General features: G+C 37.6%; 180 protein-coding genes and 4 pseudogenes (2 of these 184 cut by a window edge). 72 read left to right on the top strand and 112 right to left on the bottom strand.

Translation table 11 applies throughout. The features are described 5' to 3' along the window. Together IPP32_10780 and glmM are read right to left on the bottom strand one after the other, a co-directional pair. Window positions 1-865: the start of a DUF11 domain-containing protein gene (locus IPP32_10780; GenBank protein ID MBL0048564.1), read on the bottom strand. 1,175 nt of this gene lie to the left of the window's left edge; only the first 865 of its 2,040 coding nucleotides appear in the window; its start codon is at window positions 863-865; its stop codon lies beyond the left edge, outside the window. Between the two features lie 252 nt (window positions 866-1,117). Continuing rightward, window positions 1,118-2,527: a phosphoglucosamine mutase gene (gene glmM, locus IPP32_10775; protein ID MBL0048563.1), complete on the bottom strand. Its 1,410-nt coding sequence runs from the start codon at window positions 2,525-2,527 to the stop codon at window positions 1,118-1,120. Between the two features lie 266 nt (window positions 2,528-2,793). On the opposite strand from glmM, the gene IPP32_10770 reads away from it, so the two are divergent. After that, window positions 2,794-3,702, top strand: coding sequence for a hypothetical protein (locus tag IPP32_10770; protein MBL0048562.1), 909 nt, complete (start codon window positions 2,794-2,796; stop codon window positions 3,700-3,702). On the opposite strand, the gene IPP32_10765 is transcribed toward IPP32_10770, so the two are convergent. Beyond that, window positions 3,703-4,320 (bottom strand): OmpH family outer membrane protein, encoded by a 618-nt coding sequence (locus IPP32_10765; GenBank protein ID MBL0048561.1) that lies wholly within the window; start codon window positions 4,318-4,320, stop codon window positions 3,703-3,705. A gap of 57 nt (window positions 4,321-4,377) precedes the next feature. Continuing rightward, on the bottom strand, window positions 4,378-4,632 hold the full coding sequence (locus IPP32_10760) for a hypothetical protein (GenBank protein MBL0048560.1): 255 nt from the start codon (window positions 4,630-4,632) through the stop codon (window positions 4,378-4,380). A gap of 72 nt (window positions 4,633-4,704) precedes the next feature. Between IPP32_10760 and IPP32_10755 the strand changes: the two genes are divergently transcribed. Beyond that, on the top strand, window positions 4,705-5,262 hold the full coding sequence (locus tag IPP32_10755) for a hypothetical protein (protein ID MBL0048559.1): 558 nt from the start codon (window positions 4,705-4,707) through the stop codon (window positions 5,260-5,262). Between the two features lie 13 nt (window positions 5,263-5,275). Here IPP32_10755 and IPP32_10750 read toward each other — a convergent pair whose 3' ends face one another. The 3 genes from IPP32_10750 to msrA form a co-directional block, all read right to left on the bottom strand. Then, window positions 5,276-6,553, bottom strand: a complete 1,278-nt coding sequence (locus IPP32_10750) for an insulinase family protein (protein MBL0048558.1) — start codon at window positions 6,551-6,553, stop codon at window positions 5,276-5,278. 163 nt (window positions 6,554-6,716) lie between these two features. Then, a complete protein-coding gene (locus IPP32_10745) occupies window positions 6,717-7,967 on the bottom strand; it encodes an insulinase family protein (GenBank protein MBL0048557.1) in 1,251 nt (416 codons plus the stop codon). Window positions 7,968-7,997: 30 nt separating this feature from the next. Beyond that, window positions 7,998-8,618, bottom strand: coding sequence for a peptide-methionine (S)-S-oxide reductase MsrA (msrA, locus tag IPP32_10740; GenBank protein MBL0048556.1), 621 nt, complete (start codon window positions 8,616-8,618; stop codon window positions 7,998-8,000). Window positions 8,619-8,878: 260 nt separating this feature from the next. Between msrA and IPP32_10735 the strand changes: the two genes are divergently transcribed. Continuing rightward, window positions 8,879-10,300 (top strand): hypothetical protein, encoded by a 1,422-nt coding sequence (locus IPP32_10735; GenBank protein ID MBL0048555.1) that lies wholly within the window; start codon window positions 8,879-8,881, stop codon window positions 10,298-10,300. A gap of 90 nt (window positions 10,301-10,390) precedes the next feature. Here IPP32_10735 and IPP32_10730 read toward each other — a convergent pair whose 3' ends face one another. The 3 genes from IPP32_10730 to IPP32_10720 form a co-directional block, all read right to left on the bottom strand. Then, window positions 10,391-12,829 carry a TonB-dependent receptor gene (locus IPP32_10730; protein ID MBL0048554.1) on the bottom strand — a complete coding sequence of 813 codons (2,439 nt, stop codon included), beginning with the start codon at window positions 12,827-12,829 and terminating at the stop codon, window positions 10,391-10,393. Window positions 12,830-12,947: 118 nt separating this feature from the next. Further along, window positions 12,948-13,274, bottom strand: a complete 327-nt coding sequence (locus tag IPP32_10725) for a hypothetical protein (protein MBL0048553.1) — start codon at window positions 13,272-13,274, stop codon at window positions 12,948-12,950. Window positions 13,275-13,399: 125 nt separating this feature from the next. Continuing rightward, window positions 13,400-16,588: a gliding motility-associated C-terminal domain-containing protein gene (locus tag IPP32_10720; GenBank protein ID MBL0048552.1), complete on the bottom strand. Its 3,189-nt coding sequence runs from the start codon at window positions 16,586-16,588 to the stop codon at window positions 13,400-13,402. A gap of 150 nt (window positions 16,589-16,738) precedes the next feature. Between IPP32_10720 and IPP32_10715 the strand changes: the two genes are divergently transcribed. Further along, window positions 16,739-18,283, top strand: a complete 1,545-nt coding sequence (locus IPP32_10715) for a DUF853 family protein (protein ID MBL0048551.1) — start codon at window positions 16,739-16,741, stop codon at window positions 18,281-18,283. Between the two features lie 2 nt (window positions 18,284-18,285). Here IPP32_10715 and IPP32_10710 read toward each other — a convergent pair whose 3' ends face one another. Together IPP32_10710 and IPP32_10705 are read right to left on the bottom strand one after the other, a co-directional pair. After that, complete coding sequence (locus tag IPP32_10710; protein MBL0048550.1) at window positions 18,286-19,581, bottom strand: T9SS type A sorting domain-containing protein; 1,296 nt, start codon at window positions 19,579-19,581, stop codon at window positions 18,286-18,288. Between the two features lie 29 nt (window positions 19,582-19,610). Next, on the bottom strand, window positions 19,611-20,996 hold the full coding sequence (locus IPP32_10705; GenBank protein ID MBL0048549.1) for a T9SS type A sorting domain-containing protein: 1,386 nt from the start codon (window positions 20,994-20,996) through the stop codon (window positions 19,611-19,613). Between the two features lie 133 nt (window positions 20,997-21,129). Between IPP32_10705 and IPP32_10700 the strand changes: the two genes are divergently transcribed. Beyond that, the gene (locus tag IPP32_10700) at window positions 21,130-22,386 is read left to right on the top strand and encodes a cation:dicarboxylase symporter family transporter (GenBank protein MBL0048548.1); all 1,257 of its coding nucleotides are present in this window, start codon (window positions 21,130-21,132) and stop codon (window positions 22,384-22,386) included. A 211-nt stretch (window positions 22,387-22,597) separates the two neighbouring features. Here the strand turns inward: IPP32_10700 and IPP32_10695 are convergent, their stop codons facing one another. The 3 genes from IPP32_10695 to smpB form a co-directional block, all read right to left on the bottom strand. Continuing rightward, complete coding sequence (locus IPP32_10695; GenBank protein ID MBL0048547.1) at window positions 22,598-23,038, bottom strand: hypothetical protein; 441 nt, start codon at window positions 23,036-23,038, stop codon at window positions 22,598-22,600. Window positions 23,039-23,048: 10 nt separating this feature from the next. Continuing rightward, entirely contained in the window at window positions 23,049-24,284 is a 1,236-nt protein-coding gene (locus IPP32_10690; GenBank protein ID MBL0048546.1) for a M20/M25/M40 family metallo-hydrolase, read from the bottom strand. 66 nt (window positions 24,285-24,350) lie between these two features. Continuing rightward, on the bottom strand, window positions 24,351-24,797 hold the full coding sequence (gene smpB / locus IPP32_10685) for an SsrA-binding protein SmpB (GenBank protein MBL0048545.1): 447 nt from the start codon (window positions 24,795-24,797) through the stop codon (window positions 24,351-24,353). Window positions 24,798-24,953: 156 nt separating this feature from the next. Here smpB and IPP32_10680 point away from each other — a divergent pair, with 156 nt between their 5' ends. Beyond that, window positions 24,954-26,591: a peptide MFS transporter gene (locus IPP32_10680; protein MBL0048544.1), complete on the top strand. Its 1,638-nt coding sequence runs from the start codon at window positions 24,954-24,956 to the stop codon at window positions 26,589-26,591. A 50-nt stretch (window positions 26,592-26,641) separates the two neighbouring features. Here the strand turns inward: IPP32_10680 and IPP32_10675 are convergent, their stop codons facing one another. From IPP32_10675 to IPP32_10645, 7 genes and pseudogenes are all read right to left on the bottom strand, one after another. Then, window positions 26,642-27,460, bottom strand: a complete 819-nt coding sequence (locus tag IPP32_10675) for an FkbM family methyltransferase (protein MBL0048543.1) — start codon at window positions 27,458-27,460, stop codon at window positions 26,642-26,644. 67 nt (window positions 27,461-27,527) lie between these two features. Continuing rightward, window positions 27,528-29,414 (bottom strand): Nramp family divalent metal transporter, encoded by a 1,887-nt coding sequence (locus IPP32_10670; GenBank protein ID MBL0048542.1) that lies wholly within the window; start codon window positions 29,412-29,414, stop codon window positions 27,528-27,530. After that, on the bottom strand, window positions 29,411-30,067 hold the full coding sequence (locus IPP32_10665; protein ID MBL0048541.1) for a metal-dependent transcriptional regulator: 657 nt from the start codon (window positions 30,065-30,067) through the stop codon (window positions 29,411-29,413). Before IPP32_10665 ends, IPP32_10670 begins: the two co-directional genes overlap by 4 nt. 122 nt (window positions 30,068-30,189) lie before the next feature. Further along, the gene (locus IPP32_10660) at window positions 30,190-31,098 is read right to left on the bottom strand and encodes a M20/M25/M40 family metallo-hydrolase (protein ID MBL0048540.1); all 909 of its coding nucleotides are present in this window, start codon (window positions 31,096-31,098) and stop codon (window positions 30,190-30,192) included. Window positions 31,099-31,202: 104 nt separating this feature from the next. Then, window positions 31,203-31,857, bottom strand: a pseudogene (locus IPP32_10655) (ABC transporter ATP-binding protein). A 62-nt stretch (window positions 31,858-31,919) separates the two neighbouring features. Beyond that, a complete protein-coding gene (locus tag IPP32_10650) occupies window positions 31,920-33,695 on the bottom strand; it encodes a hypothetical protein (protein ID MBL0048539.1) in 1,776 nt (591 codons plus the stop codon). Continuing rightward, window positions 33,680-34,366: a carbohydrate binding family 9 domain-containing protein gene (locus tag IPP32_10645; GenBank protein MBL0048538.1), complete on the bottom strand. Its 687-nt coding sequence runs from the start codon at window positions 34,364-34,366 to the stop codon at window positions 33,680-33,682. The genes IPP32_10650 and IPP32_10645 overlap by 16 nt, the downstream gene beginning before the upstream one ends. A gap of 150 nt (window positions 34,367-34,516) precedes the next feature. Between IPP32_10645 and sucC the strand changes: the two are divergent. Beyond that, a pseudogene (gene sucC, locus IPP32_10640) lies at window positions 34,517-35,727 on the top strand (ADP-forming succinate--CoA ligase subunit beta). Between the two features lie 157 nt (window positions 35,728-35,884). On the opposite strand, the gene yidC reads toward sucC, so the two are convergent. After that, on the bottom strand, window positions 35,885-37,774 hold the full coding sequence (gene yidC, locus IPP32_10635; GenBank protein MBL0048537.1) for a membrane protein insertase YidC: 1,890 nt from the start codon (window positions 37,772-37,774) through the stop codon (window positions 35,885-35,887). A 332-nt stretch (window positions 37,775-38,106) separates the two neighbouring features. Between yidC and IPP32_10630 the strand changes: the two genes are divergently transcribed. From IPP32_10630 to IPP32_10610, 5 genes are all read left to right on the top strand, one after another. After that, window positions 38,107-38,646 (top strand): hypothetical protein, encoded by a 540-nt coding sequence (locus tag IPP32_10630; protein MBL0048536.1) that lies wholly within the window; start codon window positions 38,107-38,109, stop codon window positions 38,644-38,646. Between the two features lie 165 nt (window positions 38,647-38,811). Continuing rightward, window positions 38,812-39,195 (top strand): hypothetical protein, encoded by a 384-nt coding sequence (locus tag IPP32_10625; GenBank protein ID MBL0048535.1) that lies wholly within the window; start codon window positions 38,812-38,814, stop codon window positions 39,193-39,195. Between the two features lie 131 nt (window positions 39,196-39,326). Then, window positions 39,327-40,082 carry a hypothetical protein gene (locus tag IPP32_10620; GenBank protein ID MBL0048534.1) on the top strand — a complete coding sequence of 252 codons (756 nt, stop codon included), beginning with the start codon at window positions 39,327-39,329 and terminating at the stop codon, window positions 40,080-40,082. Continuing rightward, window positions 40,082-40,444: a hypothetical protein gene (locus IPP32_10615; protein ID MBL0048533.1), complete on the top strand. Its 363-nt coding sequence runs from the start codon at window positions 40,082-40,084 to the stop codon at window positions 40,442-40,444. Before IPP32_10620 ends, IPP32_10615 begins: the two co-directional genes overlap by 1 nt. Window positions 40,445-40,476: 32 nt before the next feature. Beyond that, entirely contained in the window at window positions 40,477-41,343 is an 867-nt protein-coding gene (locus IPP32_10610; protein ID MBL0048532.1) for a hypothetical protein, read from the top strand. 72 nt (window positions 41,344-41,415) lie between these two features. Here the strand turns inward: IPP32_10610 and IPP32_10605 are convergent, their stop codons facing one another. The 3 genes from IPP32_10605 to IPP32_10595 all read right to left on the bottom strand — a co-directional run bounded on the left by IPP32_10605 (window position 41,416) and on the right by IPP32_10595 (window position 44,414). Then, entirely contained in the window at window positions 41,416-41,856 is a 441-nt protein-coding gene (locus tag IPP32_10605; GenBank protein MBL0048531.1) for a hypothetical protein, read from the bottom strand. A 257-nt stretch (window positions 41,857-42,113) separates the two neighbouring features. Further along, window positions 42,114-42,890: a phosphosulfolactate synthase gene (locus IPP32_10600; GenBank protein ID MBL0048530.1), complete on the bottom strand. Its 777-nt coding sequence runs from the start codon at window positions 42,888-42,890 to the stop codon at window positions 42,114-42,116. A 111-nt stretch (window positions 42,891-43,001) separates the two neighbouring features. Then, the gene (locus IPP32_10595) at window positions 43,002-44,414 is read right to left on the bottom strand and encodes a tetratricopeptide repeat protein (GenBank protein ID MBL0048529.1); all 1,413 of its coding nucleotides are present in this window, start codon (window positions 44,412-44,414) and stop codon (window positions 43,002-43,004) included. A 376-nt stretch (window positions 44,415-44,790) separates the two neighbouring features. On the opposite strand from IPP32_10595, the gene IPP32_10590 reads away from it, so the two are divergent. Next, entirely contained in the window at window positions 44,791-46,872 is a 2,082-nt protein-coding gene (locus tag IPP32_10590) for a dihydrofolate reductase (GenBank protein ID MBL0048528.1), read from the top strand. Between the two features lie 113 nt (window positions 46,873-46,985). On the opposite strand, the gene IPP32_10585 is transcribed toward IPP32_10590, so the two are convergent. Next, window positions 46,986-48,875 (bottom strand): DUF1736 domain-containing protein, encoded by a 1,890-nt coding sequence (locus IPP32_10585; protein ID MBL0048527.1) that lies wholly within the window; start codon window positions 48,873-48,875, stop codon window positions 46,986-46,988. A gap of 196 nt (window positions 48,876-49,071) precedes the next feature. On the opposite strand from IPP32_10585, the gene IPP32_10580 reads away from it, so the two are divergent. From IPP32_10580 to dnaJ, 5 genes and pseudogenes are all read left to right on the top strand, one after another. Next, complete coding sequence (locus IPP32_10580; protein ID MBL0048526.1) at window positions 49,072-49,728, top strand: DUF4290 domain-containing protein; 657 nt, start codon at window positions 49,072-49,074, stop codon at window positions 49,726-49,728. Between the two features lie 206 nt (window positions 49,729-49,934). Next, window positions 49,935-51,251 carry a UDP-N-acetylglucosamine 1-carboxyvinyltransferase gene (gene murA, locus IPP32_10575; GenBank protein MBL0048525.1) on the top strand — a complete coding sequence of 439 codons (1,317 nt, stop codon included), beginning with the start codon at window positions 49,935-49,937 and terminating at the stop codon, window positions 51,249-51,251. A gap of 88 nt (window positions 51,252-51,339) precedes the next feature. Next, complete coding sequence (locus tag IPP32_10570; protein MBL0048524.1) at window positions 51,340-51,882, top strand: TlpA family protein disulfide reductase; 543 nt, start codon at window positions 51,340-51,342, stop codon at window positions 51,880-51,882. Between the two features lie 270 nt (window positions 51,883-52,152). Beyond that, window positions 52,153-52,716, top strand: coding sequence for a nucleotide exchange factor GrpE (locus IPP32_10565; protein ID MBL0048523.1), 564 nt, complete (start codon window positions 52,153-52,155; stop codon window positions 52,714-52,716). 116 nt (window positions 52,717-52,832) lie between these two features. Continuing rightward, window positions 52,833-53,977 (top strand): annotated as a pseudogene (gene dnaJ / locus IPP32_10560) (molecular chaperone DnaJ). 195 nt (window positions 53,978-54,172) lie between these two features. Here dnaJ and IPP32_10555 read toward each other — a convergent pair. The 3 genes and pseudogenes from IPP32_10555 to IPP32_10545 form a co-directional block, all read right to left on the bottom strand. Next, entirely contained in the window at window positions 54,173-54,976 is an 804-nt protein-coding gene (locus tag IPP32_10555; protein MBL0048522.1) for a T9SS type A sorting domain-containing protein, read from the bottom strand. Continuing rightward, on the bottom strand, window positions 54,973-55,569 hold the full coding sequence (locus IPP32_10550; protein ID MBL0048521.1) for a hypothetical protein: 597 nt from the start codon (window positions 55,567-55,569) through the stop codon (window positions 54,973-54,975). Before IPP32_10550 ends, IPP32_10555 begins: the two co-directional genes overlap by 4 nt. Before the next feature lie 443 nt (window positions 55,570-56,012). Next, window positions 56,013-56,995, bottom strand: a pseudogene (locus tag IPP32_10545) (DUF1016 family protein). Window positions 56,996-57,120: 125 nt separating this feature from the next. Between IPP32_10545 and IPP32_10540 the strand changes: the two are divergent. Beyond that, the gene (locus IPP32_10540) at window positions 57,121-57,480 is read left to right on the top strand and encodes a CoA-binding protein (protein MBL0048520.1); all 360 of its coding nucleotides are present in this window, start codon (window positions 57,121-57,123) and stop codon (window positions 57,478-57,480) included. A 16-nt stretch (window positions 57,481-57,496) separates the two neighbouring features. Here IPP32_10540 and IPP32_10535 read toward each other — a convergent pair whose 3' ends face one another. The 9 genes from IPP32_10535 to IPP32_10495 form a co-directional block, all read right to left on the bottom strand. Next, entirely contained in the window at window positions 57,497-58,981 is a 1,485-nt protein-coding gene (locus tag IPP32_10535) for a peptide MFS transporter (GenBank protein MBL0048519.1), read from the bottom strand. Between the two features lie 441 nt (window positions 58,982-59,422). Further along, window positions 59,423-59,815, bottom strand: coding sequence for a DUF1801 domain-containing protein (locus tag IPP32_10530; protein MBL0048518.1), 393 nt, complete (start codon window positions 59,813-59,815; stop codon window positions 59,423-59,425). A 72-nt stretch (window positions 59,816-59,887) separates the two neighbouring features. Beyond that, window positions 59,888-60,607: an esterase gene (locus tag IPP32_10525; protein ID MBL0048517.1), complete on the bottom strand. Its 720-nt coding sequence runs from the start codon at window positions 60,605-60,607 to the stop codon at window positions 59,888-59,890. After that, entirely contained in the window at window positions 60,607-61,491 is an 885-nt protein-coding gene (ygiD, locus tag IPP32_10520; protein ID MBL0048516.1) for a 4,5-DOPA dioxygenase extradiol, read from the bottom strand. Before ygiD ends, IPP32_10525 begins: the two co-directional genes overlap by 1 nt. 162 nt (window positions 61,492-61,653) lie before the next feature. Beyond that, the gene (locus IPP32_10515) at window positions 61,654-63,024 is read right to left on the bottom strand and encodes a T9SS type A sorting domain-containing protein (protein ID MBL0048515.1); all 1,371 of its coding nucleotides are present in this window, start codon (window positions 63,022-63,024) and stop codon (window positions 61,654-61,656) included. Between the two features lie 414 nt (window positions 63,025-63,438). Further along, on the bottom strand, window positions 63,439-64,800 hold the full coding sequence (locus IPP32_10510; protein ID MBL0048514.1) for a T9SS type A sorting domain-containing protein: 1,362 nt from the start codon (window positions 64,798-64,800) through the stop codon (window positions 63,439-63,441). Between the two features lie 179 nt (window positions 64,801-64,979). Then, window positions 64,980-66,152: an ankyrin repeat domain-containing protein gene (locus IPP32_10505; GenBank protein MBL0048513.1), complete on the bottom strand. Its 1,173-nt coding sequence runs from the start codon at window positions 66,150-66,152 to the stop codon at window positions 64,980-64,982. 194 nt (window positions 66,153-66,346) lie between these two features. Beyond that, entirely contained in the window at window positions 66,347-66,736 is a 390-nt protein-coding gene (locus IPP32_10500) for a VOC family protein (GenBank protein ID MBL0048512.1), read from the bottom strand. A 99-nt stretch (window positions 66,737-66,835) separates the two neighbouring features. Beyond that, window positions 66,836-67,261, bottom strand: a complete 426-nt coding sequence (locus tag IPP32_10495) for a DUF1801 domain-containing protein (GenBank protein ID MBL0048511.1) — start codon at window positions 67,259-67,261, stop codon at window positions 66,836-66,838. A 249-nt stretch (window positions 67,262-67,510) separates the two neighbouring features. Between IPP32_10495 and IPP32_10490 the strand changes: the two genes are divergently transcribed. After that, on the top strand, window positions 67,511-68,185 hold the full coding sequence (locus IPP32_10490; protein MBL0048510.1) for an acylneuraminate cytidylyltransferase family protein: 675 nt from the start codon (window positions 67,511-67,513) through the stop codon (window positions 68,183-68,185). Here the strand turns inward: IPP32_10490 and IPP32_10485 are convergent. Further along, window positions 68,182-69,426 carry a hypothetical protein gene (locus tag IPP32_10485; GenBank protein ID MBL0048509.1) on the bottom strand — a complete coding sequence of 415 codons (1,245 nt, stop codon included), beginning with the start codon at window positions 69,424-69,426 and terminating at the stop codon, window positions 68,182-68,184. The two genes, IPP32_10490 and IPP32_10485, sit on opposite strands and share 4 nt — an antisense overlap. Before the next feature lie 232 nt (window positions 69,427-69,658). On the opposite strand from IPP32_10485, the gene IPP32_10480 reads away from it, so the two are divergent. Both IPP32_10480 and IPP32_10475 read left to right on the top strand, forming a co-directional pair. Continuing rightward, complete coding sequence (locus tag IPP32_10480) at window positions 69,659-70,567, top strand: pseudouridine-5'-phosphate glycosidase (protein MBL0048508.1); 909 nt, start codon at window positions 69,659-69,661, stop codon at window positions 70,565-70,567. Window positions 70,568-70,724: 157 nt separating this feature from the next. After that, window positions 70,725-71,876, top strand: a complete 1,152-nt coding sequence (locus IPP32_10475) for a DEAD/DEAH box helicase (protein ID MBL0048507.1) — start codon at window positions 70,725-70,727, stop codon at window positions 71,874-71,876. A gap of 128 nt (window positions 71,877-72,004) precedes the next feature. On the opposite strand, the gene IPP32_10470 is transcribed toward IPP32_10475, so the two are convergent. The 5 genes from IPP32_10470 to allB form a co-directional block, all read right to left on the bottom strand. Next, window positions 72,005-73,438: a phosphoenolpyruvate kinase gene (locus IPP32_10470; GenBank protein MBL0048506.1), complete on the bottom strand. Its 1,434-nt coding sequence runs from the start codon at window positions 73,436-73,438 to the stop codon at window positions 72,005-72,007. A 68-nt stretch (window positions 73,439-73,506) separates the two neighbouring features. Then, window positions 73,507-73,845: a hydroxyisourate hydrolase gene (uraH, locus tag IPP32_10465; protein MBL0048505.1), complete on the bottom strand. Its 339-nt coding sequence runs from the start codon at window positions 73,843-73,845 to the stop codon at window positions 73,507-73,509. Beyond that, window positions 73,842-74,345 (bottom strand): 2-oxo-4-hydroxy-4-carboxy-5-ureidoimidazoline decarboxylase, encoded by a 504-nt coding sequence (gene uraD / locus IPP32_10460; GenBank protein ID MBL0048504.1) that lies wholly within the window; start codon window positions 74,343-74,345, stop codon window positions 73,842-73,844. The genes uraH and uraD overlap by 4 nt, the downstream gene beginning before the upstream one ends. A gap of 56 nt (window positions 74,346-74,401) precedes the next feature. Then, the gene (alc, locus tag IPP32_10455) at window positions 74,402-75,409 is read right to left on the bottom strand and encodes an allantoicase (protein MBL0048503.1); all 1,008 of its coding nucleotides are present in this window, start codon (window positions 75,407-75,409) and stop codon (window positions 74,402-74,404) included. A gap of 181 nt (window positions 75,410-75,590) precedes the next feature. Next, window positions 75,591-76,940, bottom strand: a complete 1,350-nt coding sequence (gene allB, locus IPP32_10450; GenBank protein ID MBL0048502.1) for an allantoinase AllB — start codon at window positions 76,938-76,940, stop codon at window positions 75,591-75,593. A gap of 142 nt (window positions 76,941-77,082) precedes the next feature. On the opposite strand from allB, the gene IPP32_10445 reads away from it, so the two are divergent. Continuing rightward, a complete protein-coding gene (locus IPP32_10445) occupies window positions 77,083-78,051 on the top strand; it encodes an XdhC family protein (GenBank protein ID MBL0048501.1) in 969 nt (322 codons plus the stop codon). Between the two features lie 145 nt (window positions 78,052-78,196). Here the strand turns inward: IPP32_10445 and IPP32_10440 are convergent, their stop codons facing one another. Both IPP32_10440 and IPP32_10435 read right to left on the bottom strand, forming a co-directional pair. Then, the gene (locus tag IPP32_10440) at window positions 78,197-79,042 is read right to left on the bottom strand and encodes an acetyl-CoA carboxylase carboxyltransferase subunit beta (GenBank protein MBL0048500.1); all 846 of its coding nucleotides are present in this window, start codon (window positions 79,040-79,042) and stop codon (window positions 78,197-78,199) included. A 93-nt stretch (window positions 79,043-79,135) separates the two neighbouring features. Next, window positions 79,136-80,194, bottom strand: coding sequence for a class I fructose-bisphosphate aldolase (locus IPP32_10435; GenBank protein ID MBL0048499.1), 1,059 nt, complete (start codon window positions 80,192-80,194; stop codon window positions 79,136-79,138). Between the two features lie 197 nt (window positions 80,195-80,391). Here IPP32_10435 and IPP32_10430 point away from each other — a divergent pair, with 197 nt between their 5' ends. Next, on the top strand, window positions 80,392-81,042 hold the full coding sequence (locus tag IPP32_10430; protein MBL0048498.1) for a ribulose-phosphate 3-epimerase: 651 nt from the start codon (window positions 80,392-80,394) through the stop codon (window positions 81,040-81,042). A 177-nt stretch (window positions 81,043-81,219) separates the two neighbouring features. Here the strand turns inward: IPP32_10430 and IPP32_10425 are convergent, their stop codons facing one another. The 3 genes from IPP32_10425 to IPP32_10415 all read right to left on the bottom strand — a co-directional run bounded on the left by IPP32_10425 (window position 81,220) and on the right by IPP32_10415 (window position 84,947). After that, complete coding sequence (locus IPP32_10425) at window positions 81,220-81,924, bottom strand: response regulator transcription factor (protein MBL0048497.1); 705 nt, start codon at window positions 81,922-81,924, stop codon at window positions 81,220-81,222. Then, a complete protein-coding gene (locus IPP32_10420) occupies window positions 81,921-82,958 on the bottom strand; it encodes a sensor histidine kinase (protein ID MBL0048496.1) in 1,038 nt (345 codons plus the stop codon). Before IPP32_10420 ends, IPP32_10425 begins: the two co-directional genes overlap by 4 nt. 132 nt (window positions 82,959-83,090) lie before the next feature. Beyond that, the gene (locus tag IPP32_10415) at window positions 83,091-84,947 is read right to left on the bottom strand and encodes a T9SS type A sorting domain-containing protein (protein ID MBL0048495.1); all 1,857 of its coding nucleotides are present in this window, start codon (window positions 84,945-84,947) and stop codon (window positions 83,091-83,093) included. A gap of 148 nt (window positions 84,948-85,095) precedes the next feature. Between IPP32_10415 and IPP32_10410 the strand changes: the two genes are divergently transcribed. Continuing rightward, on the top strand, window positions 85,096-85,260 hold the full coding sequence (locus IPP32_10410; protein ID MBL0048494.1) for a hypothetical protein: 165 nt from the start codon (window positions 85,096-85,098) through the stop codon (window positions 85,258-85,260). A 57-nt stretch (window positions 85,261-85,317) separates the two neighbouring features. Here IPP32_10410 and IPP32_10405 read toward each other — a convergent pair whose 3' ends face one another. The 3 genes from IPP32_10405 to IPP32_10395 form a co-directional block, all read right to left on the bottom strand. After that, entirely contained in the window at window positions 85,318-87,378 is a 2,061-nt protein-coding gene (locus IPP32_10405) for a choice-of-anchor J domain-containing protein (protein ID MBL0048493.1), read from the bottom strand. Window positions 87,379-87,570: 192 nt separating this feature from the next. Further along, window positions 87,571-88,044 carry a 23S rRNA (pseudouridine(1915)-N(3))-methyltransferase RlmH gene (rlmH, locus tag IPP32_10400; GenBank protein ID MBL0048492.1) on the bottom strand — a complete coding sequence of 158 codons (474 nt, stop codon included), beginning with the start codon at window positions 88,042-88,044 and terminating at the stop codon, window positions 87,571-87,573. Window positions 88,045-88,059: 15 nt separating this feature from the next. Further along, window positions 88,060-90,558 carry a PIG-L family deacetylase gene (locus IPP32_10395; protein ID MBL0048491.1) on the bottom strand — a complete coding sequence of 833 codons (2,499 nt, stop codon included), beginning with the start codon at window positions 90,556-90,558 and terminating at the stop codon, window positions 88,060-88,062. A 142-nt stretch (window positions 90,559-90,700) separates the two neighbouring features. Between IPP32_10395 and IPP32_10390 the strand changes: the two genes are divergently transcribed. Together IPP32_10390 and IPP32_10385 are read left to right on the top strand one after the other, a co-directional pair. Then, entirely contained in the window at window positions 90,701-92,173 is a 1,473-nt protein-coding gene (locus IPP32_10390; GenBank protein MBL0048490.1) for a PQQ-dependent sugar dehydrogenase, read from the top strand. A 15-nt stretch (window positions 92,174-92,188) separates the two neighbouring features. Continuing rightward, window positions 92,189-92,533, top strand: coding sequence for a carboxymuconolactone decarboxylase family protein (locus IPP32_10385; GenBank protein ID MBL0048489.1), 345 nt, complete (start codon window positions 92,189-92,191; stop codon window positions 92,531-92,533). Between the two features lie 32 nt (window positions 92,534-92,565). Here the strand turns inward: IPP32_10385 and IPP32_10380 are convergent, their stop codons facing one another. Beyond that, complete coding sequence (locus IPP32_10380; GenBank protein MBL0048488.1) at window positions 92,566-93,588, bottom strand: T9SS type A sorting domain-containing protein; 1,023 nt, start codon at window positions 93,586-93,588, stop codon at window positions 92,566-92,568. A gap of 145 nt (window positions 93,589-93,733) precedes the next feature. On the opposite strand from IPP32_10380, the gene IPP32_10375 reads away from it, so the two are divergent. Next, the gene (locus tag IPP32_10375) at window positions 93,734-94,246 is read left to right on the top strand and encodes a hypothetical protein (protein MBL0048487.1); all 513 of its coding nucleotides are present in this window, start codon (window positions 93,734-93,736) and stop codon (window positions 94,244-94,246) included. Window positions 94,247-94,317: 71 nt separating this feature from the next. After that, a complete protein-coding gene (gene pckA, locus IPP32_10370; GenBank protein ID MBL0048486.1) occupies window positions 94,318-95,931 on the top strand; it encodes a phosphoenolpyruvate carboxykinase (ATP) in 1,614 nt (537 codons plus the stop codon). A 135-nt stretch (window positions 95,932-96,066) separates the two neighbouring features. On the opposite strand, the gene IPP32_10365 is transcribed toward pckA, so the two are convergent. Both IPP32_10365 and IPP32_10360 read right to left on the bottom strand, forming a co-directional pair. Then, window positions 96,067-97,659: a T9SS type A sorting domain-containing protein gene (locus IPP32_10365; GenBank protein MBL0048485.1), complete on the bottom strand. Its 1,593-nt coding sequence runs from the start codon at window positions 97,657-97,659 to the stop codon at window positions 96,067-96,069. 25 nt (window positions 97,660-97,684) lie between these two features. Further along, window positions 97,685-99,235, bottom strand: a complete 1,551-nt coding sequence (locus IPP32_10360; GenBank protein MBL0048484.1) for a T9SS type A sorting domain-containing protein — start codon at window positions 99,233-99,235, stop codon at window positions 97,685-97,687. A gap of 99 nt (window positions 99,236-99,334) precedes the next feature. Between IPP32_10360 and IPP32_10355 the strand changes: the two genes are divergently transcribed. The 5 genes from IPP32_10355 to IPP32_10335 all read left to right on the top strand — a co-directional run bounded on the left by IPP32_10355 (window position 99,335) and on the right by IPP32_10335 (window position 103,808). After that, window positions 99,335-100,363: a DUF2027 domain-containing protein gene (locus IPP32_10355; protein MBL0048483.1), complete on the top strand. Its 1,029-nt coding sequence runs from the start codon at window positions 99,335-99,337 to the stop codon at window positions 100,361-100,363. Between the two features lie 168 nt (window positions 100,364-100,531). Beyond that, window positions 100,532-100,822: a rhodanese-like domain-containing protein gene (locus IPP32_10350; protein MBL0048482.1), complete on the top strand. Its 291-nt coding sequence runs from the start codon at window positions 100,532-100,534 to the stop codon at window positions 100,820-100,822. Window positions 100,823-100,975: 153 nt separating this feature from the next. Then, window positions 100,976-102,409, top strand: coding sequence for a bifunctional UDP-3-O-[3-hydroxymyristoyl] N-acetylglucosamine deacetylase/3-hydroxyacyl-ACP dehydratase (locus tag IPP32_10345; protein ID MBL0048481.1), 1,434 nt, complete (start codon window positions 100,976-100,978; stop codon window positions 102,407-102,409). Continuing rightward, window positions 102,406-103,179 carry an acyl-ACP--UDP-N-acetylglucosamine O-acyltransferase gene (gene lpxA / locus IPP32_10340; GenBank protein ID MBL0048480.1) on the top strand — a complete coding sequence of 258 codons (774 nt, stop codon included), beginning with the start codon at window positions 102,406-102,408 and terminating at the stop codon, window positions 103,177-103,179. The genes IPP32_10345 and lpxA overlap by 4 nt, the downstream gene beginning before the upstream one ends. Before the next feature lie 8 nt (window positions 103,180-103,187). Next, on the top strand, window positions 103,188-103,808 hold the full coding sequence (locus tag IPP32_10335) for an ABC transporter ATP-binding protein (protein ID MBL0048479.1): 621 nt from the start codon (window positions 103,188-103,190) through the stop codon (window positions 103,806-103,808). 113 nt (window positions 103,809-103,921) lie between these two features. Here the strand turns inward: IPP32_10335 and serC are convergent, their stop codons facing one another. Next, complete coding sequence (serC, locus tag IPP32_10330) at window positions 103,922-104,995, bottom strand: 3-phosphoserine/phosphohydroxythreonine transaminase (protein MBL0048478.1); 1,074 nt, start codon at window positions 104,993-104,995, stop codon at window positions 103,922-103,924. A gap of 386 nt (window positions 104,996-105,381) precedes the next feature. Between serC and rpsA the strand changes: the two genes are divergently transcribed. The 3 genes from rpsA (at window position 105,382) to IPP32_10315 (ending at window position 110,282) form a co-directional block, all read left to right on the top strand. Continuing rightward, window positions 105,382-107,262: a 30S ribosomal protein S1 gene (rpsA, locus tag IPP32_10325; protein ID MBL0048477.1), complete on the top strand. Its 1,881-nt coding sequence runs from the start codon at window positions 105,382-105,384 to the stop codon at window positions 107,260-107,262. Window positions 107,263-107,628: 366 nt separating this feature from the next. After that, on the top strand, window positions 107,629-108,087 hold the full coding sequence (locus IPP32_10320) for a carboxypeptidase regulatory-like domain-containing protein (protein MBL0048476.1): 459 nt from the start codon (window positions 107,629-107,631) through the stop codon (window positions 108,085-108,087). Then, window positions 108,063-110,282 (top strand): TonB-dependent receptor, encoded by a 2,220-nt coding sequence (locus tag IPP32_10315; GenBank protein MBL0048475.1) that lies wholly within the window; start codon window positions 108,063-108,065, stop codon window positions 110,280-110,282. The genes IPP32_10320 and IPP32_10315 overlap by 25 nt, the downstream gene beginning before the upstream one ends. 9 nt (window positions 110,283-110,291) lie before the next feature. On the opposite strand, the gene IPP32_10310 is transcribed toward IPP32_10315, so the two are convergent. Further along, window positions 110,292-110,951, bottom strand: coding sequence for a YggS family pyridoxal phosphate-dependent enzyme (locus tag IPP32_10310; GenBank protein ID MBL0048474.1), 660 nt, complete (start codon window positions 110,949-110,951; stop codon window positions 110,292-110,294). Between the two features lie 270 nt (window positions 110,952-111,221). On the opposite strand from IPP32_10310, the gene IPP32_10305 reads away from it, so the two are divergent. Together IPP32_10305 and IPP32_10300 are read left to right on the top strand one after the other, a co-directional pair. Then, the gene (locus tag IPP32_10305; GenBank protein MBL0048473.1) at window positions 111,222-111,389 is read left to right on the top strand and encodes a hypothetical protein; all 168 of its coding nucleotides are present in this window, start codon (window positions 111,222-111,224) and stop codon (window positions 111,387-111,389) included. Between the two features lie 132 nt (window positions 111,390-111,521). Continuing rightward, window positions 111,522-112,781: a T9SS type A sorting domain-containing protein gene (locus IPP32_10300; GenBank protein MBL0048472.1), complete on the top strand. Its 1,260-nt coding sequence runs from the start codon at window positions 111,522-111,524 to the stop codon at window positions 112,779-112,781. Between the two features lie 4 nt (window positions 112,782-112,785). Here the strand turns inward: IPP32_10300 and IPP32_10295 are convergent, their stop codons facing one another. The 5 genes from IPP32_10295 to IPP32_10275 all read right to left on the bottom strand — a co-directional run bounded on the left by IPP32_10295 (window position 112,786) and on the right by IPP32_10275 (window position 118,174). Next, window positions 112,786-114,033, bottom strand: coding sequence for a DUF1015 domain-containing protein (locus IPP32_10295; GenBank protein MBL0048471.1), 1,248 nt, complete (start codon window positions 114,031-114,033; stop codon window positions 112,786-112,788). Between the two features lie 277 nt (window positions 114,034-114,310). Next, window positions 114,311-115,258, bottom strand: a complete 948-nt coding sequence (locus tag IPP32_10290) for a D-2-hydroxyacid dehydrogenase (protein ID MBL0048470.1) — start codon at window positions 115,256-115,258, stop codon at window positions 114,311-114,313. A gap of 54 nt (window positions 115,259-115,312) precedes the next feature. Beyond that, entirely contained in the window at window positions 115,313-115,864 is a 552-nt protein-coding gene (rimM, locus tag IPP32_10285; GenBank protein ID MBL0048469.1) for a 16S rRNA processing protein RimM, read from the bottom strand. A 68-nt stretch (window positions 115,865-115,932) separates the two neighbouring features. Then, window positions 115,933-116,289, bottom strand: a complete 357-nt coding sequence (locus IPP32_10280; protein MBL0048468.1) for a DUF3276 family protein — start codon at window positions 116,287-116,289, stop codon at window positions 115,933-115,935. Between the two features lie 100 nt (window positions 116,290-116,389). Further along, window positions 116,390-118,174 (bottom strand): ABC transporter ATP-binding protein, encoded by a 1,785-nt coding sequence (locus IPP32_10275; GenBank protein ID MBL0048467.1) that lies wholly within the window; start codon window positions 118,172-118,174, stop codon window positions 116,390-116,392. 157 nt (window positions 118,175-118,331) lie between these two features. On the opposite strand from IPP32_10275, the gene IPP32_10270 reads away from it, so the two are divergent. Then, entirely contained in the window at window positions 118,332-120,008 is a 1,677-nt protein-coding gene (locus IPP32_10270; GenBank protein ID MBL0048466.1) for a T9SS type A sorting domain-containing protein, read from the top strand. Between the two features lie 161 nt (window positions 120,009-120,169). Continuing rightward, on the top strand, window positions 120,170-120,964 hold the full coding sequence (gene tatC, locus IPP32_10265; protein MBL0048465.1) for a twin-arginine translocase subunit TatC: 795 nt from the start codon (window positions 120,170-120,172) through the stop codon (window positions 120,962-120,964). On the opposite strand, the gene IPP32_10260 is transcribed toward tatC, so the two are convergent. The 6 genes from IPP32_10260 to gyrA all read right to left on the bottom strand — a co-directional run bounded on the left by IPP32_10260 (window position 120,965) and on the right by gyrA (window position 127,202). Beyond that, on the bottom strand, window positions 120,965-121,681 hold the full coding sequence (locus IPP32_10260) for a hypothetical protein (protein ID MBL0048464.1): 717 nt from the start codon (window positions 121,679-121,681) through the stop codon (window positions 120,965-120,967). A 48-nt stretch (window positions 121,682-121,729) separates the two neighbouring features. Further along, a complete protein-coding gene (locus IPP32_10255) occupies window positions 121,730-121,954 on the bottom strand; it encodes a 30S ribosomal protein THX (GenBank protein MBL0048463.1) in 225 nt (74 codons plus the stop codon). Between the two features lie 48 nt (window positions 121,955-122,002). Further along, complete coding sequence (locus IPP32_10250) at window positions 122,003-123,061, bottom strand: agmatinase family protein (protein ID MBL0048462.1); 1,059 nt, start codon at window positions 123,059-123,061, stop codon at window positions 122,003-122,005. 64 nt (window positions 123,062-123,125) lie between these two features. After that, on the bottom strand, window positions 123,126-123,413 hold the full coding sequence (locus tag IPP32_10245) for a hypothetical protein (protein ID MBL0048461.1): 288 nt from the start codon (window positions 123,411-123,413) through the stop codon (window positions 123,126-123,128). Between the two features lie 17 nt (window positions 123,414-123,430). Continuing rightward, complete coding sequence (locus IPP32_10240; GenBank protein ID MBL0048460.1) at window positions 123,431-124,612, bottom strand: tetratricopeptide repeat protein; 1,182 nt, start codon at window positions 124,610-124,612, stop codon at window positions 123,431-123,433. A gap of 19 nt (window positions 124,613-124,631) precedes the next feature. Next, window positions 124,632-127,202 carry a DNA gyrase subunit A gene (gyrA, locus tag IPP32_10235; GenBank protein ID MBL0048459.1) on the bottom strand — a complete coding sequence of 857 codons (2,571 nt, stop codon included), beginning with the start codon at window positions 127,200-127,202 and terminating at the stop codon, window positions 124,632-124,634. A 261-nt stretch (window positions 127,203-127,463) separates the two neighbouring features. Here gyrA and IPP32_10230 point away from each other — a divergent pair, with 261 nt between their 5' ends. Beyond that, window positions 127,464-130,016: an ATP-dependent Clp protease ATP-binding subunit gene (locus IPP32_10230; protein MBL0048458.1), complete on the top strand. Its 2,553-nt coding sequence runs from the start codon at window positions 127,464-127,466 to the stop codon at window positions 130,014-130,016. 280 nt (window positions 130,017-130,296) lie between these two features. On the opposite strand, the gene IPP32_10225 is transcribed toward IPP32_10230, so the two are convergent. The 5 genes from IPP32_10225 to IPP32_10205 all read right to left on the bottom strand — a co-directional run bounded on the left by IPP32_10225 (window position 130,297) and on the right by IPP32_10205 (window position 137,265). Then, window positions 130,297-132,297 (bottom strand): tail fiber domain-containing protein, encoded by a 2,001-nt coding sequence (locus IPP32_10225; protein MBL0048457.1) that lies wholly within the window; start codon window positions 132,295-132,297, stop codon window positions 130,297-130,299. A gap of 426 nt (window positions 132,298-132,723) precedes the next feature. Further along, on the bottom strand, window positions 132,724-133,656 hold the full coding sequence (locus IPP32_10220; protein ID MBL0048456.1) for a DUF4340 domain-containing protein: 933 nt from the start codon (window positions 133,654-133,656) through the stop codon (window positions 132,724-132,726). 21 nt (window positions 133,657-133,677) lie between these two features. Next, on the bottom strand, window positions 133,678-135,201 hold the full coding sequence (locus tag IPP32_10215; GenBank protein ID MBL0048455.1) for a Gldg family protein: 1,524 nt from the start codon (window positions 135,199-135,201) through the stop codon (window positions 133,678-133,680). Window positions 135,202-135,206: 5 nt separating this feature from the next. Beyond that, the gene (locus IPP32_10210; GenBank protein MBL0048454.1) at window positions 135,207-135,932 is read right to left on the bottom strand and encodes an ABC transporter permease subunit; all 726 of its coding nucleotides are present in this window, start codon (window positions 135,930-135,932) and stop codon (window positions 135,207-135,209) included. Between the two features lie 403 nt (window positions 135,933-136,335). Next, window positions 136,336-137,265, bottom strand: coding sequence for an ATP-binding cassette domain-containing protein (locus tag IPP32_10205; protein ID MBL0048453.1), 930 nt, complete (start codon window positions 137,263-137,265; stop codon window positions 136,336-136,338). Window positions 137,266-137,431: 166 nt separating this feature from the next. Here IPP32_10205 and IPP32_10200 point away from each other — a divergent pair, with 166 nt between their 5' ends. Then, window positions 137,432-138,484 carry a PD40 domain-containing protein gene (locus IPP32_10200; GenBank protein ID MBL0048452.1) on the top strand — a complete coding sequence of 351 codons (1,053 nt, stop codon included), beginning with the start codon at window positions 137,432-137,434 and terminating at the stop codon, window positions 138,482-138,484. Between the two features lie 62 nt (window positions 138,485-138,546). Here the strand turns inward: IPP32_10200 and IPP32_10195 are convergent, their stop codons facing one another. The 3 genes from IPP32_10195 to IPP32_10185 all read right to left on the bottom strand — a co-directional run bounded on the left by IPP32_10195 (window position 138,547) and on the right by IPP32_10185 (window position 142,379). Then, the gene (locus IPP32_10195; protein MBL0048451.1) at window positions 138,547-140,637 is read right to left on the bottom strand and encodes a hypothetical protein; all 2,091 of its coding nucleotides are present in this window, start codon (window positions 140,635-140,637) and stop codon (window positions 138,547-138,549) included. Window positions 140,638-140,965: 328 nt separating this feature from the next. Beyond that, complete coding sequence (gene fabG, locus IPP32_10190) at window positions 140,966-141,712, bottom strand: 3-oxoacyl-[acyl-carrier-protein] reductase (GenBank protein ID MBL0048450.1); 747 nt, start codon at window positions 141,710-141,712, stop codon at window positions 140,966-140,968. 343 nt (window positions 141,713-142,055) lie between these two features. Continuing rightward, window positions 142,056-142,379 (bottom strand): septum formation initiator family protein, encoded by a 324-nt coding sequence (locus tag IPP32_10185; GenBank protein ID MBL0048449.1) that lies wholly within the window; start codon window positions 142,377-142,379, stop codon window positions 142,056-142,058. Between the two features lie 158 nt (window positions 142,380-142,537). Between IPP32_10185 and IPP32_10180 the strand changes: the two genes are divergently transcribed. Genes IPP32_10180 through IPP32_10170 form a run of 3 tightly spaced genes read left to right on the top strand, consistent with a single transcriptional unit; the run spans window position 142,538 to window position 144,212 of the window. Further along, the gene (locus IPP32_10180; GenBank protein MBL0048448.1) at window positions 142,538-143,134 is read left to right on the top strand and encodes a hypothetical protein; all 597 of its coding nucleotides are present in this window, start codon (window positions 142,538-142,540) and stop codon (window positions 143,132-143,134) included. Further along, entirely contained in the window at window positions 143,131-143,754 is a 624-nt protein-coding gene (locus tag IPP32_10175) for an inorganic pyrophosphatase (protein MBL0048447.1), read from the top strand. The genes IPP32_10180 and IPP32_10175 overlap by 4 nt, the downstream gene beginning before the upstream one ends. Continuing rightward, on the top strand, window positions 143,754-144,212 hold the full coding sequence (locus IPP32_10170) for a hypothetical protein (GenBank protein MBL0048446.1): 459 nt from the start codon (window positions 143,754-143,756) through the stop codon (window positions 144,210-144,212). Before IPP32_10175 ends, IPP32_10170 begins: the two co-directional genes overlap by 1 nt. A 393-nt stretch (window positions 144,213-144,605) precedes the next feature. Here the strand turns inward: IPP32_10170 and IPP32_10165 are convergent, their stop codons facing one another. The 9 genes from IPP32_10165 to IPP32_10125 form a co-directional block, all read right to left on the bottom strand. After that, window positions 144,606-145,262 carry a DUF4159 domain-containing protein gene (locus tag IPP32_10165; GenBank protein ID MBL0048445.1) on the bottom strand — a complete coding sequence of 219 codons (657 nt, stop codon included), beginning with the start codon at window positions 145,260-145,262 and terminating at the stop codon, window positions 144,606-144,608. 77 nt (window positions 145,263-145,339) lie between these two features. After that, window positions 145,340-149,827, bottom strand: a complete 4,488-nt coding sequence (locus tag IPP32_10160; protein ID MBL0048444.1) for a T9SS type A sorting domain-containing protein — start codon at window positions 149,825-149,827, stop codon at window positions 145,340-145,342. A 199-nt stretch (window positions 149,828-150,026) separates the two neighbouring features. Next, complete coding sequence (locus tag IPP32_10155; GenBank protein ID MBL0048443.1) at window positions 150,027-150,587, bottom strand: GNAT family N-acetyltransferase; 561 nt, start codon at window positions 150,585-150,587, stop codon at window positions 150,027-150,029. A gap of 8 nt (window positions 150,588-150,595) precedes the next feature. Further along, the gene (locus tag IPP32_10150) at window positions 150,596-151,372 is read right to left on the bottom strand and encodes a metallophosphoesterase family protein (protein MBL0048442.1); all 777 of its coding nucleotides are present in this window, start codon (window positions 151,370-151,372) and stop codon (window positions 150,596-150,598) included. Between the two features lie 42 nt (window positions 151,373-151,414). Continuing rightward, window positions 151,415-152,488 (bottom strand): ACR3 family arsenite efflux transporter, encoded by a 1,074-nt coding sequence (gene arsB, locus IPP32_10145; protein ID MBL0048441.1) that lies wholly within the window; start codon window positions 152,486-152,488, stop codon window positions 151,415-151,417. A 10-nt stretch (window positions 152,489-152,498) separates the two neighbouring features. Continuing rightward, window positions 152,499-152,963: a hypothetical protein gene (locus IPP32_10140; protein MBL0048440.1), complete on the bottom strand. Its 465-nt coding sequence runs from the start codon at window positions 152,961-152,963 to the stop codon at window positions 152,499-152,501. A gap of 16 nt (window positions 152,964-152,979) precedes the next feature. Beyond that, a complete protein-coding gene (locus IPP32_10135; GenBank protein ID MBL0048439.1) occupies window positions 152,980-153,312 on the bottom strand; it encodes a winged helix-turn-helix transcriptional regulator in 333 nt (110 codons plus the stop codon). A 197-nt stretch (window positions 153,313-153,509) separates the two neighbouring features. Continuing rightward, a complete protein-coding gene (locus tag IPP32_10130) occupies window positions 153,510-154,457 on the bottom strand; it encodes a COX15/CtaA family protein (protein MBL0048438.1) in 948 nt (315 codons plus the stop codon). Window positions 154,458-154,542: 85 nt separating this feature from the next. Next, entirely contained in the window at window positions 154,543-155,505 is a 963-nt protein-coding gene (locus tag IPP32_10125; protein ID MBL0048437.1) for a hypothetical protein, read from the bottom strand. 485 nt (window positions 155,506-155,990) lie between these two features. Here IPP32_10125 and IPP32_10120 point away from each other — a divergent pair, with 485 nt between their 5' ends. The 3 genes from IPP32_10120 to IPP32_10110 are packed head-to-tail and all read left to right on the top strand — an operon-like array spanning window position 155,991 to window position 158,172. Next, window positions 155,991-156,377 (top strand): DUF4783 domain-containing protein, encoded by a 387-nt coding sequence (locus IPP32_10120; GenBank protein ID MBL0048436.1) that lies wholly within the window; start codon window positions 155,991-155,993, stop codon window positions 156,375-156,377. Between the two features lie 5 nt (window positions 156,378-156,382). Further along, entirely contained in the window at window positions 156,383-157,237 is an 855-nt protein-coding gene (gene nadC, locus IPP32_10115) for a carboxylating nicotinate-nucleotide diphosphorylase (protein MBL0048435.1), read from the top strand. Between the two features lie 5 nt (window positions 157,238-157,242). Further along, the gene (locus IPP32_10110) at window positions 157,243-158,172 is read left to right on the top strand and encodes a YihY/virulence factor BrkB family protein (GenBank protein MBL0048434.1); all 930 of its coding nucleotides are present in this window, start codon (window positions 157,243-157,245) and stop codon (window positions 158,170-158,172) included. Between the two features lie 84 nt (window positions 158,173-158,256). Here IPP32_10110 and IPP32_10105 read toward each other — a convergent pair whose 3' ends face one another. From IPP32_10105 to IPP32_10080, 6 genes are all read right to left on the bottom strand, one after another. Then, the gene (locus IPP32_10105; protein MBL0048433.1) at window positions 158,257-165,420 is read right to left on the bottom strand and encodes a S8 family serine peptidase; all 7,164 of its coding nucleotides are present in this window, start codon (window positions 165,418-165,420) and stop codon (window positions 158,257-158,259) included. 204 nt (window positions 165,421-165,624) lie between these two features. Beyond that, window positions 165,625-167,925 (bottom strand): patatin-like phospholipase family protein, encoded by a 2,301-nt coding sequence (locus IPP32_10100; protein ID MBL0048432.1) that lies wholly within the window; start codon window positions 167,923-167,925, stop codon window positions 165,625-165,627. An 88-nt stretch (window positions 167,926-168,013) separates the two neighbouring features. Then, on the bottom strand, window positions 168,014-168,793 hold the full coding sequence (locus IPP32_10095) for an ABC transporter substrate-binding protein (GenBank protein MBL0048431.1): 780 nt from the start codon (window positions 168,791-168,793) through the stop codon (window positions 168,014-168,016). A gap of 81 nt (window positions 168,794-168,874) precedes the next feature. Next, on the bottom strand, window positions 168,875-170,239 hold the full coding sequence (locus tag IPP32_10090; GenBank protein ID MBL0048430.1) for a pyridoxal-phosphate dependent enzyme: 1,365 nt from the start codon (window positions 170,237-170,239) through the stop codon (window positions 168,875-168,877). Window positions 170,240-170,323: 84 nt separating this feature from the next. Continuing rightward, entirely contained in the window at window positions 170,324-170,476 is a 153-nt protein-coding gene (locus IPP32_10085; protein MBL0048429.1) for a hypothetical protein, read from the bottom strand. A 293-nt stretch (window positions 170,477-170,769) separates the two neighbouring features. Beyond that, complete coding sequence (locus IPP32_10080; protein ID MBL0048428.1) at window positions 170,770-171,996, bottom strand: ABC transporter permease; 1,227 nt, start codon at window positions 171,994-171,996, stop codon at window positions 170,770-170,772. 41 nt (window positions 171,997-172,037) lie between these two features. Here IPP32_10080 and IPP32_10075 point away from each other — a divergent pair, with 41 nt between their 5' ends. Next, window positions 172,038-173,276: a DUF1343 domain-containing protein gene (locus IPP32_10075; GenBank protein MBL0048427.1), complete on the top strand. Its 1,239-nt coding sequence runs from the start codon at window positions 172,038-172,040 to the stop codon at window positions 173,274-173,276. A 6-nt stretch (window positions 173,277-173,282) separates the two neighbouring features. Here IPP32_10075 and asnB read toward each other — a convergent pair whose 3' ends face one another. Genes asnB through IPP32_10045 form a run of 6 tightly spaced genes read right to left on the bottom strand, consistent with a single transcriptional unit; the run spans window position 173,283 to window position 179,920 of the window. Further along, window positions 173,283-175,145 (bottom strand): asparagine synthase (glutamine-hydrolyzing), encoded by a 1,863-nt coding sequence (asnB, locus tag IPP32_10070; GenBank protein ID MBL0048426.1) that lies wholly within the window; start codon window positions 175,143-175,145, stop codon window positions 173,283-173,285. 3 nt (window positions 175,146-175,148) lie between these two features. Further along, window positions 175,149-175,970 carry a class I SAM-dependent methyltransferase gene (locus tag IPP32_10065; protein MBL0048425.1) on the bottom strand — a complete coding sequence of 274 codons (822 nt, stop codon included), beginning with the start codon at window positions 175,968-175,970 and terminating at the stop codon, window positions 175,149-175,151. Continuing rightward, the gene (locus tag IPP32_10060; GenBank protein ID MBL0048424.1) at window positions 175,970-176,545 is read right to left on the bottom strand and encodes a methyltransferase domain-containing protein; all 576 of its coding nucleotides are present in this window, start codon (window positions 176,543-176,545) and stop codon (window positions 175,970-175,972) included. Before IPP32_10060 ends, IPP32_10065 begins: the two co-directional genes overlap by 1 nt. A gap of 1 nt (window position 176,546) precedes the next feature. Continuing rightward, a complete protein-coding gene (locus tag IPP32_10055; GenBank protein MBL0048423.1) occupies window positions 176,547-177,488 on the bottom strand; it encodes a glycosyltransferase family 2 protein in 942 nt (313 codons plus the stop codon). Further along, window positions 177,481-178,974, bottom strand: coding sequence for a hypothetical protein (locus tag IPP32_10050; GenBank protein MBL0048422.1), 1,494 nt, complete (start codon window positions 178,972-178,974; stop codon window positions 177,481-177,483). Before IPP32_10050 ends, IPP32_10055 begins: the two co-directional genes overlap by 8 nt. Then, a complete protein-coding gene (locus IPP32_10045) occupies window positions 178,955-179,920 on the bottom strand; it encodes a GDP-mannose 4,6-dehydratase (GenBank protein ID MBL0048421.1) in 966 nt (321 codons plus the stop codon). Before IPP32_10045 ends, IPP32_10050 begins: the two co-directional genes overlap by 20 nt. Window positions 179,921-180,288: 368 nt before the next feature. On the opposite strand from IPP32_10045, the gene IPP32_10040 reads away from it, so the two are divergent. Both IPP32_10040 and IPP32_10035 read left to right on the top strand, forming a co-directional pair. Beyond that, complete coding sequence (locus tag IPP32_10040; protein MBL0048420.1) at window positions 180,289-181,506, top strand: T9SS type A sorting domain-containing protein; 1,218 nt, start codon at window positions 180,289-180,291, stop codon at window positions 181,504-181,506. Between the two features lie 179 nt (window positions 181,507-181,685). After that, window positions 181,686-183,308 (top strand): ATP-binding cassette domain-containing protein, encoded by a 1,623-nt coding sequence (locus tag IPP32_10035; GenBank protein ID MBL0048419.1) that lies wholly within the window; start codon window positions 181,686-181,688, stop codon window positions 183,306-183,308. 31 nt (window positions 183,309-183,339) lie between these two features. Here IPP32_10035 and IPP32_10030 read toward each other — a convergent pair whose 3' ends face one another. Both IPP32_10030 and mazG read right to left on the bottom strand, forming a co-directional pair. Beyond that, complete coding sequence (locus IPP32_10030) at window positions 183,340-183,846, bottom strand: DUF4442 domain-containing protein (protein MBL0048418.1); 507 nt, start codon at window positions 183,844-183,846, stop codon at window positions 183,340-183,342. A 2-nt stretch (window positions 183,847-183,848) separates the two neighbouring features. Beyond that, window positions 183,849-184,616, bottom strand: coding sequence for a nucleoside triphosphate pyrophosphohydrolase (gene mazG, locus IPP32_10025; protein ID MBL0048417.1), 768 nt, complete (start codon window positions 184,614-184,616; stop codon window positions 183,849-183,851). A gap of 140 nt (window positions 184,617-184,756) precedes the next feature. Here mazG and IPP32_10020 point away from each other — a divergent pair, with 140 nt between their 5' ends. The 4 genes from IPP32_10020 (at window position 184,757) to IPP32_10005 (ending at window position 188,238) form a co-directional block, all read left to right on the top strand. Further along, a complete protein-coding gene (locus tag IPP32_10020; GenBank protein ID MBL0048416.1) occupies window positions 184,757-185,440 on the top strand; it encodes a Crp/Fnr family transcriptional regulator in 684 nt (227 codons plus the stop codon). A 146-nt stretch (window positions 185,441-185,586) separates the two neighbouring features. Further along, entirely contained in the window at window positions 185,587-186,402 is an 816-nt protein-coding gene (locus IPP32_10015) for a UbiA prenyltransferase family protein (GenBank protein MBL0048415.1), read from the top strand. After that, window positions 186,399-187,532, top strand: a complete 1,134-nt coding sequence (locus tag IPP32_10010) for a type III polyketide synthase (GenBank protein MBL0048414.1) — start codon at window positions 186,399-186,401, stop codon at window positions 187,530-187,532. Before IPP32_10015 ends, IPP32_10010 begins: the two co-directional genes overlap by 4 nt. Window positions 187,533-187,536: 4 nt before the next feature. Further along, window positions 187,537-188,238: a methyltransferase domain-containing protein gene (locus IPP32_10005; GenBank protein ID MBL0048413.1), complete on the top strand. Its 702-nt coding sequence runs from the start codon at window positions 187,537-187,539 to the stop codon at window positions 188,236-188,238. Between the two features lie 90 nt (window positions 188,239-188,328). On the opposite strand, the gene IPP32_10000 is transcribed toward IPP32_10005, so the two are convergent. The 5 genes from IPP32_10000 to IPP32_09980 all read right to left on the bottom strand — a co-directional run bounded on the left by IPP32_10000 (window position 188,329) and on the right by IPP32_09980 (window position 201,005). Then, the gene (locus IPP32_10000) at window positions 188,329-195,798 is read right to left on the bottom strand and encodes a PKD domain-containing protein (protein ID MBL0048412.1); all 7,470 of its coding nucleotides are present in this window, start codon (window positions 195,796-195,798) and stop codon (window positions 188,329-188,331) included. Window positions 195,799-196,033: 235 nt separating this feature from the next. Further along, window positions 196,034-197,488, bottom strand: coding sequence for an O-antigen ligase family protein (locus IPP32_09995; GenBank protein ID MBL0048411.1), 1,455 nt, complete (start codon window positions 197,486-197,488; stop codon window positions 196,034-196,036). 11 nt (window positions 197,489-197,499) lie between these two features. After that, entirely contained in the window at window positions 197,500-198,471 is a 972-nt protein-coding gene (locus tag IPP32_09990; GenBank protein ID MBL0048410.1) for a hypothetical protein, read from the bottom strand. A gap of 6 nt (window positions 198,472-198,477) precedes the next feature. Next, entirely contained in the window at window positions 198,478-199,491 is a 1,014-nt protein-coding gene (locus tag IPP32_09985; GenBank protein ID MBL0048409.1) for a hypothetical protein, read from the bottom strand. Between the two features lie 71 nt (window positions 199,492-199,562). After that, a complete protein-coding gene (locus IPP32_09980; protein ID MBL0048408.1) occupies window positions 199,563-201,005 on the bottom strand; it encodes an oligosaccharide flippase family protein in 1,443 nt (480 codons plus the stop codon). Between the two features lie 284 nt (window positions 201,006-201,289). On the opposite strand from IPP32_09980, the gene IPP32_09975 reads away from it, so the two are divergent. The 7 genes from IPP32_09975 to IPP32_09945 all read left to right on the top strand — a co-directional run bounded on the left by IPP32_09975 (window position 201,290) and on the right by IPP32_09945 (window position 215,254). Then, window positions 201,290-208,228, top strand: coding sequence for a S8 family serine peptidase (locus IPP32_09975; protein MBL0048407.1), 6,939 nt, complete (start codon window positions 201,290-201,292; stop codon window positions 208,226-208,228). 169 nt (window positions 208,229-208,397) lie between these two features. Next, complete coding sequence (locus IPP32_09970; protein MBL0048406.1) at window positions 208,398-209,051, top strand: 7-carboxy-7-deazaguanine synthase QueE; 654 nt, start codon at window positions 208,398-208,400, stop codon at window positions 209,049-209,051. An 89-nt stretch (window positions 209,052-209,140) separates the two neighbouring features. After that, window positions 209,141-211,084, top strand: coding sequence for an OmpA family protein (locus tag IPP32_09965; GenBank protein ID MBL0048405.1), 1,944 nt, complete (start codon window positions 209,141-209,143; stop codon window positions 211,082-211,084). A 2-nt stretch (window positions 211,085-211,086) separates the two neighbouring features. Continuing rightward, window positions 211,087-211,797, top strand: coding sequence for an alpha/beta hydrolase (locus tag IPP32_09960; GenBank protein MBL0048404.1), 711 nt, complete (start codon window positions 211,087-211,089; stop codon window positions 211,795-211,797). 76 nt (window positions 211,798-211,873) lie between these two features. After that, window positions 211,874-212,071 carry a twin-arginine translocase TatA/TatE family subunit gene (gene tatA, locus IPP32_09955; GenBank protein ID MBL0048403.1) on the top strand — a complete coding sequence of 66 codons (198 nt, stop codon included), beginning with the start codon at window positions 211,874-211,876 and terminating at the stop codon, window positions 212,069-212,071. Between the two features lie 36 nt (window positions 212,072-212,107). Further along, window positions 212,108-213,532, top strand: a complete 1,425-nt coding sequence (gene gatA, locus IPP32_09950; GenBank protein MBL0048402.1) for an Asp-tRNA(Asn)/Glu-tRNA(Gln) amidotransferase subunit GatA — start codon at window positions 212,108-212,110, stop codon at window positions 213,530-213,532. A 117-nt stretch (window positions 213,533-213,649) separates the two neighbouring features. Next, window positions 213,650-215,254, top strand: coding sequence for a transglycosylase SLT domain-containing protein (locus IPP32_09945; protein ID MBL0048401.1), 1,605 nt, complete (start codon window positions 213,650-213,652; stop codon window positions 215,252-215,254). A 293-nt stretch (window positions 215,255-215,547) separates the two neighbouring features. Here the strand turns inward: IPP32_09945 and IPP32_09940 are convergent, their stop codons facing one another. The 3 genes from IPP32_09940 to IPP32_09930 are packed head-to-tail and all read right to left on the bottom strand — an operon-like array spanning window position 215,548 to window position 218,624. Then, a complete protein-coding gene (locus IPP32_09940) occupies window positions 215,548-217,158 on the bottom strand; it encodes an FAD-binding protein (GenBank protein ID MBL0048400.1) in 1,611 nt (536 codons plus the stop codon). A 20-nt stretch (window positions 217,159-217,178) separates the two neighbouring features. Then, window positions 217,179-217,889 (bottom strand): PorT family protein, encoded by a 711-nt coding sequence (locus IPP32_09935; GenBank protein ID MBL0048399.1) that lies wholly within the window; start codon window positions 217,887-217,889, stop codon window positions 217,179-217,181. A gap of 33 nt (window positions 217,890-217,922) precedes the next feature. Beyond that, window positions 217,923-218,624 carry a PorT family protein gene (locus tag IPP32_09930; protein ID MBL0048398.1) on the bottom strand — a complete coding sequence of 234 codons (702 nt, stop codon included), beginning with the start codon at window positions 218,622-218,624 and terminating at the stop codon, window positions 217,923-217,925. A 280-nt stretch (window positions 218,625-218,904) separates the two neighbouring features. Between IPP32_09930 and IPP32_09925 the strand changes: the two genes are divergently transcribed. Continuing rightward, window positions 218,905-219,048 carry a hypothetical protein gene (locus IPP32_09925; GenBank protein ID MBL0048397.1) on the top strand — a complete coding sequence of 48 codons (144 nt, stop codon included), beginning with the start codon at window positions 218,905-218,907 and terminating at the stop codon, window positions 219,046-219,048. A 111-nt stretch (window positions 219,049-219,159) separates the two neighbouring features. On the opposite strand, the gene ubiE is transcribed toward IPP32_09925, so the two are convergent. From ubiE to panB, 4 genes are all read right to left on the bottom strand, one after another. Further along, entirely contained in the window at window positions 219,160-219,888 is a 729-nt protein-coding gene (gene ubiE, locus IPP32_09920) for a bifunctional demethylmenaquinone methyltransferase/2-methoxy-6-polyprenyl-1,4-benzoquinol methylase UbiE (GenBank protein MBL0048396.1), read from the bottom strand. Between the two features lie 26 nt (window positions 219,889-219,914). Continuing rightward, window positions 219,915-220,913 carry a D-glycero-beta-D-manno-heptose-7-phosphate kinase gene (locus IPP32_09915; protein ID MBL0048395.1) on the bottom strand — a complete coding sequence of 333 codons (999 nt, stop codon included), beginning with the start codon at window positions 220,911-220,913 and terminating at the stop codon, window positions 219,915-219,917. A gap of 6 nt (window positions 220,914-220,919) precedes the next feature. Then, the gene (locus IPP32_09910) at window positions 220,920-222,113 is read right to left on the bottom strand and encodes a pyridoxal phosphate-dependent aminotransferase (protein MBL0048394.1); all 1,194 of its coding nucleotides are present in this window, start codon (window positions 222,111-222,113) and stop codon (window positions 220,920-220,922) included. A 78-nt stretch (window positions 222,114-222,191) separates the two neighbouring features. Beyond that, entirely contained in the window at window positions 222,192-223,007 is an 816-nt protein-coding gene (gene panB, locus IPP32_09905; GenBank protein ID MBL0048393.1) for a 3-methyl-2-oxobutanoate hydroxymethyltransferase, read from the bottom strand. 100 nt (window positions 223,008-223,107) lie between these two features. Here panB and IPP32_09900 point away from each other — a divergent pair, with 100 nt between their 5' ends. The 8 genes from IPP32_09900 to crcB all read left to right on the top strand — a co-directional run. Further along, window positions 223,108-224,166 carry a DUF4249 family protein gene (locus tag IPP32_09900; protein MBL0048392.1) on the top strand — a complete coding sequence of 353 codons (1,059 nt, stop codon included), beginning with the start codon at window positions 223,108-223,110 and terminating at the stop codon, window positions 224,164-224,166. Window positions 224,167-224,367: 201 nt separating this feature from the next. Beyond that, window positions 224,368-226,281, top strand: a complete 1,914-nt coding sequence (gene dnaK, locus IPP32_09895; protein MBL0048391.1) for a molecular chaperone DnaK — start codon at window positions 224,368-224,370, stop codon at window positions 226,279-226,281. 77 nt (window positions 226,282-226,358) lie between these two features. Next, entirely contained in the window at window positions 226,359-226,550 is a 192-nt protein-coding gene (locus IPP32_09890) for a cold shock domain-containing protein (protein MBL0048390.1), read from the top strand. Between the two features lie 222 nt (window positions 226,551-226,772). Further along, window positions 226,773-228,398, top strand: coding sequence for a T9SS type A sorting domain-containing protein (locus IPP32_09885; protein MBL0048389.1), 1,626 nt, complete (start codon window positions 226,773-226,775; stop codon window positions 228,396-228,398). Between the two features lie 64 nt (window positions 228,399-228,462). Beyond that, a complete protein-coding gene (locus tag IPP32_09880; protein MBL0048388.1) occupies window positions 228,463-229,335 on the top strand; it encodes a hypothetical protein in 873 nt (290 codons plus the stop codon). 18 nt (window positions 229,336-229,353) lie between these two features. Beyond that, the gene (locus IPP32_09875; protein MBL0048387.1) at window positions 229,354-229,974 is read left to right on the top strand and encodes a chromophore lyase CpcT/CpeT; all 621 of its coding nucleotides are present in this window, start codon (window positions 229,354-229,356) and stop codon (window positions 229,972-229,974) included. A 5-nt stretch (window positions 229,975-229,979) separates the two neighbouring features. Then, window positions 229,980-230,561 carry a phosphatase PAP2 family protein gene (locus tag IPP32_09870; GenBank protein ID MBL0048386.1) on the top strand — a complete coding sequence of 194 codons (582 nt, stop codon included), beginning with the start codon at window positions 229,980-229,982 and terminating at the stop codon, window positions 230,559-230,561. Continuing rightward, a protein-coding gene (crcB, locus tag IPP32_09865) for a fluoride efflux transporter CrcB (protein MBL0048385.1) crosses the window boundary here: on the top strand, window positions 230,554-230,686 show its start. Its footprint extends 233 nt past the window's final position; only the first 133 of its 366 coding nucleotides appear in the window; it begins with the start codon at window positions 230,554-230,556; the stop codon falls past the right edge of the window. Before IPP32_09870 ends, crcB begins: the two co-directional genes overlap by 8 nt.

Below are 230,686 nucleotides of genomic sequence, written 5' to 3'. Positions count from 1 at the left end.
CGGAAGTATCCGTAAGTACTGAAAAATACCCGTTTCCATAGTTTAAACGAGCTTGCACTCCTTTTTCTCCCGGATCTAAAGTTTGATTTGCATTTGTATCCAAATAAACATAGCCTTCCTGAAGCAAAGGAAATGAACAAGAGTTCGCAAAAGGGCTACACATGGCTAAAAATAAGCCATTTGTATCAAGCTGTGCAGGAATGTTTGGAATACAAGGGACTGATGTAGCTACCACATATAAATAGTTAAGCGCTTGAGGTAAGGGAGGCAAACAATGTAAATTGTAATTAAATGCGCATTCCAAACGCTCGAGTGTTGCAGGTAAGGGAGGTAATTCGCTAAATAGATTATTGGAGCAAGAAAGTCGTGTAAGGTAGGGAGGCAAGGGAGGAACTACTTGAATTTGATTGTCCCAAAATTCTAATATACTCAATGAATCAGGTAAATTAGCAGGTAAGGAGTCGAGTGAGTTTCTGAAAATGTATAATTCTCGTAATCCGTTTGGAAGTGGGGGTAAAGAAGTGAGGTTATTGTCGCCACATTGTAAATTGACCAAATCAGCTGGAAAGGCAGTAATACTGGTTAAATTATTACTTGCACATTGTAAAAGATAAAGATGGGCAAAATATTCAATCCCACTGATATCATTTATTCCCATTTGTGTAACGCTAATTGCGCTAATGACGTAACTCAAACTATCAGCATTGTATATAATCAGGGAATCATTTGCTGTAAAGCAAGCCGGACATTGTTGTATCAGTGAATTTCTAAAAATGGAATCCGGTACCCAAAAATATTGGGCAAACAAATTGGTGTTAAAAAATAATAGTAAAGAAATAATGCGGAGGGTAGATAGTACTTTCATTGGTTGAGTTTTTTGTGAAAGTATTAAATAATTGAAACTAACTAATTCATTTGGTCGAAACTTGGTAAAAACCGCATGGTTGGAACAAAGGAATTCTCCATTCATACTGGACGGGAATTTTAAGTTGTGTTGTTTTTTTATGGAGTGGTCGGACCACTAGCGGTCGGACCACTTACAAAAACCAGGCCTTGTTAAGTTAAAAAAAATCCCCGTCCTAAGGAACGGGGATTTACTGTTGTGTAGTGCTGTGGTTTACTTCAATACTACTTCCTGTTTAATGATTTCTTTTATGTCCATGATAATTTTCTCTGCCAGGTTATCAGCTGTAGTTTCATGTTCACTTTCTGAATAAATTCGAATAATGGGTTCTGTGTTGGATTTGCGCAGGTGCACCCATTCTTTATTGAATTCTATTTTCACACCATCAATGGTATTGATAGGTTGTTTTTTGTATTTCTTTTGAATTGCTTCTAAAATGCGGTCTACATCTATTCCGGGTGTTAATTCAATTTTATTTTTGGAGATGTGGTAGTTCGGATACGACGCACGCAGCATGGAGCACGATTTTCCAAATTTAGCTAAGTGCGATAAAAACAGAGCAATTCCGGCTAATGCATCTCTTCCATAATGCAATTCAGGATAAATTACTCCGCCATTACCTTCGCCGCCAATAATGGCTTTGGTTGCTTTCATCATTTCCACCACATTCACTTCTCCTACTGCCGCAGCATTGTATTCGCTTTTTGCTTTCTCAGTGATGTCGCGCAAAGCACGTGTGCTGGATAAATTACTAACGGTATTTCCTTTTTTATTTTTGAGGATATAATCTGCAACTGCAACCAGCGTATACTCTTCACCAAACATTTCACCATCTTCGCATACCAAGGCCAAACGGTCTACATCCGGGTCAACCACAATTCCTAAATGGGCTTTGTTTTTGGTAACCGCTTTCGAAATGTCTCTTAAATTTTCGGGCAAAGGTTCGGGATTGTGCGGGAAATTTCCATCGGGAGTGCAATACAATTCCGTAATATCTTCCACACCCAAAGCCTTTAACAACATTGGAACAGCAATTCCACCGGTTGAATTAACACAGTCGATTACCACTTTAAATTTCTTTGCCTTAATAGCAGCCACATCCACCAATGAAAGTGCTAAGATTTTATCAATGTGTCGTTGAATAAAAGTATCATCCGCCTTGTATTTCCCCAGCGCAGTTACTTCTGCAAAATCAAAAGATTCATTTTCTGCAATTTCGAGCAATTCTTCGCCATCTTTTGCCGATAAAAACTCACCTTTTTCATTCAACAACTTTAATGCATTCCATTGTTTTGGATTGTGACTTGCCGTTAAAATAATACCGCCATCGGCTTTTTCCATGGTAACCGCCATTTCCACGGTTGGTGTGGTGCTTAATCCTGCATCCACCACATGAATTCCTAATCCCAGCAAGGTTCCGGTAACCAAATGGTTTACCATCTCACCCGAAAGGCGTGCATCCCGTCCAACTACAATTTTTATATTTTTTTTACCGGCATTTTGTGCTTTAATCCATGTACCGTATGCCGAAGTAAACTTTACAACATCGATAGGGCTTAAGCCATTACCCGGTTTCCCGCCAATAGTTCCGCGGATTCCTGAAATAGATTTAATAAGTGTCAAGTGTGTTTTTGTTTTTTAGTATGAGATTGCAAATATATTCAAAACTCAAATTCCTGTAATGAGTTTAGCCTTTCAACTTAAATTTGTTGAAAAAGGTTACATGTGTGAGCAATACTTAATTTATTGATTTGCATCGAAGTTAGATTTTATTACCCGATTTTTTACTAATTTTTTGTTTATAAATTATTAATTTTTTGAAGTGTGGCACTCTTGTTTGCGGAGGTTTAAGCAGCGTAAAAGATTTTTTTTAGTAGGTTTGCTAATCTATGAGTAATACTTGCAGTCAGCGCCTGCTACTTTCTGTTTTGGTACTTCAGTTTGCGTGGTGCAAAACAACTGCTCAATCCTATTTTACTTTATTTTCAGCCAATTATGCTCAAGCTGCGCAAGAAGTTATTTCTACCCATCCGGTATACCAAAGTATCGCTAGTAATTTGGCATTACCAATTCAACTCAAAAATGAAAATAAAATTTTGATGGGCTTAGCTTACCAGCAATCCTCGCTTGTATTTGACAGCATTCCCTTGCACCAAAATTTTTATTCACTCGGATTAAGTGCCGGCTTTTTAAAAAAAACCAAAAGGGGTTCTATTTTGACCATGGCAATTGTTAGAATGAATACCGATTTTGTAAAGCTTTCGCAAAAAAGTTATCAGATAGGAGGTGTGGTCTTAGTAAATCGAGTCTTTCAGGATAAACTTACTATTAAGTATGGGCTTTACTACAACAGCGATAGATTTGGGCCATTTTTTGCGCCTTTGTTGGGTATCGATTGGAAAGTTAGCAGCAAATGGCGTGTATTTGGTATTATGCCCCAAGGCCTAACAATAGAAAATAAAATTTCAGGTGTTTTTCGCTGGGGGCTTGCTTATTTTTCGCCCAACATGACCTTTCAGACAAATGCTCCTCAAACAAATTTGTATTTGCATCAAAGCCAAACCCGATTTGGGCTTTTTACAGATGTTTACCCGGCTAAAAAAATTGCTTTAACACTTAAAGTGGATTATCCGGTTTTTGTAAAATACAGTGTTTACGAGGATACTCAAAAATACGCGGCAAACATCTGGGGAATTGGAATTGGCGGTACTCGCAATGCTTCCACTAAACCAATCGAAAAACTTCACCACAGCTTAATTTATCAGCTGGGCATAAGTTATCGGATTGAACTGGAATAATTATTTTTTATGCTGAGCTTTGTAAGTGTTGTTGAGGCCATCAAGCACTTCTTTGGTAATGTCGAGGTTGTTTTTTGAGTATAAAATGCCACCTCCTTTGGTGTGGCCTAAAATGTAGGAGTAATTGGTTGAACTGTAATTGGCTTTCAGATAATTTTCAATTTCTTGCTGAATTTTTTCTGTTTTTTTCAATTCATTCATATTCAGTTTCTGATTCAATTCATCTCTGTAATCCGTTAATTTTTGTTCCTTCATGGCCAATTCTTGTTGCTTGGCCATACCTTGCTCTTCGGTCATGGTGGCTGCTTTGGATTTTAAATCGTTGTATTCAGCTTCCAAAGCGCGGTATTCGGTTGCAAATTGTTTTTCAGCAAGGGAACGTTCTTTTTCAAGCTCTTTTTTCACTTCCTTCACCAATTCGTAATTATCCATTAAGGAATCCGAATTAATATACACCACTGAAGCTGCTTTTACATCCATTTTAGGAGCGACTTGCGGTGCTGTGGTTTTTGTTGTTCCCTCAGGTGCTAAGTTTTTCTTTTCTGAAAAATGAAGGTAATAAAGGCCGGCAACAGCCAATCCTAAAATAATATTGATGGAAAGCGAAATTGATTTCATGCTATGAATTATGCTACGAAGGTAATTAAAATGATAATTGGCAAGTGGTAAGAATTGTTAAGCAGTACCTGCATTTCTTTTAATGGCATTTTTATATAAATCAATCATAAAGGTTTTACCAAATTCAATTGCTTCCTGTTCACTTTTAAAGCCTGATTTTATGGCAACCGGTTTCATGTTCGGGTCATCCGCATTACCGGGGTAGTAATGCAGTTTTATCAGATTTATTTTACCGACCGATTTTTTAGAAAGACCTAACCAAATATCAAATTGCTGATTTTGAACTTTTATCCTCCGCTTTATTTTTCGCATAGTGCGCTATTTTTTGCTAAAATTAGTTTTTTCTTTCGCTTCGTTAATCCTAATTTTGAAAAGAATTTTTGTATGCTAAGAAATAGTGCGCTGATTTACTTTCTTTTTTTTGTCTCCTTTTGTGTAAATGCACAGGATACAAGCGATTTCTATAATTCGGAGCAAGCGAAGAAAAGTGAAGTTAAACCTCCTTACAATTTTAAAGAACATATATTTACCGGTGGAAATTTTGGCCTGCAGTTCGGTACCATTACTTTAATTGATGTATCGCCCATGATTGGTTATAAAATTACTCCTAAAATTACTGCTGCACTGGGCGTAACTTACACTTATTATAAGGATTCTCGCCCACCGGTGTATACGCAAAATATTTATGGAGCGAGATTAATTGGCCGTTATTTTGTGTTTGATAATTTTTTCCTACATGGCGAATACGAAGGTTTAAGCTCAAAATGGGACTATTATAAAAAACCCTTTATTATTTATAGTTTGCTGGGTGGAGCAGGGTATCGACAAGAAGTAAGTGAGCGTTTGTTTTTTGATGCCATGCTGCTTTGGAATTTTAATACATCAGTTTACACTCCTTACAATAATCCAATTATCCGAATAGGATTCTCTATTGGTTTATAAAAGCAAACGGATCTTATTTTTTTCCAACAACCAATTCAATCAAATCCTCTTCTTTTAAATAGTTTGCAGCTAGTGTTCTCAATTCTGCTGGAGTTATGGTTCGTATGGCGTTTAAATAAGCGGTATAAAAGCTGTAATCCAGTTGGTATTCTAAAATGGAAATGAATTTTTCAGAAAGTGCAAATGGCCCATCAATACTGCGAACAAAGGTGCCTAGCAAGTAGTTCTTTACCAAGTCTAATTCTTCTTCCGGAATTAATTCTTCTCTGAGTTTTTTAATTTCAACAAAAATTTCTTTTACCGCTTCCTTGCATACATCCACACCTACTTCGGTTGCAATAAAAAAATAACCGCCCTCTTGCAAGCTTGCAATTCCACTGCCAATGCCATAGGTATAACCTTTGTCTTCGCGAATATTGTTCATTAAGCGAGAGCCAAAGTAACCACCTAATACGGTATTGAGTACTTGCATTCCAAAATAATCAGGGTGGGTTTTATTAAATAAAACTCTTCCTATCCGGATTGCAGATTGCACCGCATCTGCCTTTTCAATCAGGTTTTCTTTTTTAGCGCTTGACGAAACAAGTGTTGCAGCAGGTTTTACAGGCTCATGACTCTTCCAATCAGTTCCAAAATGTTTGTGCAGGAGTTGCAGGGTTTCATCTTGAATAAGTCCCGAAACTACAATTGAACAATTTTTTGAAGTATAATAATTTTGATAAAAAGCCTTAACAGTATTCAGCTTGAGCGCATCATAATCTTTAGCCTCTGTAATTTGACCATAGGGATGATTTTCGCCAAAGAGGAGCGCATTAAAATGGTTCCGTGCGAGTACATCTACTTTTTGATTATTAACGATTAATTTCTGCTTGGAATTTTGTTTGTATACTTCAAACTCATGTTCAGGAAATGTAGCATTTTTTAAAATGTCTTCTACTACCGGCAGCACATTGCTAAGGTGCTTGTTGAGAGAATAAACGGTAAGATGTGCCTTGTCTTTTGTACAGTCGGTGTCCAGAAAGGAACCATAGTAATCCAATTGCTCTGCAATTTGGGCTGAACTTAAATTTTTAGTACCTTCTTTTAGCAAAGTATTCGCAGTACGTGCGGCCAATTTTTGTGTTTCAAATTTGCTTCCTGCATCAAAAATCCATTCCATTTTTACCAATTCCTGTGAACCGGCATTAATGGTATATACCGCCAAGCCATTTTCCAGGACTACTTTTTGAGCAGGTATTAATTCAATTTCTGAGATCTGTTTTACCTCCGGAGCAATTGTTCTATCTATCACTTGTTTATATTTTTTAACTATTAATTAGTTATTCAAATCAACTTAAATCCTGTATCAAGTTCACTCATTCTTCAATCTACAAATCCACAAATCAGCGTTCCATACCACCCCCTGCCCCCGCCAGCGGGGGATACAAAACTCCGCTAGTCGGCTAATCGGCTAATCAGCTAATCAACTCTTGTTTTGCTTTGTAATAGAGTGTAGAGCAATTTTCTTTGCGTACATATTTTTGAATCGTTTCGGCTATTTTTTCAGCACTCACATTCAGGTACTTTTCTGTTTCATTATTAATTAGCGCTGCATCTCCCATCAATTCATAAGTGGCTAAATTCATGGCTTTATTCAACACACTCATTTCGCTAAAAACTAAAATACTTTCCAGTTTATTTTTGATTTTAGTGAGCTCGCGTTCCTCTAATAAATTGTTTTTGAATTTGCTGAGTTCGGCTTCAATTCCGGCTTCTGCAGCTTCAAAGCTTACACCTTTAATAAGTTTACCGGATACAATAAATAATCCTTTATCTAAATCACCGGTCATATAAGCATTGATTTCGCTGAACAATTGCTGTTTTTTAACAAGTTCGAGATAAAGGCGCGCTGATTTTCCGTTTGATAGAATATCCGAAACCATATCCATTGCATGATAATCTTCATCGCCTCTAGCGCCTACATGGTATGCTTTGTAAATGGCATCCAATGGAACATCTCGCTCTACTGTGAGTTTTCGCTCACTCGTTTGCATTGGCTCAACCGGTAAATTTCGTGGCGCTTTTTTTGTTCCAGGAATCGGCGCAAACCATCTCTCGCTTAAGCGTTTTGCTTCCTCAAATTCAATATTACCGGCAATTACAAGTATGGCATTGGATGGATTGTAAAATTTTTTGAAAAAATTTTTCACGTCTTCCATTTGTGCCTGCTCGATGTGCGAAATCTCTTTACCAATGGTATTCCACAAATAAGGATGAACAGTATAGGCTAATGGCCGAAGTAGGAGCCACACATCGCCATAAGGCTGATTAAAATAGCGCTGCTTAAACTCTTCAATCACCACATTGCGTTGTACATCCAAACTTTTTTCAGAAAAGGCCAGACTTAACATACGGTCTGATTCGAGCCAAAATCCAGTTTCGCAATTCGCTGCGGGTACAGTTAAATAATAATTGGTTATGTCGTTTGTTGTAAATGCATTGTTTTCGCCACCCGCCCGCTGCAAAGGTTCATCGTAATTTGGAATATTCACCGAACCGCCAAACATTAAATGTTCGAATAAATGCGCAAAGCCTGTTTTATCAGGCGCTTCATCGCGGGCTCCAACATCGTATAAAATATTAAGACAAACAAGTGGAGTGGATTTATCTTCGTGATGAATGACCCGCAAGCCATTCGCTAACTCAAATTTTTTATATGCTATCATAAAATAAGTATCGCACAAAGATGCAATTTATTATGGCTTTAATTTGTCTTTAAATACCTTTTTGAATTTATCTACTTTAGGTTGTATAACATACTGACAGTAAGGTGCATCACCATTTTGGTTGTAATAATTTTGGTGATATTCGTTAGCTTTGTAAAATACAGTGAAAGGAGCAATTTCAGTTACTATGGGTTTGCTCCATGCACCTGAAGCATTGAGTTCACGCTTATATTTTTCGGCTTCTTCTTTCTGCGCTTCACTGTGATAAAAAATAGCCGAACGGTATTGGGTTCCCTCGTCATTCCCTTGACGGTTTAATTGGGTAGGGTCGTGAGTTTGCCAAAATACTTCCAGCAATTCAGCATAACTTATTTCTTTAGGATTGTAAACGATTTGACACACTTCCGCATGACCGGTTGTGCCCTCGCACACTTCGCGGTAAGCCGGATTTTTTACATGCCCACCCGAGAAGCCCGATTCGAGTGATACTACTCCTTTTAAATTTTGAAAAACTGCTTCCACACACCAGAAGCATCCTGCACCAAATGTTGCTGTATCCATTGTTTTATTTATTGTTTGTAAAGGTTTTGAATTTTTTGCGGGGCTCTTGGGCGACTGTGCACATGATGCAAAGACACTCATCATAACCATTCCCAAAAGGAGGGTACTTCTTTTTTTGAGGTTTGCCGATTTTTTCATTTTTTTAAAGATAAAATTTAATTAAAGAATTAACGAGTTAACTGTTACTAAAGTTTTTGTTGTATTAAAAATTAGCTGCTTATTTTTAGAAGATAAAATTCGGATACAAGGATAAATACTAGCTTCTAGCGCATTTGACGGCTGCCCGACAATTAACGATTATTGGCTAAATTATAATTCTTAATTTTCACAACTCAATGCTTAACATCAAAATGAAAATAAAAACTTTGCTTGCAATTTGTATAGTTGCTACCTTATTTTCTTGTTCTTCAAAAGGCGAGAAAAAGGAAGCAGAATATGCCTCAAATGCAGTTTTATCTGCGCCTGTTCATATTTCCTCTATACCTCACGGACGCCTTGTAAATCCTGTTGTGTGTGCAAACGATGCCAGTCAATCTTATGCAGCATATCTTCCCTCTAATTATGATTCCACAAAAAAATATCCTGTAATTTTTGCTTTTGACGCGCATGCCGGTGGTAGGATACCTCTTGAATTATATTTCAAGTTATGTGAAAAGTATGGATACATTCTTGTTGCTTCTAACAATTCGAAAAACGGATTGGATGCTGCAACCCTTGGAACCATCGCAGCTGCATTTATTGGAGATGTTAAAGCCCGTGTTTCTTATGACGCCAATCGCTTGTACCTTACCGGTTTTTCGGGAGGAGCAAGGGTAGCAGCAAATATGGCAATGCAAGGTGGTTTTGCAGGTTTGGCTTCCTGTTCAGCCGGATTTCAATTCAATACAACATTACCTTTCAATTTTATCGGTTTTGCCGGTACAGCAGATTTTAACTCCAATGAAATGTTCGAGCTTAACAAGCAATTGGATCAAACAACTTTGAAGCATAACTTAATTTTATTTGAAGGAAAACATGAGTGGCCTAGTGCTGAAGTTTTTGAAAACGCATTTTTATGGTTTGAATTTAGTGCCATGGAAAATAAGCTAATCCCTCTGGATACATTATTGATACAGGAGTTTAAGACAAAGCAATCAACTAAAATTGAATCCCTGCAGAGAAGCGGTAAGAGCTATGAAGCTTATGTAGAGGCAGCAAGAACAATTGATTTTATTGGAAATTTAAGTGATTGTGCAAACTTAATTTCAACTCGAAATGCACTTCAAAAATCACCTGCACTTATTTCTGTTTTTAACGAAAAGGCATCGCTTGCAAAAAGGGAAAGTGAAACACAAAATTATTACCGCGAGGCTTTGCAGCAAAAGGATACAAGATGGTGGTTTTCTGAAATTGATAAGTTAGCTGCACAAGCTAAAGATTCAAAAAATTCGCACGAGGAAAAATTATTTTATAAGCGAACACTTAGCTTTTTAAGCTTGATGATGTATATGGCAGCCAATTCAACTTTAAACCAAAATCAATTGCCAATAGCTTCTCAATTTCTGCTGCTTTATGAAAAAGTAGACCCTGAAAATTCAGAAGTGTATTATATGCAGGCTATGTTGGCTGCGAAACAACAAAGTCCTCAATTGATTCTTCCACTTTTGCAAAAGGCTGTAAAGAATGGTTTTTTGGATAGTGAAAGATTGGTGAAAGATGAGTTATTTAAAAGCCTGCAAACAAGTACTGAATTTCAGCAATTGCTGGTACAGATTAAAAAGGGTAAATCTTAAAAAACCCCCTAGGCATAAGCTTTCAGAGGTTTTCTAAGAAATTTAACCGTAAAACAGGAGACACTAATCTCCAACTTAAGAAACAAGTATTTAGTTATTTTGTTTAAAAGCAATTGGAATCATCAGCTTAAAGGAAAAATTTCTACCCATATTGAAAATTCCATTTCTTCCACTTGCATAATTTTCGGGTGCATATTTTAATCTGCTTAAATGGCTTTGATAGGCTACATTAGTAATGTTACTTGCGCTGAAATAAAAACTAAACAATACCTTTTTACTTTTATTCACCACATCTGTTCCCAAACCTGCATGAATTAGAAAATACTGTGGAGTAGTACTTTCTGTATTGGCTGCAGAATATATATTTGTTTGAGCAAAATAGTATTCGAACTCCATTTTTGCGTAACAATTTTTTACTTTTTTTCCAAGACTTTTGCCACTTGCTTTTAATTCGGAACGCAGCTTTGGTGTTGGGGTAAAGGGCAAATAGCGCATCGAATCGGGTTGGTGAAGCTGTTGGGCATTAACAATTGAAAAAGAATTCTCGAAGTGCAGCCAATCGAGTGGATGCGGATGTAAATCCAACACCAGTTCAGCACCGAATAAATTTGCCGTTCCAGCCACATATTTAAAAGTACTTAAGCCTTCACTAATGGAGTCTCCACCGGCTTGTGCCAGTAGTTTAACAGGAAAAATGAAGTTATTAATTCGGTTGTTAAATACATCTACTTCAAGTGAAATGTGATCTTTATTTATTCCAAACTCTAAATCTGTTTGAAGGCTGGTTTCGGGTTTTAAGTTTACATTTCCAAGTTCATACCGCAAAGTACCTTCATGCATTCCATTTGATGCCAGTTCTGATATGGCAGGAGCCCGATAACCGCGTGAAGCATTAATTTTGGCAAATACCGATTCTGTAAACTGATACGTGCCACCTATACTTCCCGAAATACCTGAGAAATTAAGGTTGAATTTTTCAAACTTACGTGCCGCACCTGTTTCGTTTGCCGATGCCATTACACCTAATGAATCCAAATAAAGTTCAGTTCCGTTTTCAGTTCGGGTATCGTATCGGAGCCCGCCACTGATATCTAATTTTTGTATTGATTTTTTTACAATAAAAAATGCGCCTGCATCAAACAAATCATATTCCGGAATTAAGTATTCTATTCCCTTATTGCGCGAAATTTGTTGCATACCATTTATCCCTGTTGCTAAATTCCAGTTGTTTTTTTCAGGGAAAATATAGCGCAAATCGTAATTTATACTATTCAATAAAAAATAAAGCCCATATTGCTTGGGAGCCAAAACATCACCAAATTCTTGTCGCATGTTTTGTTGAAACCCAAGTGAGGCGCCAATTCTTCCGCGGCCTGCAACAATACTGTTATTCCATACCATTTTAACATGATTAATTTTTTGCCGCGGTTCCCAAAATGTATAACCTTTCAAGTCATTTTGCGATGCTATTACTGTTTCTAAAGTGCTATCATTCAATGCAACTTGTTTTAAAAACTTTCCGCTTATGCTATCTCGCTCCCCTTCGGGTAAACCAAGTGACAAATTGTAATAACCAACATGCAAGTGCGAATAGCCCCATTTTTTTGTAAGCCCAAACATGCCGCTAAAATTGCTTTCTTTAAAGCCTGAATTCAATACTTTTCCATCAAAAGCATTTTTATAATTACCGGATAGTTTATGGCTATAGCGGGCATTCCATACCAGTCCTTTTTGGTTGCCGCTAACACTGGCGCTGTATCCCTGCAAGGAATTATTTGTTTGGTAATTGCTAATTAAGTTCCCATTAATTTCTCCTTCTAAAGCGGTTGGTGCGGAAATAAAATTAATTACGCCTGCCATCGCATCCGAGCCATAGGAAAGGGAAGCAGGGCCTTTTAAAATTTCTACAGTATTCACCGAATATTCATCAATTTCAATTCCGTGTTCATCCCCCCATTGTTGCCCTTCTTGCCGAATTCCATCGTTTACCACCACTACACGGTTAAATCCCAATCCTCGTATTACAGGTTTTGAAATGCCTTGCCCTGTGCTTAATTGCGCTATTCCCGGTTGCTTGGCAAGCGCATCAATGATGTTGGTAGAAGTGTTTTCAAGCAATGCCGCTTTTGGAACGAGCGAAACAGGGGTAGGAGTGCGGCTGCGCTCGGTAGCTTGAGACACACCGGTTACAATAAACTCTTTACTTTCTACAACTCCTTCTGTCAATTCGAAATCTTTTTTTAAATCCCCTTTTATTTCAAGACTTAAATTTTGAGTAGTGTAGCCTAAGTATTTTACAGAAATCGAAAATTTTCCATTGGGTAAATTCTTTATCAAGTAGTTCCCATCTGCATTTGTAATGGCGCCCGTTCTTAAATCCGGAAAATAAATGGCAACACCAGGAATGGGTAATTTATCTTTTGAATCCGTTATTATTCCTGAAAGGCTATTTTGTGCATAAGCCAAAAATGGAATGCAAAACTGCAGAAATAGCAGCTTTCCTATTTGTATTTTTATTTTTAATGACATGTTATGAATTAGTATTAGCCTGCTAAAAAATAATTTTAGAGAGTGTTGTAAATAAAAATTTACAAAAAGCACATTTGACCGTGCTTTAGTAAATAACAATTAATAAATGGAGGATTTATTAAACTAATTGCGGGGGACCACGAAGGCTAAGGTTTAAAACGCACGAGCTTACAATCGACTGCGTTTTATAAGCAGTAAAACTATAATAGGTGGTAGGAAGAATTTCCTGAGTAAAATCAAATTCAAAACAGTAAAGCGGAACATTAATTTTTAGGAAGTCGCAATGCGTATGCTCAACATCTATACTTATTGGTGCATCCGGAAAATGCACCCTGTCCTCAGTATCATTGTGTTCAGTAAAGCTGTGAATAAGCTCTTTGGGGACAACTACTAGAGAAATTACCAGCAGCAGAAAATAAGCTATAACTTTTTTAAACATCTTCATGCGGACAGCAAAAGTAGCTAAATTTAATCGTAAACAGTGTTAAGTAATTTTAATTGGAAGTAGAGTTATTTGCATAAAAAAAGCCACTCCTTTTCAGGAATGGCTTTTTAAAAATATGATTTTAATTAGCGTAACAAGGTAACGTTACCTTTTTCATCGTATTGGTGGCCGTCAACTCCGGTGGCTTTAATTACATAGTAATACACACCATCCTTAGCATTCTTACCATCCCATCCTTTGTTTGGATCGCTCCATTCAAACACTTTTTTACCCCAACGATCAAAGATAACACCGGAGAAAGATTCAATTCCGGGAGAGTTGATTTTAAACTCATTGTTTTCAGCATCTCCGTTTGGTGTAAAGATGTTAGGCACATTTAATTCTGACGTAAGAACACGAACTAAAGCAGTGGCAGTATCTGTACAACCTTGTGCACTTGTTCCAATTAGCATTACATTGTATTCACCTGCTTGTTCAAAATTATGCGCAGTATTGTTTGGATCAGTTGCTAGGAATACAGCACCATCCGCAAAATTCCAAAGGAAGGTGGTGAAGCTGGTATCTGAAGAATTGGTGAAGTTTACCGCTAACGGAGCAGGGCCTTCAGCTGGATCAGCACTTAAACCTGCATTTGGTGGCAATACCACTTTAAATTGTGAAGTATCAATACAACCATGAAGTTTATCTGTAATAACTAGTGAATAGTTTGTAGTAATGCTTGGTGAAGCAATTGGATTGCGAAGGGTATCGTTTGATAATCCATCACTAGGTATCCATTTATAGGAAACATTTACAGTATCGGCAGGGTACCCACAGGTATGGAACATAATGTTTGGTCGTTTTGTACTTACACCGCCTTGTGTGGCAGGGCTTATAAGTATGTCAGAGCAAATCGTATTTGGTAGTACATCATTTCTGCGGAACATGCAAGAATTAAATGAAGTAGAAGTATAAGGAGAAATTGAATTTTGTCCTAGGGCAAAATTATTAGAGCCGGTGCACGTTTCAATTAATAAATTAGAAATTCCATCCCAAGCATACGATTGGTCAAAATCCAAGGTATTCCAACCAATAACTGTATTAGTTTGTTTAGGATTATATACGGTAACCAAAGATAAAGTATCAATAAATTGTAGGTTAGTAGGATCAAATTCAATTTGATTAATACAGCCCATTTTTACTGTGTAATTGTTGTTTAATGGACTCGAGATGCCGTTAACTTTAAATCCAATACCATTAATTAAACCACCTTTAATTCCGGCAGCCAATAACTCATCCGCATGGAAAATATACTGTTGTTTAGTGTTTTGATAAAAACTTCCGAAAGGAGCAGGATAAGTACTAGTTGTATTTGAAGTAGATGAAGACATACCAATTTGTGTTTGTTTTACAGGACCAGTACAAACCGGACCAATTCCACAAATTCCGGGAGTACCCGGGCCAAATGTTACGCCAAGTTGAGCGGTATCACCGTGGCACAAATAAGTTTCAGTGTATTCTGCATTTCCAAATGCGGTAGCATCGGGAGGATAATTGGCTTGAACGGTAAATACAACAGAATCGTGCTTTTGACATCCGTCAGAACCGGTAATGGTAATATAGTAAACATAATGTCCTGGTGTATAAATATCAGCCAAAGGAGCTGCAATGGTATCTGAATTCAAAAATTTGCTGGGTGTCCATTCATAAGTGTATCCTAATCCCGGGGGAGTGGTTATTACTTCTAGTTGAACGGGCGTAAATAAACAGGTATTTGAAGCTACTTGGGTGGTTACATGCGAATAATTTTGCTGAGAACTAACTACGGCAGTATCAGGTAAAAAATTGCTACATCCATCCTGACTCGTTACCGTAACCCAAAAAGTGCCGCCTGTTGTGGTGGGCAAAACTGCGTTATTAGAATTAGGTATAGGCTGCCCATTTGAATTAAACCACTGATAAGTATAAGGAGGTGGGATTACTGACTGGTCAACGATTGCTGTTGCATTTCCAACGGTTACTCCATTACACACTAAGTTTAAAACACTGGTGGTAACCGGTACTTCGGTATATTCATCAAAATAGGCATCTAAAGTACTTAAACAAGTACCGCTGGCGTTTGATCCCAAGAAAGCAATAAAGTGATCCCCAAAAACAGGATTTACAACAATTAAACTATCTTCATTTCCTAAAACATTACCCAGAGTATCTTGCCACTCGTAGGAGGAATATCCAAGTGGTGCATGCACAATAGCAGTATCGGAATTTGGACAAATCGAAACAGTTAATTTGTTTCCTCCACATACAGCATCTATATAAGCATATCCAAAGTGACCCGATTGAGAACAGTCACCTGTTGTAAATTCCACATAAACAGTTTGACCCACAAAAGGACTTAAATCGAAAGAAACATCCGACCATGTTTTAAACTGAATGTCGTCAAAAGAAAATGGATTAAAGGTTGTACCACCTTGAAGGGTAATAAAATCAGGACTGCTTGCATCCGCAAAATAACAAAATACACCACAACTCTGACCGCTTAATGGATCACCTAAAGAATCAAGAATACGTGCTTGGAAAAAAGGTTGGTTATTTTGTGGGTGACTTGGGTTTTGATAAACGATAGCATATTTATACTGCACTTGAAAGTTTCCGGTATTAACATCGATTCGGTATTTCAATTTTTCGGTTTCTGCACCCGTTGAAGCATTACCTAAACGCACCGAAACACCTGATCCGCCCGGAGCTAAATAAGGTATCATGTAGTTACCGTTTTGTGGATCACGCGCAATTGTATCAAATCGATTTGGGTCAGTTAAAATTGTTTGTCTTGAGGTTGTAGCAGGCCATGAATTCTCGTTCGGTACACCCAAAATAACTCCCGGTGCATAATCGGATGGAGCAATAGGAGGGTTGGGACACAATCCCCAATTTAAACCGGTTAACTCCCCAGTACCGGCATCCCAGTTCGTGAAATTACCTAATTCAAATCCAATATTATCGCAGGCTGCTAAGGCTTTATTACTTATATTGGCACTAATGTTTGGAGCTGCAGTATGCAACTTTGATTGAATATGCTTTATTTTTTTGCCAATAATAATTTCCTTTTGAGCAGCTAAAGAAACTCCTTTTTGCTTTAGCTGAAGTTGAATTTTCTTTTCATCAAAATCAGCCAATAATGCCTTGTTTTTTTCAAGAAAGGAAGCATTATTACGCTCGAACTCCGAAATTACTTGCTTGGGTTTTGCAACACTTATTTTCTCACTTTGCTGCGCAAATAAAGATGTAACAGGCAAAGCAATCAATAAAAGAGCAGCAAATAAATTGTTTCTCATATTAAAATAGGTTATAGTTAGTATATTGGGACAAACTTAACCTATATTTGGTAAAAAACAAAATGAATTTGCAATTCATATTTAGTCAAGTTTCACCCCTAACTTTGGCTTGAATTTATAAATTTGTCGCTTTTCTAATTTTTAAATTTTATGGATGTTAAACAAAGTTTTATCGAAAAGCTTGCATTAGATTATACTTTCAAAGGAGCCTCTTTACATTTAGGTGCAGCAATTTTAAATGGGGAATGCTTATCCGGAAGTGAAGTTAAAATTCCCTTAAAAACACTGAATCGTCATGGCTTAATTGCAGGCGCTACCGGTACCGGTAAGACCAAAACACTACAAAATATTGCAGAAGGATTATCGAAAAATGGAATTCCGGTATTGATGATGGATATTAAAGGCGACCTCAGTGGAATTGCCCAAGCCGGTAGCACAAATCCTAAAATTGAAGAGCGAAGTGCCAAAATTGGAGTGCCTTTCCAACCTGCAAGCTTTCCTGTAGAACTGCTCAGCATCTCCCAGCAAAATGGCGTGCGCCTCAGAGCAACAGTTTCGGAATTTGGCCCTGTGCTATTTTCAAAAATATTAGAACTGAACGACACCCAACAAGGTGTGGTTGCACTCGTATATAAGTATGCCGATGATAAGCAATTGCCTTTAGTGGATTTAAAGGATTTTAAAAAATTATTGAATTATGTCACCAACGACGGCAAAGCAGAAATTACTGAAGCTTATGGGGCAATAAGCACGGCTACCTCAGGAACCATCCTTCGAAAAATTGTGGAACTAGAGCAACAAGGCGCTGAATTGTTTTTTGGTGAAAAATCATTTGATGTGGAGGACTTAACACGCATTGATGAAAATGGAAAAGGAATAATTAGCATCATGCGCCTCACCGATATTCAAGATAAACCAAAGCTTTTCTCCACTTTTATGCTTAGCCTGTTGGCAGAAGTGTATGCGACTTTTCCGGAAGAAGGGGATTTAGATCAGCCCAAATTAGTAGTATTCATTGACGAAGCGCATTTAATCTTTAAGGAAGCGAGTAAGGCATTACAAGATCAAATTGAAAGTATCATAAAATTAATACGCTCCAAAGGAGTTGGAATATTTTTCTGCACCCAAAATCCAAGTGATATTCCGTCAGCAGTATTAAGTCAACTTGGCTTAAAAGTGCAACATGCCTTACGCGCATTTACAGCCGTGGATAGAAAAATGATAAAGCTCACCGCCGAAAATTATCCCATTACCGATTTTTATAAAACAGATGAATTGCTTACCAGCCTTGGAATCGGCGAAGCTGCGATAACTGCTTTAAATGAAAAAGGTAATCCAACTATGCTCGTTGCTACTTTGCTTTGCCCACCAACTTCTCGCATGGATATTTTAAACGAGGCTGAAATTAGTAGCTTAATTGCTGCGTCTCCCTTGGTAAAAAAATACGCCGAAACCATCGACCGTGAAAGTGCATTTGAAATGCTGAATGCCAAAATTAAGAATGCGGTGGAACAGCAAGAGCAAACGGAAGTAAGAAAACCGCAAAAGCAAGAAAAAACAACTTTCGAAAAAATAATTGCCAGTCCGGTTACCCGAAGTATTGGCGTTACCGTTGCAGGTGCACTAACACGTGGATTACTTGGTGCACTTGGACTTGGGGGAAGAAGCAGTAAAAAAAAGAGCTCCTTTTTTTAATTTTAAAAGCGCTCAGGAACGATTATTTTTCGAACTTCTTTTCTTCCATTAACTTCTAAAGTAAGAAAATAGACGCCTGTCGAAAGTGAAGTTACATCAATAATAGGTTGATAAGAACCTGGACTTTGGATAATGGATTTTGAAACAAAAATATCAGCTCCCAGCAAAGTTCTAAGTGAAATAATTACCTGTCCTTCTTGCTTTAAAGAATAACTCAACACAACTTTTTCAGCTGCCGGATTGGGTGAAACCGAAATATTCACAATTGTTTTATCCGCTTCTTTCACACCAATAAAAGCAGAGTAATCAACAAATTCGTTTCGAATATAATTCACATATTGCATTAAGTTACTATCCCATTTTTGTTCAATATGCTCTGCTAATCTGCAGGAGTCACTTGAGTAAGTGTTCAAGTGTTTGCTCGAAACATCAATAACCCAGTCGTTAATGCCCGAATTCCAATGCGCAAATGTAAAGAGCATTGCATGGGAACAAGAATCGAATGTGCTAGTGATTTGATTGTATTGTTCATAATTATTCAGCCAATCATACCACATTTGTGTGGAGACAATTAATCCATTGTTGTTCAAGTACTGAAATAATTTGCGTCCACTCAACTTCCAAGTATTGGATGTATCAGCGGTATAGTACTCGTAGCTCAGCGGTTTATCATAGCTAGTATTCAAATAATTATAGTTAGAAAAACGCGAAGTTTTAATCCACTTGGAAGCGTTTAGGTTATATGTCGCAGCATATTGCTCAATAATTTCATTGTTTATTCCATAAGCAAATGAATCTTTAATATCCGCATAATAAGGGAGAACTTGAGGATGGTAATTTTTGGTAATTTTTTCAATAATTCGATTATTGTGAGCAGCATCATACAGGTAAGCATAGGCGATAGTGTCGGTGAGCATCATAAAATTAAAGGGATTGGAATATTTCTTAATGGAAATAACATTATTGAGCGTGTCATAGGCAGTAACCCGCATGTTTGCGTTAACCCAGGCCGGATTCGTAATGCTCGAGGTTTGGTGCACCCAGTTCGTTTCTAAACCTTGTGCATTGTATTGAAATCGGTAGCGCTGAAAGTTTATGTTTTGGGTAGTATCCCAAACCATTTGAAGGGTATCTTGTCCCAATTGATTGGGATAATGGTATACACTTAACGTATAATGCCAGTGGTTTTGCGAACTGTTCCAATAATAAGTATCTTCCTTTATTACCTGAATGGCGAATGCTGTATGAACCAGAAAAACTATACTGATAAACGTAAAATGGCAAGCAATTGCTTTCATAGATTATTTCAGGAAGTTACGCCAAGTGCTTAATTCAAAACAATTTTCCGGGTCAATCGTTCTCCGTTCGATTGGATGCTTAGTGAATATATTCCTGCAGGTAAAAATGAAACATCTACCACATCGGAGTACTTCGCAGGATTTTGATTCGATATCTTTTTCTGCCAAATGGTTTCGCCCAGAATGTTCGTCAATTCAAGCATAACATCTGAATTTTTTTGCAGCTGGTAATTAAATCGAAACATTTTTGATGCTGGGTTTGGAAACACTTCAAAGTTAATAATTTTTGCGCTTTGTGGCGCTGATGACAAGGTATTGGAAAGATGAATATAGAAATCACTTGCACATGGAAATTCAATTCCGGTATTCAATTTTACAGTAAAATTTAACTCACCAATAGGATTATTTACAATTAAAGTATCATTAGTGGCTCCTGCTATTACTGCTCCTGAACTATCTACCCATTGATAGCTTGCAAATCCCGGAGGGGCAACTAAAACAGACATGCTATCGCCTACAGAATAAAGATAATGGGAATAATCATTCCCGCAATAGGCATCAACATAAGAGTAGCCAAAATGTCCAAAATTAGCGCAGTCACCGTTAGAGAACTCAATCGTAATTTTTTGATTAGGGATTCCTTGTAAATTAATTGGGATGCTTGTCCAATTGCGGTACGTAAGAGTAAATGAAGGAAAAAGGGAATATGGGGAATTTTGAGGTATATTGAAATAATTAGAGTTTCCGGAACTTGACCACAAACAATATGCACTGCAAATACCACTTAAGGGTACCCCGGTTGAATCAAGTATTTTAAAACTAAAAAAAGGTTGTGAATTTTGAGCGTGTTGTTCAGATTGTTGAACAGTGGCAAAATTAACATATAAAACCGAAGAGGTATCTGTCAAGTAAAACGTATTTGTTAACTTTTCAACTTCTCCGCCAATTAGTGAGTTGCCTAAACGGACAGCTGCAGCCGAACCTCCAGGTGAAAGATAGGGGATTTCGTATGCTCCGGTAATCGGATTTCTCGCTATTGTATCATGACGAAGTATATCCGTTAAAAGTGTGTATCGTGCTTGTCCTGCAATCGGAAAGGTGTTAGTATTTGGCATTCCAGGAATGGAATCTACAAGATAATTCAAGGTCGGTAGCGGATCAAGCGGGCAAGTTGCCCATGTAGCACTGGCAGCCGTTCCAGAAAAGCACTTCCAACCTGAAAAATTCTGCAATTCAAAACCAATGTTAGCACAATATGGTGCTGTATTGCCATTTACCGTTTGCATTTCCTTGCTGCCCATTTGTTTAGGAGCAATTTTATTTTTAAAATTAGATTGTGCACTTAGCTGAATAGCTGGCAGGATTAGGAATAATGCTAATAAACTTAGCAGTGCTGTTTTGCTTTTTTGCTTCATGTGCTTCTTAAAAATTATTTTATCAAAGTAAACAAAAAACTATATCATTTACTAAGGACTGAAAAATCTAAGTTTGGAAAACAGTTTTATTTTGCGAGTTTTGAAACGCTTTAAATGACAAACAATTACTACTATGCTATTACTTACACTTCGATGGATTGCCATAGCCCTTATCTGCTTTTGGGGATATAAACGGAAATCCCTCACGGTCTGGATTTTTATAAGTATGTTGCTTGGCGCAGAAGTAGGCTATGATTTTCCTGCATTTGCTATAAACCTAAAAGTAATTAGCACTGCCTTTTTAAAACTCATAAAAACCATTATTGCGCCATTGCTTTTTGGGACATTGGTGGTTGGAATTGCCGGTCATTCTAACATTAAGCAAGTTGGAAGAATGGGAATTAAATCACTTATTTATTTTGAAGTGGTAACCACCATTGCACTATTTATTGGCTTAGCTGCTATAAATATAAGCAAAGCCGGTGTGGGTATTAATTTTTCAGCCCTGGCACCTGCTACCGATAAAATTGAAGTGGTAAAACAAACTCCATCCGATATTTTTCTACACATTTTTCCCGAAAATATTGCCAAATCAATTGCCGAAGGTCAGGTATTACAAGTGGTTATTTTTAGTATTTTATTTGCTATTGCGATGGCAATGCTTTCGCACGATAAACGTAAACCCATGCTCGATTTTGCAGAGAGTTTGAGCGAAATCATGTTTAAATTTACCCATGTAATCATGTATTTTGCACCGCTTGGAGTGGGCGCAGCTATTGCCTACACAGTAGGTTCGATGGGTTTTGGAGTGCTGGTTAATTTGTTTCAATTGCTCACTACACTTTATGTAGCATTAATTGCATTTATAATCTTGGTGCTGTTGCCAATTGCTCTATTATTTAAAGTTCCGATTCGAAAATTTATTCAAGCCATCGGTGAACCGGTGTCGATTGCTTTTGCAACAACCAGCAGTGAAGCGGCCTTGCCCAGTGCCATGGAAGCAATGGAAAGAATTGGAGTTCCGCGTAAAATTGTAGCTTTTGTAATGCCCACCGGTTATAGTTTTAATTTAGATGGAACTACACTTTATCTCTCACTTGCTTCCGTTTTTGTGGCGCAAGCAGCCGGTATTGAAATGAGTTTTGGACATCAATTGCTAATGGTTTTTACACTAATGCTCACCAGTAAAGGGGTTGCAGGAGTGCCAAGGGCCTCTTTAGTTATTTTGTTAGGAACAGCTGCTTCATTTAATTTACCAACAGAGCCAATTTTTATAATTTTAGGAATTGATGCCCTTATGGATATGGCACGCACTTCGGTTAATGTTATCGGCAATTGCCTTGCATCGGTGGTTATTGCAAAATGGGAGGGAGAGTTCGTTGAAAAATAAAAATCATAATTCGAAATGTTTTTATGCAAGCGAGGCGAAATATGGGCAAGGGGTTTTGAAATATTAAGAACTGCGTCCTCCGCGGTTAATCTGCTTCCACTTTGTTATTGGTTCTTTAGTATATCCTAGTAAGTGCGATGTATTCTAGTATGCATTTAAAATAAAATGCCTTTTTCAAAAGCAATTTTAAATAGGTTTTTATTTTTAGGTGTTACAGATAAAGTCCCCACTCATCCTCAAACTCATCTTTCTCAAAATAGCTTACCCATTTAATAAATGTGCTTTTGAAAGCATCAATTTCTTCGCGCAAAACACTGATGTAATTTTCTTCAACACCTTTTGCATCATCCAAAACACCTAAGCCGTCTAAGCCATATGTAGCCGTTTGCATTTGTCGCATCAAGGAACGAATAATGGATGCATTTTCCATATAAATGGTATAACTTCCGGCGCCTTCAGCACCTGCCAATTTTGATCCAACAATCCATGAATCGCCTAGCATTTGCTGCAATTGCATCGATATAAGTTCATCTTCCTCATTGGCCGAAGCAATTATCGCGTCAAGCGTTTTTGTAATTTTAGAAATGTGTTTCTTCAACTCCACATTCAAAGAATGTATAGGTTTCCAGTCTTCTCCATCATTCTTTTCCATCCTTCCCTTTTTAAAAAGTAAGGTCAAAAATTTTACTTTCTTTACCTCGTTGCACCTCTACTTTTGTACTATCGCCTTTTTTAAATTTAGAGAGTGCTTCCATATAAGTTTGCATATCTTTTACAACGATATCACCTAATTTTACAATTACATCACCTTTCACCAAACCTGCTTTGGATGCAGGTTTTCCATCGCTTACTCCATCCGCTCTTACGCCAACTCCTTCAAAAACATAATCGGGCATAATGCCTAGGGTTACTTTAAATTTGGGTGCGTTTTCACTATCGGCATTGCGCGTTTTAGTGAATTTTAATTTGGGTAATTTATCCAATTCATTAATCAGTTTCACTATATATTCCAATACTTTTTTCTCGCCGCCATAATTCACCTTTTGAGCATCGTCGCTGGGTTTATGATAATCGGAGTGCTGCCCGGTAAAAAAATGAAGCACCGGAATATCTTTTAAATAAAAGGAAGTATGATCACTCGGACCAATGCCGGAGCTGTCTAATTTTAATTTGAAATTAGTATTGTTTGCATTTACAATCGAAACAAATTCAGGTGCAGTTCCTACCCCATAAATTAACAAGCGATTTAGGCTGTCTAATCGCCCAATCATATCCATATTGAGCATAAAATCAATTTTATCCAAACTAACAGCCGGATTTTCGCAAAATTTCTTCGAACCATATAAACCCAACTCTTCACCGGAAAAGCAGATAAACAGAAAATTATTTTTTTCGGTACTGTTGTTTTTTTGATAATAGCTCGCCAGTGCAAGTAAGCCAGCCACTCCCGAAGCATTGTCATCGGCACCATTGTGCACTTTTCCCTTGGGATTAGCATCCAGTGAATTGCCATCGTTACCCATTCCTAAATGGTCGTAATGTGCTCCAATCACAATTGTGTTTTCGGCTTTATTATCAATAAAACCAAGCACATTGGCACTGTGAATTTCTTTGGCTGCCGAATCAACTGTTGCATGAGGATTAGCAGGAACTTTTACCTGATAGGCTTTTAAATAAGTACCATTATCGCCTTTCGGGATAAGTCCAATTTGACTGAATCGCTTCGCTAAATAGTTAGCGGCTGACTCACATCCTTTTTGGCCGGTAGCCCTGCCTTCCAGTTTGTCGTTTGCTAAAAAATAAACATCTCGGTAAATCTCTTTCACATTAATTTCTTGCGCCATTATTTTAAGGCAAGTGATTGAACTTAGCAGTAAAAGGAGTTGAATTTTTTTCATAGTAATAGTATACTGTTTGGAATACAAATTTGATTTATTTTTGCTTTGATGCTATGTTAAAATTATTTAATCTTTCATTCTTCTATCCATCTCACGACGCGCATCTTTCGATTTTAAATCTTCGCGTTTATCATAACTTTTTTTACCCTTTGCAAGTGCTATTTCTAGTTTTGCATAACCACTGTCGGCAATAAAAAGGCGCAAAGGAACAATTGTCAATCCTTTATCTTTTAATTTTCCGCTAAGTTTTTTTAGTTCCTTCTTATTTAACAACAATTTTCGATCGCGTTTCGCTTCGTGGTTATTATAAGTCCCTTCCTTGTAAGCACTGATGTGCATGTTGCGTACAAAAAGTTCATCGTTAAAAAAAGTACAAAATGCATCAGCAATATTCGCTTCACTTTCGCGAACGGATTTAATTTCGGTTCCGGTTAATTGGATGCCGGCTTCGTATTTGTCAATAAAACTGTATTCAAAACTAGCCTTTCGGTTCTTGATGTTAACTTCCTTCATGTATTCCGCTTCCTATCAATTTTTTTTGGAACACAAACTTAGTGCTTATTTCGATAACTAGCGGTCCGACTACTAGTTTGAAAAAACCTTGTTTTTGAAGATAAAATAGTTTTGAAAGTTGTTGCTATATTTAACCGCACAATAAATCTCAAATATATGAATCAAAAGCAGGCACACCCTAAAGGATTACCCTACTTGTTTTTTACCGAAATGTGGGAACGATTTGGTTATTATTTAATGATTGGGATTTTTGTTTTGTACATGACCGATTATGAAAAGGGTGGCTTGAACCTTGAGCGCAGCCAGGCTTCCGATATTTTTGGAACTTTTATCGCACTCAATTATTTAACACCTTTTATCGGTGGACTTTTAGCCGACCGACTTTTAGGATACCGTAAATCAATTATCATTGGAGGGATTTTGATGGGTTGTGGATACATAGGTTTATCCATTCCCGGCAACACCGCTTTTTTTATTTCTCTATTTTTAATGGTAATAGGCAATGGTTTTTTTAAGCCGAATATCTCTACAATTTTAGGTAATTTATATTCCACTCCCGAATACAAGCCTATGAAGGATAGTGGTTACAGCATTTTTTACATGGGCATTAATATCGGTGCATTTATTTGTAATTTTTTCGCAGCCTTTTTGCGCAATTCGTATGGTTGGGGTGAAGCCTTTATTGCTGCCGGAATTGGAATGTTTTTAGGTGTAGCAGTTTTTATTATTGGCAATAAGCATTATGCGCATGCCGATGTAATCAAAAAGCAAAATAAGGACGAACAATCCGTTTTTACTGTATTATCAAAAGTAATGCTTCCTGCTATTACTATTGGTATTGCCTCTTGGTTTATTCCCGGAAATATTTTTGGTAGCGATAGCAGCGATGCCTTTTTGTTGGGCTCCATTCCTGTGATTGCTTTTTATGCGTCACTTTATTTTAAAGCTGCTCCTGAAGAAAAGCGACCTATCGGGGCATTGTTATCCATATTTGCAGTTGTGGTTGTTTTTTGGGCGGTGTTTAAGCAAAATGGTACGGCACTCACCACCTGGGCACAATACTACACCAATCGTGAAACCCCTGCTGTTACCGAAAAACTTACTGATGCACTCAAGTTAAATGAAACGGTAACTTACACACAAGACAGCACCTATATTTTAGACAATCAATTTCGCAAGCAAAAGGATGCATCCGGAGAGAACCGAAAAGGTATTGCATTTCCTGCTTATTACTTGAATGATGATGTAAGTAAATTGAGCGAAGGAAGCAGCAAAAAATTAATCTCCACCGAACTCTTTCAATCCATCAATCCCTTTTTCGTGGTAACCCTCACGCCGCTAGTAGTAGCGTTCTTTAGCTTTTTAAGAAGCAGAAAAAAGGAACCAAGCACTCCGGCAAAAATTTGTTGGGGATTGTTCGTCAGCGGCTTGTCAACTTTAATAATGGTTTTGGCAGTGTATATGTGTGGCAACGGAGCGCACAAAGCTGGCGCCGAATGGCTTATTGCATCTTATGGCATTATTACAATTGGGGAACTGTTTTTAAGCCCAATGGGATTAAGCTTAGTGTCGAAGCTAAGTCCGGCTCGCATCACTGCATTGATGATGGGGGGATGGTCTTTAGCGACTTCCTTGGGAAATAAATTTAGCGGAATCTTGGCAACTCTTTGGGATGGCTACGACAACAAAGCAAACTTTTTTCTAATTAATTTTTTGCTGCTCATGTTGGCCACTGCTGCTTTGGCATTAATGCTCAAGCGATTGAATAAAGTGTTTTTAGAGTATGGTGCTTAAAAGCATTTAAACTATTCAGGGATTTCAAGAACTTTTATTTTGTAAGGCAATTATCCCTTCACAAAAATAATATTATCGGCATAGGATTCATCCAATAGCATTATTTCCCTCATAGAAAAAGGATAACCACGCGGTTGGTAGCCTTTAAATCCTTGTTTGATAATGGAGTTAAAAAGTTCATTTTTTTCGATTCCTAGCAATTTGCAATTGTCGTCAATTTCCAGAATCAAAATCATTTTTTTGCTTTTTCTAATAATCTCTTCGGCTCCTTTCAAGCATTTTACTTCGTGCCCTTCGATATCAATTTTTAAAATATCGATGTGATGAATATTGTTTTTTTCGCAATACGAATCCAGACTACTTAGTTTAATTGTTTCGTGAATGGCTGCATTTTTTTGTTTATAGATGGAGGCTTCCGTCATGGAGGTAGTGTATAAAATTGCTTCTCCATCTTGATCCGACAGACCTAGCTCTTCGACCTTAATATTTATGAAATTATTGAGTGCAATATTCTGTTTTAAATACTTAACAGCTTTGGGGTTGGGTTCAAACGAAATTACCTTTCCCTCAGGCAAAAATTTACTTAATGTAAGTGTGTAAGTTCCAATATTGGCACCTACATCCACAAAAGTCATATTTGGTTGAAGGAGCTTTAAAACCTGTCTAACTGTGTTTTTCTCATAGCTCCCGTGAATAAATATTTGCACCATGATGCGGTCGGTAAGGTCGAGCAGGTAACGTATACCGTAGCTTCCTTTAAAATCGATACCGAGTTTATTTAGAGGTAATTTTACAAACTTTTCAATATACTGCTTGCCATAATCAATTTTAAATTTTCGGAGATAAAGAAGTAGCAAATCATTTAGCATCGGTTTTTAGCAATTTGGCTTTAACGGAAATTTATTTTTTAAAAGTAAGTATTTATTTTAGGTAGCCTTAATTGCGCACAATGAAAACCGGAATTTTAATTCGGTGTCTTACAGCATCCACAGTAGTTCCAAACAAAATATCCTTCATGCCGGTATGCCCGTGTGCACCCATTACCAACAAATCAGCTTCTTTTATATTCACAATTTCTGGTATGGCATGTTTGGGATTACCAAAACCTAATTGGGTTACCACGTTGAAACCTTTTTCTGTTAGGTGCTTTTTATAGATGCTTAAATAATCTTTATCCGTACTGCTCTCCATGTCTTCAATTTCATTTCCCATCAGCAAGGCTCCGGCCGTTTCTACGATATGTATCAAAGTGTATTCTGCATTTTTTCCGCCTTGAGCCAAAGCATGATTTATGGTTAAAGAATCCGTATCCGAAAAATCAACTGTAACGGCTATTTTAGCATAAACGGGAATTTTGGAATCTGTAAGCGATTTTAAATTTCCATGAAAATGTTTGATTTCAGTCCTTTTAGCTTTATTTACAAATGGATTAACAATTACATATATCAGTAATAAGGCAACTCCCAGCAGCAACAAAATTAGCAAGAGTTTTAAAAATATGTTTTGAAATGCAGGTAGTTGTAAGGCCTCATTTACTTCGCCAATTACCAATTTTACATTTAAGCTAACAATAATAGCAGCAGCAGTCCATGCTGCGATTTTGGTAAGGGTATTGATAGAGAAGGTTCCCATTTTACTTTTGTCGCTCACAAAATGGATTAACGGAATTACTGCAAAGCCTAGTTGTAAACTCAGGATTACTTGACTAAGAATCAATAATTTTCCGGTAGACGATTCACCCAAGTAAGTGATGGTAAGAAATGCCGGTACAATGGCAATTAAACGTGTAATGAGTCGACGTATCCATGGTTGTAAGCGTAGGTTTAAATATCCTTCCATCACAATTTGACCGGCAAGTGTTCCGGTTATTGTGCTGCTTTGACCGGCAGCGATAAGTGCCACTGCAAATAAAATGGGAGCCCATTTATTTCCCAACATTGGTTCTAAAAAACGATGTGCATCTTGAATTTCTGCAACATTAAACATCCCATTTTTATAAAAGGTGGAAGCGGCTAAAATCAAGATGGCTGCATTCACAAAAAAGGCAAGGTTCAATGCGATGGTAGAATCAATTACGTTAAAACGGATGGCTTTTTTTATCGCCACTTTCGTTCGTTCAAATTTGCGGGTTTGCACCAAAGAGGAGTGGAGGTAGAGGTTGTGCGGCATAACTGTAGCTCCAATTATTCCAATTGCAATGTAAAGGGCTGTGTCAGAAGGAAGTGTTGGAATAAAACCTTTTGCCAATTCACCCATATCCGGTTGTGCAAATATCATTTCCATAAAGAAGGAAGCCCCAATAATCAATACCAAGACAATGATAAATGCTTCGATTTTACGGATGCCGTAATTGATTAAGAACAATAATAAAAAAGTATCCAGCACCGAAAGGCAAACGCCCCATAGCAACGGAAGATGAAACAACAATTGGAGGCCTATAGCCATCCCCAACACTTCTGCTAAATCGCAAGCTGCAATGGCTATTTCTGCTAAAATGTATAAGCAAAAATTTACTAGTGGGGGATAGGATTCGCGCGATGCCTGTGCTAAATCGCGGCCACTTACTATGCCCAATCGAGCACTTAAACTTTGTAAAAGTAATGCCATTAAATTGCTCATCAAGAGCACCCAAATAAGGGAATATCCAAAACTACTTCCGCCGGCAATGTCGGTTGCCCAGTTGCCCGGATCCATATAACCTACACTTACCAAGTAAGCAGGACCTAGAAAAGCAAATAGTTTTTTCCAGAAACCAATTTTTGATTGGGTGTTCACGGATGCATTCACCTCACTCAGTGATGCTGATTTTTCAGTTGTTTTCATGCTGTGATTAAAATATTCTTAGCTACTTCGTGACTTACATAAACGGTTATTTTATTGTTGATACAGATGCTCAGTGATTTATCGTACTCAATTTGCTCTTTCATTTTAATGCTGTTGCCGAGGGTAATACCTAGTTTGGCAATGTATTGCAGAAAGGCTGTACTGTGGTCAGTAACTCCAATAACTGTTGCAGTTTGGTTGCGGTTTAATTGTGAAAGCAAACGTGATTTTGGAGTTCCCAATTTGCCATTTTCATCCGGAATTGGATCACCGTGTGGGTCAAATTTAGGGTAGCCTAAATATTTATCTAACCGTAAAACCATTTCTTTGCTGTTGATATGCTCCAATTCTTCAGCCATTTCGTGCACTTCATCCCATTTAAATTGAAGTTTATTTACTAAAAAAACTTCCCATAGACGGTGGTTACGGATAATTTCGAGTGCCACTTTTTTACCTTTTGCACTGAGCGAAACACCTTGGTATTTTTTATAATGAATCAACTTCTTATCCGAAAGCTTTTTTAGCATATCCGTTACGGATGCTGCTTTTGTACCAAGCTTTTCAGCAATGGCATTGGTACTTACATCAGTACCTTGTTTTTCCATTAGCTTGAATATTTCTTTCAGGTAGTTTTCTTCTGTAAAAGAATTCATTCGTTGTAAATTTGAGGCAAATATAAAATTAATTTTAGACAAGTCTAAAATTAAAAAATGTGAAAATAAAAAACCCCGGATTTTTTCCGAGGTCTTTTTATATGCATTATCAGTTAATTTTCTTACAATCCTTTCATTAAAACCTTATACAAATCAACCATGCCGGCGATATCAGCCTTGTTGACCTTTTCATTGGGGGTATGCACAAAATCTTCGGGTGCACCTACAAAACACCAATCAAAGGGATATGCAGAGCGCTGCAGCACATTGCCATCACTTCCGCCGGTACCTTCTACTTCAAGTTGATAAGGAATTTTGCTCTTTTTGGCCAGTTGTATAATTCGGTTTACATAACTTCTGCGCGGCAAGCCCGAATCTCGTAAGGAGATTACACAGCCTTTTCCATGCGGTACTCCCGGGGTTACCCATGTTATATCTGAAATTAAAGCCTGGGAAACTTTATACTTTTCGTAGCAAAATTTTGCAAGGTATTCCACGCTTCCTCCGCCGGTTTCTTCCCAGCAGGAAAATGCAATGATTCCATGTTCAAGTGTTTCAGCTACCTGTAAGGCATTCCACACACCCAATCGGTTATCCATGTAGCAACATTGAACAAAGTTCTTGTCTTCTCTCCAATCCGGTTTAAACGTTAGCATGGTTCCTCTTTCAATTTCACGGGAATAAATATAACTCAGCTTTTCACCTTCTACTTTTAAGGTGCATTCAATTTCACCTTTGCTGTCTTCACCCACCAAGCGCCAACCATTTTCGGTGCGAGGTCCGCCGATTTTTATCAATTCTTTTCCATAGCGAACCGTAAAACCAATGGAATCAATATGTGCAAAAAGAGCAGTACGTGGCTTACCAAAAACCAAAACAATGCAATCTTGAAAACCCTCACCGGAAAACAATTTTGGTTGAACTTTCCATTTTTTTTTATGGGTTTTAATATAGTCTTGTAAAAACGTTGTCATGGCTATTTCATTGCCAGAGGGCGCATGAATGTTGCACATTTCTTTTAAAAGTTTCATGTTGTAGGGGTTTAATATAGGTTCAATTTGGTTTGACATTAAATTCTAAATAGGAAAAGCGCATCTAAAGAAGAATATTGAATTAATAGCTGATACGAGTTGAGTTAAGCCACAATAACTCCATCTTTCATGAGCAGTTTGCGATCCGCTTTATCCGCCAATTCCATATTGTGGGTAACAATGACAAAAGTTTGGTTGAATTTTTCGCGCAATAAAAAAAATAAATCATGCAATTCCTTTGCGGATGCTGAATCCAAGTTTCCCGGAAGGTTCATCTGCAAATATTACTTTAGGGTTATTTATCAAAGCACGCGCAACTGCAACACGCTGTTGTTCACCTCCCGAAAGTTCAGCCGGCTTATGTTGCGCTCTATTTTCGAGACCTAGATAGCTTAGCAATTCCATTGCTTTCTGTTCGGTTTCGGAAGCGCTTTTACCACCAATAAATGCCGGCATGCATACATTCTCAAGGGCAGTAAATTCAGGTAAGAGGTGATGAAATTGAAATACAAAACCGATGTTCGCATTGCGAAATGCAGCTAGTTTTTTTTCCTTCAATTCGTTTACTTTCACCCCATTAATTTCGAGCACACCTGAATCAGCTTTATCCAAGGTGCCAAGTATGTGTAATAATGTTGATTTTCCGGCACCTGAAGCTCCCACTATCGAGACAATTTCGCCTTCTTTTATGTGAACGTCAACGCCCTTTAAAACATGCAGGGCTGCATAAGATTTATGTATATTTTGTGCTTTAATCATTTAGGTTTTTCATGTAAAGGCTAAACATTAGTTAAAATTTTATCACGCCATTCAGCCAAAGCTTATTTATTTTTTACAAAGTAAAGGTAATCGATATAGTAAAGTAATTTTAATGAAATGGAGTTTGTTTGTGGCGCATTTAGTGTGTTCGAAAAATTATTTCGGTAGTTGTAGTAAACATACTCTCCCTCATTTTCAATGTTGTTTTTATACACAATACTTAAATTACTACCCGGAGCAAAAAACCAATTGAATACTAAATCCACATTAAAAATATTGTAATTAAAATTATTGAATTCAGTATAGCTGTCATTTTTAGTTAATGTGCCATTTTCAGCTAAGCTGTAATAGTTGTTGTACTGCGCCCTATCCCAGTAATGACGAACCCTTAAGTCGATACTCATATTTACTTTAAAGATGTAGCGGGTGGTAAATAGATTGGTAATGGTAGTGCGTTTTCGATCTCCAAAAACGGGGTTATTATTTTCATCCATGCGGCAATAGCCAAGATTTGCTTCATGCAGAAAATGCGTAAAATTATAGGTAAAAGACAAGCGATTGCTTTGGCGATAGTAAAGTATTACATCGCTTTCGTATTGTGGATTGTTTACCAAGGCATCCACATAATTTCCATATTGAAAACCGGTGGTAAAAATTAATTTTTTTCTTGAATTACTTTTTATTTGTCCATACACATAATAGTTTTTGGGTTGAAGGTATTCCTGATTTTTTACCCTGCTTTCAAAATAATTATAGTTTTCATTGGGTGTAAATCCGGCTTGAAATGTCAATGCCCACAGTCGTTTTAATAACATGTCAGAACTAAAATTGTAGTACGACTCTGTATTTTTACCGGTGCGGTAACTGTAGGAATAATCTACGCGCAACGTATTGTTCCAATTACGGTATATTCCTTTTGGGGTTAAAAAACTATAGCCAACAGCCACTCCATTGTTTGCAAAATCGAAATTGGTTTGAATGCCTAAATCGCTAGGATCGTAAGTGTCGCTTATAACGTTGCGTTCCAGCAAAAATAAAAAGTTACCGCTAATTTTTTCAAATCCATAATGGTATTTATATCCCAAATTATTCAATTTCAAATCCAGCGAATCATTGCTGTGGGTGTAATGTTGACTTAAACCTCCGCGGGCGGTAAATTCATAACGGTTCTTTTTATTGCTTAGCACCAATCCTGCTGCACTCACATTGCTATCGTCGTATTTTCCATTTCGGATGGCACAAGCATTTGAAAAATAAAAGGAGGAATTGTTTTTAAATTGTTGATCAAATACCAGCATGTTATAATTGGCCAGCGGTTCGGTTAAAATTTTTCGCTCCTTGCCGAGAGAATCTTTTACTGTTGCATATTCATTTTTTGTGATGGCATTAATAATACCTATTCCCAAACCTTTATCGGTTCTACCTGAAATTTTTGCGGCATTAATTAATTTAACTTGTGTTGGATTTTTTTCGAGCGTTTCACCTGCGCGCAACGAATCTTCCACGCTATAATAACCTCCCGGTATTTTTCCAATTCTTCGTGAATAAAAAATGGTTCCCTTGCTAAATATGTCGGCGCTTTCTTTAAAGAAAAAGCGATTCTCATCGTATTTCACTTCAAAAGGGCCTAAGTTCTTCACTTTGTTATCGCTCTGCACCTGACTAAAATCGGGCAAAAGGGTAAGATCTAAAGTAAATCTATCATTTATCCCGTATTTAATGTCGGCACCGGCGCCGTATGAATACGTAAGTGAATGTCCTTCCAAACTGCCATCATTTTTATAATGCGGTGTTTTGCCCACTAATCCCGAAATATATGGAGTTAGCGAAAGTCGCACTGGAGCACTAATTTTTCGATACCGCTTAGTGTCCCAATTTTTTGAAGCACGTTCGAAACACCGCGTGGAATTAAGGCCCATTGCTGTATTTCTTGTCGGCGAAAAATATCGCGTCTAAAATTTATTCCCCAAGTTTGAACCTCGCCGCTGGGAAAGCGAATGGCACTATAAGGTATTTTTAATTCAACAGTCCATCCCGTATTTTGGATGTGAGCAGCGCTTTCCCACACTGCATCGTAGGCAGGATCATTTAGCTTATAATCTCGTTGAACACCTGAGGCAAATACTCCAAAAATAAAAGCATCCTGACGATTGTTATAAGTATCAAACTCCACTTCAAAATAATCGGCATTCACCACATCGTTTCTGCTTCCCAACTCATGGAAAATACTATCAGGGTGTGAATCATTTAATTGCGCAAAAATGTAAATGGCTTGATTGTCGTAGCAGATTTTTACTTCTGTTGGGTCCTTCGGAATTCCTCCCCAGCTGGGCTCGTAAATGTGAAAGTTTGTTTCGGTTAAGCAATTTTGCCAGCAAATATCATCCGGGTTACCATCAATTTTTGGGGAGAGCGTGGTACGTGTGGCTTGCATATTACGTAAGCTGTCTTGCGCACTTCCGCAATGAAACAAGAATATAAATCCAAGGGTACAAACTAAAAATCGCATAGCTCAATACATCTAACCTTAAAATTTCCTGCTTTTGGAGTGTTTGCCTTCCATGAATTTACTGTCCGAAAAGTAAACTAAATTTTCAGCATTTAAAATTTGAAAATTAAATTAAAAATAATCTACATTTGAATTCTAAAATAGATACTTATGAACATACACGAATATCAAGGCAAAGCCATATTAAAAAGTTTTGGCGTGGCCATACAGGAGGGAATAGTAGCCGATTCACCCGAACAAGCTGTGGAGGCAGCTAAGGAATTGCAAAAGCAAACCGGAACAGGATGGTGGGTAGTGAAAGCGCAAATTCATGCCGGAGGAAGAGGAAAAGGAAAAGTAAATGAAACCGGAATCAACGGTGTGGTGCTGGCAAAAAATCTGGATGAAGTAAGAGATAAATCTAAAAGCATTTTAGGCGGTACACTAGTTACCATTCAAACCGGTCCAAGTGGTAAAAAGGTAAATAAAGTATTGATTGCGCAAGATGTGTACTATCCCGGCGATAGTCCAACAAAGGAATTTTATATGAGTGTGCTGCTGAATCGTCAAACCGGTAGAAACATCATCATGTATAGTACCGAAGGTGGTATGAACATTGAAGATGTGGCGCACAATACTCCACATTTAATTTTTAAAGAAGAGATTGATCCTAAAGTGGGATTGCAAGCTTTTCAAACCCGCAAAATCGCATTTAATTTGGGTTTAGAAGGAGAAGCATTTAAACAAATGACCAAATTTGTGGCAGCACTGTATAAAGCGTATGATTCAACAGATTCAGCTATGTTTGAAATTAATCCGGTTTTGAAAACATCCGACAATAAAATAATTGCTGTGGATTCAAAAGTAAATTTGGATGAAAACGCTTTGTTCCGTCATGCGGATTATGCTGCTTTGCGCGATGTTACCGAAGAAGATCCAACCGAAGTAGAAGCCGGAGAATTTAATTTAAACTATGTAAAATTGGATGGAAACGTTGGGTGCATGGTGAATGGAGCAGGTTTAGCGATGGCCACCATGGATATTATTAAGTTGAGTGGGGGAGAGCCAGCCAACTTTTTGGATGTGGGAGGAACAGCAAATGCAGAGCGTGTGGAACAAGCTTTCCGAATTATTTTAAAGACCCCAATGTGAAGGCCATTTTGGTAAATATTTTTGGTGGAATTGTGCGCTGCGACCGTGTAGCACAAGGTATAGTGGATGCCTACAAAAACATGGGAACCATTCATGTGCCCATTATTGTTCGATTGCAAGGCACCAATGCCGAGGAGGCAAAAAAGATTATTGATAAATCGGGACTAAAAGTATACTCTGCTATTCAATTGCAAGAAGCTGCTGATCTGGTGAAGAAAGTACTAGGTTAGTATTCAAATTAGATCTGAAATAAAGCATATTTTCAGGTTCGTAATTCATTTCAAAGGAGTGAGCTCAGGTTCACTCCTTTTTTTTTGATAGGAGTATTTTGAGCAAAAAAAATCTGTTGGAATTAACCAACAGATTTTTTTTTGGATGTTCTTACTTTTATTTCTTTTTCCCGCCTTGTGGCAAGGTAGCACGTTGTTTTGCCATTTCTTCCAATCGACTTTGAAATTTTGATTTCCCTGGAGCCGGTTTCTTTTTGTTTTCTTGAATCTTAGCATGTATGGCATCTTCATCCACCATTTTGCGGATAATCCATTGCTGTGCAAAGGTAAGCATGTTGGCTAGGAAATAGTAATAGCTCAAACCAGCCGAATAATTATTAAACACACCTAAGAATATAATCGGCATCAAATACATAATCCATTTCATTTGTGCCATTTGCGGATTATTGGCACCGCTAAACTGGTCGTTCATGCGGGTGTACATAATGGTTGAGATGGTCATTAATAAAGTGAATAAACTCACGTGGTCACCATATAAATAGTCTATTACCGGCACATATCCAAAGGTCCAAATGCTGTCGTACGACGATAAATCGGTTGCCCATAAAAAGGATTGCTGACGTAACTCGATACTTGCCGGAAAAAAGCGGAACATAGCAATTAAGATGGGCATTTGAAGCAACATAGGTAAGCAACCACCTAATGGATTTACGCCTGCTTTTTTATACAGTGCCATCAAAGCTTGTTGCTTTTTCATCGGTTCTTCTTTGGCGTATTTTTCGTTTAACTCATCTACCTCCGGTTTCAACACTTTCATTTTTGCAGTGCTCATGTATGCTTTGTAGGTTAATGGCAGCAGCACTACTTTAATAAGTATGGTGAGCAATAAAATAATGATACCGAAATTCATGTTGAATCCACTTAAAAAGTTAAATACCGGAATTACTGCAAATCGGTTTACCCAGCCAAAAATTCCCCATCCAAGCGGCACTTGTTGCTCTAAATCCATTCCAAAACTCTTTAAGGTTCCGTAGTGATTTGGACCGTAATACAAGCTCATGGCAAAACTTTCGTTACCGGTATGCTTATAAGGTATTGTAAAACTTGCGGCTAAATCTTTGGTGTATTTACCAGAGTTGGGTAAACCAACGGTTTCGATATCGGTAGGCTTATCAAAACCTTGTTTAGCAATTAATACGGAAGTAAAATACTGTTGTTTAAAGGAAACCCATTTCATTTTTGTTTGAAAGGATTCTTTGCCATCATTCACTTCGTTGAGGTAATCCACTTCATCTTCAAAGTGCTTGTAATAAATGGTCGTAGCATTTTGCTCATTTTTATGGCTTTTTTCATGTTTTAATGCACGCACATGCCACTTCAGATTCATATCGGAAGTATTGCTGGCAATTAAATCCTGCATTCCAACCGTGTTAATATTGCAATCCATGAGGTAGGAATTTCCGCGTAAGCGGTATTCAAACTCTATGTATTTGCCCGGAGCAGCCTGCAAACGCATACTCACTTTATTGCTATCGGTGCCGTTTACCGAAAAGGAAGTTCCAATGGGAGTAAAGAATAAAGTATCGGTATTAAAAATGCGATTTTGAGCGATAAAACTGAGTCCAAATCGAGATGAATCTTCATCGCATAGCATCAAGGGCAGTGAATCGTGTGTGCGGTATTTTTTTAACTGCACAGAAACGATGCGCCCACCTTTATTTGAAATACCAATTTTTAGCAACTCATTTTCAATAGTGGTAATTTGTTTTTCGCCTTCTGCTGCAGCCGTAAATGGACCATAAGTGCTCTTTAGTAATTCGGTTTTGGCTGAATCGGATACCGTATTAGTATCGGCCACCACCGCCATTACCGCATCTTGCAAAACGGCTTTTTGTTGCTCTTTAGTAACTAATTTTTGAACTGCTTCAATTGAATCCTGCTTGTGTTTGGCAGCGGCAATTTCATTTTCGGAAGGGGCGTTGTAAATACTAAATCCTATTAATATTGCACCAATGAGTAGTAAACCGGTAATCGAATTCTTATCCATCTATCATTAAAAATTTGAGGGCGCAAAGATATATTTTTTTACGAGGTGGGAAGAGGTAATAACCTAGATTTTAGTTAAATTGGGATTTTGCAAATTTTTAAGATACGAATACGTTTTTAAAGTAATATTCAAGAAAAAATGATAATTGCTGGATTTTGAACGGAAGTTTGCGTGCAGGGACTGAAAGACATCTCCCTGAAAAAAGAAATTCCCATTCAAGCAATTCATTTACCTGCAGAAATTCAATAAATCGCGTCTAAGCTTTTATATTTTGTTTGGCTAGGTAACATGCTTAATTTTATGTGTTTTATAAAAATAGCCGAAGTTTGAAAATGAACAATAGTGTAATGTATAGAATAGGGGTACTGTTTTTTATGTGGATGGCATTTACAGAAATTCAAAACACTGCTGCATCCGAAGCCGATTCCAGCAATTATTATCGAACTGAATTAAAAGATTTACTGCGTGATAGGAGAGTGAAATTCGATGCCTATTCTCAATCTTTGGAGCAACACAGTGGTATCTTTGGTAACAAAACAAAAAAAGACATCCGCGAAAGCAACACCGTATTAATTAATATTGTGCGCACCGATAATCATATCATTCAAGTGCTTAATCGTGTGCTTGATTATAGAACTTACGAAAAAGTGAACATGAATTACGACCTGAACCAAAATAAACGGCAAGCGAATATGCTGATGCAGGCTACAGATACATTATCCAAACAAGTTTCGGCCCTCACTAAATCGAATGTCGATTTAGCAAAAAGAAACAGGAACTTAAGCGCTTGGCTCTACATTACGCTGTTCTTTCTCTTTGTTCTTTTGTTGATGCTGGGGAAGCAATTTTTATCCAGCAAAGGCAAAAGTTAAGGTGTTGTAAAATTTTGAGCTTTAAATAAATAGGATTTAACCTCATTTAAAATCATCTGAACTACAAATTCACAAATTCAGTAGTATGTTATTCCCACTTAGCGAAATTTTTTAGCAGCTACATTAGTTTAAGCTAACTTTGCAATAACAAAATGAAGTGAGCTTTTGAAACGAATAATTCTGCTATTTCTGCTAATAACCTATTTCTTTTCATCCACCGGATTAACCGAGTTGTTGAAAGTGGATATGCTGGAGCAGCATTATGCCGAGACCAAACAAGCAGATGCTTCAATTTCATTTTTTGATTTTATAGTGATGCATTACCTAACGGATGATAATAACAGTTCGGATGATGCACAGGATAAGCAATTACCATTTAAGTCAGCCAATTTGTTTATGAGTTCACCGGTTATAACAGCACCGCAAGTTGCTTTTGATGCATCGATTGCTGCCGGATATTTTGTTGATAAAACTACTTTTGTTAAAAAGGAATTCTTCTGTTTAGCTTCCTACACTTGCCGTATCTGGCTTCCTCCTAAGCTTTCTTAGATCCATCTTGCAAGGCATTGCAAGAAACAATCTTTTAATTTAATGGATTGGGATTAACCAAATTTTTTTTCTTTTCCGCAAGTCGGGAAATGTAGGTTTTCATGTATTTTTTAGTCTTAATAGTTAATGCTATGATAAAAGCAAAATCAAGTTTCAGAGGTATAGTTCAAAATCAAATCATCCTGTTTTGTTTAGGTATAATGCTCAGCTTTTCAGCGTGTAAGCATTATCCGCCAGGCTTGGATGGAATTTCTCCAAACGGGACTACAACTCCTGTGGATACAAATTCGGGAACTCAAAACTTAATTCCCTGCGATGCAGATACCGTGTATTTTAACAATACTATTCTTCCTCTTTTTGTTTCCAATTGTGCTAAAGCCGGGTGTCATGATCCAATAACACATGAAGAGGGACTCGTATTAAATTCGTATTCCGGAATTATGGGTAGCGGAGAGATTAGCCCAGGTAATCCCAATCAGGGCGATATAATGGAAGCAATTAAGGAAACGCATGCCAATAAAGTGATGCCCCCGCCACCAAGCAGTCCTTTAACTACCCAGCAAATTAATCAACTAACCATTTGGATCAGTCAAGGCGCCAAAAATAATTATTGCAACAGTTGCGATACCACAAATGTGACTTATGCTACAAAAATAAAACCCTTGTTAGACTTAAAGTGCAAAGGTTGTCATAATGCAACACTGGCTTCGGGTGGTGTAAATCTTTCAAACTATGCGGCAGCAGTTGGAGTGGCACAAGCGGGAACTTTGTTAGGTTCTGTGAAGCATCAAACGCCTTATAAAGCTATGCCACAGGGTGGGCAAAAACTACCCGCTTGCGAAATCGATATGATTAGCATTTGGATTAACACTCAATATCCTCAATAATGAAACATAACTATTTATTTAACTTACTGATATTGGGCATTTGTTTGAGTTTAAGTGCGTGTTATTACGATGTGGAATCAGAACTCTATCCAGCCGTTTTAAATACAGGTTGTGATACAACTGCTGTTACATACATCACCACAATCGAACCAATCATAACCAGCACGTGTGCCATTAGCGGATGCCATGTTGCCGGCGCCCAAACTCCCGACCTTTCAAATTATACAGGGTTAAAAGGAAGTATTGACCGCGTTAGCGTGCGCGCCATAACCGAAAAAACAATGCCGCCTTCGGGCCCTTTGAGTCCTTGTAATGTGCTTGAATTGCAAGCTTGGATAAATAGAGGAGCAGTAAATAATTGATGTAGCTACATTTTAAATAGATTTAAAATCAAATGAAAAAAATACTTTCACTACTTATACTTTTCTCCTTTCATTTAAAGCTGAAAGCGCAAGATGACTTAATGGATATGCTGGAGGATAAAGAGCCACCCAAGGAATATAGCAAAAATGCCTTTAAATCAACGCGTGTAATTAACAGCCATTCGCTGGAGTTTTTAGGAAAAAATGTACTGGATGTGCGCATCCTGCATCGCTTTGGACGAATAAATGGCGGTGCATACGAGGCATTTGGTATTGATCAAGCACGTGTACGATTGGGTTTAGATTATGGCATTACTCCGCGTTTAATGGTTGGGATAGGCCGAAGCAGCTTTAAAAAGGAAGCCGATGCTTTTGTGAAATACCGTATTCTTTGGCAATCTACCGGCAAAGGCTCTATTCCGTTTTCTCTGATTTGGGTGAGCGGAATGACCGATAGTTTTATGAAATGGGATAATCCCGATCGGAAAAACTATTATACCTCGCGCTTGGGTTATTATCATCAACTAATTATAGGAAGAAAATTTTCGGAAAGTTTTTCCTGGCAAATTTCTCCAACGCTCGTACACCGCAACATTGTGAAAGAAACGGGTGATAAACATGATATTCTTGCCTTAGCAACAGGAGCTCGAATAAAGCTTACAAAACGTGTAGCGATAACCATCGATTATTATTATCAATTGCCCAATCAATTGCCTGCCGATATTAAGAATCCTTTATCAATAGGTTTTGATATTGAAACGGGAGGCCACGTTTTTCAATTGCATTTTACCAATGCCTTGGGGATGAATGAGCGCGTGCTTGTGAACGAAACTGATGGTAAGTGGGCAAAGGGTGATGTGCATTTTGGATTTAATATTTCGCGGGTGTTTTCACTATAAGATTGGTATTTTAAGTTTAGTAAGGAAGTATTATGTTGAATAGCACTTATAGCTTTTCGGAGAAGAAGATGCCTAGATTGTTCTCAAGCGCTCAAATGTGGTTAAATGAGCCTTTTTGAGTATTTTTAGAAATACGACCGTTATAAGTTTATTTCCACTTACTTCAATTTCTTCGCGAATAGTGCTTACGTTTCCTTGTTGTGAAAAATGAAAATTTAGAGTTAAAAAAATACCTTTTTTAACCTGTGAAGTATAGCGTACCTGCTTGAATTTTTCTATTTCGGACACTGTTGCATTGTATTTTGGTTTCATCACCAAAATTCCCAACACACGCATTTCTTCTTCTACTGCATATTCAATAAAATCAGGCAAACTGGTGGTAATAACTTTAACCGAAGTCATTACCGGATGTAAGCTAGCAAAGCGCTCAAAATTAGCTACAGCTGCATACACCTCATCTTTATTAAGATTAAAAGTATGCTCCAAAATTAAAGTCCGTGTTGAAACTGCCATTTTAAAATAGTAGGGAAATAATGCTGAGCCCCAATAACTCTCCTTCGACTTCGCTCAGGATGACATAATAACCCTCCTTCGACTTCGCTCAGGATGACATAAAAACTTAATAACTCTCCTTCGACTTCGCTCAGGATGACATAAAAACTTAATAACTCTCCTTCGACTTCGCTCAGGATGACATAAAAACTTAATAACTCTCCTTCGACTTCGCTCAGGATGACATAAAAACTCAATAACCTAATAACTCAATAACACTATTTCGTAACCAACTCTTTTGGCAAAAAATGAAAGAAGGTATCCCCTCTAAGTCCCAAACGCAAAGTTTCGAGCGATATAACATCATTGGGCGCAATATTACCGAGGTTAACATTAGCACCTAATAGTTTAATAAACCATACCTGCTGCGGTTTTTGCGGAGATTCCCACATGATTTTTTCGGCAGGAACGCGGGCTAGAATTTTATCAATAAGTAAAGTATGCGCTTTTCCGTCACGATGATAAATACCAACATTTCCACTTTCGCGTGCTTCCGCAATTACTTTCCAACTGCCGGCTTCCAATTCTTTGGTCATCATTTTAATCCATTTGGCAGGATGAATGATAATTCCTTCTTCTTTAGAGCCTACTTCCGACAAAACAGTGGCTTGTTTGCTTAAAATGTTAATGTACTCACATTTCTTATCGTGATTCATCTCCAATGAACCATCCGACACTTCTGCAGTATTGAGCTTAAGCTTATCCAACAGTTTGCGGTAGTCGTCAAACATGTTGCGCACAATAAATGCCTCAAATAAAGTTCCTCCCAAATAAACTTTAATATTAGCATCTTGATAAAGCTTTATTTTTTCTTGAAGGTTATTGCTGATATAAGAGGTTCCAAAACCAAGCTTAACTAAATCGGTAAGGTGTCCGCTGGCCGAAATAAAATTCTCGGCTTCACGCAGGCTCATACCTTTATCCATCATCATTGTAATTCCTTTTTCGCGCGGTTTAGCCGGACGTTCAGGAATATGGGGTAAATTAAAATTCATGAGTGTTTTTCTAAAATGTTATTATAAAAACGTTACAGCGAGGCACAAAGCAGTCTTTTCATTTAGGTAGAGGATAAAAAGACTAGTGGTTTTCGCCCTAACGAGGGATACTTATTTTCTATACTGCTCAATCACCTCAATGATTGATGCAATTTGGTTGAGTGCAGGGTAATATTCAAATATATCGATGTGCTTTTCAAAATCTAGAGAGAGCCCGCTTTCCAGATAGTACATGCCATCTTGCATATCTCCATAAATAAATTTTAAGGCTGCCATTCTGTATTTCAGTTCGGGGCTATCTGGAAAATGCTTAATTCCATCCGCCAGCATCGAAATAGACTCTTCCTTGTAATCTTGAATGTACATCAAATTAGAATAATCTAAATACACTTCTTCATTATCGGTTTCGAGCTCAATAACTTTACAGTAGCCTACTTCAGCTTCTTCAAAAAAGCCAAGTTTTTGTTGTATTTCACCATAAATGTACCAGTAATCCGCATTTTCACCATTCAGTTCAATAGCCTTTTTAACATAGTGAATACCTTCGCTGATACGGTTTTGATATTCCAAAATAATTCCAATTCCTAACCAGGCATCGGCATATTCGGGATCCATTTTGATCGATTTATTATAATAGCTGAGCGCCTTATCCCAATCTTCCATTTTCTCGTAGCATTCACCCATATAATAATAGGAAGTTGCATCCGGTTCTTCAAATTTGAAAGTCTCTTTATAAGTAGCAATGGCCTCATCAAAATGACCTAAATTGGCAAGTGAGTTTGCCTTGTTGAAATAGGCGGAAGAAAAATTCTCCTGCACCAATATGGCATAATCATAGGCTTCGATGGCTTTTTCAAACATGGAAGCTTTGTTATACGCAATCCCTAAATTAAACCAAGCAGCAGGCGAATAGGGCACTTTATCAATAAATTCAGAATAAAAAGTAACACTTTCAGCAGTGTTTTCAGTTATGTCGTAACAAAATGCCAATTCATATAAAGCGTATTCATTCTCTGGATTTTCATTCACAGCTTTTTTTAAGAATTTGATAGCCGATTCGAAATCGCTTTTGTTTTCGTATTCAAAAGCAATGTGCATGTACAATTCGTCTTTTTCCTCCGCTGTATCCAACGCTTGTTTATAGGTATCGATTGCCTTATCGAACTCGCTTAATTGACTAAATATACTTCCTCGCGTAACAAACAATTCGGTATTAGAGGGTTCTAATAATTCAGCCTTGGTGAGTGTATCGAGTGCTTTTTGTACCTGATTGGAGGCTGCATACAATTGTGCTTGACGCAACAAAAACACCACTGTAAAAGGGTGCTGGCTCAACCCCAATTGGGCTACTTGTATGGCTTTGGTTATATTTTTTTTATCGATGTAGGTGTCAATCAACTCTTCAAATTCAGCTACATCAAAAAAGTATTGTTCATTTAGTTTGAGCATTTTCTCGTAGCGTTCCAACACCTCATTCGATTCCTCACCGTGCTCAAAATTCTCCTCGTTGCTTTCTTCTAACATATATGTCCCTTTTCGTTATTATTCCCTTCTATTTGCAAAATTAACAAATTCTTCGAGCTTTGAGTTGCAACGCTTCCTTTCTTATTAACAGCCATTAGTTTATTTTTTTCTGTGTTTTGGATGACTCTCTGCTCGCGTGTTTTGCTTAAATGATTAACTGTTATTGTTGTTTTTATTGACTCCAAGCAATTTCAATCTTCTGTACTTTTTTCTTTCCGGATTTACTTTTTATGACAGCTTCAAATCACCCCAAAAAACAGAATCAAGTAAAGTGCCGATAAACAACGTGTAACAACGGTTTAATTTGCGTACGACTTGCTATTATTTTTAGTAAAATTGCAGCGCTTAAACAAATCCTACAAAAACCCATAACCAAATGAACAAAAAATTAAACGTATTAATTCCTTCGGCTTTCCTTATCACTGCTCTATTTGCAGGATGTGGAGGGGATGCTAAAAAGGAATCCAATGAACAAGCTAAAACTACTGAAGCTACCACAACAACCGAAATTATGGCCGATCGTTTTGCCGACGTGCAAGTGTTGCGCTACGACATTCCCGGATTTTCGGAGTTATCGCTACAGCAAAAACAATTGGCCTATTATTTATATGAGGCAGGATTGTGTGGACGAGACATCTTTTACGATCAAAAATACAAGCACAATTTGACCATTCGTAAAACTTTGGAAACTATTCTAAGTACCTATTCAGGTGATAAAAACAGTGCAGATTATGCCAAGTTTTTGGAATACAGCAAACGGGTGTTTTTTTCGGATGGGATTCATCATCACTATAGCAATGATAAGCTTATGCCTGAGTTTACAGTCGATTATTTTAAAGAGCTCATCAGCAAAAGCGACAATGCTAAGCTGCCTCTCGAAGGCATGAAAGTGGAAGAATTTATAGCCATGCTTCAACCCATATTATTTGACCCTAAAATGGATGCAAAGGGTGTGGATTTAAGTGCTAACACAGATAATGTAAAGGCATCGGCGAGTAATTTTTACGACGGTGTTACTCAAAAAGAAGTGGAAGCATATTATGCCGGTATGATTCAGAAAGATGTAAAAGAGCAACCATCTTGGGGATTAAACTCAAAAGTGTTAAAGGAAAATGGAAAGCTAACTGAAAAAGTATGGAAGAGCGGAGGAATGTATGGTGCAGCTATTGATAAAATTATTTATTGGTTAGAAAAAGCTGTTCCGGTTGCTGAAAATGAAGTTCAAAAAAATACTTTAGAGCAGCTGATTAAATTTTACAAAAGTGGCGATTTAAAGGATTTCGACAACTATTCGGTTTCCTGGGTAGGGGATACAGCTTCTCGAGTGGATGTGGTGAATGGATTTATTGAAGTATATCATGACCCAATGCAAAAGAAAGGCGGCTATGAGTCTATTGTTTCGATGAAAGATATGGAGGCTACTAAACGCATTGCTGCTATAGCAAAGGAAGCGCAATGGTTTGAAGATCATTCTACTATTGCCGACGAACATAAAAAGAAAAATGTAAAAGGTATTTCGGCAAAAGTGATTACTATTATTAGCGAAGTTGGCGATGCTGCACCGGCAACTCCCATAGGAATTAATCTTCCCAATGCAGAGTGGATTCGTGAATTGCATGGCTCTAAATCGGTTTCCTTGAGTAATATTGTGTATTCCTACAATTATGCACGCGCCAAAAGCCCGCTGTTTGATGAATTTGGATTAAATAAGGAAGTGCAAGAACGCCAAGCAAAATATGGCCCACTTAGTGGTGATTTGCATACCGATATGCACGAAGTGATTGGACATGCCTCCGGACAAATTAATAAAGGCGTTGGAACCACAGATGTTACCCTTAAAAATTATGCTGGTATTTTGGAAGAAGCGCGTGCCGATTTGGTTGGCTTGTATTATATAATGGATCAAAAACTGGTGGATCTAGGAGTTAGTCCATCACTTGAAGTGGGCAAAGCGCAATACGATTACTATATATTAAATGGTATGATGACACAATTGGTGCGCATTAAACCGGGCGATAATTTAGAAGAAGCACACATGCGCAACCGTCAGCTAAATGCATCATGGGCTTTTGAAAAGGGAAAAAAGGACAATGTAATTGAAAAGGTTACTCAAGATGGTAAAACCTATTTCAAAATTAACGATTACAACAAATTGCGTGAGTTGTTTGGTCAATTGCTTAAAGAAATTCAACGCATTAAATCGGAAGGTGACTTTAATGCCGGAAAAAATTTGGTAGAAACGTATGGTGTAAAAGTAGATCAAGCTTTGTTGACAGAAGTGCATACCCGTATGGCCAAATTGAGTATAGCGCCGTACATGGGCTTTATTCAGCCTAAATTGGTGCCTGTTATGGAAGGCGATAAAATTATAGATGTGAAAGTTGAAAACAACGAAGGCTTTATTGAACAAATGCTTCGTTATGGAAAGGACTATAGTTTTTTACCGGTGAAGAACTAAGTAAATATTAAAGCAGTATTTGAAACGCCCGGCAATTTATTTGTCGGGCGTTTCTAGTTTTAATGAAACAATTAAAATCTTGAATCAATTTATCCTTCGAAGAAATGGGGCTATTATTTCCCGCGAAGGGTATACCTCAAAGCATTTAAACCACCTATTGCTCCTTGATTGTTTGGATCGAGACGCAGTGTTTTTTTCCAAAACAGTTTTGCTTTCTCATATTCTTTAACGGTATAAAAAGCTCCACCCAAATTATAGGTTAATGCAGCATTTAGTGTATCATAGCGGTATGCATGTTGCAAATCGGCAATGCTCCCTGCAAAATCTTTATCAACACCTTTTTTCAATCCTTTTTTATAATAGTGATCACTAAGTACTTTTTCATAGCCCTTTAAAGTGGCGCTATTGGGCTCTATATTGCGCGCGCGGTCCCACCAAACTTCTGCTGAGTCGAAATTATCTTTCCACGAATAAATTACACCCATATTAAGGTATCCATCGGCACGGGCCGGATAAATTGCCAAGGCTTTTTCGATATACTTTTTAGCTGAATCAAGCATCGCCGCATTGTGCGTTTTATTAATACTGTCTTCACTTAATTTTAAATAGGCCAAGGAAGCATTTAAGTTCGCTTTTGAGTTTTGAGGAACATTTTTTACATCGGCGATAAAAAGCGTGTTGCTGTCTTCCCAATCGGCACAGCGCGCTATATTTAAGTAGGCGCTTCCAATTACAATTAAGCCTACCAAAACAAGCACCGGTGTATATTTTTTGGCTGATGGTGCGCTTGTACTGAAGCGATCAACAACATCCATTAAAAATTTAATAACCGCAATACAAATGCCCAAGGAAGACATATACATGAAGCGCTCGGCTATTGGGGCACCTATATTGAAAAACAAATTAGAAAGTATCGAAAAAGTGATTCCAAAAAATAAAATAGCAAAAGAATAAATGGATTTTTTACGGAATAGAAATAACGCCAAAACCAAGCCACCTGTATAAATTACAAGCGAAAGAATTACCCGCCAATCGCTAAAAGTTGTAGCTGGTATTTGATTAAAATTATAATCGTAAGACAAGTGCAATGGGTAAAAAATCAGTTTTAAATAAATCAACCAGGTTAGAAAAATAGTTGCATAATGTTGTTCGCCATTCATAAATGCAAATGGATTGTTAAATATATCGTTACTTGGAATGGCGCCATTGTCGTGGGTGGCGGCATAGCGCAGGGCTAAAAACAACAACATACCGGCAATAAATCCTAAACTGGTTTGTATAATTTTAGTCGCTTTTAAAGGACTGAAATAATAGAGCAGCAGCGGGAAAATCAGCACAAAAGTTAAAGCAGTTTCCTTGCTGAGTAAAGACAGAAAATAAAGAAGTGTAGCTGAAATAAACCATATTAATTTTGTGCTATCCACATACTTGAATAAACAAATAACTGCCATTAGGAAAAAAAGGAAGCACATAATATCGTCGCGCCCTTTAATGTTTATAACCGCCTCACTGTGTATGGGAAGTACCATAAATAATACGGTTGTGCACAATGCAAGCAGGTTATTTCCGGAGAATATGCGCACTAAAACATGCAGCAAGACAATGCCAGTAAGTGCATAAAGCAGTACATTAATAAAGTGAGATAAGCCGGGATTGTTGTCAAAAAACTGATTTTCGATGGCAAAAGTTACCAGGCTCAAAGGCCGATAGCGCCCACCGGAGAGCACCATAAGATTGGCATCCGTCATTCCTGCAAAAGTGTCTTTGCTCAAAATTTTTGAAATTCCGGCAAATCCTCTTTGCACAAAAGTGTTTTTTACCAGAACAATGTAATCATCTAAGGCGTATTTATTAAAGATAGAGGCTCCAAAATTTGTAAAAGCAAGTGCGGTAATGAACAGGTATTCTTTTAGGTAATTCCTTGCGGAGGATTGCGTGGTTTCCGCTACAGTAATAGCGCTTGGGTCAGGCTGAGGCAGCTTTGCTTTTTGTTTTTTCTTCACCTTTGAAAATGTAATTCCTCCGCAAAATAATAAATTCTGTATTAAGTTGAAGCAAATTAGACTTGCATTAGATTTACAGCGCAATAAATTTTTGAATCAAAAGAATTGTGTTACTTTTGAAGCAGCAATTCAGAAAATACCTGCACGAGTTGGGGCGGCATTAGCCGAATAGATTTAAAAATCAGAAAAATTTTAAATGGAATACAATACGGAATTACCGCACTTAGTTATTTCTGAGTACGGACGAAACATTCAAAAAATGGTGGATCATGCTCTAACGATTGCCGACAAGGAAGAACGCAACCGAGTAGCACGAGCCATAATTGATGTAATGGGCCAATTAAATCCACACTTGCGTGATGTAAATGATTTTAAGCACAAATTGTGGGATCACCTTTTTATTATTTCTAAATTTCAGTTGGATGTGGATTCACCTTATCCAAAACCTTCAAGAGAAACATTTGAGACCAAGCCCGAAATGCTGAGTTATCCGAGCAATCATATCCGCTACAAGCATTACGGCAAAAACCTCGAAAATATGATTGCCAAAGCGAAAGCTATGGAAGATGGCGACATGCGCAATGCTTTTGTGGAAGCCATCGCCAACCAAATGAAAAAATCTTACATGAACTGGAATAAAGATTCAGTAGGAGATGATGTCATATTGGAGCAACTTGGGCTTTTATCAAAAGGTGAATTACGCTTGCGCGAGAACGTACGTTTACAAGCAGGAGAGTACATTGCCGCTCGGCCTCAACCTACGCGAAACGACAACAATAAGAAGCGTAAATTCATGAATAACGGCAAACAAAAAAACCGTAACAACGGGGGTGGCGACAAAAAGAAATACTAATCTTTTGTTAACAGCCCTATCTTAAAAACTCTATTCTTTAACCATATTTCCAGTAAAGGAAAGCCCTACTTTTATTTCTGTTCAAATGCACTCAATCGCTTTGCATGATTATACTTTGCTAAGCTTAGCTGCTTGATGTGTGTGGCTGCATGTCTTGAACGTGTAACTAGAAATGGATAAAAATTAACCAATAACACAAAAAAAAAATGAGTGCATTCGAAATTATTGGCGGTCAAAAATTAAAGGGCGAGATTATTCCGCAAGGCGCAAAAAACGAAGCTTTACAAATTCTGTGTGCTGTGCTATTAACTCCCGAAAAGGTTACCATCAGCAACATTCCCGATATTGTGGATGTAAATAAATTGATTTCGCTTTTGGGAGAGTTGGGTGTGAAAGTGGAACGCTTGGGTCCTGAAAAATATTCGTTTCAAGCCGACAATGTGAACATCGATTATTTGAATTCGCCCGAATTTAAAAAGAAGGGTGGAGGCTTGCGTGGTTCCATTATGATTATTGGCCCATTGTTGTCGCGCTTTGGTAAAGGATATATTCCTAAACCGGGTGGCGATAAAATCGGACGACGAAGATTGGATACCCATTTTATTGGTTTTCAAAAATTGGGCGCTAAATTCGAATACGATTCCAATGAGAGTTTTTACAAAGTAGAAGCCTCTAATTTAAAAGGTTGTTACATGTTGCTGGATGAGGCTTCTGTAACCGGAACTGCCAATATTATAATGGCAGCCGTGATGGCAAAGGGCATAACCACCATATACAATGCAGCCTGCGAGCCTTACATTCAGCAATTGTGCAAAATGCTGAACCGTATGGGAGCAAAAATTACAGGTGTAGGTTCCAATTTGCTCACCATTGAAGGTGTGGAGTATTTGAAAGGAACGGAGCACACCATGCTTCCGGATATGATTGAAATTGGCAGTTTTATTGGCTTAGCGGCAATGACACAATCCGAAATTACCATTAAAAATGTTGCCTATAACGAATTGGGCGTGATTCCGGATACCTTTCGCAAACTGGGAATTCAATTGGAGTTGAGGGGCGATGATATTTATATTCCATCGCAAGAGCATTACGAAATTGATACCTTTATTGACGGTTCTATACTAACTATTGCCGATGCTATTTGGCCCGGTCTAACTCCGGATTTGTTGAGCATTGTGTTGGTTGTAGCTACACAGGCACGTGGTAGTATTTTAGTACATCAAAAAATGTTTGAGAGCCGTTTGTTTTTTGTAGATAAATTAATTGACATGGGGGCGCAAATTATTTTGTGCGATCCACACCGGGCTACAGTAATTGGTTTGGATAGAAAGTACAAATTAAGAGGCATCTCAATGGCTTCGCCTGATATTCGTGCAGGTGTATCCTTGCTAATTGCTGCCTTATCGGCCGAAGGAAAAAGCATTATTCACAACATTGAACAAATTGATAGAGGCTATCAGAATATTGATACACGATTAATTCAATTAGGAGCTAATATCAAGCGAATTAGCTTTGCAAAATAAGTATTTAACTAAAAATGGATTTTAAGGCCTAAAACTTTTTGTAACTTTGGCATTCTTATTCAAAAATTTAGCAACCCCATAAAAGAAAATGAAAAAGATAAACGCAGCAATTTTGATTCTGGCCATTGCTTTTGTAGGCTTTGGATTTATTACAAGTCACACAGGAAGTGCACCTGCAATTGGTTTAAATATTGGCAACAAGGCGCCTGAATTAAATTTTAAAAGTCCTGATGGAAAGTCTTATTCCTTAGCCAAGGTAAATAAGGGCAAAATTGTACTTATCGATTTTTGGGCATCCTGGTGTGGTCCCTGCCGCATGGAAAATCCTAATGTGGTGAAGACTTACAATACCTATAAGAATTCGAAATTTAAAAATGGAAAGGGTTTTACCGTGTATAGTGTATCTTTAGATAAATCAAAAGAGCCTTGGGTAGCGGCTATCGCAAAAGATAAATTAGCTTGGGAATACCATGTGAGCGATTTGGGTTTTTGGCAATCGGAAGCTGCACGCTTGTATAGTGTAAATTCGATTCCTACTAATTTTTTACTTGACGGAGACGGTGTAATTGTTGCAAAAGCATTGCGTGGAGCTGCCTTAGATGATGAACTTAAAAAACTTTTGAAAGAGTAATAAACTCAAAATAGAATGATTAAATGCCTCGTTAAAAGCGGGGCATTTTTATTTTGGAGTACTTGCTTCAAGCTATTATTTACTGCTGAGGCAACCGATAAAAAATCCATTGGATAAATCGATGCAATTTTTACCAATTATTTAATTCCGTAAAAGTGCGAGAATAGTATCTTTGCACTCCTCAAAAAAATGCCATTTTGACGCTAGTATTAGAATGGTTGGATTTTTGAAAAGCAGGCAATGAAAAATAAATTTAAAAAACTGTTTAAAATGGATAGCGAAACGCAAGAAAACGTGGCCGAGAATATTGAAAATAAATCCGAATCAACTGAAAATTCCGAAAAAGAGTCAGCTCATGAAGAGCAATTGCCGGCATCAGCAGCCAGCGAAGAAGAGGTATTATCAGAAAAATTGACTGAAGCAAATGATAAATTTTTGCGCTTATACAGCGAATTTGATAATTTTCGTAAGCGCACCGCCCGTGAAAAAATTGAATTGAGTAAAACTGCAGGAGAAGATATTTTTAAAACCATATTGCCTGTTTTGGATGATTTTGAAAGAGGAATTAAAGCAGCCGAGGAGGCAAGTGATGTAGCAGCTGTGAAGGAAGGTATGAACCTGATATTTCAAAAATTTAAAAATTCATTGCAACAAAAAGGACTTGCTGAAATGGAGAGTAAAGGCTTGGCTTTTGATGCTGATTTGCATGAAGCCATCACCAATATTCCTGCTCCCGACGATTCTATGAAAGGTAAAGTAGTTGATGAGTTAGAGAAGGGTTACACGCTGAATGGCAAGGTGATACGATTTGCAAAAGTTGTAGTGGGAGCTTAAATCTAAGCTTTATAACAAAAAAAATAAATAGGCTTTAGTACATTAATTTTTCCGTTTTAACGGGATGTTGAATTTTAAGCTGCTGTGGCAGAAAGTATGATTTACGATTTTTAAATATGGCGAAAAGAGATTATTACGAAGTATTGGGTGTTGCAAAAGGTGCTGATGAGCAGGAGATAAAAAAGTCTTATCGCAAGATGGCGATGAAATACCATCCCGATAAAAATCCGGGCGATAAGGCAGCGGAAGAAAAATTTAAGGAGGCGGCTGAAGCGTATGATGTATTAAGCAATGCTGACAAAAAGAGTAGATATGACCAATTTGGTCATGCCGGAATGGGTGGAGCCGCAGGTGGTGGATATGGTGGTGGCGGATTTGGCGGCATGAACATGGAAGATATTTTCAGCAATTTTGGGGATATTTTTGGCGGTGGATTTGGCGGCGGTTCTCGTGGGGGTGGGCGTAGAGTGAATAGAGGCAGCAACCTTCGCATAAAAGTGAAGCTAAACTTGGAAGACATTGCCCATGGAGTAGAGAAAAAAATTAAGGTAAATAAATTTGTTTCCTGCAACAATTGCAAAGGCACCGGAGCTCAAAACGGCTCTGCTTTTCATACCTGCAGCACCTGTCGTGGAAGCGGACAAACTACCCGAGTAATGAATACCATTTTAGGGCAAATGCAAACCAGCAGCACTTGTCCGGCTTGTGGAGGAGAAGGCCAAATTATTAGCGATAAATGCAAAACTTGTTTTGGAGATGGGATTGTGAAAGCGGAAGATGCGATTTCTATTAAAATTCCTGCAGGGGTGGCTGACGGCATGCAATTAAGTGTGAGTGGGAGAGGAATGCCGCTGCAAGAGGTGGGGTACCGGGCGATTTGTTGGTTGTGATAGAAGAAGAAGAACATCCACAGCTAAAACGCGAAGGCAATAATTTACATTTCGAACAATACATTAGTTTTTCGGATGCTGCATTGGGCACAACGGTTGAGGTGCCTACCATTGATGGTAAGGCTAAAATTAAAATAGATCCGGGCACACACGCTAATAAAATTTTACGCTTGCGCGGAAAAGGTTTGCCGGAACTAAACAGCTATGAAAAAGGTGATTTACTTGTAAATGTAAACGTTTGGACGCCTCAACACCTGAGCAAAGAAGAGCGCAAAATTATGGAGCAGTTAAGTGCTTCCGAAAATTTTAAGCCCAAACCTTCCAATAAAGACAAAAGCTTTTTTGAGCGTATGAAGGAGTATTTTAATTGATTTAAGTTGGATTAGGTAAGAGTAAGTTTGAATATCAGATTGGTGTTTAATCTTCCATACTGAGTAATGCTTTATCAATTAAAAACCGCAGGAAGCAACGCTTAGCAGGTGCTGCATGATACAAAAAATAGTTTTGCTTTCATGATGTTGGATTGTGGGCAACGAAGTTGTCCTATTGTTTTAATATGTTTATATTTAGTTAAGAATTAATTTTCCTGACGCTATTTTATTACAATTCATAGTTATTTTAAAAAAGTAAATACCTCTTGCTAAATCATATAAGTCAATTGTAAAATCTGAAGAATTAATTGTGCTTACGGATCTTACAATTTGACTTGATGAATTGATAATGGATACAGAATACATTCCTTGAGAAATTGGCAGTTTATCTAAATGAAAATGAACTGATTCTTTTGAAGGGTTGGGAAAGAATTCAATTGAAATAGGAGTTGATATCTCATCTATTCCAATCTGTCCTAATTTGACTGACTTAGACAGACAACCTTCGCGACCAAAAATATTTTGAGTGCCACAAGCCAAAATATTTCCTATTTTATCCGAAAGCAAATCATAAAAGGTCGAAAAGGGCGATACAAACGAACTGTAATCAACTGAAGTATCATTGAAAAAATTTGTCCTTTTGGGATAAAGACTATCTGAATTAAGAGAGGCATTGATTATAGTGACAATTGAGCTGTCAGTATCAAGTTCACCTGCTTTAGGAGTATACCAGAGGTTAACTATATTTCCATTTAAGTCAAATTCTGTTATCTTACAGTAATAGTGAGTGCCTGATTTCATTAATGAACTTGCTAAGATTGAATTTTGAGCTGTTCTTCTAAAAGACCCACTAGAATAAGTATCGGTTGTATCATAATAGTTATAAAGCCCTGTGAAGCGGCCTAAAGAATCATATTTCACTATTGTCAAGCAGCCATAGCCAGAGGTAAGCGAATCGGTATTTCCTCCGGTAATGTATTGGTTAGAAATCTTTATCAACTGACTCGGATAAAAATAGAGAGGATAAGCAAATGTTGGCCCGAGTTCACACCAAATGGTGTCACCGTTATTATCAATTTTAGGAGTAGGCTTTTGTCAAATGCTTTGCCTGATATTACAAAAGAAGAATCATCCTCAAGATAAACATCTATAAATCTGTCATAGTTAGAAAAATCGTATTCCCTTTTCCAAATAAGAGTTCCACTACTATCTATTTTCGCAACCAATCCGTCATAATTACCAATTGTGCTATCTGTTCTAATGCTTCCAATTGCGATAAAACCATGATCATAAGTCTCTCTAATTTTCAATATACCGTTATCCAAATAACCCGATGAATTACCATTAAATTCATTATTCTCATACCTCCATATTTCATTGCCTATGCTATCTGCTTTAATTGTCATAAAATTGCATCCATGAAAAACACAATCAACCCCACTTATGATATAACCTCCATCATGCACAGTGTCCACAGAGAGAAAGCTAAGGTCATTATTTCCGTTGTAGGTTTTCAAAAAACTACTCTGCTGTGCAATTGAGTAACTTGTTAGAGAAATACTAAAACACATCATCAAAAGAATTTTCGTCATAGTATTAACTTTTCTCATAATACAAATAAAGACACTGAATCCAGGTAAACTTGTTGTCAAAAAATATTACCGTTTTAATCATATTTTATAGTTTTTATAGGATAATAGTCTCCAACCCCCATCAAAATCAGTACTTCCAAGTATAATAATATTTCCAGACCTATCCTTATCGATTAATTTTCCAATACTATTTGATTGCTTGTCGGACCAATTAATAAAAGGTGATTATTGTGCTAATGAAGCACAAGAATAAAATAAGGAAATAATGAATGTGAATTTGTAAATCAAATTAAGTATCATGGTTCAATTAAGGAGTCTTATATTGGCAAATGAAGCGTTCGACCTGATTTGGATTAAATTTAATAAAAATCCATTCATATGAATCCTTATCGAATATATATATGCAAAAGTCAATAAGATAAATCTTGTTAAGAATTGTGGATTTATTTCTTGTCTTTTTCTTTGTCAAATAACTCGTGTAGTTTTTGTTGTAAAAATTTCTTGTCTGGTAATTGAGTTTTATATTCCGCAACCATTGTAGGAGAGAGGCTTCTGCTTAAAGCATATTCAACAACTTCGCTGTCCTTATCCTTACACAACAAAACTCCAATACTTGGGTTTTCGTTTGGCTTCTTTGTATCACGGTCTAAGGCCTCTAAGTAAAAGTTTAGTTGTCCTAAATGCTCTGGCTTAAACTTGTCTGCTTTGAGTTCAAATGCAACTAAACATTGTAGCCCGCGATGGTAAAAGAGCAGGTCAATATAAAAATCGTTGTTACCGACCAGCAATTTGAATTCTTCTCCAATAAACAAGAAATCTTTTCCAAGTTCAAGTATAAAGTTCTTCATTTGGCCTATAAGTCCACGTTGTAACTCGTTTTCACTATGTAGTTCTTGTAAGTTCAAAAATTCAAATACATAACTGTCTTTAAATGTGTTTGTTAGTTTATTGTCACTTTCTCTCAACCCTGTTGAGAGTTTGGAATTTCCTATCATTGTCCGTTCGAAAAGGCTTGCAGAAATCTGTCGGTCAAGTTCCCGAAAACTATAATTTTCCTGTTTAGCAAGTTTTAAGTAGAACTCTCTTTCTTCAGCCATCTTACATCTTGAAAATATCGCCAAATTATGTGACCAGCTAATTTCTCTCAAAAGTGTTGAGAGTTTTGGAAAATCTTTGTAGGTTTCGAAAACTGTTTCATACGCCATATATTTTTGTCGGAGAAACCTTTAATTTCGGGTTCATTTTTCTGTATGTATTTGGCCAATTCGGAAACAACTGAATCTCCCCATTCCGATTGGTCGATTTTATTTTTGATATATTTCCCAATGTTCCAATAGAGGTTAATTAAGTCAGCGTTTATGGCTCTTATCGCATTAGTGCGAGATTGCTTAATAAGAAGAATTATGTCCGTAAACCGTTTATCCATGTTACTTTTTATTTGCAACAAATTTATGTTTTTAAGATGTAGTTTGTCAGTTGAGACATAAGTTATTTTGAGCAAGTATTAATTTAATTCCCGTAACTTTATACGATCAATCTTTTAAAGGCAAAATGAAAAAAACACTTGTTTTAGGTGCTTCTACAAATCGGGAACGCTATTCTTTTTTAGCTGCCAATAAATTGGTGTCGCATGGCCATGAAATTGAGTTGTTGGGTAAAAAGAAAGAGGAGCTGCTGGGTAAAACAATCGAAACAAGTCCGCAAGAAATAAAAGATATTGATACGGTAACGCTTTATTTAAATCCCAAGAATCAAGAAGCCTATTTCGATTATATATTGGGTTTAAAGCCCAAACGAATCATCTTTAATCCGGGAACGGAGAATCCTGAACTTGAAAAATTAGCCGAAAGCAAAGGCATTGAAACAATTGAGGCCTGCACATTGGTAATGCTTTCAACTGGTCAATATTAAAAATAAACAGCTCGTGTTATTTTACCTCCTGCATTAATTTTTTCACCAAAGGCGAAATTACAATCATCACAATGCCTGCAACTAATGCATAAATCGCCAGTTGCTTGTAACCGTCTGTATAGGCAATGAGTTTTTCGGTGCTGGTGGCATTTTCTTTTACTACACTCATTCCTGCACCTAAAATACCGGCCACATATTGTCCGTAAGCGCTAGCTAAAAACCACATGCCCATCATTACCCCCTGCAAAGGTTTGGGCGAAAGCTTGGTCATTATGGATAAGCCGATGGGTGAAAGACACAACTCACCGAAAGTGATAACAAAATATGCAAGTGTGAATACATCCAAAGAAGTTATTCCTTGCTCATTTGCAAAGAAACGGGTGGCATAAAAAACATAGAAAGCGAGTGCTAAAAATAAAAAACCAAATCCAAATTTCACTACCGTATTGGGTTCGCTGTTGCGCTTGCTCATCCATACCCAAAGCAAACCAAGAATTGGAGCAAAAATGATTACGAATAAGGAATTGGCGGCATTGTTTACTCCATTCGGATCGAGTTTAATTCCCAACACCGTATCGTTTAAATTGCCGGCAGCAAACAAGCTCAGTGAGCCGCCGCTTTGTTCAAAAAAGGCCCAAAACAAAATCGAGAAAATAATGAATACAAGTGCTGCCAAAAGTTTTTTACGTTCGGCCTGCGAAAATTTTGACATTTCGTAAAAAATATAAATGAGTGTGCAAGGTCCGATGGTGTACATAAAATAATCGGTGTATTCGGTCTTGGCTACCATTTTCATAATGATGGGAATGATAAGCAGCGAGCCAATGTAAGTGGCATACTCATACCATTTTTTTGTCTTCCCGTTTGCATCTGCCTGTAAAGGAGATAAACCAATAGGACCTAAACTGCGTTGGGTAAAAACAAAGGTGAGCAAACTGATGGTCATAACAATTGCAGCCAAACCAAAAGCTAAATTCCAAGAGTAGTTTTTTGCGATGGTGATGCAGGCATATCCGCCTAAGAGCGCGCCCACATTTATGCCGGCATAAAAAAGCGAAAAGCCCGCATCTCTGCGACTGTCGTTTGTTTTGTAAAGCGAACCTACCATGGTGGAAATATTGGGTTTAAAAAAACCGGTACCGATAATGGAGAAACTAATTCCTAAAAAGAAGAACTCGTGCGGATTAAAGGCCAGTATACAGCTTCCTACAATCATTAAAATTCCTCCCCAGAAAAGTGATTTGCGAAAGCCTAAAATCTTATCGGCAAACAAACCACCAATAAAAGTAAAGGCATAAACGAAAGCTTGTGTGGCGCCATATTGCAAATTAGCCACATCGTCTTTCATCATCAATTGGGTAACCATAAAAACGGTGAGCATGCCGCGCATCCCGTAAAAGCAAAAGCGTTCCCACATTTCACTAAAAAACAAATACCAAAGTTGTTTGGGATATTTACCGCTAAAGGTTTGGATAGCTTCTAGGCTTTGAGTTTCCTGCATGTTTAAAATAATTTAGGTAAGCGAATATATTTCTTTTTTAGGAATAGCGTTTAACTAAATTGCGATTGTAGTGGAAATTGCGGATACATAAGAGTGAAAATTATGTAAGCAATTAACGAAATTGTATAATGTTTTTGGGTAAAAGGCAAGCTAGTTTTGTGTATTAGCTTTTTTCATAATAATTTGTTTAGGGGAAATCATTACAGCGGAAAATTCCAACGAAATAAACCCTCACTACTTGAATTCACGATGTAGATATCGTAATTTTAATAAGGAAAACAAATCCCCCAGCTCACATTACCGTTTGGTGATGTGAGCTTTTTTATTCTTTATTATAAGCGTAAATCAGCACAGAAACAGGAATGTAAATTTGCATTCCGAAACAGGAAAGTGCTTTTAGTCTTTATTAAATCTTAAACACTTTAAACGAATTGCATTTAATCAAATACCTTTTTGAATAATTTCTTTCAAAACAGTTAAATCCACTTCTTCCAGTTTAGTGAGGTACAAACAACCTTTACCGGTTTTGTGTTTGCCTAATTTTTTTAAAAGTGCTTGTTGCTTATCTACTGCTCCGCTGATATACAATGCAAAATTTTGTTTGCGTGGTGAGAAACCCATGATGAACCAATCGAGTTCACGTCCATTTTCATATTTTATGCGTTTATCACCAAAGCCAATGATGGCCGGGCCCCACATTTTAGCCTTGGCTTTGGTAGCTTTTTCCATGAGTGCTACTAATGAAAAAGCGTCCTTTTGTTTAGTCGATTCCTCAATTTTAAGCAAGAAATCGTTTACACTGCTTTCCGTTTTTTTTGTTTTTAATTCAGCCATTATTCAGTAGAATTTTAAATGAATGATTGAGTTGATAGCTTTTTGAATTGCCTTTGAGTTGTCATTGACTTACTAATTTTGCTTTAACCAGGCAATTAAATCAGCAAGCATTTGGGCGGATATAGTATGCCTTTCGGGATATTCCTTATAGCTTGGATGTATGCCTAATTCAGTTAGATATTTCATTGCACTTCTGGCATAAGCAATATTCAAAGTAGGGTCTTCAGTGCCGTGAGAAATAAAAATTTTTAAGGATTTTAATTTTTCTTTTGTCGCGATTTGGGGTTTTATTTCATCGAGTATTCTGCCACTCATTAAAGCAATGGCATGAATACGCTCGGGATGAGTGAGCCCTAAGCTATAGGACATGATCGCACCTTGACTAAATCCGCAGAGGTAAATTTTTTGGGAATCGAATTTTAATTTGAGTTTTAATTCATCTAAAAATTTTAACAAAAGCGTTCTGCTTTTCATTTCCTGTTCCACATTAATTGTAGGCGTTCCACCATTAAACTCCATTTGATACCATGCGTAACTTCCTTGTCCCAAGGTGTAAGGTGCGCGTACAGAAACAATCAGAAAATTATCGGGCAATTTATCTGCAAAGGAAAATAAATCCGCTTCATTGCTACCAATACCATGTAGTAAAATTAAGAGGGGTGGATTTTCAGTTTTGACTTTCGGTGCCCGCTCTAAATAAAATAAATTGGTGGCAGCCGATTCTTGTGCCGAAAGTGTTAAGCTCATGAAGCACAAAATTAAAAATGAAATTACGAATTTTTGAAAGGTCATTAGGCTATTTTTACAGATGTCATAGTGAGTGAGCCGGCAATGGCTTTATCGTTGAATAATGAAATTTCATCCTTCTCATCCTTTAATGCCAAGGTGTACAGCAAAGGGAGATAATGTTCAGGAGTAGGGATTGACAAATCAAAAGACCTGCCTTGATTTCGGAAATTGATAAGTGATTTGTGATCGCTGCTGAGAATAAATTTTTTCATTTTATCGCTTGCTTCAAGCGCCCAATCATAGCCATAAGCATCGGTATTTAATTTATCCCAGGCTACCATGCCGAGGTTGTGCACCATGTTACCACTTCCAATAATTAACACACCTTTTTTGCGTAAAGCAGAAAGCTCTTTCGCTAAATCGTAGTGGTATTGCGGTGTTTGATTATAATCAAGGCTTAATTGAATAACCGGAATATCCGCATTGGGATATAAATGCGTGATTACACTCCAAGCGCCATGGTCTAATCCCCATTTTTCGTCCAATCCGATTTCTGTTTTTTTCACCAGTGCTTTTGTTTCGGCGGCGAGTTGTGGACTGCCGGGAGCAGGATATTGCACATCGAATAAAGCTTTGGGAAAGCCGCCAAAATCATGAATGGTAGGAGGGTTTTTCATGGCGGTAACAAAGGTTCCTTTGGTTTCCCAATGTGCCGATACACATAAAATGGCATTGGGTTTTGGAATTGATTTGCCGACGTTTCTGAAGCCGGCAACAAATTCATTTTCTTCAATAGCGTTCATTGGACTTCCATGTCCAAGAAACAACACCGGCATTTTATCGGTATTACTTAAAGGTGCAGCGATTTTTTCTAAATTAGTTAGTTTCATTGCATTTGATAAAATGGGCAGTGCTGTAAGTGAAAGTAGAAATTGCTTTCGGTTCATGTTAAATTTTACGGAATGGGATTTCAAAAATTATCGTGCTTATGTATAAGCCAATTATTGGAATAAGCGAAGGTAAACTTTTCAAGCTTGTAACTAAAGCACTTTAATCACAAGGATAAAATTAGTTCATTTTAAAATAATAAAACAAGAAATGGGAAATGACTAATGCATAACAACTAACTTTTGCATTAAAACGGTATCCTTAAGGAATAATTTTAAAAAGTAAATGCCGCTTGGTAAATGTGCTGTACTTATAGTAATTTGGGTTTGATTTTGTTCGTTGCTTTTTAAGTAAATGTTTTGTTCGGATCCTTTATAATCAATTATTTTCAGGTACTTTATTGGGTTTTCGTCAGCAGAAATAAGGATTGAACTGTTAGCCGGATTAGGATATATTTTTAAGGATGTTTTACGAACTTCGGTTGAATGCAAAATGTTTCCCATGCAATCTGTTTTAATAAGTAAAATATCGTTGTCGCCTGTGTTGCTATTTTTTGAAAAGCCGGTAATTAAATAATTATTGCTTTTTGTTTTAATCATACTTCTGCTTTCAGTGTCGGAAGTGAAATTAAAAAATTTAGAAGAAATGGAATCACCTAAAGAATTTATAAACACCATATAAACATCGCTCACTAAGTTTTCCGGATAAGCCTGATCATGGCCACACATAATAAAACCTGAATCACAATTTTGTGCAAATAGATTGGCTGTGCTATTATTTAAGAATCCAAAGCCATTATTCCAAATTGTATTGCCGGCAGTATCCATTTTTAGCAATAAATTTCGCCCTGGTGAAACCTCAGATCCGTGCATTACTATATTCTTATCATTTGATAAAACAGCTATTCCACCCTCGGCCACAAAGGGTTTATATTTATACCAAAGCTGTTGAGAAGTTGTAGTATTCATTTTAAACACACCTAAATGAGGCGGTCCATTTTGAATTTGGGAAAAGGGGACTATAAAATTACCGTCTTCCAACATTGTTATATAATAAACACGACCAAAAGCTGCAGGGCTACTATAAAAGTTAATTAAATTTCCGCTGTCAGTATATTCGCATAAATAGCCATAACAACAATTAATTAAAGAATTAGCCGGATTGTTTCCTGTTATCCATAAGTGATGATTGGTAGTTTCTACAACTTTGGAAGAATAGGAGTTATTTAAAAAGGTCTCATTTTTTAACCATACTATATTTCCGTTTTTATCTGATTTTAGAAGAAAACATTTGTAGTTTTTTCGTCCAAGAATAAGGTAGGCGCTGTCATAAGTTTGAATGATATCATACACCTCCACTGAATCAATTGAAAATGTTTTTAATAACAGTTGGGTTCCACTACTATCGGTTTTGAGCAATAGCAAAGTATCATTTCGTTTTCCGGCTATCACATAATTTCCGTCAAAATCTTCTATTATTTTTGAACCAACTTCATTTTGAAAGTTACCATATGTTTTAACATATGTAACATTTTGAGCAGGGCAAATTGATATTATTAGAAAAGAAAGGCTACTTAATAGAAAACGAATCATGCACTAAAATTAAAAAAAATTGGCAGTGTATCGTTGCCAATTTAAAGCAATTTTTACTAATTAGTTAGTTTCATTGCATTTGATAAAATTGGCAGTGCTGTGAGTGAAAGAAGAAATTGCTTTAGGTTCATGATAAATGAGCTTAATAAAACGTGCGCTTGTTGATTAAATTTAAAGCATCATTCCTAAATCCATCTTAGCAAGATTACACATTAATTTTTGCTTCGATTAGTTTGTCGAAAACCGGAAGGGTGCTTTTTAAATTCTGTTGAAAATAAATTGCTTCAATAAAATTGCGTTTTACCTAGCTACTAGATTAATGCAATTTTCTTTTGGAGAACCGAGGAATTAAAAGGGAAATTAAATTTCTGATAAGGCACCATTCTCATAAAGCACCTTATCAGAAAATTGAAATTAATGCACAATAATTTTTTTGACTACAACCGCTTGAGCCGCGTTAGTAATCTGAAGAAAATATACGCCAGACTTTAATTCTTCCTTTTCAAGAACTAGATTAGCACTGCTACTTTCTATTACTTTCATCACCTCACCCAGTAGATTCAATACTTTTACTTCGTGCCATTCTGGTTTCGTAAATTGAATGTTAGTAGCTGCTTGAAATGGGTTAGGATAAATTGAAACCTTTTCTTCGGTAGTAATATTTTTAACATTTAAGGTGAGAGGTGTGGCTAATCTATAAATGAATGAACTAAAATTGCTGGTATCCAGTCCGTAACCTATGATGTAATTTCCGTTGGAAGATAGTCCGGTAGCTGCATTCACCCAATTTGGTGCAATATTCAAACCGAGCGTGCTACTGATGTACACGTTTAAATCTTGCAAGCCGCTAGCTGCTGTCCAAATAAAAGGGATTTGCGGATCTCCAAAAAACATTCCATCAAACCAACCTACCACTAAACTTCCATCATCGTTTATTCCGGACACATATCCTGTTGACCCATTTGGGAGGGTACCTAAATTAATAACACCTGTTGCTTGGCTCCACATCCAGGGTTGACCACCGTTGGCATAATCGCCATATCCGCCAATCCAGTTTCCATCAGCCGAAACCACGCTGCATTCGCCTAACTGATTAAATTCATCCATGTTGCTTAGGCTGGTATCAATTAATAAGTATTCATTTTGATAATATCCGCCTAATGGATTTTTTCGCCATACGGCTGATTTCCAAGGTCCATTATAGTCCTGCCAACCCACAATTACACTGCCATCAAAACTAGCTGCATTTGCGCGCGTGCTTCTTTTAATGCTATCGTGAAGGCTACCTAAATCAATAAATCCTTCTGTTTGATCCCAAGCTGCAGCATGCGCGTATGCTGCACCACCGGCTGTATCTGCCCAAGTTAATCCAACAACCGTATTCCCATTGCCTGAAATTCCAAAGCCACCGCTCACCGTGCTATCCACCGTAAATCCTAGACTTCCAATGGGAGTCCATTGATTTGAAGCGACGTTGTAACGCGACATTTCTGCCCCTTTTATGCCATAACTTGTTCCGGAAATAAATGCGCCGCTATCTGAAAAATGTGCTTGACTCCCAATTCCCATACCGGGAGCTAAACCGTTTATTGAAACAACAGTATTACTATCGGGATTCCATATCTTATAAGGTCCTGCTTGCGCGTCGTATCCAACAACCAAACCGCTGTTAGCAATACCGGTAGGCTGGAATTGAGCCGAGTAAGAAATAAATTGAGCAAAGCTAAAGAGAGGTAAAAGCAAAGCAAGGCAAAGTAAGGGTAGTAATTTTTTCATTGTATTTTTTTGGATTTAAATTTTTGCAAAAATACAAATTCAATTAGTCGAAGCATTATGCCTGCCTAACATTAGGGATGTTTTTACAAGTATAGAAAATTGAATCTTGAATCAGATTTCGGGCATACTGATTATGCTCAATAATTTTGAAACAGACTGATGGCTTTATAAAATAGGATTTACTTTTTTACTTCTTTTGGTAAAAGTGCTCCATATTTTTTGAGGAGGGTAACTGTGCTGCTTCTATCGTTTGCATCTGCAAATGAAAGTGCGGTGTCTTTAAAAGTAGTTTTAACATGATAGCTTTCTCCACCTGAATATTCATTGGTATGTTCTACTTTTGTGGAGATTAAATTTACATCGGCACCGGCCATGCATAATTTTTCAACACATGCGTCAAATCCCATTGCAGAGGCCATCATGAGCGGAGTGAGTTTTAGGTAGTGTTTGTCAACACTCGTTACCGAAAGTTTATTCAAATCGGGTTTAGCTTCTAACAAGGTTTCCAGAACAGCAGCATTTCCTTTTGAGCAAGCATAAAATAAGGGGGTTCTGCCAAATTCTCCCTTTGCATAATTGACATCCGCTTTTCCATAAATTAAGGCCTTTACCAATCCTGTTTTCTCTAAATCGCAGGCTTGTCCAAGAATGCTTCCCCAGCCGCCATTTTTTTGATTGGCGTCCGCACCTTTATCGATAATGAATTTGCCAAGTTCTTCGACAGTTGAAAAATCACTTTCTTGCGCATTAGTGATGCGTGGTGGAAAAGTAACTCCCATTTTTGCGAGGGATCCTGCAATCGTTTTTAACAAAGCTACTTTATCGGCCGGCTCTTTCACCACAAAAAGCGCATTTAAAAGCGAAAGATCTTTTTGTCCGCTAAACGTATATTTTTCAGATGGATCAGCACCTGCCTCAACTAATATTTTTAGGACTTCGAGCCTTGAACTTCCTGACGCAGAAGCTAGCATTGGTTGCCCAAATTTATCCTTGTTTTTTACATTAGAGCCTGCTGCAATTAAGAATTTCATTGCATCAATGTTTCCCCATGCAGCAGCATTAGTAAGCGGATTGTATCCATTAGCAGGTGCGATAAAATTTACATCTGATTTAGCTTCGATTAAGGCTTTCACAACTTCTTCATCTGCCCAACAAGAAGCAAAATTGAGTGGTGTTCCAAAAGCAGGGTCTAAATTTTTTACATCTGCGCCGGCGGATATAGCTGCTAAAGCATTGGGGTAATTTGCACCTTTAAGGGCAGTCCATAAATCTTCGGTAGCACCGGCAAATGATTTTATTTGTGTTAGGATCAGAATGGTTAAGGTAACCAGAACTTTGAGTAGATTTCTCATTTGATATGTTTTTAACTTTTGATAATATAGAAAGTTGTATCAAAGTTAACGCTGTAAAGGTTAGTCATTTGAACCTTTTTTATCAATTCTTACTTTTTGCCAATGAAATTCCGGTGACTTTTCACGCATCCTATTGATTAGGAAATGCTGCATTATTTGATTTGCATTTGTGTTTGGTGTCTTAAACAATATTTTTAAACAGGTTCAATAAGGTCCCAAAGATTTCCGTAGAGGTCGGCAAAGACGGCCACTGTTCCCCACGTTTCCTTAACCGGTTGGCGCACAATTTGGACTCCATTATTGACAAGAATATCAAAATCCCGCTGAAAATTATCGGTGTTTAAAAATAAAAATACGCGGCCACCGGTTTGATTTCCTATACTTCTTTTTTGTTCCTCATTAACTGCCTTGGCTAAAAGTAAACAGCAATCATTCGAGCCTTTTGGGGCAACTCGCACCCACCGTTTTGTTTCGGAAAGAACGCTATCTTCCAATAAATTGAATCCTAATTTTTGTGTGTAAAATGCAATTGCCTCATCATAGTCATTTACGACTAGGCTTATTTGAAAAATTTGTTGTTTCATACGTTTAAAAATTGCATTACTGTATGGGAGTTATTAGATTGTTTCAATAATTGAATAGAAAATATAAGCTTCTTTAAACGCCTTTCACAAAAAGCTTAATTAATTTGGATTTAAGGATGCAACAATAATTTGTTTCAAAACCTTTAAATCAATTTCTTCCAGTTTATTAATATAGAGGCAGCCTACACCCGTTTTATGCTTCCCCAACTTACTAAAGGCACTTTCATGCTGTTTGAGGCTGGTGTTGAGATAGAGGGAAAGATTTGCTTTTCGAGGTGAAAATCCAATTTTAAGCCAGTCAACTTCTCTCCTGGTAGCGGGGCTTTTGTAGCGTTTATTTCCAAAGCCTATCAATGCACTGCTCCACAATACCGGAGCTTCGCCACTTGCTTTTTGCATCATATCGAGCAGCACAAAACAATCCTTTCGTTTTTGCACATCCGATATTTTATTAATAAAATCTTCCACACTGGATTGAGTGGGTTTTGTTTTTATGACTGCGAGCTTTGATTTTTTTTCTGGCATGAAAGTATTTGAATGTTTGAAGGTGATCTTGCAAAAAACTATGAACAAATTATAAATAGAATTTGGAGGTGGAATTTATTACTCTAAATACAAACCAAAATTAATTTAATAATTCAATTTACTCGCGAATTAAGCTTTTACCTGCTAACCTTTATCTTGTTGGATTATTTCATGCAATAAACCTTGCAATATATGAATGTTATGACCTAAGGGTTTTTTATATTTTTGTTGAACACTATCCGGTAATTTATGTTAACAGCACTAGTTCCAATAAAACAAGAGTCAGAGCGACTTAAAAACAAAAATTTTCTGGATTTTTGCGGACAACCAATGTATCAAATTGTTTTGGATACCTTGCAAGGTATGAATGAAATAACAAATATAGTTATTGATACAGATTCAAAATTAATTAAAGAAGATTGTTCATTACGCTATTCAAAAGCAATTATTATTGATAGACCGCCACATTTAATTGGGAATGAAATAACAATGAATTCGATTATTGAATATGATTTATCTCAAGTGCAAGGTGAATATTTTTTGCAGACTCATGTCACCAATCCCTTGTTAACTGTAAAAACTATTCAAGCTTCAATTAAAAATTATTTTGATATGCTTTCAACCTTTGATTCTTTACTGAGTGTACAACAAATTAAAAAAAGAGCTTATGATTATTGTGGAAATCCTATAAATCACAGTAATGAGAAGTTGGAAAAAACGCAAATGTTGCCTCCAATTAACATTGAAAACTCGAATATTTTTTTATTTAGCAGGACTTCCTTTTTTGAAGCGCACAAGAGTAGGGTTGGCATGCGCCCTCAACTCTTCGCAATGTCAAGTTTCGAAAGCATTGACATTGATTTTGAAGAAGATTTTTTATTGGCAAAATTGATTTACATGAATAAAATGCAATTTGTATTTTAAAGCCTATGTATTTTTGAAAGAATGGTATCTACTATCCTTGAGCTAGCAGTTATATCCTTGTCGACAAATTGTTTAATTGCTAATTTTAAGTTATCAGGCGTTGGCGAAAATACTTGTTGTTTAATTATTTTTAATAGTTCGTCGCTAGTTGTAAAAATGCTTGCTGCACCCAATTGAAGTAAATAATTCGCTTCTGAATAGTTTTTATGATTTGGCCCAAATGCCACAGGAACTCCATATACTGCAGGTTCGATAATGTTATGAATACCGATTCGATTAAACCCTCCTCCAATTATTGCAAAATTTGCATACTTGTAAATGGTTTTGAGTAAGCCCACAGTGTCAATGATTAGTATGTCGTGAAACTTGGTAAGCTTATTCATTTCTGAATAAAGAATGCAATTATCTGCTCCAAACATTTTATGCAAGGATGATTTTTCCGGTTCATGCGGAACAAGTATCCATTTTATTTTAAAGGCTTTTAGTTTTGGATATATTTCATAAAACATTTTTTCTTCTCGCGGCAAACTGCTTCCAAAAACAATCACAAAATTGGAGGCTGCAAATTCTTCAATTTGGGTTAGTTTTTGTTCCAGCATGGATTGATTTTGTATTCGCTCAAAACGGGTATTTCCGCTGAAAATAGTGCTTTTGTAAGAAAAATTCGATTCTAGTAAATGCTTGGTTTCACTATCTTGACAAAAAATGAAATCAAATGAGTTAAAACAATTGCGGTACCAATTTTTAAAGGGACTTTTTAGAAAATTACTGTTTTTGCTTAGCCTCAATGAAATCAAAAATGCCGGAATGTTTTTTTTAGAAAGTTCATTAAGAAAATTAAACCAAAGTTCGGAACGACTAAATACTGCAAATTCTGGTTTAAGAAGAGATATAAATTTTTTTGCTTGGATAGGTGTGTCGAGCGGTAAATAAAAAATCAAATCGAAATACTTGGTGTTTTTTAGTACCTCAAAGGCTGAGGGTGAAAATACAGTTAGGATAGTTTTTTTTGTTGAAAAGGATTGTTTCAATTTAAAAAAAACCTCACATGCATCTTCAAATTCACCCAATGAAGCACAATGAAACCAGATCCAACTTTCATTTTTTTTTATATGTTTTGAAAGTTGAACTTCCCAATTTTTCCTTCCCTTAATCCATAATGCAGCTTTTCGATTAAATGGGCTTGTCAGCCGAATCAAAAAATAATACAGACGCAAAATAAGGTAGTAACAACTTTGCATTTTTGGATAGGAGTAATGGGGAATAAATAGTATTACAATATTTTAAACATAATTAAAATAATTTATCTCTTATGGATTTGATAAAATTATTTAAAAAGTCTTTTTAGCTTTCAATTCAGAGTTCGCTTTTCTTTTTATGGAGAAAAGAACATTACGATTTTTCTATTTCTTTGCCTTGGGTTAATATTAGGAATTCCCAAATCTTACTTACTTTCGCCGACACACTTAAGTTATGAAGTATAAAGAATACTTAAATATACAACCTGAGGTAGCGCAGGCACTTGCTGTCAATAAACCGGTGGTTGCATTAGAGAGTACCATCATTGCACATGGAATGCCTTATCCCCGCAATGTACAAACAGCTATTGAAGTCGAAAATATTGTGCGTGAAAATGGCGCTATCCCGGCTACTATTGCACTGCTTGATGGAAAACTGTGTGTGGGTTTAAATGCTGAGCAGCTCGAATTTTTAGGAACAGCAAAGGACGTGTGGAAAGTGAGTTTGCGCGATATGCCTTTTGTGGTGTCAAAAAAAATTCCTGGTGCAACTACTGTAGCCGCAACAATGCGAATAGCAAGCATGGCCGGAATTAAGATTTTTGTTACCGGTGGAATTGGCGGCGTGCATCGCGAAGCGGAGAACACTATGGATATTTCGGCTGATTTGACAGAAATGGCGAATACCTCAGTAGCGGTAGTTTCAGCAGGAGTGAAGTCGATTTTAGATATTGGATTGACCCTGGAGTATCTGGAAACATTGGGTGTGCCGGTGGTAACATTTGGGCAAGATACCTTTCCAAGTTTTTATTCACGTGAAAGCGCATATACTTCGCCACTTCGATTAGACAGTGCAACTGAAATTGCAGCTTTGCTCCGCACAAAATGGGAATTGGGATTGAATGGGTCGGTTATGATTGCCAATCCTATTCCCAAAACAAATGAAGTGCCTTATGAAAAAATTGAGAAATATATTTCGGAGGCTTTAACTGAGGCGAAGAAAAATAATATCACCGGTAAAAAAGTAACTCCTTTCTTGCTTAGTTACATAGCCAAACAAACGAAAGGAGAGAGTTTGGATGCTAATATTGCTTTAGTTAAAAACAATGCACGTTTGGGAGCGCAGATTGCATGTGCACTTTAGTTATTACTCAAGCAACAAGCATTCATACTACCAATACTTAAAAGCATTACAATACAATCGCATATTTTTGCGATATTTGCATTCCTAATAATAAAATACCAAATTGAATTTCGAAGATTTTGACCTGAGCGAAAGCTTAATTGAGAGCATCGCCTCTATGGGATACAAACAGGCTACACCCATTCAACAACAAGCCATTCCATTAATTTTACAACACAAAGATTTAATAGCATGCGCACAAACCGGAACCGGTAAAACTGGCGCATTTTTAATACCCGTGTTAAATAAGCTAACTGAAATTGAAAAACATTTCATTCGCTGTTTAGTATTGGTTCCTACCCGTGAACTTGCAAAGCAAATTGACGAACAGTTGGAAGGATTTTCTTATTTTCTTCCGGTGACCTCTATTGCTGTGTATGGCGGTGGACAAGGTGATGTATGGGACAATCAAAAAAATGCAATGGTGAATGGAGTGGATGTAGTTATTGCAACACCCGGTCGTTTAATTTCGCACATGGCTATGGGCTATGTGGATTTAACTAAAGTAGAAATGTTGGTGCTTGATGAAGCCGACAAAATGCTGGACATGGGCTTCTTTGACGACATTATGAAAATAATTCATACCGTTCCAAAAGGTAGACAAACCTTGATGTTTTCTGCAACGATGCCACCCAAAATTAGAGAGCTCGCCAATCAAATTCTCAGAAACCCTGAGCAAATTGCATTGTCGATTTCCAAGCCAGCTGAAAAGATTGAGCAAATCACATATTTGGTTGGGGATAAACAGAAAATTGCCTTGTTGGAATTTCTCTTTAAGGAAAAGGAAATTGAGAGCATGATAATTTTTACTTCTCGAAAAAGCAATGTGAGTGATATTGTGCGTTCTCTAAATAAATTGGGCTTTAAAGCAGGCGGAATAAATTCTGATCGCACGCAACAAGAGCGTGAAAGTATCTTACAAGATTTTAAAAGCCGCAGAATTAGTATTTTAGTTGCAACGGATATTTTATCGCGCGGCATCGATATCGAAAACCTAAGTCATGTGGTGAATTACGATGTTCCGCAAGATGCCGAAGATTATGTGCATCGTGTTGGCCGTACCGCCAGAGCTTCCTCAAATGGGGTGGCCATCACGTTTATAAACGAAAGGGAACAATACCTCATTCCGCGCATCGAAAAATTAATTGAAAAGGAATTGGTTAAGCGTCAGTTACCCGAATCCATCGGCATAAGCCCGGCCTATAATCCTGAACAAAGCGCCAAGCCTGTTTTTAAAGGCAAACGTAAATTTTTTAAGAAAAAGGTTTAATGCACTTTTTTCATTTTTAGCTGCGCATAATAGGGATGCTGCGGATTTACAATTAGTTCTTGACGCAAGGGATGAATTAAAACATCCATTTCTTCCATTGGAATTGCACCTAATAATTTTTGGATGATTTATTTCTTCGTTCTTCTTCCAACCAAAATTTTATAAAAAGAGCGGCTTCGGATTTCATCAAGTGTAAGTCCAGTTTCCAGTACTTCCTTTTCGGTGATGGCGCCGCAGTTTAAAGCACGTAAAAAATAATTAAGTAAACCTTGTCCGGTTGCCGCATCGTCAAACACATCTCCCGAAAGGGTAGCCTGTGCAGCTTTTTCAACAAAATTTCGCAAGCGCACAGCAGCATCTTCATAGCTTTCTAAAAAGAATGTATAGGTTGCAGCATAACGCATTGGAAATTGTGCCGGATTTAAATCCCAACCCTGATAAAATCCATTAATCAAGGAATGCATAGTATGTCCATATCCTAATTTCCAGGCATTGTGCACCACTCTGCGGTTTTCTATTTCTTGTTCCAGTGTAAGGTTATCACCTCTGTGCGGACCAACAGGCATTACATTGGTAGCACCATCGCTCAGCATGATACCTGTTCCGCCCAATGCAACGCGAGTCATGTGATGCGCAAAATCACACACTTCATGATCCATGGTTTGGTATTTTGCAGTGATGTTGCAAGATGCGGTATAATCATAAGTTCCAAAATGGGCTGCGATACAACGGCCTTTTCCGGCACGAATTAATTTTAGCAATGGATTTTTTCCGTCTGCGTCCATCACCGCTTGAGTGGCTTCCACCATCATTTCCATTTTCAAGGAACCGCTTGGCAATTGATTTGCTTTTTCGATTAGTTCAAAGAGTTTTACAATGGCTTCAATTTGCTCTGGAATGGTGACTTTAGGCAGCATTACTACAAAATTAGCAGGTAGTTTTCCGCCACTTTTTTCTAATAAAGTACTAACAAAAATATCAAGGGTGCGAACGCCTCTTGCTTTCAAATCTTCAGTGAAGGGTTTAATTCGAATTCCGATAAAAGGAGGAATTGTTTTATCTTTCATTCCCTTGGCCAGTTCGGTTGCGGCAGTCACTGCAGTTGCATCTTCTTCGTCATCCGGGCGGTTTCCAAAACCATCTTCAAAATCGATCCTAAAATCTTCTACTGCTTCCTGCTCCAGTTTAGCAATAATTTTTTTGTAAACTGTGTAGGGAAGCCAAGCCAAATCTGCTTTACGTGCTTCATCGCTCAGTTTTTCTAACCGTTGTTCCAACTCTTTAACTTGTGATTCCGTATCAGGCAAACTTTGGTATCCCTTTAATTCCAATACTTTGGCGAGGATGGCAAAATTTGGAGCATTGGTTACAAAACTTTTAAGTGCACCCTTGCCCATTTTTACAGTGCTATCGCTTTTAAACAAATTGGCTCCTCCATAAACCGTGTGCACCGGTTGCCGATCAGGCAAATCACCGGGGTAAATATTTTGAAACGCAATGTTTGCGGTTTTTAATTCATTGAGAATGGAATCTCTTTCTTTTTCAGGGATGGAAAATTTCATTTTTAATTTTAAAGGTTTGTATTTATACGCTTTCTAAATCAGAAACATCAGCTTACATCAGTTTTTTATCAGCTCCCTCTGTAAGTGCTATATCCAAAGGGGTTTAACAACAAGGGGACATGGTAATGAGATGCATCTGTAATTTCAAATTCGATACTTACCGAGGGATAAAAACTTTTACTATTTTGTGATTTGAAATAAGAACCGGTGTCAAAAATCAATCGATATACACCAGTATCCAGTATTTTTTCAGCAGGAAGTAAATTGCTGATGCGGCCGTCAGAATTGGTTTTCCCATAAGCAAGCGGGAGCCATTGTCCGGATTTATTTTGCTCCAGTTGGATGTGCACACCCTGAGCCGGTTTGCCAATTGTGGTATCTAAAATGTGTGTGGTTAATTGACTCATTTAAATAATTTTTCGATACGAATATGCGTAATTTTATTTTGTTCTTTCGCGGCAATTCTAATTTCTTGTTCCGGAGAATTGGGCAAGCGATTGTTCAGCAATTCAAGCATTTCTTCTGCGCTTTTTCCGGTGGCGCAAACGATAAAAATATAGCCGAATTTTTTTTCGTATTCCGCATTTCCTTTTGCGAGCTTTTCAAGCACTTCTTGTGGAGCAACACTAACGGCAGCTTGTTCGCCGCTAGCCCATTGTTTGGTGGCGGCAAATTTTTCGGATAAAGATTTTACGTCTCCAATTTTGGGATGGTGTGAAAATGCTTCCAAAATATCGCTTTGCAAACAAGAACTCCAAATTTTATCCGACTCCGCTTTTATGGCTGACACCGAATCAAAGGGCATGTAGGACGCTAATGTTTCGGCCCAATTGGTGCTTCCGCAGCATTTAAAAAGCTCGTTTTGCGCCTCGTGTGAACTGAGTTGATTGAATTGTTTTAAGGTCATTTTTTACTTTTTCCGAAGGTAGCCAGAAAATTTAAAACTAATGCTACCTATTTGGATTATCGGATAATTCCCCACATCCTTAACCTGCTTATTCCCCCATCCGGAAAAATAGAAAGTCGAACATGCGTAAAAGGTCCTTTTTGTGCAATTTCTTTTTCGAATAAATGCTCGTGATCTGCTTGTAATTTGCTTTGTGGAAGCAATGTAGTCCAATTTACCTCAGGCGTGTTTAATTTCGATTCATCTTCCAAAGAAATGTTGCACCCTTCAATCAAACAGGTGTCGGGATAATTACCTTTAAAGTGGCAAGTATCAACTAACACTTTTTGAATTTCTCCTTTGTGTGCGAGGCGCACAATTACCCAATCGCGGTTATTCGGAGTGCGGTTACGCTTGGTTTCCCAACCATCACCCATATTTACACCACGTCCGGGCATTATTAAATTATCCATGTGCGAAAAAAACATATCGTTGCACAGCACTGATTTAGCGCCATTCACCGCAGCAGCCAAATCAATTACATCGTCTGCTTTAACTACACTCCAATCTTTAAAAACTTCGCCATATACCTTTAATCGCGCCACGCCGCCATCCGGATAGATGTGCAATTTAAGATGTGTGTATATTTCACGGTCGGCAATCTCATAAAAGTTCTGACTACCCGGATTGAGCGGACTCTTAGGAAGAATTTCTTTCCATTGGATTTTATTTTCTGCCTCCATTTTTTCTATGTCTTTTTCACCCTGAATAGTGCAAGCTTCTATGGAGGCATGTGGTGGATGGTTTCCTAAAAAGAAGTTGGTATCGATGTCTACACCGTGAATTTTTCCGGATGTTGCTAATTGTATGATGCACCAATCGTGTCCGGGAGTGCGCTTCCTGCGGCTTTCCCATCCATCCATCCATTTGCCGCGGTCGGTATATTTATCGGTTATGAAAATTCCTCTTCCGGGTTTTAGTAAATTTTCTTTTTCGGCAAAAAAGTCATCGCTGCAAAGAAGCGCTTTTCCGCCGAGGCGATCGGCTGCTAAATCGGTTAGTTTTGTAAATGTTGGTTCAGACATAAGGTTATTTTATAGAATGCTTATTTTAAGAATGATTATGATTTAATAAGGTTTTCACAATTAAAATAGAAGTCAGAAATATAGAGTTTAACGTTAAATATAGATATTGGATATTGAACGCTGATTTTTTAAGATGATTATGATTTGTTAAGATGGATAAGTGTGAATTGCAATACTAAATTTAGCTTTTCAATAATTTTCCCTGATTCAAATGTATGAAATTTTCATGGTCAAACACTTTAATACCATTCACGTAAGTTTGTTCTACTTGACCAAATAATTCTAGTCCTGTATAAGGTGTGATTTTATGTCGGTGCTGAATTTGTTCGCTTTTTATAATGAATTTTTTAGAAGGATTCCAAATCACTAAATCGGCATCATATCCTTTTTCAATTTTACCTTTTCGAGAATTCATTTTCATAAAATTAGCCACATTTCCGCTCATCAAGGCAGTTAAATCATGTATCGAAAATCCTCTTTGTTGCATCGCAGTCCACATCACCGGAAGGGAAAACTGCAGCCCTGCAATGCCTCCCCAAGCCTTTTTAAAATTGCCGGATGTAATCTCTTTCAAATCGGGAGGGGCAGGAGAGTGGTCTGTTACTACAAAATCGAGTGTGCCATCTTTAAGTGCTGCCCAAAGTTTTTCATTGTTTTCTGTTTCACGGATGGGTGGAGCACACTTAAATTCGGTAGCTCCATCCGGTATTTGTTCAGCGTTAAAAAACAAATAATGTGGGCAAGTCTCAGCTGTCAGAGGCAATCCTTCTTTTTTTGCTGCAGCTATTAAAGGCAATGCTTCAGCTGAGCTAATATGCACCAGGTGCACCCGAGATCTTGTTTCACGACAAAGGTCTATCATCAGTTGCACAGCATTGTTTTCCCAGGATTTTGGCCGTGATTTTAAATAGGCAGCATAACTTCTTGGATTTTCATCCAGATAATGTGAATCCTCATTAGGCGCATCTAATTCGCAATGTACCAAAAGCGGCAAGTCGTACTTTTTTAGTATCAGTAGGGCTTTGTGCAGATGTTCGGCAGTGGTATTAGGAAAATCATCTATCCCCGAATGGGTTAAAAAAGCTTTTAATCCAAACACTCCGCTTTTCAAAAGTGCGTCCAGCTCATTTAAATTATCGGGAACTACACCACCCCAAAAGCCGCAATTTACATTAAGTTTTCCATTGGCTGCAGCTTGTTTAATTTCAAAATTTGAAGCTGTTGTTGTTACCGGTGAAGCATTTAAAGGCATTTCAATTAAAGTGGTAATTCCACCTGCAGCGGCTGCTTTGGTAGCAGTTTCAAAGCCCTCCCAAGCTGTTCGGCCGGGCTCGTTGATGTGCACATGACAATCTATTAATCCCGGCATGATTACACTTTCTCCTACATCCACTAAGTGTTCTGTGAAATCAGTTTCGCTTTCATTGAGCACCGCTATTATTTTATTTTGCTCCACCAGCACTATTCCGCTAATCATCCCGGAAGGGCATAGTATATTTTTGCTTTTTAGTGCGCTGCGACTGCTGTTCATCAGGGATTTACTTATATAGTTTATTGAATTTCGAGGTGTTTAAGCAGCTTTGCTTGTGTTTACCTGTTTGCGCTTTTTATTATTCGACAAGTTACAACAAAAGTATAAAAGTTAGTTTTAGATTTGCTTAGCTCCTACGAATATGAAAGAATTAAAACTGTGGCAATTTATTGAAAAAAAATTAGCAGACCATGAATCGCTCGTATTCATGTGTGTGCTCGAAAGCCATGGAAGCAGCCCTGGGCGACAAGGTTTTAAAATGGTGGTAAGTGAGCGCGAAATTTTTGGATCGATAGGTGGTGGTATTATGGAGCATAAATTTGTGGAGATGGCTAAGGAAAAATTGGTGGAGGAACAAAAGTTATCGCTCACTAAAAAACAAATTCACAATAAATCGGCGAAGCAAAATCAAAGCGGCATGATTTGTAGTGGAGAGCAAACCATATTTCTGTATCCCATGCAGGATAAAGAATTGAAGCATGTAAAGGCCATCATAGAAGCGCTTCAACAAAATAAAAATGGATTGCTTGAAATTAATTCAGACGGCATTTATTTTTATGATAAATTGATTCCGGAAAGCGATTATCGTTTTGAGAAGAAATCGGAACAAATATGGGAGTATGAAGAAAAATTGGGATACAAGAATTTTCTTTACATTATTGGTGGTGGGCATTGTTCGCTTGCATTAAGCAGAATTATGAGTAGCATGGATTTTTATGTGCAAGTGTTTGATGAGCGTAAAAATTTAAATACCATGACTCAAAATACCTTTGCGCACCTCACCGAAGAACTAAAAAGCTTTGAATTGATTAAAAGTAAAGTTCCTGAACACAAAAACAATTTTTTGGTGATTATGACATTTGGTTATCGTACGGATGGAATAGTGCTTCGCGAACTTATGTATCAACAATATCGCTATTTGGGTGTGTTGGGAAGTAAAACAAAAATCGAAAAACTAAGGGAAGAGTTAAATGCAGAAGGTGTTGAGCAAGAAATAATGGATGCCATTCACGCTCCAATTGGAATTCAAATTAAAAGTCAAACACCGGAGGAAATTGCGGTGAGCATTGCTGCTGAGATAATTCAGGTGAAGAACTCAAAAATGGAATAATTTTCTTCTTTCAACAAAATGCAAGAATAGAACGCTGATGACGCTGATGATTATGATTTACGCGGATTTTGATGATTACTCCAAATTTTTATTTTCCTAATGAAACAGCGTTAAATAGTTTAGCAAAAATTAGAAATATAAAAACTCAATTCGCAAACATTTTCAAAATTTGAGAAAGCTTAGCTTTTAATTCCTTGCGCTTCACAATCAAATCCAGGAAACCGTGTTCTAACACAAACTCTGCTGTTTGAAAGCCTTTGGGCAAATCTTTTCCTATCGTTTCTTTCACCACACGCGGACCTGCAAACCCAATTAATGCGCCCGGTTCCGAAATGTTTAAATCGCCCAACATAGCGTAAGATGCTGTAACACCGCCGGTAGTAGGATCCGTTAAAAAAGAGATATAGGGTATTTTTTCTTTAGCTAAAAGTGATAGTTTTACCGAAGTTTTGGCCATCTGCATCAGCGAGAAGGCAGCTTCCATCATTCGGGCTCCTCCTGATTTACTGATAATCATAAATGGAATTCTTTTTTCGATGCAGTAATCAATAGAGCGTGATATTTTTTCGCCCACTACCGAACCCATCGAACCTCCAATAAAGTTAAATTCCATGCAACAAATCACCAAATCCTGACCGTCAATTTTTCCATGAGCGGAGGTTAATGCATCCTTTAAACCGGTTTTCTTTTGTGTGTCAACAATACGGTCCTTGTATTTTTTTGTATCCTCAAAATTTAACGGGTCTCCGGATGTGAGGTTAGGAAACAATTCGGTAAATTTATTGTCGTCAAACAAAATTTCGAAATACTCTTTCGAACCTATTTTTTGATGGTATTCACACTTATCGCACACATATAAATTAGCAATATTGTCTTGAGCAGTAACTATATGCTTGCATTGCGGGCACTTGTACCACAAGCCTTCCGGAGTTTCCTTTTTTTCTAAGGTAGAAGTAGTAATCCCTTCTTTTATTCGTTTAAACCAACTCATGTTTTTCTAGTATTTAGTACAAAGTACAGAGAACAGAGTATCTAGTAAAGAGAAAAAAATCTTTATACTTAATACTTTGTACTCTGTACTAAATTAAGCAATCGTTATTTCTTTAGCAAGATATACATCTTGAATGGCATTAAGTAATTCCACGCCTTCTTTAACAGGACGTTGAAATGCTTTGCGGCCTGAAATTAGTCCGTGGCCACCGGCACGTTTATTAATTACTGCAGTGGTAACTGCATCCGCTAAGTCGCTTGCGCCTTTAGATTCGCCGCCCGAATTAATTAAACCAATTTTACCCATGTAACAGTTGGCCACTTGATAGCGATTTAAATCAATAGGATGGTCAGTGGTTAATTCGCTGTAAACTTTTGGATGGGTTTTTCCAAAATTAATGGCTGTATATCCGCCATTGTTTGTAGCTAGTTTTTGTTTAATGATATCGGCTTGAATGGTAACACCCAAATGATTGGCTTGTCCGGTTAGATCGGCCGCTGTATGGTAATCGATTCCATCTTTTTTAAAGCCGTTATTGCGGGTATAGCACCATAAAATGGTAGCCATTCCTAATTCATGTGCACGTTCAAAAGCTTGTGCCACTTCCACAATCTGGCGTCCCGATTCAGGTGAACCAAAATAAATAGTAGCACCAACCGCTGCAGCGCCCATGTTCCAGGCATCATCTACCGAACCAAACATAATTTGATCAAATTTATTTGGATAAGAGATAAATTCATTGTGGTTAATTTTTACAATGAAAGGAATTTTATGCGCATATTTTCTTGAACAATTAGCAAGCACGCCATAGGTAGAAGCAACTGCATTACATCCGCCTTCAATGGCAAGCTTTACAATATTTTCAGGATCAAAATAAATGGGATTGGGAGCAAAAGAAGCTCCGGCTGAATGCTCAATACCTTGATCTACCGGCAAAATAGAAACATATCCCGTTCCGCCTAAGCGTCCATGGTCATATATAGCAGCCAAATTGCGCAATACTTGATTGCTGCGGTTGGTATCCGTAAACGTTTTTCCTACAAAATCACCATTTGCTTGCACGATGCTATCTTTCGAAATAGTCTTACAGGTGTGATTCAACAAGGAGTCAGCATTTGCTCCTAACAGTTCTGCAATTTTTGAAGCGTTCATTTTTGTCTTTATTTTTTTAGTTGAGAAGGTCAAAGATAAAAAAAAATGATTGTCACAATACTCTTATATGGTTTGGATGTAAATCAGTTTTTATGATGAGATTCAAATTAACATCTGTAGAATTACTTGAATGACTGAGTTTTGAAAGCTAACTTGAAGGCACAACTAAAGAATTACTAATTTTGCAAAAAAATCTCATGCCACATTTAATAGCTCCCTCCATACTATCAGCCGATTTTGCAAACCTACAGCGCGATGTTGAAATGATTAATGCCAGTGCCGCCGATTGGTTTCATGTGGATGTTATGGATGGTGTGTTTGTCCCCAATATTTCGTTAGGCTTTCCGGTTATTAAAGCAATTAAAAAACATGCTAAAAAACCATTGGATGTGCATTTAATGATTGTGCATCCTGAAAAGTATTTAGCAGATTTTAAAGCTGCCGGTGCCGATGTGTTAACAGTTCATTTGGAGGCTTGTATCCATTTACACCGCACTTTACAAGAAATCAAAAACCTAGGCATGCAAGCCGGAGTAGCCATAAATCCACATACATCCGTTTCCTTGCTTGAAGATATTATTGCCGATTGCGACTTGATTTGTGTGATGAGCGTAAACCCCGGTTTTGGAGGACAAAAATTTATCCGCAACACTTTCACCAAAGTAATTGAACTAAAAGAAATGATTGCGCGCACCAATTCCAGCGCCAAAATCGAAATTGATGGGGGAGTAGATTTGCTTAACTACAAACAATTAATAGAAGTAGGAGCAGATGTACTAGTAGCCGGCAACACCGTTTTCTCCTCACCCAACCCATCAGAAACAATCCAAATCTTAAAAAAAATATAAGCGAGAAAATCTACTGCTTCAAAACTCTGTTTCTAGGTGGTAAAAAAATAAACACATAGACACATAGCATTCTAACCTATGTTCCTATGTGTTTAAAAATTATCAAACCCTTAACCAAATCCCCGATCCCAATTCCCCAATCCTAATTCCTAATTCCTAATTCCTTAATCCTTAATCCTAATTCCCACCACCCAACTGAAAAGCCTTCATAAAAGCCTCTTCATGACTAGCACCAATAGGCACCTCAGCCGAAGTAAGCTGAATTTTTTTGTTTCGGATGTGACTTATTTTTGCGAAGGGAACAATAAAGGAACGGTGCACACGTGCAAAATTTTTGGCCGGCAGTTTTTCCAATATCCCTTTTAAACTCATCAAAGTGAGCACAGGTTTTTTACCCGTGAGAAAAATTTTTATGTAATCGTCAAGTCCTTCAATGTATTCGATTTCGTTGCAATCGATTTTTATTAGGCTGTAATCGGCTCTCACATAAATGAAGTTATTGTTTTCGGAACTTTTTTGATGCATAAAATTAAAATATTCCTGAGCGCGTTGCACGGCTTGCTCAAAACGACTGAATTCATAAGGTTTTAAGAGATAATCAACCGCACTTAAATTAAATCCTTCCACAGCATATTCGCTGTGTGCGGTGGTGAAAATCACCATTACATTTTGTGCCAACGATTTGTAAAAATCTATCCCCGAAATATCCGGCATTTGTATGTCGAGAAATAGCAGGTCGACCGGAAATTTTCGCAAGTGCTTTGCTGCGGCTTCGGGGTCGGTAAAGGTTTTTTGTAAATCGATACTTGGAATTTTGCTTGCAAAATTTTGCAATAAATCCAAGGCTAGCGGCTCATCATCAAGGGCAATGCAAGTAATCATGCTAATTCTATTTTAAGTTCGGTTTCAAAGGTGTCATCGCTTTCTTTCAGGTCTAAAAAATATTTATCGGGATAAATCATTTTTAAACGGGTGCGGCTGTTCTCTATTCCAATTCCAGTGCTGTCGGTTACTTTAGCCGGTCGGCGCACAATTTTGTTTTTAACACTTAAATGAAAATTTGTATCGCTCACTTTAATTTGGATACTGATAAAAGAAGTTTCTTGGGCTGAAATCCCATACTTAAACGCATTTTCGATAAATGAAATGAGGATAAGAGGTGCAATTTTTAATCCGGTTAAATCGCCACTGCATTTGTAATCAACGGTTGTGGTGGTTGACAATCTAATTTTTTCGAGTTCAATATAACTTTCGATATAGGCGATTTCTTTGCTTAGGGGCACAAAATCTTGATGTGCTTCACTGATTACATAGCGCATCAGTTTAGAAAGTTTAATGATAGCGTCTGGGGTGTCGTCAGATTTTTTTACAGACAAAGTGTAAATACTATTCAAAGTATTAAATAAAAAATGAGGATTAATTTGTGCTTTAAGATAGGAGAGTTCCGCATTAAGCTTATCGCGCTCGAAGCGATCTTTTACTTGCTCGGTTTTGCGCCATTGAAAATTGATTTTTAGCGCAAATGAAATCATCACTACAATAAAAAAAATGAAGAATATGCGCGGTATTGCTAGTGGAATTGTTTTTATAAAATCCATTTTGGAACCATCCACAAAGTGCATAATCAAGATATTTAAAAAGCAAACCATCACCACACATAGCAGCAAGGAAAAAATGTAGAGAGCTGTCTTCTTTCGGAGATAAATTTTGGGGATTAAAAAATAAGTATTGAAGTAAAAAAAGAGCATTACCAAAATCGATGTAACGGTAACCCCCCAATCATAAGCTACTTCCGGTTTAGGATAAATGTTATGTCGTGGATCGAAATCGGCTTTAGGCGAGAGCAAAAAGGGCAATGAAAGAATTCCCAGCCAAGCTAATATATGTACTAAAATATTTCCGACCTTAACTCTCATGTATATTTTTCTCAAATGTACTACAGCAAAAGAAGGAATTAAAATTTATCGGGTAAACCAGCAATAGCATCGGAGAAAAAAAAAGCTGCCTGAAATAAATCAGGCAGCTTTTCGGGTAAGTTTATTCTTTAATTATTTTTTCAAAAATTTCACAGTGCGTGTTCCTTGATCATCATTTACAGAAACCCAATACACACCATTTGCCAATGATTTCACATCAACAGAAATAGTATTTGCACCAGGAGTAGAAACAATTGCAGATTTGCGCACTTCACGACCGGTAATATCTGTAATTTTTAATTCGGTATTACCTTTTGCACCGGAAGTAAATTGGATATTAACTTTATCGGTAGCAGGCGAAGGATATACGCTTAGTCCTGCATTTGTTGAAATCGTTTCAGCTATACCAACACCAAAAAGTTTTTTAACCAATATACAATATTCACCTTGTGAAAGGGCACCTTGGAAATTAAATCCATCTACCATCAAATAGTAAACAGTTCCGGCGGTAGTTGCAATGGTTAATCCGGCAGGATAAACCGTTGCTGTTGCACTTGGCCCATCTTCATTACAAGCTAAAGGTGATAAACTTCCACAGGCTCCGGTATATAATCCAAATTGAGTATCTCCATCGCTGATGTAGTTCACAACACCGTTACAAGTGCCGCTTTCAACCAAATACGTTGCGCCATCCCCTGTAAAGGTAAACCAAAGCGTATTGTTGATTTCGGGAGCAGAACCACTTCCATTTGGCTCGCCAAAACATTCAAAGCCAGTAGTAGGTTCAGAAGCACTGGTGGTTGCTAAGGTATTATCGTATGGCCCAGAAGATTGCACCACATTTAAAGCACCTCCAAAGGAAGCATTGATATCGATAGCGCCAACGCATTCATCATTAACCGGACCCGGTACAGGAGGAATACAAGAAGTATCACCCGGTGCAAGCAGAGTTACCATAAGTGATGTACCAGTATGTATACAAGCAGTATCTAAAGTTAATTGACTTAAAAACTGCGCTGTTCCGCTGGCATCAACCGCATTACCAAAAACAAGCGGAGTCCAATAGTAGGTTCCGGGGCTTAAGAAAGTAGTGTCATTAACAAAATCTAAAGATGAAATTGCAGGAGCTGAGGTTAGGAAGCCATAAGAAGCAACAAAAGTTGCAGGATCTAATGGGTTGTGTGTTCCGGAAATATCGGCATTAGAAATTACCCAGCTAAATCCACTTACCGCACCTACTACCGGCGCAATAACTGCATCTGTTGTAAAGTTTACCGTATCACCAAAACAAACGCTGCTGCTTGATTGAGATTCGTTACCTGCTGTAAGCGATGGATCATTGCATCCAATACTGGTTAATTTTTTTACCAACAAGCAAAATTCGCCGGTTGATATGGCTCCTTGAAAGCTAAATCCATCTACCATCAAATAATAAACTGTTCCCTGGGTAGTGGCAATAGTTAAACCTGCAGGATAAGTGGTGGCTGTTGCGCTAGGTCCATCTTCATTACAAGCAACCGGTGTAAAGTTCCCGCAAGAACCTGTATATAATCCAAATTGGGTATCTCCATCGCTGATATAATTTATAACCCCATTACATGTTCCACTTTCAACAGCATAGGTTTCACCATCACCTGTAAAAGTAAACCATAATGTATTGTTTAATTCAGGTCCGGTTCCGGTTCCATCGGGTTCACCAAAGCACTCAAAACCGAGTGTAGGGTCTAATGAACTAGTTGTGGCGAGTGTGTTGTCATATGGACCAATTGCTTGAACCACATTCACAGTTCCACCAAATGCAGCATTGATATCAACAGCGCCGGCACATTCGTCATTAACAGGACCTAACACAGGAGGAGTACAAGAGGTATCTCCGGCAGCTAACAAAATTACTTGTAGAGAAGTACCTGTGTGTACACAAGAAGTATCTAATGTTAATTGACTTAAAAACTGCGCGCTTCCCGGATCAACTGCATTTCCAAAAACCACCGGAGTCCAGTAATAGGTGCCAGGAGTTAAGAAAGTTGTATCGTTAATAAAAGTTAGGTTAGATACTGTCGGAGCGGTAGTTAAGAAACCATAAGAAGCAACAAATGTTGCAGGGTCTAATGGATTATGGGTTCCGGAAATATCCGCATTGGTAACAACCCAGCTAAATCCATTTACGCCGCTTCCATTTGGAGCGAAAGGTGCGGAAGAACTTAAGCTAACTGTATCGCCAAAGCATAAACTACCTGTATTTTGTGTTACTGAACCGGCTGTAATTTGCGGATCATTACAAGTTACAGCTTGGAGTTTTTAACCAGCAAGCAAAACTCACCAATTGAAACGGTTCCTTGAAAGCTAAAGCCATCCACCATTAAATAATAAACAGTTCCGGGGTGGTTGCGACAGTTAAGCCCGCAGGATATTCGGTTGCAGTAGCACTGGGACCATCTTCATTGCAATCCACAGCAGTAAAGTTACCACAGCTACCTGTATACAATCCAAATTGAGTGTCACCATCACTGATATAGTTGGTAACCCCATTGCAAGTTCCGCTCTCGATTAAATAGGTAGAGCCATCACCGGTAAAGGTAAACCAAAGGGTATTATTTAATTCAGGACCTGTTCCGGTACCATCAGGCTCACCAAAGCACTCAAAACCGAGTGTTGGGTCTAAAGCACTAGTTGTAGCGAGTGTGTTGTCATATGGACCAATTGCTTGAACCACATTCAAAGTTCCACCAAATGCAGCATTGATATCAACAGCGCCGGCACATTCGTCATTCACAGGACCTAAAACAGGAGGATTGCAAGAGGTATCACCTACTGCCAATAAAATAACCTGAAGGGAGGTACCAGTATGCACACAAGAAGTATCTAATGTTAATTGACTTAAAAACTGCGCGCTTCCCGGATCAACTGCATTTCCAAAAACCACCGGTGTCCAGTAATAGGTGCCCGGAGTTAAGAAAGTTGTATCGTTAATAAAAGTTAGGTTAGATACTGTTGGAGCGGTAGTTAAGAAACCATAAGAAGCAACAAATGTTGCAGGGTCTAATGGATTATGGGTTCCAGAAATATCCGCGTTGGTAACTACCCAGCTAAATCCATTTACGCCGCTTCCATTTGGAGCGAAAGGTGCGGAAGAACTTAAGCTAACTGTATCGCCAAAGCATAAACTACCTGTATTTTGTGTTACTGAACCGGCTGTAATTTGCGGATCATTACAAGTTACAGCTTGGAGTTTTTTAACCAGCAAGCAAAACTCACCAATTGAAACGGTTCCTTGAAAGCTAAAGCCATCCACCATTAAATAATAAACAGTTCCGGGGGTGGTTGCGACAGTTAAGCCCGCAGGATATTCGGTTGCAGTAGCACTGGGACCATCTTCATTGCAATCCACGGCAGTAAAGTTACCACAGCTACCTGTATACAATCCAAATTGAGTGTCACCATCACTGATATAGTTGGTAACCCCATTGCAAGTTCCGCTCTCGATTAAATAGGTAGAGCCATCCCCGGTAAAGGTAAACCAAAGGGTATTATTTAATTCAGGACCTGTTCCGGTACCATCGGGCTCACCAAAACATTCAAAACCTACGGTTGGGTCTGATGCGCTAGTACTTGCGCTTGTATTGTCGTAAGGACCAATTGCTTGAACTGTATTTATTGTACCTCCAAAAGCAGCATTAATATCCGTTGCACCGGCACACTCATCATTTGTAAGTGCAGTGGAAGCATTTTCGGTAACTAAAATATTATCCAAAAAGAGTGCATTCATGTCAAATGCATTGTGATGAAAAGCGATATACACTTTTTGTCCGCCATAAGTGGCAGCATCTAAGGTAACAGTGTGTGTAATCCAAACAGTATCGTTTGCCGGATCGTTGTCGCCAATAGAATAGAGTGCGGGTAAAGTAAAATCGCCTGAAGCGCCACCATTAACATTGGCTAATACTTCATATCCATCCATAAAATCAGGATCGGTTTCTTTTACCTTCCAACTCAACTCACCTCCACCCGGTGGTAAGGAGATAGGACCTAAAATTAGCCAGTTGTCTGCTAGTCCAGGTGAAGTAAACCAAGAATTGACCCCAAAAAAATAAGCAGTATCCACATCCCCTTGATTTGGATCAAGATCAGAAGCTGCTGTTGAATAATAAATTGCCCAATCCGGATTTTGCAATGCATTTGCAGCAGGAGTTAAACCATCTCCATCCTCTGTAACTATCGAAAAACCCGAAATATCGCCCGGATTAACATAATACCCTAATAATGGCATGTGCAATAAGGTGTCGCCTGCAGCTAAGGTACTTTGGGCTTGACGTGTTGCTGCTTGTACACCATGTGCATTCGCTAAAGGTGTTTGAACAACTTTACTTTGAACACCGAATGAAAGTGTTAACAAAGAAAGAATGAATGTAATTTTTTTCATAGAATTATTTTTAATTTGACTTCAACAAAAATATCGATTAGGAATGGGAAATAAAAATGAAAGCAGCTCTTTCTACTTTTTGAATAGAGTTCCTAATGATATACCGATAAGCATCAGTGGCTTAGCCTAAAGAATGTCCGCTATTTAACATTTCTGCTTATTGTGAACTGAACAGTAAGCTTATTATGAACCTTACTCGTGGTGATAAGATTCTCCTTTCAAAATGCTTAATGCCCGATAGCTTTGCTCCAAAAAAAGCATACGAATCATTTGATGGGTAAAAGTCATTTTGGAAAGCGAAAATTTTGAATTGGCACGCGCATACACTTCATCGCTAAACCCAAAAGCACCGCCAACCACAAAGCATAGATTTTTTAATCCGCTATTCATCTGCAGCTGCAGATAAGCGGCATATTCGATGGATGAAAATTGTTTGCCTTTGTCATCTAAGAGCACTACAAAATCGGAATTGTTAAGTTGTTTAAGCAGCAATTCGCCTTCTTTTAATTTTAGCTCCTGATGTGCCAGCTTGCCTGCATTTTTAACATCGGGTATAACATTAATTACAAATGGAATGTAATGCTTAAGGCGTTTTTCATACTGTTCGCACGCCGTTTTCACAAATCCTTCTTCTGTTTTCCCAATTAAAAATAAAGTGATTTTCAAAGCACGAAAGTTTAATTATTTTTTAACTGCTTGCTGCGGCAAACTTATTAAATTAACAAGTAAACGATACGCTCCGGGTATACCCGCAGGGAGTTCGCGAAAAAAATCGAGTCCGGTATACACAAAATTTCCTTTTCCATAGGCACCAATAATTAAGCTACCGTCAAGCGCTTTTTCGTTTGGATCATTCATCGATAAAATACTGCTGTAATTTTTATCCACTTCAGTGGCAAAATAAATTCCTCGCTCTTGTATCCAATTCTCAAAATCAGCAGCCGTTATTTTATTCGGAAAATTCAAGCAACTGTGTTCCGGCAAGCTAAATCGTACTTCTGCGGTTTCATCGGTTACACGATCACGTGAAATGGTAAAAGGGTAGGGGCCAATCTTAGCCAATAATGGACCAATGCGGTTATTTGTATTGTATTGAACAATTAAGTTTCCACCTTGATTTATATATTCCATTAAACGCGGATACAAATTTTGGAGTTTATCGTTGGTATTGTATGCGCGTACACCACTTATAATAGCTGTGAATTGAGCTAAATTTTCGCTTAGTAGTAAGTCATCTGTAAGCGTTGTTATTTCATAACCAATTTGTTTAAGACAATCGGCAACTTCATCTCCTGCACCTGGAATGTAGCCGATTTTAGTGCCGGTTTTTTTGAGGTTAATATTCACCAATTTAGCTTCAGCGTTGGTTAGTATAAATTGACTTGGAATATGGTCGTAATCGATTCTTCGGATACTTTTACTGTAGCGCAAATTATTAATTAGTAATGCTAGTTCCAGTTTTCCTTCTTTGTTGTCTTTGGAGGGGGCCAAACTTGCATTAACGATTGCTTCCTCACCCTTATTCTTTAAAGTAAATTCTTTTTGATCTAAAACCAAAGTCCAACCTTCTGGTACTTTAAATTCAATAGTTCCGGAAACATTTGATGCATTAGCTTTGATGCTTAGTTGTATTTTTTTTGGCGACAAATCTCCAAATGCAAACACCTTATCCGATAAGTTTATTGTTGCAGGCGGCAATATTTCGAAAGGCCGGTATATTTCACCTTTTACCGGATCGGTTGATTTATACACAAGAGGTCGAACTACTTTTAGCACAAAATCTTTCCATTCAAAATAAAATGAAACAATTGCTGCCGCATCATTCTCTGCCTTACCCATCAGGAGTTGATTGTTAACCACGTACCTACCAATGCTGTGCTGTTCGGTTAGCCAATAGGGTGTTGAAAAGTTAGTATTTGGTGCAAGTGTTTCCTTGTGTTTATAACTGAGTAATTCATTTTGTTTTGGGCTAACCGTTAATAAAGTATCATTTTGATTAAAATACCTAATTTGCGTGAGCTTTACAGGATATTCCGAGCGATTTACTACTTGCGTTGTTATGTCTACTTGACTCCCTGGTATAGTACTGTATTCTGCAGCAAATGCTTCGCACCATAAACCCGAACACGATAAAATTAAATTTTCGGTCTCTTTTAATTTTATTTTTTTCCAGTAACTGATTTGTTCATTTTTATCTTCTAATTGTTGTAAAGCTCTATAAATTAAAATTAGCTCAGGGATTGATTTTGAGGGATTAAGCGCATTGAAATTTGCAATGCAACTCTCAACTTGTGCTTTTACTTTACTTGTTTCTTTAAAGCGATTCCAGTCTTGCACGATGCCATCAAATAAACTTAACTTAGTTGAATCACCTTTGAGTAATTTAAAATATTCGACAGTAGTACCTCTTGATTTTGCGGAACCAAACCCTTGGCTCTTATGATTGGAGCGACTTTCTGCAGCAACTTCTCCATAACTTTTTCCGGTAAGCGGATTAAAAACGCCCACATCCACTTGCAACTGATTGGAGGCGGTGGTATTTGTTCCCCCAAAATTAAACGTGTTCCAAAATACTCGTTTAGCTTGCCAAACCTGAGTGTATTTTAACTGCTCCGGAAAACGGTTTGCATCTGCAGCAGCATCAAAAGCTTCCAATGCAAGTATTGCCGAGGCAGTATGGTGGCCGTGCCCCCCTTCTCCGGTGGTTGGAAAGCGGCAAATGAGCACATCCGGTTTAAAATTTCGAATCACCCACACCACATCTGCAAGTATACTGTCCTTGTTCCAAAACCCAAAGGTTTCTTCTGGATTTTTACTATATCCAAAGTCATTTGCATGGGTGAAAAATTGTTCCGCACCATCCACTCTTCGCGCAGCCAATAGTTCCTGCGTTCTTATCAAGCCCAATGCTTCACTTTGTTCTTTGCCAATTAAATTTTGCCCTCCATCTCCACGTGTTATCGATAAATAGCCGGTTCTAAGGTTTTTTTCTTTTGCGAGATAGGAGAGTAAGCGGGTGTTTTCATCATCAGGATGTGCGGCAATATATAACACCGAACCGACAGTACTCAGTTTTTTCATACCCAATAATATTTCAGCAGAATTAAGCTGTGATTGACTCCGGGCACTATTCATCCAAATAAATAGAGGGCAAATAATTAGGAAGGCTATTTTTTTCATAATGGGCATAAAATTTTAGTGCGCAATATTAACAATTAAACAATGAGGGTAAAATTATGTTTTTCAATTTGTGTACTGTTTTTATTGAAGTTATATTTGGCTCACCAATCACCCTAACAAGTATTAACCCTTATTAATTCTTATGAAATATCACTATCGGCTATTCGCACTTTTTACCCTGTTAAATTTTATGGCTACAGCTCAAAACTATATGCTGCAGCCTGCTTTTCCGAGTTTATCCTACACTTTTTTGTATCCAATCGAATTAAAGAGCGTTCCGGATTCCAGTAGCCGCATGTTTGTGGTGGAAAAGCATGGAAAAATTTTTTCTATTGATCCCGCCGGTACCCCAATCACAGCAAAATTGTTTTTGAATTTATCGAGTATTGTTAGTCAATCCGGTTCATCGGGCGAAACCGGTTTATTGGGTCTTGCATTTCATCCTGATTATGCAACTAATGGCTACTTTTATGTGAACTATACCAATAGTTTAAGTGGTTCACTTAAATCCTATATTTCACGCTTTCAAGTAAGTACTAACAATCCTGATTCTGCCTTGTTTAGCAGTAAGTTAGAGATACTAAATTTATCACAACCCTATGGCAATCATAATGGCGGCTGTTTAAATTTTGGCTTAGATGGTTATTTGTATTGCGCTTTTGGAGATGGTGGTTCAGGTGGTGATCCACTAGGGTATGGACAAAATAAGACTGTTTTATTGGGTAAAATTTTAAGAATTAATGTGGATTCTGCTGCTGCTCCTTTAAATTATTCCATACCATTGGACAATCCTTTTTATGGTAATTTATCCGGCTACCGCCAAGAAATATTTACTTATGGAATGCGCAACACTTGGCGCTTTAGCTTGGATTCGGTGAGTGGAAAAATGTGGGCAGGGGATGTAGGGCAAAATGCTTACGAGGAAGTGGATATTTTGGAAAGTGGATTAAATTATGGTTGGAATGTAATGGAAGGTATGCATTGCTATAGTGCAAGTGTGTGCGATACTACACTCAAACGAAAACCTGTTTGGGAGTATCCACAAGGCAGTTCAAATTACTCGGTAACAGGTGGATATGTTTATAGAGGAACAACCTTACCGGCACTTTATGGAAAGTATATTTATGGAGATTATGTTTCTGGTCGCATTTGGGCATTAAATTACGATGGTATTAACCCCACTACCAATGCTGTTATTATTGATCGGCCGTCAGCATCAGCGCAACAAAAAACCATTTCGGCATTCGGAGTTGACCGCCAAAATAATATTTATGTTATTTCGTATGATGAAGGTAAAGTATACAAAATAGCCATCAATACTACTGACATTCCCACTGTTTCAAACATTCAAAAATCAACTGTGCATCAAAATTTACCCAATCCTTTCACTAAACAAACCATTTTCGATTTTGATATCGCTCAAGCGGGAAATGTAAATTTAAGTGTTTACAACGCCTATGGAGCATTGGTTAAAACGCTGGTAAACGAAGCAAAAGCGGTAGGATCCTATCAGGTATTAATGGATGCCGAAAACATGGCCGCCGGTATTTATTATTACTGCCTCAAAACCAACGAAGGAGCAGTTACTAAAAAAATGATTTTGTCGAATCAGTAACATATAGTGCTAATCATGGATAAACAAGTTGAAGATTTTAATGCGTATAGGTCGCGCATGAATGCTAAAATATTAGATTCCGACAATTTAATAATGAAGCGTTTGTTTAATTTGGATACCAATACCTATGCAGCAGGCGCCCTGTCTGTAAAAACAAAAGAAATGCTTGGTTTGGTGGCATCCATGGTTTTGCGCTGCGACGACTGTATTAAATATCACTTACAAAAATGCCATGAAAATGGTGTGGATACGACCGAAGTATTTGAAGTATTTGCCATTGCCAATATGGTTGGAGGAAGCATCGTTATTCCCCACACACGAAGGGCATTAGAGTTTTGGGAAGCTTTACAAAAAGGCTGACATTGCAACTAATACTATGGGTTCATACAGTATTATTCAACAAGTAATTTCTTTTGAATCAATTGTTCATTGCTTTTTAGTTGAATACAATACATTCCACTTTTAAAGGAGTCTGTTGAGATGCTTAGTTCATTTTCAGTTATTTTTTCTTTTGAATATACAACTTCACCAAGCGCATTTATAACCGTCAAATGGGCATTTTTAATTGGAAATAATATGCTTAAGTGAACCATTTCTTTGGCAGGATTAGGATAGAGCTTAATTTCATACTTCCTATTATCTGTTTCTGCAATAGAAGTTAATTCAATAGGAGTCATTAGTAAAGCATTGTATATTTCTTGTGTGTTTACATTTTGCACAAAAGCAACAACTCTTACTTCACTTTTATCTTTAATATGTTGCATGTTCCAAAATAAATTAAGCGTATCTGTCCCACCAATTGTGCGGTTTAGTAAATGCGAACCGCCTGCATTCGGAAGCATTTTCCGCATTACATAATTGTAAACGTTTTGCGTGTTGTTGCCGGGTAATGCGGCATAGGAATTTTTAAGCACTTCTTCTTCAATTACCACAACGTGTGCGCGAAGTGAATCGTTATGATTAGATGCATACAAAGATTGAAATGCGATTTTGCACTGCAATAAGTTTCCCGAATAAGTGTTAGAAACAGCTTGAATGTTGTAATTTGGATTTATTGCGGCTCGGCTGCCAACAGTACTACTTAGTACAGAATTAAAATTAGGGGTGCTGTTGCGATAAAAGTTACCGTCAATTATGGAGTAGGGCACAAACGAAATTCCATAAAAAGCTGTTCGTGCATTAGACTCGGCCATATTTTCAAGGTACATCGAATCAAAATAAGGGAAAGCGGTGTGGTAGGATATTGCTATCAGTTGGGTAGGATTATTCTTAACATATTTATATGTGGTAGAATCATGCGTAGCACATATTGAGCAACCCGAATTGGTGAACTGTTCCAATAAAACAATTTTTTGTGCTTGACTAATGTTAATGCTTGCAAAGCATCCGACTAAAATCGCAATTCGTAGTTTCATTTTCCCTTTTTTTACAAAGTACGTTTCTTTCAATGAAAAGGTTTGTCGGATAGAAGACACAAATCATATTTTTTATTCAGGTAAAGGATTGTATATTTATCCGTATTAAATCAGTACTTTTAGTACCTTATTAAAAAACACAAAAATGAACAGAATAATTAACACCTCCTTAGTTCTTGCCATTACTTTAAGCGGAATGGCCTGCAAGTCAACCAAAAAAAATCCTAAAACAGATGTGGTGGAAGAAGTAAAACCCAATAGTGAAGTAAAGGAAGCCGAGGTACTTGTAACCTATGCGGACCCTGCTCAACAAAAAGCGCATGAAAAGAAAGCTGAAGCACCTCCTAAAGTGGAAGAACCAATTAAAATTGTTTATGCCCTGAGCGTATCCTTTTATAGTATTGGTGAAGGAACCGATGGCGCTGCAATGAATAGTTTTAAACAGTATATCGAAACATTTAATAAAAGTGAGCAAGTGAGTCTTGCTTACGAAATGAATGCTTGGGGCCGCGAAGGAGAAGTGGACTATTGCTTTATGCTGGAAGAATTAAGCGGAAATCAAAGAGATAAGTTTATTTCAGGAGCTAAAAAGCTTTTTACCGAGAAGAACCTTGTACACCTGAATGAAAATGGACAATGCCATCCAAAACGACGATAAATTAGGGATTGAAAATAATAATTAAATTTGCAGCCCGTTTTAATTATAAGATACAAACTAAAAACTAAGTCATGAACGAATACGGAACAAAAGCAAAGGACGCAACCTTAGCTTCAATCGGATTAAAAAATGTGTCGGCAGCGTACTGGAATCTTTCCCCTGCCGAATTAGTGGAAGAAACAATAGTGTTAGGACAAGGTGTGTTGGCTGATAGCGGTGCACTTGCTGTGGATACCGGTGAATTTACCGGCCGTTCCCCTCGCGATAAATTTGTAGTGTGTGACGAAAAAACCGAAAACAGCGTTTGGTGGGGCGATATCAACATTAAATTTGATGCCGATAAATTTGACCGTTTATTTCACCGCATCAGTGCTTATTTAACCGAGCGAGAAGTGTATGTGCGTGATGCTTATGCTTGCGCAGATCCTGCTCACCGTTTAAACATTCGTGTAGTTACTGAATTTCCTTGGTCTAACTTATTTGCCAACAATTTATTTCTTCGTCCAACGAAAGAAGAAATCATGAATTTCGAACCTGAATGGACAATTATTTGTGCTCCTGATTTTAAAGCCGTTCCCGAAATTGATGGCACCCGCCAACATAATTTTGCAGTATTGAATTTTACTAAAAAGATGATTCTTATTGGTGGAACAGGATACACCGGCGAAATTAAAAAAGGTATTTTCTCCGTTTTAAATTATGTTTTGCCTCACGAAAAAAATGTGTTGAGTATGCACTGCTCAGCAAACATTGGTAAGGATGGAGATACTGCCATTTTCTTTGGCTTATCCGGCACTGGTAAAACTACCTTATCAGCCGATCCAAATCGCCCATTAATTGGGGACGATGAGCACGGTTGGGCGGATAATAGCGTGTTTAACTTCGAAGGTGGTTGCTATGCAAAATGTGTAGACTTAAAAAAGGAAAAGGAGCCCGAAATTTTTAATGCCATTAAATTTGGTTCTTTGCTTGAAAACATTGAGTTCTACGAAGGTACCACACAAGTTGATTATACCAACATTTCGAAAACTGAAAATACTCGTGTAGCTTATCCAATAAATTATATTGAGAATGCAGTTTCTCCGTCGGTTGGTGCAGCACCAAAAAATATTTTCTTCCTTACTTGCGATGCATTCGGCGTGTTGCCTCCAATTAGCAAGTTAACAGCTAGTCAAGCCATGTTCTATTTCATTAGCGGATACACGGCAAAAGTGGCTGGAACAGAGGTAGGAATTACCGAGCCAACACTTACTTTCTCCGCTTGTTTTGGAAAAGCATTCTTGCCTTTGCATCCAACCAAATACGCAGAGTTATTAGGTAAAAAATTAAAAGATTCAAAAGTAAATGTGTGGATGATCAATACCGGTTGGAGCGGTGGAGCTTATGGAGTTGGGGAGCGAATTAAACTATCATACACTCGTTCATTAATTACAGCAGCGTTAAATGGAGAATTAGACAAAGCAAAATTCGAAACCTTACCGGTATTTAATTTAGCCATGCCAACTGCCATTACAGGAGTTCCTGCAGAAATCTTAAATCCACGCAACACCTGGAAAGACAAAGATGCTTACGATGCAAAAGCGAATAATTTAGCAGCTTCCTTCGTGAAAAACTTTGCACAATACGCCAGCAATGCTAGCAAAGAAATTATGGATGCTGCACCAAAAGTGGCAGAAAACGCATAATTTGTAGATATTTCAAATAAAAGGGGTTCTGAATTTCAAATTCAGAACCCCTTTTTCATATATCCCCCGCTGGCGGGGGCAGGGGGTGGAAAAAACTCCATCATAATTCAAATCTTCATCCTAACTGCAATTAAATTAATTTTCCCCGTACTCCAAAATTAATTTACTACAATATTCATATTCCCCATCAAGCACTTTCACAAAATAGATCCCCGGAGAAATACTTTTCAGCTGAATTTCTTTTTGACTTTGCTCAAAAATATTTTCTTCAAAAACCTTATTTCCTAGTAGGTTAAAGATTTGAAGAAATCCTTTTGTTATTTTTTTGTTGAAGGAAATGGTGAAATTGTCGGAAGTGGGGTTGGGGAAAATGTTAAAAAGATCAGTAGTGACCTCTTTCTCTTTTGTGGAAGTCATGCAAAGAATTGTTGAAGTAAACCCACCATTAATGGAAGGGACAGAAGAAGTCCCGCTATACGCCACTAGTGCTGATTCAGTATTTAATGGAATTGTAACTACAGTTAAGGGTGTTCCTTCAATAAATGCTGAGACCGTAAAGTTGCAGCCGGAATTTCCTAATGAGTCAGTTTTTATTAAATAAACATCATCTCCTCCAGCAGCACCAAAACTTTCAGTGGTTCCTCCCAGGATGAAACCCTTATCAGTTGTCTGCAGAATAGATAGGCCATAATCAGACTGCAACCCGCCATAGGTTTTTGACCAGAGTAAGCTTCCTGTAGAATTGGTTTTTATGATTAGAGCATCATTTGAGCCTGCTCCAAAGCTATTAGTATGTCCTGAAATAACAAATCCTCCATCAGAGGTCTGCTCGATTCTATAACCAAAATCAGATCCTGGCCCGCCATATGTTTTAGACCACATCAAATTTCCGGCTGAGTCCGTTTTTACAAGATACACATCAATAGTCCCACTTGCAAAACTATTTGTCGTTCCTAATACAATGAATCCTCCATCAGCAGTTTGCAAAGACGAATTTGATATGTCGCTGCCCGCTCCTCCAAATGTTTTTGAGAAGAGTAAATTTCCTGTTGAGTCTGTTTTTATCAAATAGAAGTCATCATCGCCTGCCCCAAAGCTCCTTGTATAGCCTGAAATAATATAACCTCCGTCAGCTGTTTCCTGCACAGATGAAGCTCTTTCATTAGACACTCCATCAAATTTTTTTGCCCAGGATGTATTTCCAATTGAATCAGTCCTAAAGATATAAACTATATTACCGTGATTTCCGCTTCCTGCAATAATGAATCCTCCATCCTTAGTTTGCTTGATCGAATTTGCATCATCTCCGTTAGTAAAATTGAATTCTTTGGTCCAAAGAATGCCCCCTATAGAATCAGCTTTTATTAATAGAAGCGACCAAATCCCACTAAGGGCTCCAACAGGTGTGAATTTTTGTCCCCAAATAATAAAGCCTTTATCAAAGGTCGACTCAACTGCTGATGCGCTTTCATAAGCTGTTCCCCCGATTGTTTTCGACCAAAGGATAATTCCATTGTTATCTGTCTTTAAAAGATAAATATTGGGGCTGGTGTTGGTTGTACCCTGCGTATTGCAAGCAAGTATATATCCACCATCAGGTGTTTGCCTGACTGAAGAAGTAAAATCCTTTTCTGGGCCACCATAGATTTTCTGAAACGTAACCTGAGCAAAGCTTATGTTAACATAGGATATCAATCCAAAGCAAAGTGCTAAACAATTTTTTATCATCCTAAAAATTTAACTTCATTATTATTTATTCTATGCAAATCTTTTTAATCTGCTCTTGCTCCCCATCAAACACTTTCACAAAATAAATTCCGGGAGAAATTCCTTTGATATGAATTTCTTTTTGAGATTCATGAAGTATATTGCTTGCAAAAAAACTTCTACCAATTAGATCATAAACTGTTAGTTTCCCATTTTCGATGAGGTTTGGAAAAGCAATATTAAAATGTCCAACAGAAGGATTGGGAAATAATGTAATATTTTTATTTGATGAGGCTAAATCAGAATAACCTAAAGTGCTGCAAAGAGTTTGTGGATTGCCTCCTGAGAAAACCGTTAATACAGGGTTTGATACATTAATACCGCTTGGACTTAGAGCTAATGAAGCATTATGAGAGTAGATTGAAATTTGTGTTACTTGAGTGGCTAATTTTCCTTGATTACAAGCAGCAATTCCGAACGAATCTGTCTTCAATAAGTTGATTTCATAATTCGAAGTTGAATCATTATAAGTATAACCTGCTAAAATGTATCCTTTATCCATAGTTTGTTGAACAGACATTCCAAATCCTCCAATGCTATTACCCGGTTTACCATAGGTTCTTGTCCAAAGTGTATCGCCGCTAGCGTTCGTCTTTACAAGGGATGCTCGGTTTCCTGTGCCATTTATATTGGTATTATTTCTTGAACCACAAAGTATAAAACCTCCATCGTTTGTTTGATGAATGTTGGTAAAATCATCTTCACCGGAACCATAATATATTTTTGCCCAAATGGTGTCTCCATTTGGTTTGGTTTTAAAAAGCAAGCCATCAAAGCCTGAGAAGTAGGTAATTTTTCCTGCAATCATTAAACTACTATCCGGCAATTCAAGCAAGTCTAAACTGTGTGCTGCATGGTATGGTTTAGAAAAAATTAAATTCCCTTGCAACCCAAATTTCATTAAAAAACTATTGCCTCCAAAAACATCCACTAAAACAGCAAATCCACTATCGTGTGTTTGAATTACAGCAGCTCCGGATTCAGACAAAGGACTACCAATTGTTTTGGACCATAACGTATCTCCAACTGAATTGATACGTATTAAAAAAGCATCTTGATTTAAACTGGGATGAGGGTATGAAGTACCTACCATAATATAGCCGCTATCCAGAGTTTGTCTTACTGACATACCTTGTAAAAGTTTATTGGGAATGGTATAGGAGCGAGCCCAATTTATAACGCCCAATGAATCGGTTTTAATCAAAACCGCTCCCGGATCCATAAAGCCAAAGATAATAAATCCGCCATCCTTTGTTTGTTGTAAACAATTTCCAAAGTTATAGACTCCACTACCAATTATTTTTGTCCAAAGTGTATCTCCAAGGCTGTCGGTGCTTACCAAATAAATACCATTATTCGCTGTTCCCGCACCAGAAATGAGGCCACAAAAAACAAAACCATTATCTTTCGTTTGCACAACCGATAATGCCCTTGATTCATTGCTTCCGCTATATTTTTTCTGAAAGCTTAGCTGCGCAGAGCAAAATGATACACAGCATAAAAAAGTTAAGGTAAGTATGAGAATATTTTTTTTCAACCAATAAATTATTTTAAGGTGCGTATTTTCCCAAAGTTAAGATAACTTTCTTTATTCACTAACCCTAATTCCAAAGCATTTTTTTCGTTTTTTTACAGCATGAATTATTCCATAGGCGATAAAGTCCGTTTCCTTAATTCGAAAGAAAAAGGAAGCATTTCAAAAATTATTAATAGCACTACGGTCTTGGTGGATATTGAAGGCGGATTTGAAATTCCGGTGCAGGTAAATGATTTGGTGGCCGATTCGTTTCCGGTGGCCGGTGCTAAGCCAGTTGTGGTTGAAAGTACGGTCTTGCCAGAAAAGAAATCTGAAGGAAATTCCCACAACATCACTTTTATTCCAAGTAAAAAAGATAAGCTTTTTATTTGCTTTGAAGCAATGGATTCGAGCAATGTAAGCAATAGTGATTTGATTGTAAGTTTGTCAAACACAACTTCATTTAACCTGCTCTTTACTTATTTTATTGCCGATGAAGGTGAGTTTAAATGGCAAAAAAATGCTGAAGCCACGCCCAATTCCACGCTTGAATTATTTCGTTTAAAGCGCCAAAAAATAAATGAATGCCGTGAAATTCGTTTTCAATTGTTGCTCTTTAAAAAGGATAAATATGAAACGCAAGCTCCCGTGCAAGCCGCTTTGAAAGTAAGACAAGATAAACTCTTCATTGAAAAAAGCTATGAAAACTCACAGTTTGTGCAGGGCAGGGCAGTCGTGTTCGAACTTTATAGCATAGCGCCACCGCTCACCATTCCTGAAGAAGAGCTTCGCCAATATTTCGAAAATTCGAAACTGGAAATAAAAGATAAACTCAAAATTAAATCCATTAAACTGCAAGAAAGCCGCATCGAAGAAAGTGAGATTGATTTGCATATCGAAGAATTGGTAGATAATTTTAGTGGGATGAGCAATGCGGAAATTGTGCAAATTCAATTGCGGCATTTTACACAAAAATTAGATGAAGCCATTGCGCTTCACCTTAAGAAGCTTATCGTTATTCATGGCATTGGCACCGGTCGCCTTAAGGCAGAAGTGTATAAAGCACTCCAAAATTATCCCAAATTAAAATACCACGATGCATCTTACGCCAAGTATGGATTTGGTGCCACAGAGATTCTTATTTATTGAAATTAAATCCGCGTCAATCATAATAATCCGCGTCTTCCGCGTTCAATTTTATCAACCTATTCAATAGTTAATATTTTAATATTTAACTACAGCAAGTTGAGTTTTATTTTGAAAAAATAATTTTACATTAAAAATATTTTAATAAACTTGTTTTAAAATTCAGGTAATATGGAACTCAATGAAATTTTAAAAGCACCGCAACACACCATTGTGGATGTGCGCAATCCCGAAGACTACGCAAAAGGACATATTCCTGAATCAATCAACATCCCTTTAAAAGAAATTCCCGACCGCCTTGAGGAATTAAATGCCATGCAAAAACCATTGGTGCTCTGCTGCGGTTCAGGTACTGATTGTAGACATGCGCATGTTTTCCTCTCTCAACACGGCATGAAGAATACTTATGTAGGTGGAACATTTTTAGAATTAAATGCATTGAAACTTAAACCTTCTTTCTAGCTAAAAATTTTATAAGCTATATCCTACTTAAGTTTTTCTTATTTCTTTGCTGCCCCTATTTATTCAAAAGTAAAATTCACAGACTTCCTTATATTTGCGATTCATAATTTTATAAGCTTTACATTTAAGGCTTTAAAAATGAATTTGTAAAAAATGGCAGAGAAAAAAAGAACCCTTAAAAATTCAATCACCATTTCAGGCGTAGGTCTTCATACCGGCGCCGCAGCCACTATGACCATAAATCCGGCAGACGAAAATTATGGATATAAATTTCAGCGGATTGATGTAGAGGGCAAACCGGTAATTGAAGCCGATTGTGATTTAGTAGTGGACACTTCGCGTGGAACTACCTTGGGTAAAAACGGTGTAAAAGTTAGTACCGTTGAACACATTCTAGCCGCCCTTGTGGGGATGCAAATAGATAATGCACACATCGAAATCGACGGACCGGAAGTGCCCATCATGGATGGCAGTGCCAAACCCTTTGTGGAAGCCATTGAGAAAGCAGGTTTTGTGGAACAGGATGCCATCCGCGAATATTTTGTGGTAGACCGCACGCTAACTTACGAAGATCCTGAAAAACATGTGGAAATGTTAATGGTTCCTTCGGCCGAGTATCGCCTTACGGTGATGGTAGATTATAATTCAGATGTGCTAGGAACACAGCATGCCAGCATGTACCACATTGGCGAATTCAAAGAAGAAATTAGTAAGTGCCGCACCTTTGTTTTTTTGCATGAGCTTGAAATGTTGCTCAAACATGGCTTAGCAAAAGGCGGCGATTTAAATAACGCCATCGTAATAGTATCTCAAGAAGTTTCGCAAGAAAAATTGGATGAATTGGCACGTTTATTCAATAAACCAAGCATGAAAATTGTTGGAAAGGGGGTATTGAATAATTTAAAACTACAATATCAAAATGAGCCAGCCCGTCATAAACTGTTAGATATTGTTGGGGATATGGCTTTGGCCGGAATGCCACTTAAAGCACATATTCTTTCGGCTCGTCCCGGTCACGCCGGAAATGTTGCCTTTGCTAAGAAAGTGAAGGAACTCATCAAAGAAGAGAAGGCAAAGAAGAAGGCTAGAATCATGCAGTTTGACTTGACCAAAGATGCCCTCTACAACATTAACGACATCACCAAAATGCTTCCGCATCGCTACCCATTTTTAATGGTGGATAAGATTATGGAAATGGATAGTTCCAGTATTGTGGGGGTAAAAAATATCAGTTTCAACGAACCCTTTTTTCAAGGCCACTTTCCTGGAAATCCTGTTTTTCCGGGTGTGTTGCAGCTTGAAGCGATGGCGCAAGTGGGAGGCATATTTGCGCTTTCACAAGTACCGGATCCCGAATATTACAGTACGTATTTTATGAAAATTGACGGGGTTAAATTCAAGCAAAAAGTATTGCCGGGCGATACGGTTGTGTTTAGATTAACGCTCGAAAGTCCTATCCGACGCGGTTTGGTAAATATGCGTGGGGTGGCTTATGTAAACGGAAGAGAAGTGTGTGAGGCGGTAATGTTGGCGCAAGTGATTAAAGACAAGCAACCCAAAGAAATTAATGTAGCAGCAAGCGTATGAATACATTAAATTTTATACATCCCAACGCTAAAATCGGTGCTAACGTAACCATTTCTCCATTTTCATTTGTGGATGAAGATGTGGTAATTGGCGACAACACTTGGATTGGTCCCAATGTGACTATTTTTTCGGGTGCACGTATTGGGAAAAATTGTAAAATTTTTCCGGGCGCAGTGATTTCGGCTATACCGCAAGATTTAAAATTTGCCGGAGAAGCGACAACTGCTGAAATAGGCGACAATACTGTGATACGCGAATGTGTTACCATCAACAAAGGCACCGTGGATAAAATGAAAACGGCTGTTGGTAAAAATTGTTTGCTCATGGCTTACGTGCACATTGCGCACGATTGCATATTAGGCGATAACATCATTATTGCAAATAGTGTGAACCTTGCAGGGCACGTGGATATTGAAGATTGGGTTATTATTGAAGGTGGAACAGGAGTGGGGCAGTTTGTGCGCATTGGTGCACATGCTTTTATTTCGGGACTCACCGGCGTGCGTAAAAATGTTCCTCCTTTTACCAAGGCAGCGCGCGAACCCTTGCAATATGTAGGAGTTAATTCAGTTGGCTTGCGCAGAAGAGGTTTCAGCAATGAAATTATTTTACAAATCGAAGACATCTACCGCACACTTTATGTGAAAGGATTAAATGTTTCGAATGCGCTTGCAGTCATCGAGCAGGAAGCTCCTTCCTCCAAAGAAAAGGAACAAATTCTGAAATTTATTAGGGGCTCCAAAGAAGGGATCATCCGCGGAATTTCTTAAGCTTCATCATGAAAATAACGCTCAGTGAAGTTGGTAAGCGCTACAACCGCGACTGGATTTTTAAAAATGTAACGTATACCTTTCAAGCCGGAGAAGCTTACGTAATACTGGGTTCGAATGGTTCAGGTAAATCAACACTGTTGCAATTAATTGCCGGTAATCAAGTGCAATCTACCGGTTTAATTGAATATCAGCTAAATGATAAAACCCTTCCTGTTGAAAAAATTTTTCCATACATCAGCTTTGCTTCCCCATACTTGGAATTGATTGAAGAGTACAGCCTCACTGAAATACTGCAATTTCATGCGCAATTCAAGCCTTTTTTTAAATCGCTTAGTATTCCTGCAATTATTGAACTTACAGGATTGGTTAAATCGAAAGATAAAGAATTAAAATATTTTTCGAGCGGCATGAAACAGCGTGTACGCCTTGCTTTAGCAATTTTGAGTGATACACCCATTTTGTTTTTGGATGAACCCACTTCTAATTTGGATAAAAAAGGTATTGATTGGTACAATGAACTGATTCAAAAGTTTACAAGTGAGCGAATAGTGATTGTTTGCTCTAATCACCAAAAGCACGAATACGACTTTTGCAAACAGCAATTGCTTGTTGAGGATTATAAGTAAGGAGCAGGCCTAACCTTTCTTTATGAACTATGTGCCTATGTGCCTATGTGGTTCAATTTTTGAAACACATAGGATCATAGGAAACATAGGTTTGATGGCAATGTGTTTATTTTTTAGGCAAACTTCTGCTCGAACGCTTTCATCACGTCCACCAATACGGCAACACTTTCCAAAGGAAGTGCATTGTATAAGGAAGCTCTGTAACCACCTACATCACGATGCCCTTTTAATCCACTCAGATTGGCTTCTTTGCTTAATTTGTCAAAGTCAGCTTCCAATTCAGGTTTACTTAACACAAAATTCACATTCATATTGGAGCGATCTTCTTTTTCAACAGTGCCTTTAAATAAGCTGTTGCGATCAATTTCAGCATAAAGCAAATCCGCCTTTTGTTGATTTATTTTTTCGATCCAAGCCACACCACCGTTGTTTTTTAACCAACGTAAGGTTAGCATCGAAACATAAATGGGATAAACGGGCGGCGTATTGTACATGCTTTCGGCTTTAATGTGGGTGCGGTAATCGAGCATCGAAAGCATGGTTCTACCGGTTTTTCCAAGAATTTCATCTTTCACCACAATCATGGTAGCACCTGCAGGACCCATGTTTTTTTGAGCTCCTGCATAAATTAAATCAAAATCAGTGGCATTAATTTGGCGCGAAAAAATATCGCTGCTCATGTCGCACACCAAGCTCACCGGGCTTTTTGGGAATTCTTTTAATTGCGTTCCGTAAATGGTGTTGTTGGAAGTAATATGCAAATAATCCAAATCACTTGGAATAGTATATCCTTTTGGGATGTAGCTAAAATTTTTGTCTTCGGAGGATGCAATTACTTTTGTGTTTCCAATAATTTTAGCTTCTTTAATAGCTTTGCTTGCCCACACTCCTGTGTTGAGGTATCCTGCAGTACCACCGGTTTTTAGCAAATTATAAGGAACCATAGCAAATTGTGTACTGGCGCCACCTCCCATAAAAATTACGGAATAGCCACTTGGTAAATTCAATAAATCTTTCACCAGTGCAATGGCTTCATCCATAACTGCAATAAAATTTTTGCTGCGGTGCGATATTTCTAAGATGGACAAGTCTAAATTATCGAAATTTAAAACTGCCTCTGCCGATTGCTTAATAACTTCGGCAGGAAGGATACCCGGGCCTGCGCTAAAATTGTGTACTTTTTTCATAAAAGTGAAATTGTTTTTGTGCTGCAAAAGTAATAATTATCCAATGCTTCCAAACATCGCTTGGAGTTGAGTTATTGAACAGTGTAAAAAAGCTGTTTGCAACTATTGACGCAAAATTTAAAAAAACGAGCAGTTTGCAATAGGGATTGAGCCTTTGTTTGAGCTCTCCGCCGGCTGGCGGAAGCGAGTGGTGAAAGCCCGACCCGCCTCAAGCGGGAATTGCCCTGAATATCGAAATTATTCTTACCAGCAGGGCTCTCAATTGATTTATTTGAATGTAAGCTGAATTTGTTTAGTTGGGTTTGCATATTAGACCAGTTATTACTACTTTCGCAGTCCTTTTTAAAAAAGGGTAAAAATTTAGTATTAACCTCTCTATCCTAAAAATGGATAGATACAAAAAAAAGAGTAACATGTCAGAAAATGAAGTAGTTTCTAATGATGCGCCAGTAGCGGAATACGTGAAGCCAAACCCATTAGAAAATTTCGATTGGAATGCCATCGGAAAAAAACAAGAAATGTATACGGAAGCAGAACGTTCCAAAATGGAAGATGCTTACAACAATACATTAAAATCAGTATCAGCACACGAAGTATTGGATGGAACAGTGGTTGCAAAAACATCAAAAGATGTAGTTGTTAACATTGGTTACAAATCAGATGGAATTGTGCCTTTGAGTGAATTGCGCTACAATCCGGATATTGCCATTGGTGATACGATTGAAGTTTATATCGAAAGTCAGGAAGATAAAGGCGGTCAGCTTTTATTATCACACAAAAAAGCACGCGCCCTACGTTCTTGGGATCGTGTGAATTCTGCACTCGAAAATCAGGAAATTATTAAAGGTTACGTGAAATGCCGCACAAAAGGTGGTTTGATTGCCGATGTGTTTGGTATCGAAGCCTTCTTACCGGGATCTCAAATTGACGTGAAACCAATTCGCGATTACGATGTGTATGTTGGAAAAACAATGGAGTTCAAGGTGGTGAAAATCAACAAAGAATTCAAAAACGTTGTAGTTTCTCACAAAGCGCTTATCGAAGCTGAATTAGAGCAACAAAAAATTGAAATTATCTCTAAATTAGAGAAAGGTCAAATCTTGGAAGGTATTGTTAAGAACATTACTACTTACGGGGTGTTTATTGACTTAGGCGGTGTGGATGGTTTAATTCACATTACCGATTTATCTTGGGGCCGTATTAATCATCCGGAAGAAATTGTGAAACTGGATGAGAAAATTAATGTGGTTATCCTTGATTTTGATGATAACAAAAAACGAATCGCGTTAGGTTTAAAACAATTAACTCCGCACCCTTGGGATAACTTGAGTGCTGATTTAAAAGTGGGTGATAAAATCAATGGTAAAGTAGTTGTAATCGCTGATTACGGTGCTTTTGTGGAGATTGCTCAAGGTGTTGAAGGCTTAATCCACGTAAGTGAAATGAGCTGGAGCCAACATTTGCGCACTGCTCAAGATTTCTTGAAAGTGGGCGAAACTGTTGAAGCTGTTATCTTGACATTGGATCGTGAAGAACGCAAAATGTCTTTAGGTATTAAGCAATTGAAACCGGATCCATGGAGTGAAGTAGTTACAAAATACCCTACAGGATCACAACACACTGCAACGGTGCGTAACTTCACTAACTTCGGAATCTTTGTTGAATTAGAAGAAGGTGTAGATGGTTTAGTTCACATCAGTGATTTAAGCTGGTCTAAAAAAATCAAGCATCCATCTGAATTCTGCAAAATTGGAGATAAGCTGGAAGTAAAAGTGCTTGAAATGGATGGTGAAAACCGCAGATTGAGCTTAGGACACAAACAATTGGAAGAGAATCCTTGGGAAGTGTTCGAAACTGTATTTACGCTTGATAGCATTCACCAAGGAACTGTGTTAAGCATCATGGAAAAAGGAGCTTTAATTGCGCTTCCTTATGGTGTGGAAGGATTTGCTCCAACCCGTCACATGGTGAAACCGGATGGCGGATCTTTAAAAGTAGATGAAACAGCAGATTTTAAAGTACTTGAGTTCTCTAAAGACAACAAGAAAATTATCTTGTCGCACTCTAAAGTGAACGAAGAAGTAGCTGCACACGAACGTGCAACTGAAGAAGATGCTAAGAAATCGGCTGCTAAAGCAGAAAAAGCAAGCGTTAAAAAAATCAAGGATAGCATCGAAAAATCTACTCTTGGCGACATTAGCGCTCTATCTGATTTGAAAGATCAAATGGATAGCGCAGCTGCAAAGAAAGCTGAGGATAAAGAGTAATCTGAATTCTGAATAATTAAAGCGCCTTGCAAAATTTTGCAAGGCGCTTTTTTTTGCCCTAAATGAGGAAATTGAGAGCATTGATTTAATTATTATGCGGGTCTCAGCAATATCATTAAATGATTTAGGTTCAAGCTGCTTGGCCGTTTTTTTAGTGAATGAAATATCTGTGTTACGAAGGAAGGTGGCACAAAGCGCGTAACGTGTAATTTAGAAATAGAAACTCTTGTGACCTTAGTGCCCTTCTTTGTGTCCTTTGTGGTTTAATATCTCCAGCTTCACGTTTAAACTATTTCATTTAAAGGATGTCTTATTATTCGCAGCATTGGTAAATTCATTTAATACCTTTGCAACTTCAATTCTTTTATGCAGTTCAGAAAAATTCCATTTTATATAGCATTTTTTGTTTTTATCCATTCCGGATTTACCCAAAACACAAACGATTCAAAAGCTCCACAGGGGCGAGGTGGCATGATGAAAGCCATGTCGATTGGGCGGTTTTCGGGTAAAGTAAAAGATGCAGCTTCAAACGATGCAATGGAATATGCATCCGTACAATTGTGGCAAACTAAGATGGATACTAGCACCCATCAACCTAAGGAAGTGCTGGTAGGAGGAATGCTAACCGACAATCAAGGTGAATTTAGTTTGGAAAACCTGCCTTTGATGGGAAATTTTACGATTAAAATTTCAGCACTCGGCTATACACCTTACGAACAAAAAGTAAAATTTGATATCGACTTTAAAGCCATGCAAAATGGGGAGACAGAAGCCAAATTGCTGAAAAGGCGGATAAAGATTTGGGCAACATTAAGCTTCAAATAAATACCAAATTATTAAAGGAAGTAACCATAGAAGCCGAAAAATCGATGTATGAAATGCGTGTGGATCGAAAGGTTTTTAATGTGGATAAAAATATTGTGAGCACCGGTGGTTCAGCACAGGATGTGATGAAAAGTATTCCGGCAGTGCAGATAGATGTGGATGGGAATGTAACGATGCGCAATGCTACTCCACAAATATTTGTGGATGGAAAACCTACAACCTTAACACTTGAACAAATTCCGGCAGATGCTATTCAGAGTGTTGAAATTATTACAAACGCTTCGGCAAAATTTGATGCGGGGGATAGTAATTCGGGCATCTTAAACATTGTACTTAAAAAGAATCGCAAGCCCGGTTATAACGGGAGTGTGCGTGCCGGAATCGGAACACGTTTGAAATATGTTTTTGGTGGAGATATTAACGTGAAAGAAGGGAAAATAAATGTGTTTGCCAGTGGCAATTTTGTGAAACGGCTTACTAACCCGCGAACCATTACTTTGCGTAACTCAAAAAGTGGAGGTACTGCTATAAATCAATATGGCAAAACCTTGCAAGAGAATCAATTTAACCACGGTCGTTTTGGAATAGATTATTTTATTAATAATCGAAACACCATTTCCATATCCGAAACAATTGTGGATGGTAAGATGAGTGTGGAGGATAAGACCACTAACGACAGTTTATTGTTGGGAACTTTGTACTCGCAGTATGAACGCAACAGCACTTCGCAAAACAAGTTTACCAATTACGGCACGCAATTAAGTTACAAGCATTTATTTCCCAAAAGCGGCGAAGAGCTTACAGCCGATTTAAATTACAATGCACCGCGAAATAGCAATACTGCTTCGTATCAAACTCAAAATTATTTTTCGGATTATACACCGAAAGGCTTAAAAACAGAGCAAAAAACAGAAGGTGGCGGCTATAATAAATTAATTGTGGGTCAAGTTGATTTTGTAAATCCCTTGAATGAAAAATCAAAAATAGAAGCAGGGGTAAGAGCTTCGGTGCGTAATTTTAAAAATGAAACCAATAATTATTTTTTGGTGGATTCGCTTAACGACTTTGTTTTCTTTCCAATAGTAAGTAGCAAATACAAGTTTACTGATAATATTTATGCGGCTTATGGAACCTATGCGAATTCAATTAAAAAACTTCTTTATCAAGTAGGATTGCGGGTAGAGAGCTCAGATTACACTGGGACCTTACTCGACAGGAATACTTCGTTTCGTATACAGTATCCATTAAGTTTATTTCCGAGTGCCTACCTCACATATAAGTTGCCCAAAAATCAGGACATGCAGCTGAATTATTCTCGTAAAATTAATCGCCCCAATTTTTTTCAATTGATGCCTTTTGCCGATTTTAGTGATCCTCAGAATATCAGTATTGGTAATGCAGCACTAAATCCTGAGTTTACGACAGCCGTTGATTTGGATTATCAAAAAATAACAGAGAAAGGGTTTAGCTTTTTAGCATCGGTTTATTACAAGTACACCAATAATTTAATTACTCGTTTTCAGTACCGCGATGTGGGGGCAAATGGAATTGACAGTGCCATTTACAATACATATAAAAACGCTAATTCCAGTGAGAGTTACGGATTGGAACTCACAGCAAAAACACCTATCGCAAAATGGTGGGAAATAATAACGAACCTGAATTTTTACAATTCTTCCATAAATGGAGGAAATATTGGCAATAACTTGTCAACCGAGCGTTTTAGCGCTTTTGGAAAAATGAATTGGAATTTTATTTTGCCTAAAAATATTACGCTTCAGTTATCAGGAGACTATCAAAGTAAAACCGTTTTACCGGCTGGAGGTTCAAGTGCAGGAAATACATTGGGGGGTGGGGGTAGAGGCATGGGTGGTGGAGGATTTGGAGGAGGAATGCGCGATCAACAATTGAGTTCATCACAGGGTTATATAAACCCCAACTATTCGATGGATGCGGCAGTAAAATGGGATTTTATAAAGAATGTTGCTAGTTTAAGTATTAGTATTAGCGATATTTTTAAAACAAAAAGATACAGTAGTTATTCTGAAACACCTTATTTTACACAGGATTATACGCGTACGCGCGATCAACAAGTAATTCGTGTAAACTTGAGTTACCGATTTGGAAAAATGGATGCCTCGCTCTTCAAACGAAAAAATAATAGAGTTGAAAGTGAAGGTATGCAAGGCATGTAGGCCAATGTTTTAGCGGCTTCCAAAAATAGCACTTCCAACGCGTACCATTGTACTTCCTTCTTCAATTGCCATTTTATAATCACCACTCATTCCCATACTCAGGATATGCAGGTCTATTTGTGGGCTGTCGATAGATTTGATTGCATCGAAAAAAACTTTTAAGGAATTAAACTCGTTTCTTACTTGAGCTGAATCCTCTGTAAAAGAAGCCATTCCCATGAGCCCCACAATTTTTATGTTTTGTAAAGCAAATAGCTCCTTGCTATTTAAAAGTGCTTCCGCTTCCTTAAAATCTAAACCAAATTTAGTGTCTTCATTTGCAATATAAATTTGAAGCAAGCAGTCGATTATTCGATTGTTTTTTTGGGCTTGTTTGTCAATTTCAACAAGTAGTTTAAGACTATCAACTGAGTGAATTAATTTTACAAAGGGTGCAATAAATTTTACTTTGTTTGTTTGCAAATGACCTATTAAATGCCATTCAATATCAGCTGGTAACAGCCCTTGCTTATCGCACATCTCCTGCACTTTGTTCTCGCCAAAAATTTTATGACCGGCAGTGTATACTTCCATCAACTTTTCGATGGGATGGGTTTTAGTTACAGCTACCAAGGTAACTTGTGGAGGAAGCTCGGATTTTATTTTGGAAAGATTGAGTTGAATGGACATATACTATAAGCTCTTAATTTTGTTGAGCGAAATTAAGCGTAATTTTTGTTATCGGAATGCGTTAAGAATTCTGTAAATTTGAATATCAATTTTTCTGTCATGAAAAGACTACCTTTTCTTTTTCTACCGCTCATTTTTTGTTTTCAAAGTTGCTCAAAGATAGTTAAGGATACTATTGATGGCCATGTTTTCGATAAGCAAAGTGGTTTGGCTCTTTCATGAGCAACAGTTAGTTTATACGAGCATCATTGTGCCGATTGTTCAAATCAAATGATGTCCGTTACAACAAATGAAAAGGGATATTTTAAAATTCGGGATCATCTCAAAAGAAATGAAAATTATTTCCTATCAGCTTCACAAACGGGCTATAAGGAGGAGCGATTATTTTTTAATGAAAAGGATAAATTTGGAGATGTGCTGATAAGTTTGCAGAAGTAAAATTTGGTAATAAATAAATTTTCAGTAGCGGTTAATTTATTAATAACCCAATTTCTTTAAACCAATTGGCAGCTAGCTCAACTTATAGAATATTTGAATGAATCTGGTACATTTTGGAGAAATAAATTAGGCATGAAAGAGATGCGAAGTAAAACTTCATTATTTTATAGAATTCTATTGTTTGTGTTACTTTTTTCCCAGTCCATAAACGCGCAATGGACTAGTCGAAAAAGTGGTACTGATAAAAATTTGCATGCGGTAAATTTCACAAGTGCTGAGGTTGGTTATACTGTGGGAGATGCGGGCACCATATTAAAAACAACTAATGCAGGAGTATGCTGGTCCAGTCAAACAAGTGGAGTAAGCAACAATTTGCAATCGGTAATTTTTACTGCAACTACCACAGGTTATGCAGTTGGTTCAAATGGGCTTATTCTTAAAACTAATAATGGAGGAAAGAATTGGGATATAAAATATAGTGGAACCGGTAATTTTTTGTCGGATGTATTTTTTACCGATACATTAACCGGATATAGTGTCGGAGGCAATGGAACAATTATAAAGACAATTGATGGAGGGGAGCATTGGATAAGCCAAGCGATTGACTCTGAGAATTTTTATAATTCAGTTTATTTTAGCAATGCAAACATTGGGTATATTGTTGGGTATGAGATCATATTAAAAACTACGAATGGTGGATCAAATTGGTCTGTTTTAAAAAGTTGGCATAGCTGGATGCCTATATTTCATGGCCTTTTTATGAACTTGACTTCTGTATGCTTTACCGATTCAATTCATGGTTACATTACAGGTTATGGATATGCGTATTCTATAAATGCTCAAACCATTTTAACGGATAGTTTTTTATTAAAAACAATCGATGGCGGACTAAACTGGACCGAGCAAGTAAGCAATGGAATATTATATGATATGCACTTTAAGGATGCTGAAAGTGGCTATGCTGCCGGAACCAGGGGGTCAATTGTAAAAACGATGGATTCCGGGAGTTTCTGGCAATCAGAACCCAATGGCATGGCCAACGATTTATTTTCAATTTGCTACATGGATTCAAACATGGCGTGTGCAGTTGGCAAGAAGGGTGTAATTTTAACTAGCAATGCTGCCGGTATACCTTGCATGGATGAAAGTGAAGTAATTTTTGATTGGCAGATTTATCCGAGTCCAACAAACACCAGCATTTCGTTTGAAGTTAGTGCATTGGATGAGAACAGTAGTTTTGTAATTTATGATATGCTAGGAAAGGAATTAAAAAGACAGACCATAGATAGTAAAATTACGCGTATTGATGTCAGTCTTTGGAATACGGGTATTTATTTTATTAAACTGGTAACAACCCAATTAACGGATGTTAGAAAGTTTATAAAGGAATAGTAATTTATTTTCCTAAACTATAAATTACCAATCCACTGCGCAGCTTGGGCTCTATCCAGGTTGTTTTTGGGGGCATGATGCAATTGTTGTCGGCAATATTTTTAAGTTGTTGCATACTTACCGGATACAATCCGAAAGCAACTTTAAATTTACCTTCATCCACTAATTCTTTTAATTTTTGCATGCCTTTTATACCTGAAACAAAACGCACGCGTTTATCGGTCTTTAAATCTTGAATGCCAAGTATAGGGTTTAAAATATGTTCGGATAAGATGGAAGCATCCAAACTTCCAACCGGGTCATTGTCATGCGTGGTGCCGCTTTTAGCGGTTAAGGAATACCAATTGCCCTCCACATACATACTTAGGTTATGTAATTTTGAAGCAGTGTAGTTATCGGAGCCCATTTTTTGCACTTCAAATTTTTCATTCAATTGCGTAATAAACGCATCTGTGGTTAAGCCATTCAAATCCTTAACAACACGATTAAAATCATAAATGTGCAATTGCTTTTCCGAAAAAAACACACACATAAAATAATTAAATCCTTCCTCACCGCTATAGTTTTTATTTGCTTCACGTTTTGATTTTCCAAGCAGGGCAGAGGAGGCGGATCGATGATGCCCATCGGCAATATATACCGCATCCATGTTAGAAAATTCATTTTCGATGATTTTTATTTTTTCAGGTGCATCAATCAACCACAATTTATGCCGCTCCTCATCGCGGGTGCTAAAATCGTATTCGGGACGTTCTGCAAGCGTTTCATCAAGGACTTTATTAATGGCAGCGTTATCCGGATAACTGATACAAACAGGTTCTGCATTAAAATCACATACTTCAAGGTATTCTTTAAATCTTGTTTCTTTTTCAGTTAAGGTTTGTTCGTGAATTTTTATTACTCCGTTAAAATAATCATCAATAGCTGCACAGGCAATGATTCCGGTATACACTTGATTGTTTTTAAACTGCTGATAGAGGTAAAAAGCAGGGCTTGCGTCTGCAACTAAATATTCCTTTTCAATAAATTCATTAAAATGGGCTTTTATTAAATGAAGGTAATTATCGTCTTGCTCACTGCCTTTGGTATGTGAAGGATAATCCGGTTTAATAATGTGTAAAAAAGTATAAGGATTACCTTTTAATTTTCCGCTTAACTCAGCCGGACTGTAAGTGTCAAAAGAGCGAGAAGCCACCAAATGCACCTTATCCCGCGAAGGCCGCAATGCTTTAAAAGGTTTTATGATAGCCATAGATTCAGTTTTTTTAGTACAAAGATATTAGTACAAAGTACAAAGATTTGAGGGATTAGATTTTAGTACAAAGTACACAGCTTTTAGATTTTAGATTTTAGAACAAAGTACAAAAAATTGAGATTTCACATAGGTGTAATTATTTTCAGTATTCAATATGGTGGACGCTGCACTCAAATTTCAAATTTCAAAACACACTTTGCAAATCTTATTACTCATATATCAAACTACACGAAACAAATCTTAGTACTAAAATCTTTGTACTTTGTACTAAAAATCACTTCAATCCCGCAATAATTTTTTCAGCCAATTCAATTCCGATTCTTTCTTGTGCTTCCTCTGTAGCTGCGCCAATGTGTGGAGTGAGCGAAATTTTTGGATGTGTTAAAATATCTTTTCTGGGTGTAGGTTCGTTTTCAAAAACATCTAAAGCCGCGTGTGCCACCTTACCTGAATTGAGTGCTTCAATTAAATCGCTTTCATCAATCACACCACCGCGGGAAGCGTTTACCAAACACACTCCATTTTTCATTTTTGCAATTTCATTTTTAGTTATCACTTTTCCGCTTGGAACGTGAAGCGTAATAAAATCGGAATGTTCAAGCACTTCGTCTAAACTAACTGTATCAATTTTAGAAACGATATTTCCTGCACCGTAAATAAAAACGGGAACTTCCACACTTTTAATAAATGGATCGTGTGCGATTACTTTCATACCACAACCTAAAGCAATTTTGGCAACCGATTGTCCAATGCGGCCAATACCAATAATGCCAAGCGTTTTGCCGCCTAACTCAATCCCTTTTGCATATTTTTTCTTTAATACATCAAATTGGGTATCGCCTTTTGCCGGCATTTCACGGTTGCTATCGTAAGTAAAGCGTGCCATATTAAAAAGTCCTGCAAATACCAATTCTGCCACTGAATGAGAGGAGGCAGCAGGTGTATTCACTACTTGAATTCCTTTACTTTTGGCATATTCCACATCAATGTTATCCATACCCACTCCACCGCGGCCGATAAGTTTCAAATTCGGACAAGCGTCAATCACATCCTTTCGAACTTTTGTGGCACTTCTAACGGTGAGTGCAACATAATTATTTTCATTAATGGCCTGCGCCAGATTTTCTTGTGCAACTTTATCTGTTACTACTGTAAAACCGGCTTTTTCCAGTATACTTTTCCCTTGTGCGTCGATACCATCGTTGGCTAATATTTTTTTCATGCGTTGTATTTCTTGTTTTTTCGTTTATCGGTATGCGAAAGTATAAAATCAATTTTATTCTTCTTGTGAATGTTTATCCGTAAGATAAAGTTCAATCAAACCCTCCGGAACATCAATTTTTAGTAGTTTGTTTTCGGTATCTACTTCTACAATAAAATCTTCATTTGCGGGTATTAAAATTTCTCTTCCATTATATTCAATTTCAAAAATTTCTTGCTGAGGATAGGGGACCACATTTCGTATTTTTCCCAAATTCCCAAATTTTTTATCTTCTACATCAAAGCCAATCATATCTTTGTATCGGATAAAACTATCGTCCACTTCAGGAAGCAAACTTTCGGGCAAATAAATGTCCTTCTTTTCCAATTGTTTGGTTGCTTCAATTGAATTAATATCCTCCAACTCCAGTATTGCTTCACCTTTTTTTCGATATGAAATTTTGCGCAAAAAATAGGGCACCAATTGATTGTTTACATCTAAAAATAAGCCTTCAATATCACCCAACAAATCATAATCTTCCATTAAGTTCTTTACCACCATTTCGCCTTTAAGTCCATGTGCTTTGCTGATCGTTCCGAAATAAAAGTGATTTTTGAATTTTGTCATGAGGAGGTGTTAAGGAGAAAAAAAAATCCCGAAATATTTCGGGACTTCACATTGTTTTAGTACGTGTATTATTTATCTAAATCTTCGAAGCTAATGTCGGTGCTTGAATTTTGAATGCCTTTATCCGCATTGTTTGCACGTCGCTCTGCAAAAGACTCTTGAGTGAAAGGTTGTTCTTTACGAATAAAGTTCATTCCTTCATTTAACCCTTCAATAAATTTGTCAAAATCTTCCTTGTAAACAAAAATTTTATGTTTGATGAAAGTAAATTTTCCATCGTCCGTAAATTGTTTTTTGCTTTCGGTAATGGTCAGATAATAATCGTTGGTCTTGGTGTTTTTCACATCAAAAAAATACGTCCGCTTACCAGCTCTAACTGACTTTGAGAAAATTTCTTCTTTGTCTTTGTTGTCAAATCCTTCCATAAATTGTGTTTGAGTACTTCGGTTTTTAAGAGTTAGTTTGAACAAAAATAGAAAATTATCTTAAATAACAAATTGGATAAAAAATTGTGCATCCTAAATTTTATGTTTCACTTACCAACTGCTTTTTATACAATTCAAAATAAATACCCTTTTTTGCCAAGAGATAAGCATGTGTTCCTTGTTCCACAATTTTACCTTCGGATAACACCAAAATGTGTGTTGCGCTAATTACGGATGAAACACGGTGGCTGATGATTACACTAAATTTTCCATGCATCTCACGATTCAGATTGTTCAATATTTTTCCTTCCGTTTCGGTATCCACAGCCGAAAGGCAATCGTCAAAAATTAAAAGCGATGGTGATTTAAGCAGTGCACGAGCAATCGACACACGTTGTTTTTGTCCTCCCGATAAGGTAATTCCTCTTTCTCCTAATAAGGCTTCAAACTTTTCGGGAAAGGCCACAATGTTGTCATAAATTACAGCACTTTTTGCTGCAGCAATTATACGCTCATCTGAAGCAAGTTCGTTTGCTAAACCAAAGGCTATATTGTTTTTTATGGATTCTGAAAAAAGGAAAACTTCTTGCGGCACATATCCGATTTGATTGCGATAAGAATTTACAGGAAGGCTTTTTAAATTTTTTCCATCTACCAATATTTCTCCTTCTTGCGGATCATACAATCTGCAAAGTAAATTCGCCAGACTCGATTTTCCTGAACCGGTTCTTCCAATTATTCCAAGCGATTCGCCTTTTTTAATACTAAAGCTGATGTTCGAAAGGGCTTGAATACCGGTATCCGGATACTTAAAACTAACGTTTTTGAATTCAATGCTTTCTTTAATGTTACTCATTTCTCCTGAACTTACAGGTATTTCAGGAGCAGTATTTAAAAATTCATTAATTCTAGCTTGCGAAGCCGCAGCTCTTTGAATAATTGAGGTTACCCATCCAAGTGAAGTTACCGGCCAAGTGAGCATGTTCACATACATCACAAATTCAGCAATATTTCCAATCGAAATTTTTCCGGCAATAGCTTGCTTCCCGCCAATGTAGATAGTGAAAAGTGTACTTAAACCAATTAATACGGTTACAATGGGTTGAAAATAGGCATCTGTTTTTACCAGATTCAACGAAAGATTTTTATAGGTTTCACTTTCAGATTCAAAAGTGGCACCCGAATATTTTTCACGGTTAAAAGCCTTTAAAACACGAATGCCTGAGAATGCTTCTTGCACATAAGAAGATAAGCGCGAAAGTTGTTGCTGAATTTTATCGCTTTTAAAATTTATGATGTTGCTTACCTTATAAATGCCATACGAAAGAAAGGGGAGAGGTAGCAAAATATAAACCGTAAGTTCCACATCAATGCGCAACATCGCTACAATTACTAGAATAAAAGTTACTAGTAAATTTATAGAATACATGATTGCAGGTCCAACATACATGCGAACCTGTCCAACATCCTCGCTGATACGAGCCATTAAATCTCCTGTATTGTTGCGCTTGTAGAACGATAAACTGAGCTTTTGGTAATGGTCAAATACTTCGTTTTTTTGATCATATTCTACTCTGCGCGACATCACAATAATGGTTTGCCGCATAAAAAACATAAACAATCCTTTTAAAAGAGAGGATAATACTACCAAAACAAAAAAGAGCAGAAATACTTTCGAAAAGCTGCCGAATAAATTACTTTGAAGTTCGGAACCTTTGTACTGATCATATATGCCTTTGCTTTCGGCAACAAAATCAATGGTAATGCGCGTGAGCTGAGCAGGGTATATAGCAAAAAGGTTAGAAATGGAAACAAATAAAATCCCAAAAAAGAAATGGAATTTGTATTTTAAAAAATAAGAATTGAGGCTAAAAAGTGCTTTCAATCGAGTTTAAAAAGTTGGCAGCGAAATTAGAGTTAATAATAATGCTTTACACGCAAAAAATGTAAGTCTGTCGAAAATCGCTGAATAGGGTTGTAGGATTAAAATTGATGCGTACATTTGGAAAAATTTAATCTATTAAACCCTTTAACAATAAAACATGAAAAAAATTACTTTACAAACTTTATTTATTGCCATTATTTCGCTACTTTCCATTTCATCTGCGAATGCTCAATTTCACGATGATTTTAGTCTTCCTAATGATACAGATGGGTTAAAGGCACGTGGTTACCTTCCTTATTTCCGTGGTGGAGCGCTTGGTACAGCTCCAATGTGGTTTCAAGGAAATCCAAACTTTCAACCTGCTTACAATGGTGCACCTGATTCTTTTGTGCAATCAAATTTTAACTCAGTTGCAGGCGCAACAGGAGTTACAATCGATAATTGGTTAGTTTTACCCGCATTGAATGTTAACATTGGTGATGCTATTTCATTTTATTCCATTAGCGTAACTAATTCAAATTTCCCGGATTCAATTCGTGTAATGTATTCTGATGCAGGAGATTCTATTCCGGAAGCTACTACTTGGGTTCAATTAGGAAACTTTGAAGTAACTACATCAGGTAACTGGGAATTGAAAACATTCTTTGTTGCTACTGCCGGTGCAAATGCACGTTTTGCAATACGTTATGCTGTTGCTGATGGTGGACCAAATGGAGCTAACAGTGATAATATTGGTATCGATGAAGTAAATGTTTACACGCCTTCAAGTGTTGATGGCGGTGTTTCTCAAATTAATACTGCTTCAGGTTGTGGCTTAACAAATGCTACTCCAATTGAAATTACAATTTCAAATTACGGTCTTTCTAAAATTGGAAATTTCCCTGTATCTTATAGCTTTAACGGTGGTGCTACCATTACTGAAAATTTTAACGATTCAATTGCAATTGGCGACACCGCTCATTTCGTTTTTGCTGCTACTGCCGATTTATCAGTTTCAGGTGATTATGCATTTTATTCAAACTCTGGTGTTGTTGCGGATGGAAATACCGCTAACGATGGCGACAGTGCAGTAATTAGCAATGTTACAGTTAACTTAACTGCAGGTGATCTTACCGAAGACTTCGAAGGTGCTTCTCTTCCATTAGGTTGGAATACCGAAGATGTGGATGGAACTGGATTTACTTGGGCTATTTCAAACGTAGGTAATATTTCTGCTGCTCAGTCTATAAGAGCTTTCGAAAATAACGTTAATGGTGCTTCGGAAGATTGGTTGTTTACTACTTGCGTAGAACTTCAATCAACAAATAATTATAAATTAACTTTCTATAAAAGATTATCACTTAATTATGCTGGTTCATTAGGTGTTTATGTGGGTACTGGCGATAACGTTCCTGCAATGACTCAAACCCTTGAAGCAGATGCTGCAATGACAGGTGATGGTATTTATTATGAAGATACTTTAACATTTACAGTTCCTACAACTGGTACTTATCACATAGGTTTTAAAGCTATCAATTCAGATGTAACCAACACTATCGCTTTGCGTTTGGATGATGTTTTATTGCATGATGCTGGTCCAGTTGGCGTGAAAGAAATTTCTTCTGATTTGGTTTCTATTTATCCAAACCCTTCTACAGGTCTTGTTAATTTTACAACCGTTTCAGGTTCAACTAAAATTGAAGTGTACAATGCAATGGGTGCATTGGTGTATACTGAATCAAAACTTGCTGCCGGTAAACATGCACTTGATTTAACTAATTTCTCAAAAGGAATTTATTCTATCAAAGCTACTAACGGAACTTCTGTTGATGTTAAAAAAGTTACCATTAACTAATTAGTTTATTCGTTTTTAATGAGAGGCGGGCATTTGTCCGCCTCTTTTTTTTTGAAATTATTTCAGGTATAAAAATTAGGCCTGCTCTTTTTACTTACCTTTGCGCGATTTTCAAAAATATGTTCGAACGATTTAAGAAAGCTGCCGACCCCAATTCAGAAATGTCGTTTCTCGACCATTTGGAAGCTTTGCGCTGGCATTTGGTGCGTGCTGCAATCGCCGTTTTTTCGCTTGCTATCCTCGCTTTCACTTACCGTGAGATAGTATTCGATAAAATTATTTTTGCGCCCCGTCATGCTGATTTTTGGACCTATGTGCAAATGTGCCGCCTGTCTAATTTTTTAGGCTTAGGTGATGCGCTTTGTATCAAAAACCTGAATTTTGAATTAATAAATACTGAACTCTCCGGCCAATTCACCATGCACATGTGGATTGCATTTGTGGCCGGTATAATATTAGGATTTCCTTATGTTATTTGGGAGATATGGCGCTTTGTAAAGCCCGGTTTAAAAGAAAGCGAACGCAAGTATACCACCGGAATCGTTTTTTTTACTACTTTTTTATTTGTGATAGGTGTAGTTTTCGGCTATTACATCATAGCACCATTATCAATTAATTTTTTAGGGAATTATCAAATTAGCAACGATGTAAAAAACATGATTGCAATGGATTCATTCATTTCAACCATCACCACCATAACCCTTGCATCTGGAATCGTGTTTGAGTTGCCCATATTGGTTTATTTTTTAACCAAGATTGGACTTATGTCACCCGAATTTATGCGCAAGTATAGAAAGCATGCAGTAATTGTAATTTTGATTGTGGCAGCTGTTATTACGCCATCTCCGGATATAACGTCACAATTATTAGTTGCATTTCCACTTTACCTGCTTTATGAAATAAGCATATTCGTCTCGATGTATGTGCTTAAAAAGGATAAAGCAAAACAGGATTAATTACCTGCTTCCGAAATAAGTTAAATTATAGTGCATCACAGCTTCCTTTCGCATTTTTTTACTGCGCACATTCAAAACAATGGAGGTAATTCCTGTACCAAGCGCAGCAACTGCTAGGATTCCTCCAAAAGCGAGATAGTTGGTGGGATAGGCACCGTAGTTGCCTGCAGATATGCTTCCGGCAATTAAAGTAATGTAGGAACCTACTCCAAGGGGAATAGGGGCAAAGGCCAAAAGCTTGGAAGTATGTTTATCGCTTTGCGCACTTTTCACCATTAAACTTAAAGGTTTATCGTTTTTGCTGAGTATCAATTCATCTACTTTTTTGGGGCTTAAACTAAAATAGCCAATGCTGTAATGATAACCGTCAATACTAATGGGAGAATCGGTTCGCATATCTTCTCTTGGGTTACGCTTTTTGGGAATCGGCGCAACCGCATAGTCATCTGTGGCAACTGGTTTTTCGTCTAAAAACAAATCCTTCGTTCCATTTTTATACCGAATCATAAATAGCTCTTTGCGCTCTAAGCTATAAATGGGGCCGTCTGGCAATTCTATTTTCTTAAATTTAATGAGTTGTGGTGTTACTTCTAATAATTGGGCTACAATTATATCCCCATTTCGTTTATAAATGGTGTCTTGCGCCCAAGTGTTTTTAACACCTAAACACATTAAAAAGGCAATAAAAAAAGGAAGTAGGAGCGACTTGTTTTTCATGTTTGTAAAAATAAAAAATCCCAACTCTTGGGTTGGGATTTTAAAGTATTATTCTTTTTTCTTAGAAGTTTTTGCTTTTGGAGCGGCTTCCTTTTTTGGAGCGGCTTCTTTTTTTGGTGCTGATTTTTTAACGGCAGCTTTTTTTTCTTTGGCCGGAGCAGCGGCAAGTCCCGGATTTACTGCGGCAACTTTTGAACCTACTCTTCTTCTTTTAACTCCATAAGAACCAATTGTAATTTTTCCTTTTTTGGATTTTTTATCTCCTTTTCCCATTTTAATTTTTTTATTAATGAATGGTGCAAATGTAATAAAATTATTTGCTCACTTTATTCTCCCGTTCGATTGTGCCATCAAGTTGCAAATACGATACAGTAATCGTCCAGCAACATTCGCATCCCAATCTCCTTCGCCACATCCCGTTTCATTTAAATCAAAACCAATAATTTTTCGGCCACTGCTTACCAGTTGCTCTATTAAATGCAAGGCTTCTTCAAATTCCATTCCGCCTGCAACCGGCGTTCCTGTATTGGGACAAAGTTTAGGATCTAATCCATCAATGTCAAAACTTAAATAAACCTTTTCAGGCAAATACGAAATAATTTGTTGATGCTGCTGCGCAATGCTGATGCCGTTGTAAGAATTGCGTTTCATATCACGGTCGTAAAAAGCCTTAACACGCCCATTCGAGCGCGCAATGTAGTTTACCTCTTCTTCGCAATAATCGCGGATCCCAACTTGCACCAATCCCGATACCCGCTCATTTTTTAATGCATTGTACATGATGGAGGCATGCGAAAACTCGAATCCTTCATAGGCTTCACGCAAGTCGCAGTGCGCATCCAATTGCAATATGGCAAAAGAATCATGCACTTCACTCAAGGCATTTATCAAACCCAGTGGTGTGCTGTGATCTCCACCCAAGCCAACCACTAATTTACCTTGCGAAATAAAATGCAAAGCACGTGCTTTTACCCATGCATTAAATGCAATCGTTTCGGCTAAAATTTCTTTTTGAATACGCTGAATATCGTGATGTTCGCTGCTACCACCATCCGCCAACACTGCAATGCATTCTTCCGCTTTTTGGCGTAATTCGGAACTTTTTTCAAACCAATCTTGCGGATATTCATCCATGGCAATGCCTAACTTCCAAGCATCTCTTATTGTTGGTTCATATAAATCGATTTGTCGTGAGGCCTCTAAAATATCTAGCGGAGCACTTGCTGTTCCGGGCTTGTAGCTTACTGTAACTTCCCACGGGAATGGAATAATTACCAATTCAGCTTCATCCGTGGTGAACGGCAATCCAAAAACTCCATTGTTATTATTTCCAACATCATTCGGATTAAAATCCTGTATCTTTTTTTCTTTAGAAGTCATCTTTTCAAAAATAAAAAACGCCTCACCCAAATTAATGAACGAGGCGTTTTTGCGAGTTAGTTTATTATTTAAATTTTATGCCGTATCCCAGGTTTTTCTCCGGGTCAAATATTATCCCATCTGCATCGGGGTATTGTTTTTTTACATTTTTAATCGCTTGTTTAAGCATTTCATTCAGTTTAGAACTTGTTCCGGAACCTACTTGTCCTAGCTTGTAATAAGCATCCACCGGTTCACTCATTATAAACACACTTAATCCATCCACTTGCTGTGGTTTTCCTAAATGATCACCGGCTGCTAAGCTAGTCAGGGAAATGGTTAGTACAAAAAGTACAATGCTTAATTTTTTCATGTCTCCAGCGTATATAATTAATAGTTTTTTAATTTTTCTTTAATCGCATTCATTTTTTCGGTTTGCTCAGTTCTAGCATACAAGGATTTTAGTGTATTTAGCAAATCCTTAAAGGTAACTTTATCCTCCGAGCCAACTTGTTCCGCTTTTTCTAAATAGGGGAGTGATTGCTTAAAAATATCGTCTACTTTTACCATTGCTGCTCTGTATTTCGCATCATCTTTAATATCGTTTGCCAAACTGGTTTGCTTGGCACCACGATTAAAATACAAGGCTCCTAAGTTATATAAGGCATCAAAATAGTCCGGCTTAATTTCAATTGCTTTTTTATATGCTGCTTCAGCATTCTCGTATTGCTCTAACTTATCGTAAATGGTACCCAAGGCAAAATGCAAAGTTTGATTAGTAGGGTCATTTTTAATCGCTAAATCAAGGTTTGCGAGGGCTTCTTTATCTTTACCGGCTTTTAAATAAAAGTTTAATTCTTCAATAATTAAGTCTTTATCGTTCGGAAAAGCTTTACGACCTGCAGCAATAGTTGCCAAGTATTTTTCGGTGTTGTTTTCCTTGTTATACACCGCAGCCAACATGGAATAGTTACGCGCACCATCAGCCGCTCCTCCATAATTCATATCAATCAATTGCTGAAAATAAAGCTTGGCCTTATCGGTCATATTCCCTCTATCAGCCGCTAAGGAAGCATTAAAAATAGCATTCGAATCAATTTTGTTGAAGCTCTCCTTGTTAATTTGTATTGATTTTTCGAAGTATTCAACTGCTTTTCCATAATTCTTTTCATTAAAAAAGGCAACGCCTGTGTTTAAGAAGGAATTGGCACAATACATCAAGTTACCGGGTGCTTCAGTGTACACCTTTTTTTCGTCATACTTAATGGTTTGCTGATAAGCTTTTGCTGCTTCCTCCAGCGGATTCGGGCTTAATGCTTTCGCTTTTTCATCTTTGCTATCGCTGATAGCTTGATAAATTTGAGCACGATTAATCCACATCTTCGCTTTGGTTTTTGTTTCCTCATGCTCTGTAGCTAAATCGATATACTTTTTAGCTTCTGCCAAATCGCTGGCATTTTTATCTTTCATAAAATACCCAAAATAATTTATCGCACTTACGATATTCTTATTTTGTGCATTTACGAGTGTTGATAGTCCTACTAAGGCCAGTAAAACAACTGCTTTCTTCATACATGTATTTTATTTAGGGTTATTTATTATCTTCTTCTGTTGCGGGATTGCTTCCGGTTGTATCCTGCTCATCATTGTTTTCTCCGGTCATATCTGTTCCTTCTGCAACAATTGGATTACCGTTTTCATCCAAGGAAATTTCCTCTTCCGGCTCGGCATCTACTTTTGCAACCGCGGCAATTTCGTCGTTCTTGCCTAAGTCAATAAACTTAACACCTTGAGTAGCGCGACCAATTACACGTAAATCAGCTACAGCTAAACGAATGGTAATACCCGATTTATTAATAATCATGATATCGTTTTCATCGGTAACATCTTTAAGCGCAATTAAATTACCGGTTTTTTCGGTGATGTTGATGGTTTTTACCCCTTTACCGCCACGGTTTGTAACACGGTACTCATCTATGTCAGAGCGCTTACCATAACCGGTTTCAGAAACAACCAATACATTGCTTTTTGGGTCACTGATACAAATCATACCAATTACCTCATCCGTTTCAGAACCTAAGCGAATACCACGCACTCCGGTTGCATTACGACCAATGGCACGTGCTTTTTCTTCTGGGAATCGAACTAGCTTACCTGCTTTAGATGCCAACATAATTTCGTTGCTACCGTTGGTTAATTTTGCTTCCAACAATGTATCTCCATCTTTTACATTAATGGCATTAATACCATTTTGACGAGGACGGGAGTAAGCTTTCAGACTTGTTTTTTTGATGGTACCTTTTTTAGTACACATAATAATGAAGTTATTGTTCAAATATTCTTCATCCGTTAAGTCTTTCACATTAATGTAAGCCTTAATCTTATCGTCAGGAGCAATGTTCAATAGGTTTTGAATGGCGCGGCCTTTACTTTGTTTGGTGCCTTCAGGAATCTCAAAAGCACGCATCCAGTAGCATTTACCTTGCTCGGTAAAAAACAATAAATAGTTATGGGTACTTGCCGTGAATAAATGTTCTAAGAAATCCTCCTCACGGGTGGCACTTCCTTTAGAGCCTTTTCCACCGCGATTTTGAGTTTTATATTCGCTTAACTGTGTCCTTTTAATATAGCCCAAATGTGAAACCGTAATAACAATTTCCTCATCTGCAATCATATCTTCAATTCTAAAATCCTCCGCAGAGTACACGATTTCAGATTTGCGGGCATCGCCATACTTTTCTTTCAGCTCTAATAACTCATCTTTTATGATTTGCATGCGTAAGCCTTCATCCGCTAAAATGGATTTCAAGAAGGCAATTGTTTTCATTAATTCGGTATACTCATCTTTAATCTTATCTCTCTCTAAACCAGTGAGTACACGTAAGCGCATCTCAAGTATTGCTTTAGCTTGAATTTCGCTTAATCCGAAGCTCGCCATCAAGCCATCTTGAGCCGCCTGAGGGGTAGCTGATTCACGAATCATCTTAATTACTTCGTCCAAATGGTCGAGGGCAATTAAATAACCTTCTAAGATATGTGCTCTCTTTTCGGCCTGAGCCAATTCGAATTTTGTTCTGCGAATAACCACTTCATGACGGTGCTCCACGAAATGATGCAACATGTCTTTCAAGTTCAGCATCATTGGCCGACCTTTTACCAAAGCAATGTTGTTAACGCTGAACGAAGTCTGTAATTCGGTGTATTTGAATAGTTTGTTAACCACTACATTCGTGATGGCATCCTTTTTAACTTCATACACAATGCGCATTCCGCTGCGGTCGCTTTCGTCAAAAATATTGCTGATGCCTTCTATCTTTTTATCGTTAACCAAATCAGCAGTCTTCTTAATCATTTCCGCCTTGTTGATTTGATACGGAATTTCAGTTACAATAATGCGCTCTCTTCCGGAAGCAGTTGTTTCGATAGTATGTTGCGCACGAAGCACAATTCTACCTCTTCCTGTTTCAAAAGCACTGCGCACACCATCGTATCCATAAATAATACCACCAGTAGGAAAATCAGGTGCTTTAATATGCTGCATTAAACCTGCAATATCTATTTCACGATTGTCGATGTAAGCAATGGTTGCATCCACTACTTCACGTAAATTATGTGGTGGCATATTGGTGGCCATACCTACAGCAATACCCGAGGCGCCATTTAATAATAAGTTAGGCAATTTAGAAGGCAAAACGGTAGGCTCTTCCAAGGAATCATCAAAGTTCAAACGAAAATCAACGGTATCCTTCTCAATATCGGCCAACATTTCTTCTGCAATCTTTTTTAAGCGGGCCTCAGTATAACGCATTGCAGCCGGACTATCTCCATCCACCGAACCAAAGTTACCTTGACCATCCACTAAGGGATAGCGTAAACTCCATTCTTGCGCCATACGCACCATCGCATCGTATACAGAAGTATCGCCATGCGGGTGATATTTTCCTAAAACCTCTCCAACAATTCTTGCTGATTTTTTATAAGGTCGGTTGCTAAACACGCCAAGGTCGAGCATTCCGTAAAGTACTCTTCGGTGAACCGGTTTCAATCCGTCACGTACATCGGGTAATGCACGGCTCACAATTACCGACATCGAATAATCGATGTAAGCGGTTTTCATTTCTTCTTCAATGTTAATCTTAATAATTCTTTCTCCGTCTGCCATTTTATCCGTTAAATTAGTTTTGCATTAAGTTTGTTAATTTCCTTAAAAATTTGAAGCCCGAAGATACACAAAATAGGAGCACGGAAAGCCAAAAAAATCAAGGCAATTTATTAACAATTTCTTTGTTTAAAAATTGAATTTGTTGAAAAAAAAGCTCACTTTTGTTTGTATAATTTTGAATTGTTCAAAAAATAGTTTTGATTTGCTGAACACAGTGGGTACTTCAAGCGTATATAGTGTAACAGTTTAAAAAAGAAATTTATGGAAGCGAAATTTTCACCCCGGGTTAAAGACGTTATCACCTACAGCAGGGAAGAGGCGTTGCGATTAGGTCACGACTATATTGGCACAGAACATTTATTGCTGGGAATTATCAGAGACGGCGAAGGAATGGCGATAAAAATTATGCAAGCTTTGGGTGTAAACCTGACTGAATTGCGCAGATTTATTGAGCAATCCATAAAAACTCCTGCCAAGCCCACCAACAATTTACAAAACATTCCACTTATTAAGCAAGCGGAAAAGGCTTTGAAAATTACTTATCTGGAAGCAAAAGTGTTTAAGAGTGCCATGATTGGAACCGAGCATTTGTTGCTCTCCATCTTAAAAGTGGAAGACAATTTGGCTGCTTCCATATTAGCAAAGTTTAATGTGGATTATGAAGCGGTGAAAGCAGAATTGGAATTATTGCTTACCAACCCTGATGCTTCCTCAATGGGTGATGCTCCCCGAGCTGATTTGCCGGGAAGTGCCAGCGAAGACGATGATGCAGATGATGCAAGCAGCTTTACACAAGGTGCTAAAAAACCGGTTGATCCCAAATCAAAAACTCCGGTACTTGATAATTTTGGACGTGATTTAACTAAAGCAGCTGAAGAAGATAAATTAGACCCAATTGTAGGCCGCGAGAAAGAAATTGAACGCGTTTCTCAAATTCTTAGCCGCCGAAAAAAGAACAATCCCATTTTAATTGGTGAGCCGGGAGTTGGAAAATCAGCTATTGCCGAAGGTTTGGCTTTGCGCATTGTTCAGAAAAAAGTATCGCGCACCTTATTTGGAAAGCGCGTCGTTACCTTGGATTTAGCCTCTTTAGTTGCGGGAACAAAATACCGCGGACAGTTTGAAGAGCGCATGAAGGCGGTAATGAACGAATTGGAAAAATCGCCGGATGTGATTTTGTTTATTGATGAAATACATACCATTATCGGTGCAGGCGGTGCTTCGGGATCTTTAGATGCCAGCAACATGTTTAAGCCGGCTTTAGCCAGAGGTGAAATTCAATGCATTGGAGCCACTACTTTAGATGAATACCGTCAATACATCGAAAAAGATGGAGCATTAGAAAGACGTTTTCAGAAGGTGCTTGTGGAACCAGCCAATGAAGAAGAATCCTTAGAAATTTTAAAAAACATCAAAGAAAAATACGAAGACCATCACAACGTAACTTATACGGATGAGGCATTAAAAGCTTGTGTAACGCTTACACAACGCTACCTCAGCGATCGCCACCTTCCCGATAAGGCTATTGATGCCATGGATGAAGTAGGAGCGAGGGTGCACATTACCAACATTAATGTACCACAAAATGTGATTGATATTGAGAAGAAATTAGAGGAAGTTAAATCTCAAAAAAATAAAGTTGTTCGCAGCCAGAAATACGAAGAAGCTGCAAAATTGCGTGATACAGAGCGCCAATTGCTCGAACAATTAGAAGCAGCAAAAAAAGTGTGGGAGGAAGAAACCAAGAACAACCGAGAAATGGTGAGCGAAGATAATGTTGCGGAAGTGGTAGCCATGATGACAGGTGTGCCGGTGCAACGTATCGCTCAAAATGAAAGCTCTCGTTTGTTAACCATGTACGATTCCATTCACGGTAAAGTAATTGGACAAGACGATGCCATTCGCAAAATTGTAAAGGCCATTCAGCGTAACCGTGCCGGTTTAAAAGATCCGAACAAACCTATTGGTTCTTTTATTTTCTTAGGTCCTACCGGTGTAGGAAAAACGCAATTAGCAAAGATTTTAAGTAAGTATTTGTTTGATAGTGATGATGCCTTGGTGCGCATTGACATGAGCGAATACATGGAAAAATTTGCGGTTTCACGTTTAATTGGGGCACCTCCGGGATATGTGGGTTATGAAGAAGGCGGACAGTTAACTGAAAAAATTCGCAGAAAGCCGTATTCAGTTGTGTTGTTAGACGAAATTGAAAAGGCGCATCCGGATGTATTTAATTTATTGCTTCAAGCTTTGGATGATGGACAATTGACGGATAGTTTGGGAAGAAAAATTGATTTTAAAAATACCATCATCATCATGACTTCCAACATTGGTTCACGCCAATTGAAAGATTTTGGACAGGGTGTTGGATTTACCACAGCGGCAAAATCAGGCGCAAGCGATGCCAATGCTAAAAGTGTGATTGAAAATGCATTAAAAAAAGCATTTGCACCGGAATTCTTGAATCGGATTGATGATGTGGTAATATTTAATTCACTTAGCCGCGAAGACATACACCAAATTATTGATATTGAATTGGCGAATTTATATGGTAGAATCGACACTTTAGGCTTTAAGATTAAGATGACAGAAGAGGCCAAAGATTTTATTGCTGAAAAGGGCTACGATAGCAGTTTTGGAGCACGTCCATTAAAAAGGGCAATTCAAAAATACTTGGAAGATCCTTTAGCTGAAGAAATCATAAAATCAAAACTGAGTGAAGGCGATGTGATTGATGTGGGCTTTGATGCCGAGAAAAAGGAAATCACTCTTAAAGTAACTAAGGGTAAGAAAAAGAAAGCCAAAGAGGAATAGTCTGTATAAAATTATAAAGCCCTCAGCGATTAAAATTCGCTGGGGGCTTTTTCTTTTGAGCCTTTTAGAAAGAAATGTAATAAAGACTTCAAATGAATCTTATTGCGGTTCGCAGTTTCAAAAGCAGCTCTATATGAAAAGATTGCTTAGTTCCTCGCAATGACAGTCCCTATTAACGTCATTGCGCGGTTGAGGAGCTTTCAAAGCAATCTTTTGCTATGGTGTGCACTTTTCTATTCAAAAGATTGCTTCGTGCCTCGCAATGACGGGTGAAATTTTATTATTTCGTTAAGGTCATCAATTTAGAATCTATTTGCTTACCATCAATTAGCAAGTGATATACGTAGGTTCCTGATGTGAGAGAATTTGCTGCTACTTCCACTTGTCCCATTCCTCTTGTTAAGATATCGATGCTTTTTACAGCAGTTCCATCCAGCATATAAATTTTAATCGCTGCTTTTGATGCGGATTTTGGGATGTAAAATGAGATGGTAGATTTTTCGGTAAAGGGGTTGGGTACATTTTGTTGAAGTGTCGCAATTTCTGCCGAGTTGGAGCCTGTGGTGTTTGTGCTGGATTTACTTTCGAAGCTGGTACAACACTGACTTAAAGCTTGCTCAAACTCGCTTTGTTTGCGGCTTAATTCAGCTAATTCGGACTTCAGTGTGCTTACTTCAGTTGATTTTTCTTCAATTTGTTTTTGCTGTTCTTTCATAGCCTCCACCAACACCGGAACTAAACCTTCGTAGTTAACAGCCAAAAAGTCGTTGTCGGTTTTAATGACCAATTCGGGAAAATATTTTTGAATATCCTGAGCAATAAAGCCATAAGATTTTGCATCCGGGAATTGCATTTCTGGATAGGCTTCGGTATTATATTCGTACTGCAAACCATTGAGTTTTAAAACATGCTCTAATGAACCTTTTAATGGCTCAATATTTTTTTTGAATTTTTTATCAGAGGCAATAAAAATTCCGCCGGAAGCCAATCCGCTTCCATAAACCGTTAATGCTAAACGATAGCAATTACAACCGTTAGATGAAATGGCAAGTGGTGGCCCGGCAATACCAACGCCCGAATGTTTACCGGAGCTGCAATTGGCTAAATTGGTGCTTTGTTGAATAATGCTGCATCCAAGTTTATTGTCGTTTGTCCAAAAAGGAATAAAATTAGGTGTGGTGCAAGTTGCGCTTAAACCTAGATTTTGCGGCAGCCCATTTAGGTAAGTGATATTTCCTGCATCGTCGGAAACGAGGGTACGTGTAGCAGGGATGAGCTGCAAGTCTTCGAATTTTACACGTGTGGAATGGTCGTTTGGCGAGGTTGTGTAATCACCTACATGTAAATTAGCAAGGGGGCCATGTGTTGTTCCCATTGTTACGGAATAATCTTGAGCAGCAGAACCATTTCCCAGTACCATGCAGTTGTTGCAATTGGCAGTTGCACCGGCACCCAAAGCAGCAGCATTGTTGTGATTTGAGCCTGCAATGGAAGCATCCTTTCCGAGTAATGTGCAATCGAATGAACCGGGACCATTGCTTTTAGTTAACTTTCCAATAAAAGTATTCCCACTGCCGGTATAAACGCCAAAACCGGCACTGTCGCCCATAAAGGTATTGTCGGATCCGGTAGTTACCGAATCGCCGCTATTGTAGCCAAAAAATGAATTATAGCCACCTGTTGTTACAGCATAACCTGAACGCCCGCCAATAAAGGTATTGTTTGTGCCGGAGCTGAGCAAGTGCGCGCTATATGTACCCATGGCAACGTTGCTAAATCCGGTGGTGAAAAAGCGACCGGTATTTTTTCCAATAAAAATATTTTCGGTACCGGTTGCATTATCCCCGTATCCGGTATGCCAACCAATAGCAATATTATATGAGCCTAAATTGGCATATCCGGCTAGTTTTCCTAAAAATACATTCCCTGTGCCATTCGTGTTCATAAAGCCGCATTGAAATCCCATAAAGGTATTGTTGAATCCGCCAATCATGGAATAACCCGACCAGGTTCCCACAAAAGTATTATTTCCTCCACTGGTAATGTTCCAACCGGAGCGGCTTCCAATGAGTGTGTTGTTAAATGTCATGCTGCTGTGACCTGCTCTGTAACCCACATGGGTGTTTGAACCCGCTGTGTTATTGAGTGCTGTTTCGTGTCCAATAAAAACATTTTCGCCCTGCCCGCCAAGAATACTGGTAGTAACCTGATTATTGTTAGCCGGACTATTTTGCACCCCCAAAGCAGGTGGCCAAAAGGTATTGGATTGTGCGTTGGCCATTGTACTGAAGCAAATTAAAAATGCTAAAAAGGCTTGCGCGAATTTGTTTGATTTAAGTTTTTGGTAATGAATATGCATAGTGATTATTTTTTGAAGATACCTACTTATGCGCTTTTCGGTGTTGGCGGTTAGAAAGTCGTTAACTAACACTCAAATATTCTATTAATCTTGAACTAATTCAAATGGAATTTTACGAGCCTTTGATTTTAGTCGATGAGTGGGAATGACTATAAATCAAGAATTGATTTTTAAATCATCTCTTTAATTTTTTAGAACAATATTATACATGTAATTTGCATTTGCGACAGGGATGGAACGGCCTGTTTGAGCTCTTTTGCGCCGGCTTTTCCGCCCAGCAAAAAGCGAGTAGTGACAGCCCGGTACCGCCTTTTTTGGAGGCGGTAGTCGCCCAAATGAAATCGCAAATTAGTTTATTAAACCGGCTTTTCCGACAAAAATTTGTCGTGCAATGCTTCCTCTGCCTTCGCTGAAATAGGCATCGTTATTTTGATTGGAATGCACTATTAACTTTTGCACCGAATCGGCTGGGTAGGCCAACACATTTATGGCTTGCGCCTGATTGTTTCCTTGAATAGTTAAGCTGTAAAGCGGTGATGCATTGGGTGTATAGCCTTCGACAAAGGCTGCACATTTTAGGGTTTCGAGCGTGGTTAAATATTGATTCACTTTGGTGGAATCGGCCGGCACTCCATTCAGCAGCCATTGGTTGTTTTGCTTATTGAGCACAAAACTGCTGTCGCTGGGATAGGTAAATGTTAGGCTGGTCCAATTACTTTTATTTCCACTAATGACCGTTTTCTTACGCCAAGTGTTAAGTCCTTCGTTCATTAATAGCGACATGTAGCCCTCCACCGCATACACCGGTTCTTCTGCTGTATTTCGAATATACGACATCCCATTGCGTGAGGAGGCATTATAGCTAAACTTTCCGAGCATAAAATCATAGGTTTGATTGTTGGTTACAAATTTTATGCGCGTTCCTGCGGTATCGTCAATTTGCAAGTTTTTCCAGCCGGATTTGTCTTGCGCCCCTAAACTCAAGGCTTTTACGTTTACAAATGCGGCTAATAAATTGCGCACAGCGTCGTTGTCGGCACTTGTTTTAAGCTTATCGAATTGCAGCTCCCAATTTTTTCCGTTGCGATTGATTTTAATTTCTTTGCCTTTTTCTTGTTTAGGATAAATTAAAATTTGGTTTACGGAAGTACTGTCGATATTGGCAAACGCTTCGTTAAAGGTATTGTCGGTTTTATCTGATTGAAATTTGCTGAGCGCCAGAATGGCAAGTAAAACAGCAATTACTAGGAGGAGTATTTTTGTGTTGAATATTTTTGACATCGTTTTTGTAAATTGAATTTCTTAATTGAAAAAATCTTCTTCCATGCGGCGCACACGCTGACTTCGCTTTAGTTGCATGCGGATAAAACCATAGGCAATGATGAGTAAAATGGGCAGCAAAAAATTGAAGTATTTGTAAAATGTTTTCGTACCCTCTTCGGTTTGATCGAGTGGGCGCGAAGTAACACCTTTGGTGCGGAGTTCAATTAATCCGGTATCGTCCGAAAGCCAATCGATTGCGTTTACTAATAAATTCACATTATCGGGTGGCAATTGTTGCGCCGCCTGCTGACCTTCGCCATTCACCGCAAAATCGCCGTTGGCAATCACCACCATTTTTGAAGCGGCACCGCCCGCAATATTTCCGCTCACTGCAGCTCCAATGGTTAAGTGATGTAAGGGGAAATCGGCATTGGTCCATTGTTTTTGCACATTAAAAAATGAATTTGACTGCTGAGTACCTGATTTATCGCTGGATTTAAGGATAGGGATAAACTTAAGGGAGGAATCGCCGGTATATTTAATTGGACTTGGAAAACGTAAAACTACTTGCTCCAAGCCTTTTGTAACCGGATGGTCTTCGAATTTATTGATAAGTGGAAAATACGGAAATTGCATTTGCGTGTTAAACGAAAATCCGCCTTGCTGCTGCATTACGTTCACATTGCCGCACAAGGCATCCACGATTATTTGATCTTCGATGTTAATTTTCTTTAGAGCCAACCAATCTTCCAAGCCGGTGTGTCGCGCCGTACCAGTGGCTTTGCTTAAGTCGGCATTTTCGTGGCTGTAAGCAATGAATACATTTTTTCCTTTGGCCATAAACTGCTCAATGTGCTGTAAATCGCTTTGCGGGAAGGTGTCTTTGGGGTCAATAATGGCAAGGGTTTTAATTTGGTCGGAGAGGGGAGTGCTGTCGTTTAAAGTAACTGTTTGTACTTCATACAATACCGCCAACGCGCTGTAAGCTTGCTGGAGCGCTTGCAAATTGGGTTCGCCATGGCCTTGGAGCAGGCCTATAACCGGTTTGTTTTGCACCGACAATTTTTTTATGCTCGAGGAAAGCGCAAACTCCATGGCTGCTCCGGGTTGCATAAAGGGGATAACTTCAGTACGATCGCCCATTTGCAATTCCGCACCTAAATAGGCTTTTTGTTGCTTTACCTGATCTTTTTCGCGTACATTAATCATGACGGGTTGTATACCTGCTTGAGCTGCTTGTTGCTCTATTTCTTCCTTTTCATTCGGATTGATGAATTGATACACAATTTTGCCATTAGAACGATTGGCATATTCCACCAATAACTCTTTAAAATCACGACGGGTTTTGGCCACATCAGGCGGTAAATTTTCGGAGAAATAAGCTTTAACTGTAACCGGTTGAGTTAAGCTGCTTAATATATCGGTAGTGGCTTTATTGAGCGTATAGCGCTTGTCAGCTGTAAAGTCGAGTCGGAAAAAATACCGGTCTGAAAGCACGTTAATAAGCACCAATACGCCAAGGGAGAGAAGTATAAAGTTGAGTATAGATTTTTTTGTTTTCATACGGATTATTCTGCGATGTTTCGTTTTGATAAGGTAATTTCAGATAAAATAAGTCCAAGAAATATTACAGAGAAAAAATACACCAGGTCTTTGCTATCGATTACTCCCCTGGAAATGGATTCAAAGTGCGAGGATAGGCTCAAGTAGTTGAAGAATCCACCAATGGTGCCGGTAAAACTTTGTGCCAATACATCAAAAATTACATGGAAAAATATGCCGATAAAAATTGCCAATAAAAAGGCAACAATCTGGTTGTTGGTAATGCTGCTGGTGAATATTCCGATACTGATGTAGGTTGCCGACATGAGCAATAGTCCCAAGTATCCGGCCCAAACTGAGCCATGGTCGATGGGACCGAGTTTCCATACCGAAATATAATAGGGCAATGTAAGCGCAAGCGCGAGACCAATAAGCACCAAGCAAGCCAAAAATTTTCCGAAAATTACTTGCCAGTCGGTTACTGCTTTTGTAAGTAGTAATTCGATGGTACCGGATTTGTTTTCTTCGGCCAGCATGCGCATGGTTATGGCGGGGATAAAAAAGAAAAGGGTCCAATAGGCAATGCTGAAAAATACTTGTAAATCGGCTTGGTTCCGAAGAAATATATCGGCGCCATAGAGCCAAGTAAAAAATCCGCTGAAGCCTAAAAAAGCCACCAACATGATATACGCCATAAGCGAATCGAAAAAAGAGGCGAGTTCGCGTTTTGCAATAATCCAAATTTTATTCATAGTTCAAATTAATTGTTTTAGGTAGTTTAGGTTTTACATTTATGGGTAATCCTTAAAATTTAATTATTTAATAATTCGATAAAAAAACTCAATTTTCGTTATAAATCTGCGTTCTGTTCCACCCCCTGCCCCCGCCAGCGGGGGATATTCTTGAATCGCAACTGAACGAATTGAATTCAAAAATTCAATGACTCAATATTTAAATAACTCAATAGCTCAAAAAAATAAATCATAATAAAAACTCAATCTTCATAATAAATCCGCGTTCAATTCCACCCCCAACCCCCGCCAGCGGGGGATATTCTTAAATCGCAACTGTTTTTATTGAATTCAATAATTCAATAAATTAATAACTCAATAACTCTCCTTCGACTTCGCTCAGGATGACATCAGAACTCAACAACTATTTCACCGTAAGGTCTCTGAACAGGTCTTCCAGCTTGGTTTCTATGGGTGTCATTTCGGTGAGCACCCAATTGTTTTTTACACAGAGTGAAAATATATCTCTTTTGTTTCCATAATCACCGCGGCTTTGCACTTCGTAGCAGTTTTCGATTCCGCGAATGGGATCTACGAGACCAACATGAGGCAAGGCTTGTAATTGTTGGATGATGTCATTTCTATGCCCGTCTTCAATGCGAACCTTTAGCAATTCACGCCCTTGAGATTGTTTTCTCAAGTTTTCGGAAGTGCCATCTGCTGCAATTTTTCCTTTGCTGATGATTAAAATTCGGTCGCATGTGGCTTCTACTTCAGGTAAGATATGTGTACTAAGAATAACCGTTTTTTCTTTTCCCAGTTCTTTTATAAGGCGACGAATTTCTACGATTTGATTGGGATCCAAACCGGTTGTGGGTTCATCTAAAATTAAAACCCTGGGGTCATGAATCATAGCCTGAGCTAAACCTACACGCTGGCGATATCCTTTAGAAAGCTCCCCAATTTTTTTATGCTTTTCGGCCATCAAACCGCAGGTTAAAATCATTTCTTGAATGCGGCCTCTGATACGACTTTTAGGCACACCTTGGATGGCAGCCGAAAATTTTAAATAATCAATCACCGGCATGTCGAGGTACAAGGGGTTGTTTTCGGGCAAATACCCAATTAGTTTTTTTACTTCCTCCGGATTTTCCCTTACTGAATACTGGCCAATGCGCGCTTCTCCTTTATTGGGGGCTATTAAGCCGGCAAGAATTTTCATCGTAGTAGTTTTTCCTGCACCGTTGGGGCCAAGAAAACCAAGTACTTCGCCTGTTTTTACATGAAATGAAATGTTGTCGACAGCCTTTTGAGGACCATATTTTTTGGTGAGATTTTCAATAACTATATCCATATAATAGGTATCAATTTGTATTAAAATCGGGAGGCAAATATTTTTTAAAAATGTTTTTTTTCAAAATGGATTTTTTTAAAAAATGTTAAATTGCGCAATGCATAAGCGCAATACATGAATATTACGCTTGCTTATTTATGACTATTTTTGAATCCTAATTTTATTTATGAAAAGAAATATCTTGTTTTTAGCTTCATTCCTGTTGTTCACTGGTTTAATGAGTAAAGCCCAAACCGAAAAGCACCTCAAGAATATTCAACAACTCACCTTTGGTGGCGATAATGCCGAAGCTTATTTTAGCTTTGATGATAAAAATTTATCCTTTCAATCCAACAATAAAAATTGGGGTTTGCAGTGTGATCAGATTTTTAATTTGAATATTGAAGCTGCAGCGAAAGATACTGCATACCATCCTAAATTAATAAGCACCGGTAATGGACGCACAACCTGTTCTTATTTTATGAAAGATGGGAAACATATTTTATATGCTTCTACGCATGCAGCGGATAAGGCTTGTCCGCCCAATCCTGCTCCACGTGCCGATCATAAATATTTGTGGGCGGTGTATGAATCGTTTGATATATATGTGGCCGATTTAAATGGCACAATTACCACCCAATTAACGAATAGCCCCGGTTATGATGCCGAAGCAACGCTATCGCCCGACGGAAATAAAATTGTATTTACCAGCATTCGCAGTGGCGATATGGAATTGTGGACCATGGATGTATACGGAAATAATTTAAAGCAAGTAACCAATGGTTTGGGTTACGACGGTGGCGCCTTCTTTTCGCCGGATGGGAAAAAATTAGTGTTTCGCGCATCACGCCCTCAAACGGAAGTGGAGCAAAAGGAGTATAAAGATTTATTGGCTCAAGGGCTTGTAATGCCTACCAATATGGAAATTTATACTTGCAATGTAGATGGTTCGGATTTGAAACAAATAACGCATTTGGGTAAAGCCAATTGGGCGCCGTATTTTTTACCGGATGGAAATAAAATTATTTTTTCGAGTAATCATGACGCTGAGCGCGGATATAATTTTAATTTATTTACCGTGAACCTGGATGGAAGTGGTTTAGAAAAAATAACGCAGGAGAGCAATTTTAACGCATTTCCAATGTTTTCGAGAGATGGTAAGAAAATTGTGTTCTCATCAAATCGCAACAATCACGGCTCACACGATACCAATTTATTTATTGCGGATTGGGTGAAGTAATAAGTTAACCGCAGAGTGGGCAAAGGAGGCGCTGAGGTCGCGGTGATTTTTTAGATGGAAATTTAATAACTTCCATTTCGCTTGCGCAGAAACCACTCCAGTGAGAGTAAAGTTAAAAGCAAAAAGAACACCCATTTGAGGTTAATTAATTCCATCAACTTTTTTTCGGAATACGATACCGGTTTGATATCTTCCCTTTGAAGCAGCTTATTTTGCAAGGCTTCGAGGTTACTTGGGTAGTACATTGCTCCATTGTGTTGTTGCGCTAAATTATAAAGTAACTGATGGTCGGCAGTGGTATTAATGGATTCTACTACCAATGGACTCACGGTGAAAATTCCACGCTGCGTCAGCAATTTTTCACCCACTTTTACACGTGCTTCATATTTGTATTCACCTACCGGAAATGCTGTTGCGCTTAGTCGATAGGCATTTGCGGTTTTGGTAAATGAAAATGGGAAACGTTTGTTGTCACCTGTAATAATTTCAATACTCACTTCCGGATCTGTAATCAATTCATAGCTGTCATTATATACCTCCGCATCAAATTGAATAATTTCATTTTCGAAGAAATTGTTTTTTGCAAGAATTCGAAATAAACTCTTGTCTACTTTCACTGATAGGTATTGAACTGTTTTATTAATGAGCTCATTAAAAATAGTATGATTATGATGCGCTTCAAAATCGGCCAAACGCCAGCGCCAAATGCCTTCTCCAGCAATCACTCCTGTCTTTCGAGAATTAACATCGGTAAACAATATCAATGGATAAGTAGTTTGAACCGTTCCAATTTTTTGGCTGATAAACGTGGTAGATGAATTATTTTGTTTGTAGTTTCCGTAAGGTGTGAGTAAGGGGGGAAGCTTTGGTATAAAATTTCGTGTTTCATCCGAAAGCGTGAATAAACTAAAAGCAGATTCGAGCATACCCTGTGATTCGTTGGCCTTTCCGCGGTTATCGCCGATTGAAAGTCCAGCACTTAGTCCATTAAATGCGTTAATGTTACTTTGATTGCCCAGTATATATAACAAGGGGACATCGCTTTTCGCCAAATCGCTAATCAACTTTGGATTTGAATTCGTTTCACTCGGTAATTGATGCAAAATAACTAAGTTATAGGTGCTAAATGAACCATTAAAATCAGCAGCCCATGCAACTGTTAGCTCATAGTTTTCATTGCTTTCAATTGCTTGCTTTAGTGCTGCAATATCGGGGTGTGGTGCAGCTGCAAGAAGCAACACCTTTTCGCGACCATCCATTACTTCAATAAAAATATCTTGCACATTGTTGCTATAGGTAACCTCACCCGGCAGCGTAGTTAGCTTAACGCGATAACGTTGCAAGCCCTTTTCAGCCGCTTTTATTTGAACAGGGATGTTACTTGTAAAACGGTCGGATGTAATTTGTAAAGCTTGCGTAAAAACCGTTTCTTCATTTTTTGTGATGCTCAATTGTACCGATTTTCCTTTGTATTGACGGGCATCTGCAGTTATTTCGACCGGAAAGGTATTGCCTAAATAGGCCATACGGTTGTGTCGCACTTTAGTTAAAACAACATCTTTTTTAACAGTGGTATCACCTAGTGCCACAGTATAAATGGGAGCTTTAATGGAAGTGGAGGCAAATACAGGATCTTCGCCTTTGTTGTACAATCCATCTGAGCAAATTACTACTGCTCCTAAATTACGATTGGAATAGCGCGTATCTATTTCATTCAAGAAAGCTGATATATCGCTTTGCTTTTCAGTAAAACTAAATGGTATTGAAGTACCCAAATTTTCGCCAAAAGAATAAGTTCTGACTTCGTATTTATTGCTAAGTGTTTGTATGAGTTGATTTAAATTTTTGCGATAATCAATACGGTAAAATGAAGAATCTTTGCCAATGACAATGGATTCGGAATTGTCTTGTGCAATAACAATAACAGGCTTTTCTACTTCTCTAAACAGTGTTTTTAGCAAGGGGGAGAGCAAAAGAAAAGCAAGGAGCGTTACGGTTGTAAATCGAAAAATAGCAAGCAGCACTTTTAACCAGGGTTTAACCTCAATTAATTTGCTTTCGCGATAGTACAGCAGCGCTGCATAAGCAAGCCCAGCAAGCACACAAAATATCGAAAACCAAAGGGGAGACTCTGTAACTAAACTAAAATTCATATAGAAAAACGTGCTTTTTGAACGATTGTTTGATTCATGACTAAGTTGCGCTTTTCATGTATCATTCAAAATTCAACCCTTCAACGCTGCTCAGGGTTAATCAAACACCAATTAAAAAATATTTAAACTAAAAAATCAAAAATTCAACACGTCTCCTTCGACTCCGCTCAGGATGACATAACAACCCAATAACCCAGTAACCCTCCTTCGACTCCGCTCAGGATGACATAACAACCCAATAACCCAGTAACCCTCCTTCGACTCCGCTCAGGATGACAAAAGATTTCAAAAAATCAAAATCAGCTAATCAACAAATCAGCTAATCAAATTAAGTCAACATTCCACCACACACGTTAATCGTTTGCCCGGTTATGTATGTACTCATATCCGAAGCTAAGAAAACGGCAAGGTTTGCCACATCGTTCACATTTCCACCTCTTTTTAAAGGTATGGCATCTCTCCATCCTTGCACTGTTTTAGCGTCCAGTACATCTGTCATTTCAGTTTCAATGAAACCCGGCGCGATGGAATTGCAGCGGATATTTCGGGATCCTAATTCAAGTGCAACAGATTTGGAGAAGCCTAATATTCCCGCCTTTGAAGCAGCGTAATTCGCTTGTCCTGCATTTCCTTTTACACCGACTACCGAACTCATATTGATAATAGAACCCGAACGTTGTTTTAACATGGGGCGTTGCACCGCTTTGGTGATGTTGAATACCGATTTCAAATTGGTACGTACTACATCGTCAAAGTTTTCTTCGCTCATACGCATTAACAAACCATCGCGTGTTATCCCTGCATTATTAACAACGGCGTCAATAGTTCCAAACTCAGCTACAACTGCTGTAATCAGGTCATCCGCCGCTTTAAAATCGGCTGCATCAGATTGATATCCTTTTGCTTTCACGCCAAAAGCTTTTAATTCTTCTTCGAGTGCTTTTCCTTTTTCAACAGAGCTCAAAAAAGTAAAGGCCACGTTGGCTCCGTTTTCAGCAAATTTAAGTGCTACAGCTCTTCCAATTCCACGTGACGCACCTGTGATAAGCGCATTTTTTCCTGCTAATAGTTTCATATGATTGGTATAAAAATTAGGTTTTCAAAGATAGAAGAATTTTGAATTGAGCCGAGTGTTAAAGATTGTTGTAATTCAGCTGGTAGTTTAGTTGCACATCCCATTTCAAATAACTTAGCTTATTTGTTGCAATTTCTAAACTCTTGTTTCATCATTTTGATTAAAAATCAAAATGATTTGAAAGCCTGTAAACTTAATTTATGACGATAAACTAATTCAGTCAGATGAAGGAAATAGATTTTTATAGAATTCGCTATGCTAGCAATTAGCTTGTTTTTAAGTAAACAATAACATTCTATAGGAATGTGTTTAATCCTTTTAAAAAATTTTAAATTAAGGCCAATTAATTGCTAGCGGTAGAATCGGCTGCGGATTTATCGATGATTAAAAAAACATCTTCATTGTCTTTTTTCATCAGGTATTTTTCACGTGCAAATTTTTCGAGACTTTGCGCATTGGTTTGCAGCTCATTTATTTCCTCTTGATTTTTACGGATTTCTTCGGTGTAATATTGTTTGTCTTTTTCGAGCTGCTTGAGCGCTTGACGGGAATGATATTGGCTCACCAAATCGTATTTGTCGAAAAAAGCAATCCACACCACCACACCTATTATGGTGAGAATGTATTTGTTTTTAAGGTAAGGAAGTAATTTTTTGGCCGTTTTCATTTCGGTTCAAAGTTAGCTATCATTAAGGGCCTGAAAATATTTTTTCTAGGATTATAGTAACACAAGGATGTTAAAAAGTGCTTTTGCCGAAATAAGTAAAGGGTATGCTTACTATTGCTTACTTTGCACTGTTTTAAGAACTATTTTTGTGTTGACTGATGATTTTAAAAAAGTTTTTTCTTTTAAATTTTGTATTACTTCAATTTGCAAGTCTTTTAGCTTGCGATTGTAAGCAACAAAGCCCGCTTACCATTGTGGAGTGTATTAAGTTTGATGCCATTTTGCAGTGTAAAATTGATTCTGTTTCTTCCTGTAACACAAGGAGCATAGCATATACTCAGGTAATTGAAGTATATAAAGGAGTGCAACATGGCGCCGTTCAATTGAGTTTTGATTGCAGTTCATCTTGCCAAATGAGTTTTGCGAAAGGGGAACGTTGGTTGGTGTATGGAAAATTAAATGCACTCCATCAATTGGAAGTAAATTTCTGTGACCGAAACAGAAAATATTTTGCAGCTGCAAAGGATGATTATTTTGCCGTGAATACAGGTTTATCTTTTGAGGATGAAATTGCGTATCTGAAAAAAAATATAGGATTTAAAGTCAAGAATGCGCAACACCCTTCCGGCAAATCCATTGATATTACACAACGCGAAAATGCACTGGGCTCGGGCGGAAACAATCTTTTACTTTTGCTTGCTTCTTTAATTTTCTTTTTGATAATTTATGTTGTTGTTACAAAAAAAATAAAATGATAAATCAATTTAAAGCACACCCATGGCATGGCATCCCTTCCGGGGATAAAATTCCGGAGATTGTAACGGCTTTTATAGAAATTGTTCCTTCCGATACAGTGAAGTATGAAGTAGATAAGGCTACAGGATTTTTGAAAGTGGATCGACCACAAAAATTCAGCAACATTATTCCGGCATTGTATGGCTTTATTCCACAGACGTATTGCGGTAAAAAAACGGCTGAATATTCTTCTCAAAAAAGTGGAGTAATTTCCCTCAAAGGCGATGGCGATCCTTTGGATATTTGTGTGCTCAGCGAACGTAACATAACACATGGGGATATTATTTTACCGGCCATACCCATCGGGGGTTTTCGCATGATTGATAAAGGAGAGGCAGATGATAAAATTATTGCCGTAATGGCCAACGATGAAGTGTACCGCGAATGGAAAGATATTGAAGACTGCCCGGATGCCATTGTGCAACGCTTAAAACACTATTTCCTCACCTATAAAAATATGCCCGGAATTGAAAATCGGGTTATAGAAATAACGCAAACCTACGGCCGACAAGAAGCTCATGAAGTGATTATGCGCAGTTGCGAAGATTATAAGTTGGAAATTTTACAAAACAAGAGCTAATGGATTTAGCTCTTTTAAAGGTTAAAATATATGCGGCATGTTTGAACTATTTAAATTTAAAAATAAACCAATTTGAAGCGTCTTTATTGGATTTAACGCAAGGCGCTCAAAACGATTCAAAAAGTTCATCCGGCGATAAGCACGAAACCGCAAGAGCCATGATGCAAATTGAATACGAAAAAATTGGCAATCAACTAAAAGAAGCCAAGATGCAGAAGGAAGAGTTGGAGCGCATAAATCCTGAAAGTAGTTCAAAGAAAATAACAAAAGGTAGCCTCATAAAAACAAACAAAGGGTTTTTATTTTTAAGTGTTGGAATCGGAAAGTTAAGTGTGGAAAGTAGCGAGGTAATTATTCTTTCACCTCAATCCCCTCTAGGAATAAAACTTCAAAATTTAAGTCTTGGTAATAGTTCGGAAATGAACGGAACAACCTATACCATCGAAGCAATCAGCTAAGCCAAATCAGTTTCCCAAAACACAAATTCAAAACTCAAAATTCAACAAGTCTCCTTCGACTTCGCTCAGGATGAAACTAGATAGAACAATTCAACAAGTCTCCTTCGACTCCGCTCAGGATGACACTAGATATAGAACAATTCAACAAGTCTCCTTCGACTTCGCTAAGGATGACACTAGAATAGAACAATTCAACGAGTCTCCTTCGACTTCGCTCAGGATGACACTGGAATAGAACAATTCAACAAGTCTCCTTCGACTCCGCTCAGGATGACACTTGAATAGAACAATTCAACATTCAACAAGTCTCCTTCGACTTCGCTCAGGATGACACTTGAATAGAACAATTCAACAAATCAACAATTCCTAATTCCTTAATCCCAAATCCTTAATCTACTTCGTCAAAGCATATTGCACCAAATTGGCTCCCATCTTTAAGGCTTTTTGACGTGCTTCGGGAGAATCTTTATGCACTTCATAATCTTCCCAACCATCGCCCAAATCACATTCGTAATCGTAAAAGCACACAAGCCTACCTTCGTAAATTAATCCAAAACCTTGTGAAACGGTTCCATCGTGTTCGTGTATTTTTGGTAAGCCGTTCGAGAAATCAAATTTTTGATGATAGATGGGATGATTAAAAGGAAGCTCTACTAAATCTACTTCAGGAAAAACTTTTTTTAATTGGTTGCGGATAAATTTATCCATCCCATAATTGTCGCTTATGTGCAAAAAACCTCCGCCAATTAAGTAATTCCGCAAGTTTTCAGTTTCAGCAGGCGAAAAAACAACGTTGCCATGCCCGGTCATGTGTACAAAAGGATAATTAAAAAGTTCAGGACTTCCTACATCAACAACTGCCTGCTCCGGACTAAAATTAGTTTTTAAATTGTCGTTGCAAAAGCGAATGAGGTTGGGAAGCGATGTCTCTAAATTCGCATACCAATCGCCTCCGCCATTGTATTTAAGCAAAGCAATTTGGTAGGAAGGTGCAGCAGGTGTAAACGCACACAGCACAGTTAAAAGAACAAGAGCAACTAATTTTTTCATACTTGGGAATGGAACTCAAAAGTAAAAAAAATCCCCGACGGCTTGCTGTCGAGGATTTTTAAAAAGGATAAAAAATGTTAGTGCGCCAATACAATTTTCTTGAGCACTGTTTTTCCGTTCGCACTCAAACGATAAAAATAAATGCCATCGGCTAAATTTGATCCATCAAAAATTTCTTGATGCGAACCTGCACTAAGCTCTTTATTTAATAAGGTTGCAACGCGTTCGCCCATAAAATTAAATAACTCTAAATTAACTTGTGAATCCTGATTTAATTGAAACAAAATTTCTGTTATACCGGAAAAAGGATTGGGTTGTGCACTACTGTTAAATGCATCAGTGGTATTTTCATTGCCTAATGGAGTGCTTGTTTCGCGATAGTTTACACTTGCATTTTTATTGTAAAGTACTTTACCATTGTTATCCCAATTTCCTCTGTCGAAGGTTAAAACATTTCCACTTTCGTCTTGCACCACAATACTGCTAAGGCTTTGACCATTATCCACAATTAAGCTAAAATCGTTATCAAGGGGTAAACTGGAGTTGGAAATAGTAATCGTTAAATTGCTTCCACTTAAGCTGGTTGTATAACTCACTTCCGCTCTGTTTCTCCAATAATCACCAAAACCTTCAATCGATTTATATACAATTCCGGTGGGCAATTGATTGATAAAACTTTGTTCAGCAAGGAATTTAAAATTTTTGGTAGGATGTATAAGAACGGTCGTTGGAGCGTTGTTTGCATGGTTTTTATAATAGACATTTTTCCATGCGGTAACCAAGGTTGGATAGTTTAACGAATCCAACGTATAATCACGCACCACATCCGAATTGGTTAAGGGAATTTCTAAAATATTCGTTAGTGGCGCGTCAAAGTCTTGATACTCGTGTAACAAAAACGGGAAGTTACTTAGAACATCACAAGCGGTATTTGATGAGCTATATTCATAACCCAAGTTCCCTAAGGTTTCTGTTTGTTTTGGGTGTATCAATAAAAATCCAGGTCTAAAGGTTCGCACCGATGCGCCTATATCAGTATTTAATAAGTCTTTTGATACTTCTAATTCTCCATACAAAGTAGCACCCACAGTAGAACCTCCCATGTTGCTGGGCTGGTAGCTTGTTTTGGTATTTCCGGGTGCTCCCAAGAGTACCACATTTGAATCACTCATATCGTTAAAGTGTCCCACGGAGTGGCTTGCAATACGGTGCCCCTTAGATATTAGTGCAGACATCTCAGCAATGTAAGGATCATAAAAATTACTCACATTTAAATCGTGCGTATAATGCGCAGTTATAAAATAAGTGGAACGAATGCCCATATTTTTTTCATAATCGGCAAAGGTGTTCATTAATGCCATGGAAGTTGCAGCATCAATATCATGCGTCATTATTAAAGTTGACTTACTATTTTTAGGACTTGTATGTTTCCACACGCCTTTAGGAATATGGTTGGTGTAGATTCCACGTATCAAAAAAGAAAGCACATCGGTACTGGGCTCAAATGCATTGGTATAATCGCGTTGGGCTTCAAAGTCTTTATTCAATTGGTTGCGCAAAATCATTTCTTTGTAAGAAATTCCAAATGCGTAGGCAAAGCCGGTTCCATAGGCATTTTTAGTAAGCGCAACGCTTCCATCGTCATAATGCGCCAATGCACTAGCCCCATTTAAGGTAAAGCTGCGCGAATCAATAACATTCGCTAATTGAAGATTACCGAGCGATATTGTTTTTTCGAGCGAATCATCAAACCATTTCAAGCAAGGGTCGCCACCCGCTGTATTCCATGTTAATGTATGCCGTGTAGTTTTGCTTAGATATCCCGAAATTCCAAAGGAGGTATAAAAATCACTTTCCTTTAACCTCGAAAATACAACCACACCGCCACTTTTTATATAGTTTTTAATAATCGTTCTTTCATCCGAAACCAATACACCGCCTTCCACAGTGGAAGTTCCAACAATCATTTTATAATTTTGTGCTTCCACACAACTTGTAGTTACCACATAAGGAATACCGGCTACTTCGAGCATGTATTTTAAACTGTATAAATTTGCTTTACTGTATTCTTTATTTTGAATACTTAAATCCAAAATGCACAATTCGCGCTTACGAGCTGCCGGAACAATGCTAACGACCACTGTGTTAGAATTCGTAATTTGAGGCATGGTACAAGTGTTTGAGGAGGTAATTCTACAATAAATATTATCCCCATTTGCTAACACTTCATTCACATAAGTGGAGGTATTATTTCCTACCATAACACCATTTTTAAACCATTGGTATTTTGGATTTGTGCCGCCGTTGTTACTACTTGCAGTGAACATTGCTGTGTTGCCGCTCATAACAGTTGTAATTCCACTTAATGTTGCAATGTGATTAGCAGGGCCAACATTAATTGAAACACCATCAGATTCAACTGTTGGAGTGGTTACACAGTTAAGGTTTGAAATTAGTTTGCAGGTAACTTCATCATTATTATTTAAAGTAGTTGAACTGTAATTTCCAGTGGTGGTGGTTTTGTAAGAGCCGTTTATATACCACTTAAATGTTGGTGCTGATCCCCCGTTCGTAAACACAGGAGTGAAGGTGACATTAGTGCCCTGACAAATGCTCGTAGCGCTTGCAGAGATTGCTATTGTGGGTGTAGCCAAAGCTCCATTAACAGCTATACTTATGGAATTTGATACGACACTTATTGAAGCAACACAGGCCAAACTCGAAGTAAGGCTACAAGTTATTGAATCACCATTAAATAAGGTTGAAGTTGTAAAAGTGCCGGTATTGGTCGCTGCAAGAACATTGTTTACGAACCATTTATAAGTGGGAGAGCTTCCTTGATTTGTGGCAATTGGTGTAAATGTAACCGCTTCACCTTGGCAAATACTCGTTTTACTAGCGTTTATCGATAGCGTAGGAGTTACCAGCGTTCCGGTAACAGCAACACTAATTAAATTTGAACTTACAGAAGTTTGACTCACACAAGTGGACGAAGGAATCATTATACAGGAAATCACATCGTTATTGTTCAAGGTGGTACTCGTAAAAGTGCCTGAATTGCTAGCTGTTAGAATTGAATTTATGTACCATTTATAAGTAGGAGCTGAGCCCCCATTTGTGGAGCTAGGTGTAAAGGTAACAGGGGTGCCATAACAAAAACTAATTGAACTCGCACTAATACTTAAGCTGGGAGTTTGCACCGTTCCTCCAACAGACATGCTTATGGAATTAGATGTTTTTGTAGTAAGTGAAGCACAAGATAGACTTGAAGTCATCACGCATTTAACAATATCATTGTTGTTAAGTGCGGTGGTAGTATAAATGGTGGAATTTGTAGTTTTTAAAGTGTTATTGACGTACCATTTATAAAATCCGCTTGGCCCCATATAAGTAGAAGTTGGCGTAAAGGTTACCATACTTCCTTGGCAAATACTTGTGCTGCTTGCAGCAATGGATATAGTGGGAGCAACCGATGAAGGATAAACAGTGGTCGCTATATTGTTGGAACTTACAGTACTTTGACTCACACAAGTCAAATTGGAGCTCATGGTACAATACACCACATCTCCATTTGCTAAATTACTGACTGAATAATTGCCGTTGTTGGTACTTTTTAAGACATTGTTGAGGTACCATTTATAGGTGGGAGCACTTCCACCATTTACCGGTGATGGCGTAAAAGTTACATTTGTTCCAGGGCAAATGGCACTAAGGTTTGAGCTTATGCTAACGCTTGGAGTCGCGGAAACATTACTAACGGCAATAGTTATATTATTTGAAGAAACAACTGCAGGACTAGCACAAGCAAGATTAGAAGTTAAGACACAGCTTACCACATCCCCATTCGAGAAAGCTGAATAGGAAAAGGCGCCCAAACTCCCATTTTGAAGCACATTATTAATGTACCATTTATATGCAGGAGCAGTTCCACCGTTGCTTACCGAAGTTGTAAAAAATACGGTTGCTCCGGCACAAATTGAAGTGCTGTTGGCGGTAATAGAAATAGCGGGAATTGCCATTGAACTCCCTGTTAAAGTGCGATTCCCAATTGGATTATTGTCAATTGGAGTATAATTGCCCGCTCCAAGTCCATTTATTACAAGTGAATTTGGAACAACAAAGGCATCTAAAACATCGGTACCGCAGGGACTGTTGGCAGAAATATCATACACCAATATCAAATACCTAGGGTTGATTCCCAAATTACTTAGATTAAAATTAAAAGTGATGTTTCCATTTGGATTTGAAATACTATCCAATCGAATAGCTCCTGTTAACGAATTGGAGGTATTATAGTACAATTTTGCTTTGCTCACATCTGCATTATTGGTATTAGCCATTGTAAATGCAATGGAGGTCATGCCCCATTTTCCGGTGCTTGTGGCGGTAGCCTCTAATTTAAGATAGAGGATGCTCTGATTTTTAGCATTGTTCACCAAAGCACCACTCGTTTGGTAGGCAGTAGCTTTACTAAATTGCGCTGCTGACGCATTTTTTATGTCAGCTATTGCGCATGATATGAGAACAAAAAGAAATTGAAAAAATACGTGATTTATGCGCTTCATAAATGGTTTATCAAAAAAAAATAAGAATATCGTTTTGCGACATTCTTACTCTATACTCATTAAGGGAAGGTAAAGTTACAAAAAAGTGCTGTGGATGGAAAGCATAAAGTCCCCAATGGGAAAAAAATAGAGCTGAATGGTATCGTGGAAAATTGTTTAACTATGCTTGTTTTCAAGCAAAATATGCCATAAATGAGGCTTATCTTAATGTTGAAAGTGCATTTTTATTCCAATCTTTTTTCAAAAGCGAATAAAGATTTAAGTCATGAAACTCATCCCTTATTTTTTCGGCTGAACGTAAATTGCCTTCGAACGTAAACCCCAATTTTTTAGGAATATTTTGACTTTTTATGTTTTTAACCGCACATTTTATTTCGAGGCGATTAAGCTCACACGCTTCAAAGGCAAATGTAATTAGGCGTTCACAAGATTTCTTTATTAGTCCTTTGCCTTGCTGTGATTCCGCTAGCCAATATCCAATTTCTGCCAGTTGATTCGAGTTATCTATTTTATATAAGCCTATTCGGCCCACCATTATATTGTTTAGGAAAATTGCAAATGCTTGCTCCGTCTTTTCATTGTTTTTTTGAATAGATTTTGAAATAAAATTTTCAATAAAATCAATCCCCTTCATTTGCTGTATCCATGGCATCCATTCACCTAAATAAGCGCTATTTAAGTCAGCAAGTGCATACAATTCGCCGGCATGCTTTAACTCTAATCTTTCCAAATAAAGGCTAGCATCAACAGTTAACTTCATACTCGTATTTAAAATGCATTTCTCAACATGGCAGCATAGTCATTGGGTAAAATGCTGTTTTCAATGGCAGTAGCAGCCTTTTCAACATCATAATCCACCCGCACGAATTCCACCGCAATACTTTCTTTATCGAAAATAGAACTTTTTTCAGACAATGTAATGATTGCATAACAAGCTCGCGGATCACCATCCTTTGGTTTTCCGATGGAGCCAATGTTTATGGCATGTCTGTAAGCTTTAATACCCTCTTTCTCATATGCTAAAATTCGGTGATACGGTTTGTGGGTATGACCAAAAAATAACATATCGGCTGCTGCATGATCAAGGATGCGCAACAAACTTTTTTCGTCGCGATCTTCAAACAAATATTCATTTATTTTTCGAGGACTTCCATGCACCATTAGCAAGGAAAGGTTATGTTCATTTAACTGATAATCTAATCGAATATGGGAAGCTAAATTTCGAAGATAGTTGCGTTCAGCTGGCTCAATAATTTTATTTGTGAAAGAAATGGACTGTTTTCCCATTTCCTTTTCTTCGTCTGTTTTATAAGCACAACCACATTCATCGGATGTTCTGCCGATTCCAAAATCATAATTTCCGGCAATGGTGGGAATACCTCTTTTTTTGATTTCTCGTACCACTTCATTGGGCCAAATGTTATACCCCACTAAATCACCTAAGCAATATACAGCATCAACATCTTTTTTTTCGAGGTCTTTAAAAAAGGCTTCCAGAGCAGGAAGATTTGCATGAATATCGCTGAACAATGCAATTTTACTCATATTAATTAATTTGTTGCGTATTACTATTTAATAATTATGACTTTATACACTTTCGTGTAGATAATATTTTTTGCGAAACCAAAATGCCACATTAACTAATGCAATTAATGCAGGCACTTCCACCAAGGGACCAATAACCCCTGCAAATGCTTCTCCACTGTTGATTCCAAAAACGCCAATGGCAACTGCTATTGCCAATTCAAAATTATTACCTGTTGCTGTAAAGGCAATAGTCGTGCTCTTTGAATAATCGGCTCCGAAATATTTTCCAACAAAAAAACTAAATACAAACATGAGCACAAAATAAATAAGCAATGGCACAGCTATTCTAAACACATCTAAAGGGATTTGCACAATTAATTCGCCTTTAAGGCTAAACATTAGAATGATGGTAAAAAGCAATGCGATTAAGGTAACGGGCGAAATTAGCGGGACAAATTTTGTTTGAAACCAATGCTCACCCTTAATGCGAAGTAAAGAATATCGTGTTATAATGCCCATGGCAAAAGGGATGCCCAAATAAATGCCCACACTTTTTGCAATTTGAGCTATGCTAATACTTACCTCAAATCCTTTCAGTCCAAAATAGGGTGGAAGCAAAGTGATAAATACATAGGCATACAGGCTAAAAAAAAGCACCTGAAAAATACTGTTCAAAGCAACTAGTCCGGCTGCATATTCACGATTCCCGTCAGCTAAATCGTTCCACACCACAACCATCGCAATGCAACGGGCCAAGCCAATAAGGATTAATCCCACCATATATTCAGGATAATTGCTGAGAAAAATAAGTGCAAGTACAAACATTAAAATTGGACCCACAATCCAATTTAAAAAAAGGGAAGCACCCAGAATTTTTTTATTCTTAAATACTTCCCCAATTTGTTCATATTTTACCTTTGCCAAAGGTGGATACATCATTAATATGAGTCCAATGGCCAGCGGTATATTGGTTGTTCCATCCGAAAATGAATTGATCAAAACACTGCTAGCAGGAATAAAATATCCAATACCAACACCGAGCGCCATCGCCATGAAAATCCATAGCGTTAAATAACGATCTAGAAAGCTAAGTTTTTTTCGTTCCACTGCAGGAGCACAATTTAAAGTCGACATGCATTAATTTCTAGCAGCAACCACCACCCGGCTTGCAAGTAGATTGTGCGATTTCACCAATTTTTACTTTCATTTTATCTTGAGGTATTCCGCAACTATCGCTGGCTAAACAAGCAGTTTGGGTTGAAATTAAAACGAAGTTAGTGCCGTTGTATTCCAAGGCATATTTACCAATTGTATCACTTTGGTATTCTACTTCAATTTCGGCATCTTGTAATCCGAGTTTTTCTTCCGAAAGTTTTATAATGTTGAGCAATTTTGCGGGCTTTAAACGGTGGTCGAAATCATTGGCGTCCCACAATTGAAAATTTACCTTTTTTTCGGTACGGATAACTCCACCACAGTCTATAAAATGTTTTGTAATCATGCCTACCTCAGTAACATGAAAATGCGCAGGAACTGCTGTTCCATTAGCTAGCATAAAAGCCACATTATCTAATGATGGCAAAATTTTTTTAATTTCTTCGAGTCTCATTTTTTTTGATTTTTGGTTAACAACAGTTTTTGTTTTTCGTTTCAAGTCGTATGGCCAGTGAAGCAAAATAGTCTTTTACTTTATTTAAAACAGTTTCATCAATACAATAGCAAATTGAATTTCCTTCGATCGAACCTTTAATTAAACCCGCTGTTTTAAGTTCCTTTAAATGCTGCGATACCGTTGGTTGTGCTAAGGGAAGTTCATTCACAATATCGCCACAAATGCAGGCATCCACCTTTAATAAATATTCAATTATCGCAATTCTTGCCGGATGACCCAATGCCTTGACAAGTGTTGAGATTTCGTTTTGTTTTTTTGTAAAATGATCTGTTTTGCTCGCTCCCATATTTTATTTTAATATTGCAATATTACGATAAAGATAAATATGCACAAAATTTATTTTGTTAAAATTTTTAAAGTATTGATTTTAGGAGCTTAGAGAGGGATTTTAAAAACTGGTAAGGGTTGTCTTTTAGAGAAATAATCTAATCAGTGATGGAAGCACATTATCACCTAAATTGGAAGAATGCTTTTACCGAAAAATTAATTTTTATGGCTTGTAACCAGCAACAATTTAAATTGCACCCCAAATAACAAACTGGCAAATAAGAGGTGAGCCGGTTGCAAGGCTGCAGGAAATGCAAAATGGCTAAGAATAAAACCAATCAGCAATTCACCAGTAAGCAGCAATCCCAAGTAATACGACTGTTGTTTGATTTTTTCGGAATGTTTCGAAATCTTAAGCAATTGCATAATAATCCAGGCATTTAATGCCAACACGAGTATCGAAAAACTTCGGTGAATAATAAAGACAGTAGAAAGCTTTTCTGTCCAGCTTTCTCGTTGCGTGTGTTCCAGCGCCTTTGAAATAACATCTACTTCTTGCCTAACCTGTGTTCCCAACATTACTTGAATAACAGTAAAACCTAAGGCCAGCATTAAATAGGCACGCACTTTTGAATCGTCTTTCGAAAGTGATTCTTTAGGCGAAACCAAATCATAAATATAAATAAGCAAAGCCAGCAATACCAGCGCAGCAATCATGTGAATGGTAATTTTAACCGGAGCCAAATTAGAGGCAACCACCAAACTCCCCAACCAGGCTTGAAACCCCACCAAAATAAAAGCTAGCAAAGTGAGGGCAAAAATTTTTGAATTTGTTTTTCTAAGTCTAAAAGCTGCAATCAGACTCATAAAAATAACAATGCCTAATACTGCGCCAAACAAACGGTTTACATATTCCACCCAAGTATGATAGGCATCGAAACCGGTATCGGCATAGCCACGATGTGCATACGTTTCTTGATAATTGGATGGTAATTGTGAAACATCGGTTGGCGGAATCCACATTCCAAAACATTTTGGCCAATCGGGGCAACCCATACCGGATTGAGTAGTGCGAACTACAGCTCCGGCAAGTATTACAAGATAGGTAAGTAAAATAGTGAGGTAAAGGAGAACTCTAAATCGTGCAACACTTTTTGCCGTCATAAATCGAAAAAATAAACCGCAAAATTAAAAAAGTATCGCGTTTAATGCTATTTATTTCTCCACTAATTAATGTTTCCCCCAATGCTTATAATGGACGTGCTCTTCGTGCCCAACTTTGACAAAATAATTGATATCCAATGATACGAATATTGTCTTTACCTGTAAATGTAGTGGCATTGTGTTGCGTAATTATTGAATTGTAAGCATCGGCAAAACTGTGGTTTTGACCCATTGCATCAAAATAATCATATGCAAAGGTTTGTTCAATGCTAAACAATACAACAATATCAATGATTTTATTTTGTTTCAATGCTTCTTGTCCTAAAAAGGCTAAACGCGATTGGATGTAACTAAAGTTAGGAGATGACCAGTAATCATGCAGTAGAATGCGGTCGGTAGTAGAAACCATTTTCGCAGCTTGTGTTATTTCTTTATTCGATGGATTTTGAAACCATCCGAAATAAAACTCACTTGTGATTTTTGGACTAGCAGCATGTGCCGTGGTATACATAGTATTCAGATTTTTATACCAATCGCCAAAAGTGTTGGTAGCTCCCGCATTCCAATATTCATTTTCCAGATTAAATACGTTAAATCGTTCCATTGTATCGATTCTAGACTTATTGTAAGTAGAAGTTGAACCGGTAAATTGTGATCCTAAACTACGCACCGCCGCAACTTGTTTAATACCATATTGGGTGCGGGCTTTTTTTATAAACTTGGCCAATTTCGGGAAGTTAGACGATTTTAATAACAGTGCTTTGGTATCGTATAAACTTATCGCGTTAAGCGACTCTTTCTTACACCATCTCAAAAGTGGATTTTCCATGGCGGTATCTCCAATAATCCAATCAAAGCTGTCGATATACACACCTTTATAGGTTGGTGTAGTGAGTATGCGATAAGTATTTTGACTTTGATCCGGACTCACATTTAGTGATTCATCTGAATCTTTTTTACAGCCTTCAAAAATGGAGACCAATATGGCAATAGCCAAAAAGTATTTCAAAAAACGGCTTGGATAAAATTTTTGATTAGTGTTTTTCATTTTTTTAGGGTTTGTGTGTTATTTTCAACGCTTAGTCGATAATTTAACATGGTGTTAACTAATTGTGAATCAAATGTAAACTCAAATGCCACTAGGTAGAAACTAAAATCGCCAAGCAAGGAATATATTTAACTGAATGGAAAAAGAATGGGTATTTTTACAAAAATTGCTCACCATCCTATTTTTAAAAGTTTCTGAAAATTAACCACCATGGACACAAAGCAGCACAAGGGACACAAAGGTTACCCTTTAATTTTATTTACTTGTGTGCTTCGTGTTTTTCTTAGTGTACGTAGTGGTTTAATTTTTTAATTATTTAAGGTTATTTCATAGAGTTTTATTAAAAATATGGGTAGTTGATTTACTTAGTTGTAAAATCGGATTTCCGAATTAAATTAATTAGATATTTGGCAGCACAGAAATAGAACACTAATTTTGTATGGCTTAGTTTTTGCCTTTAGCAGTGATAATCTAATAAACAAAAAATGAAAAAGTATTTTTACTTTACCAGCATTGGTTTTTTTCTGCTAGCAACTACAGTACTGGCAGATACTGCGCAAGATATAAATGCAGCTTTGCGTTCGGGAAATTTTAAAGTGATATCCTCCTTATTTAATGCTTCTGTTGAATTAAACTTACCCGGAAACGAAGGATTATACAGTAAAGCCCAAGCAGAACTTATCTTAAAAGATTTTTTTCAAAAGAATATACCAAAAAATTTTACTGCCAAACACGGTGGCGAATCTAAGGATGGTGCAAAGTTTAACATTGGCAACTTAGAAACCAGTACCGGAAATTTTCGAACGTATTTCTTTCTTAAGAAGGAGGGTGATGTGTTGATGATAAAAGAATTACGAATCGAAAAAGAATAACCCGCATGCAGGCTGATTACACTAAACAATTACAAGACTTTATTAGCAGGTCACTTACCGAAGATGTGGGTGACGGTGATCACACATCCTTAGCCTGCATTCCTAAAAGCGCGATTTCAAAAGCACACTTACTGGTAAAAGAAGATGGAATCCTAGCAGGAGTGGAAGTAGCCTTAGCAATATTTAAGCAAGTAGATGCAACTTTGCAGGTAGAGGTTTACTTAAAAGATGGAGCTTCAATAAAAAAAGGAGATATAGTTTTAATTGTTGAAGGCAGCGCCCAATCCATTCTTACTGCTGAACGATTGGTCTTAAATTGCATGCAACGCATGAGTGGAATAGCCACTGCAACCAATAAAATTACCCACCTGCTTAGCGGATTAAAAACCACTGTTTTAGATACCCGTAAAACCACACCAGGAATGCGCTTGTTGGAGAAGTGGGCAGTAAAAATTGGTGGCGGCGCAAATCATCGTTTCGGCTTGTATGACATGATTATGATTAAAGACAATCATGTGGATTATGCCGGTGGGATTGAAAAAGCGATATTGGCCGCGAATTCTTACTTGGTAAAAAATCAATTAAAACTTAAAATTGAAATTGAAACCCGCAATTTAAAAGAGGTGCAAGAAGTACTTCAAATTGGAAAGGTGAATCGCATAATGTTAGATAATTTTTCACTTGCGGATTTGAAGCAAGCGGTTGAAATGATTCAAGGAAAGTATGAAACCGAAGCGAGTGGTGGAATTACATTCGAAACCATCCGTGCTTATGCCGAATGTGGGGTTGATTTTATTTCGGTGGGTGCTTTAACGCATTCCGTTAAAAGCCTCGATTTGAGCTTAAAAGCGATTAAGTAAAAACTATGGTAGAGCGTTTTAAAGGGGCATTGTTAAAAAGCTATCCGGTTCGTTTCGTGCTCACGCTTTCTAAAAAATTAATTCTACCGGGTTTCGAAGGCTTACCTTTTTACGATGTAGCCTCTTTCTTTTTTATTGGCGTTCAAAATGGCTCACTCACTACAAGGGCATCCTCCTTGGCATTCAAGTTTTTTCTAGCTATTTTTCCAAGTATTATCTTTTTAATAACCCTCATACCTTACATTCCTATTAACGATTTTCAAGATCAATTGTTGATTTTGATGAAAGATTTTTTGCCCAGCAATGCCTATGAGGCAATGCGCGAAACGTTTGAAGATTTAGTAAAGCATCAACGCGGAGATTTACTTTCATTTGGATTTTTATTTGCGCTGTATTTGGCTACCGATGGCATACATGCCATGATTAGTGCCTTTAACAAATCAAACCAAAGCATCGAAACACGCTCCATTTGGAAAATTCGATTGATTTCGGTTGCGCTTGTTTTTATTCTTACTTTTTTAATATTGATTGCGATTGCGCTTATTGTATTCAGCAATGTAGCACTCGATTATTTGGTGAGTAAGCATTTATTGGTCGACAGCCTAACCATTTATTTGCTCTTGATAGGAAAGTGGTTTGTTATATTGGGTCTCTTTTTTTGTGCCTTTTCCTTTTTGTATTACCTCGGCCCGGATCAAAAACTAAAATGGAAATTTATTTCTGCGGGTTCAACTTTTGCTACCGTCATGAGCATAATAGCTTCGCTTGGATTTTCATTTTATGTAAATCATTTTGGCAATTACAACAAATTATACGGCTCTATCGGAACGCTTATTGTTATTATGCTTTGGATTTATTTTAACGCCATAATTATTTTACTGGGATTTGAGCTCAATGCAAGTATCCATTCAGCAAAATTGAATCGGAGGAAATGAAATAAGGATGCAATTCCATTAGAATAAACAACAAAAAAAAGGCTGCTCGAATTTCGAACAGCCTCTTTTTTTTGACTAACATTTTTAATGTTGAACAACTACACGCGTAGTTTTTACTTCTGCGCCATCTTTATCAATACGCAAGAAATAAATGCCTTGTGCGTAATCTTTCAAATTAATTTCTTTTTTGTTAACACCGTTACCCGAAACATAATTTTCAACTAAGACAGTATTGCCAAGCATGTCCATTAATTTAAAGGTATAGCTTACATTTTCAGGTGATTCAAAACTGATGTTTACAACTGAATTTGCAGGGTTAGGATATATCATCAAATCAGAGAAGTAGGATTCGTTATCACCGGCATCTTGAATGGCTGCACCACTTATGGTTCTACAATTTGTGTTAACCGTTACCGCTAATGTTCTTGCAGCTGAACTACCACAGCTATTTTTTGCAACCACTTTTAAGTTGGCAGAAGTACCTGTAGCACCAGTGAATTTAACAACAGATGAAGTACCGCTTGTTGAACCCACAAAACTTGCACCGCTATTTATTGTCCATGAATAGGAAGTTGCACCGCTAACAGCAACAATAGAGTAGGGCACATTGGTTTGTGATTTACAAACCGATGAAGCTCCTGTAATTGCGCCCGGTTGTGCCGGAGGGGCAACAATATTCAAACATGTATATGCACTTGAATTGCAGGCACAATTTGCTTTTACGCAAATGCTTCCGGATGTTTTAAACGAAGTTCCAAATTTTACTGTTATGGACGTACCATTATTACTAGTGATCGTAACGCCTGATGGCACAGTCCATGTGTAAGAAGTTGCTCCTGTAACCGGAGCAATAGAATAAACTTTTCCGGTTGCCCCACACAAATTATCTACTTGACCGGTGATAGCAACAGGTGCTGAAATATTAGCTGTTCCGATGGTAACACTCAAAGTAGTATAGCAACCTTTCGTATCTGTAATTTTCACGGTATATGATCCTGCCGCTAAGCCGGTTACCGATTGAGTTGTTTTGCTACAAGGCATCCACAAATACGTATATCCCGGAGTTCCACCTGAAGGAGTAACAGTTGCTGATCCATTTGCTCCACCACAGGTTGCAGCAGTTGAAGTAATTATTCCACTAACAGCAGTCGGAACAACAATTGTTGCCGAGCCGCTTGCAGCACAGCCATTAGCATCTGTTACGGAATAATTATATGTTCCGGCACCTAAATTAGCAGTTGCAGTAGTGTTATAAGTATAAAAAGCAGTTCCGCCACTTGCTATTCTTACAACACTTCCGGTTTGATTATAGCAATTAGGTTGTGTAGGAGTTACCGTAAGAATTAATTGTGCTGGAGCAGCATTGATGATTGCACTTGCACTTGATGTACAAGCATTTTCATCGGTTACAAAATAATTATAAGTACCTGCTCCTAAATTCGTGGTTGCTGTATTACCATAACTATATGAACCTGTTCCTCCACTTGTGCTTAAACTTACACTACCTGTTTGTCCATAACAGAGTGGTTGTGTAGCGGTAGCAGTTAAAATCAATTCAGCCGGAGCAGCATTAATAGTAGCACTTGTACTGGCTGTACAACTGTTTTCATCTGTAACAGTATAAGCATAAACGCCGGCAGCTAAACCAACAGTAGGAGTATTATCGTAATAATAAACACCTGTGCCTCCATTTGCATTCAAACTAACACTTCCTGTTTGTCCGTAGCACAAAGCTTGTGTAGGATTTGCAGTTAAAATTAATTGTGATGGTGCAGCATTTATAGTAACAGTTGCAGACGCAGAACAGCCGTTTTCGTCGGTTACAGTAAAGATATAAACGCCTGCAGAAAGATTAGCGGTTGGTTCATTTCCGTAAGTATAATTGCCTGTTCCTCCATTTGCTTCGAGGCTTACCGATCCTGTTTCACCAAAACATTTTGGTTGAGTTTCGGTAGCTGTTAGTGTTAAAAGGCTTGGCGCTGCCACAATGTTTGCACTTGTTTCGGCTGTACAACCATTTTCATCTGTAACCAAATAGTTATAAGTGCCTTGGCTTAAGTTAGAAGTAGCACCGGTATAAGTATAAGCACCTGTTCCACCTGCAGCCTCTAATATAACACTTCCGGTTTGGCCATTACATAAAGGTTGAGTTGCAGTAGCCGAAAGGGTTAACACCGCCGGCTCAGTAAGGGTTCCATTTGTATACTGAACAAAATAATTTGGTGGTGCAATTAAGTTTAAATTACTTGGTATGATTTGATAGGATCCTCCTTGTGGAACTCCATTTACAACTTGATTTTGGTTGTCCCAAATTGCATAACTCGGACCGGATGCAATAACATTTGCAGCATTGTCATCGTAATCGTAACCGGTTATTGTGGATGTAAATTCAGGCAAACTGTTGCATAAAGGATTTTGATTGTCTGCCGTTACAAATAAAGTGTCCGGCAAAATGGTTAAGGTTCCAATTTCGTAGGTTACATCAAAATTATTGGTGAGGAATGCACCGGGTACAATTTTATGTGTACCTGCTGAAATTCCGGTAATCAAGTTTATTGAATAGAATGTATAAATGGTATCGGTGGTAGCGTTGTAATCGTCTTCATCCACAATAACCGCAACATCAGCACCACCTGAGTTGGAAGTACTATTCACTACAGTTGAGCCGTTTACCAAACCCTTTTGATTCACTGTAGCAGTTCCATTCACCAATCCTTTTTGATTCACCAATCCTTTTTGATTCGCTAATGGATTTCCGCTGGCAAGGGTAGCATTAATAGAATCTGTTTGATATCCAAATAAAGAAGATAAAGCTAAATCGACAATCTTAGTGGTGTCGTATACCGGAACATTGTTCACCAAACCTTTTTGATTCACCAGACCTCTTTGATTTACAAGTCCTTTTTGGCTTACAATAAAGCTGAGGTTAATTAAATCGGCATTCACCAATCCTCGCTGATTCACTACACTTTGATCATCCACCATAGCAACAGCATCCACAAGAGATGAACTGTGCTCAGATTCAATTGCATTTAAGAATGCTCCTTGATCGGCCGGGGGAATGTTGGAATTGTCGAAGTTGTAATCGAATTGTAAACCAAGTCCATCAATTTTATCCCCATAGGTTAAAGTAAGATCTTGTGCTTTAATGGTCATCGGCATTTTTTCGATGCTTAATAATCCATCGTTGAAATCGTAGGTATACAATTCTTGCAATCCAATATCATTGGTGGCATTGGCAGTTGGACGAATAAAATAAATTCCTGCATTGCTTGCCGCTGTGGCCGGAGTGGAGTATTGAATAGAAGCTAACCCTAAATCCGCTAAGCTAAGTCCAAGCACTGCCGGATCCTGATCATCCACAGTAACTGTAGATGTAAATGCCGGTACCTCCTCTCCAAATTTTTTGGATGCATTAACAGCATTTACCACTACATTTTTCTTCACCGGAGCAAAGAAATACAAGGTGTCTGAATATCCACCATCGTTTGTATTTGGTGTAATCGCTGGGTTAAAAATCTGAACCGGAGGATTACCAAAGAAAGTGGGCACTGTGGCTTGCAATTGATTATTACTTAAAACAGTAGTAACCAAAGGTTGTCCTCTAAAAATAATTTGAGAATTTGAGGTTAGGAAATCACCATTCACCGTAACTGTAAAGGTTACTGTTCCCGGAGTTACTGCATTTGGTGCAGCAAGCGAAACTATATCCGGTGTTGGAGCTGCAAAGGTGCGCATTGCTGCATCTGCATTTACAAAACCGGCACCGGTATTATAATCAAAACCAGGTGCATCCATATCGTCGGAAGTAGCTTGCATTACGCCGCGCACTTGCGTAGGCGTCATTGTTTGGTTATAGAATTTTTGTTTTCCTTCAATCAACAAAGCAGCTATTCCGGCTGCGTGTGGAGCAGCTGCTGAAGTACCAAAGAAATTAGGGAAGGCATCCGCATCTATATTTACACCGCCCATGTTCACAGTGGTATTACCACCGTTTGGTGCACATAAATCGGGTTTATTTCGCGTAAGGCCCGCAACAGGTGTTCCTCCACGTGAGGAGAAAGATGCAACTGTAGGAGGATTTACACCATAAGCCGGTGTATTGGAATACAACACCGCACCCACCGCCATCGCACCATCAGCATTAGCTTGACCAACAATGGTAGAAGTTCCGGTATTGTGTTCTGTGATTACACCCTCACCACGGAAAATAATATATTTAAAATTTACATTTCCTGAGCCGTTAGAACGTGTGATTAACAAGCTTGCATTTTGAGCCACATTTCCTCCAACAGTAAAAGGAAGAACTTCAAGGGGGTCGCCACCAATATTATTTCGGTTAAAACCAAAAAGTGTAATTCCATTATCTGCAGTAAGGTAAATGTCCATATCGTTGGCAGTACCTGTAGAGTTTTGACCAAGCGAATAAATTTCATCTTCCCATTGCATCACAATCACATAATTTCCGGGAGGTAATATTAAAGACTGATAGATATCGCCACCGCCAAAATCATGTGCAGCACCCGGTAAATTGTTTGGAGTAGGGGCAGGGTTAAATGTATTTTGATAAGATTTATTTCCGAAATTTCCGGCCGATGTAAAGTAAGAAACACCTTGGGAAGCAACTGTATTCACAGCTTGTGCAACAACTCCATCACGAAAGAAAGGTTCGGTAATAAAAGTCACATCATCTACAATAACATTACAATTGTCATTTTTCAATGCTAAAATTCCTTGTGCCATGTCCCCGGCACTAATAAATCCGGTGCGAAATGCTAAGTCGGCATTAGGGGCAATATCGTGCACAATTTGCAACATAGCTCTACCTTCATCCGATTGTATTCCGTAAGGATAATCTTTTAATACATGAACAGGATTTGTTCCATTTGCTCCCGGCAAATCACCATTAGCAATATCTGTCGCGGCAGGGTTACCTTGAATGGTGTTATAACTATTAGAGATAACTCCAATTTTTACACCTGTACCATTCAAGCCATATCCAATACGGGCGATATCCGATTTTTGTGCAATATCACCAGCACTAGTTATAATACCAGTATTAGAAACTGGTGGAAATAAAGGACGCACATAGTCAATTAAGTTTGGAAGGCTATCCAACTTTTTCAAATGGTTAACGGGATATAAACCTGAAATAAATAAGGTATTTGGACCATTATCAATTAATCGAGTAATACCGTAAGGAGTGGTTTGCAATAAACTAAGCAGGGTTTGATATTGACCTGCTAAGGAAATTACTTCAATGTAAACGCTATCAGCATTTATTTGATAAATATTATCTAAGGTATCACTGGCATTGGGATTAAAATTGAAATACAATGAAGTTAACTCAGATCCAATTAAAGAACCCACTTTACCGCTTGGATCTGGCGGATAATAAGGGAAAATACAAGGTCCTTGGGTTATTTGTGCTACATCAGTTGCACTACAGCCGTTAGCCGGATTGGTAACCGTAAGCGTATAATCGCCAACCGCATTAACGGTAGGATTTGGAATATTAGTAGCACTTGTAATGTTACCACCATTGGCGCTTGACCAGCTATAATTAACTCCTGCTGTAGAGGAAGAACCGTTTAATTCACGGGTTAAAAAAGCACAAGAAATAACGTTATCGTTTCCGGCATTTGCGTTTGGCGCTTGATTATCTAACGTAACTAAAACTAAATCACTTGCTGAGCAACCATTTAACGGATTAGTTACGGTTAAAGTGTATGAACCTGCAGTGCTAGCAGAGGGATTTGCTATTGAAGTGGAACCTGAAATAGATCCGCCATTGCTAGCACTCCAATTATAGGAAACTCCTGCGGTATTTGATGAACCATTTAAAATTGCACTCATATTCGTACAATTAATAACCATATCAGCCCCGGCAACTGCAGTTGGCGAAATTTTATCTTCTGTAACAAGAACAACATCACTGGCAGAGCATCCGCCGGCAGAAGTAGTTACAGTTAATGTGTAAGTTCCGGCACTACTTACTGTAGGACTTGCAATGTTGGCTGCACCCACAATTGTACCTCCATTAGAAGCAAGCCAATTGTAAGTAACTCCCGCCGTTGATGAAGAGCCATTTAATTGCACAGTAGATGTCGAACAAGTGATCACCATATCTGCACCGGCATTTGCATTTGGAGAAGAACAATTTTGAAAGGGTGCATAAGTGATTGTAACACCGCTTTGAATATTTACTTGAGTACCACTCCAAAGTGCACCGGTTACATCACTATTTCCGGTACCAGAGCCAACATTAATTCCTGCGTAGGGTGCCCATACTGTTCCTAACCATTTGGAACTTGCGGCTCCGGATGAACCGTTAGCTAAATCAAATGCATATTTTTTTGAACCTGTACCAATACCATGAACCTCAGTAAAAATTCGCGATGCGCTGCCACCATTAATGGCAGTTACACCCATTTTACCCATCACCATGTTATTGTGAACATATATTAAAATGGCGCCTGAGCTGGTGTTTTTAAAATCGAACACAAAATAATTGGTGCTTCCACTGTTTTGTATCAAATCAAAAACATATACCCCCGGACCGTTAAACGTAATGGTTTTTCCACCGGTTAACTTTATATCGTCGTATGAACCCGGATTAAGTGTTTGAGTAGTTGAAATATCGGACATTTGAGGATAAGCAGGAAATGCAGTTATTGCAGGTTGTGCCGGAAATACAGGTAAGGCAGGCACTCCAATAATATTTCCAAGAGAAGGTACCGGACCTGAATAGGTGGTTCCTGTAGGATGAGTTAATTTTCCATTAAATGTTCCACTTCCAATAACAGTATTCCCTTTTACATCAATATTTCCGGTTATGGAAGCGCTGTTACCAACTGATAAAATTGTTCCTGATGCGGAGGAGGTATTGGCTATTACCATATTCCCAACTACAGCATTACTACTGGAAAGTGTTGCTTTTCCTTGCGAATATATATTTGAATTTATTTGCGAAGTTCCGGTTGTTTTAACTAACACTTTACTTCCAATAGAGCCATTGTTGATGGTATTCGACGAGGCCATAAAAACACCAAATCCCCCGGATGGAGGAGTTGTGCAGCCCGATCCACCCGAACCGGCATACATTACAAAGTCAGTCATTTGTAATTGTTGGGCTGAGACACCCTTAGCAAAGAGAAGCGCAATGAGCAAAATGCGCGTGATTGCTTTACCAAAACACAAGAAGCGCGACGAACCTGCATTTAGCAGATGAAATGGGTAATTTTTCATATTAATAAGATAAATTAGCGGTTATATTGAATAAACAAATATAGCTTTTTTTTGACATTAACAAATAAAAATGGAAAAAACAGCTATACTTATTATTTCCTAAAAGGTTACAAAAAAGTTCGACGAACAGATCTAAATTTGATCTCAAAAGGTAAATCTGTTATTGATTTGGAAAGATAATAATCGGGTAAGGGAGACTTATTGTTATTCGGTTGATTTTTTATTGAACAACAAATACCCAAATGAAAATAGAAAATTAAATGAATCGCTTTTGCGATCGTAATAGTTTACATTAAAACTTAATGGTCCAATTGGGCTGTGATAGATGAGTGAAGTGGAACCTATAAAATATATTTGCGCAAAGGGTTCACCGTATTTTGCAGTTAAGTCTGGCTGTTTTAATATTTCCCTATACGGTTGGTAAACAAAACCTTCGATGCGTATGTCAAAATTTGTATAAAAATTAATTACACTTCTAAAACCACCAGCAGCGAAAGAGTGGGCTCTAAAATTTTCTAAAAAGAGTGTCCTACTTTCGGGTATAGGCATAAAGGCAGGTGCTGCAAGAATGCTGGCAGTGTAGTTATTAAAGAAATCCTGATTGGAATATACGCCTTCTAAATAAAATCCTAATCGCAAATTTCCTTTTCGTTTAAAATAGTTATCATATATTAAGTGCACATTGAACCAGTTGTGGTAGCGGCTATAAGTATTTCGATTTATGGAAGTGGAACCGGGAGTATTTACTTCGCGTCCACTTAAGTATCTTGCTTTAAGCAAAAAATACGTACCTCTGTTTGCAAATTGTTTTTTATTTAAAGTATTGCGTTCATAAAAAAGATAAGGGCTGGTTAGGTATAAATCGGTTCTATCGGCAGTATCGGTGGCTGAAAATACTTTGGTTTGATAGTACTTGTCGTAGCTGTTAGCAAAAGCAGACCCGGTAATAATTTTTCCTTTGTTTTTTGCCGGTAAACCTAGATTTACATCGCCATACAAATCATTTTGTACGAGAAAAGATGGTTTAGATTCTTCAAAAAATGCGGTACTACTTTTAAAGAAATCCCAGCGGTTACGGGTAAATGAAGCCTCGGCATAAAAAGGAAGACGAGAAGGAAAATCAAAACGTAATTTGGCTTGATAGGAACCATACAGCTTACCAAAATAAATATTTCCACTTGTGGTGATCGAAATTTTTCGAAGGTAATTATACTGTAAACCAATAAAACCGGCATTTATAGGTCGAGAAGAAACATTTCCGCCAAAGGAAACAAATAAATCCTTTTCCTTCTTTATTTTTAATAATAAATCGTAAAAGCCCGATTTTTCATTGTATTTGGTAAGCGGGTAAATCTGTTTGATTTTATCATCTGCAACCAAGCGATAGTACTTAGGTTTAAGCTCTTCGAGTGTAACTAATTTATTTTTATTGCTCAGTAATTTACGCACATAGTGGGCTTGTTTTACTTTTAGTCCTTCGATAAGTATTTTTTCGAAAACCAATCTTTCTTTTTTGTTTTGAAAGAGTTGTCGGCGGCATTGAAGCGAATCTGAATTTTCGCGACGGCTAATCAGCATTTTAATGCTATCCATTTTTTCGTTTGCTGCCACATAACCATTCCCTAAAACCTTAGCAGCACTCTTAAATTCAAAAAGTCCAATGTCATCCACTATCGGTTCAATAACAATCGATGGAACCGGAACTTTTTCGACCGTACCGCGGTTGATGAGCATACTTTTAATTTGAGAAATAACATTGTCCTCATCGGGTGGAATAAGCTTATCGGCCACACTACTCCCAATTATTACATCCGGTTTAAAATCAGCGTAAAGCACGTCAATAGGGAAATTGTTGTAGAGTCCGCCATCAAAAAACAAATCGCCATCAATCAAAATGGGCTTAATGTAAAAAGGGTAAGACATAGAAGCACGAATACTTTGACCCACATCTCCTTTTTTAAATACAACTTGCTTTTTTGCCGTAACATCAGAGCCTACACAACGAAAGGGAATGAATAAACTATCGAAATTATAATTTGATGCTGCCGATGGGTTGGCAAACAATTCCACCAAAGTAAAATCAATGGGAACAGGTGAAATAAAGTTAGTTGGAAGAGAAGTGGTTAAAATAGTGTCAGGTGCGAATTTAAAGGAAACCCAAGAGGCATCGTTCTCTCTTTTCTTTAAATAAAAAACATATTTTTCTTCTACATCGCCTTCGGCAGCACGTTTAAATTTATCACTTGTTATGAACGTTTCGATTTGCTTAACTGAATACCCGGAGGCATACATACCGGCAACAAAGGCACCCATGCTGGTACCTACAATGTAATCGATGGGAATGCGGTTTTCTTCGAGCGATTTTAATACACCAATGTGTGCAACACCATCTGCACCGCCACCGCTAAGCACAACACCCACTTTTTGTGCACGACTTTTTTGCACATTCAAGCAAAAAAATAATGCTGCAAGTAGGAGGTAGTAAGAGCGCTTTGTAAAGGACATAAACTGGTGTTCGGGCAAAACGGCGATTTAAAAAACGCACAAATTTAGCAAAAGACTGAACTTAAAAATTAATTGGATTTTTAAGTTGCTAGAAATTATTGATTACAGTATTGAAATAAGCAGGGCTTTTAAGTAAGCGAGAGCCATACCAAGAAAACATTTCGCCATCAACCAACTGAATTTTTGAGCCGGGACAAATTTTTTGCAAGTGTTCTTTGTCCGCTTCTTTAAAGGGATAAGGCTCCGACGATAACAAAATCACTTCAGGCTGCATTTGTTCGAGCTTCTGCAAGTTAATTTCTGGATAGCGACTTAAATTCGAAAACACGTTTTGAAAACTGCATGCTTGAAACATGGCGTCGATGAAAGTATCGGAACCGGCACATAAATAGGGGTTTTTCCAAATAAAGTATGCACAGGTTTTGGGCAGTGGGTTGATGATGGTCGCAAAATTTGATTTAATTTGGGTGATGATTTCATTCGCCTTCTCTTTTCGGTTCACTAATTCGCCAATTTTACCAATCATATTGAGTGCATCTGCTAGCGTTTTAATATCGCTCATCCAAACCGGATAGAGCTGCATTAACTGTTGAATTTGTTCTTTGCTGTTTTCCTCCTTATTGCCAATTATTAAATCGGGTTGTAGGGCGGCAATCTTTTTAAGATTAATATTTTTTGTGCCGCCAATTCTGGTCTTGCTGCGATACCATATCTCCGGATGGATGCAAAATTTGGTGATGCCCACCACCTCGTTTGTCAAGCCTAAATCATAAAGTAATTCGGTTTGAGAGGGAACAAGAGAAATAATTCTAGTAGGAAAATTTTTAAATTGAATTTCTTTTCCAAGCTGATCAATTGTTTGAAACATTAGAAATAGTGCTGGAATTTTTAAGAAATACAAAAATTCTTGTTTGATTTAATTCAAACAAGCATTCAAAGTTAAAAGTAATTATTGCATCAAAGCCGAAATAATATCGCTTTTAGTAATAATAAAAGTATTATCAGTTTTAAAGTCACGCACCAAAAGCGCAGGATTTTCGAGGGTAATCATTTTTGATAAAGAATCAATTGGGGTCGAAATATCCACAAAAGGAAAGGCCGCTTGCATTATACTTTCCACCGTATTGTTTTTTATTTCAGGATTTTTAAGAATACAAGAGAACAAGTGATTTTCACTTAATGCGCCTACAATTCGCTTATCGGAGGTTACCGGAATTTGAGAAATATCAAGTTCATTCATCATTTTCACGGCTTTGTCAATTGTATCTTTTGCATCAATGGTAACGAGTTCAACTTTTTTATTTGTTTCAACCAGATCCTTTGCTACCAAGCCTTTTTTATCGAAATAGCCTTTCATGCGCATCCAATCATCGTTAAACATTTTACCCAAATAGCGCGTACCGTGGTCGTGAAAAATAACTACCACTACATCACCTTTTTTGAATTTATCTTTCATTTGAAGCAAACCTGCCATAGCTGATCCGGCTGAGTTTCCAACAAATATTCCTTCGCGTTTCACAATTTCGCGTGTCATCAATGCTGCATCTTTATCGGTAACTTTTTCGAAATGATCGATGATGCTAAAATCAACATTTGCGGGTAAAAAATCTTCTCCAATACCTTCGGTTACATATGGATAAATTTCATTTTTATCGAAGATGCCAGTTTCCTTGTACTTTTTAAAAACCGAACCATAGGTATCAATTCCCAGTATTTGAATGTTGGGATTTTTTTCTTTTAAATACTTACCGGTTCCACAAATGGTACCGCCAGTGCCAACTCCAACCACCAAGTGTGTAATTTTACCTTCGGTTTGTTCCCATATTTCGGGACCTGTTTGCTCGTAATGTGCTTTAGAATTTGAGGGATTGTCGTATTGATTGGGTTTCCAGGAATTGGGTACTTCTTTTTCCAAACGAGAAGATACGGAATAATAGGATCGGGGATCTTCAGGTTCAACATTGGTAGGGCAAACTACCACTTCGGCACCAAAGGCACGCAAAGCATCCACTTTTTCTTTTGATTGTTTATCTGTGGTGGTAAAAATACATTTGTATCCTTTAATGATGGCAGCAATCGCCAAGCCCATTCCAGTGTTTCCACTGGTGCCTTCGATAATGGTTCCGCCCGCTTTTAAACGACCGTCTTTTTCGGCATCCTCTATCATTTTTAAGGCCATGCGGTCCTTTATTGAATTGCCGGGATTAGTTGTTTCAACCTTTGCCAGCACCGTTGCCGGGATGTCTTTTGTGATGTTATTGAGTTTTACAAGTGGCGTATTTCCAATCGTTTCGAGGATGTTGTTATAATACATTTTTGAATGATAAATAAATATAAATGAATAGTGAATGAGCTAATAAGAATTTTAGAAAGAGTAGATAAGAAAAGAGATGTGAATTTAATGCACTTTTATTTTTTTGATTTTTCCACTTTTAGTGGCAATAACCAATTCAGTTCCATTTTTTCGTGCATCTGCATAAACTTCAGCTACGGCAGCTTTCATGCCTTTTATGATTTTATTTAGAAGTTTATGTTTTTCTTGTTTTGTCATTCAAAATATATTTTAATTTTTCTTTGTTGAAGGCAAGCAATTTTCCATTTGTAGATTTTGCAATAAGTTCAATTTCTTGTTGAGAGTTATCTACAATAATCCAATCTGTTGACAAAGGTAAAAAATATTTTTGCAGATTGTGTAGTCCTTTATAATAGCGTCTTTCGATTATTTCAATTGGTATGCTATGCCCACCCATTGAAACTCGGATTGCCACCCGTTCAATAGCAAGTTTAGGGCTACTCAAGCAAATGCACGCTATTATTTCCAGTAAATTTGGTATGTAGAACAAGTTAACTAAATCGAATAGCTTTCACAGGACTAATACGCGTAACCAGATAGGAGGGAAGAATAAGGATTAAACTACAAACCACTAAGGTTCCAATATTAAGTCCTAAAATATACATCCAATCGAGATGAATGGGCACGAGTGCAACATAGTAGGAAGCCTGATCGAGGTGAGCAAAACCAAATTTTAACTGCAATAAACAAAGCCCCAAGCCAATTATATTTCCCCATAACAATCCTTTTCCAATTAGAAAAACCGCTTGATACAAGAAAATTTTACGCAAGCTATTGTTATTGGCTCCCAAAGCTTTTAACATCCCAATCATATTGGTACGTTCCAGAATTAAAATGAGCAAAGCGGTAATCATATTAATGGCACCCACTGCAATCATCATAACCAAAATAACTACTACATTAATGTTTTGTAAATCGAGCCAATCAAACAATTGTGGATATTGTTCCCGAATTGTTTTAGAATCTAAATCATAACCAATTTTTGAATAAACCAAATTTCCAACTTTATCGAGTTCATTAAAGTTGGTAACTGAAATCTCCATTCCTCCCATTTGATTAGGATTCCAATCGTTTAACTTTTGAATGTGCTGCAAATCGCAGAGCACATATTTATCGTCAAAATCTTCTAATCCGGATTCGTAGATACCGCATACTTTAAATTTTCGCATGCGTGGGGGTTGTTGCACAAAGTACATCCATAAATTATCGCCACTTTTAAACTTTAGTTTATCGGCAATTTTTTTTGAAATTAAAATATCATCTGTTTTCCCGCTATCAGCGAAAGTGATAGCTTTGCCAGATTGTAAATTTTGGTTAAAAAAAGTAAGGTCGTAATCTTTGGTAATGCCTTTTAAAACAACCCCTTCAATGGCTTCATCTGTTTTTATAATACCAGCTTTAGTGGCGAATATTTGAGTGTGTTTTACACCAAGAATACTCTTTAATTCGCTCAGTTTTATTTTGTCGCTATCAATGGGATTGGGCTCAAAAGAGTTGTTATTGTTAAAATTGCTAATTTGAATATGTCCCCCAAAGCCAATTACTTTTTCGGTAATTTGTTTTTGAAATCCTGTAAGAACAGCAACCGAAATAATCATTACCGCTACACCTAAGGCAATAGCCCAAACAGCAATATTTACAATGGGCTTACTTTGGGCCGTGCCTTTGCCGTTTTTTTGAAATAAAATTTTACGCGCTATAAATAATTCAGTGTTCAATTGGAATAATTGTATTTTTGCCGACCGTAAAAATAGGATTAATCAGCTTGGTATCGCCTGTGAATAAAGAAAAAAAAATAGTTTCGATTGGGGTATGCATTTGTTTGTGCTGGAGTATATTTCTTTTGTTGACTTCCGAATTAACCTTTGCTCAATCCCAACGAAAACCGCGCATCATCCGTGTGGGTGCTGAGTTAACAGATCATTACTTGAAATTGATTCAAGGAAAAAAAGTTGCTGTGTTGGCTAACCAAAGCAGCTTAATTGGAACAACACATTTAGTCGATTCATTGTTAAAATTAAAAGTGAATGTAAAAAAGGTTTTTTGCCCGGAGCATGGTTTTAGAGGAGATGCAGATGCCGGAGAACATGTAAAAAATTACAAAGATTCAAAATCACATTTGCCTGTTATTTCTTTATACGGCAGCAACAAAAAGCCTCAAGCCAAGGATTTGAAAGGGGTAGACTATCTGATTTTTGATTTGCAAGATGTTGGTGCTCGTTTTTATACTTATATCTCCACATTACATTATGTGATGGAGGCTTGCGCTGAAAACGAAATAAAATTAATTGTGTTGGATAGGCCTAATCCCAATGGCTTTTATGTGGATGGTCCGGTTCGGGAAGAAGCGTTTAAATCTTTTGTAGGAATGGATCCAATACCTGTAGTGCATGGCATGACGGTTGGTGAATATGCCAAAATGTGCAATGGAGAAGGCTGGTTAGCAAATGGTAAAATTTGTATGCTTACCGTAATCACATGTGAAAATTATATCCACAGCGATTTTTATTCCTTACCGGTGAAACCTTCGCCCAATTTGCCGAATATGGCTTCTGTATATTTATATCCTTCCATTTGTTTTTTTGAAGGAACTAATGTAAGCTTGGGACGTGGTACCAGCAAGCCTTTTCAACAATTAGGTTATCCACAATTAAGCGGCTCAGATTATTCTTTTACTCCGGTAAGTATTCCGGGTGCAAGTAAAAACCCTCCTTTTAAAGACCAGAAATGTTATGGTTTTGATTTTTCGGAGTATGGCGAAACAATGGCTAAGGTGGAAAAAAAAATAAACTTGTTTTGGTTGTTGGAAATGTATAAGAGTTATCCGGATAAAGCCAATTTTTTTATTCCTTATTTCAACACCCTTGCAGGAACTGCAACATTAAAGCAGCAAATTATGGATGGCAAAACAGAAGCAGAAATTCGAAAGAGTTGGGAACCATCTTTGAGCAATTTTAAATCAATCCGAAAAAAATATTTGCTTTACTCAGATTTTTAAATTTTGCTATCGGTTTAAAAAATAGCCTTTCAGCACAAATAAATTCCAAATAAGTTTACGGTGATTGTGCTTTTTACTTTGATGTTCACGTAGAATTTTTTCAATGTAGTTGCGTTCAAAATAATCATCCTGCGAAAGCAAAACATCTTCAATGATATTCTTCAAATCTTTGCGAATCCAATCAGATAAAGGAATGCCGAAACCTTTTTTAGGTCGATAGATAATATTGTGCGGAATTTTATTTTCCATCACTTTTTTTAGGATGAATTTTAATTCGTTTCCTTGATGTTTAAAATTCCGGGGCAAGGAATTTAAAAATTCTACCACATGGGTATCTAAGAAAGGTGCACGCACCTCCAACGAATTATACATACTTGCCCGATCCACTTTAAACAGAATATCATCCGGCAAATAGGTTTGATAATAGTAATACAATATTTTATTGAATGCATCCTGCGGACCATTTTCGTTGAAATGAAAATCAATTATTTGGAGTCCTGAAGCATCTTTTAAGCTTTCGAAAATATGTTTTTTAAAAAGTGATTTTTTTTCGACCGGTAAAAAACTACCCAACCACAACTGATGGATATGGTTGCTGTGAGAACTAAATCCTCTCAAAAATTGTTTTACTTTAAAATCGAAACTAATATTTTTATCACTTGCAGGTAAAAGATTTGCAGCCTGATTCATGAGCTGCTTCATGGGTTGAGGTAACATTTGAACCCAATTTTTGTAACGCTCAGAAATAAATGTAGGATAACCGGCAAGCAATTCATCGCTGCCGTCGCCACCTAAGGCAACCGTAACTTTTTGTCGTGTAAATTTTGATAAATAATAAGTAGGAATGATGGAAGCATCAGCAAAAGGCTCATCTAATTTTGGAAAAATTTCACTAATCAAGTCAACTGTTTTCGAAGGTGTAAGCACCGATACATGATGCTCGGTTCCTAGGTGATTGGCAACTTGCAAAGCATAATCTTGCTCATCGTATGATTTATCTTCGAATCCGATGGAGAAAGTTTTAATTTTTTGCTGTGCATTTTTTTGAGCGTAATAAGCAACTGTGGAGCTATCTAATCCACCGCTAAGGAACACGCCCAAAGGCACATCGCTCATAAGTCGCGCAGCAGTTGCATCATTCAACAATTGATCGAGTTTTGTTTTTGCTTCTTCAAAAGATATTGTAGTATTGGTGGTGAAATTGTGTTTCCAATAGCTTGCTTTTTCTGTTAAAATGCCATTCTTAATAATTAAATAATGGGCAGGTTCTAATTTTAAAACTCCTTTATTGATGCTGGAAGGAGCAGGAACATAATCAAAAGTTAAGTACTGGTTTATGGCTTCAACATTTATTTCTTTTTTTGCAGATGGATGCTCATAAAATGCTTTTAATTCGGAAGCGAAAATAAATGTGCCATCTTCGCATGTGCCATAATATAAGGGTTTTTTGCCCATCCGATCGCGCGCAAGAAGCATTTCCTTTGCATCAAAATCATACAAGGCAAAAACAAACATGCCGTGTATTTTTTCAAGCATTTTTCTACCGTATTCGCGATACAAGTAAATGAGCACTTCTGTATCGGAAGTGGTGTGAAAAGTATATTTACCGGTCTTTTGAAGTTCAGCCTTAAGTGACATAAAATTGTAAATTTCACCGTTAAAAACGATGGCAATTTTTTTGTCGCTGCTATACATGGGCTGATTGGCATCGGCCGAAAGGTCAATAATACTAAGTCGTGCGTGCGTTAAGCAAACATTTTCATGCATAGCTACACCCTGGTAATCGGGACCACGATAGGCAATTGATTGAATCATAGCCCGACCCTGCTCGATGGTTCCTTTGCCAATAAATCCGGCTATTCCGCACATAGTTTAGGCTGTTTTTTTACCACCAAATTTCCATGAATTTCCATTCCTGAAAATAATATAAGTGCTTGATTTGTCGATTCCGGGAGTAGTATTCAACCAACTTTCGATGGTTTTTTTCTCAATATAAATGGTTTGAGGAGTAACTAATTGGTCAAAAGCAACATGTCGAAAAAATAAAAAATCTCTTTTGCAAATCCATTGACTGTAGGCGTAGAGCGGCAAAAAGGAAAGTTTTAATTTTACAATAAGGTGTGCGTACAAAAAATACAAAAAAGAAAGTGGGGTTGCAATGAGGTATTTGGTAAACCACCAAGGTAGATGCGATGCAATTTTTCTGATAGGGTCCACGATGTATCGTATCACTGCATTTCCTTCTTTGGCATACACCCAGCAATGAAAATTTCCACCGGGTTTTGTATTTTCAATAACCGAAGTAAAACCTTTTATGGGCTCTTTAATATGATGCAATACACCAATAGAATAAACCAAATCAAATTTTTGATTTGCTCTAAATTCCGTTAAATCAGCTTTTTCAATTTTATAATTTGTATAGGCTGTGGATGCCATGTTTTTTTGTGCGGATAGCACAGAATCGCCCAAATCTACTCCGGTAATTGTGCTTGGTTTCCAATTGGCAACATGCACCAATAAACTGGCATTTCCACATCCCAATTCCAAAATATTTTTCCCTTGAAAATCGTTTTGTGTGAGCGGAAGCATCCAATCTTCAAACTGATCAACAGTATACACAGAGCCCTCGGGAAGGTTGTTCCAAGAGGTAGCAAATGCATCTGCTGTTTTGCTGTCGGCTAATGTTTGCTCCATTATTTTGTGTCTTTAACTCCTTTAAAAACAAATTCAATTTCTTCAAAGCCACCCACCCAAAAGCACCAAAAGCGGCTACAGAAGAGAGGGCTGAGGTTTGCAAAAAAATTGACAACCGCACGAATAAATTTTAAAATCCCGATAAGGAGCGAACTCACTCCCATGTATTTCATTAAATGAAAAAATGCGATGTAGTTCAACTTCATTTTTTGCAACGAAAAATTCACACCAAAATAGCCTGATTTAGTGAAATGCGGGTTAAAATATTGCGGAAAAGTTACATCAAAACCGGCCTTGTGTTCGGCATGTGTAAATCCTCTGCTAAAATGCGGAACCTTTACGTGAAGTTCACCACCGGGTTTAATTATACGGTGCAACTCTTTCATCACAGTAAACGGATCGTTTAAATGTTCGAGCACATGAAAAGCTTTAATTTCATCAAAGGTGGAATCTTCAAATGGATAGGGAAATTGGTTGAGATTAAAAACTTTATCCACTTTAAAATGGTCGTGGAAATCCACATTTAGATAGCCTTCTTTGTAGTCTTCGCCACAACCTAAATTCAACTTGTTCATGCTATAAATTTATTTTGTCTTTTATGGTAAATGGAAATTTATTTTGCGATTCATAATAGGTACGCATTAATACTTCGGCAATTACTCCCATCAAGATCATTAAAATACCGATAATAGAAAACATGGCAGTTAGTGTAGGTAAGGGCGTTTGCACAAAATCTTTTTGGCCAGTTACTTTAAAATATACGGCCAATAAAAAAGTGATGATTCCCATAAAGAAGGATAAAAAACCAGCCCCTCCAAAAAAGTGAATCGGCCGTTGCATATAGCGTTCCAAAAATTTTATCAATAGTAAATCGAGCAATACTTTAAAGGTGCGCGACATTCCATAATTGCTTTTTCCGTACTTACGCGGATTGTAATTTACCGGCATTTCGGTAACGGTGCCACCCTGCCATTTGCAATACACAGGAATAAAACGGTGCATTTGTCCGTATAAAAGTACGTACTGCAAAACATCTCTGCGGTATACTTTTAACGTACAACCATAATCATGCAACGATACACCCGAAACCTTACTAATTAATCCGTTTGCAAGCAAGGATGGTAATTTTCGTGTGAGGTATTGACCTCCCCAGCGATTTTGGCGCCAGCCACTTACCACATCAAAACCTTCATTGAGCTTATTAATTAGTTTAGGAATATCGGAAGGATCGTTCTCCAGGTCACTATCCATGAGTATAATTATATCGCCTTTAGAATTTTGAATACCAGCATTAATGGCAGCGGTTTGACCGTAATTTCTTCTGAAATTTATTACTTTGATGCGATTATCATTTGCAGCAAAGCTTTTTAAAACGGCAAATGAATCGTCTTTTGATCCATCGTTTACGGTAATTATTTCGTAATCGTATGCGCCAATGGCAGCCTGCAAAGCTTGAAAAAGCTCAGGTATTCCCCTTGCTTCATTATATATGGGAAGAACAATCGAAAGTTCAGGCATTTTTAGCGAATTTGTTTTTTAAGATGCCAAATATACTCAATGATGTAAAAATGCCAGCAATTAAAAATAAAGGATAAGCAGTAACAAAATAACGGTACTCATCAAACTTTAATAAAAGCGGGAATGCAAGCGCAGTGTATAGACTGGTGAGTGTAAAGAAAAGTAATTCGTAATTGCTAAAAAATCGAATAAGAAAATAGAAAAGTCCGATAAATCCAAAAAACACGACAAAGGCATATAGTAAGGAATAACCGATTTTAAGCAACATCTCAAATGGGTTTAAATCGCTTATCGATTTATTAAACAAATTATAAGTTCCCGAATGCACAAAAAATGTTTTGCACGCTTTTAAACGAGAAGAAACATAATAAAGAAATGGTTTTTCATGCTTGATGGAAAGGGTATAGCGATTTAGTTTTTCCTTTATTTGGGAGGTAAGACTAACCCGCAAGAGCGAATCCGTTGCCGCATTATCAACAGTGCTTATCATGTTTTTTACAAGCAACAAGCTATCTAGATTAAATTCTTTGGTATAAATATTTTGAGGAAGAATTGCGGTTTTTTGTTTTTTTATATTTCCGGGTAAAGGTTTGAAAAAGGTAATCTCTGCACCAGGTTCCCACCAAACAATTGACCCGCCAAAAGCATTCATGAAATCAAATAAAGAACCCAAATAGCTTTGGGTTGTGCTTGCAAAATATAGACTGGTGGTTAAGGGGTAAATACGTTTGTGTACAGCATAATTTCTAAGTATCCAAGCGCCATCAATTAAAATAAAAGAAAGCGAAAAATACAAAAGCAGTTTTAGTTTTTGAGCTGTTTTTAAAACTTTTTGCTTAGCTGCATGAAGGCTTAAATAGCCAATAAAGATTACTAAAAGAGGTAACATCACTGGCTTTAAAAAAATGCACCAAGTGAGAAACAATCCGGAGGCAAAAAGATTTTTGAAATTCTTTTCAGGAAGAATTAAGAAATAAATAGAAAATATTAATGCCGAAGTGGAGAAGCTTTCTGTAAGTATAATGGGATCATATAGAGAGACAAAGGTGCTAAGTGAATAGAAGAAAAAAGTGACATAGAAATAGTTTGATTTCTGAAAAAGGAGAGCAGAAATTTTAGCAAGTATATAAACCGAAAGTGCCGAGAGTATTAATTGCGCAACTACAAGCATATCCAACGAAAGTGAAAGCGGGAAAATTAAACGCAGTAAAAAAAATAACCAGGCATAGCCCGGCATGCGAAAATCATCTTCGTAACTACCATTTTTTAATAAATTTTCGACCGGTTGTATATAGGTAAAGGTATCGCCTGCTTCGCGCGCCAAAGCTGCGGGATAATGTGTATTTGCAATGGGTGCTAACTCTATAACTTTATAAGCAAAAAAAACAAGCTTAATTGCAAAGGCCAAAAGAAACCAAAATGCCCATTTGTTTTGATGGGGTAAAAAAGCAGAAAAGGAAAGTACTTTATTTTTGATTGGATTCATACCAGGTTTTAAACTTCTGCAATCCTTCTCTTATGGTCGTTTTTGGCGCATAGTGCAAAATGGCTTTTGCTTTTTCAATAGCAGCAAAAGTTAAGTTAACATCACCTTCCTGCATGGGAAGTTTTTTGATGTTGAATTTTTTATCACATACTTCTTCAATAAGTTGAATGAGTGCTGAAAGCTTAATGGGAGAGCTGTTTCCTAAGTTTATTGTTTCATAAAAGCTATTTTCGCTAGTAGAAATCACTTCAATAGCACGTGCAATTCCTTCCACAATATCATCTACATAAGTATAATCACGGCTAGTGCTACCATCACCATACATTTCAATTGCTTGCTGCTTGTATAAGCGATCAAAAAATTTGTGAATCGCCAAATCAGGCCGTTGACGAGGCCCAAACACAGTAAAGAAGCGCAGATTGATTACTTTAAATTGATATAAATGATGGTAATTAAATGTTAATAGTTCACCACTTTTTTTTGTAGCAGCATAAGGAGAAATTGGAAAATCAACATTGTCGCTTTCAGCATAAGGAATTTTTTCATTGTTGCCGTAAACAGATGAGGAGGATGAAAAAATAAGATTTTTGACAGCCGTATTTTTCATGTTCTCCAAAATGTTCATGGTACCATTTATATTGGTATCGACATAAGCTTTGGGATTTAAAATAGAAGGCCTTACGCCGGCCTTTGCAGCTAAATGAATTACAAAATCGATAGGATTTGATTTGAATACTTCAGCAAGCTTTTCACTGTCACAAATATCCGCTTCAACGATTTTAAAATTGGGATGATTAAGCAGAGTGGAAATATTTTTGAGTTTAATTTCCTTTGGATAAAATGGATCAAAATTATCTACACAAAGCACTTGATGCTGTTGATTAATTAAATATTCGCAAAGACTGGAACCAATAAATCCTGCTCCACCGGTAATTAAAAAATTCATTGAATTGAGCCTGTTTTTAGATTATCAAATTTTGTGTGTTTGCACGATACATCAATCCACTTGAAATTTATCGACTTACTTATTTATTCTGCACGATGGTGTCATAAAAAAAATTCCATTTGAGCAGGTTTCAAAGGTATTAAAATTTATAAAAGAGCAGCATATAGAGAATGTTTCAATCATTTTAATGGATGAATTTTGCGCTACCAAGTGCAGATTTGAACTGCAAATTGTTGAAGCATTTTAATGAATGCCCGTATTTAAATTTGAATGCTGCAAGAAAGTTGAACACAAACTTAAATATGAATGCTAAACTTGTAGGCCAATATTTAATGCGTACTTTTATCCGTTCAAAAAAATAAATCTATATGAATAAAATTGCTACCCTACTTGTTGTTGCATTCATGACATTTAATTCAGCGGTTATAGCTCAATTGGATACCAGCAATGGCAGGTATTACAATGAGGTTTTTACCACTGTTACTACCAATTTAAATGTGGTGTTTGGCTCCTATATTAACTTTGGTTTACAAACCAATCTCACCATGGACATTTATCAACCAGCAGGTGATATGGCTATTGCTCGACCTTTAATCGTATGGGCGCACGGTGGAAGTTTTCAATTTGGGGATAAAAATGAAGCAGATATTGTTGCACTTTGTCAAACCTTTGCGAAGCGCGGATATGTGTGTGCTTCCATTAATTACCGGACTGGTTTTTTTCCGGTCGATTCGGTGAATGCCACACGTGCGGTTTTAAAAGCAACGCAGGATATGAAAGCAGCTGTGCGCTTTTTTCGCAAGGATGCAGCAACCGCAAATACTTATAAAATTCATCCCGATTACGTTTATGTTGGTGGGAGTTCTGCCGGTGCATTTATGGCACTTCATCTAGCGTATATGGATAAGCCAAGCGAATTTCCATTGGGAGCAACAACTTTAGCTAGTCTGGATGGATTGGAAGGTGCCAGCGGAAATCCCGGATATCCAAGCAATGCCAGTGCTGTAATTAATTTGTGTGGTGCATTGGGCGATGCAGCTTATCTGGAGGCTGGTGATATCCCATTTGTAAGCATGCATGGTACCGCTGATGCAACTGTTCCTTATGCACATGCAATTATTGTTTCCTTGGGTTACAGTGTTATGTATGTTGATGGCAGCGCATCCATTCACACACGCGCCAATGCAGTGGGAGTGTATAATCCCTTTTATATATTTAATGGAGCCGATCATGTGCCGTATTTGAATAATGCTGCGTACTTGGATACAACCATAAAATTTGTCCGTGATTTTTTACATCCACTTGTTGCGGCTGCCCCTTTAACTGTTAAAAAGCAAGATGTAGCTTCGAAAATCAATATTTATCCTAATCCCGCGGCTAGCGGCTTTATGTTGCAGGTTGAGGAAGTGCTTAGTCCAAATTCAAGTTATGCGCTCTTTGATTTAAGCGGTAGAATTTTGCAGCAATCAAGTATAAGCGAAAAGAATACGCTCATTATGCGTAATTCCCTAAGTAGCGGAATCTATTTCCTGAAAATCTATACAGCTGAGGGAGAGCCATCTATTCAGAAGGTTGTTTTTGAATAACTACAGCCCTTTTATTTAGAAAATGACTGCTCCTTAAAAGCAGTCATTTTTTTTTTGTAGGAGATGAATTAAAAAAATCACAGAGGAAGCGCTTTCACAACTCAAAAAACAATTTCAAAACTAGCCTTCAAATTCGCTTAAAAAGTAGTACTTTTGCGCCCTCAAAATTTAAAGCATAAATGATTAGTACTAGCGGAATTACGCTGCAATACGGCAAGCGTGTGTTGTTCGAGAAGGTGAGCATTAATTTTACTCCCGGAAATTGTTACGGTTTAATTGGAGCCAATGGTGCCGGGAAATCTACTTTCCTTAAAATATTATCGGGCGAAATTGAAGCGCAACAAGGTAATGTGATTATGACTCCGGGGGCGCGTTTATCCTTTTTAAATCAAAATCAGCATGCTTTTGATGAAATTGAAGTGCAAAAAACGGTAATTATGGGAAACCGTAAGTTATACGACATTATTGTGGAAAAGGAAGCCATTTATGCCAAAGCCGACTTTAGTGACAAAGATGGATTACGCGCCGCTGAACTGGAAAGTGATTTTGCCGAAATGAATGGTTGGGATGCTGAATCGGATGCTTCCGATTTATTGAGTGGCCTAGGAATAAAGGAAGAACTGCATTTTAAACTTATGAAAGAGCTAAGCGGCAGTGAGAAAGTACGCGTATTGTTAGCGCAAGCCATTTTTGGAAACCCCGATGTTCTTTTGCTGGATGAGCCTACCAATAACTTGGATGTAGAAACCATTTTATGGCTAGAGAATTTTTTAAGTGAATTTAAGAACACCGTAATTGTAGTAAGTCACGATCGCCACTTTATTGATGCGGTGTGTACACATATTGCCGATATTGATTACAACCAAATAAGCGTGTTCACCGGAAATTACACCTTTTGGTACGAAAGCAGTCAATTGATTTTAAAACAAAAGCAGGACGCAAATAAAAAAACTGAGGATAAGAAAAAGGAGTTGGAATCCTTTGTGGCTCGTTTTAGTGCAAATGCATCCAAATCGCGACAAGCCACTTCGCGTAAAAAATTGTTGGATAAATTAGTTTTTGAGGAAATAAAACCATCTTCTCGCCGCTATCCCTATATTAACTTTAAACAAAAAACGGAAACAAGGAATCAAATATTTGAAGTTAAAAATCTCCATAAAAAAATTGATGGAGTGGAGCTTTATAAAGACTTTACATTTACTATCGAAAGTGGCGATAAAATTGCATTTATCAGCAAGGAAGCCTTTTCGGTATCAACTTTTTTTGACATCATCACAGGCGAACAAAAACAGGACAGCGGAGAATATAGATGGGGAGGTACCAGCAGCCAATCGTATTTTCCAAAAAACAATCAGCATTACTTTAATGTGGATATGAATTTGATTGATTGGTTGGCACAATACTCTGAAGAAAAAGACGAAAGTTGGATTCGAAGTTTTTTAGGTAAAATGCTTTTTTCGGGAGAAGATTCTTTAAAAAAATGTAAGGTACTAAGTGGAGGTGAAAAGGTACGTTGCCTTATTGCTAAAATGATGCTCGATAGTGCGAATACGCTAATTTTGGATCAACCTACCAATCACTTGGATTTGGAAAGCATAACTGCTTTAAATAATTCTTTGATAGATTTTAAAGGGAATATTTTATTTGCTTCACACGATCACCAGTTTACTGAAACCCTTGCCAATCGAATAATCGAAATAGCTCCTTATGGAATTATTGATAAACGAATGACTTACGACGAGTACATCACCGATGAAAAAATAAAGCAGATGCGAGAGGAATTATACGCGGTGGAAGCCTAGATAAATTCTAAAAAGAACACTATAATTTGCATTAAATTTTAAGGCGGACTTTGTCCCATTTTTTTATTTGCCATTGCGTTTTACAGGTGGAGAGATGATTGCCATCCTCGTCTTTTACTTGCACTTCGCAATCAACGAACACTGCATCACTCGTTTTTAGTGGCTCCAGAACATGTTTTTGAATCCAAGCATCATCCAAAACAAAGAGTGCTGTTGCTGATTTTTTTCCTTGATAATGGTATTCCATATTAAGCGATTTCATTATCAGTCGATAGTTTTCAGGATTCAGATGATTCAACAAAAGCAATCCGGTGCTGTATTCCGAAACGGTAGCCAAACCGCATGCATGAAGGCCTTTAAGATGATTAAGGTTTGCTGTTAAATAGGGATATTTAATTTCAACACTGTTTTTTGAAATACTTAAAATTTTTAAGCGATGTGGTTTATTGAAGGGAATGTTGCGCAACAAAATAAAATTTAACAACCACAGATTGAACTTTGAAGTAGCTGCTTTTGCTAATAGTTCGTTAATTTTCATGATTATAATTTTTTTGCTTCGTTCCAATAAATATCCATTTCCGCAAGCGTCATATCCATCAATTTTTTTCCGGATTTTCCGGCTTCTGCTTCCAAGTATTGAAAACGTTTGATAAATTTTTTATTCGTTTTTTCCAATGCATTTTCAGGATTAATTTCCAAAAAGCGCGCATAGTTAATAAGCGAAAAAAGAACATCTCCAAATTCACTTTCAATTTTCTCTTGCGATGCGTTTGAATTTACTTCTGCTCTAAATTCATGAATTTCTTCCTCGACTTTTTCCCATACCTGATTTTTATTTTCCCAATCAAAGCCCACAGCACGTGCTTTTTCCTGTATGCGAGAAGCTTTTACTAAAGAGGGCAAGGACTTAGGAACACCTTCCAATACAGATTTATTTCCTTCTTTCATTTTGAGTTTTTCCCAATTTTCTTTTACTTCTTTTTCATCTGCAACTTTCACATCCCCATAAATATGTGGGTGTCGATGAATGAGTTTATCACAAACCGCATTTATCACATCTGCAATGTCAAATGCTTTGGTTTCACTTGCAATACGTGCATAAAATACGATGTGTAATAATATGTCGCCCAATTCCTTCTTAATGTTGGGCATGTCTTTATCCAAAATCGCATCTGCCAATTCATAGGTTTCTTCGATGGTTAAATGACGCAAGGATTCAATGGTTTGCTTTTTATCCCAAGGACATTGCTCACGCAACTCATCCATTATCTTTAGCAGGCGTTCAAAAGCTATTAATTTTTCGTTCATACTAAGTTACAAAAGTGTTTTTCGAATGGCTAAATTACTTTAAAAATAGTTTGGAACACAAGACTTAAATGAAACAAGTTGTATTAATAAATGCTGTTTGTTTCAATTAACTAACTTTGCTTCTAGTAGCATAAATAAAAATGGAGAGTGAAGTAGTTTATTGGTACTTGCGAAATCATAATTTGTTTGATCAGATGACAGAGCAAGAATATCTCGATTTGTGTGTGATTTCAGGCTATAAAACAGCTAAAAAAAATGAACTGATTTACATGACACAAGAATCAGTTAAGCGCTTGTATTTTTTAAAAAAGGGAGTAGTTAAGATAGCTGTAATAAATGAGGATGGAGCTGAAATTACTAAGGATGTCATGCAAGAAGGCGATATTTTTGGTGAAATTGCTTCAAGTGAAAGGAGAACCGAAAACAGAGAATTTGCGAAAGCTATCAGCGATGAGGTTTCTATTTGTTCCTTTAAATTGGAAGATTTTGAGCGATTACTTGAAAAAAATCCGAATCTCTCCTTACGGTATACTCGAAAAGTTGGCGATAAATTTAAAGCAATGGAAACACGCTTTTCCAATTTGATTTTTAAAGATGTACGTGCACGATTGATTGATTTTTTAAAAGATACGGCTAAGCAATCCGGTATAAAAAAGGGAAATGAATTGGTTATAAATAACTACCTCACACATCAGGATATTGCTAGTATAATTGGTGCTTCCCGACAAACTGTTACGAGCCTATTGAACGAAATGGAAAAACAAAATTGTATAACGTATACCCGAAACGAAATCATAATTCAAGATTTAACCAAACTTAATTAATTCAACTGTATGCTGTTAGGTCTAACCTAAACTAACTTCTTAAACTACCGGATAGTTTTCTATTTCACCACATCAAGCCATTTGTTAAAATTATGTTTTCAAAAAATACCATCACACTTTTACGTATTCCTTTTTCCTTTTTTTTAATGCCGGTATATTTTTTTGCTTTGAGTCAATGTGAAAATGTAAACAAAATAAATGCGGGGTTAATTTTTGTTATACTTCATCTCTTTATATATCCGGCTAGTAACGGATACAACAGCTATCAAGATAAGGACGAAGGAAGCATTGGGGGTTTGAAGCATCCTCCCCAAGCAACTAAAGATTTATTTTACCTCAGCTTTGTTTTTGATTGCATAGGACTTGCATTAAGTTTATTTATTGGCTTTCCTTTTTTGATTGGAATCCTTGCCTATATGTTAGTTTCCAGAGCTTACAGTTCTAAAGTTATTCGCTTAAAAAAATATCCCATACTTGGATTTTTGGCTGTATTTATTTTCCAAGGTGCTGTTTCCTTCCTAAATATTTATTGTGGAATAAGTGGTGATGGATATAAGGAAACACTGAATTCAGCACTTTTGTATCCAATTATTGCAAGTTCGTTTTTAATTGGGGGAGTGTATCCGCTTACTCAAATTTATCAGTATAAACAAGATGCTGCCAGCGGAGATACAACAATAAGTATGCTTTTGGGATATAAAGGAACTTTTGTTTTTTGTGCATTAATGTTTGGATGTGCTAACGGAATTTTATGGATGTATTTTAATAAGTTGGAGCATACTAGTTCATTTTTTGTATTGCAATTTTTTTTAATTCCTGTTATTGCATTTTTTTTGAAGTGGATGCTTCAGGTATTTAAAGATACTGCAAATGCTACGTTTGAAAGCACTATGCGCATGAATATGATTGCTTCATTAATGATGAATGCCTGTTTTGTAGTTTTATATTTACAAAAAATATGAGTGTAATTTTTTCTATATCGACTGCGGTTCCGGAGTTTAAGCACAAGCAAATGGATATTTTTCAGTTTATGAAAGAGGTCTATCATGTGTCAGAAAATGAGGAACGTTCCTTGAAGATTTTGTATGAACGCAGCGGAATTGAATCTCGTTATTCTACCATTGCGGATTATTCACTACCCCCGTATAAACGCACTTTTTACCCTACTACGCAAGATTTGGAGCCCTTTCCAAAGTTAGAAGAGCGCATGGAGTATTTCAATCACAAAGCACTGGAGCTGAGTTTGGAAGCCATTCAAAAATGCATGGGAAGCGATACACAAGCTTCAGATATTACCGATTTAATAACAGTAACCTGCACCGGTATTTCAGCTCCAGGTTTGGATATTTTAGTAATGGAAGCCTTAAAATTAAATAGCACAATTAACCGTACTTCTGTGAATTTTATGGGATGCTATGCTGCAATACATGCAATGAAGCAAGCGGATGCGATTTGCAAAATAAATCCACATGCTGTTGTTTTGGTGATGTGTGTGGAACTTTGCACCTTGCATTTTCAAAAAGAATTCGACAAAGACAATATTGGCGCAAATCTTCTTTTTGCCGATGGTGCTTCTGCACTGCTAGTTACCGGTGAAGGCCAGGAAAGAATTAGAAATAGAAATTGTTTGCATATCCGTGATTTTTATTCCGAAATATCCTTGTCAGGAAAATCAGATATGGCATGGCAAATAGGAGGGAAAGGATTTTTAATGACCTTAAGTTCCTATATTCCTGAATTAATTAAAGTAGGTATAAAATCCCTTGTACATAATGCCTTACTAAAGCTAAAATTAGATACAGGTCAAATTAAGCATTGGGCAATTCATCCGGGTGGTAGAAAAATTTTGGAGGTAATTCAAAATGAACTTCAGCTATCACCAAGTGACTTGGGTGCTTCTTATTTGATTTTGAAAGAGTATGGAAACATGTCATCTCCAACAATTCTTTTTGTACTTAATGAAATTTGGGAGCGCAGAGTGGATTGGAACGGAGCGCAAGAATTAATTTTTGGTGCAGGTTTTGGTCCCGGCCTAACGATGGAGACATTTGTCTTGGAAGGCACAAATAACAGTAATTTTAAGGAACAATAAGCGGATGGATTTCTCTGTGCGCTCTGCCGAAAAGGAATTATTAGATGGGGATAATATTCCACTTGCGGATTTGGTGCAAAATTTAAAGGAACTTGACTTTATCAATACTTATTTAGGTGGCTTTAATATCACTCTTTCCGGCCTTTCCAAATTGATTAAAGATAAAACTAAAATTTATCATATTGCAGATATTGGCTGCGGTGGGGGAGATAATTTAATTGCCATAGCCAAATGGGCAAATAAAAATAATATCAAGGTGCAGCTTACCGGTATTGATATGAAAAATGAGGCTATTGGCTACGCCATCAAAAATTGTTCGAAGTATCCAAACATTCATTTTATAACTAGCGACTATAAGTTAACACAATTTAAGGAGCCGGTTGATGTAATAGTTTCATCACTTTTTTGTCATCATTTAAATGAACAAGAATTGGTTGATTGCATGGTTTGGATGAACCAATACGCACAGGTTGGTTTTCTTATTAATGATTTACATCGTAATAAAATAGCTTATTACAGCATCAAATGGCTTACCGCGGTATTTTCAAAATCGTATTTGGTAAAGAATGATGCAGCTGTTTCAGTAAGTCGAGGATTTATTAAAAGTGAACTTGAAAAATTGCTTTTCGAATCAGGAATTAAAAACTATTCCATTAAGTGGAAATGGGCGTTTAGATATTTGATACTTGCAAAAAAATCAATTTAAGACTTTTTTCAGTGGCAAATTTTTACGTCACTCTATGTGAGGTTGCAAAAAGTAGCCTAGTATCAATTGACCAAAATTTGCATCAGTCTTTTACCTATAAAGCGTTATAGTTCCCTTGTAATTATGGGTTTTCCCAAATACGTCAGTTATTTTTACTTCGTACACATACACTTCTTCGCGCACTACATATCCGATGTTAAAATAACTTCCATTCCATCCTTCTTTATAATTTGTGGATGCATAAACTAGTTGCCCCATTCGGTTAAAAATATCAATTTGAAATTCTTGTATTCCTTCACCAAAAATTCTAAAAGTTTCATTATTGCCATCCCCATTTGGAGTAAAGGAATTGGGTGCGTAAAATGAAAAATCTTTTTCGATGGTAACCGTTTTTTTAATTGTATCTCTACAGTTATCAGAATTAATAGCAATTAATTGAACCAAATAAACAGCAGTATCTGCAGGATAAAAATAAACCGGGTTTGCTTCATTACTTCCAGATAAGTCATGGTCAAAATCCCATTGCCACTGCGTACCTCCAATAGTTTGATTTACAAAATGAATTTCCGATGTAAAAGTAGTTGCAGGATCAGGATTATAAATAAAATCAGCTACAGGAACGGCATGTACTTCAATAAGATTTGTTTTGATTTCTTCATCAGCACAAGTACTATTAGAAGATGCCTTTAATTTTACAGTGTAAGTACCTGCCACTGCATAACAATGTTTTGGATCTGTATCAGTAGATGTTTGTGTATCGCCAAAATCCCACAAATAACCGGTAATTGGACCATTTTGATTCACAGTTTGATTCGTAAATTGAACGCATAATGGTGCACATCCAACTGTAATATCTTGTGTGAAATCAGTTGTGGGTATCGATTTCACTAAAACCGATTTAGCAGTAGTGTCGGTGCAATTATGGTCGCTTTTTACAGTTAATAAAACTAAACTAGGGCCAGCATTTGCATAAGAATGCGTAGGGTTTTGAATCGGTGAAAATCCTGTTGCGTCACCAAAATCCCAAATATAAGTCATGGTACCAGAACTTATGGTGGAGGTATTTGTAAACTGACCCGGCAATTGCACACAAAAATCAGCTGCTGTAAAATCTGCCACAGGATTAGGGAAAACAATCGCCGACTTGGTTACTGTATCCTTACACAAATTAGTTGTTTCCACAATCAACTGAACTGAATAGCTTCCTGCTGTTGCAAAAACTGTTGTAGGGTTTTGCAAGGTGCTGTTTAATCCTCCCGGCAAGGAAGTCCAGGCATAATTTATTGGATCAATACTAATTGAATTATCCGTAAAAGCACTGGTTGCACCTGAGCAAACATTTGTAAAAGTAAAGTCAGCTTGTGGTTTTGGATAAACGGTAACTTGTTTTATAATGGTATCTGCAAAGCCATAGTTGGAAGTAACAATTAACCTAACATTAAAAGTGCCCGGTGTAGGATAGGTGTAGCTTGGGTTTACAGCAGTTGAATTTGTTCCAGGAAATACCCCAAAGTTCCACTGATATCCAATCAAGGATGAATTAATGTTACAGGGAGCTATGGTACTAATATTGTTAAATACAGTTGGAAACCCTAAGCAAACATTCGATGCATTAAAATCTGAATTCGGTGCCTCACCAACATTTACAATTTGTGTAGTGGAGGAAACACATCCCGAATCGGAAGTGGCAGTAAGCGAAACTGTATAAGTATTACAAGCCAAATAAGCATGAGACACATTAGTAGTGGTTGGAAAATTCCCATCCCCTAAATCCCATACATAGTTTATGGTTTGGTTCGGAAAAATAGTAGAAGAATTGGTGAAAGAAACAACTTGTCCAATCAATGAAGGTGTTAGTGGCGATACACCAAAATTAGTATTTGGCAGCGCATTTACAATTACTGTTTTAGAAATGGAATCGCGACAACCATTCACATCAACAGTTAAGGATACCAAATAACTTTGAGCATTACCGTAAACATAAGTAGGAGAGAAGGCTGAAGAAATTCCGGGAGGCAAATCCCCAAAATTCCACTTCCAAATCGGTGAAAATGGTCCAGATGTAATAGAACTATTTGTGAAGCTCATGGTTTGATTAAAACAAACATTTTGAGCACTAAAGACTGCCGTCGGTCTTGCTGTGTAAACCACGTTTATTGTATCATTACATGTTCCTGCACACTTTTTATCGGCAAAATTGGTGAGCACAAAATTTCCAGCAGCATAGGTGTAAAATACAAATGGAAATGGACCATTGTAATTATTTACAAGGGTATCCGTATTTGTGGTCGAATTACGAATTCTAAAAGTAAATGGACCTTGGCCTAGGCAATTAATCAAAATAGTGTCCTTTTGTCCGGTGCATATTTTTCCTCCTCCGGTCATTGTTGCCGTTGGCAAAGCCCAAATTTTAATTTTTGCATTTCCTAACCCTGTTCCTGTACAGAAGGAATCAGCAACCTGAACGATGTTATAATTCCATGTACCTACTGCACTTACTCCAAGTACAACCGGACTTGTATAGCGCTTAATAGTTACACTGCTTCCTATTCCGGCACTATCATAGGTAATATACCATGGAGCAGCTCCGGTGAGCGTTATGCTTGCATTTTTTGTAGTACCAAAACACGCACTGTCTGTTCCACTTATTGTAGCAGTGGGTAAAGCATGCATAGCAAAATTTGCAGCCCCGCTTCCAAGGCTCGTACAACCATTTTTATCAGTAATGGTTGAATTTAAAAAATAAGTATATGCACCTATTGCAGTTTCATTAATAATAAATGGATTACTCGAAGTTGGTGGATTCACCACTAATGCAGGATTGTTATAATTAAACGTCCATGGTGCTGTACCGGTTAAATTTACTTGAACAGGTGCAGCTGTTCCAAAACAATAATTCGGCTGGGCTATAGACATCACACCACTTGGATTGGGATGAATTACAATTCGCGCAACCCCGTTTCCTGTATTACTACAGTTGTTATTATCAGTAACAGTAAGCACTTTGTAATGCCAAGTCCCTATTGAATTTACCGGAGTTGTATAACTATTGCTTCCCCAACCCGTAACCGGAACAGTATTTCCTGGAGAACTTTCATAAGTAAAATCAAATGGTTGGTCTCCGGTAAAATTAATAGTAACAAATGCGGTGGTACCATCGCATACCGAATCACCTCCAATTACAGTTGCAGTAGGTAAGGAATTAATTTCCACTGGTACTCCACTTGTGCCACTGTTAGAACAATGATGGAAATCTTCCACATGCAAAACATTAAAACCAAAATTAGTAACACTCGAATAATTTAAAACCAAGGTGGATGCAATTTGATTAGCTACCGTTACATTAGATGCACTATTATCTTGGTAAATTAAAGACCAAGGCGAAGTCCCTGTTAATGAAATGGTAACACTTACATTGTTTCCTGCACAGGCAGTTCCGCCGCCGGTTACTGTGGCAGTTGGTAAAACATTTACAACTATTGTAGCCGTACCCGATACCGTTCCAATACAACCCGTTATATCATCTTTTACTTGAACCAAATTATATGTTCCCGCCTTAGATGTCTGAAAAATATAAGGTGATGCAGCAAAACTTACAGTAGTATCAGCACCTGTTGGTCGATGGTATTTTACGGACCATGGTCCTGTTCCATTAACAGAAATTTGAAAGGTGGCAAAACTTCCTGCGCAAATACTATCGTTGCTCAAAAGTGTTAAAGTAGCAGTCGGAATGGCCAATGCAACTATTTTTATGGTGTCTGAAATTGTACTAGTACATCCAAAAGCATCGGTAATTAAATTGGCATAATAAGAGCCGGCCGAAACTGGATTAATTGTTTTTGGATTTGAAGTAATTACAAGTGGAACATTTGAGCTTCCGTTGAACCAATTCATAGTAGTTGGCAAAGCAACGGTGGGGGTAGGCGTAAATGAAAAATTCAAACTGCTTGTACTTCCAGTGCAAATGGTATCGTTTGGTGTTGTAAGGGTTACTGTTGGGGTGAGGTGTTTAACTACAACAGCTGTTCCACTTAATGTGGCAGCACAATAATTATCAGTAGCACTAATTAGATTTAGATTTACACTGTTTTGGGTATAAAAGCTATATGAATTGCCTACCGGTAAAAGTGCCAATGGACCAGAACCGGTGTATTGGTAATGAAATGGACCGGTTCCACTAAAGTTCAAAGTTATTTTTGAAGAATCACCTTGACAAATGCTCGCTTTACTTGCACTTATATTTGCTGTTGGTTGGGTATGAATTACCACAGTTGCCGATCCAGAAGTGGAACCGGCACAATTTACATCATTAATGGATTGCATGCTGTATACGCCGGCAATTCCGGTGGTAAAACTATACACATTGCCCGGACCGGCAAAAGCTTGCGTCACAAGGGTTGCTCCTTGCAAATACTTAATTGTCCAAGGTCCAGCTCCGGTTAATTTAATTCTAATGGTTGCAGTACCACCAGGGCAAATAGTTGTATCCCCTTCAATTGTTGCAGTAGCTGCGCAATTGCAAGCATAGTTTCCGGTAACATTTTCTACGTGGGCACACACACCGTCACTTATTAAAACATTGTATCCTGTTCCTGCATTAATAAGTCCACTTGTATATCTTCTATTATTTGGCGGGCAAGGTACAACAGGGCAAGTAGGTGCCGGGCCGGGCACTGCAGTTAAGCTTGCAGCATCTCCACCCGAAATATCAAACTGAACCGAATATTGGGTCTGTGCTGCATTACATGTGCGTATAATATTACTAACTGCAAGCTCAGGAACCAAGGTTACTGTTGCACTTCCGGAGAAGGTGCCGAAACAACCCGAAGAATCTACAACAGAACAAAAATTATGAACTCCTGCGGTCTTGGTTAGAAAAACAAAAGGGCTCGTAAAAGTGGTGATAGTGGAATCCGGAACACCGTTTAAACAATGTTGAATAGTCCATGGTGCAATACCGGTTAAAGTAACTGTTACACTATAAGTAGATGAACCATCGTTACACAGCTTTTTTACTGCATTGGTAGTTGTAGCAGTTGGTTTTGGATAAACCGATATTTCCACAGTATCAGTAACAGCGCAGCTTCCGGGAGGTGGAGTGCAAGTTACTTTATATTTTTGCTTTTTTACTCCGGGACCATTCCAGACAATATTAAGTGTTGGAGATATGGTATTACCGCCAGCTGTTATTCCATTTGTTCCAGATACTGGTAACCAGGCATACGTATAACCGGGTATTGAACTTACTGATAAATTTCCATTCACACCCGAACATAGCATCACGTCAGCTCCGGCATAAGGCCTTGGATTAACATTTACAGTAACTTGGCTGCTACTGGAACAACCCAACACATCGGTTGCAGTTAAGGTATAATTTGTTGTTGTATTAGGATTCACCATCGGACTTAATGAATTTGCATAATTCTGAATACTTCCGGACGGCGTCCAGCTGTAGGAAATTATTGAATCCGGTTGATTAAAGGAAATGCTCCAATTTAACAATTGCCCAATATCTGAAGAACGGGTGTCTTTTACGATTAACTGCCAGTTCCCATTAATGATTCCATTTAATCCACCAAAAGCTTGCTGTGGTAAAAAAGTCCCATTAAAAGAAGGTGGTGCACCAATTATGGTCTGCGTTGCGGTAGGTGCAAAGCAAGTATTAAAAAAATTATCCTCATCCCCACCTTGTCCTGATGCAAGCGTTATTACACTCCCACTCGGTGACTGCAATTGAATTAATAAATCAAAATCCCAACTATGCGCAATATTCAAGCAAACACTTGCCACACTTGTTGGTGAAAGCACACCTGATATTCCCGTTACGGTTATAGGTGAGCTAATTCCGTTTAAGTCATTATCAGGAATTGTTAGCGGACCACTGCTGCTCCCAAATCCAATAGGATAAGAACTAACAGGCGAAACCAAATTTCCTTTTAAACGCATACTGTCGCCTTGACAAATAGTAGCTGCATTACAAGTAGATGAAAGCACTTGAGGTCCTGCCACCTGCATTAGTTTTGTATCCGAACAGCCATTTGCAGAATAAATTAAGGTATGGTTTCCAAGACCTGCTGCTTGCGGATCAAAAGTGGAACCTGTAATTCCATCACCAGTCCAAATCCCACCAGCAGGCGAAACACCTAATAAAACTTGCGCAGAAGCATCAATACATTTTCGTTCATCCGCTCCGGCCGAGGTTCCTTTATTCCCATTTATCGTTAATGAAAACCCACATTGCACAGGATCCGGAACATCCAAAACCAAATAATAGGTGGTATTAGGACTTAGCGCAGTGCCGGTATTAATTGTGAATCCTGCATTAATATTAGTTGCACTTCCGGAGGCGCAAATCATTGGAGAGGACCAATTAGCAGCAACACACGGAGCACCTATAACCTGAAAAATTCCCGCAATTAATGGAATGTTTGTTCCGGTGCAGGTTGGCAAAAGGTCAATGATAACCGGATCATTGGCTATACTAGTTGAAAAGGTAAAAAATAGGGTTTTATTTAACAATGCAGGACTAGAGCAAGACCAAAGCGCAGCTCCAGGATCCTGCAAAGAATTGCCACTAGAACCACTTGTTGTTCCAATGTAATTTTGACCTTGACACAATGCAATTGCGCCGATGCAATCATCATTTACCGGCACAGCAGCGGCACAAGCCTTATTGCTAAAACAAAGTTTAAAACTGCCCATATTTGAACCGTAGTCATCCACTAAAATATAATACGTTTGTCCAATGCTTAATCCACTTGCATTTGCAGTAATTAAGGATTTTCCAACAGGTGCTTGTGCACATCCAGAAGGCACGCCTGTAAAACTGGCTGCTCCGCATACACCACCTGCAGGTTGCATAAATGCTACCTGAGGTCGTTTTATTCCACCTGGTCCACCACCGGTTATGCTAACTGAAGCACAAGGTGCAATTGCTACAAATTTAAACCATACACCATTTACTGCTCCGGTTAAATCAAAACAAGTTCCTGATTGCGCTGCAGTTTCGGGAGTGGCACCAACAGTACTAAATGCATCTGAAGCCGAACAAAAATCAGGTGTGGGAAGTGATATGGCATTGCAAGCAAGATCATTTACAGGTTGAATGGGGGAGGTGATAGTGAGTGAAAAGGTTCCAACATTATTTAAGTTCCCGTCCACAATAACATAATAGCAAGTTCCTACACTGAGTGAAGTATTACTAATGGTTGCATTTATATTGTTTGAATTTCCGCAAGCTAATTGGGTAAACGGTCCGGCACATGAGGTTGCTGAATATAAAGCAACCATACTCTTTACGATTGAAGCACCGTTGGCTTTAATGGTTACAGTTGGACTGGAAGCAATAAAAGTAAACCAAAAATAATTTTTTGCCCCTCCTCCAAAACAAGTTGGATTAGGAGTTGCACTTACAAAACCGGTATTGTTAAAAGGCCCGGCAGTGCCATTACTGGAAACTAAAACAGCAGTGCAAGGTGCATCACCGGCAGCCGCTTTAGCTGTCGATTGAGAAATAAGAATTATGGCAGTAATATATACTAAGAGACTTCTAACGTTCACAGGTATATGGGCTATGTAGAATTAATTTTAGTTTTGGTTATACAATTCTCAAATTTAATCAAATAATAAAAACCAAACAGTTTTAATTCGATGACTTTTTTAACAATGAATGTCTGAAAAGAAGCATATAGCTCCCTATTTCAAAACTTTTATAAAGTAGTAAATAAATGATGCTAATAAATTGGCGTTCGAGAAATAACGGAAATGTTGTGATTTAGCCTTACTGGAAGTAATCTTAATTTTGCTCTTGTGGAACGGTATTGGTTTTTTTTTGAAGACCATTGGAATGATAAATATCGATTGCCACAATTGCTGCTACAAAGGCCCAAAAAGGTACTGCAGCTTTATCTTGATCTAAAAAATTATTTAATATGCCATGTACAAAATAAGTTACCAAACCTAAAAAGAAAACTAGCACAAGCACCCGTGATTGCTTATTTTTCAATCGATTGTATAGTTTTAGCGAGGTAACAATAACGCAAACAAAAACGGCAATTATAGACAGCATTCCAAATAGACCTTGTTCTGCTAATGGCCCAATATATTCACTATGTGCATTTCCATTGTCGCCATTATTCGTACTAATGATGGTTTTTTCGTATGAAAACTGATAAGGTGCGTACTTAAACATATAAGTACCTGGACCAAATCCAAAAACCGGTCGATCCTCAAACATGCGAATGGCACAACTCCAGCGATTTACTCTTTCGAGATTCGAAGCATCTGACGAAATATTAGAAATAGATTGAACATGCTCTGTTAAATTATTGGAAGAGTCTTGCCGATTCTTCTCAAGCTTCATGAAAATTTGCTCTTGAAAGGTGAGAAACAAAACGATTAAGGTAATTGCAGTCAATAAAAAAGTGCGAAATTTTATTCGGAGAATAACAACCAAATAAACGCATGCGGCAGCAGCCAAACTTACCCAGGCGGCTCTTGTATAAGAAAAAATAAGCCCAACTGCGAAAACACCTAGAAAAAGAATTGCCACCGATTTTGCAAATGGTCCGGTTTTTATGCCAGTTGCCAATCCAATCACCACCGGAAAAAACAAAGCAATGAGCGCACCATACACAGTATGATCAGCATAAAATGGACCCATTACCCAATGCGCAGAATCTTCATCAAATCCATGTTGACTATGCATAATAACAGTATAAATAATTACTGCTGTCATCGGAATCACCGATAGCCAAATTAATTTTAGGATATTGTCTTTATTCTTAAATAATTGTACGCCTAAAAAATAGAACGTACTAATAAACCATAATCGAGCTAATAAAAACTTAAAAGAAACGAGTGGGAGGGAACTTGTAAAACAGGTAATAAGCAACCAAGTAAGATTTATAATGATTGCTATTGTTATGGGGTGACTTAAAATTTTTCGTTCAATTTTTCCTTCGTAAAGCAAACGTACAACGAATAAAAGAAGTATTCCAAACATGAGCGGTTCGGTGGGCAAACTAAAAGCTATTTGGAAATCAGGATTTTTATATTCAATTGCCAGGGGAGTGGCAAATAATATAAAGAGCATCAATTTATCTAATGCATAAATATACAGCAATACAAGAAACGCCGCAAAAGGGATGGCCAATATCCAGTATTGTTCTTTTGCTATAAATACCGCTGCTAGTGCAATATAGAGAAAACTCCAAAAATAGAGCCAGCGAATATTTAGTTTATCCAACACTTTAATAAAACTTATTTTACCGAAACTTCAGTAAACGAATTTTTCCTGTCGATATACCCAATTACAATAAGGGCAAAGAAAAGTGCCGAAACAGAAGTGATTAATACAATTAACCATCGTACCGGAGAAGATTTTTTGGTAGCAGGAATGGGTTTGGAAACCACATTGGTATAAGTGAGTTCCTTTTTCAGATCGGTGGACACCATTTTAAATTCTTCCAACTTTTTGAAATAAAATTCCTTGGTTGAATTAATTCTGTTCTTTAATGTTAAGTAGTCACCACCCTTTTCTTGAAAATTACGCATCAATTTAACCGCTTCCACATTTTTTAATTTTTCAGGATCGCTAGATGCACCTGCAACTTTTAAATATCCTTTTGTAACTTCTTTAACTTGAGCATCAAATTCCACTACACCGTAATCCGTGCGAAGTATCTTAATTAAATCTTCCATTGAATCAATTTCATGCTTAATATCATTCACTTGGCGTGTATACATCACAATAAGTTCTCCAGAACTTTTTCTTTGAAGATTACGTGCAAGCAGGTTAGCCTGATTAATGATTTCATTTGCAATCACACAAGCTGTATCAGGATCAGTATCTAAAACTTTTATTTCTGCAGATTCGAGATCCGTATTATTGATTGAAATATTTTCATTCCATTCATCCAATAAATAGGACTTACCTAAGGCTGATTTTGTTTCAATATTATAATGTTCAGCCAAATGTAATTTGGAAATAACACTATCTCTCACAACTGCTGAGCGCATAAGCTGCAATAATTGTTCGGTGGTGGATTCTTCACCATAAGGTAATAAATTTATGGGGTATGCTAAAGCAACTGATTTATATTTTGGCTTAATAAATAAACTGCTGGACCCAACACTAGAAGCTGCTACTGCAATAATTAACACAACTAAAAGCTGCATCTTCCACTTCCAAATTAATTGCAACATATTTGAGCTATTGAATTCTTGTGCCATTGTGATTTATTTTATTTGATAATAATTTTCGTAGCCAATAATGAAAAGCAAGGCAAACAACAAACTAGATATAACGCTTGCCATAATTACAAGCCAGCGAATTGGATACGATTTTTTTTCGGCCTTGTACCCTTTGTTAATTACAAATTTTGCCGCAATATTTTTTTCAGCGTCTACTTTTGCTTCCTGATATTTTGCTTTAACCAAATTTAATTGTTCACGCAACAATTCCACATAATTGCCCATGGATAAATAGGCACCGCCGTATTCCGATAATATTTTGATTTTATCCTCTAATTGTTTTACGCCTGCATTATTTCCTTTAGCAAGCGCCGTGGCATACTGCTCATTAAAAGCTGCTGATTGGCTCTCATAATCATTAATTCCCATTCTGCGCAAGGTTTTGAGTGAATCTTCAATGTCCCTGATTTCTTGCCTCAGTCCATTGTACTCACCTTCCACTATACGCAATCCCATCATAGCGCGCTCATGTTGTACCTTGTTTTTAATAGTATCTAATAAACTCGAAATGGTATTGGCAATATCGCAGGCGGTTTGAGGATTCTTGTCAAGCACCTCAATTTTTACCGACATTAATTCTGTTCTTCTAAAACTAATGTTTTCGTCATACTCATCGTATAATTTTGTTAACTTATATTTTTCTGTAGGGCTTATTTCATAATGATTCAAGAGGTCGAATTGGGTACAAATACGATCCCGAATTTCATCCGAATTTAAAATTTGAAGTAATTGCTCAGCCTCAGCTTCTTCCCCAAACTTTAAAATATCATCTTTTTCTTGAGGGTTTAAAATAAGGAGCGATTTGGAAATAGATGCGGTACTTGCTGGAAATAAAACAACCGTTGATTTAAATTTAGGTTCTAATATAAAAAAGGCAACAATTGCCGATACTACAAATGCTGCAACTGCTACGATCAACAATTGCTTTTTCCATTTTAATATCAGTGCTATCAGATTGGAAGAGTTAAATTCTCTTTGTCCGTTTGAGGTTTCCTGCATAATCTTTAAAAAGATTGGGCGGCAAAAATAGAAAAAATATTGAATTAAGGAGCGAATTAATACTCGAGCACTTATTCATATTTAATAATTCGATACATCGATCGCACGCTTATGATTCGGATAACAAATGCCCATAAAAAGGAGAGCGATACCATTATCATAAATTGGGATTGCCAAGCCATATTTGGTAAACTTTTTGAAATCACACAAATTACAACTACCCCAATCACAAAAACCGCAAGGGTAATAAGGAAGCGGTAGTTTACCTTAAATTTAAATACACGCTGCGCAATCAATACTTGAAACATTGCCGTTGAGAACTGGGTAACCAAACTTGAAATTGCCGACCCGGTTGCTTTATACTGCGGTATAAGTATTAAATTTAAAGTAATGTTTAGGAACATGCCTATGCTGGCCATCGTATTTAATTCTTTCAAATTTCCATTAGCAGTCAAGAGTGTACCAAATACATAGGTTGTTGAAATAGCAATAAAGCAAGTCATGAGGTAACCAAACACACGAGCCGATTCATCTACATGTTTTTGATACATCATTCCAATTAATTCATGGCTGTAAAAGAACGAGCCCAAAGCAACAATTACCGACAAAGTTACCAATAATGAAAAAGCTAATTTAACGAGCTCATCTAAATCATGTTTGAGTTTAATCATGCGCGCAAAAATGGGTAAGAGCAATCCTGCAAACAAATACGCAATCATATTTGCCGCATCTAAAAGTCGATAAGCGGATGCGTAAATGGAAGATTGCTCGGCACCATCTACTAAAAGGCGCTCTAACATTACCGTATCAATTCGATTGTAAAATGCCATTAACAAAACCAAAATAGCATATGGATAGCTCTTTTTTAAGATCACCAAAAAAAAGGCCTTGCTCCAATTTAAGCGTTTTAACTTTGATTTTCGTATCACAATGATTAGGGTAATCACAGCAGTTAAAAAATAGGCAAATGATTGTGCGTAAACATACCACTCAATTTGAAATGGTGCATGAGTAACATTCCCCCAAAGCAATATTGCACATATCGTTATCATTATTAAACGATCCAAAACCGAAACAAAACTATCGGTCTTAAATAAATGCAATCCGGCAATGTTGCTGCGTAAATAAAGTATAAATGAAATTAGAAATTGATTAAAGCCCAGCAGAAATAAAATAAAGAGCTGGCTTACCGAATAACCAATAATCAGACCTACAGAAAGGGTTATTATAAAATAAATAATCCCCAACAATAGCCGCAAGGAAAGGATGCTCGATACATGTTTGGTGAGGAGGTGGTTATTTTGAGCTATGTTTTTATTGTTAAAATTGGTGATGCCAAGATCTAATAAAATATTTAGCAAAAAGGTAAAGTTGAATAAAGCATAGTAAGTACCAAACACTTCTGCACTCACTGCATTTTGAACAGAGCGGTCTATTCCTAAAATCCAAAATGGCTTAATCAAAAGATTAAGAAATAACAGAAGCGCTAAATTGGTTATAAACTTTCTTTGCATTTTTTTAACAGGGGTGCAAAAGTAATTAAATCTTCACGGTTTTTGACATTTTATGAATGGGGCGCTTAAAATGCGGTTTTGAAGACGTATTTTTTGAATTGGGAGAACCGTAATTGGCGGAGTGATTTTGAATTTGTCGATAAAAATCTACTTTCGGTAGTTGTATTTCACCCCTACAAGGCAAAAAAAAAGGTATAAAAAATTGGGAGTGTCAATTTAAATTGTAATTTGGTCAAATTATTTGCTTTACTCATTTTTTATTAACAATCTAAACCGCCTTAAAAATGAAGAACAATCTACCTGTTGTCTCTACGGGATTTGCTTTCTTAAATTCTGTATCAAGCGCTCCAGTCAAAATTATTACTGCAGCCTTATTGCTTCTCCAAATTTTTCGACCAATGCCAATTCTTGCACAGCAACTTCAAATGTCCGATTTTGTTGTATTTTCGGGTAATGCAGGAAGTTCTGGCTGTACCTCGGCCAGTGCACCCGGTGCAGGCGTACAAATTGGATGTAATTCCTCCATTAATGGAGGAGCTGTTGGAAGCTTAAAATTAATTCAAACAACCGGTCCTGCTACCATTAGTGGTAATTTAAACAGTAAGGAAACGGTGGATTTGGCAGCGAATGTCGTCGTTACAGGTAAAATTACCGTTGCAAACTCAGCTAACACGAATAGCGCAGTGCTTACTGTAGCATCGGGCGCTACACTTGGAGGAAATATTGATGTGAAAGGAAATACCACTGTTGTAAGTGGAAACATTTATGGAAAAGTTACCCACCCCAGCGGAACAAGCTATTCTGGCCCAACTCCAGCTGGTGGTAATATTGTTGGAACACCGACTTTACCCGTTTTTCCTGCTTTACCGGCAATTAACTCCTTTTCATCCTGCTTAACACTACCGGATATTAATACCACTAAAAGTATTGTTCCCGGAAAGTATGACGATGTAAAATTACCCGGTTCTAAAACATTAACCTTTAGTGGAACAGGTGATTATATATTTGATAAAATAGACAATGTGGGCATTAATACTTTTGTATTTGATTTTAAAAATAGTACTTCCGGAACAATTCGTTTGCTTGTTCACAATGATGTAAACCTCGATAAAATTAGGGTTAGTATTATCAATGGAGGCAGTGCTTCACGTATATATACTGAAGTACACGGTAATGGAAGTAGTTCCTCCAATGGAACGTATGCATTTTTAATCGCAAATGGTTCTACCGGTGCGGCAAATTCGAGCTGGGCAGGAACAGTTTGGGCTCCCTATGCGGCAATTAAAATAGGGTCTCTATCCGGTGGTACTGATATTAATGGTTCCTTGTGGAGTGGTACTCAGGTAAATATCCGATGCGGTGTTACAGTTACTGCTGCCGGTTCAAGCGTGCCAACTTGCAGTACTCCTAATGTTAATGCGGGTCTTGATAAGCAATTAACATGCACCGCAGCCACTGTTCAACTAAATGGTTCATCCTCTACATCTGGCGTAAGCTATAACTGGACTGCCTCAAATGGCGGAAATATTGTATCGGGTGCAAATACCCCAACACCAACGGTTAATGCTACCGGTAGCTACACCTTAACAGTTACCACTTCTGTTGGCGCATGCTCAGCATCCGATGTTGCACAAGTATCATTTAATGGTATTGTCCCAAATGCTAATGCGGGCGCAGATAAACAAATTACTTGTAATTCTTCAACTGTTCAACTAAATGGTTCTTCAAGCACATCAGGCGTGAGTTATGCATGGTTAGCAAGCAATGGGGGGTATATTGTTTCCGGTGCCAATACCGCTACACCTACCGTTAATGCTGCCGGAACCTATACCCTTACTGTTACAGCCACTTCTGGATGTACAAAAACTGATGTTGCGCTTGTAACTCTTAATAATACTAACCCAAATGCGAATGCAGGTGCGGATAAAGTGCTTACATGCAGTCCTTCAACAATTCAATTAAGTGGATCTTCTTCTTCTTCAGGCGTGAGTTATAATTGGATAGCCAGTAATGGTGGCGCTATCGTTTCAGGTGCGAATACCCTTACTCCGTTAGTTAGCGCAGCAGGTACTTATACGTTAAGAGTTACTTCCACATCCAGCGGGTGCAGTGCTACTGATGCAACAGTCGTAACTTTTAATGGTACGCTACCAAATGCAAATGCGGGTGCCGATAAACTTTTAACCTGCTCAATTACATCCGTTCAATTAGCCGGTTCAACTTCAAGCACAGCAGTTAGTTACAGCTGGGTTGCTAGTAATGGTGGGAATATTTTATCGGGTGCTAATACACTTTCACCATCAGTAAATGCAGCAGGTACCTATACTTTAACTGTTACAAAAACGGCCACCGGATGTACAAAAAGTGATGTAGCAATTGTAACACTTAATAATACAGCACCAAATGTAAATGCTGGTGCAGATGCAGCAATCAGTTGCACCAATCCAACAGCCACTTTAATTGGCAGTTCTTCCACATCAGGAGTTCAGTTTAATTGGAATCCGGGCAATAATGGAAGTATTGTTTCAGGTGCAAATCAAAACCAGGTTTTAGTAAATGGGACGGGTGTTTATACCTTAACTGTTACAAATACCTCAAACGGTTGCACTGCCAGTGATGTAGCTGAAGTTAAAGACGGTTGTATCTTATTGTATTATCCGGAAGATACAGTTGGAAAGGTGGACAATAATATTGGCTCGGAATTGAATTCCCTCTTTAAGAATTTTAAACCCTATGCTGCGGATACCACACAAAATATTTTTAGAATTGATAAGGACCATGTTTGGATTGAAGTGGTTGCAAGAGGTTTTGCTAAGCGTGATAGTCTTGTAGACATTCTGATGTCGCCAGCTTATGGTTTAGTTGATACGATAGATAACGGGAGTTCATTAATTATTTCAGGAAAATTCCCAATTGTTAATCTGGATAAAATTGATGCTTTGCCAAGAAGATTGGTGGATTATGCCCGTCCACTATATGCTCCAATTGTTTCAGGTTATGGCGTTGCTTTAAGTAAGGGAGATAGCGTGCTTAGAGCTGATTTAACTCGAAAAGGATTTGACCTTTCAGGTAATGGAATAAAAGTGGGCGTTATTTCAGATAGTTACAATAAGTTAGGGTATGCTGATCAAGATGTTTCTAATGGCGACTTGCCGGGATCTGCCAATCCGGATGGCGATTTAACCGACGTTACCATTTTGCAAGAAGGTGCATTTGAAGGAGTTGATGAAGGGAGAGCCATGGCACAAATTATACATGATATTGCTCCAAAAGCTGAATTAGCTTTTAGAACCGGCTTTAATGATGCCAACGATTTTGCGAATGGGATACTTGATTTACAGCAATCCGGTTGTAAAGTTATTGTGGATGATGTAACGTATATTACGGAACCATTTTTAGCCGATGGAATAGTTGCCCAAGCAGTTGATTATGTTGCTTCTCAAGGGGTTTCCTACTTTACGGCTGCCGGAAACTTTGCCGGAAATTCTTATCAAAGTACATTTGCAGCTACTGCGGCACCAGCAGGCTTTACAGGTACGGCTCATAATTTCTCAGGTGGAGATATTTTTCAAAAAGTATCCTTTAAAAAGGGTGACTATACTATCGTTTTACAATGGGAAGATGCCATTTATTCATTAGGTGGAAATGCAGGCGCAGCCAATGACTTAGATATTTATTTAACGGATGATGTTGGAAATGTTATTGTAGGGTACAATATCAATAATTTAAACCGAGATCCAATCGAAGTATTGCCGGTATCGGTGAAGACTGCAAGTGCTACCGCCAATATTATGATTTTGCGCGCTGCCGGATCAGCTCCTGTTAAGTTTAAATATATTGTTTTTAGAGGCGATATGTCAATTGAAGAGCATTGGGTAAGCTCATCAACAATAGTTGGCCAATCCAATGCAAATGGAGCAATTACTGTAGGTGCAGTGCGTTATAATAATAGTACAACTACCGAAGATTTCTCCTCATTAGGCGGAACAACTGTGAACGGGACCACTCGCAATAAACCGGATATTTCGGCTTCCGACGGAGTGAACACAACAGTTGATTTCTTTAATTTAAATGTGGAAGGCGACAAATATCCAAATTTCTTTGGAACCAGTGCTGCTGCACCCCATGCTGCAGGTATTGCTGCACTTGTATTGGAAGCAAAATCAAAATATTACAGCCAAACAGTGAATGCAGTTGATATGAAAAACTTATTGAAATCAACTGCAAAGGATGTTGGTCCAACAGGTTTTGATTTTAGTTCAGGTGCCGGATTAGTGCAAGCTGATGCCGCCATTAAAACATTTGCTAAACCTAAGCCTGCAATTACTAGTTTAGTTGTTCCTGTCGGTGTTATTCCCGGAGCACAAACTTTTACAGTAGCAATAATTGGTGAAAATTTGGATGCACAATCTAAAATTTCATTTAAAGGTGCGTTATTAAATACAGTGCTAGTAAATGCAACGCAAGTAAGTGCAACTGTTCCTGTTTTTGCTGGAAATCCGCCTATAACTGTTTTCAATCCTGCTACTGTGCCAAATTTAAACGATGGTGGATATTCAAATGAACTATTCTTTAAGCCAAAGAAAAAAGTTGTGATAACACCAAACGATATCACCAAACGATACGGCGAAAAACTTCCGGCCTTTACAGCAACTATTACTGTTGATGGACAACCATTAGCTTCAACCGGGCTAACAGCAGCCGATTTAAAATTGAATAATTTAGTATTTACCACGAGTGCAACGAATTCAAGCGATGCTTCTGTTATCCCTTATAAAATTACAGTTAGCAATGCAACTCCATTAAATCTTGCATTAGCAGTTGATTCTACACTTTTCGCAAATTATTCTTTTAACTACGATAATTTCGGAACCATAAAAATAGATAGACTCCCACTCAAAATAAAATCGAAAGATACTACATTGGTATACGGACAAAAAATTGACGGACAAGGCTTAAAATATACTTATACCTATGATAATTCAAATATTGATCCTGCTGATCGTGCTGCATTTTTTACAGCACTTACAACAGAACATGCTTCAACTATTACCGATGCAGTTGCTCTTGTAGACCAACGTATTGCTAATGGCTTAGGACGAGTTATAACCAATTCCGATTTAGTTAACTTAAGCGTTATGGCAAGCGGTAGAGTAATCACCAATGGACGTGTAATCACCAATGGCCCTAGCTCTACAAATATAGTTGACATTGCGCCGCAGTCGATTTTTGATTACCTGGATCACCCCGACACTTCTATTTTAATTAGTGGTTTTTCCGGTGTAAATTCAAGAAGCATATTAAGTGGACGAGTTATTACCAACGGACTAGGACGTGTCATTACCAATGGCTTGGGAAGAGTTATCACCAATGGCCTAGGACGCGTAATTACCAATTCAGATCCTGCCACCGGGGGTAGTGCAACAAGTAATAGCAACCTCGCTGTAATAATTGACTCAACAGATGTGTATGATACTACAGGTACTGCAATTACAACAATTAAGTCTATCAACTTAATTACCGGCACAACTGTAGGAACTTGGTCCATGGTGCCGGGAGCATTGCTTTCCGAAAATTTTGATATTTCTTATGAAACCGGAACATTAATAATCACCAAAGCAACGCTTACTATCACCGCCGATAATAAATCGAAATTTTATGGAAGTGCTAATCCAACGCTTACAGCATCTTACAGTGGTTTTGTTAATGGCGATGATGTTTCGGTGATGCAAACGCTTCCAGTAATTACAACTACTGCCACGAGTACTTCACCTGCCGGAACTTACCTCATAAAAGTAAATTCAGGAACCGGTTCGGCAGCAAACTATACTATTGACCGAGTGAATGGTACTTTAACAATTAAGAAGGCTATCTTAACAGTAACTGCCGATAATGCTTCAAGAACTTATGGCGCTCCCAATCCTGCGTTTACTTTTAATTATGCAGGTTTTGTGAATGGCGAAGGTGCTGGTGCTTTAACCACATTGCCTCTAGCAAGTACAACTGCCACAGTACTTTCATCGGTTGGTAATTATTCCATTAAAGTAAGCGGAGGAGCTGCTCTTAATTATACCTTTTCCTATGTAAGTGGTGTATTAACTATTGGTAAAGCAAGCCTTACAGCAAGTGCTGATAATAAAAGCAAAACCTATGGTAGCGCCAATCCTGCATTCACAATTAGTTATTCAGGTTTCCTCAACGGAGATGGGGTTTCAGCTATTAATGCTCCATCAGCTAGTAGCACTGCAACCAAATTGTCGCCGGTTGGTAATTATCCAATTAATTTGAGTGGTGGTTCTGCAACAAATTATACCATTATTAAGGCAGGTGGAATTTTAAGTGTTACACCAACTACTTTAACTGTTATGGCCGATAATAAAACAATTAGTGTCGGAGCTGCATTACCAGTATTTACTTATTCCATAATTGGTTTTGTAACTGGTGGTGCAAATACGATTGCATCGGGGCCACAGTTTGCAGTTAGTCCTGCATACAGCGGTGCGGTAGGTACTTATGCAATAAACCCATCTGCTTTGGTACTCAACCAAGCTGCAAATTATGCTATAACTTATGTTCCGGGTGTATTAACTGTTACCACATTATCTGCTTCAGCTAAAAAGATTGAAGTTGAACTGGAATGCGTAGATACATTAATTAACGACCAATCCGGATTTGCTTATGTTGCACGCTTTGAATACGAAAACGAAAATTGTTATGCCGTTACTATTCCAATCGGAAGCGACAATTCGCTAACAGGTACGTATAGCGGTGCGCAGCCAACTACATTTTTACCCGGCGAAAATCATTTTACAATTAAATTTAATGGTAATTTACTTACTTGGGTAGTCAAAAGTTATGAAGGCGGCATCAAGAAAACGTCGAGTGCGAGCGCCACAAAGAATTCTAAGAGTTGTCATTGTTCATCTTCTCGTACCCTTGCCAATAACCTTTTGGCAGATGGTGAAGTAGAAAAAACTAACTATTCATTATTTCCAAATCCTGCAAGCGATAGAGTGTATATTAATGCCGATGTAGATTTTGAAAGCGGAACAAGTCTCTTGATTTATGATATGTTGGGCAACGAACACCAAGTAAATTACAAGTTGAATGCGGGCACTAAAAAAGCCGAAATCAACATAGCAAATTTGGCAAAGGGAATTTATTTTGTGAAAATTAATTCAGCGCAAAAGCAGCCACTACTTCGTTTTGTAAAAAGCGAATAATACATAAACAAGTTTAACTAAAGGAGGTTGTTGCTTAATAGCAGCAACCTCTTTTTTTGCGGTTTGTTTCCAAATTGAATGGTGTTTTCTGCATAAAATTAATCCGGCTGAAGAAACATTGTAGTTGGGTAAAATGGGCTCAATATTTGTTTACTTTTGCAACACTTATATGGAAACAAATTTAAAGCAATCTCAAGCCGAAGCAATTGATAATGGGACCTTACTCCCTTTGATGGAAGAATTTTATACCATTCAAGGTGAAGGCGCTAATACCGGTAAACCTGCCTATTTTATTCGCTTAGGCGGTTGTGATGTAGGTTGCCATTGGTGCGATGTGAAAGAAAGTTGGGACGCAACGCTCCATCCACCAACTTTAACCGATACAATTGTGAAACATGCCTTGCAACAGCCTGCCAAAGCAGTTGTAGTTACCGGAGGTGAACCATCGATGTATAATTTAGAATACCTCACGACACAATTTCGAAAAAATAAAATAGAAGCATTTATTGAGACTTCCGGCGCCTATCCGCTAACAGGAACCTGGGATTGGATTTGTTTATCTCCAAAAAAAAATAGCCCGCCATTAACCGAAATTTTTACCAAAGCACACGAGCTTAAAGTAATTATTTACAATCAAAATGATTTTGAATGGGCCGAAAAAAATGCAGCAGCGGTTATAAAAGAAAATCCGAATTGCCGTTTTTTTCTTCAACCCGAGTGGAGCCGCAGAGAACAAATGATTCCAAAAATTGTAGACTATGTAATGGCGCATCCAAAGTGGAACATATCACTTCAAACCCATAAATACTTGCATATTCCTTAGATTTAAATTATGCTGATTTTATCAAGTAAACTTTTATAAAAGGGAAATTTGATAGGCGGCGAAAAAATTATTAAAAACAAACTCATAAAATGCGCACGTTAAGTAAAATTTATTTTCTGATTTGCTGTTTACCAATACTTGCAACTGCCCAAGCACCCGATTTGCATACCAAAAGCGAGAAAGCAAAAAAGTATTACCAGCGTGCTATGGAATATTATGATGCCGCTAAAAATGAATTAGCTGCGCAAGAGTTCAAAAAAGCCATTGAGGCCGATGCTAACTTTATTGAAGCGCATATTGTATTAGCGGGAGTTTATCAGGATGATAAAAAATATGAAAATGCAATTGCTGAATACAAAGCAGCCATTGCAATTGACCCCAATTTTTTTCCAAACAATTATTATAACCTAGCCGAATCAGAAGTAGCGGTGCAGCTATTTACAGAAGCCAAGGAACATCTTAAAAAATTACTAAGCATTCAAAAAGTAAGCCCGGATATTCGGAAAAAAGGAGAGCGTTTGTTAGCGAATGCAAATTTTGCTGAAACTGCTGTGAAAAATCCCGTTCCCTTTGCACCCAAAAATTTGGGGCCAAATGTAAATACCAGGTTTGAAGAGTATCTGCCCACACTTACAGCCGATGAGCAAACACTAATTGTAACAGTAAAAATGCCAGATGATACCGTTAAAAACGATTGGAATAATGCTTCAGAAGATTTTTACATGAGTAAAAGGGTAGACGGAGTATGGCAAAAACGAACCAATGTTGGACCACCCATTAATACTCCTGCCAACGAAGGGGCGCAATGTATTTCACCCGATGGGCAATTTTTATTTTATACACTTTGCAATAGTCCGGGAGGAATGGGAAGGTGTGATATTTATTTTTCGGTGAAAGAGGGAAAAAAATGGAGCATTCCAAAAAATGTTGGCCCTCCAATAAACAGCAAGTACTGGGATTCACAGCCTTCCTTGTCGAGCGATGGCAATACCTTGTACTTTGTAAGTAATCGTCCCGGTGGTAAAGGTGAAAAAGACATTTGGTCAAGTACCTTGACTAAGGAAGGATATTGGGGAACACCAATAAATTTGGGCGATAGCATCAATACTACTGAGTCGGATATGTCGCCTTATATTCACCCCGACAATCAAACACTTTATTTTGCGAGTGCCGGACATCCAGGAATGGGAAAACACGATATATTTTATGCCCGTATGAAAAAGGATGGAAGCTTTGGAAAGCCTGTAAATATTGGTTATCCGATTAATACAAGCGGGGATGAATTTTCCTTGATTGTAAACTCAAAAGGTAATTTAGCCTATTACGCATCAGCCGATAGAAAGGAAGGGTTTGGTAACCTCGATTTATATGCGTTCGATTTATATGAGAAAGCCCGTCCAACTTTAGTTACTTATGTTAAAGGAAAAGTGTTCGATTCCGAATCAAAAAAGTTGTTGGATGCAAAATTGGAGTTGATGGATTTGGAAACGTCAAAAGTAATTGCTGAAGTGTATTCGAATTCGATTACCGGTGAATATTTGGTGTGCTTACCGGCAAATAAAAACTATGCCTTCAATGCCTCACGAAACGGTTATTTATTTTACTCCGAAAATTTTTCATTGAAAGATGTAAAAAATCAGGGAGAGCCCTATTTAATTGATATTCCAATGAAACCAATTAAAGCAGGTGAGAAGGTGGTTTTAAAAAATATTTTCTTCGAAACCGGTAAGTATAACCTAAAAGAAGAATCAAAAAGCGAACTCAATAAATTGGGTGATTTTTTAACCAAAAATCCAAAAGTAAAAATTGAGGTTTCGGGACATACCGATAATGTAGGGGATGAAAAAATGAACCAGCAACTTTCCTTAAATCGTGCAAAATCTGTTTACGATTATTTAATTACAAATGGAATTGCACAAGACAGATTAAGTTTTAAAGGGTATGGTGAAACCCAGCCGGTGGATAGCAATGATTCCGATAAAGGTCGTGCAAACAATAGAAGAACCGAGTTTAAAGTTATTGCCATCGAATAACAATGAAGCCTCAACTTCTTTTATTACATGGTGCTTTGGGTGCTGCTTCGCAATTTATTCAAATAAAGGAGCGACTTGCAGTAAATTTTGAAATCTCACTACTCGACTTTAGTGGGCATGGTCAAAAGGAGATCAGTGAAGGTGAATTAAGCTTAAGTTTATTTTGCACGGATGTGCTTAGCTACCTGGAGAAATCTAATATTCCGGAAGTTTATATTTTTGGCTACAGCATGGGTGGATTTGTTGCGTTAAATTTTGCTTTGCTTCATCCCAATAAGGTGAAAGGCATTATTACACTCGCAACAAAATTTGATTGGACTAAGGAAAGTGCCGAAAGGGAAGCGGGATTTTTGATTCCTGAAAAAATCAAACTAAAAGTGCCGGCATTTGCAAAGCATCTTCAGCAGCTTCATGGAAACAAATGGGAATCGCTCGTGCAACAAACATCAAACTTGCTTAAAAGTTTGGGAGTAAATAATCCGCTTACTACCTTTCAATTGCAACAAATTAAATGCAAGGTGCTTATCGCATTAGGGGATGCTGATAAAATGGTTAGTTTGTCAGAAACCGAAACGGCACAGCGTTCGATTAGTAACTCAACCTTATTGCTTCTTCCGTCTACTCCGCATCCTTGGGAACAGGTTAATCCGCAGCTAATCGCAGCTGCCTTAGAAGATTTTTTGAGTTCTGAAAAAAAATTGGAGAATCCTTAGATTGATTTAACACTTGAAATAGGATAGGCTTTAAAGCAAAATTCCTTACCTTTGCATTATAATTAAATTTTAAAAAATGATTTTAACTGTGTTATTAGGAATTTTTGGTTTAGGAGGTCCTGAACTTTTATTGATTGGTTTAATCGTTCTGTTGATGTTTGGAGGTAGAAAACTTCCAGAATTAATGAAAGGATTAGGCAAGGGAATCAAGGAATTTAAGGATGCTTCAAAAGGAGAAGATGCTTCTGCTACTACTCCTGAAAAGAAAGACTAATTCTATTCTAAACTTTTTTCTCATTTCTATTTTATAGTGAATTCCTATACCTCTTTGGCTCAGATCCAATCGGATTTAAACGCCAATAAAATTACCGTAACTGATCTTGTTTCTTCCTACCTCACCGCTATTAAAAACAGCTCGCACTTAAACTCTTTTTTAGAAGTTTTTGAAAACGAAAGTAGTCAGCGCGCTAAGGAGATTGATGAAAAAAGAAAGGCAGGAAAGGCAGGGAAACTTGCAGGCTTGGTGATTGGCTTAAAAGATAATATTTGTTATAAAGACCATGCCTGTTCCGCTTCTTCCAAAATTCTTGAGGGTTTTGTGAGTTTATATAATTCTACCGTGGTGGAACGTTTACTTGCTCAAGATGCAATAATAATTGGGCGCCTAAACTGTGACGAATTTGCAATGGGCAGTTCCAATGAAAACTCGGCCTACGGCGATGTACTTAATCCTTTAGATACGTCCCGTGTAACCGGCGGTTCTTCAGGTGGCTCGGTGGCTGCAGTTGCCGCTCATTTATGCTTGGCAACACTTGGAACCGATACAGGTGGTTCGGTACGTCAACCCTGTTCTTTTACCGGTTTAGTTGGATTAAAACCTACTTATGGAAGAATTTCGCGTTATGGTATAATTGCTTATGCCTCGTCTTTTGATCAGGTTGGAACCATTACCCATACCGTAGAAGACGCTGCAAAAATATTGCAGGTAATTGCCGGTAAGGATGAATATGATTCCACTTCATCGTCTTTACCTATTGAAAATTATGCTGATTTATTAGGTTTTGATAAAAAAATCAAGATTGCTTATTTTAAGGAATGCATTGATAGCGAAGGCTTGAATCCGGAAATTAAAAAACGAAGTCTCGAAATTATTGAGAAACTAAAAGCTGCCGGCCACATTGTAAACGAGGTAGCATTTCCCTTTTTGGATTATTTGGTTCCAACATATTACGTGTTAACCACAGCTGAAGCATCATCCAACTTATCGCGCTATGATGGAATCCATTTTGGCTACAGAAGTCCAAATGCTTTTGATTTAGAATCTACCTACAAAAAATCACGCAGTGAAGGATTTGGTAAGGAAGTAAAACGAAGAATAATGCTTGGAACTTTTGTACTGAGTGCGGGCTATTATGATGCTTATTATTCTAAAGCACAAAAGGTGCGCAGGGTATTAAAAAATAAAGTAGATGAAATTTTAACGGAGTATGATTTTATTTTAACTCCATCCACACCCGATGCTGCTTTTAAGTTTGGTGAAAATAGTAGTGACCCAATTAAAATGTATTTGGAAGACATCTTCACAGTGCTGGCAAATTTAGCAGGTGTTCCGGCAATTTCGTTGCCACTAGGTAAAAAGCTAGACGGGCTGCCCTTTGGTATTCAATTAATGGGCAAGGAATTTGATGAAGCAAATTTACTTGCATTTTCAAATTACTTAGTAAACAACGTATAGTTAATAAAAAATGCAACCTGCCTTTTAGATTTACGTTAAATTTTTTGAAATTGCATCGCAGTAAAGGCAATTTATATACTTAAGCAGCGTTACTCGTTAACCCAATAAAGCTGAAAAATGAAAAACAATTTCAAAACCTATATTCTCCTTCTATTTTGCGTGGCACAACTTAGCGCTTTTGGGGTTGATCGATTAATTAAATCAGCTGATACCACCTTGGTATTTATTCCGGATGATCCTATTTTGGCGATGATGGATAGTTTGATGAGCCAAAAATATTTTGAAAGCAAAAATTTTACCACCGATACCTGTAAGTTAAACAAGTTGGGCTATTGTCCAGAAGTAATTCCATCTTTTGATGAAGTAGTGTATCAAGAAAGGATAACATTACTGGATTCAAAATCGCCATTTAATTTGGTTTATAGCAATGCAGTGAAAGCATATATTGATTTATATGCCATTCGCAAGCGTAATATTGTTTCCCGTATGATTGGGTTATCAGAAGTATACTTTCCGCTCTTTGAAGAAAAATTAGACAAATACAAACTTCCTGAAGAACTTAAGTACTTGGCCATTGTTGAATCGGCATTAAATCCAAATGCGATTTCAAAAAGTGGTGCTGCCGGTTTGTGGCAATTTATGTATGGAACGGGTAAGATGTTTGGCTTAAATGTGAATTCTTACGTTGATGATAGGAGAGACCCTTTTAAAGCAACCGAAGCAGCATGTAAATATTTTAAATACTTATACAATATTTTTGGCGATTGGCAAATGGTGCTTGCTGCATACAATGGCGGCCCCGGCACAGTAAATAAAGCAATTAGACGTTCCGGCGGAAAAAAAACATATTGGGAAATTCGTCCCTTTTTGCCGCTTGAAACACAAGGTTACGTGCCTGCTTTTATAGCTGTAAATTATGTGATGAATTATACTGCTGAACACAATTTATATCCTATCGCACCAAAGCAAATTTATTTTCATACCGACACTGTTGCCACGCGTCAGTTTTTGAGTTTTCAGCAAATTTCAGCTGTGTTAGATTTACCGGTAGAAGATATTTCTTACTTGAATCCACAATATAAACTAAAAATTATTCCTTACAGTGGCGAACAAGCGATGCTTTGCTTACCTGTTAACAAAGTGGGTGCATTTATAAATAACGAAAATTCGATTTATGCTTACAAAACTCCTGAAGAGCGCCTGGATAGTGCCATTGCAGCCGGTAACAGTAATCGTATTTTAGTGGAGGAGCAAAAGTGGCATAAAGTAAAACGCGGTCAAACGTTAAAGCAAATTGCCAATATATACTCCTGCACAGTGCGCGAAATAAAAGATTGGAATAACATTAAAGGAAATAAAGTGGCTACCGGAAAACGATTAATGGTTTATACCAAAAAATATAAAAATGTAAATACAGCCTCAGTATCAAGTTCAGTATCTGATTCAACAACTGCTGCTGTAAGTAAGGAGTCTGGCTCGGCGGTCCAAAATGAAACCGTTACCACAGACAGTGCACAGGCATCCAAACAAGCTGTTAAATCTGCTTCTGCTGCTTCAGAAAAAACAAAGTTTATATATTACACGGTGCAACGTGGCGATACGCTTTGGAACATTGCAAACCGTAAAGGAGTTTCGGTTGAGGAAATAAAAAGATTAAATAATATTAGATCATCAAGCACATTAAAGGCTGGCAGCAAAATTAAGATTGCAGTTGCCGGATAATTACTAAGCCTTCATCTTAATCGCTCCCAAATTAAAGTAAAGCATAAGTTTATAAAAGCATTTCAACTTATGTGAATCCTCTCTGTTTCCTATGATTCTATGTGGTTCAAAAAAATATTTTCTGAAAAATAAACACATAAGCAACTAAGAATACATAGGCACATAGCAGCATTTCAACCTAATTGTATCCTCTATGTTTCCTATGTTCCTATGTATTTCAAAAAATATTCTCCCTAAATTAAACACATAGTCATTTAAGAAGACATAAGCTCATAGCAGCATTTCAACCTATCTTAATCTACTATGTTTCCTCTGTTCCTATGTGTTTCAAAAATTTTTTCAGCGCAGTTTTGCCCATCTAAGGCTGCCGAAATAATTCCTCCTGCATAACCCGCACCTTCTCCGCAAGGATATAAATTAAGCACTTGTGGATGATGCAATTCCTCTTTATCGCGTGGGATGCGCACCGGTGAAGAAGTGCGCGATTCAGTTGCTACAATAACCGCATTGTTCGTTAAATAGCCTTTCATTTTTTTACCTACCAGTACAAAGGCTTTTCTCAAGCGAAATGAAATTTCATTTGGCAATAATTCATGCAGAGGTGCTGAAACAATTCCGGGTTGATAGGAACAAGGTGGCAAATCGGAGGAAGTTTTTCCGTTTACAAAATCGAGTAAACGTTGTGCCGGAGCGCTTTGTTTTTTCCCACCGGCATTAAATGCAATTAATTCAACATCCTGCTGGTAGCGCAATGCAGCTAGGGGGCCATGTATGTTATATTTTTTCCAATACTCTTCAGTAACACTGACAACAATGCCCGAATTCGCAAACGGATTATTGCGTTTAGAAGGGCTCCAACCATTCGTAACCACCTGGTTTGGACCGGTGGCACATGGAGCAATTATTCCGCCGGGACACATACAAAATGAATACACCCCTTTGCCCTCAATTTGTTCCACCCAGCTATAGGCTGCAGCGGGAAGGTAATTCCTGAGTTCGTCTACTGCTTCTTGTGTGGTGCAATGGTATTGCAAACTATCAATAAGGCTTTGAGGATGCTCCACCCGCACGCCTAAAGCAAATTCTTTGGCTTCAATTAGAATTTCTTTTTTATGCAACAATTCAAAAATATCTCTGGCTGAATGGCCGGTAGCAAGCAATACCGCGTCCGCTTTAAAACTTAGCACTTTGCCACTATTCACCTCTTGGGTATGAATTTCGCTAATTACATTTCCATCCAGAATAAAATCTACTAGGCGGGTATTAAAATGAATTTCGCCTCCGCATTCAATTATTTTTTTTCGAATGTTTTCAATGATTTTGGGAAGTTTATTGGTGCCGATGTGTGGATGCGCATCGACTGCAATTATAGGATCGGCGCCGAACTCAATAAATGTTTGAAGTATTTTTTTTACATCTCCTTTTTTGGTGGAGCGCGTATACAATTTTCCATCCGAATAAGTACCCGCGCCCCCTTCACCAAAGCAATAATTAGAATCGGGATTCACCACATGCAGTTTATGTATGGCAGCTAAATCGCGTCTTCTTTCGCGCACATTTTTACCACGCTCTATCAGTATCGGTTTTAAACCCAATTCCAGCAGGCGCAGGGCGGCAAATAAACCGGCAGGTCCAGCACCAACAATAACAACCGGTTTTGCTTGCGCAACATCTTTGTAGCTGTTATTTGCCGAAGGACTTTCTACCTCCGTTTCACCAACATAAGCTTGAAGCCGTAAATTAACTTTAATGTTTCTGGAGCGGGCGTCAATGGAACGTTTTAGCAGTTTTAACTCGGTGATACTGCTTAGCGGAATGGATAATGAACGCGCCGCTAATTGTTTTAAGGCTTCCGGATTTGAGGCTTCTCTTGGTGAAGCAATCAAATCAATTTGGTGAATCATTTAATTGTTTTTAGGAAATATTATTCAAAAGTAAAGGAGAGGTTTATGATCTTGGAGGTAATTTTATCAATAGATTTAGCAAATACATTGTTGTCGCGTATCAGCAAATCGCGTAGGCCAAAACTGTATTTTAATTCGGGCGAGAATTTGAAATATTTTTGGTAAAAATCAAAGCCAACACCAACCGAATAATAGAAATCGTTTTTGCGTAATTTCACTATAGCATCGGTAATGAGCTCACTGTTTACATCCTTTTGAGATGCAATATCGATGCTGTATTTGCCACCAACAAGTATGTATGCTCTAAAGTTATTGTGGCGCGCGGATTTCAATTTTAAATCAAGCGGAAATTCGACGAAAGTAGATTCCACCGATTTCTTTCTTTTTATTTCACCTTTTTTACTTTTAAAGGTATATTCTAAATTACGTGTTGAGAAGGCCAAGGCCGGTATGAATCGCAAATCGGCATATTCACTTATTCGTAAATTGCTTACAATACCTAAGTTAAAGCCACTTTGTGGTGTTGATTCCAGCACATATACCGAATCCAGTAAGGCCAAATTGGCATTTGGATGCACTATAAAATCTGCTTTATTTATCCCAAGTAAAAAACCAAAATGTATGGTATGGTAATCGTAATTTGGCAAATTAATAGCTTTTACCTTTTGCGCTTTTGCAAAATGAGGCAACATGCTAAACAGAAAGAGAACACAAATTAGTTTTTTACTCACAAATGCAAAATGGAAAATAATAAGAAAATTTGATCAGGACTCAAAGGTAAAAGAAATGTCTATAATTTTTGAAGTAATACGGTCAATTGATTTTGCAAAGACATTATTCTCTTTTATTAACAAATCGCGCAAGCCAAAACAGAATTTTAGTTCAGGAGAAAATTTGAAGTATTGTCGGTAAAAATCAAATCCAATACCTATCGAGTAATAAATGTCGTTTTTACGTAATTTCACAATTGCATCGCTTACTAAATCGCTGTTCACATCCTTCTGAGAAGCAATGTCGATGCTATATTTTCCGCCCAACAACAAATAGGCTCTAAAATTATTTAAACGGGCAGATTTTAATTTAACATCTAGCGGAAAATCAATATAGGTAGATTCTATAGTTTTTTTTCGAGTTATACTTCCTTTACTGCTTTTAAAACTATAGTGGAGCGATCGTGTTGAAAAAGCAAGAGCGGGAATGAAGCGTAGAGATGCGTAGTCGCCCAAGCGAAAATCTGAAACTAAACCAATATTAAACCCAGCTTGAGGTTCGGATTCTAAACTATAAACAGAGTCTAATTCAGCCAGAGCTGGATTGGGATGGATAATAAAGTCAGCCTTATTAATGCCCAATAAAAAGCCATAGTGCCAAGGTCGCATATCGTAATTTGGCGAGTATACTTGTTTTACCTTTTGTGCGCACAGGGAATTATAGGCCAGTAAAAAAAATAAAAACGATTTTTTCACGCTCTTTAAACGCAAGATTTATAATTTTAGTACTTCAGGCTTCAGCAATCGAAAATTAATTTTAGTTACTTGAAAATTATTCCATTTTGAAATTCTGATAGCTTTATGTTTTGCTTATTTTGAATTCCATGATAAAATTACACTAAAGAATATTATTTATTATTTTATTTTTACTATCATAATTCACCCAATGAGTGCAATGAACGACTATTTAATCTTGTGTTTTATTTTATTTATTTTCTTTTTTTTGGTTTTGGTTTATTTTTCCAAATCAGCTTTTATGAAAATATGGAATGCAGAAAAAGAAAATAAAATGTGGAAAATTATGGGAGCACGCGCAGCATACTATCGTCTTTCGCTGCTTGTTAGCATTTTGCTAGCTGTTGCAATCACCTATTTAATAAAGGTCATGATTGAGAAATAGTGCAGAATGTTCGGGAGGAGGTCCTTAATAATGAATTTGGCTTTCAATTGATCTGATAGCAATATCCTTTTAGAATTCAATTAAAGGCTTTTGGCAAAACGAAGCTTTGTTTTATTTTTTTGCAACATAAATGCTCGCAATTCCAAAACTAAGCGAAATTGCCTTTGCTTCCAAAAAACCGCATTTTTTTAGAATAGCAACAAAATCAGCTCCATCCGGAAAAGCTTGCACCGACTCAGGCAGATAGGTGTAGGCAGAATTATCTTTTGAAAATAATTTACCAATTCGGGGAAGTACCTGTTTGGAATAAAAGGAATAAAATTGTTTCACAGGAAAATTGCGGGGTTTTGAAAATTCCAATACTACCAGCACACCACCGGGTTTTAGCACACGATTTATTTCGACTAGTCCTTTTTCTAAGTGTTCAAAATTGCGCACCCCAAAAGCAACAGTCGCTGCATCAAAATAATGCTTCTCAAATTTCAAGTTCTCACTGTCGCCGCTTTGCAAGTCAATGATGTGCGAGAGTTTTTTTTGAATCATTTTTTCTCTACCAAACTCCAGCATTCCTTCCGAAATATCGATTCCAATAATTTTATCCGGATGTAAGCTTAAGGCTTCAATAGCAAAATCTCCGGTTCCGGTTGCGATATCCAAAATTAATTTGGGTTGAAGTGCTTGCAGCTGGCGAATGGCTCTTTTTCGCCACAAAATGTCGATTCCCAGCGATAAAAAATGATTCAAAAAATCATATTTCGGCGCAATGTTATTGAACATGGTAGCCACCTGTTCTTTTTTTGAATCGCTTGAAACTTTATAGGGAGTAACTACTTTTGTCATTTACTATTTTGTGGGTTCCACATCAATTAAGCTATGGAAAGAGAAACAGCTTCTTTCAGCAATTGTTTTTTATCAATAGAAACCACACCCACTTTTTCGCAAACGAGTCCACCTGCTAAATTGGATAGTGCTGCTAAGAAACGGATCGAAGTTTTTGCTGCGAGACATAAGGTTGCAACTGCAATTACCGTATCACCCGCGCCCGATACATCCGATATGGTGCGCACATGTGCAGGAATTAAAAATTCATTTTTCCCTTCAGTTATCATCACCCCTTTTTCAGAAAGTGTGATTAAAGTAATTTTACTTTGTATTGTTTTATTTAGTTGTTGGATGGCCGTGCGCAAATTTTTAGCCTCGGTTAAATCAGCATCAATATGAAGTCCTTCTTTTAACTCCCTGAGATTTGGTTTAAATAAAGTGACATTTTTATAGGCTAAAAAATTGTTTTTTTTGGGATCAACCGTTGTTGGGATTTTTAAACTATTTGCAAGTTTTACAAGCTTTTCAATGAGTGAAGGGTTCAGCAATCCCTTGTCGTAATCTTCAAAAATTATAGCATCTATTTTTTGTTTTTCAATTATGGATGAAATGCGTTTAAACAAGTCATTGCTATGTTGTGTGCTTAAAGCGGTACAAACTTCTTCATCCACTCGAAGCATTTGATGTTGATTGCCAATTATTCGAGTTTTAGTGGTGGTTGTTCGGTTAGGATAGGAGAGAATACCTTGTGTGCTTAAATTTTCGGCTTTCACCAATTCGCTGAAAATTTTTCCATTTGCATCCTTCCCGGTAATGGCACATAAAATGGGATTAGCACCCATGGCTTTTATATTTAGCGCAACATTTGCCGCGCCACCTAAACGATTCTCTTTTTTAGTAACCGAAACTATTGGCACAGGGGCTTCTGGCGAAATTCGATTCACATTTCCCCACACATAAGCATCTACCATTACATCCCCAACAATAAGAATGTTTAACTGATTAAAAGATTTAAAAAGTGAGGTGAGTTTATCGGTAGTCATTGGCTACTAGTTGAGCAAGGCTAATGCATTTTTTACTCTTTTCAAGGCTTCGGTTAGTTTATCTTCGGATGTAGCATACGAAAAACGTATGCAATTATCATCGCCAAATGCATCGCCCGAAACCAGCGCTACGTTTGCTTTGTGCAATAAATACATACTTAGGTCGTAAGAGTTTTGAATTACCATATCGCCATCCCTTTTACCAAAATAAAAACTAATGTCAGGAAAAACATAAAAAGCACCATCGGGCACATTTGCTTTAACACCCGGAATTTCTTTTAGCAAGCGCATCACTAAATCGCGGCGTTTTTTAAAGGCTTCACACATCTCGTGCGTTACTTTTGGGTCGGCTAAAACAGCTGCCATTGCTGCCTTTTGAGCAATAGAAGAAGTTCCTGAGGTAAACTGGCCTTGCATTTTTTCGCAGGCTTTTGCAATCCATTTTGGAGCTCCAATGTACCCTATTCTCCAACCTGTCATTGCATATCCTTTACTCACTCCATTAACGGTAATTACTTGGTTTCGCACGTTTTCGAATTGGGCTAAACTTTCGTGTTTGCCAATAAAATTAATGTGTTCGTATATTTCATCTGAAATAACATACATGTTGGGATGCGCAGCAATTACTTGCGCAAATTTTTCTAACTCAGCTTTGGTATACACGGTTCCACTTGGGTTGCAAGGGGTGCTGAAAATCATCAATTTGGTTTTTGGGCTAATGGCTTTTTCCAATTGTTCAGCGCTAATCTTAAAATTGCTTTCTACGGTAGAAGGAATAAAAACCACTTTGCCATCGGCCAATTTCACTTGTTCGCTATAGCTTACCCAGTAAGGTGTTGGGATAATTACTTCATCGTCTTTATCCACCAAGGCCAAAATAACATTGGCAATGGATTGTTTTGCTCCGGTTGAAACCACAATTTCATCGGGCGTGTAAGTTAAATTGTTGTCACGTTTAAATTTAGTACAAATTGCCTGACGCACATCCAGGTATCCCGGTACAGGAGTATAATGCGAAAAATTATCGTCGATTGCTTTTTTTGCAGCTTCCTTAATAAAATCAGGTGTATCGAAGTCGGGTTCTCCTATGCTTAGGCTGATTACATCAATTCCATTGGCTTGCAATTCCCGACTAATTCGGGCCATAGCTAAAGTTTGTGGTTCGGTAATATTGTTGTGCCGTGCAGATAATTTTGTCATACCCAAATTTTTAGTGCGGCAAAGCTAAGAATTATTGCGAATTGCACACACTGAAAGCCATTGCCGGTCGCTCAAAAATTAATATTGTTCATTTGAATTCGGAAAATCCTTGGCTTTCACATCTTTAATATAATTGCCCACTGCGCCTTTTATTTCGTCGTAAAGATTGGCATATCTTCTTAAAAAACGCGGACTAAAGTCATTGTTAATTCCTAGCATGTCGTGTAAAACGAGTACTTGGCCGTCAACACCATTACCGGCGCCAATTCCGATGATGGGGATATGTACTTTTTTTGCCACTTCGGCAGCAAGTTTTGCAGGAATTTTTTCGAGAACAATTGCAAAACAACCGGTTTCTTCTAACAAGCAAGCATCTTCAATTAAGCGCTGGGCTTCAATTTTTTCCTTTGCTCTAACGGTATAGGTACCAAATTTATAAATCGATTGTGGGGTTAAACCCAAGTGACCCATCACCGGAATACCGGCAGTAAGAATACGCTCAATCGATTCCTTCACTTCTTTTCCACCTTCCAATTTTACTGCATGAGCACCCGATTCTTTCATGATGCGTATGGAGGAGTGCAGGGCTTCTTTTGAGTTGCCTTGATAGGACCCGAAGGGAAGATCTACAACAACTAAAGCACGCTCTACCGCACGAATCACAGAAGAGGCGTGATAAATCATATCATTAAGCGTTATGGGAAGTGTAGTTTCATGACCTGCCATTACATTACTGGCTGAATCTCCCACCAAAATCACATCAATACCGGCGCTATCCACTATTTTAGCCAAGGAGTAATCGTAGGCAGTAAGCATAGAGATTTTTTCTCCTTTTCGCTTCATTTCCTGAAGTGTATTGGTGGTGATGCGCTTAACTTCTTTGTTTACTGACATAGACTTTTTGTTTGTAGTGAAGCAAAACTAAACATTAATTTTTTATCCGTATAAAATTTATATTTTTGCAGTCCTTAATTTTAGTAGCTTTTTACATCCCATGAAAAAATTATTTGTCCTTTTTGTTTTTATAACCACCTTGTTTTTTGGATGCAAAACTGATTTTGAAATAAATGCACCTTGGAAAGAAACAACCGTAATATATGGATTGCTGGATATTAACCAGTCCGTGCAAATGATAAAAATTAACAAGGCATTTTTAGGTGAGGGGGATGCTAATCAGTTTGCTCAAAATCCTGATTCCATTAATTATAATCCGGCGGATTTATCGGTAAAAATGTATCAATTAAAGAATGGAATAGCTGAAAAAACTTTGGTATTGCACGATTCATTGCTTCCATCTAAAAAACCGGGTGACTTTACAACGCAAAAAAACATCGTTTATGTTACTTACGAAAAACTTGATTCCAGTAAAACATATAAGTTAGAAGTTACTAATTTAAAAAGTGGAAATGTATGTACTGCTACTACACCAGTTTTGGAAACAGTTAAATACACTAAAATAGGCAATAATTCATACTTCGTTTCTTTTTGCACGGCACCTTCCACACCTGTTACCAATGGTACGTATGCGGATCCTATTATTACTTGGGCCTCAAAACCCAATGCAAGAACTTTTCAAACCAATGTTCGGTTTTTTTATACTGAGAAGGATGTTACCACCGGCATTGTAGAGACTAAGTATGTTGATTGGCTTCAATCAGCAGTATTGTCAAACGCAATATCTGGAGGAGAAGTCTTGCAACAAAAGTTAAGCGGGCAGGGATTTTATCAATATATAGCATCACAAATTCCGGTTAATGGAAATGTAAAGCGCGTAGCCAGTAGTTTTGAATTTACCATCTCAGTTGGCAGTGATGAGCTATATAATTATATGAATATTAATTCACCATCCGGCGACTTTAACCAAGAAAAGCCAACTTACACGAATATAACAAATGGACTTGGATTATTTTCAACACGTACCAATTACAAAACTATTCGCCTGTTTTGTGGCACATCTCCGAGTGGTCCTAAACTCTGTGATGCCACCAATTCGAATCTCACCGAATTAAAAAGCGGAAAATACACCTCTCAACTTGGTTTTGATTATCAATAATCATTACAGAAAACGGCTAAAAGCTCGCACTCATTTAGGTTTAAAGTAAATTTGTGTCTTTTTGGCATACGTATTTCTCTTTTTACTAGCCTCGTCACTTCTTTACTGTCATATTTTCGTCATTTCTAGCATTCTAGTTCAATGGCATTACTATTGACTTAAGGAAAACAGTTCAAAAAAAACAATTAATAAACAAACAAAATGAGTAAAATTATAGGAATTGACTTAGGAACAACCAATTCATGTGTTTCCGTAATGGAAGGGAATGAACCGGTTGTAATTGCAAACAGTGAAGGAAAGCGAACAACGCCTTCGATTGTAGCATTTATTGAAAACGGAGAACGTAAAGTGGGTGACCCTGCAAAGCGTCAAGCCATTACCAACCCTAGAAAGACAATTTATTCAATTAAGCGCTTCATGGGTGAAACCTATGATAAAGTACAAGCCGAAATTAAGCGAGTTCCTTACGAAGTTACAAAAGGGGAAAACAACACGCCTCGCGTAAACATTGACGGTCGTCAATACACCGCCCAAGAAATTTCGGCAATCGTTTTGCAAAAAATGAAAAAAACAGCTGAGGATTATTTGGGTATGGAAGTTAAGGATGCTGTAATTACAGTACCTGCCTACTTTAATGATGCACAACGTCAGGCCACCAAAGAAGCCGGAGAAATTGCCGGATTAAATGTGAAACGAATTATTAACGAGCCTACCGCAGCAGCCCTAGCTTATGGCTTAGATAAAAAGAACAAGGACATGAAAATTGTTGTGTTCGACTGCGGTGGTGGAACACATGACGTTTCGGTATTGGAATTAGGAGATGGTGTTTTTGAAGTTAAATCAACCGATGGAGATACACACTTAGGTGGAGATGATTTTGACCAAGTGATTATTGATTGGTTGGCTCAAGAATTTTTGAATGATGAGCGCATCGATTTGCGTAAAGATCCAATGGCATTGCAACGCTTAAAAGAGGCTGCAGAAAAGGCAAAAATTGAATTGTCGAGTTCAGCAAGCACCGAAATTAACTTGCCTTACATTATGCCTGTTGATGGTATTCCAAAACACTTGGTGCGTCAATTGAGTCGTGCTAAATTTGAAGCTTTGGCGGATGATTTAATAAAAAGAACCATTGCTCCTTGTGAAAAAGCATTGAAAAATGCAGGTTACGGAATTGGTGATATCGATGAAGTAATTTTGGTAGGTGGTTCAACACGTATCCCTGCCATACAGGATGCAGTACAAAAATTCTTTGGTAAAGCGCCATCTAAAGGAGTGAATCCGGATGAAGTAGTTGCATTAGGTGCAGCCATTCAAGGTGGAGTGTTAACAGGTGAAGTAAAGGATGTGTTATTGTTAGATGTTACACCACTTTCATTGGGTATTGAAACAATGGGTGGAGTTATGACTAAATTAATTGAAGCCAATACCACCATTCCAACAAAAAAATCGGAAACTTTCTCTACAGCTAGTGATAACCAACCTTCGGTAGAAATTCATATCCTGCAAGGTGAGCGACCAATGGCCAATCAAAACCGTACAATTGGACGTTTCCATTTGGATGGCATACCACCGGCTCAGCGCGGAGTGCCACAAATTGAAGTGATTTTTGATATTGATGCGAATGGTATATTGCATGTAACTGCAAAAGATAAAGCCACCGGAAAATCTCAAAACATACGTATTGAGGCATCAAGCGGCTTGAGTGATGCTGAAATTAAGCGAATGAAAGATGAAGCAGAAGCAAATGCTGAATCGGATCGCAAGGCAAAAGAATCAATTGACAAATTAAATCAGGCCGATTCCTTAATTTTCCAAACAGAAAAACAATTAAAGGAATACGGAGATAAATTACCGGCCGATAAAAAGGCTCCGATTGAAGCCGGACTCACAGAATTAAAAGCTGCGCATGCTTCAAAAGAAGTTACGGCTGTGGATGCTGCAATGGAAAAACTAAACACGGCTTGGACTGCTGCTTCTGAAGAAATGTACAAAGCTACACAAGGAGCGCCGCAAGGAGCGCCTGATGCAAGTCAAACAGGTGATGCTGGTGCAGGAAGTACCGCTGAAGCAACAGATGTTGACTTTGAAGAAGTAAAAGAAGATAAAAAATAAAGAGTTGAGACACAAAATTTTGTGTCTCAACCATTTTTATATCTTTGTGTAAATTAATTATTATTTATATTACAATTATGAAAACAGGTAAAGTAAAATTTTTTAATGTGACCAAAGGTTTTGGTTTTATTAAAGCAGATGATTCTGATCAGGAAATTTTTGTTCATGCTTCGGGTTTAATCGACCAGATTCGTGAAGAAGATAATGTTACTTTTGAAGTAGCTGAAGGCAAGAAAGGACTAAATGCTGTGAATGTGAAAAAAGCATAATACATTTTTCCTTAAAAAGAGCGAAATAAGCTCCCTGATTTGTATCAGGGAGCTTATTTGTTTTATATCACATTCTAATTGTGATTATTCCTAACTTTGCAATGATTAAGCAATCAAGGTATTGTTGTTAATAAGATTTGTAGGTTAAAACGAACTAGGCAGGAAATAAATCGTACAAACAGCACTTGGTTTAAAATTTGTGCTTAAAAAAAAGGTTTTAACATGATTCAAAAAAATAATACACTCGTTCGACAGTTCATTTTTATTTATTTTGTTTTTTGTACGATTCTTACTTTTGGTGAAACTATTGTGCCTTATGCGCCACAAAAAATAGTAGGTACAGATAAAATTTTGGATCCATCTAATGTGGATACTCAAACAGAGGTTCATATTGCAACGGCAAAAAATGGTTGGATTTTTACTGCCTATATTCGTGCTAATGGTACTGCTAATGCTGGAATAAAAGTCAAGCGTTCGAAAGACAATGGGCAATCGTGGAAAAATGTGTGCAACGTAACTTACACCAATTCACGCTTTATTAGTGGATTGGATTTAATAGTTTGTGGCAACGATTCAGCCAGTATGGTAATTTATTTAATTAGTGCCGATCATAATTTGACGATTGGCAAATACACTTTGTTTATTAAGAAATACGATGGAAATAGCGGAGCATTATTAGCCAATAGTTATACTGAACCTATAAGTTATTCTTATCCTGTTGTTGATGTGGCCATGGAAACCGATTTTCTTAATCCATCGGTGGTGGGTAATCCATATACAATTGGGGCACTGTTTACATTTCGAAGCAATCCATATGATTCTCTTGTTTTTCTTTACTCAACCGATGGTGGAAATACATTTAACCGTCAAGTAGTGGATACAACTGATAAGTACTTTGGAAAAGTTGCTATTGCCTATGGAAAGAGCTTGTCACAACCCAACGGCAAGTATTTTATTGCCTATGAAAAGAAGGATGGAATTAATACCCAAATAGGAGGTATCAGAACCTGTCACAACACCGATTTTCCGGGGAGTCCTTTTACAACCCCTTTTGAAGTGGATAAATTAGTAGGTGCTACAAAAAATGTTTGTTCGGTGCCTTCCATTGCCTGTCAAATAAGTAATTTTGATAACGACAGTTCGGATTTAACAACCGTAATTATGCTCGAACGCGATTTCAACGGACTTGGGTCTAACCATGATGTGTTGGGTTTTGTAAATAAAAATTCGAAGGGCGATTATTGGGATCGTTTTAATGTACTAACTACCGGTAATGCAAAGCAACCCAACATTATTTATGATTTTATTAATAATTCCTTTTTAGCAACGTATTGGGATTCTGCTACCGGAAAAATGCCCTTGACTTATAAGGATGTGAATTTTACAAATTCAAATTCCTGGCCTAATTTATTAGACCAATACAACGATGCTACAACTAGCATTGAAGATGCAAAACCGCACCTTTCCATAAATCCGCTTACAGCACGCACCAATATTGTGTGGATTTCGGGAGGGATTAGTGTGGAGGGCGTTGCTTATTTTGACACCAATGTTTCCTTGGTGGGAATACTAGAATCGGATGCTTTAAATGCAAGTTTGAATTGTTATCCTAATCCTGCAGATCAGGAAGCATCAATAGTGTTTAACTTGCAAAGTTCTAGCCTTGTTAGAATTGAAGTTAGAGATGTTTCAGGAAGGGTGCTTGATCAAATGAAAGCACAAACTTTTCAATCCGGACGGAACAAAATCCTTGTAAATGTGGAAAACTATGCGGAAGGAATATATTTTGTGCGCTTAATTACACCACAACAAACTATTTCAAATAAATTAATAATTTCACACCACTAATACATCGTAACAGGGCTTTATTTTATAAAACTTAAAGCTTGTTTGCGCAGAAAGTAGTCATGGTATGAAATTTTATTTTATCTTGTTTCCTATTTTCCTTTTCTCAAGGATACTTGCTCAACTTCCTGTTGGCACTGATATTTTCCTTGCAACTTGTAACTTAAAGGGTGCTTCAAAAACAATTGGTACTCCTATAAATATTACAAATCGTGAAGGCTATGACAATCAACCTAGCTTTTCTAAAAGTGATACTGCTGTATTATATGTCGCGGTTAAAGCGGATGGGCAAGCCGATATTTACAGTTATTTGTGCACAAAAAAGTCCACCACTCAAATTACTAAAACAATAGAGAGTGAATATTCACCCAAAATTGATCCCGATGAAAATGGCTTTTCGGTGGTTCGAGTGGAGCAAGATTCTGCTCAATTATTTTGGAAATACGGTTTAAAAGAAGGACCGCTTTTGCGCTGCAAAAAAATGGACAGTATAGGCTATTACAATTGGGTAAATGACAGTACACTTGCATTTTTTAAAGTGACCTCAATACCTACTTTATGGATGGCCAACACAAATACTTGCAGCGAAAAGATGCTGGCTACTAATATTGGTCGAAGTATTCAAACTAAATCGACACACGAACTTTATTATACCCAACTCCTAGATAGTGTGCGTTGGATTATTCAATTGGATATTTCATCCGGAAAAGAAAAAAAGATAATTGCCTGTTTAACAGGAAGTGAAGATTTTGCACTCACGCAAGAAAATGATTTTATAATGGGCTCTGGGAGTAAATTATATTTTTTTAATGCATCTAAATCTAAGGATTGGAAAGAGATAGCTGATTTTAAAAAATATGGAGTGAGCAACATTAAACGAATCAGCATTTCTACTAAAGGAGATAAAATCGCTTTTGTGAATGATGCTCAAACCCCTTAACTAAAAAGAAACACACACATGAAAAAATCGATTACAATTATATTTTTCCTGTTTTTTATTTATCAAAATCCTACTTGTGTTGCGCAGAGTGCCGATTTTAAAAAATTGGTTTCCTGGATGGAGGGATCGTTCAGCAGCGCTTTGCAGGCGCAGCAAGACAGCGACTTTTTTGACATCCGCTTACACATCAAACGGATTTGGAAATCGAATACGGATGGTGTTTGGTTTTATGTGGAACAGGCAGTTTCTACCGCACAAGATAAGCCTTACCGGCAAAGGATTTATCATGTAACACAGAAAGAAAATAAAACTTTTGAGAGCGCTGTTTATACATTTGCCAAACCACTTCGATTCGTAGGCAACTGGAAATTAGAAGCAGATCCCGGAGCATTAACGCCTGATTCACTCGAAACTCGAAAAGGTTGTGCAGTTTATTTGACTAAAAAAGATAAGCATACTTTTGATGGAAGCACGAATGAAAAGGATTGTGAAAGTGATTTAAGAGGAGCAAAGTATGCATCCAGCAAGGTAACTATTCTAAAAGATAGATTAATCAGCTGGGATCAAGGATTTGATGGTGAAGGTAAGCAAGTTTGGGGAGCAACAAAAGGCGGATATATTTTTTTAAAGGAGAACTAAGGTCGATGCTGTTATTGAGTATTGTTGAATTTTTAAAAGATGCGGATGCTCAATTGCTGTTAGCCATTAATGGATTGCATACTTCGTTTCTAGATAGTTGTATGCACTACGCCAGTAAGAAATACTTTTGGATTCCTTTTTATTTACTGTTACTTTTTTTTGTAATTAAAAAACAAGGTAAAAGCACTTGGTTGATTCTAGTTTTTATAGCACTTACGATTGCGCTGACGGACCAGATTTGTTTGCATTTTTTTAAAAATGTTTTTTTGCGGTATCGTCCATGTCACAATTCAGTTCTTGCACCACAACTCCACCTAGTGGACGACTGTGGAGGTATGTATGGTTTTATTTCATCACATGCAGCGAACACGTTTGCATTAAGCACATTCCTTGTGATTTTACTTTCTAAACAAATCAAATGGATTTCATTTTTATTTGTTTGGTCAGTTCTAGTAGCATACAGCCGCATTTATTTGGGGCAGCATTATCCTTCAGATGTGGCAGTTGGTGCAGTGGTTGGTGTAAGCACTGCTTGGTTGGTTTCAAAATTGTATTTTTACAGTAAGGATAAAATTGCCTATGTATAATATTGCAGCTATTTTTATTGGTGGAGGTTTTGGAAGCCTTGCGAGATATGGAATTTCGGAATTCGTGAAACAACAGTTTAACACAACTTTTCCTATTGCTACCTTACTTTCAAATTTTTTGAGTT

This window comes from Bacteroidota bacterium (assembly GCA_016721765.1).
Taxonomy (GTDB): domain Bacteria; phylum Bacteroidota; class Bacteroidia; order UBA4408; family UBA4408; genus UBA4408.
The sequence above is the reverse complement of the archived record's forward strand: the minus strand, read 5'-3'. Positions and strand labels throughout refer to the sequence as shown.

Bases quoted from the DNA above. Each gene is read 5' to 3' on its own strand.
- IPP32_10645 (MBL0048538.1), bottom strand. From the start codon at position 34,366: ATGCGATTTTTAGTTTGTACCCTTGGATTTATATTCTTGTTTCATTGC.
- IPP32_09965 (MBL0048405.1), top strand. From the start codon at position 209,141: ATGCGCACGTTAAGTAAAATTTATTTTCTGATTTGCTGTTTACCAATA.
- IPP32_10530 (MBL0048518.1), bottom strand. From the start codon at position 59,815: ATGGCTGAATTAAAAACAAAAAAAACGGAAAGCAGTGTAAACGATTTC.
- IPP32_10715 (MBL0048551.1), top strand. From the start codon at position 16,739: ATGGATGTTAAACAAAGTTTTATCGAAAAGCTTGCATTAGATTATACT.
- IPP32_09875 (MBL0048387.1), top strand. From the start codon at position 229,354: ATGAAAAAATCGATTACAATTATATTTTTCCTGTTTTTTATTTATCAA.
- IPP32_10165 (MBL0048445.1), bottom strand. From the start codon at position 145,262: ATGAAAAAATTAGTTGCTCTTGTTCTTTTAACTGTGCTGTGTGCGTTT.
- lpxA (MBL0048480.1), top strand. From the start codon at position 102,406: ATGAATACATTAAATTTTATACATCCCAACGCTAAAATCGGTGCTAAC.
- IPP32_10665 (MBL0048541.1), bottom strand. From the start codon at position 30,067: ATGAATTCTTTTACAGAAGAAAACTACCTGAAAGAAATATTCAAGCTA.
- IPP32_10580 (MBL0048526.1), top strand. From the start codon at position 49,072: ATGGAATACAATACGGAATTACCGCACTTAGTTATTTCTGAGTACGGA.
- IPP32_10010 (MBL0048414.1), top strand. From the start codon at position 186,399: ATGAGTGTAATTTTTTCTATATCGACTGCGGTTCCGGAGTTTAAGCAC.
- IPP32_10350 (MBL0048482.1), top strand. From the start codon at position 100,532: ATGGAACTCAATGAAATTTTAAAAGCACCGCAACACACCATTGTGGAT.
- allB (MBL0048502.1), bottom strand. From the start codon at position 76,940: ATGAACAGCAGTCGCAGCGCACTAAAAAGCAAAAATATACTATGCCCT.
- IPP32_10240 (MBL0048460.1), bottom strand. From the start codon at position 124,612: ATGAAGAAAGCAGTTGTTTTACTGGCCTTAGTAGGACTATCAACACTC.
- IPP32_10445 (MBL0048501.1), top strand. From the start codon at position 77,083: ATGAAAGAATTAAAACTGTGGCAATTTATTGAAAAAAAATTAGCAGAC.
- IPP32_10615 (MBL0048533.1), top strand. From the start codon at position 40,082: ATGAAACATAACTATTTATTTAACTTACTGATATTGGGCATTTGTTTG.
- IPP32_09900 (MBL0048392.1), top strand. From the start codon at position 223,108: ATGAAAAAATTATTTGTCCTTTTTGTTTTTATAACCACCTTGTTTTTT.
- IPP32_10255 (MBL0048463.1), bottom strand. From the start codon at position 121,954: ATGGGAAAAGGAGATAAAAAATCCAAAAAAGGAAAAATTACAATTGGT.
- IPP32_10630 (MBL0048536.1), top strand. From the start codon at position 38,107: ATGAACAATAGTGTAATGTATAGAATAGGGGTACTGTTTTTTATGTGG.
- IPP32_10020 (MBL0048416.1), top strand. From the start codon at position 184,757: ATGGAGAGTGAAGTAGTTTATTGGTACTTGCGAAATCATAATTTGTTT.
- IPP32_10135 (MBL0048439.1), bottom strand. From the start codon at position 153,312: ATGGGAGCGAGCAAAACAGATCATTTTACAAAAAAACAAAACGAAATC.
- IPP32_10535 (MBL0048519.1), bottom strand. From the start codon at position 58,981: ATGCAGGAAACTCAAAGCCTAGAAGCTATCCAAACCTTTAGCGGTAAA.
- IPP32_10365 (MBL0048485.1), bottom strand. From the start codon at position 97,659: ATGATAAAAAATTGTTTAGCACTTTGCTTTGGATTGATATCCTATGTT.
- IPP32_10770 (MBL0048562.1), top strand. From the start codon at position 2,794: ATGAGTAATACTTGCAGTCAGCGCCTGCTACTTTCTGTTTTGGTACTT.
- asnB (MBL0048426.1), bottom strand. From the start codon at position 175,145: ATGTGCGGAATAGCCGGATTTATTGGCAAAGGAACCATCGAGCAGGGT.
- IPP32_10180 (MBL0048448.1), top strand. From the start codon at position 142,538: ATGATTTTAAAAAAGTTTTTTCTTTTAAATTTTGTATTACTTCAATTT.
- IPP32_10485 (MBL0048509.1), bottom strand. From the start codon at position 69,426: ATGCAAAGTTGTTACTACCTTATTTTGCGTCTGTATTATTTTTTGATT.
- IPP32_10220 (MBL0048456.1), bottom strand. From the start codon at position 133,656: ATGTCAAAAATATTCAACACAAAAATACTCCTCCTAGTAATTGCTGTT.
- IPP32_10500 (MBL0048512.1), bottom strand. From the start codon at position 66,736: ATGAAACAACAAATTTTTCAAATAAGCCTAGTCGTAAATGACTATGAT.
- fabG (MBL0048450.1), bottom strand. From the start codon at position 141,712: ATGAAACTATTAGCAGGAAAAAATGCGCTTATCACAGGTGCGTCACGT.
- IPP32_10305 (MBL0048473.1), top strand. From the start codon at position 111,222: ATGATGTCCGTTACAACAAATGAAAAGGGATATTTTAAAATTCGGGAT.
- IPP32_10480 (MBL0048508.1), top strand. From the start codon at position 69,659: ATGAAGTATAAAGAATACTTAAATATACAACCTGAGGTAGCGCAGGCA.
- IPP32_10160 (MBL0048444.1), bottom strand. From the start codon at position 149,827: ATGAAGCGCATAAATCACGTATTTTTTCAATTTCTTTTTGTTCTCATA.
- IPP32_10045 (MBL0048421.1), bottom strand. From the start codon at position 179,920: ATGAATTTTTTAATTACCGGTGGAGCAGGATTTATTGGTTCCAGTCTT.
- IPP32_10085 (MBL0048429.1), bottom strand. From the start codon at position 170,476: ATGACAAAACAAGAAAAACATAAACTTCTAAATAAAATCATAAAAGGC.
- IPP32_10300 (MBL0048472.1), top strand. From the start codon at position 111,522: ATGAAAGAGATGCGAAGTAAAACTTCATTATTTTATAGAATTCTATTG.
- IPP32_10420 (MBL0048496.1), bottom strand. From the start codon at position 82,958: ATGAGAGTTAAGGTCGGAAATATTTTAGTACATATATTAGCTTGGCTG.
- IPP32_10065 (MBL0048425.1), bottom strand. From the start codon at position 175,970: ATGGAGCAAACATTAGCCGACAGCAAAACAGCAGATGCATTTGCTACC.
- IPP32_10695 (MBL0048547.1), bottom strand. From the start codon at position 23,038: ATGGAAAAGAATGATGGAGAAGACTGGAAACCTATACATTCTTTGAAT.
- IPP32_10670 (MBL0048542.1), bottom strand. From the start codon at position 29,414: ATGAAAACAACTGAAAAATCAGCATCACTGAGTGAGGTGAATGCATCC.
- IPP32_10170 (MBL0048446.1), top strand. From the start codon at position 143,754: ATGGATTTAGCTCTTTTAAAGGTTAAAATATATGCGGCATGTTTGAAC.
- pckA (MBL0048486.1), top strand. From the start codon at position 94,318: ATGAACGAATACGGAACAAAAGCAAAGGACGCAACCTTAGCTTCAATC.
- IPP32_10100 (MBL0048432.1), bottom strand. From the start codon at position 167,925: ATGTCCTTTACAAAGCGCTCTTACTACCTCCTACTTGCAGCATTATTT.
- smpB (MBL0048545.1), bottom strand. From the start codon at position 24,797: ATGAAGGAAGTTAACATCAAGAACCGAAAGGCTAGTTTTGAATACAGT.
- IPP32_09940 (MBL0048400.1), bottom strand. From the start codon at position 217,158: ATGATTCACCAAATTGATTTGATTGCTTCACCAAGAGAAGCCTCAAAT.
- IPP32_10280 (MBL0048468.1), bottom strand. From the start codon at position 116,289: ATGGAAGGATTTGACAACAAAGACAAAGAAGAAATTTTCTCAAAGTCA.
- IPP32_10310 (MBL0048474.1), bottom strand. From the start codon at position 110,951: ATGTCCATTCAACTCAATCTTTCCAAAATAAAATCCGAGCTTCCTCCA.
- IPP32_09975 (MBL0048407.1), top strand. From the start codon at position 201,290: ATGAAGAACAATCTACCTGTTGTCTCTACGGGATTTGCTTTCTTAAAT.
- msrA (MBL0048556.1), bottom strand. From the start codon at position 8,618: ATGGTTATGATGAGTGTCTTTGCATCATGTGCACAGTCGCCCAAGAGC.
- IPP32_10730 (MBL0048554.1), bottom strand. From the start codon at position 12,829: ATGTCATTAAAAATAAAAATACAAATAGGAAAGCTGCTATTTCTGCAG.
- IPP32_10425 (MBL0048497.1), bottom strand. From the start codon at position 81,924: ATGATTACTTGCATTGCCCTTGATGATGAGCCGCTAGCCTTGGATTTA.
- IPP32_09885 (MBL0048389.1), top strand. From the start codon at position 226,773: ATGATTCAAAAAAATAATACACTCGTTCGACAGTTCATTTTTATTTAT.
- IPP32_09910 (MBL0048394.1), bottom strand. From the start codon at position 222,113: ATGACAAAATTATCTGCACGGCACAACAATATTACCGAACCACAAACT.
- mazG (MBL0048417.1), bottom strand. From the start codon at position 184,616: ATGAACGAAAAATTAATAGCTTTTGAACGCCTGCTAAAGATAATGGAT.
- IPP32_10510 (MBL0048514.1), bottom strand. From the start codon at position 64,800: ATGAAAAAATTACTACCCTTACTTTGCCTTGCTTTGCTTTTACCTCTC.
- IPP32_10125 (MBL0048437.1), bottom strand. From the start codon at position 155,505: ATGAAAAACACTAATCAAAAATTTTATCCAAGCCGTTTTTTGAAATAC.
- IPP32_10475 (MBL0048507.1), top strand. From the start codon at position 70,725: ATGGGATACAAACAGGCTACACCCATTCAACAACAAGCCATTCCATTA.
- IPP32_10290 (MBL0048470.1), bottom strand. From the start codon at position 115,258: ATGAAAAAAATATTAGCCAACGATGGTATCGACGCACAAGGGAAAAGT.
- IPP32_10090 (MBL0048430.1), bottom strand. From the start codon at position 170,239: ATGTATTATAACAACATCCTCGAAACGATTGGAAATACGCCACTTGTA.
- IPP32_10095 (MBL0048431.1), bottom strand. From the start codon at position 168,793: ATGTTTCAAACAATTGATCAGCTTGGAAAAGAAATTCAATTTAAAAAT.
- IPP32_10105 (MBL0048433.1), bottom strand. From the start codon at position 165,420: ATGAAAAATTACCCATTTCATCTGCTAAATGCAGGTTCGTCGCGCTTC.
- IPP32_10030 (MBL0048418.1), bottom strand. From the start codon at position 183,846: ATGAAAATTAACGAACTATTAGCAAAAGCAGCTACTTCAAAGTTCAAT.
- IPP32_10110 (MBL0048434.1), top strand. From the start codon at position 157,243: ATGGTAGAGCGTTTTAAAGGGGCATTGTTAAAAAGCTATCCGGTTCGT.
- tatC (MBL0048465.1), top strand. From the start codon at position 120,170: ATGTCGTTTCTCGACCATTTGGAAGCTTTGCGCTGGCATTTGGTGCGT.
- murA (MBL0048525.1), top strand. From the start codon at position 49,935: ATGAGTGCATTCGAAATTATTGGCGGTCAAAAATTAAAGGGCGAGATT.
- IPP32_10470 (MBL0048506.1), bottom strand. From the start codon at position 73,438: ATGAAATTTTCCATCCCTGAAAAAGAAAGAGATTCCATTCTCAATGAA.
- IPP32_10355 (MBL0048483.1), top strand. From the start codon at position 99,335: ATGAATTATTCCATAGGCGATAAAGTCCGTTTCCTTAATTCGAAAGAA.
- IPP32_10375 (MBL0048487.1), top strand. From the start codon at position 93,734: ATGAACAGAATAATTAACACCTCCTTAGTTCTTGCCATTACTTTAAGC.
- IPP32_10295 (MBL0048471.1), bottom strand. From the start codon at position 114,033: ATGGCTATCATAAAACCTTTTAAAGCATTGCGGCCTTCGCGGGATAAG.
- IPP32_09945 (MBL0048401.1), top strand. From the start codon at position 213,650: ATGAAAAACAATTTCAAAACCTATATTCTCCTTCTATTTTGCGTGGCA.
- IPP32_10385 (MBL0048489.1), top strand. From the start codon at position 92,189: ATGGATAAACAAGTTGAAGATTTTAATGCGTATAGGTCGCGCATGAAT.
- rpsA (MBL0048477.1), top strand. From the start codon at position 105,382: ATGGATAGATACAAAAAAAAGAGTAACATGTCAGAAAATGAAGTAGTT.
- IPP32_10495 (MBL0048511.1), bottom strand. From the start codon at position 67,261: ATGCCAGAAAAAAAATCAAAGCTCGCAGTCATAAAAACAAAACCCACT.
- IPP32_10435 (MBL0048499.1), bottom strand. From the start codon at position 80,194: ATGAACGCTTCAAAAATTGCAGAACTGTTAGGAGCAAATGCTGACTCC.
- ubiE (MBL0048396.1), bottom strand. From the start codon at position 219,888: ATGACAAAAGTAGTTACTCCCTATAAAGTTTCAAGCGATTCAAAAAAA.
- IPP32_10440 (MBL0048500.1), bottom strand. From the start codon at position 79,042: ATGAGTTGGTTTAAACGAATAAAAGAAGGGATTACTACTTCTACCTTA.
- IPP32_10035 (MBL0048419.1), top strand. From the start codon at position 181,686: ATGATTAGTACTAGCGGAATTACGCTGCAATACGGCAAGCGTGTGTTG.
- IPP32_10720 (MBL0048552.1), bottom strand. From the start codon at position 16,588: ATGAGAAACAATTTATTTGCTGCTCTTTTATTGATTGCTTTGCCTGTT.
- IPP32_10660 (MBL0048540.1), bottom strand. From the start codon at position 31,098: ATGAAACTTTTAAAAGAAATGTGCAACATTCATGCGCCCTCTGGCAAT.
- IPP32_10130 (MBL0048438.1), bottom strand. From the start codon at position 154,457: ATGACGGCAAAAAGTGTTGCACGATTTAGAGTTCTCCTTTACCTCACT.
- IPP32_10605 (MBL0048531.1), bottom strand. From the start codon at position 41,856: ATGGCAGTTTCAACACGGACTTTAATTTTGGAGCATACTTTTAATCTT.
- IPP32_10620 (MBL0048534.1), top strand. From the start codon at position 39,327: ATGATAAAAGCAAAATCAAGTTTCAGAGGTATAGTTCAAAATCAAATC.
- IPP32_10395 (MBL0048491.1), bottom strand. From the start codon at position 90,558: ATGAAAAAAATAGCCTTCCTAATTATTTGCCCTCTATTTATTTGGATG.
- IPP32_10690 (MBL0048546.1), bottom strand. From the start codon at position 24,284: ATGAAAAAAATTCAACTCCTTTTACTGCTAAGTTCAATCACTTGCCTT.
- IPP32_10540 (MBL0048520.1), top strand. From the start codon at position 57,121: ATGAAAAAAACACTTGTTTTAGGTGCTTCTACAAATCGGGAACGCTAT.
- IPP32_09960 (MBL0048404.1), top strand. From the start codon at position 211,087: ATGAAGCCTCAACTTCTTTTATTACATGGTGCTTTGGGTGCTGCTTCG.
- IPP32_10675 (MBL0048543.1), bottom strand. From the start codon at position 27,460: ATGCTAAATGATTTGCTACTTCTTTATCTCCGAAAATTTAAAATTGAT.
- serC (MBL0048478.1), bottom strand. From the start codon at position 104,995: ATGAAAAAAGTACACAATTTTAGCGCAGGCCCGGGTATCCTTCCTGCC.
- IPP32_10565 (MBL0048523.1), top strand. From the start codon at position 52,153: ATGGATAGCGAAACGCAAGAAAACGTGGCCGAGAATATTGAAAATAAA.
- rimM (MBL0048469.1), bottom strand. From the start codon at position 115,864: ATGACAAAATTCAAAAATCACTTTTATTTCGGAACGATCAGCAAAGCA.
- IPP32_10700 (MBL0048548.1), top strand. From the start codon at position 21,130: ATGCTATTACTTACACTTCGATGGATTGCCATAGCCCTTATCTGCTTT.
- IPP32_09980 (MBL0048408.1), bottom strand. From the start codon at position 201,005: ATGCAAAGAAAGTTTATAACCAATTTAGCGCTTCTGTTATTTCTTAAT.
- IPP32_10205 (MBL0048453.1), bottom strand. From the start codon at position 137,265: ATGGATATAGTTATTGAAAATCTCACCAAAAAATATGGTCCTCAAAAG.
- IPP32_09890 (MBL0048390.1), top strand. From the start codon at position 226,359: ATGAAAACAGGTAAAGTAAAATTTTTTAATGTGACCAAAGGTTTTGGT.
- IPP32_10250 (MBL0048462.1), bottom strand. From the start codon at position 123,061: ATGACTTCTAAAGAAAAAAAGATACAGGATTTTAATCCGAATGATGTT.
- IPP32_10155 (MBL0048443.1), bottom strand. From the start codon at position 150,587: ATGAAGTTAACTGTTGATGCTAGCCTTTATTTGGAAAGATTAGAGTTA.
- IPP32_10380 (MBL0048488.1), bottom strand. From the start codon at position 93,588: ATGAAACTACGAATTGCGATTTTAGTCGGATGCTTTGCAAGCATTAAC.
- IPP32_10405 (MBL0048493.1), bottom strand. From the start codon at position 87,378: ATGAAAAAAATTACATTCATTCTTTCTTTGTTAACACTTTCATTCGGT.
- IPP32_10200 (MBL0048452.1), top strand. From the start codon at position 137,432: ATGAAAAGAAATATCTTGTTTTTAGCTTCATTCCTGTTGTTCACTGGT.
- IPP32_10525 (MBL0048517.1), bottom strand. From the start codon at position 60,607: ATGACCTTTCAAAAATTCGTAATTTCATTTTTAATTTTGTGCTTCATG.
- IPP32_10610 (MBL0048532.1), top strand. From the start codon at position 40,477: ATGAAAAAAATACTTTCACTACTTATACTTTTCTCCTTTCATTTAAAG.
- IPP32_10505 (MBL0048513.1), bottom strand. From the start codon at position 66,152: ATGAGAAATCTACTCAAAGTTCTGGTTACCTTAACCATTCTGATCCTA.
- IPP32_09970 (MBL0048406.1), top strand. From the start codon at position 208,398: ATGGAAACAAATTTAAAGCAATCTCAAGCCGAAGCAATTGATAATGGG.
- IPP32_10005 (MBL0048413.1), top strand. From the start codon at position 187,537: ATGGATTTCTCTGTGCGCTCTGCCGAAAAGGAATTATTAGATGGGGAT.
- IPP32_09985 (MBL0048409.1), bottom strand. From the start codon at position 199,491: ATGCAGGAAACCTCAAACGGACAAAGAGAATTTAACTCTTCCAATCTG.
- IPP32_10210 (MBL0048454.1), bottom strand. From the start codon at position 135,932: ATGAATAAAATTTGGATTATTGCAAAACGCGAACTCGCCTCTTTTTTC.
- uraH (MBL0048505.1), bottom strand. From the start codon at position 73,845: ATGAGTCAATTAACCACACACATTTTAGATACCACAATTGGCAAACCG.
- IPP32_09925 (MBL0048397.1), top strand. From the start codon at position 218,905: ATGAAAATATGGAATGCAGAAAAAGAAAATAAAATGTGGAAAATTATG.
- IPP32_10760 (MBL0048560.1), bottom strand. From the start codon at position 4,632: ATGCGAAAAATAAAGCGGAGGATAAAAGTTCAAAATCAGCAATTTGAT.
- IPP32_10230 (MBL0048458.1), top strand. From the start codon at position 127,464: ATGGAAGCGAAATTTTCACCCCGGGTTAAAGACGTTATCACCTACAGC.
- IPP32_10515 (MBL0048515.1), bottom strand. From the start codon at position 63,024: ATGATTCGTTTTCTATTAAGTAGCCTTTCTTTTCTAATAATATCAATT.
- IPP32_10595 (MBL0048529.1), bottom strand. From the start codon at position 44,414: ATGTTAGAAGAAAGCAACGAGGAGAATTTTGAGCACGGTGAGGAATCG.
- IPP32_10755 (MBL0048559.1), top strand. From the start codon at position 4,705: ATGCTAAGAAATAGTGCGCTGATTTACTTTCTTTTTTTTGTCTCCTTT.
- gyrA (MBL0048459.1), bottom strand. From the start codon at position 127,202: ATGGCAGACGGAGAAAGAATTATTAAGATTAACATTGAAGAAGAAATG.
- IPP32_10175 (MBL0048447.1), top strand. From the start codon at position 143,131: ATGATAAATCAATTTAAAGCACACCCATGGCATGGCATCCCTTCCGGG.
- panB (MBL0048393.1), bottom strand. From the start codon at position 223,007: ATGTCAGTAAACAAAGAAGTTAAGCGCATCACCACCAATACACTTCAG.
- ygiD (MBL0048516.1), bottom strand. From the start codon at position 61,491: ATGAACCGAAAGCAATTTCTACTTTCACTTACAGCACTGCCCATTTTA.
- IPP32_10550 (MBL0048521.1), bottom strand. From the start codon at position 55,569: ATGACGAAAATTCTTTTGATGATGTGTTTTAGTATTTCTCTAACAAGT.
- IPP32_10725 (MBL0048553.1), bottom strand. From the start codon at position 13,274: ATGAAGATGTTTAAAAAAGTTATAGCTTATTTTCTGCTGCTGGTAATT.
- IPP32_09870 (MBL0048386.1), top strand. From the start codon at position 229,980: ATGCTGTTATTGAGTATTGTTGAATTTTTAAAAGATGCGGATGCTCAA.
- IPP32_10590 (MBL0048528.1), top strand. From the start codon at position 44,791: ATGAACAAAAAATTAAACGTATTAATTCCTTCGGCTTTCCTTATCACT.
- IPP32_10185 (MBL0048449.1), bottom strand. From the start codon at position 142,379: ATGAAAACGGCCAAAAAATTACTTCCTTACCTTAAAAACAAATACATT.
- IPP32_10335 (MBL0048479.1), top strand. From the start codon at position 103,188: ATGAAAATAACGCTCAGTGAAGTTGGTAAGCGCTACAACCGCGACTGG.
- IPP32_10765 (MBL0048561.1), bottom strand. From the start codon at position 4,320: ATGAAATCAATTTCGCTTTCCATCAATATTATTTTAGGATTGGCTGTT.
- IPP32_10735 (MBL0048555.1), top strand. From the start codon at position 8,879: ATGAAAATAAAAACTTTGCTTGCAATTTGTATAGTTGCTACCTTATTT.
- IPP32_10430 (MBL0048498.1), top strand. From the start codon at position 80,392: ATGCCACATTTAATAGCTCCCTCCATACTATCAGCCGATTTTGCAAAC.
- IPP32_10195 (MBL0048451.1), bottom strand. From the start codon at position 140,637: ATGAATTTTAGTTTAGTTACAGAGTCTCCCCTTTGGTTTTCGATATTT.
- IPP32_10390 (MBL0048490.1), top strand. From the start codon at position 90,701: ATGAAATATCACTATCGGCTATTCGCACTTTTTACCCTGTTAAATTTT.
- IPP32_10055 (MBL0048423.1), bottom strand. From the start codon at position 177,488: ATGCCTGAACTTTCGATTGTTCTTCCCATATATAATGAAGCAAGGGGA.
- IPP32_10270 (MBL0048466.1), top strand. From the start codon at position 118,332: ATGAAAAAAATTACTTTACAAACTTTATTTATTGCCATTATTTCGCTA.
- yidC (MBL0048537.1), bottom strand. From the start codon at position 37,774: ATGGATAAGAATTCGATTACCGGTTTACTACTCATTGGTGCAATATTA.
- IPP32_09880 (MBL0048388.1), top strand. From the start codon at position 228,463: ATGAAATTTTATTTTATCTTGTTTCCTATTTTCCTTTTCTCAAGGATA.
- IPP32_10060 (MBL0048424.1), bottom strand. From the start codon at position 176,545: ATGAACAAGTTGAATTTAGGTTGTGGCGAAGACTACAAAGAAGGCTAT.
- dnaK (MBL0048391.1), top strand. From the start codon at position 224,368: ATGAGTAAAATTATAGGAATTGACTTAGGAACAACCAATTCATGTGTT.
- IPP32_10040 (MBL0048420.1), top strand. From the start codon at position 180,289: ATGAATAAAATTGCTACCCTACTTGTTGTTGCATTCATGACATTTAAT.
- IPP32_10140 (MBL0048440.1), bottom strand. From the start codon at position 152,963: ATGAGACTCGAAGAAATTAAAAAAATTTTGCCATCATTAGATAATGTG.
- IPP32_10600 (MBL0048530.1), bottom strand. From the start codon at position 42,890: ATGAATTTTAATTTACCCCATATTCCTGAACGTCCGGCTAAACCGCGC.
- IPP32_10345 (MBL0048481.1), top strand. From the start codon at position 100,976: ATGGCAGAGAAAAAAAGAACCCTTAAAAATTCAATCACCATTTCAGGC.
- tatA (MBL0048403.1), top strand. From the start codon at position 211,874: ATGATTTTAACTGTGTTATTAGGAATTTTTGGTTTAGGAGGTCCTGAA.
- IPP32_10215 (MBL0048455.1), bottom strand. From the start codon at position 135,201: ATGAAAACAAAAAAATCTATACTCAACTTTATACTTCTCTCCCTTGGC.
- IPP32_10150 (MBL0048442.1), bottom strand. From the start codon at position 151,372: ATGAGTAAAATTGCATTGTTCAGCGATATTCATGCAAATCTTCCTGCT.
- IPP32_10570 (MBL0048524.1), top strand. From the start codon at position 51,340: ATGAAAAAGATAAACGCAGCAATTTTGATTCTGGCCATTGCTTTTGTA.
- arsB (MBL0048441.1), bottom strand. From the start codon at position 152,488: ATGTCGACTTTAAATTGTGCTCCTGCAGTGGAACGAAAAAAACTTAGC.
- IPP32_10745 (MBL0048557.1), bottom strand. From the start codon at position 7,967: ATGATAGCATATAAAAAATTTGAGTTAGCGAATGGCTTGCGGGTCATT.
- IPP32_10245 (MBL0048461.1), bottom strand. From the start codon at position 123,413: ATGAAAAAATTAAGCATTGTACTTTTTGTACTAACCATTTCCCTGACT.
- IPP32_10705 (MBL0048549.1), bottom strand. From the start codon at position 20,996: ATGAAGCAAAAAAGCAAAACAGCACTGCTAAGTTTATTAGCATTATTC.
- IPP32_10225 (MBL0048457.1), bottom strand. From the start codon at position 132,297: ATGGCCAACGCACAATCCAATACCTTTTGGCCACCTGCTTTGGGGGTG.
- IPP32_10050 (MBL0048422.1), bottom strand. From the start codon at position 178,974: ATGAATCCAATCAAAAATAAAGTACTTTCCTTTTCTGCTTTTTTACCC.
- IPP32_10120 (MBL0048436.1), top strand. From the start codon at position 155,991: ATGAAAAAGTATTTTTACTTTACCAGCATTGGTTTTTTTCTGCTAGCA.
- uraD (MBL0048504.1), bottom strand. From the start codon at position 74,345: ATGACCTTAAAACAATTCAATCAACTCAGTTCACACGAGGCGCAAAAC.
- nadC (MBL0048435.1), top strand. From the start codon at position 156,383: ATGCAGGCTGATTACACTAAACAATTACAAGACTTTATTAGCAGGTCA.
- IPP32_10710 (MBL0048550.1), bottom strand. From the start codon at position 19,581: ATGAAAGCAATTGCTTGCCATTTTACGTTTATCAGTATAGTTTTTCTG.
- IPP32_09990 (MBL0048410.1), bottom strand. From the start codon at position 198,471: ATGGCACAAGAATTCAATAGCTCAAATATGTTGCAATTAATTTGGAAG.
- IPP32_10680 (MBL0048544.1), top strand. From the start codon at position 24,954: ATGAATCAAAAGCAGGCACACCCTAAAGGATTACCCTACTTGTTTTTT.
- IPP32_10490 (MBL0048510.1), top strand. From the start codon at position 67,511: ATGTTAACAGCACTAGTTCCAATAAAACAAGAGTCAGAGCGACTTAAA.
- IPP32_09915 (MBL0048395.1), bottom strand. From the start codon at position 220,913: ATGACTACCGATAAACTCACCTCACTTTTTAAATCTTTTAATCAGTTA.
- alc (MBL0048503.1), bottom strand. From the start codon at position 75,409: ATGTCTGAACCAACATTTACAAAACTAACCGATTTAGCAGCCGATCGC.
- IPP32_10260 (MBL0048464.1), bottom strand. From the start codon at position 121,681: ATGAAAAACAAGTCGCTCCTACTTCCTTTTTTTATTGCCTTTTTAATG.
- IPP32_10015 (MBL0048415.1), top strand. From the start codon at position 185,587: ATGCCGGTATATTTTTTTGCTTTGAGTCAATGTGAAAATGTAAACAAA.
- IPP32_10320 (MBL0048476.1), top strand. From the start codon at position 107,629: ATGCAGTTCAGAAAAATTCCATTTTATATAGCATTTTTTGTTTTTATC.